Here is a 191382-nt window from a genome sequence, read left to right as displayed (position 1 = left end):
TGCGTAGCGGTCCGAAGTGAGGCGTGTGGAGCACTTGGGCCGACACACAGTTTGCCACCTGGGCGGCGGCGGAATATCCGGTGCGGCATGCTGCAGTGCGGGTGCGTGAAGCGGGTCAGGCGCACCGCAAGAACGTTGGCAACGAACGTGGGTCACGTGATTGCCGTGTGAAGCGTAAGAACCTGTGGGGGCCCTCAGGCAGGAAGAAGAGTTGGCGGTGTGAGCCGCTTTCTTTTGCCTACTTTTCTTTGCGGCGGCAAAGAAAAGTAGGTGCCGCCCCGCACAGGGGCGACGCGTGAAGCGAGCTAACGAAACGCGGATGCCAACATCAAAACAAGCAAACCACCCAGCGTCGCAGACAACCCAAAGCCGGTCCCGCCCCGCACAGGGGCGAGGCGTGAATGGCAAACACCGTAGCGCGGATGCCAGCGCAAGCACAAGCAAACCACCCAGCGTCGCAGACAACCCAAAGCCGGTCCCGCCCCACACACGGGCGACGCGCCAAGCGACCTAACGCATCGCGGATGTCAGCAAAAGCAAAAAACCTCACCCCGCAGATTGCCCCGCACCCGCACCCACGTCCGGCGTCGTGGCCTTATGTGCGCGCTGCTTGAGCACGCGCGCCTGCAGCACGATCACCAGCAGCAGGAACACGCCACGTATCACCGACTGCCAGTACGCCGACAGACTGATGAACCCAAGCCCGTTCTCGAAGTTCAGCAGATTGAACACGAGCCCGAGCAGCAGCACGCCCGCGATCGTCATGGCGATCGAGCCTTCGCCGCCCGTCAGCAGCGTGCCGCCGAGCACCACGGCCGAAATCGCGAACAACTCCCACCCGACACCCTCATTCGGCTGCCCCGCGCCGAACTGCGCGGCGAGGATCACGCCCGCCAGGCCCGCCAACAAGCCGCTCACGGCATACACGGCGACCAGCGTGCGGTTCACGTTCAGCCCCATCAAACGCGCCGCTTCCTCGCTGCCGCCAATTGCCAGCGAATGCCGGCCGAAGCGCGTGCTGCGCAGCGCGAGCCAGCCCGCGACGGCAGCGACGAGCGCGATGAGACCGGGAATCGGCAGGCCGAACAGGTCGCCCTGACCGAAGTTCGCGAAGTTCGTATCGGACGAAATCGACACGGCGTCGTTCTTGCCGAGCAGCAGCCCGAGGCCGTGCGCGCCGAGGCTCGTCGCGAGTGTCGTGATGAACGGCAGGATTTTCAGCCGCGTGATGATGAGACCGTTGAGCACGCCGACCAGCAGGCCCGCGCCCGCGCCCGCGAGCACCGCGACCCAGCCGCCATACGGGCTGGCAAGCGCCGCCACGACACTCGACATCGCCGCGACCGTCCCGACGGACAGATCGATGCCGCCCGTGATGATCACGAACGCCATGCCGACGGAGATCAGCGCGAACATCGAGTTGTAGCGCCAGAAGGACGTGATGTTGTACTCGGACGCGAAATGCTCGTAGCGCACGAGGCCGAGCACGATCAGCGCGCCGAGCGCAATCAGGATGGGCAGGTTCTTTTTCATCGGATCGTCTTTTGCCAAGCGTTTAGCGCGAACGCCGCTGCACGTACACAGCCGCGATGATGATGCCCGCCTTGACGACGAGCGCGGCCGCATCAGGAATGCCGTGCGCGAGCAGCGTGTAGCGCAGCAACTGGATGATCAGCGCGCCAATCAGCGTGCCGCCGATATACGCCTTGCCGCCCGTCAACGCAGTGCCGCCAACGGCCACGGCCGCAATCGCATCGAGTTCGATGCCGAGCCCAACCACATTCGCATCCGACGACGAATTCACCGAAATCGAAATCAGCCCTGCAAGGCCGGACAGCGCCGCACACAGCGTGTACGCGATCATCTTCACGCGCGCGGTCGGCACGCCGCTCAGATACGCGGACTTTTCGTTGCCCCCCGTGACGAGCAGATACTGGCCGAACAGCGTTTTCTTCACGACCCACGCGAAGAACGCGACGAGCGCGAACATCAGCAGCACCTGGAACGGCACGCCCGCCACCTTGCCGAGCGCGATCCACTGGAACGCGGGATTGTTGAACGCCTGCAGGCTGCCGTCGGTGACGACCTGCGCGATGCCGCGCCCGGCGATGAACAGCACCAACGTCGCGACAATCGGCTGCACGGCTAATCGCGTGACGAGAAAGCCGTTGAACACACCGCACACGGCGGTGGCGAGAACGGGCAGCACGAACGCGAGCGCGATGCCGAGCGGCCCGGCAATATGAAGGAACAGCATTGGCGCGAGCGCGCCCGCAATCGCCATCGACGCGCCCACGGACAGATCAATGCCCCCCGTCGCGACGACCAGCGTCATGCCGATGCCCACGATCACGATCGTCACGACCTGCGTCAGATTGACGTTGAAGGTTTGCAGCGACCAGAAGTGTTGTGTGAAGAGCAGGTTGAAGACGAGCATCGCGAGCAGTACGACGATCTCGCGCTGGATCGTGATGCGGCGTTTCTTCTTCACCGTCGATGGATCGGGCGGCGCTGAAGCCGCTGCGAGCGGCGCGCCGTCGTTGCGCAGCGACTCATGAGCCATGACGGTCGCCCTCCAGTGCATCGTCGATATGCGCGGACTGCGCTGCTTCCACCAGTTGCGAGGTGCCCGCGCTGCCGTAGGCAATCGCGTCCATGATCGCGGATTCGCTCATTTGCGCGCCATCCAGTTCGGCGACCGTGCGGCCGTCGCGAATCACTACGGCGCGATCGGCCACGGCCGTCAGTTCTTCGAGTTCGGAAGCGGACAACAGCACCGCCATGCCTTCGTCGCGCAGTTCGCGCACGATCTTCGCGACATCCGCCTTTGCGCCGACGTCGATGCCGCGTGTCGGCTCGTCGAGCAATAGCAGCGACGGCTGCGCGGCGAGCCAGCGCGCGAGCAGCACCTTCTGCTGATTGCCGCCCGACAGTTCGCGGATCGGCTGATCGGGCGAGCGCAGCTTGATGCCAAGCGACGCAATAAAGCGATCGACGATCGCCTGCTGCTGCTTCACATCGACGATGCCGTGCTTCGACAGCGTGCGCAGACAGACGAGGGTGAGGTTGTCGCGCACCGACAGGTCCGGCACGATGCCTTCGGCCTTGCGGTCTTCCGTGAGATACGCGAGGCCGCGCGCGATCGCGTCCTGCGGCGACTTCAGCGCGACGTCCTTGCCGTTGATCGACAGCGTGCCGCGCTCGGCGGGGTCGGCGCCGAACAGTAGGCGCATCGTTTCCGTGCGGCCCGAGCCGAGCAGGCCCGCGAGGCCGACGGCTTCGCCCGCGTGCACATCGAGCGACACGTCGCTCACCTTTGGATGCGCGGACAGATTGCGTGCCGAGATCGCCTTGTCGCCGCGTCGCGCGAGATTCGTTTCGCGCGCGGTGCTGTCGTCCTGCACGACGGCGGCGAGCGTGCGGCCGAGCATCGTCGTGACGAGCTGGCGCTTGTCGATATCCTTCATCGCGCTTTGCGCAACGGTCTGGCCGTCGCGCATCACCGTCACGCGGTCGCACAGCGCATACAGTTCGTCGAGCCGATGCGACACGAAGATCACCGCGCGCCCGTCGTCGCGCAGCTTGCGCACGACGGTGAACAGCAGTTCGACTTCGCGTTCGTCGAGTGACGAAGTTGATTCGTCCATGATGACCATCTTCGCGTCCGACGACACGGCGCGCGCGAGCGCAACCATCTGCTGAATCGCCGTCGAATAGCTGCCCGCGGGCTTCTTCACGTCGATCTGCAAACCGAACGATTCGAGCAGCGCGGACGCGCGCCGCTGCACTTCGCGCCAGTCGATCAGACCGAAGCGGCGCGGTTCGCGGCCAAGGAAAATGTTCTCAGCCACCGAGCGGAATGGCACCAGGTTGATCTCCTGGTAGATCGTGCTGATGCCTGCTTCGCGCGCTTCCTTCGGCGTGCGGAAATCGATCTCGCGACCTTCGAAGCGCACGCTGCCACCCGAGCGCCGATAGGCGCCCGTGAGGATCTTGATCATCGTCGATTTGCCCGCGCCGTTCTGGCCGATCAACGCATGCACCTCGCCTGCGGCGACGCTGAGATTCGCGCCGCGCAACGCGGGCACGCCGCCGAACGAAATGTCGATGCCCTGCATGTCGAGCAGGGTCGCGCGTGAGGACGGCGGCGGCGGATGAGCGCCGGGGGCCGCGTCGGAAGGCGCGTGGGATTGCGTCACGTGTGTCTCCTTTGTCGACCAGCGTTAGCGCTTTAGCGCTTACGCTGGTCCCATGCAGCGCGGTCGACCTGCGTTAGCGCTTTAGCGCTTACGCAGGTCCCATGCAACGCGGTCGACCTGCGTTAGCGCTTTAGCGCTTACGCATGGTCCCATGCAGCGCGGTCGACCAGATGTCGGCCCCGACTTGGCGCTTTAGCGCTTAGTCCGGCCCCATGCAAAGCGTTAGCGCTTTAGCGCCTTACGCATGGCACCATGCTGCATCGCTTGCGATGCAGCGCGGCCCGTGGCTATCGCGACGGCCGGCGCGCGAATTACATACTGTCGGTCAGTTCGCGAAGTCGATGGTACGCCCGACAAAGCGAAGCGACGTCCCATGGAACGCGAACGCGCGCGCCACAGACACGTCGCCTCGAATCCTTCCCGTCAGCCGGGCACGAATGCCCGGTGAAGCCCAGCGTGTCGGCCGTGCTGCGCGCGCCTCGCTGCGTGAAAACCGAAAACGCGCCGGCCGGGTTACACCAACGAACGCTCAATAACCGTACTGCATGCTTTCCTGCACGTTGCCCTTGTCGTAGAAGCGGTCCGACACCTTGACCCACGTCGGCACCTTCTCGCCCTTCGCGAATTTCTGCGCGACGTCGCATGCTAGCGGGCCAAAGAACGGGCTCGACTGCACGCTCGCGCCAAGCTCGCCCGCCGCGATCGCATCGAGGCCGCCCTTCGTGCCGTCGATCGTGACGATCTGGATATCCTTGCCCGGCTGCTTGCCTGCCGCCTTGATCGCGGCGATCGCGCCGAGCGCCATTTCGTCGTTGTGCGCGTAGACGGCCGTGACATCAGGATGCGCCTGCAACAGCGTTTCCATTACCTGACGGCCCTTGTCGCGCGCGAAGTCGCCGCTTTGCGACGCGATGATCGACATGCCCGGATTCTTCGCGATCACTTCGTCGAAGCCCTTCTTGCGGTCGTTTGCGGCGGAAGCGCCCGTTGTGCCTTCGAGTTCGATGATCTTCGCCTTGCCGCCCGTCGCCTTGATGAGCCAGTCGGCTGCGCGGTGGCCCTGGTCGATGAAGTCCGAGCCGATGAACGTGATGTAGTCGCGGCCCGCCTTCGCCACCGATTGATCGACGTTGCGGTCGACGAGAATCACGGGAATGCCCGCCTTCTTAGCCTGCAACACGACGGGCGCGAGCGGCTTCTCTTCACGCGGAGGGAACACGAGCAGATCGACGTGCTGCGCGATCATGCTTTGAATGTCGGAGACCTGCTTCGAGTTGGACCCGTTGGCATCCGTCATGACCATCTGCCAGCCGCACTTGGCGGCGATGTCCTTGAAGCTCTGGGTTTCGGCGAGGCGCCAGGGGTTGTTGCTCTCCGTCTGGGCGAAGCCCACTTTCAGCGGTTTCTTGGTGGGGATTTTCGGCAGATCGTCAGCCTGCGCCGATGCCATGCCGAATCCCAAAGTGATTGCCAGCAATGCTGCGGCGAGCGGCTGAAGCCGCTGCCCGCGCGAATCCCGATTGTGCGACGCCATGTCTTCCTCCAGTACCAGTTGGTGTGTTTTGCTTTTGTGCTTCAACTGCCGCCGGCACGTCGGTGGTGACCGGACGTGCCGATTATTCCATCGCGAATTATTATTGGTCAATCACTAATAATATTAATTGCGGCGCGTTTTGCCTCGGTAATTTCCCTGACTGACCCACGTTCGATCAACGGCCCGTCGAGTTTCACCATCCGGTGACGCACGGGCGCGCCCGCTGCCTGGTTGTGGACTTCCTGAAGCAGCGTATCGACGGCCCAGCGCCCCAATTCGTAGTTCGGCAGCACGACGGTCGACAGCGGCGGATGCGTGTGGCGCGCGATTTCCTGATCGTCGTAGCCGAGCACCGAGACGTCGTCGGGCACGCGGTAGCCGAGCTGCTTGAGCGCTTCGATCGCGCCGAGCGCCATCAGGTCGTTCGCGCAGAAGATCGCGGTCGGTGGATTAGGCTCGCGCATCAGCGACAGCGTGTGCTCGAAGCCCGTGCCCGAACTCCAGTCGCCGTCGCGGACCATCTCGGGCGCGAACGGCAGGTCGGCGGTCGCGAGCGCGGTGCGGTAGCCCTTCAGACGGTCTTTCGCCGCGTCCTGCCAGTGCTCGCCGTTGATGTAGCCGATCCGCCGGTGTCCCGCGCGCAGCAGGTATTCGGTTGCGACATGGCCGCCCGCGACTTCGGCGGGAACGATCGACGACTGGCCGCCCTCGCTCGTATAGCAGTTCAGCAGCACGGTCGGCACGCGCGCGAGTGCGGCGGGCAGCGTGACCTTGCGGGTGTAGACAGTCGCGTAGACCACGCCGAACACGGTCGGGCTCGCCAGAGCCGCATCGAGCACCTGCTGCTCGATGTCGGCGTTGCCGTGGGTCGAGTAGACGGCGAGCAGCTTGCCGTTCGCGTAGGCGGCATCGCGCGCGCCGTCGATGTTCACGACCGGGTGCGGGCTGGTCGAGATTTCGTCGGCGAGATAGATGATCAGATTGCGCTCGCCCGACGACGGCGGCAGCGGTTCACGCGGCGTGAGGCGATAGCCGAGATCCTGCGCGGTTTTCAGCACCTTGTTGCGGGTCGCTTCGGAAAATTTGGCGCCGGTCGCGTTGTTCAGGACGAGAGAAACAGTCGATTGCGACACGCCGGTGAGCTTGGCGATATCGGTCATCGTCGGGCGGCGCTGAGTCGATTTTTTCATTGATCTGGCCGCGCAACGGCGGCTCGTTGACGGTGAATGCCGCAGGCATCGTGTACTGACGGTACCACTAATAATATGCGCTGGACAACACACGCAAACCCCGCTTTTTTACTGGGCAGCGATAGCCTCTGGCGGCGGACTTTCGTCGACATTATTACTAATAATATTGACCGGAGAATTCAGCCGTGCGATTCTCGCACGCGCGGGCCGCTTCGGCGCATGGCATCGAACGCGCGCGCCCGACGACGTCGCAACCGCCCACGCCAATTCAAACCACTATGCGCGAAGCTTCCCTCCATCCGTCCGCAGCCGATTCCGCCACCGATCTGCGCATCGACGACCCGTCGCTCGTCGTGTTGTCCAGTGGCGATACGACGCTCGTGGTCGCGCCGGAGGTCGGCGGATCGATTGCCGCTTATTTCGACGTGGTGCGCGAGCACACGTCGCAACGCGTGCTGCACTGGCTGCGTCCGGCGACGAGCGCGGCGCTCGCCGCTTGCGATCCGCTGCGGATGGCGAGCTTCCCGCTCTTTCCGTATTGCAACCGCATCCGCGATGCGCGCTTCGAGTTCGACGGCCGCACGATCGATCTCGGCGGCGACGGAAACGGCTATGCGCATGCGCTGCATGGTCATGCGTGGCGCAGGCCGTGGCGCGTTGGCGCGCGCACGGCTTCGTCCGTCGAACTGCATTTCGAGCATGTGCCTGATAGCGAAAAGCGCAGCGATTGGCCGTTTCACTATCGCGCGAGCCAGCGCATCGAATTGCTGGGCGATGCTCTGCGCTTGACACTCACCGCGCAGAACCTCTCGGAAAGTCCGATGCCGTTCGGCATGGGCCATCACCCGTACTATCCGCGTACGTCGAACACGGTGATTACCGCGCATGTGGATGAAATGTGGCACGCCGACGCGCACGTGTTGCCGACGCATCTCGGCCCGCATGGCGCTGTCGATGCGCTCAGGCGCGGCATGAGCGCCGACGCGTTCGATCTCGACAACAACTTCAGCGGCTGGACGCGCAGCGCGACGATTGCATGGCCGGACGAAGCGCGCGGCGTGACGATGACCGCCGACGCGCCGTTCGATCATCTGGTGGTGTTCGCGCCCGCGAACGATGTGCAGTTGTGCGTCGAGCCTGTCACGAATACGACCGACTGCTTCAACGCTAACGCCAACGATGGCGCACGAGAGCGCTCAGGCTACCGAGTGCTCCAGCCCGGCGAAGCGATCAGCGGCGAACTCAACTGGAAACCGCAGCGCGGCTGACGCGTCAACGCGCGTTCAGTCGACGCGCAGTCGCGCCATATACGGCAGGTGATCCGACAGCCACGCCGTCTCTTGCGCTGGCTGTATCCATTCGACAGGTTTCATCCCGCGCACGAACATCTTGTCGAGCGCAAGCGCAGGCGAGAACGCCGGAAACGTGCGTCCCGGCTCACCGAGCAGCGTCGCGACTTCTTCCAGGCCGTGCTCGCGAAACAGCGGCACGGAATCGTTGCGCCAGTCGTTGAAGTCACCCGCAAGCACGAGTGGACCGTCGGGCGCTTCCTTCGAAATCCAGTGCGCGATCCAGTTCATCTGCCGCAGCCGCGCCTGGCGCGTGAGCGCGAGATGCGCGCACAGCAGCGTCACCGCGTGACCGCCGAATGTCGCACGTGCAACGAGCAGGCCGCGCCGCTCGAAGCGGTGCGCGGAAATGTCCCAGCGTCCGCCGAGATCGAGGGGATGCGGCGACAGGATCGCATTGCCATGCCGCCACGACGGTTTGAACACGTTCGGTCCCAGCGCGATCTGCAACTGCAGCGCGTCGGCGATTTCGGTCGCCTGGCAATGCCATACGTCGTCGTCGATGTCGCCCAGCCGCGCGCCAAACGAGCTGGCGAGCACGGGGCCCGGCATCCGCCGTGCCATCGCTTCTTGCAGGAAATACGCGTCGGCATGAACGGACTGTACCCAGCGCTGCATCGCCTGCCATGCCTGGAAGCCGAGTGGCGAGCGGCCCTTGTGCAGGTTCCAGCTCACGGCGATGAAATCTTTCCTGTCGAGGTTTTCGCGTATCAGTTCTTCGGGGTTTCGCATGCCGCGTTATCCACGTCTTTCGTTAAGTTCACGGGTTGTTTGCGACGCTTGCACGCAATCGATATACGAGATTCGGATCTTTGTCGACGATCGTCCATGACGTCCAGTCGCCGGGCGGCACTTTCAGCCCCGGATGGCTCGCGCTCACCTGTCGCGGCTGCGGCGGCAGCTTGCAGCCGGTGCTGGTGGTGCGCGTAGACGGGTCTTCGAGCGTTTCCTGCGCGTCGATGATGAACGTGACGCCGCTCGCATCCGCCTGGGTCGGCGAAATGGTCAGCGTGCGCGCGAGATCGATGCTGCCCGCCGGCACGTCCTTGCAACCGACGCTGTTTTGCACCACGTGATGATGCGTGTCCGTGCGCGCCTGGCCGACGGTCGTGTTGCCGTCGAACGAATCGATCTGCTGGCCGTCGCGCATCACCTGCAGTTCCCACTTGACGACGGACGGCGCGCTGCGCGGCTGCGTCTGGGCCATCGTGCCCTGCGCCATCAACGTGGTGCCGAACACGGCGGCAACGAGGCTGGTTTTCCACATGAACAATGAGTCTCCGGAATCGCTGCGTTTCGCTAAAGCGTGCGGCATCCGCGCGTTCTTTCTGCGACCGCCGACCATCTTACGCTTTATCGGGATAACGGTTTTCTGACACCCGATCTGGAACCAAGGTTCAGCGCGCGGCGGTTACATTGCATTGCAGATAGGGGCGCGAATGTGACGATTCAAGCAATTGTCTCGCCCGACATGTGCGGTTAGCAGCAGACCCGCATGACTGCTGGCTTGCATGCCATTTCGGCGTCGTTACACTGAAATTAAAGCGGCGTCGGGGACGCTGCGGATGCAAGACCAGCACGACGGGGTGAAGCAATGACAACGGCCATGGTGAAACAGGAAATCGCAGTTGCATCGTTCAGCAAGGTCTATGACCTGGATCAGGTCGAGACGGCACTCAACGAACTCAGCGAAGGCGCCAGCGACGCACTGCGTTCCACATACGAAAAGATGCTGAAGGTCGGCAATCTGCGCTTTTGCGTGAAGCCGAACCGAATGCCGTCCATCGACGATCTGATCGGCTCGCTGCCCAACTTCACCGAGCCGCTCGACGACATCCGCAAGCAGGTCGCGCTGTGCCTCGAAACGGACGACCGCCTCGAACTGATGCCGATCCTGCTGCTCGGCGATCCCGGCATCGGCAAGACGCACTTTGCGAAGCAGCTCTCGCGGCTGCTCGGCACCGCGTATCACTATGTCGCGATGAGTTCATTGACGGCGGGCTGGATTCTGTCGGGCGCGTCGTCGCAATGGAAGAATGCGAAGCCGGGCAAGGTGTTCGATGCGCTCGTGCATGGCAGCTATGCAAACCCCGTGATCGCCGTCGATGAAATCGACAAGGCGACGGGCGACTCGCAATACGATCCACTCGGCGCGCTGTACGCGCTGCTCGAGCACGACACCGCGCAGACTTTTATCGACGAGTTCGCGGAGATTCCGATCAACGCGGGCCATGTGATCTGGATCGCGACTGCGAACGACGAACGCGCGATTCCCGAGCCGATCCTGAACCGGATGAACGTCTACGAGATTCCGCCGCCGGACCGCGACGGCTCTCGGCGCATCGCGCAGTCGATCTACAACGAAATCCGCTCGGCGCACGGCTGGGGCCAGCGGTTTCCGGCGCAACTCGGCGGCGCGGCGCTCGACGCGCTCACACAGGCGTCGCCGCGTGAAATGCGGCGCGCGATCCTGAACGGTTTCGGCTCGGCGCGCATCGCGAGCCGTGACCATATCGGCGCCGACGACATTCGCCTTGACTACAATTCGCGCCGCAAACCGATCGGTTTCTAGCGTCGTTCGCGTTATTTATGCGAACAGGTCGCGCTCGCGCGACCTGTTCATTGTTCCAATGTTGCAGCTATTCCATAGCGAAAACAGGGCGATTCGCGCCTGATTTGAACACATTCGAACAACAGTCAATTCCGCTAATGAGGGTCGGCAATCCGATAGGCGAGGACTAGACTCCGTTCACTGAAATGCAAACAGCGTTTCGTTCGAACTGGACTTCACCTCAGGAACCGATCATGAAGAAGCTTTCGCTTGCCGCTTTGCTGATTTCCGCAGTCGTCGCCGCGCCCGCTTTCGCAAGCGGCTACAGCCCGGCTCCGACGCAATCGCCGTCCAGCGTCAACGGACCGAAGACGCGCGCCGAGGTGAAGGCCGATCTGGTGCAAGCCCGCGCGAACGGTGAACTGAGCCTGAATCCGAACGCACCTGCTTATCCTCAGCAATTTGCAACGGGCGGTTATACGGTGCCCATCGCACACGTCGACCTGCGCCATCTGTTCAAACGCACAACTGCGCAGGATTGATCAAGCCCGTTGTGGCTCAGGCGGAACGAGTCCGCCAAATTCACCTGGAATGAGCGTCGTGGGCGTACACTGACTCAAACGCTCGACGCGTTCCCACATATTGATGCCCGCAGCCGCACAAGGTTGCGGGCATTTGTGTCTGTAGCGCGTCGCGTCATTTCGCATTGTGCATGTGAAGCGTTCGACAGCACGCGGTCACGGTTTCGACGACACCGCACGCTATCGAAATCCTGGTGGATGACGAGGTAGAACGCGGCGCAGTGAGCCGCGTCCAACGGACATGGATCAGATCGAATGTGTGGTGATCGGCGCTGGTGTCGTCGGTCTTGCCGTCGCGCGCGCGCTGGCTGCGCGCGGACGTGAAGTGATCGTGCTGGAAGCGGCGGAAGCCATCGGCGTCGGCACGAGTTCCCGCAACAGCGAAGTGATACACGCGGGCATCTACTATCCGCGCGGATCGCTCAAGGCGGCGCTGTGCGTGCTCGGCCGCGAGATGCTGTACGACTACTGCGCCGAACGCGGCGTGCCGCACCAGCGCTGCGGCAAATTGCTCGTCGCGACTGCGCGCAACCAGATTCCCCAACTCGAAAGCATCATGGCGCGCGGCAAGGAAAACGGCGTGCTCGATCTGATGCGTATCAGCGGCGAGGAAGCGCAGGCGCTCGAACCGGCGCTGCAATGTGTCGAAGCCGTGTTCTCGCCGCAGACGGGCATTGTCGATAGCCATCAGCTGATGCTCGCGCTGCAGGGCGACGCGGAACGCGACGGCGCCGTCTGCGCGTTCCATGCGCCCGTCGAAGCGATCGAAGCGATCAACGGACGCTTCATCGTAAAGGTTGGCGGCAACTCGCCGACGACGATCGGCACCGCATGCGTCATCAACAGCGCTGGGCTGCATGCGAACACGATCGCGCGCAAGATCCGCGGGCTCGACGCGCGCCATGTGCCGCCGCTCTATCTCGCGCGCGGCAACTACTTCAGCATTTCAGGGCGCGCGCCGTTCAACCGCCTGATCTATCCGATGCCGAATGAAGCAGGACTCGGCGTGCATCTGACGATCGATCTCGGCGGCCAGGCGCGTTTCGGCCCGGACGTCGAATGGGTCGATTCGATCAACTACGACGTCGATCCGCAACGGGCCGAATCGTTCTATTCGGCGATCCGCGCCTATTGGCCGGCGCTGCCCGATCATGCGCTGCAACCGGCATACGCGGGCATTCGTCCGAAGCTGTCGGGTCCCGGCGAGCCGGCCGCCGACTTTCTGATTCAGGGTCCCGCCGCGCATGGCGTGCGTGGTCTGGTGAATCTGTTCGGTATCGAGTCGCCGGGTTTGACGGCGTCGCTGGCGATTGCGCAGCGCGTGTGCGAAGTCAGCGGACGCGCATGAATGCGCAGGCACACACGCACTACCGATTCGCTTATGACGGGGATTTGAAGCATCACGCGCGTCGGCTTCATTGATATGCTTGGGGACCGCTGTCGTTAGAACGGCGTTGACCCCCACAATACCAATGGAGTGAGTCCCCATGAACAATTCACGTCGTACGTTTCTGATCACGAGTATCGGTGTGGCATCGACGCTCGCGCTGTCGCGCCAGGCGTTCGCCGATGCACCGAAGGTCGCGGAATCCGATCCGACCGCGCAGGCGCTCGGCTACAAGGAAGACGCGTCCAAAGTCGACAAGGCCAAATACGCGAAGTACGCAGCTGGCCAGGACTGCGGCAATTGCAGTTTCTATCAGGGCAAGGCCACCGACGCCTACGCGGGCTGCCCGATGTTCGCGGGCAAGCAGGTCGCAAGCAAGGGTTGGTGCAGCGCATATAACAAGAAGGCCTGATACAACGAAATCCAGTCGGCATGGGCACGTGTCGGACGCTGCGCTGCAGCATCGCCGCGTGTGCCTCTCGCTATAACGGATAGAGCGCGCACCGTGCAACGCGGTGTCGCGCTCTTTGTCGTATGAAAGTTGCTTGAAATCCGATGTCGTGCTCTTTTACACTCGCATGGCTTGCGCGCTCGGCCTTCACGACGGCCCATTCGAATCGCTTCAAACCAACGCACCCCGACGCCTCGACGAAGGGCGGAGACATCGATGTCACAAGCAGCGAGGAGCCTCAATACCCGTGCGGTCACAGCGGCCGTCATCGGTAATGCACTCGAGTGGTATGACTTCACCGTCTTCGGTTTTCTCACCGTCGTCATCGCCGAACTCTTCTTTCCCTCCAGCAGCGACTACGCGTCGATTCTTCTCACCACGGCGACCTTCGGCGTCGCGTTCTTCATGCGGCCTATCGGCGGCATCGTGCTCGGCCTGTATGCGGATCGCGCGGGACGCAAGGCGGCGCTCTCGCTGGTCATCGCGTTGATGACGCTCGGCATTCTGCTGCTCGCCATCGCACCGCCGTATTCGGCAATCGGCATCGGCGCGCCGATCATCATCGTGGTCGGGCGTCTGCTACAGGGCTTTTCCGCGGGCGGTGAGTTCGGCAGCTCGACCGCGCTGCTGATCGAAGCGGCGCCGTTCTCGAAACGCGGTTTATACGGCAGCTGGCAGATGGCAAGCCAGGCGGCGGCACTGCTGCTCGGCGCGATCGTCGGCGCGCTGGTGACGCGCGGCCTGTCGCCGGAAGCGCTCAAGTCCTGGGGCTGGCGCGTGCCGTTCATCATCGGTCTCGTGATCGGACCGATCGGTTTCTACATTCGCCGCAATCTCGCGGATTCCGAAGCATTTTTGCACGCCAAGCAGACCGCGCGCCGCGCGACGCTCGGCGAGCTTTTCGCGCACCATACCCGCGACGTGCTCTGCGGTCTGGGCTCGGTGATCGCGCTGACGGTCACGATCTATGTGCTGATCAGCTATCTGCCGACATTCGCGGTCAAGCAACTGAAGCTGCCTTATTCAGATTCGTTCACGGCTGTGATCGTCGGCAATTTGCTGCTGATGGTGTTGTCGCCGCTGACGGGCGCGTGGTCCGATCGCATCGGGCGCAAGGGTTTGTCGCTGTGGTCGCTGGGTCTCACGCTGGTGCTGATCTATCCGCTCTTCGCGTGGCTCGAAGAAGCGCCGAGCGTGTCGAAACTGATTCTCGTGCAGGCCGTGCTGTCGATCACGCTATCCGGCTACTACGGACCGTTCGGCGCACTGATGGCCGAACTTTTTCCCGCGAACGTGCGCTCGATCGGCCTTTCGCTCGCGTACAACTTCGCGGTGATGCTATTCGGCGGCTTTGGCCAGTTCATCGTCACGTGGCTGATCAAGACGACGGGTTCGCCGCTCGCGCCGACGTACTACGTGATGTGCGGCATCGCGCTTTCTATCATCGCCGTTGCGTGCATGCCCGCGAAACGTCACGCTGATCTCGACGCGATGCGCAAGCCCGTCGATGCGCTGGAGCGGCGCTAGCTTCGCGCGGGCATCAGCGGCGGCCGCCGGTCGAACCACGGACGCGCCGTTTCCAGTTGCGCGGCGAGCCGCAGCAACATCGCTTCGCCGCCGTCACGCGTCGCGAACTGCACGCCGATCGGAAGTCCGCGCGCGTTCCAGTAAAGCGGCACCGACATCGCCGGTTGTCCCGTCAGATTGAACAACTCCGTGCAGCCCGCCCACGCGAACGCCTTGTTCGATACTTCCGTCAGCAGCTTGCGCATCAGCGGCTCGACGGGAACGGTGGTGACGGCGCGCATCTGCATTTTCTCGACGGCAGTGGGCTGCATTTCACCGATCTTGATCGGCGCGGAAGCGAGCGTCGCGCACAGGATCACGTCGTAGCGCGTCATCAGATCCGCGAGCTTCGCGCTCACCTGGCGCTGCGCTTCGAGCGCGGCAGGCAATTCGCGCTCGCCGAATTTTCGGCCGATATGTCCCATCGTCCACGTGGCGATTTCGAATTCCTCACGATTGGGCTTGCGCCCCGTGATCTGATCGGCCCTCAGCACGAGGCTTTCGGCGCTCACCGACCAGATCATCAAAAACGCTTCGCGCAGACTCGCGAAATCGATGCCGAGCGATACGGGTTCGATGTGATGGCCGAGCGACGCTGCGAGTTGCGCGGCGTCGTCGAGCGCGGCTCGGGCGTCGGCGGATAGCGTGGGCGCGAGCATCGGGTCCGTGACGAACGCGATGTGCAGCGGCTTGCACGGTTCGCTGGCGGCGGCGAGGAAGGTGCCGGGCGCGCCCATCGGACGGTCGGCGTTGCCCGAAGTGAGATCGAGCAGCAGCGCGCTGTCGCGCACGCTGCGCGAAACGGCGTGATCGATGCCGAGGTCGCCGGGCGCGGGCACCGCATTCGACGGCTGCCGTCCGCGCGACGGCTTGAGTCCGAACAGGCCGCAACACGACGCCGGAATGCGGATCGAGCCACCGCCGTCCGACGCATGCGCGAGCGGCACGATGCCCGCCGCGACGGCGGCAGCCGAGCCGCCGCTGGAGCCGCCCGGCGTGTGATCGAGACTCCACGGGTTGCGGCACGGCCCAAACAGTTCGGGCTCCGTATAAGGCATCTGGCCCATTTCCGACGTGCTCGTCTTGCCGAAGATGTTGAGTCCGGCGGCGCGCGTGGCCGTGACGAGCGGCGCGTCTGCGTCGGGAACGAAGTGGCGGTAGTGGCGGCTGCCCATCGACATGCGCAGCCCTTTCACGGGCAGCCCGAGATCCTTGACCAGATACGGGACGCCGGCGAGCGCTCCGTCGCCAATCACGTCATCCTCGCCGTTCGCATGCTCTCGCGATGCGCGCTGACGGGCGGCGTCATAGTCCTTCAGAACGATCGCGTTGATCGCGGGATTGGCAGCTTCGGCGCGCGCGATTGCTGTTTCCAGCAATTCGCGCGCGCTCACCTTGCGCTTGCGCACGAGATCGGCGAGGCCGATCGCGTCATGATCGAGATAATCGGATTGCACGACGACGACCCCCGCGGACAGGAATGGTGATGACGGCACGCGCGGGGCGTCGTGCCCTGAATCGAAGCACAGGGCACGACGCAGCCACGCCGTGCCTCTAGCGTAACTTACGCGTGGGTGCCGAGGAAAGTCAGCGTGCGGCCATGCGCGAGCGCCGCCGAGTGCTGGTGATAGCTCGCGCGCTCGGTGCAGTTGAAACCGTGATCGGCGTTCGGGTAGATATACAGCTCGACTTCGTCGCGGCCCGCGAAGCGCTCCTTCACTTCACCGACTGCCGACAGCGGAATGCCGTGGTCGAGTTCGCCGTAGTGGAACTGCATCGGCACCTTGATTTGCGCTGCCTTGTCGAGCTGGTTCTGGATGCCGCCGCCGTAGTACGACACGGCGATATCGAGCAATCCTTCAGCCGCGGCCAGATACGCGAGACGGCCGCCAAAGCAGTAGCCGACGCCCGCGATCTTGCCCGCCACTTCCGGCATCGCGCGCAGCGCGGCAGCCGTGGCGCCGATATCGGCGACGGCGAGATCGACATTCGTCTTCTGCAGGATTTCGATGCCCTTGTCGCGATCCGCGCCGGCGTAGGTGAGTTCGACGCGCGGCTGCGTGCGCCAGAAGATATCCGGTGCGATCGCGATATAGCCGTCCTGCGCATATTGATCGACGACGTCGCGAATGTGGCCGTTCACGCCGAAGATTTCCTGGATGATGATGACGGCCGGACCCTTGCCGCTCTTCGGCGTCGACATGTACGCGCCAAACGAATCATTGCCGGTTTGAATGTCGATCCATCGGGAAGTCACGCTCACGTTGTTTCTCCTTGCATAAACGGTGAAGCCGCTATCGGGCGGGCAATCGTTTGCGGGCGTCTCGCCCGCAGCGGGCGCTCAGTGTGCCATCAAAAGAAGGCAATTGCAGCGAGAGGCCCGCGCGGCGGCCTTCTCGTAAGCGGATTGAAACGACTTCTGGTCTCGGCGGGCTGCGCGGCCCGGTTGCAGCGGCCAAAAAAACGGCACTCGCACTCTATATAGAGCGCATCGCTTAAGCGTGTTTGAGCACGATCTCAACGGCGCGATATCACCATTGTGTTTACCCGTGATGACGCGTTCGACGCACATCCGGCGCATTAACGGACGATCGAGGAAAAGCTTTAGACCCGCACTATAGAAGCCTCCCTCGTTTCCCCGAAACCCGCGCCAGCCTTCGCTTTCCGGCCACGTCCCACCTGCCTTTCATGACTAAGTGGGATAAACGCTATTGGTAGTGATCCCACTTCCTCAAAAAACCCCCACAAATTAATTTGATAGCCTACACTTGCGCGCAAGCGCGGGGCGCCACCTGCCACAAACAGGCTGGAACGCGTGCTTGCCAAGTGCATGAACGATGCATCCGGCGGAGTCGTCCACGGGATTTGAGCGACACGTGAAGGAAGCGGGGCACAAGGGCGATACCGTTGTTTTTCGGGACCGAAATCGGAGACTTACATGAACATCAAAATCCAAAAGCTGTTGCCGATCAGCGCTGCGGCGATGCTGTTTGCAACGTTGGCGACGACGGCTATGGCCGACGAAACTGTCAAGATTGGCCACGTTGCGCCTTTGACGGGTGGCATCGCTCACCTGGGCAAGGACAACGAAAATGGCGCACGTCTCGCAGTTGAAGAGATCAATGCCAAGGGTCTGACGATCGGCGGCCAGAAGATCACGCTGCAACTGGATGCACAGGACGACGCAGCTGACCCGCGTACGGCTACGCAGGTTGCGCAGAAGCTGGTCGACGACAAGGTCGTCGCAGTGGTTGGCCACTTGAACTCGGGCACGTCGATCCCGGCTTCGAAGATCTATAGCGATGCAGGCATCGTTCAGATCTCGCCGTCGGCAACGAACCCGGCGTACACGCAACAGGGCTTCAAGACGACGTACCGCGTCGTCGCGACGGACGCGCAGCAAGGTCCGGCACTGGCGAACTACGCAGCGAAGGGCCTGAAGGTGAAGAGCGTCGCGATCGTCGACGACTCGACGGCATACGGCCAGGGTCTCGCCAACGAATTCGAGAAGACGGCAAAGTCGCTGGGCCTGAACGTGATGTCGCATGACGCGACGAACGACAAGGCTGTCGACTTCCGCGCAATTCTCACGAAGATCAAGGGCGAAAACCCGGACGCGATCATGTACGGCGGCATGGACGCCACGGGCGGCCCGTTCGCAAAGCAAGCCAAGCAGCTCGGCCTGCGCGCGAAGGTGCTGGCGGGCGACGGCGTGTGTACCGACAAGCTGTCTGACCTGGCTGGCGACGCAACCGACAACATCGTCTGCTCGGAAGCCGGTATGGCGCTCGAGAAGATGGAAGGCGGCGCAGCGTTCCAGGCGAAGTATCAGAAGCGTTTCGGCCAGCCGATCCAGATCTACGCTCCGTTCACGTATGACGCTGTGTACATCATCGTCGACGCAATGAAGCGCGCTGGCTCGACCGATCCGGCGAAGATCCTGGCAGTGATGCCGAACACCGACTACAAGGGTGTGATCGGTGAAACCACGTTCGACGCGAAGGGCGACCTGAAGCACGGCGTGATCTCGCTGTACAACTACAAGTCGGGCAAGAAGACGCTGCTCGACGTCGTGAAGATGTAAAAGCGCTTGGCGTAGTTGGCGGAAACGCGGTTCGCCGCGTTCCGCCCTGCGCAAGCCAGCCCGAAAGGGCTTAGGAGGCACGCGGGTTTCGACCCGCGTGCCTTTTGTTTTGCCTTCTGCTTTTGCGCATGCCTGTCTGCGCATTTCTTTTTGCGCACCGGAAGCGGTGCGGGCGATATTGTCGTATCGGCTACAACACGCGGGGGACGCGGTCGTGACACGGATGATCGATGACGAATGGCGGCGCTGGATTGCCGAGAACCTGTTGCTCGAAGCCTCGCCGGAGGCCGTGCATGCCGTGCTCGTCGAGCATGGGTTCGAACGCGAACACGCGTTATGCGAGATCGATAGCACGTTGCAAAGCCCTTATTTTCAAGCGGGTTCTCGCTTGCGCAATCGTTTGCGTAAGCGCGAATGGATGCTTTCCGTGTACGGTGAGCTGAATCGCATGCGTTCGGGTGCGGCATGTGTCGAGCGCCGCGTGCGCCTGTCGCGCGATGCGTTTTACGAGCAGTTCTATTTTCAGAACCGGCCCGTGATCATCACGGGCATGCTCGATTCGTGGCCGGCGCGCAAGCTGTGGAATTTCGGTTACTTTCGCGCGCGCTGCGGCCTTGCCGAAGTCGAAGTGCAGTCTGGGCGTGAGGCAGATGCGAACTACGAGATCAATCAACCGGTGTTGAGGCGCACGATGCGCTTTGGCGATTACGTCGATCTCGTCGAAAGCGCGGGCGTGACCAATGACTTCTATATGACGGCGAACAACGCGTCGCGCAACCGCACGGCGCTCGCGACGCTTTGGGCCGATGCGCCGGCGATCGGCGAGTATCTCGATCCCGCGCCAACCGACGCAGGCTATTTCTGGTTCGGTCCGGCCGGTACGAAGACGCCGTTTCATCACGACCTGACCAACAATCTGATGGCGCAGGTGATTGGCCGCAAGCGTGTTCTGCTCGTGCCGTTCACCGACACCGCCCACATGTACAACCATCAGCATTGTTATTCGCGGCTCGACGGCGGCGCGATCGATGTCGGGCGGTTTCCGTCGTTCGAACATGCACAGGTGATTGAATGCACGCTCGAACCCGGCGAACTGCTGTTTCTGCCGATCGGCTGGTGGCACTACGTCGAAGCGCTAGACGTTTCCGCCACGATGACCTACACGAACTTTATCGAGCGTAATGATTTCGGCCGTACGTACAGCACGTATCGCGAACTTTGAGCGGTGCTGCGATAAAAAACGGCGGACCGATGCAGTGTTAAAGGCAGGCCTTCAGATGCCGAGCCGGCGCAAAACCTTGGGCCCGATGAACGCGACGAGCGCCGCGCACAGCGCGACGACGGACAGCCCGATGGGAAGATTCGTCACCTGCGCCACGCCGCCGATGATCACCGGCCCGAGCAGCAGGCCGAAGTAGGCGAGCCCGGCCACGTGCGCGAGTCCCTCGGCCGCGTGTATGCCTTTCACGCGCGCCGCTGCCGCGAACAGCACGGGCATCATGTTGGCGAGACCGAGGCCCATCAGCGTGAAGCCCGTCAGCGCCGCGATGGGATGCGGCAGCAGCAGCGCGCCGATCATGCCCGCGCAAGCCAGTGACGCGCTCGCGGCAATCAGCTGCGGCGCGCCGAATCGCGCGCGCACGGCGTCGCCGGCAAAACGCGCGGCCGCCATGCCGCCCGAGAACGCGGCGTAGGCCGCGCTCGCTACGGCCGGCGTCGACGCGACGACGTCGCGCATATAAACAGTCGCCCAGTCGTACATCGCGCCTTCCGCGATCAAGGCGATCAGCGCAATCGCGCCGAGCGCCCACAGCGCGGGCGAGCGCCAGCGGTTGCCGCGCGGCGTGTGTGCGTCCGGATGCTCGGAATGTGGAACGTGCGGCAGGACGGATGGGCACGCGGCGAGTAACACAGCCGCGCTGATCAGCGAGGCGAGCAGCAGATGCACGGCAGGCGCCATGCCGTGCGCGAGCGCCGCGCCGCCGACCGCAGCACCCGCCATCCCGCCGACGCTGAACATACCGTGCAGCGCCGACATGATCGGCCGGCCGAGCGTTTCTTCGACGGTGCTGGCTTCCGCGTTCATCGCGACGTCGAGCGTTGCCATGCCCGCGCCGAAGAGCGCGAGCAATACGAGCAGCATCCAGTAATACGGCACGACGAGAATCAGCGCGCCAGCCCCCGACATCACGAGCCCGCCCGCAAGACAGGCGCGCCGTGTGCCGACGCGCGCGATCCACGGCGCATTCGTCACCATTGCACCGATCGAGCCGCCCGCCACCGCGAACAGCGCGAGCGACAGCATGGCCGGATTCAGCTGGAATCGATCGCGGACGGTCGGCACGTGGACGCCCCAGGACGCATACATCATCCCCGCGATGAAGAAGAGCGCCATCGTCGCGTAACGGGCGCGGTTGCGCGCGCTCGCTGACAGATTGCGATGCGCGGCGGGCAAGGATGCGGACTCGGACGGACGATCGGACACGGAAAACTCGGTGATTGAAGACGAAGATGAAGAGGAAGCGCAGCAAGAAAGCGCGATGAAAGCGCTTCCACATTCTAACGAAGCATGATGGCTCATGCGGGCAAGTCCCTGAACTAATATCTCCTTTCCAGGCACGTCGCGTTTAACGGCATCGCGCGGCGCATCAATCACCCGACGAGGACGCGCACTTGAACATTCCCGCTCACGCTCCGCTGCATCTGTTGCATCAGGCCGCCATCGGCACGCTCGCCACGCATGCACGCCAGCCGCAAGGGTTTCCGTATCCGACGGTGCTGCCGTTCGCGCCGGATTCGCATCATCGCCCGACGATACTCGTGAGCCGGCTCGCGGAGCACACGCGCAATCTGCACTCTGATCCGCGCGCGGGCTTCCTGATCGTCCACGCGCCAGACGGCGACGTGCTCAACGGGCAGCGCGTCACGCTGGTCGGCACGTTCGAGCATGTCGAGCCGACGCCACCCGTGACTCAGCGGTATTTGCGCTACCACCCGGAAGCCGAGCGCTATCTGGTGCTAGGGGATTTCTCGTTCTGGGTGATGTCCGTCGAGCGGATGCGTTATATAGGCGGGTTTGGCGCGATGGGATGGTTGACGCAGGCAGAACTCGATCCGCTCGACCCCGTTTCATTTGACGAGGAAAACGCGCTCGTCGAATTCTTCGAGCGTCACCCGCGACGGCCAGCGCAAGTGCAATTGATGGGCATAGACCGGTATGGCGCGGACCTGAATATTTCGGGCGCCCGCAGCCGCATGGCCTTCGACACACCTGCGCCCGATGCCGAATGCTTACACGCTGCGCTTGAAGATTGCATCGCGCGGCACGCCAATGCATGACGGGTAATGTGGAGCGATTTATACCGCAAAATCGGGCCGGCATTTTACATTTTGCCGGTTAAAACTCGCATGGCATGAAATGTTTGGGAATAAATTAACCATTGCTTTTCATGCCTTGCCAATTAAATATGAATTTATTCCTCAGATGAGCGTTATTCAGTGGGAGAATAATTCGGCTTCTGAGCCGGTTGATTGCCAGGCTCTTGAAAGTTTTAGAAATTGAGATTAATTAATTTTCGCCGGTCTCTTTTCCGAAGTTTCTATTTTGTGTTAATCTCGCCAGCAAATTCCGAGGCATGATCACTTTCCGGACTAATCGGCATAGACCGTCCGTCCATTTATCGAACCACAAGGAAACTATGTCCTCCTACAGGGAACTACTCGCGCAGCGCGAAAAGCTCGAGAAACAGATCGAAGAGGCGAAAGCGCGCGAGTATGCGGAAGTGTTAAACGAGATCAAGCAGAAAATGTCTGATTACGGTATTACGCTGGCTGAACTCGGCGCTGGCGGACGTGCGAAAGCCGTAAAGGCAGCGGGCCGTCCCCGCGCCGGCGTCGCGCCTAAATATCGTGACCCCGCAAGCGGGAGCACCTGGTCGGGCCGCGGTAAGCCGCCGCGCTGGATTGCAGGTCAAGATCGCGAAAAATTTCTCATCGAGAAATAATATGACTTAATGCTTGCACCGCAAGCAATGGATTTAAGAAAAACCGCGCTCCATTCGGAAGCGCGGTTTTTTATTGGGCTGAGTCTTTTCAATTCTTAGGAAGAACGATGGCCGGTGCCGTGCGTGCTTCGATGCGAATGAGTCGCGTTATGATAAGCGCATGATTTAAAAGGTATTTTTTGTTCGCTTAACAGCGGTTTCACAAAGCGGCGGGTAGAATAAATAGTAACCAAACCGTTTGCCTTCAAATGCCTTCCAACCCGACCGCCCAATCCGCGGAGAAACGACGCGTAGCCCGCAAAACCACTTTCGTCAGCATCGGACTCAATACGGTGTTGATGTCGGTGCAGATTGTCGTGGGCGTGATTGCGCATTCCCAGGCGCTCGTCGCGGACGGCGTGCATTCGCTCGCCGATCTCATTTCCGATTTTGTCGTGCTGGTCGCCAATCGCCATAGCGGAGCCGAACCGGACGCCGATCACAACTACGGACATAGCCGTTATGAAACGGTCGCGTCGCTATTCCTGGGCGGCTTGCTGATTGCGGTCGGCGGCGGCATGTTGTGGCGCGCCGGCGAGCGGCTCACCGATCTGGACAACATTCCTGCCGTTCATGTGAGCGCGCTCATGGTTGCGGTCGTCGTGCTGGTGTCGAAGGAAGCGCTGTTCCGCTACATGCTGCGCGAGGCGCAGCGCGTGCGATCGGCGATGCTGATTGCGAACGCGTGGCATGCGCGCTCGGACGCGGCGTCGTCGCTGGTGGTTGCGTTGGGTATCGTCGGGAGCATTGCTGGCGTGCGGCTGCTCGACCCGGTTGCGGCTGCCGTTGTCGGCTTCATGGTTGCGCGCATGGGCTGGACGTTCGGTTGGGACGCGCTTCAGGATCTGTCCGATCGCGCGCTCGACGAATCCGATACCGCCGATCTGCGCGCTCGGATTTTATCGACGCCAGGCGTGCGCGATGTCCACGAACTGCGCACGCGGAAGATGGGCGACTTCGCACTCGTCGACGCACATATTCTCGTGGACCCGATGATCTCCGTTTCAGAAGGTCACTACATCGCCGAGACGGCGCGTGCGCGTGTGCTGTCGGACAACCGCGTGCTCGATGCGCTGATTCACGTCGATCCGGAAAACGATGCGATTGCGCGGCCACCCGTCAACCTGCCGCCGCGCGCAAAGATCGCGGCTGAAGTGGAATCGGCGCTTGCCGCGCAAGGACTCAAGGCGGCCAGTGTGAATCTGCATTATCTGAGCACGGGGCTCGACGTCGAGGTGACGTTGCAGCCGTCGAGGCTCGACGCGCTGGAAAGCGAAGTGCATCAACTCGCGCGGGTCGATGTGGAAGCGCTCAAGCACAAGCTGGGTGCGCGCCGCTTGAACGTGACACATGCAGTGGATGTGTCGACGGCTGGCGCGGAGCTGGTGCGCGAGCCGCGCGGCGACGGCTGAGCGATTTCCGGCGTCTGAGCGAGCCGGTTAAAGCGGCAGCTGCGTATCGAACTTGATCTCGCGCAGCACGACGCTCGTGCGCACCTGCGCGACAGCGGGAATCTTGAAAATGCGGTCGTGGAGGAAGGCGTCGTACGCCTTGATGTCGGGCGCAACGATCTTGAGGATGTAGTCCGATTCGCCCGTCGTGCTGTAGCACTCGGTCACTTCGGGGCAGGTGGCGATTTCCCGTTCGAACTGCTCGACGCCGCCTTCCGTGTGTCGCGTCAGGTGAATATGGGCGAGTGCGCACACATGCAAGCCGAGCTTTTCGCGATCGAGCAACGCCGTGTAGCGCTGGATGATGCCCGATTGCTCCATGTCCTTGATGCGTCGCCAGCACGGTGTGCTGGACAGTCCGACCTGATCGGAGATTTCCTGCACCGAACGGCGCGCGTCCAGCTGCAAAAGACGCAGGATTTTTTGAGAGAACGTATCGAGTGTCAACTGCGCCTCCGTTGTCGCGTCGCCTTTTCGTCAATGGTAGAGGTCGCGGAAACGAAACGCAATGCAAACCGCCCGTACTGAGGGAGATTCCCTAATTTGGCGCTTACTCGGCGGGTTTTTGTCCTGAGTCGTCCCCGTCAGCGCCGGCTGCCACCGCGCTCTGGCTTGCCCGCAGCTCCGCGAGCATGTTGCAGAAGAGCGCGCCTTGCTCGATGGCGTCGTCGAGCGCGACGTGCGTGTGCGGATGATCGTCGAACCAGTGCTTGGGGAAACGTGGCTTGATGCACTTGCGATACGGCAGCCCCGTCATCGCGAACGCGAGCGTTTTGATATCGAGCGCCGACCACGAGAACGGGCAGCGGCCGGTAAAGCGCATCATGTACCAGAACATGAACGTGAAATCGAAGCCCGCCGGCATCGCGACAAATACGGGCTTGCCCGGCAACGCCTCGACCCATTCGACATACGCCACGAGCGCCGCCGCCGGCTGCTGCAAGTCCTTGCGGCACGCCGCCCACGCTTCGGGCTGTGTCTTCCACCACGCCTCCTGCACGGGATGCGGCGCCGCGCCTTCGAGCAGCTCCAGGTTCGCCGAGAACGTGCCGATCAGCTGCTTGTCGGCCGTATAAGCGGCGGACGCGAAACTCAGCATCGAATGCGGACCGGGAATCGGGCCGTCCGCTTCGACGTCGGTGCTCACATAGATTTCTGCGCTCATGCGCCGACTCTGTCCGCGACATACGGATTCGTGCGTCGTTCGTCGCCGAACGTCGAGGTGGGCCCGTGGCCGGGAACGAACGTCACGTCGTCGCCGAGCGGCCAGAGCTTGGCGCGGATCGAGCGGATCAGGTCGCCGTGGTTGCCACGCGGAAAATCCGTGCGACCGATCGAACCAGCGAACAGCACGTCACCGACCAGCGCGAGACGATGCTCACGGCTGAAGAAGATCACGTGACCGGGCGTGTGGCCGGGGCAGTGATAGACCTCTAGTGTTTCGTCGCCGAACGTCACCGTGTCGTTGTCGTCGAGCCAGCGGGTCGGTTCGAAGGCCTCAGCCGCAGGGAAGCCAAAGCGCACGCTCTGTTCGGGCAGCTTGTCGAGCCAGAAGCGTTCATCGACATGCGGACCTTCAATCGGCACGCCGTAGTGCTCCGCGAGCGTCTTCGCGCCCGCGCAATGATCGATATGTCCGTGCGTTAGCAGCACCTTTTCGACAGACACGTTCTGGCGCTCCACCTCGCCCTTGATGATGTCGAGATCACCGCCCGGATCGACGATGGCCGCGCGCCCGGTGTTCTCGCAAACGAGCAGGGAACTGTTCTGCTGGAACGGCGTGACGGGCATTAGTGTGACTTTCATGGCGGGGGCGCAAAGCTTGGAAAGCTCGATTGTACCGACCGCAGGGTCACGTGCCATCGGCCAGAAAGCCGACTAGCGCATGCGCATTTTTGCAGTAATAGTGAGAATTCATCGGGCGGATGGAGAGCCGGGCAACACAGAATTGTGTTTTTGCTATAATGCACGTAATGGGTGTGGGAAACCGCACTGTCTTTTGGGTGAAAAAGCATTTCGTCCTATGAAACGGGAACGGGCGCTGCTGCTTCACCATCAAGCAAGTGTCGTCGGGTGAATCCGATGACAAATCCAGCATCGATCGCTTTTATCGATGCGCACGTCCTGTCTAGCCAGGTGCCACGCACCTGCTACGGCCTCGCTGCCGTGACGCTGGATGGGGCCTACGCCGCCTTCCTAAGCGCTGTGAGTTTCCGGCGCTGAGCGTGTTTCACGTTCGATGGCGGCTTGTGGGGTCTGGCCAAAACTGCGGGGACAGTTCAGTCAGACGTGAAAACTAACCGTGCGGTAGCGGCTGAGTGTGCCGCGTCCGGGCTTCCGTCGTCCTGCGCCAACGTTGCGCGGTGCGCGCTCGCTCATTGCCGCCGGAGTCGCATGCATAGACGCTGTTTTTTCGCGTGATGCGGCTCGCATTGGTAACAAATTGTCTTATGAAAACTCGGCTACCCCGACGTGTTGGGAGCGTTTTTGCCTTTTTGGCACTCGCCGGTTGCGCGGTGCCTCCGGGCGCGAGCACCCAGGTCAGCGGTGTGTCCGCAACGACCAAGGATGCGCACACTGCGGTTGCACCGCAGTCGTACGGCTCCGGTCTGAACAATCTGCCTGACACGGCAGAGCAGAAGGGCAAGCTCGCTGACGCAGAGCCGTTGACCGACGGCCCGAATATCGGTGATTTCCATCAGATGGGACGCGCGTCGTGGTACGGACGCGGCTTCCACGGACGCAAGACGGCCAACGGCGAGCGTTTCGACATGCACGCGTTGACGGCTGCACACCGCACGTTGCCGCTCGGCTCGTACGTGCGCGTGACCAATCCGGCGACAAACGATACCGTTGTCGTGAAAATCAACGACCGTGGTCCGTACGCGCGTGGTCGGGTGATCGATCTTTCTTACGCGGCTGCGAAGATTTTGCATCTGGCCTATATCGGTACGGCACGCGTGAAGATCGAAGGTCTGACGCAGCGTGAGGCGAAGGCCGAGATGAAGGAAATCCTGGCGTCGAATCAGAGCGATTCGAACGAGAAGTAAGATCGTCTTTGTACGATGGCCGCGGACATGCGATGTCCTCGGAAGAAAGGGCTGCGTTATGCAGCCCTTTTTGTTTTTACTCGTCCTTTTTCAGCGCTAGCGCACGCGTGTACAGCGCGTTGCGCGAAGCGCCCGTGAGCGTCGCCGCGATTTTCACGGCGCCGCTTACCGACAACTCTTCCAGCAGCATGTGGAGCAGCGCGTCGTGATCGTGCTCGCCTTCGGCAGCGACAGGCGTGCCTTCGACGACCAGCACGAATTCGCCGCGTTGCCGGTTGGCGTCTTCGGCAAGCCACTTAGGCCCTTCGGCCAGGGTGCAGCGATGCAGCGCCTCATGTAATTTCGTCAACTCACGGGCAATCAACAGACGCCGCTCGCCGCCGAACGCGTCGGCGAGCGCCTGCACGGTTTCGACGATGCGATGCGGCGCTTCGTAGAACACCATCGCATACGGATGCTTCGTCAGCGGCGCGAGCGCGGCGGCGCGCTGCTTCGCTTTGGGCGGCAGGAACCCGACGAAAGAAAACGTCGATACCCAGTCGCCCGCGACGCTGAGCGCCGTGGCGAGCGCGCTTGCGCCCGGCATGGGTACGACGGGGAAACCGGCTTCGCGCACGGCATCGACGAGTTTTGCGCCCGGGTCCGAGATGCCTGGCGTGCCCGCGTCGGAAACGTACGCGATACGTTCGCCCGCCTGCAGATACTCGACGATGCGTTGCGCGGACTCGCGTTCGTTGTGCTGATGCACGGCGACGAGCGGCTTCGAGATGCCGTAGCGCGACAGCAGTTGTCCCGTGTTGCGTGTGTCTTCGGCGGCGATGCGATCCACGAGGCCGAGCACGTGAAGCGCGCGCAACGTGATGTCGGCGATGTTGCCGATCGGCGTGGCCACGACGTAAAGCGCGGAAGCGGGGTACTGCTGTCCCTGCGCGAGTTCGAAAAGAGGAGTCATGACACGGAAGACGCAGACAGACGAAACGAGGCCGACATTGTGCCACGCAGCCGCGCGCGCACGAGATCACGCACGCGATGCCGCGCCGCGCTCGCACAACTTTTCCGATGGCGCACGGTCCAAAAGCGTCGGGGCAGCGTTCGAAGCGCACGCGTTGACGTTTCTTCAGCGGCAGCGTTTGCGGTTCGTCGCGCGTAACTTCGTGTGTCGCGGCGGCGAGATCGATCTCGTGATGCGCGAGCCAGACGGCGCGCTCGTGTTCGTCGAAGTGCGCGCGCGAGCGCACGGCGGATATGGCGGAGCGGCGGCGAGTGTCGTGTGGCAGAAGCAGCAGCGCATAGTGCGCGCCGCGCAGCACTTTTTGTTGGCGCATCATGGCGCGATGCCCGCGTGCCGCTTCGACGTGATCGCGTTCGAGCGCGGACGTCTGGTGTGGCTTCGCGACGCTTTTCGCGCGGACGACTGTTGAGCAGGCGGTTTCGCCGCGTGAGTACGATAAACTTGCGGACGCGAAAAGGGCGGCGCGTGGTGTGTGTGAATACGCGCCGAACGCTTTGCACGCAGGCGCTGCAGAACGGAACCGCTAAACGGCCTCGCATGACGCGCCGATCGGAGCGCTGCGGACCATCGCGCGGGGAAGGGCAACACGTCCAATTGAACCTGCGCTGCCAGGCGGGCAGCGCAAGCAGTACACGATAGAGAGTCGATGTCAGTCGAACGCATTCAACAACACTTCCGCGATAGCGCGGCAGTCACACTCGCAGCACTGGACGCTTTGTCGATGCCGATCGCGGCGGCCGTCGACACGATGTTTGCCGCGCTTGCAAACGGTAACAAGATTCTGGCGTGCGGCAACGGCGGGTCCGCTGCCGACGCGCAATACTTCGCTGCCGAACTGATCGGCGGCTTCGAGCGCGAGCGTCCCGCGTTGGCGGCCATTGCGCTGACGACAGATTCGTCGATCATCACGGGCATCGCCAACGATGCATCGCTCGACCAGATTTTCGCGACGCAGATTCGCGCGCTCGGTCAGCCTGGCGACGTGCTGCTCGCTATCTCGACGTCGGGCAATCCAGCCAATATTCTCGCTGCCGTCGAAGACGCGCATGACCGCGAGATGATCGTGATCGCGCTGTCGGGCAAGGGCGGCGGCAAGATGAACGAAGTGCTGCACGATACCGACATCCATATTTGCGCACCGTCCGATCGCACGGCGCGCGTGCAGGAAGTGCATCTGTTGACGATCCATAGTCTGTGCGACGGCATCGATGCGATGTTGCTCGGCGAAGAATGATTCCGAAGGAGAGCGAGTTGATGAGCGCATATCGCGTGAAGAGTACGTTTGTGAGGACCACGCTGGTGGTTGGTCTCGTCGCCGGGCTGGCTGCGACGTTGCAGGGCTGCGTGCTGGCTGTCGGCGCGGCGGCGGGCGGCAGCGCGCTGGTCGCGACCGATCGGCGCACGCTCGGCGCGCAGACGGAAGACCGCGAGATTCAGGTGAAGGCGATGTCGTTGATCAGCCAGAATTTGCCGGACTCGGCTCACGTTAACGTGACGGTGTTTAATCGCCGGGTGTTGCTGACTGGGGAAGTGGCGGGTGAGGTTTCGAAGGCGCGGGCTGAATCGGTTTTGCGTAGCCTCAATAACGTGAATGCGATCATTAATGAGTTGACGGTTGCGCCCGCGAGTTCTTTTTCTTCGCGTAGTAACGATACGTATCTGGAAGGGCGCGTGAAGACGGCGCTGATCGCTGAGAAGGATATTTCGGCGAATAACTATAAGGTGGTTTGTGAGCGTGGTTCTATCTATCTGATGGGGCTCGTTACCGTTGATGAGGGGAATCGCGGGGCGGATGTGGCTAGCAGGGTGCCCGGGGTTACGCAGGTTGTGAAGGTGTTTCAGTATATTCAGCCGCAAGAGGCAGTTGCGGCGTCGGCGGCGGCTGCGTCCGCGGCTTCGGGGGCGCCGGCTGCGACGCAGCCTGATGCTGAGGTGACGTCGGGAGCGGTGCCGGATTCGTCGGTTACTTCGAAGCCGTTGGAGCAGCAGGCTCCGGCGCCGGTTAGTAACTCGATGCAGGTGCATCCGGGGACTCCGAAGGCGGGGCAATGAGGGTGGGTTTTTTTGTTGCTGGGCTTCGGGCGGTGATGGGTGGGTTGGTTTTGGTTGCTGGGTTTGGGGTTGTTAGCGCCGCTCATGCTGCCGATGCGCCGTCGCGTGGACTGGCGATCGCTCGGGCTAATGCTTGTATGGGCTGTCATGCGGTTGATCGGAAGCTTGTTGGGCCCTCGTTTCAGCAGGTGGCTGAGAAGTACAAGGGGAATGCTGGGGCTGGGGCTTTGCTTTCGAAGAAGGTGAAGGATGGTGGCTCCGGCGTTTGGGGAGCGATTCCCATGCCCGCGCATCCCGCAATGAACGATGCTGATATTCGCACCGTCGTCGATTGGGTGCTGGCTGGGGCGCCTTCGAAGTAATTCGGCTTTGTGCTCTGGCACAGTAATTTTTCGTCGTGCTAGAATCGGCAAGTCGTGGGGCGGTAGCTCAGCTGGGAGAGCGTCGCGTTCGCAATGCGAAGGTCGTGAGTTCGATCCTCATCCGCTCCACCAAGAATACGTCTGAAGTAATCCGGGAATGTCCAGAGAACCCCGTGAGATCAAGGCTCACGGGGTTTTTTGTCGCCTATAATGTCCGGGATGGTCCACTAAAATCCGGTCTGAGGTTGGGGTACTTCTCGGGGTATCCGCTGAATGGCCCAAGTGCGATACCCCCAATGGCGCTCACCGACATACTTATTCGGAATGCCAAGCCCGGCAAGAAACCCCAGAAGCTGTTCGACGGCGGAGGGCTCTTTCTGTATGTCACACCGAGCGGCGGCAAGCTGTGGCGGCTGAAGTACCGCTTCGGCGGCAAGGAGCGGCTGCTGTCCCTCGGCGCTTATCCTGCTATCAGTCTGAAGGATGCACGGGAGCGTCGCGATGAGGCCCGCAAGCTGCTGGCGCATGACGTTGATCCCGGCGAGCACCGTAAGGCGCAGAAGGCAGCGACTTTAGCTCGCGCGGCCGACTCATTCGAGGTCATCGCTCGCGAATGGTTCGCGAAGTTTGCACCCACGTGGGCCGAGGGCCACTCGAGCAAGATCATCCAGCGTCTGGAACGGGATGTCTTCCCTTGGCTGGGAGCTCGGCCAATTGCAGACATCACGGCTCCTGAATTGCTGACAGTCCTGCGCCGGATTGAGGGCCGGGGTGCACTCGACACGGCCCTGCGAGCAAAGCAGAACTGCGGACAGGTTTTCCGTTACGCCGTGGCGTCGGGGCGGGCGGAGCGTGATCCATCTGGCGATCTGCGGGGGGCGCTTGCGCCTGTAAAGCATGAAAACTTTGCCGCCATCGTCGATCCTGCACAGTTAGCGGAACTGCTGCGAGCTATCGACGGCTTCAAGGGAACATTCGTCGTCAAATGCGCCTTACGATTGGCGCCCATGCTCTTTGTGAGGCCCGGCGAGTTGCGTACGGCTGAGTGGACCGCATTTGATCTTGAGAAAGCCGAATGGCGGTACCTGGTCAGCAAGACTAAAACGGAGCACCTCGTCCCACTGTCAGCACAAGCGGTGGCGATTCTGCGCGAACTGCGCGCCTTGACTGGCCAATGGCGCCACGTTTTTCCTGGCCGCGAACCGCGCAAGCCGATGAGCAGCGCGGCCATCAATGCCGCGTTGCGGCGGTTGGGGTACGACACGAGGACAGAGATCACCGGACACGGCTTTCGGGCAACGGCGCGCACAATTCTGCACGAGGAATTGCACTTCAAGCCAGAAGTGATCGAACATCAACTTGCACACAAGGTGCCGGATGCCTTAGGCACCGCCTATAACCGCACCAAATTTTTGAATGAACGCAGGGCTATGATGCAACGGTGGGCTGACTACCTTGACGAGCTGAAGGTCGACGCGAAACTCGTACCGATGGTCAACGCGCGTTAGAGATAAGGGCCAACAATCAACGAGCGAGAGTTGGCGGGCGAGGATATCGCGCCCGCCGTCAAACCAAAGTCCTGCTCCTTTTAGAATCGAAACAAATCTAGCTGTGGGGGGATTATCTGCGATTGGCCGTTTGGCGTGAGTTCATCCACTCATCGACTGAGTGCGCCCACCAACCGACCGCACGCGCGCCAAGCTGCACGGGTGGTGGAAACTGGCCTGCCTGAATCCACGAGTACAGGGTCGATCTTTTCACACCAATCTTGTCCAGTACCTGTGGTAGGCGCAGGAATTTACCCTTTTCCATTTTTGGCTCCCGTAACAAACAGTGCTTCCGGCAAGTGTTCTTTATCCATGAGATTCCGCTCGCGCAGAATGGCGCTCGTGTCCACCGCAATGTTGAAGAGATGCTCGAGTTCTATCTTGAGTTGTCCAATTGACGTCGGATTCTCGTCGAGAAACAGGCGCTGGACCAAAACCTGTTGCACTTCGGGGTCGCTCAACTCGCGCAGGCGTACGGAGGCGCGCCCGTCGAGGCCTTTTGACTCGCGGGAGCTTTGCGTCGGTGTCTTCAATGAGTTCAGATATTCCCTGCGGCGGTGTTCTAGGGAAATCCGGCCCGGAGGACGCACCAGCGAGAGGATTGGTGAGCCGCGCAGTGAAAGCAGATCATCAATGGTGAGCTGATACACGGGCGCAACCAAATCCATCCTGCCGCAGGCGCGTAGCTGTGCCACCGCGGTCGAAGCAGCTTGCTTCAGCAGGACCTGCAGATACTGCATGTCGTCGGGCACACTCGGGGCGCGATGTGGCTCGATCGTCCTCGGAAGCCTCTTGTCCAACAGTTCCTCAAGCAGCCCGGTGAGCGGTGCCAAAGCAAAGCGGTAGACCACGTCGGCGGCTTCGAGCTTGAGCCGGACCTTGCTTAGATCAAGGGACTTCCAGGGACACGCGCGACCCACAATTTCGAGTTCCTGCGCGAAGATCCACACATGGCGGAATATCCGGACGACTGCGTCAGGTGATGTCGCATGCTTACGATGTATGTACCATGTCAGGAAGTCCGCTTCACTGGCGATCGTATCGAGCATCGGGTCGCCCGCGTCAGCGAAGTAGTCGCGCAATGTCGCCAGTTCGGCCTGCCTGCGCAGGAAGGCTGCCGAACTGGGCGAAGGCAGCGAGCAGCGCTGGAAGCCACTGAGCAGCGCAAGCGCTGTGTCCGGGCGCTCTTGCTGCACTTGCGACTGCTGTACTTCGACCCAGCGCTGGCAAGCGAGGCGGAAGTCCTGGCCAAGCATGAGTTTCGTGCCGTCGGGTTGGATGAGGTAGAACGTTCGGGTGTTGTCACGCCCACGGCGGGAACGCATCCCGGAAGGATAAGCAGTCCTCTTCATGCCTTTCTCCGGGGTGGCGTGTAATGCCACAGGACATCAAGACGTAGATGACCGAGCTCCTGGCTGACCATTTCGAAAATGTCGAGCGGGTCGAGACCCATCGCGATGAGCGTCTCTAGGCGGCGCTGGCCGTAGCCGTGCCGCAGTCCGTGAAATCCCAGAGAGAACCCGAGTACGACGACACTCGTCTCCGAAAACGACTGGGACAGGCTCTGGCCACCGCCGAGATCGAACACGGTTTCCCGATGCACTTTGCGGTCAATGACCGTGGCAGGCATCGCAAGGCGGCAGGTCTGCAGTTGAAGATGCAGTTCTGCTGGGATCCAGATGCTGCGCGCGAGCCCTCCTTTGCCCGTCGTCCGGTAGATGACACCGTCGGGCAGACCGGTGAACAGATCGGGACGCCAAGGGCGACCTGGTTCGGGGTCGAGCTCATGCGCCTCGCGCAGTTCGTACAGTTCACTGGCGCGCATTCCGCTGTGAAAGGCGACGCGCGTCGCAAGTGCATTGCGCGACGACTGGCGGCGAGCAATGGCCACCATCTCGTCTTCCGTGTACGCACGACCACGTGTGAACGTTGAGATTTGGGCGTCGATCCGCGTAAGCGCCACGCTGAAGACGAGGCTCAAAGCTTGGCGATGCTGATCGACAGTTTTTTGCCGCCAGCGCTGGCTCTCCTGCGTCAGATATTGTTCGAGTTCTGCGCGAGTTACGGGCGCGTCGATGCTTGTGCCGCCCGCGAAGCGCCAGCGGAGAAAATCGCATACACATTGCTCGAAATTTCGCGCCGTGCCTACGGATACGATCACGTGCCCCGCGATTGCGCCGAGGGCCGACTTCGACTGGCCGAGCGCTACGACAGCCGAGATCAGTTTCCGTGCCAATGCGTTTGCGGCGAGAGAGAGAGTCGCGCTGCTCATTTGGCCTTACCCCATGCAAAGTTGACCCCGAGGCGCTTCAGAAATCGGTGCACGGTGGACTTGTGCACCTTGAGGCCGAATCGTTTGGCGATCCCGTCTGCCACCTCCTGCAGCGAGTGACGACGCACGTCTGCTCCTTTGAGGCGTGACGTGGCGCACCGGCGGAGGAAGGCAACGATGTCGGGGCGATCTAGCTTCGAATGTTTGTTGCGTGCCTGCATGGTGAAACCCTCCTGATCAGGAGTCTCGCATCGCAGTGGGACGATGCAACCCGCGCGGCGACGTGCCGCGGTCGCCGGGATGCGGCGACCAGTCAACGACTTTGCGGGTTCATGCGGAGCGGCCCGGACCAAGAGCTGCAGCGGTGGCGTAAAAGCCTTTCGTGGGAGGACGCGGCCTTCCCTCCGACGGGATCGATTTCAGCTGGGTCACACTGCGGGAATCCCCGGCGCGGACAATTTGCATCGACCCTGTGGGCGCGCCCGCAGGACACCATGTGCATTGCGCGCGGGGACCGCGACGACCGATGCAGGCTTTAGCCTCACGGACGCCGTGCGTCAGTCAGATCAAGTTTTGGATCGAAATTGGCGCTTCCTTCCCAGAGAACAGGGAGGAAGGGTTCCTGAAAGGCGGGAGTGCACGCCTCGTTGACACGCCTATCCAGCAGGAAAGGCGGGTAATGCGTATTCATGTGAAATCGGTTTGTGCCCGGAGGCACGCTGCCGCATTAGCGGCTGGCGAAACTGTATCCTTCTTCTTCGAGCTGATCTTTAGGTGGTTGCCCTAATCGTTTTGCGTTAATCCCACGATGCCAGGTTGCTGTGAAGAGCACATTCGGGCGGTGGCGTCGCTATCCATCAAGGTTGCAGACGCCTTTATGCGTCGCCGTGCTCGTCGCCAGTCGCATCAGGCGGTGGAGACATGAAATTGGCGAGGAGGTTGGTGACAAATTCGTCCCCCAGCGCCGCACTGACTGGATTGGTCTCCGTATGGTCCATGTGAACGGCGCTGCTGCCAGGATGGGACACCGGAATCGTTTTGTTCATGCCGGTCAGTCCCATCTTCTGCAACATGCAGCCCAGCTCCGCAAAGGTAACAAGCAGGCGAGCGCGCCGTCGCGCGGACGCCTCGCCAGCAAGTGTTTCGCTGAGATGCGGGTGTTCGCTCGCATGTATTGTGTAGTGGCCCTTGAAGGTGTTCATTGCCGTCCTTTGCGCGCAGCTTCGCCAGCAAGCAGAAATCCAATCGAGTTCGCGAAGCGGGGATTGTCCACGACCTGGATCTCGCATCCGAGAATTTCACGAAGCGCCTCGAGATAGTAGTGAGCGGCTCCGCCCGCGGCGAAGACGATCAGGTCTTCCTGGGTTTTGATTGTTGTCAACACCGAACGGGCAACCGGGATGGTCACATGAAGCGCCCGGCGAAGGTAAGGCGAAAGGTCAATCTCCCGGCCCGCATGTATCAGTGGCTTTCCGGTGACGATGGCCCTGTCAATCCTGTCGAGGTTCGAAAAACGTCCTGAATGGTCGCGTTGCAGCAACTCGGCGATGTGACGAAGCACCAGCGCGGCGCCTCCCGCAATTCCGCGTGAGCGATGAGGATCAATTTTAAAACTCGGGGAGGCGACCAGCGTGTCCGTCGTGGCCCAGCCACAGTCGATCATGCAGCAAGAGGTATCGGGCATAAATGCATCCGGTTTCTTGACGCGCAAGAATGCGAACGCGCCCACGCCCTGTGGCAGCACCGACGCGTTTCTGACCGTGTACGTCCCGTGGCCGAACTCGTGGCGTCCGCGGAACTTCTTGATGAGCGCGGGCGCATACTGCTGGAAAGTGTGCATTGGCAGGCCCAGTACTAACTCACTGATGTTCTGGATTCCACTCTGAACGAGCGCTGCCTTGACGAGGGCGTCATGCTCATCTGTGATGGGATATTGGTCGTTCTCAGTACGGATTACGCTGGACGAAACGACCTCAACCTCAGAGGTATTTACCAAGTAAGACGCGTCGCCGATCTCGATCCTGAGATCGGCCTCGCGTGCTCCGATGCTTTCGAGACCAGAAAAGATCGCGACGCCCGATGCACGAAGTGCGAGGCTCGGAAAACTTCCAGTGACGATCTTACCGTCACGCCGCAGCGCATACTTTGTGGACAGGTAGCCGACGTCGAGGCCAACCTCTCCGGGCTGGTTGTGGAACGAGGGTTCGTTGAACATTTGATCTCCCTATGGAACTTGTTAAAAGGTCGGTGTTTGGTTGGGGCACCCGCCATTGATGCACTCGATCGCTCCGTCATGTGTTGCAGAGATCTTGCAACTGGATTCGGGACATGCAAGTTGAGCGGGCTGCGTCAAAACGATCCTCTTCTACTGCTGCACCTCCTGAGCTGGACGCTCAAGAAGACCCTACGCACTACAAATGGATAGATAAACGGCACGGAGCCGGCGCACTCCCGCGGGAGCACGACTTGCCGCCAATTTGGCATTTCGGGAAGGGACCATACGCGCGGCCTGCGTGCAATGCCTCAAGGAAGTGAAATTTCGTAGGGTGATGCGCTGCCCGTTGATAGCGCAGGTGGCGGAGCGGATTGCATGGCTGCATCAACTCGAATATTGCAGGGCGCGTGAACGCCTGTGGAAATGCCTTCCGAACGGACAGACGTGATCGACCCTCCGCGTGAGGGACGTCAGCACGAGTGTTAGGTTTTAATTTTCGGAAAGGGCAACTGGAGCGCACGGTTGATGCGAGCGAACCCGAAGCGGTGGGTCACGCGACCAAGTGCGATTTCTGCCTCCTCGCATACGCTAACGTAGCGAGGGTTGGATAGTCCGACCAGTACAAAGGCCTGGTCGCTTTCAGCTTCATGTGCGTACACAAACGTGCGCGCAACCAACGGGGTGGTCGATCAGTCGATCAACCTCATGCCGGGAACCGGCGAATCATGCCAGATAGAGATTAAGGAATCCGGAGCGGTTTTGTCAAGCAGCATCGCTCTCTTCCAATACTGCAGAAAATTTCCGGTGTGATCGACCCGGGCGCATTGGGCCCGGCGCCCGCGGGCGGCAATATCAAAACTCAACGCCTTGCGTTGCGTTTAAGGACGTAAGGAGAGCGGGAAAAGTAGTTGAAAAGCCTTATGCGGCGGACCGCTATAGCGATAGCCGATTCCCTGACACAGCCGCTTTTTCGATTTTTTGAAGTGGCTGCGGAAAGTCTGGATCCGCGCGATTTTTTCGAATCGCATCCTGTGAAGTTTCTTGCGTTCGTGCCTTTGGCGCGCGGAAGCGCCACACATCTGGCACTTGAGTGGTACCAAGTCATAGATATTGTCGCCATGGTCATTGTCGTTTCCGTTGTGGGACTCCAAGTGCCAGCAAAGTGGCACTTGGAGCGGGGATCGGGGGCGAGAGTCCTCTTGCGCCGATCCACGGGACTAGACCGGCTATTACCGGTTTGAGGAGGCAGCGAGCCATTCCTTGATCGGTGCTCTGGACGCTGGCCGCGTAGCACGTCTTGAAAACCAGAAAGCGTGATTCGTCTCGCTAAATCGGATCTGATGCAATGAGTATGGCGAACAGCTGGCGACAGCGGGACCCGATGTATGTCAATGCGATAGTCGCGGGGCGCCGACAATTATCTTGTCGGGTTGATTGACGCTTGTTTTGGCTGCTGGTCAGGAGTCGGAGGCGACGCAGTGGCCGGAGACGACGGACCACCGGGGCCGCCGGGATGACTGGGGCATGGGATGGCTGGTCGCCTTCAAGAAGAAGCAAACAGCGAGGCGTATTTGACAAGTTCAGAGGTCTAGAACACGAACCCTCCGTTGCATATAAGGGAGTCGGTGACGTGGCGTCGAACTGCCCTCTAGTCCGTGCTGACAAAGGCTCACACTACGTGTGCCTCACGGTTGAGCCACCCTGACACAGCCGCTTTTTCCATGCAGTGATAGAGGCAGATCGTTTCGAGTCGATGCCTAGGAACCGTATGCCAGTAACAACGACGCGGTTGGGTGCAGCTTTGGCCGGAACCAAATCTCTCGGCCGTCGTTAGAGTTAACGAGTTCTCAGTTTAGAGGCTTTGGGAACTGTGCTGCCAACGGCCGCTGGACAGGCACCCGGTGATCGTGTTCGGCCATGTTCGTCATTCCATAGATGCGCCCATAGGGGCATGGGAACGCGACTAGCACATGGTCGTGCAATGCGCGCATTTGATTGCAGGAACAACTTGTCGAAGAGGGCTCGGCTCCGACATGTCAATTCGAGCGCACTGCCGAGCACGGCGTGAAGAACACTTCCATGTGTCGTGCCGCGTATCGCTTACTTGCAATTGTCGCGAGCAGGGGACCGGTTATAGCAATGATCTCGCCGCTTGACCCGTGCCAGCTCCCATCGGCAAAAGTCACGCCTTCCCAAACGTCACGCTGCTCTTTGCCGCTCAACGTTACTTTCCATCGGTTCGTTTAAAGCGACGCAATCGATCTCCCGATCGGGAGCGTGGATTCTACGATTGACCTGTGTCGCGAAAGCCAGGTCAGCAGGCCTTCGCGCCAACCTGGATCATCCGAGTTTTGCTCGATAAGATGAATTTACCCGGCTTGATAATGCTGTAGCAACAGTTCTAGCATGCTCTGCCGATGCCGCTCTATCTTGGCTGCATTCCATTGTTCCTTGCCCATCAGATGGAAAATGTGCGCCAGCTTCAAAGCGTCATAGGTCAGCTTGCGCTCAAAGTCGACGCGCTTCTTTTCCGGATCCTGATTGCTGTAGGAGGAATTCTCACCTGGGCTCAGCAGGACCAGATTGCCGAAGCTGTTCAGTATGTCGGGTTCGAGCTGTTCCTCGCGATACTCATGTTGCTGGGGGTGGACATGCTCCACCGAGTTTTTCGAGGCGATGCGGAAATCGCGCCAACGTTTTTCGTCCAGAAAAGGCAGCTTGTCCCGGCGCTTCCACAATACGTATTCCAGCTTCTGAAACCAATAGTGTGCGAAGCCGGTGCCCAGTGGCTTTCGCAGATGATCTTCAATCTCAGCAGGAGGATCGCATTCCGATTTCTGCCCGCACAACAGCGCGAAGCTGGCTTCCTTTTGCGTATTTTGGGCCAGGGAAAGTACGTTATCTATCCTTTCCAGCTCGCGCAACGCGATGTCCATCGACTTAAGCTCATTCGACGCATCCCCGTTTGTGACCGGCGTGCGCTTCATCATCAGCGCGAGAAAGGGGCTGAGCCAGTACTGGGCGCTGCGCTCACCGGTGAAGTTCCGGACCGCCTGAAGCTGAACCAGGTCCGGCGTGAGTTCAGGATAGAAGCGGCTCAGCCGTTTCACGCCCTTGCTCTCGCTCAGCGTTACGCTGCCCAGATGCAGGTGCTCGACGTCGTCATCGCGTTGCAGCCATTTCGCTACCCAGCGGTCGAACTGATAGCGCACACGCCACAGGCATTCTATGAAGGCGATGGCATCCGCCTCATTCCCGTTTTGAACGAAATCGTCGAAACACTCGCCAAAGCGCGCCGCGTTGAGCCGGCAGCTGATGTCACCTTCTTTCCGTTCGGCGCGGAAGATGCGGTAAGTGTGCATCAGCAGCAGCGGAAAGCCAATGATGGAGCGACAGTACACCGTATTGTCATCCTCTTTGGCAGAAGGCGTTTCTGCCGGCCCGTGTTCCGGGCCTAGCTGGACATCCACCTCAGCAGCCAGCTCTGCCAATGTTTGGCCTATGGTTTCCGCCTGATCGTTCTCTTCCTGCCGAAAGCGTTCCGCATCGAATTGCGCGAGGGCATCGAAGCGCAGCTTTTGCCAATCGGAATGGGGGAAAAGCTGGCGCACATTGCGCTCAAAGTAATTGTTCAGATTCTCGCAGGCTTGCCAGATGGCGTCGTAGCGGCGCTTGTGGCGATGAATCTTGCGCAGCAGCTGTGCCTTGAGGATATCGCTCTGCTCTAGCTGCACGCCGCCTGTGTTGATGCGTGTGAACAGGCGGTTCAGGTTCATCCCTGCCGGCACGATATTGTTGACCCACACCACCTTCTCATACAGATAATCGGCCAGTGCGCCCAGGTCCTGCCCCGCGTCCGCCATCTGTTTGAGCCGCTGCCGCGCGGCCTTCAGCCCCTGATGCAAATGGCTAAGGTATGGGGAGGCCAGCGCTGCATTGTCCAATTGAGTATCGGGTTGCAAGTCAGCCTCTTTCGCCAGAAACGCCTGCGCTTGCTCGCGGATCATGAATGTTAGGCGGGGCTGCGCACCCAGCCGGGTCATGGCCGCTAGCGCGTGATTGGGCAGCCGTTCGCGGAACGCCAGCGCCAGCAGGGTCAGTGTGGTGCTGCGCTGCTGGCCGTCTATCAGTTCGTAGCTATATTCTGCTTCCGGATTGGCATGGGCGCGGCTGCGCGAGCTGATCAGGGTGCCGATGTAGTAGTGCGGCTGCTGGTCAAGGCTGGCCGCAGCGATGTCTGTCAGCAGTTTTTCCACATCCTCCGCCGGCCAGACATAGGGACGCTGGTAGCTAGGAATATTGAGGGCCACGCCCTCCTTGCACAGCCTTGCGATGGTTTCGGTTTGGGAGCGAACACGGTTCATGCGCAATGTTCCTTGGAATTACAGCGTTGTTCGATGGCGCGACGAAGCTCGTTGTCGAAATGCAAGACGATTTGCTCAGGCGTAGTTGCCAGATTGAATTTCAGCACTTGGGACACTGCCGCCACATGTCGACGCTTCTTGCCGCTAGGAGCGTCGAGGTTTTCCGGCCGGGTCTCATAGCTGAAGCCACGCAGCCGGGCGATCACCTGCGCGTGGGTGTAGCTGTGGGCAAGCCAGTCAAGTAGCGGATTGTCGCGGGCGAACTTCTGCACCGAGCTCTCCCGCACCATCTTCTCGTTACTCATCCGCAACGAGTAGATCGCACGGAACAACCACAGCCCAGCCTCTTCCAGCCGGGTGTCGCCAAAGCGGCTAACGTAGAGCGCAAGCGCCGCATCGTACAGCTTGCGCAGGAAGGGCGAGGCATCAGAGCACGCCACCAGTTGAACGTACAGCCGGGGCCACGATTCCGCGTGAGCTTCGTCGATCAACTGGTTGGGGCAGTAGCGGCTCAGCAGCGTTTGAAACTGCTCCAGGTAATTGATGCTGTTGGGGCCGGCCTGTAACGGCTGGCGCAAATCGTACCGCCAGAGCTTGGGCTGACCGCGCCTTTCCTGCTGGGTGAAATCGTCGACGGCGAGTTGATACGCGACATCCATGCCGCTTTCGCCGGTGGCGGTAGCCAATTCCTCCACCACCTGGTCGCGCCAATCGCGCACCTGTCGTTGCTTGCTTGCCAGTTCGCGCCAGTCGAGGTTCTGCCAGTGGCGGCCACGCATGACACAATCCACGACAGGCTCCAGGTCGCCCAGTTGCTCCCAGCGCCGCGCGTAGTCGTTTTGCCGGGCTTCGTCCACTGCGCGCAGGTGATGGGCCTTGGCGATATCAATGCCGGAGAGCCGCACGCCGCCGCTGTTCTGTGTTTCGAAGAAACGATAGGCGTCGTCCTCGCTGCGGGTCACCACAAGAGTGACGTTGACCTGATTTAGGTCCAGTAGCGGTTGCAGATTCTTCCTGCGCAGTTCGGCCAGATTGCTACGGATGCGTTGCCGGCTTTCCGGTGCACGATAGCTCAGATCCGGTAGCGGCGACACGCCCGCGAGTAGGCACAGGATGCCAATGCTGGTCAACCGCTGCTGGCCGTCGATTATATTGAGCGAGCCGTCCTCGCTCTGGTGCAGGATCAGACTGCCAAGATAATAGTCGTGGCCGGGGGCCAATTGCCGGTGGCGGGCCAGATCGTCGGCCAGTTGCGCGACCTGCTCGCTGCTCCAGCGATAGGGGCGCTGATATTCCGGCAGACAAAGCCGGCCTTTGAGCGGACGGCCAAGGGTGTCGCTTATTTCCCGGCCGGACAGCAGCTGATCTAGCGATACGCTGGCGACCGCCAGCGGTAGAGGGGAAAGGGTCGTCATGCGGTTTAACGCGAAAATGAATCGATGATTATTAATGGCTCACCCCCGCCGTGCAGGCTTCGCCGTGACAGAGTGAGCGAATTTTTCCCTGTGCCTCTTGAGAGGGTCCGCTCCTGAGATGGTCAACAGGCTTGACTATGTAGATCTAGTGAGGCTGCCCACTGCGCATATACAGTTTCATAGTGAATCGACCACGGGTTTATCGGCAGGCAAGCAACGAATCTTAAACAGGCTGTGCTGTACGCGTCGGCTTCGACTCCAACGTCCCAACGTCGGGTTGCGTTGCGGCGCCGGTCGCAGCATCGCGACGCATCTTCTTGATGTGAGAGCGGGCGAATTGTTATCGCCGTGACGATGTTCGCTGAAGCGACACGGACCGACGTCCGCTTCAATCGGGCCGACGTCGTTTGGGTGTATCTGTGGGGACTATACGCAAACGTCGGGACATTTCGTGTCTCGATGTGACTCCGCTGCGTTGTAGTCGCCCAGTAAACGTTGCGCAAAGACGAGATTTGATCGACGCAGCAACAGGCGATCTCGTCAGTCGATCGGCCGTTTCCTTCCCGACTTCGACCATGGCCCGAAGACGCTACTGATCCGTCAGTGCAAGCGGTCATCACCGGCTGGCCCTGTTCCGGGGGCGGCCGATGTGGACACCGCTGATGCGACTTCGGGTGCACCGAAGTCGATCAGCCCGTCATCGTTGTAGGTGCGAACGATGAAATCCAGCAAGGACGCAAACCGATTGACGACGAACATGAAATTCCCGGCAATTAAACCCTGCACATACGGCAGCACGTAGGCGACAGTCAGGTCTTCATCGCGGTCCAAGGCGAACACAGGCAAGAAGACCTCCTCGTTCAATCGTCGCGCGAGTTCTTGCTTCTGGTCAGTAGGGGCCAGCCTGTTCAGCGGAAGGTATGTGCTGAACCGTATGAACTTTCGGTCCGTGACCAAGGAAACGCTATAACCAATACCCTTCTCGGTACGCAGCGAGATATGATCGTGTTGCACCGTGTATGGCACCAGGCCGCTATCGCGGACATGGACATTCAGGATTTCGATGGTGACGTCGGATTCAGCGAAAATTTGCGTCAAATATTTCTCCTGGTGGTAGATACGTTGTACAGATGCAGCCGGGCAGATGCCGACCTGCCGGACTTCGGGTGTTTCTCCACTCCGCAGGCAGAGCTCTTAGGCGCGAACATCGGTGAACCGTGCTATCAACGGTTCTACAAGTTCAAATCCCCGAAGCTGCTCAAGCCAGCGTACCGGGATGCCGTCCAGGCCGAACTTGATTCCGGCCAGGCCGCACGCGACCGCTGCTGTCGTATCTGTGTCATGTCCAAAGCTGATAGCAGTCCGGGCCACTTCTTCGAACGACTCCTCTTCCAGCGCCTTGCGCGCGGACCAGAGCGTGTCAACCACGTAGCCGGTCCCACGGGCTTCGTTCGACCTGGGAAAGCGCTTCAGTTCATCGAGTTCTGCCAGAAACGCTATCTGTTCGTGAGGATCAGACCAGGCATGGTAAATTTCCTCGAGACGCTGATCAGCCCACGACCAGGGGTCCGATAGGTTCTTAAGATACCCGCGTGCGATGAGGCAGTAGAACGCACAGGCGACCAGCGACCGAGGGTGCCCATGAGTCGGCATCGATTGCAGATGAGCGCTCCTGACCAGCTCACGATCTGGACCGGTATGCCATAGTGCCAACGGCAGCACTCTCATCAGCGAGCCATTGCCGTTGTCCCACTCGGATGCGCCGCCTGATTCCAGCGGGGGTACGCCGTCGCGCAGGCGGTCCAATGCGCGGGCGGTCTGACTGCCAACATCAAAGACATCGCCGTCGACTGCGAAGTAGCCCTTATCCATCCACTGCACCAGTCTGTCCGCGAAGTCCGTCAGGCGGAACGAGCCTCGCTCGATCAGGCTGGCAAGCAGGCACAGCGCCTGCGCCCCGTCATCGGACCACGTTCCGGAAAGTACATGGGAATAGGTACGCCTGAACGTCGCAGGCATAGTCATTTCTATCACGGCGCGCGGAGGAATCTGGTTCGGATGCTTGAACTCGAATCCTACGCCGAGCGCGTCACCGACTAGCAGGCCGACAAGTCCACCGATAGCCGCATTGGATTTGTGGTTCTGTAACAGTGCTGCGAACCCGCCATTCTTGTTCGTCATATTGATCTCCTGCGATTGATTATTAGCGTATGAATGCCGCGGATATCTGGTCATGGCTTCACCGCACCGGTGAACAATGTCTCGCCAGGTAGCGGAGTCACCGAAGTCGAAGATACGAGACGGCGTGTGACAACGGCTCCCCTCGTGCTTCCAGATCTCCGGTGACGGTTAGCTGAATCGGTTCGCTATCGAACGTCGGGCGATAGAGATAGCCAACAATCCGTCCCGTGAAGTACGTTCTACCCTGGTGTTTTGCAAAGTTCTCTCGCACAAGCCGTTTCAGGCAGGCAAGTTGGTCATCCCGCGGCCATGCCGATATGTCGTCGGGCACTCTGGAGCCAAATCGCCTATTACCACCGGAGAGACAGAACAACGTTATCTGGGTCGGGCGGGAGAACTCCGGGATGACCTCAAGGTAGGGCTGGAAGGCTTGTCTTGCCTCGTCTTCCTCACGCTTTGCTACAGCCGCGCGCTCTCGCTGTAACAGGACATCGTTTTCAGCCATCACCTGCTTCAACAGATTGTCATCAATGGCGAACCGGCTGGATTGAAGTCTTTCCAGCAGCAGGGTGTTGCCTTCCCCGTGCCTGAGCCAGCCATCCAGTCGTTCTATCGACTTCGAAAAGTTCGTGAATCCCAGTTCAGCGAAGAACGCTTTTGGGTCAAGCCCTGACTGTTCGATTACGTTCAGAAGCAGTTTGCCGATGGGGTAGTTGGAATGGCGCGCTCTCATTGTCCTTTCCTCCCTTGGCATTCAAACCGCTCGTGCTCGGCGTACGGAACAAGCGCAGCGAAGAAGCTGGCGATGTGAGGTGGGTCATAGGCGTACACGGGGAGCAAACCCTGCTTCATCCATTGTGCCGAACGGATTGCACGAAAGCCGCCAATGACGCCATTTGTGCAGCGTGCCGCGACGGCCTCGCGCACGTCTGGTCGCGGCCTTGCGAAGAGGAATGACCCGGGGCGGACGGTACCCGGAAGTCCGATCAAGAGGACGTGATACTCAGGCGTTTCGATCTGAAACTGGAAGCGATCGAAGAGGCTGTCCAGCGAAGGCAGAATGCCCAGTAGAGGTTGTGTCATTTTTCTCTCCATCCCCGATGGTTCGGCGTTCACCGGCCTTCGGGGTACAGAGGCGTGGCGACGCTTTAGCAGAATTTATGAGTCGCGCTGCAAGTTGTGCTTTAAATCCGCGACATGAAACAAAAGAAACCACCCGGCTTGCGCTAAAGCGGGTTGCTTCCCGCTTTAGCTGCATTTGAAATGCTCCGAACTGAAATTTGTCAGATCAGGTGAACGGCGATTCAACGCAATAGCACGAGCTGAGGCGTCGCGTCGTCTGCGGACCAGACAATTGCGTTCTGACGGTATTGCGCTCCAAGCGCCTTTGCTGCTTCAAGCGAGAGCCCAGGCACGAGATAGCTCGCCTCGCCAGGCCACCTGTCTGACGGGTGCTTGCCGATACCCTCGATCGCGATCAAGCCAAGCCGCTTCAGTTCACACGCTAACGCTTCCTGACTGGCGGCGTTGAACTCAGGACTGCAATTCTGGCTAAAGGGATTGCAGGCAGTAACGAATGCGCTGCAATTGACGTTGTGAGTTTTGTGCAGGGTGACCAACTCCGGGTTGGTTTGGCCAATCCTTAACGTCGTAGGCGCGTCGCCAAAAGTGATGTATTCAGTTTCCAGGTAAGCCTGGATCGTTTCAGTAGGAATCGCTGAGTCTGAAAACAAAAAACCCTCCGTTAAGGGAGGGTCGACGCGCTACCCGCTTGGTTGCTCTCATGAGAGCCACATTCGCTTTCGCGTTCCACCTTGCCCGGGAAGGCAGGTTGGCATGGGCGTCGACCCAATTCAGAATGCGAGGCGGATTAGATCACGTGCTTGACTCTTGTGTCAAGAAAAAAGTGCGGGATCATGTTTCTGCGGAAGGGCCCAGCGGTGCGCCGATTGAAGAAGACGCTCGGGTGACGGATGAGGTCTCGCCAAGCACTATGGTCCGCGCCGCGGAAGTTGCAAACTTTGACCTGACCCAGGGCCACGATGCCAGGCTCGCGCGGTCGACAAATTCAGAGTCAAAACGGGGCAGCAGATCATCAAGTTGCATGATGCTACGAAAACTGTCAGCGGTTGGCCAGCCGCTCAATGGCAAGAACGCCAGCCCGCATTTTGTCGACCGCCGAAGAATTTGCGGAGTGGACGATGATTATTGGTGGCTTGAACCCACGCAGTGCGACGGCCTCTTCAATCCACAGGATGACGTCGTACCCGGTTCCCCGGGCGTCATCCCCCAAATCATGATCCAGGCTGATTTCCTCGACGGCCCCAGTCTGGAGCAATTGGATGGCCTCATCGGGCCAAAAAACGCGATGCCACCCATCAGGTGTGGGCCTCTCATCGTCGAGAAACACTTTCATGTTTGCTTTACCCTGAAGAGGGCGCATCAGCACAGGAGATAAATATTTTGCTGAAGTCCTTTAATTGAGCCTAGTCGAAGATGATTGCGTTGCCAAGATCGAAGCTGAAGAGCCTGCCCTGCGGCTTGCGGTACCAATCGACACCGACAACACACAGGCTGCAGTCATCGAGGGCGCTCTCGGGGAAGTGGCAAGATTCGGGGAGGCAACTATGCAGCGCGTCTATGGTGACTTCACGTCGACATGCATCGCTTCTCGGAAGAAGCTTCTATAGAAGTACATCCGTCAATACATTGTGTGCACTCGTGTACTACTCCAGCTAGAGTAGGTGGAAAAAGCGAAAACGAAGGCTTATCCGGTATTGTCGTTCACTTAAGAGTGGACGGCAGACTGGTAACGGGGCGCATGGCTTCCCGCCGGTTGGCCGTCGCACCATTGAGAACCGCATACACGAAGTTCAACGAACAGGAACTGGGGTTGTTATGAAGAGCCGGGTTGAAGCATACTGGCGTTGCGTCGAACGACGCTTGCCCAAAGATGAGCTTGTTGAAGTGGAGGAACGCCGGCCGCGGCCCATACAAGGCGACGAAGCCGGCAACGCGGACAATGAAAGCGAATGGCGAGGTGGACCGAAGTCGGTTACACAGACCATCTGCCCGGAATACTACTTCTATCGCTCGCTTCGACACCGGGACGCTAAGGGAAGGTGGGGTGTATTCGTTTTATCCGGCGGCGTTTCGACGCTCACTGAATGTCTCAGTGGGGCGATTGCAGACCGCGAACAAGCTGAGCGCCTTGCGATTGATTTTTTGCACACTTGCGGCGATGCGCACTATCGTTTCGACATTTATGCAATGTCCTGTGAGGGGCTCTTGGGGAGGCGACGATACGCTCAATTCCATCATGAGGCAGCGTTGCCCGGTCACATTAACTTCGAGCACACATATGTCTATCATTGTGCCAAGGTGTGGGCCGCAGACAATGGTCTGGATGCCGAAGTCGAACGCATCTTCAGAAGCTGGACTGACGACGACCGAGGTTGGCATTGGAGCAGGCGACGTGTCGGCGCCTATCTTTCGACTGCATTGCTAGATGGCTATAACGCGCTGACTCAAGGTCTGCGCTTCGACCAGGCAGAATGGGTCGATTGCCTGCCTGAAGAGTTTGCAAACGAGTGTCCGAAAGTTCGCTTGTCGAGCGCGTCATTGCCTGTCTTGAAGGCGGTGCTGACTGCACGCACACGCGAGCAGTGGTTTCAGCGATGGGGTATTTCAAAGAACAAAGGCGCCGTCATCGATGGGCCAATCCGTATTATTGGCGAGAATTTCGATGACGGTCTGTTTCCGCTGGCCATATCGCAAGTAAACGGTGATTTCGAGCTGATTGATACGAATGTCCGCGACTTCTGGCAGGCCATGCCAAGTTCTGTTATAGGCAACGCCAATATATCGAGTGAAAAGCCATTCGATACGTTCTCTCAGAAAGAGGGAATCATTGTCTGTCCGGATGGCAGAAGGAAGAACGCGTTAATCCACGTCGCCGGCACATTACGCGTAACGGTTCTGGAAGCAGGACCGGAACGCCTGCCTGGCAAGAAATCAGGTGCGGTACTCGCGCTTAACCGGGTGCGTGTCGAGGAGCTTATCGCGACCAGCCCCCTCGAGGAGCACGCGGACACTCGTATTAACTGGGTCGATATCCTCCGTCAATTCCGAAGGCAAAACATCCCGGATTGTATGGATGCGCTTTTTGAGGCGGACTGTAAATCGGCGGCGCGTTTGTGCGATGCGGATGATGAGTCGGGCCGTAAACCATGAGGCGTGACCGAGGCTTGCTTTTCCGGTCGCATTTCCCCGACCAAATGACCGCACCGTGCTCGAAGCCAGGGGCAGGTGGCTCTCTTCGACGCCTTTTTTCGCTCGTGTATCACGCTCCGCCGTGGCGGCACAGCTTTTCACTTTTCTTCGCGTAATATGAATGATGCCCGACACTACAATCAATTGAGATGGTGTCAGTTGAAAGGCCATTGCTTCGTTAGGCCGTAGCAGGCTGCAGGGGGTTAGATGGCCTAGCTCGCGAAAGTATCTGCGCAAACGCTTTGGAAGGCTCGTAACCCTTCTCGATTAGCTTAAGTATCTTTTCTTTTCGTGTATTGTCTATGCTCGAAGGGTACCAAGGCACGCCGCTTTGCTTGTCAGCTTGCCCGTGCGCAAGAAAAGTCTTCCGGCGTCTTGTCGACTTGTCTTGATTCTTGCATTCACCCGCGTGACCGCTTCAGCGGATAGTGAACACGTTACAACTGACGTAACCGACCAGCAGAAGAGTGGCGGCATACCCGCCAACCCGACCGTCTAGAACACGGAATTGCTCCACCCCCAAACTCCTTATGTGGAGATGCGGGACGCCGTTGCAAAGTCAGCACCCGCGCAGTAGTAGCGGGCCCAAACCCGCTCAGTCAAACAGAGCCGACAGGCCCAGACCAATGAATTCAAGGACCGCTACGCCTACGACGAGTGGCACCGCAACGGGCGCGGCGATCACACCGGTCGTGAGAGCCGCGGCGGCAACGCCACCACTCGTGAGCGCTGTGGCGATCCCTGCGGATCCGAGCGTATTCGTCAGGCTGGTGGTCAGGGCAGTAGCGGCAGCGGGCGCAGCGGATGTGGTCAACGCACTGGAGACGAATGGAGTGATCGCTCCTACAGCCCGGACAGTCTCCGCGGTTCGATTCGAGACCATCACATCACCCGTCGTCCGGGCAACCCAAGTGGCGTACGAGCGGCCCGCCCATGCGCTCGCCGCGGCGTGGCCGACTGTGCGGAACGTGCTGTTCACCTGCTCGCTCGTGTGTTCATCGTAGATGCACCAGCACACGAAATGCTCGCAGTTGTTGAAGAGCAGGTTGTATTCGGTCTCCCCGATTCGCTGACGAGCGCGCTTGACGGTCTGGACTCGCCCATGCAGGCGGTCCGGGTGATCCTTCACGTGCACCGTGGCCCCGTCGGTGAACTCGGCGAGGGATGTCTCCGCGATCATCCCATCTTCGTAGACTCCTTTCTTGCCTAGATAGTGGACGACGCTGTCTGTCCCGGTGGCGATGCCGTGATGGGTGTAGCCCGTGCACCGGACCCAGACGTGATCCCCGCCCTGCATGGTCCTCTCACTCATTCTTGCCCCGTTGGTCTTTGTCATTGCTTCTTCAATGTCGGACAATGGTGCCCAAAACTTGAGGGCGATGCCAGCAAAAAGTGCTCCGCGCGAACGTGGTGCAGCATGCGCGTGATGGACGAGGACCGGGGTCTCTAGTTTCCCTTGGGCGCGGCGTGCGAGTCGAAGTCGTCAGCCCGCGTTAAGTCGAAACCTCGCCTTTCTGCAACTCGCGCTCACGCATATACTCCTCTCGGATCTGGACGGTCAAAGGCATCGGCCGCGACATCGAACGGGGAGTGTGAGGTGCGCGGTAGCATGCTCGTCAGCTGCTGGTGCGTAAATACTCGCTACCGCGTAGCCCATTGAAAACTAACTTTAACAACTGAAAAGAATGAAAAGACCTGTGGTGATCGAACGCACCTCTCAACCGGCATGGGCCGTCGATAACCCGTACCTGGAGATACTCAAGGGTCGCTTTTTCAGTCAATCCAATCAGGTTGACTGGAATGAACTGCCGCGGAGAGTCCAACGTCTTTTCCTAAGCGTCGAACGTCGTCATGCACCTGAGGGTGAGGCGCAACGAACCTCTGCGCAAATACTGGAGCTCTTGCAGGACGGAGCCTTCCTGCCGAATAGCCCGGTCATGATGAACAGCGAACGGGAAGACGAGGTGAACCTGTTTGCTTGCCATGTTCTCGCTCCGCCAGTCGGGATCGATGAACTGGAAGTGGCGAAAATCATCCACGACGGATGCGGCGGCATCGGCTACGACCTGACCGCTTTGCCAGATCCGATCACCTTGACGCAAATGATCGAACAGCAAACAGCTGTGCTCAACCCGACTCGCAAACGCAAGGCCCATAGTGCTGTCACCTTGAGTGTCGACCATCCACAGTTCCGATCTTTCATCGAACTGGGTGACAGGTTATCCATCACTCACACCAATGTGGAACTGGACGAGTCATTTTTTCTCAAACTAGAAGCCGGGGACCCGCATACTGCCGAACGCTGGGACTTGATCTGCAACTCCATCACTGAGACTGGTAAGCCAGCGATTGCGTTCGGCGAACACAAGGCCACCCGCTCGCCTAACGGAGAGCGGCTCATTCTGAACGTCTGCGGGGAATCCCTGCTCCGGGAGAACGAGTCTTCCCTGATCGGGTCTCTCAATCTCTCTAGATTCGTCAGCGCCAAGACCTTCGACACCGACCGATTCGTCAATGCGGTGCATCTTGGGGTCCGTTGTCTGGACAACTTTCACGATCTGCAACGCCATGCATCCGACGTCGTAGCCCAGCGCTGCGCCCAAAGCCGGAAAATCGGGTTGGGTGTCATGGGCTACGCCGATGCTTTGCTGCTCCTGGGCTTGCGTTATGGTTCGCCAGAAGCCTTGGCATTCGCTCGGACTATTATGACGCTACTTAGCGAAAACGCGCGTACGGCGAGTGAACGGCTAGCGTCCGAGCGAGGCGCCTGTGATCCACAACTGCAACTTCAGGATGGCAGCCTACCCCGCCGGAATGCCGCGCTAATGGCCGTGGCCGCGAATGGCACTCTTAGCCTGCTTGCCAATGCGACCGGAGGAATAGAACCGGTATTCAGTTACCTCATTCGCCAAGAGGTGGAGGGGGTGGTCGTGCATCAACTGCAACCTACATTGAGGCATCTGCTGCAGGAGCAAGGCTTTGACGAGTCGGCCTTGGCCGAGGTGGTAGAAAAGCTTTTGCGTGGCACGCAGGCATACAACTTGGACCTCATTCCTCTCCAAATTCGAAACACCCTGGTCCGTGCTCACGATTTGACCACGGCGGAGCATATTGAGACACAGGCCACCTTTCAGGGCTTTATCGACGGTGGGATTTCCAAAACCATCAATCTGCCCTTCTGCAGTACGCGCAGCGATATCGCAAACGCCATACTACGCGCTCGTGCTAGCGGCTGTGTTGGTGTTTCTCTTTACCGCGACGGAAGTGTCGCCGGGCAGCCTTCCCAGGGCCCTCGGATGCAGCCTGGCACGGCGGCGATAGCATGATCAAGCGGGAATTTCGTACCGAACAGTCGCTATTCATCAGTTTCGACGGCCCAAAAGGGACCGGAAAAACTACGATCCTTGACGGCGTGCATAACAAATTAAAGGCGTTGGGTCGCGATGTTGTGGCGCTCTGCGAGAAAGAACTCGATCCCTACCGTGCAGACACCATCGAGTTGCTTGAACAACTTTCGCTAGCACCAAACTTGGCTCTTGAAACGCACATCTGCGAACAATTGGCTGCGGGGAGAGCATGGATTACGACGCATATTTTGGACGGCCTGCATTCAGGCGAAATCGTACTCATCGACCGCTGGTATCCCTCAGATGCAGCATTTCGACGCTTGATCCCGTTCGAACAGGTGTTAGACATCAACCGGAGTAGACTGGTACGGAACCCGGACATCGCTGTGGCAGTTACCTGCGCCGCGTCGATGTCCTGGGATCGAGCGCACAGTCGCTCTCGGGGACTAAACAGCCATGTGATTCAGTCGTTCGAGCAGCATAGGCAATGCACGGAAGTGTTCAATCTTGCCGCCGAGAAGTACGGCTGGTGTGCGTGTATTAATGATCGAACAGTCTCGGCGGCGGCAACGGAGTTGGTGTCGCACATAGAGAGAGTGACGAAGGAAATCCCGAGTGGGCTGTCGCCTGTCCAGATTCGAAGGCCGTTATTAACACATAACACCTGATGTCTCTCGAACACAATCGCCTCGGGAGCCGCGTCCGTGGGACGTCAGTTTCGTCGAATGCGTACCGCCTGATCCTTCGTAAGCTTGAGCGAGAGCGAAGTCAAATCGGCTGCCTTCGGAGACGCCGGCCGTGGGGTCGTCTAGGGGCGTTGGAGGGACGCCGGTCGGCTGCGATGGCAGCTATCGGTATGGTCTGGGGCGTTGCTGTGTCGCTCGGGCTAGGTGCCCATTTTCGTGTCAATATGGGCGGCTATCGTTGTCCCGCCATATCATAACGACATAAGACAGTGAACGAACAAGACGAGCTTCTGCAAACTGTCGCCGATACGATCAAGTCGTATAGGGAGGGCGAAATCAATACTCCTGACGCTGATCATGTTGGTCGCTGGGTCAGCCAGTTCACCCCAGAGCATCAACCTCCGTTTCTTCAGGAATTCGCGTATCTCATGAAGCGAACTTTCCTCACGCGCGAGAACATCAAAGCTGGAGTTTCGTCCATCGCTCGTGAGATTGGCGAGGGAGACTTGAGACAAGCGAACTTCCTCCGGATCCAGCGTGGTGGGCAGAGCCAGGTCGAAATGCTGCGTCTTTTCGACGAGTGCCTTCGCGAAAACCTAAGCATGACACTCGACGACTGTGGTAGAAGCAGTGATTTATTCGTGTATGTCGATGACATGATATGCACCGGGCAGCGCGTTGTATCGGATCTCGACAAGTGGATTGCGGAGGAGGCGCCGAATGGCGCAAAGGTGCTCGTCATCAGCCTGATCTGCTACTCGCATGCAAAAGAAGAGGTGTTGAAGCGGTTGCGCAAGGCGGCTTTGCGATACGGAAAGGATATCGACTATGCGCTCATGTGGGTAAGCCAACCGCAGAACTCACCGAGCTATGCGGGCAGTAAAAGATCAGAGATATTTTCGCCGGCCTTCATTCCAGACAACCCCATAGTGCAGCGGGCTTTGGAATTTTCCGCTCCGGAGCGTCAGCTGGGTCACACGCCTGACATGTTCTCGTCCGAGGAGGGCAGACACATTCTCGAGCAAGAGTTACTGCTTGCTGGGGCTCGTATTCGCTCCTTGGTTGTCGATCCCAAGCCATCCCTACGAGCGCTCGGATACGGTGAATTTTCGCTCGGCTTCGGCGCTACCATCGTTACCTACCGAAACTGTCCGAACAATTGTCCGCTGGCATTTTGGTGGGGCGATCCCTTATCGAACCGCCTGTCGTTAAACTCTTGGTATCCGCTTTTTCCACGTAAGACCTATTCGGGCTCTCCGAATGGCTGATGAGACTTCCCACGCTCAGCACGACGCCAACCGCGAGCTTCGCGTCTACGACCGCTCACAAAGTATCGTTTTTGCGAAGACGAACGAGCCATTTGGCGGCCTATCGAACATGGCAGGTGGATATCCGTTGGTGGTCGACAAGTTTCGCGCTCTAACGGCGGAGGCATTGTACCAGGCTTGCCGATTTCCTCACTCACCGGAAATCCAGAGGCAAATTCTGGAGCAGCGCAGCCCGATAATGGCCAAGGCGATAAGTCGGCGTTTCGACGAACAGACACGACCTGACTGGGACAACGTCAGAGTGAAGATCATGAGGTGGTGCCTACGGGTCAAGCTTGTCCAGAATAGGGATACGTTCGGCTCGCTTCTGCTCTCGACGACTGACCTGCCTCTGGTCGAATATACAAAGAAAGACGTTTTTTGGGGCGCGAGGCCCGCCGCCGAGGGAAGGCTGGTCGGTCGCAACGTGCTCGGTCGATTACTGATGGAACTAAGGGACGCGTTGAATAACCGCCCGGCAGAGCTCGCCGCCGTTTCCCCTGTACCAATTCCGAACTTCACGCTGCTATCTCAGCCCATCACTTCAGTCACGGTCATCGGTAAGAAGGAGCCCACGATCGGAGATATATTCGGTTGACCACTTCTATTCAGGTAGCGGTAAAACAGAATCCCCTTTTCGAGAAGAGTCGAGGTGGAAGCGACATCTTCTCCGATCTGTGATCAGAGCGGCGAACTTCCACGGGCGGCCGTTTGGAGGCGGTCGCTGGGCTATTCTTTGAATTTCCGAACGCCCGCATCACTACGCCTAAGAAACATTCCATGAGAGAGTCTCCCCGGTCGCGTCATCGATCTTGACCGCTTCGCCGTCCGACAATTCGGGCCATTTTCTTTCAACTCATGGGACTAAAAATGTCCCCAACTGCATTGATAATCAACCTGCAGATCCGCCACGTCTGGGTGAAATGATGCAAGAACCGTTCGAAGATAGCTAGATCGATAGTGGATCGTCCTTCGAAATGTTGTTGCATCATCTATGCAACCAATAGCTGATGGGTGGTCAGCGCATCAATAGCAGAACGACCGCCGCGACACCGCTCGCGACTGCCGCCACGCCGATCCATCGAACGTAAGACAGCTTGCCCGATAGGTCCGTTATCGCGCGCGTCATGTCACCGAGTTTCACTTCGTGATGTGCTTGCAGCCGTTGTTCCAATTCGGAGATCCCGCGGCGAAACGTCTCGTCCTGAGCTTCTAGGCCCGAACGAAGCGTTGCAAACTCTGCACTGACGCGTGCATCAAAGTCGTTGCGCAAGCTGTCCAGTTCGCGCTTGATGCCTTGCTGCTCGTCCGTGAATGCGCGGATTGCTCGCTCGACATTTTCTTTTTGCTCGTCCGTGAATGCGCGAACGAAGTGCTCGATATTTTTCTTCTGATCGTCCACCAATACATCAACGACGCGCTCCAAGTCTTTTTTCTGTTGGTCGAAAAGCTTGGCGACACTCGTTTTCAGATTCTCCGACTGCACAAAGGCACTTTGCGCGAGATCCCCTCCAAAGGAGTCCGTGTTTGACTTTACGTCGCGCAACGCCTCCTCAACGCGATCGATGCCGATCACGATGTCGCGCTGGCCTTCCTCCTGAACGGTCCTGACCGCGTTGTCTAGATCCGTCACGCGCTTTTCGAGCTTGGAAAACGACTCGCTCAATGGTTCAAGGGGGGGGGCCATCACGCGGCTCAACAGTTTTGAGAGCTCCTCTTCCTCCTTCCGAATGGCTTCTTCGTATCCTGCGAGATTGATCGAGCTATTTTTCATGTCTGGTCCAATTGGAAAATCTTGCTTCGTTCAAAGCGCAGTTGCGCGGCCGACAGCAAAAGCAGCAATGCGTCGGGAGATGCGCCCTGCGCTCGCGCGGACTGTCTGCGATCGCGCACAGCGTGAAGATAGGCGTCGTTCAGATAGGCCTTGAAGCGCTCGCCCATCTCACGATCACGATCCATCTGGTCACTGAATGCCTGCCTTCGCGTCTGCTCGTGTTGCATGCTGCTCGCGAGCCTGCTGGCACGACGTCCAACCTCCTCCAAATCCCGTCGAGCCATTTCGACCTTCTCCATGGCGAGACGCTGTGCATTCCGTAGCGTGGCAATACGCTTGTCGGCGACCTTTTTCCAGTGCTGTCCGATGTGCTGACTAATGGCGAGAACCGCGCGGTTCATCGAGTCCCGGAGCAGCGTCTTGTCCTCGTCAAAGTTGCTCCCCGGCATCCAAGGCAGATATCGGTCGAGACTGTAGCCGTCCAGCCTCGATTTGAGCGAGGAAAACTCGGCATGAATCGCTTCGCGATACCTAGACGAATCAATTTCCTCGTCGGGCCGAAGTGCTTGCCAGAAACGTCCGGATGCCTGCCCTTCCGATGCCGGTTCGAATTGCTTTGCCCTGTCCTGCAGGCGCCTGGAGAAATGGGAGATGCAAAGCGCGATAGCGTCGCGCCTAGGTTCGACCGTCCCCGGCGATTCCAGAGCATCCGTGCGAAACGCTGTCACTCGCGCTTCGAGCTCCGCGAAGATTGCTTGATCTTCGACATCTTCGATCTTCTGCTGAGCGATCTCGCAATCATTGAGGCGCTTTTCCCCGTGGGCGCGCTCCGCATCAATCTGAGCTATCTTGCCGCAAATGTGCGCGATTTCATCGTCCCATTCCTTCAGTCGGATCGACTTGATCTCATCGGCCGTAATATGTACCTGTATCGCTGAGCGCAGACGCGCATAGGCCGTCGCGGCTTCTTCGATGTCAGCGTGCAGCTGTTGCTTGAGCTTTCTGACGACCGGATCGACGCGTTCGAACAGGTTGCTTGCGGCGTGTGCCTGATTCGACCAGGACTTGCCGAACTCAAGCGGGTACAGGAGGCGCGACGGCACGAGCTCCTCCGGCAGCTTGCTGCCGAAGGTTTCGATCTCCGATCGCAAGCGCCGCCTGAAGAATTCGGCATCGAGCTCGCCCGTTTCCGTCTTTACCGCATGCTGCAGGCTGTGTGGCGTGAAAGAGAATGTTGTGACGATGCGGAACCGCTCGGGAATGACACGCCAGTCCTGAATGCGCGGCAGCGTCAGCGCATCAGGATTCAAAAAGGAAAGATCGTCCGCCCGTCCGACGAGCAGAATCAGGTCTGCATTTGGAACGTACTTCTCCGCCATGGCGGTTACGTGCTGCTGTTCCGTCTTGTCCTTCGGATTGTCGCCGGGCAGGTCCAACATCCTCACGCGTGGCCCGGACCGGCCCTCCTCGCTAAAGCTGTTCGCCGGAATCCACACGACGATAGGACGGTCCACTTTCAACTTGCCGGCCGACATGCGCAGGCGCAACGCACTGAGGGCGCTGGCCATGTCGGCGTCTTTATCGAACGCGAGCTCGCCATCCCATGAGATATGCCAGCGGTCGTCCGCCGAACGCCGATACTCCATGGCTGTAGCCGTCGCGGACTCGCCGCTCGCACGGCCTCCGCGCAGCACGTCTGACACACGCCCGGCTTCTTGCGGTGATACCCCCATCAGGTCAAGGAGAAGCGTTGTCTTGCCGACTTGCGTGCGGCCGAACACGACGACGTACGCCTCTCCGTTGTCACCACCGGTCGCGAAACGATTGCGCGTTTCCTCGGAAAGTGCCTTCATGAAGAGATCGTAGGCTTCGAAGGCCCAGTCGAGCCGGCGCGCGCTCAGTTGCGCCCATCGCGCCGCCGGCCCGAGCTTCGAATCATCGACACGGTCGTTCATGCGGCCTGCACGCCGTGATAAATTTCGAGCGTCTTGCCGGAACGGGCTATTGCGTCGAGTAAGTCGAGCCGATGCGTCCGCACCTCCGCGATGGACTTAGCAAGCCGGTCCTGATGCATCAGCGTCCGATCGACGTGATAGCGGCGGCGCAGGCCTTCTTCGAGCCGCTCGCGCACGCGTGCCATCAATTGATCGAAGCTCTTCATGAAGTGGAGATGATGCTGCTCCCTGATGCCCTGCAATGCCTCATAGCCGTATGCGCGAACCTGATGGTCGTACTGACGGACTTCGCGAATGCCGGCATGGACCAGAAAGCCGACGGTTGCGGCCGTCGCCACGGCGGCGCCAATGGCTGATACAGTGGTTAGGGCCGTCACCGAACCGGCGGCTGCGTTGCTCGCTCCGCCGAGTCCCAAGATATTCAGCAGCGGTGCTACGGCATTGAGCTCGCCGTCAGCGAGAAAGTCGATCGACATCACGAAAGCCAGACCCTTGAGCATGTTGCTGGTCTGATCGCCGAACGCTTTCATCTGGTTGTGTACGTTCGTCATCGACCTCAAAACGTCGCCTTCGGGCATCCCTGCGTTGTCGTGTCCCGTCATGCCGAACAGCACCGGCGCCAAACTGGCCGCGCGCATGTACTCGAGCGCAAGCGCCGGAAGCAGCTGTACGCTTTGCTCCAATGACACGGTCGTTTGTAAATTGCTTGCATCGCTCCCGGGCGGGCCGTCGTTGCTGTTGCTGACATGCGCGCTGCCAAACAGGGCCGTGAGATTTGCGAGCGTCTGTTCGGAAGGCTCACGCCAGGCGACCGGGCTTTGTTTCTCGTCGACGTAACCCAGACGCACCGGCAGACTCGCCTTGACCGAATCCTGCATCGCCCGAGCGAGTGCCGGCACCGATATTGCCCCGAGTTTGCGTCCGACCACGTCGCCGATCAATTTTGCAACGCCTTCCAGTATCGGTGTGTTCGGCGCGTTCCAGGCACCGGAGATATCATCGCGAATCTTCTGCTGCGTTTCGGTTGCTGTGTCCAGGATACGTGAGACCTTGTTCCTGATGCCTTCATGGTTCTGCTTCAGCCGGCCCTCGAGCGAATTCCACGCCTCTTCACTCCGTCGAGACAGCAAATCCGATACGCCTTCGCGATATTGCCCGCGCAGGTTACTGCATGCCTTATCGAATTCTTCGAGACAGCGCGCGATGGGCGTCAACGTGCTGTCGCCTTCCTGATGAAGGAAAGTGCGGGCGCGTCCTTGAAGCGTGGCCAGCAGATAGCCGAGGTCACGGCCGATCGTCCGCTCGAGATGAGCCAGTTGTGCATTTCTGTTTCTTGCGACGCTTGAGCCGAGATAACGCATCGCCTCGGTAACGCGAGCTAGCCATTGAGCGCGGTACTCGGCGTTGCTCATACCGGCGCAGATGACGCGGTCGTTTGCGCGTGCGGGGTCGATGCCCATCGTCTGCGCGGCGGTGTGGCGCACCTTAGACTGCTCGATCTCGTTGTCGGCCAGATCTTCGGTCTTCGTCACCACGACGACCGTGTCGAGCGTTTTCAGATCCGGATGCGAAGCGTCGTTGAGGATCTCCTGTTGCTGTCCGTTTGCAAGACGCGTACGGTCGGTCACGATCAGACAGCCGGATGAGCCGATCATCGCCTGTTGCATCAGATTCTGCCAGAGCGCATTTTCGCGCGTTGCGCGTTCGTAGCCCGGCAGCAGCATCATGGCGTGACGTGAGCCGGAGAAATACTTCTGCGGCACGCGCAGGACCGGCAGGAGGGTATCGGCGGACTCGCCGCGGCAAGCGCTTCGGAACGCCGCTTCATCGACCGTTGCTTCCTCGAGAAACCATCGGCCGGCGGTCTTGTCCGACGCCAGGCGGCGCACTTTCCCGACGGCGCAAGTTACATCCTTGTCTTCGAGAATAAGAACAGGCAATTGTTCGCCGCGGCCTTCGTTCGCATTGAGCCAAGCGTCTGTATTGCATGAGAGGCCGTACATGGCCGCAAGGAGCGTCGTCTTGCCCGCTCCCTGCGATCCGCCGATGACGATGATGTCTTGCTCGCCTAGCACCTGCGCGAGAAGCAGGCGCTGGATCACGGGGCGGAATTCTTCGGCGATGGTCGAATCTTCCAACACCGTTGCCGCGCCGAGAAGCGTGCGCAGCGACTGATTGAGGTTCTCAAGTAAAAGCTCAGGAGCGTGCATGTCGCTGTCGTGTTTATTTGTTGAGTTATCCGCCCAAGGCGCCGCACAACGCCGCGTCGGCGACGACTTGTGTTTTCCACACCGATGAGTCAACTGATTCCGGGCAATGAATATCGACCGCACGAGGATAATCATCGCTCTGGTCAAAACCTATCCTTAGTTGCGCGTTCTTTGCATCGATGTCGCGTGAGTTAACGGCTTCTCGCTGAATTTTCTTTAGTACCTTGCGAGCGAAGTCGTAGCGGGCGAGAAAGGTTCACGTCACTGGCTCTTAGACTGATTTTCGATGATCGCCCTTCGACGACAGTTGCGGCCAGAAGTGGCCGCAATCGTTATGAGGGGACGCTTTCAAAAGCCGTCACGTGACATTCGAAAGGCGATTCCGCGCCGGAAACGGCCTTTGCCGGCACACCGCGTCGACTGACTGAAGGGGGCGACTTCAGTCCTCCGAGATGCGTGCGGTCGGAACCGCGCACTGCGCCCAGTCGCCAAGCCTGCTATCATTTTCGCTCTGCGCGACGCACAAGGATCTACTGACGCAACGCCTGTCTATCGGGCACCACGAGGCTCACGCGCGGGAGCAGCACAAGATGAAGATTGATCTTTCACGACAAGCCATCCGCAATCTGATTGCTCAAAAGTTTCCCAGACTTAAACGGGACTCCAACGACCTTCGGGACGCCTACTTTCTGGATTTCGTGCGCCGGGGAAAAAACTCAACGCGAATCGTCCGCGTTCTTCCGACGGGAAATGCCGACGTCTGCCAAGTGAAGTTATCGGTTTCAAGTCTGGCCGGAGTTGTGCGACCCGGCGAGATATTAGACGCTGAGCAGCTCGCTGAAGCCGTGGCCGAAGAAATCCTGCGTTTTGAGGAAGGGGTGCCGGGAGACGACGGCGACGAGGTGTTTGGTTCTTCTGTGATTGAATCGACAAAGGACGCAAAGTCGCCCGCCGGCACCGCGCAGCGGCGCGCGTTGTCGAAGCTGCAGGTTCCGGCGTTTGAGTACCGGACCGATGACGTGGATTGTTTGAGGGGATTGATCTACTTCTTTGAGATTTTGAGCGCGGACGGCGTTCAGGTGAGCAGCTATGTTGGCCAATCCTTGAACAGCAACCGACCGTTACAACACTATGCGAAGCGAACGGCTCAGGTATTAGCTGGCGTCAAAGGTCGACCGGTTCATGAAGCTCTGGGCGATGCTATTCGCGCTGGTGGGCGAGTTGTGTGCACCCTGCTGTGCAATGCTGCCCCTCACGAAATCGATGAGGTCGAAACCGCTCTCATCCGAGAGTTAGACTGCCACGGGCCAGGTATGCACCAACTAAACAGGCAACCCGGCCCAGGCCCGCATGGCCGCCCGACGCCGGAGCGCTTATTGCCGATTATCGCCAGGGTTCTGGAGAGACGACGTTGCCAAAAGGGTTGACGTCGACGAAAAGCACGATGTTCTGTGATGGGCAAGGCGCCGCCTTTCGCGGCCCGAGATCCCTCGTGCCGCTGCTTCGCATCAGACAGCGGACCATCCCGCCAGCACAGCTCCGGCCAACGGACGGTGCATTGCCACGAACGGATGACGCCACGACTGAACGTCCAGCCTATTCACCACCTGGCGGGCAAAGGTCAAGTCTGTGAACGAGTGCAAGCCCCGAATAGTCCTTGAGACGTCCTTCAAACGTTTGAGACAGCGAGGGTCGAGAGTGCCGCGCGCACGTCGGCCGTCGTGATGGTGGTGGACCCGTCGTCAATATGTCGCGCTACCGCTTCATCGATGACGCGCTGAAGAGCCGTGTCCGTATCGGCGATCGAGCAGCCCGCGAGGCCTGCAATCAGACATTCGACCGTGTGCCGCGAGATTGCAAAGGTCTCACCCGCTTTGCGCTTCAAATGAATGCGGATATACGCGGCGAGCACTTCTCGTGAAGGAACCTCGAAGCGGATCTTTTGCTCCAGACGCCCACCGCGAAGCACGGCCTGATCCAGTGCTTCGGGGTGGTTGGTCACAGCAATGACCAGCACGTCCGGCACCCGGCCATCCGCCCCGTCGATCGAGGCAAGGATCCGGTTGGTAAGCGGCGCAACACTGGAGAGGCGCCGATCACCCAGTACGTCATCCGCTTCGTCGATAAGCAAAATGCATGGGCGCAGGTTCTTTGCCTCCCGATAGAGCTTGTTCCAAGCCGCATGACTGCCTAGCAGTTCAGCGCCCGTGGTCTTGAGGAATGCCCAGTCGCTTGTCTTCGCGAGGGCCATTGCCGCTTGGGTCTTACCGGTGCCCGGCGGACCGTAGAACAGAACTCCGCGCGGCAGTGCGCCACCTAACTGCTCCATTCGGTGAACGTTCTTGAGCCGTCGCGTGAGACGCTTCAGGTCATCACGTGATCCGTCGGGCATGATGATCTCGTCGATTGCCTTGACTCCCTCCGGCAGCTGTCCCTTCGAGCCCTGGATACGACGCATGGCCTGCATGGCAATATCGAACGACACAGGGCCTTTCCCGAAAAGTCCCTCCGTCCGCATATCGGCAAGCTGCGGTCCAACAGCCATCAGGCGTGCCGCACTGAATCCAGCCCAGCGCCCCGCGAGGCTACGGAGGGCGGACTGGTCAAGCGCATTAGGACCAAGCGCCTTGCCGACCGAACGCTTCAGGATCGCTTCACGGGCTGGCAGATCCGGTGGCGGCACTTCGACATTGAAGTCAAAGCGTCCCTCCCGGATGGCGGCCACATCGAGCCAGGCGATGTCGTTGGTGGCAGCAACCAGCACGATGCTTGTGCCACGCAGGCGCACCATCTCCGTGAGCATTGTGTTTGTGAGGTCGCGATCCATCGAATGGGTCTGGTCGCTGCGTGACTTAATGAAACCATCCATTTCATCGATCAGAAAAACTGCCTGTCGCAAGCGCGCTGCCTGAGCAAAGGCAGCCTTCACGCGTTCGGGCGTTTCATTGATCCATTTCGACGCAATGTCCTGGTAGGAGATCGAAAAGAAGGGAATTCCCAATTCGCCGGCGAGTGCTTCTGCAAACATAGTCTTGCCGTTACCCGGCTCCCCCGACAGCAGGATCCCGTTTCTGGCCTGCTCTGGGTGCGTGAGGATTTCGCGTGCCACGTTGAGTAGTCTTGCCTTGACGTCAGCCATGCCTGTGATAGCGTCAAAGCCGAATCTCGCACGAAGTACGCGGTCATCCAACGAATATGCGTGCTGAGCCGACACCTGCCCTGCATCACGTTGAGTTGCTGAACTCTGTGCTGACGAGGGTGATCTCCCTGGAGGCGCGGACGCGCGCTCTCGGCGATACCGGCGATATCCGGCACGCACAGTCATCCAGAGCGCGGCGCCGGCCCCTAGGATGGCAGTGGTGTGCAACGAGCCGTGACCGAGGGCGACAACCAGCATCACGACAGTTGCCATCGCCATCAGTCGGCGAGCGAGAGGGATGCGGTAATGAAGCACGAGTGCCACGCCAACACAGGCAATTACGGCGACAATCAGCCGAATATTTTGCAAATGGAGCGCGGACCCGAGGCCGAAGCCTACGCCACATCCAATCAGGAGCGGCGGGCAGTCACGGGCGGTGGAAAGAATGGCGTCCTTCATGGACAATTCTCCGTGGAAGCGATCTCAGCGAAGGCGGACTGACAACGCGGGGCGTGGTCAATGGCTCACCTGGCGAAACATGGGCTATTTGATGTCCTCAAGCGTCTGGTATATGTCGTTGCGGATGAGTTGGGCCAGTTCATGACGCTCGAAAAAGGCCACAGTGACAAATAGCCCTGTGAAAGCAATAGCACCGGCCCTCCACAGCTCGATGACGCCGAGAGGAAAACCGTGTGTCAGCGCGGGCGACGCGGCCTGCAGTTGATTGAGGCCCAGGACGACACCAAGGCACGACGTGAAGGCCATCGTATAGGGCGAGATGAACAACAGGACGGCTGCGCTGTTCCAGAACGTTCGCACGGGGAGGGGCAGGCTTGCGTGATCCGGATGGATAAAGTTGAAGAACGACTGCTGCTGATCGTTATGCATGACAAGCTCCGGGAGCATTGGAAGGATTTGCCCAGCCCGGTGAAGTGGAAGCGTCGGAACGGGGCAGAACCAGGTTCGCATTGATTCGCGCGGACGCAAGTGCGCACGCGATTTAGCGGAGAGCAAGCAGGAGACGGCCGCGGCGGTGTAGTCGCATGTGCACCATCAGTCCTCGCTGGCGTGTCCGTCGACGTACCGGCTCGAACACCCGGCGCCGGCTCGCACGGAGGAGACGTCGCTGCCGGGAGATCGGGTGCGCGAGAGCTGCGCTGATGCGGCGGTGCCAAGCCTCGATCACTTCAATGGGGATGCTGCTGTCGATGTAGCCGGTCCTTCCCGAGTCGGTGACAATCTTGAGGACCTCGCGCCCGTTCTGCGCCGTAAAGCGTGTGGTTTCCATTTGAGACCTCCGTACTATTGACGTGTTTATTTCCGCGTGTGACGCCGTATCCATCGTGCGACGACGATCAGTGGCATGAAGATGTCTGCGAGGCACTGGCGGCATTCCTCGACAAATACCTGCCATAGCCGGTTTCTTGAGTTGCTCATTGGGATGTCCTTGCGGGTGGTTGTGGTAAGGCGTCTACACGTCCTTTTGGTCATGGATGTCCGTCGGCCAGAGGGCTGACGGAGCTGACAATGGGAGTGACGGCAAGCGGCAGACCGGACCGGCCGAAATGCGGAAAAACGCACCCCGCCTGCCTGTCCCTGCGAACTTCACTGCAGGGACAGGCTCAGGATCGCACGGGTTTTCGCGAACGCAAGTCGTCCCTAGCCGATGGCCGGAGGGCGCACAAGCTTCAGGAATGTTTCAATCCGATGCAGCCCTGTTACCGAAACACACCGCTCTACGAATATCGACACCTTTTCGTGGCGATCGATGTGGCGCTAGCACCCACTTCTCGGGTAAATGGAGAGGAAGGACGAGCAGTCGCGAAACGCCATAGCGCCGACACGTCGCAGATGCGGTGCGGCCCCTGGCGTCCGGTGTTGATTTTGGCGCGGTGCGCGAAGTCGCTTTGCAGCGGCTCTTTGCGGTCGCTACGGGTGCCACGCTGAAATTGATCATTGCGATCCGCACGGCCCGGGATCCGTCGAGCACGACGGCGCATTGGCCGAAGACGTATGACCCAGCCGGCGGACTCGTGTCGTGGCTGGCACCACGGGCAGGTCGGAGCAATGCTGCCGGGGCTTAGCGGTATAGGGAACGCGTCTTGATGGCGGTCACTACTCACAAGTCTGATGCTAGAGCAAAAGCTGACGAGACCGGGAAGATGGCTTTCGCGTTACCCCGCGTAAATGTCGCTGATGCGAGATCCTTCTCCGTACAGGAGCAGCATCAAAAGAACGCGGTGGTTACGCGCTTCAGAGGCGGACGCGAGCGCGTCGCCAGACCACCGCTACGAAAAGATTTGCTATCTATTCTGCGCGTGTGATACCTTTGCTCGTGCCGTTCTGCGTGCGGCAAGCAGTTAACCGATAAGTTTGGATCCAGATCCGTGCAGATTCCGGTCCCAGTTGTGGCCGGCCGATCGGAGATCCAAACGTGATTCATCACAAAGTCCTTCCCGGCCTCCTCGCGTTAGCGAGTTGCTCCGCGGCGCCCCTTTTTTTCAATCTCGAAACTTGATCCTTTCTCACAGTATTGTGCGTCTGCACAGGACTGGTCCGAAAGGGCGCAATTTCGTATCAATCTGCCGTCCTTAATCCAAAGCGGACCCCGGTCTAGGGGGCCGAGCCATGACACGAGTCTTGTGTCGCGCTCCATCAATTCAACTGCGGGGGTACATAGCCCACTCCCGGCGGCGCGTGTTTTGCGAGCCGCGAATTCCGCATGCGGTGCTTTAAGCCGTGCGGGAAGGGCTGGACTATGGACCGGATGCCTAACTCGAATTTGGGGGCGTTCGGGAAGACCAACTTGGTCGCTATTGGAGCGGCCGGCCCGCATGCCAAGCGTAGCGGGAAAGCAGCAAGGAGAAGTGAACATGATCGATGATTCGCGCGATTCCGCGGAGGTAGGCCAGGGCAGTTCTGAGCAGGGATTGACGCCTGCGCCAAAGCAGAACGCCTCCCCGTGGGACCAAATGAGGAGTCGTCTGGACGCGGTCAAGCCCGAAGATGTTCAAGAGTGCGTCGAGCTGCATGACAAACTCGAACGGGTGCGCCAGCGCCTGGGGCTTAAAACCTGGAGGGCGTTGGAAGGCTATTTTGGGCCGATTCCGCCCTGCGTGAAGAAAGCTCGCTAGCGGTGAAGCGCGGAGTCCACAGTCATGTGGACTCCGCTTGCGATGCAAGCGAGCGGCCTCGAGTGTCTTGCCATTACATCCACGTTCGAGGAGTCGGTCCTGCATACCCGACCGCTGCGACGATGTGGACACGACTGCCGCGACTTTGAGCAGCTCGCAGGTGCTTAAAATGGCATGCTGGCAATCTCTAAACGGCGGCTGGCCATATCGGCCATGCGGAAAGAGATCCCCGGATTGGCGGACGACCTCGCTGGGGTTTGTCTAGCAAACGGTGGATGACTCAACTCAACCGACGTCCCGCGGCACTTCGGCACTTGGGCGAGTCAGATGCTCCGTCGAATTCAAAGAAAGCCAATCGGCATGGCCCCACGTTGTCGAGCGCGGCATTCTTCTGCCAGCGCGTTCGCAAAGTCGATTGCAGAGCGCACCGGCGACAGCCTGTGTCGGCGGATCACGGTTGCGAAGTCCCCCGGCGCCAGCGTCTCCACGTTCGAAAGCACGTGTTCGAAGGCCGTTGCAGAGTCATCAAGTTCCATTGCCTTGCAGCGTTCGAGGAAGAACATTTGGACTTGCTGCCGTGTCAGGTAACGGAAACATAGTTTCGCATCGAACCGTCGCAGCGCGGCTTCGTCGAGCAATTCAAACAGATTTGTCGACATCACCAGCACACCCTCGAAATACTCCATTTGAGTGAGCATTTCGTTAACCGATGTTACTTCCCAGCTATGGCGGCTTCCGGCACGATCCCGAAGAAAGCTATCGGCTTCGTCGATCAGCAGCAGCGCCCGCTCCCGCGTCGCTTCGCGAAAAATCCGGGCGATATTTTGTTCGGTTTCGCCAACATAGGGCGATATCAGGTCCGATGCCCGTCTCAGCATCAGCGGGCATTCGAGCTCCTCGGCCAGCCAGGTTCCAAATGCAGTCTTGCCCGTACCCGGCGGACCGTAGAGGCACAGCCGCGCCGATCGCGTTTGTGCGATACCCTGCGCGAGCGATGCGAGGTCAATGTTAGCGTTGACGAAGCGCGGGTCGAATCTGGGCCCGGCGGCCGTTCCTCGCGGCGCGAGCGGGGCGTGTCCTTGTGCCTCGAGGGTGCCACTGACGAGCCACTCCAGTGCGTCGCCGAAACGCTGCGGTGTCCAGTCGTCAGAACTGTGCTGCAGAACGGCGGCGGCGCGCGCGACCACGCCGGGCGTCAGGGTCGCATTGGCCGCGAGTCGTTCGGCAGTTGCCTCCGGCATGAGGCGCGCGCAGGCGTTGAGAATGATGCGCGAGCGTGCACGAGCCGGGGGCACGGGCATATGCAGAACCATGTCGAAGCGCCGGACGAACGCTGCATCTACTCCGGCCACGGAATTCGACAGCCAGAATGTCGGTACCGGATTTTCCTCCAGGGCGCGGTTAAGCCACGCCTTGCGGGCTTGCGCCACGCTACGTTCTCCCGGTCCGCCATCCGAAAACACGTCCTCGGCTTCGTCGAAAACAATACACGCCTGCCTCTCGGAAAAAAACGCCTGAGCTGCCCGAAACGCGCGCAGACGTTGCTCGCCCGGGACAGCGTCTCCATCAGTATTCTCACCCGTTACTTCATAGAGTTTCAGCTGGAGCGCATCTGCGAGCACGCGCGTCAGTTCGGTTTTACCCGTACCAGGTGCACCATGCACAAGGATGTTCACGCCCCGGCGGCGGGTCGTTGATACGCGTTCCAGATATGTGCGGACCAGACCCACCTGTTCCTCGATATGCGCAAAATCTGGGAGCGTCAATGTGGGTGGTGCCGCAAGCGTAACCATGCCACGCAGGAAGTCGAGCGTCTCTACACTGTCCGACACGATGCAATCGGCAAACCCGTCGGACAGCAGGTCGAGCTTCGACGCCAGCGTCCACCGCTCCTTGCGGTCGACCGTGAGCAAGCCAGAGCGAGCCAGTGTTCCCTGCAGCGAGAGCGCGCTGCGGACCGCTTTCTCCTCGATGTCGAGAACAGCGCTCAATGCGTGGTAGAGCCTCGCCGAGGTGAGGTCGCCGACCCAGTCGCTCATCTTGTCAAGCACGAGATCAGTGTGCACCATTGCTGCGAACATGAGGATACGGGCTTCAACATCCGAGAGCCCGACGAGCAAACGCAGCTGCTCGATATTGGCTGCCACGATGTGCGGCGGTCGCACCTGCGCAGCGTCAGCTTCAGCGCTGACCAGTCGCTCATGCAACAGGTCCAATGCCGCGTGCGCATCGAAGGTGCCTTCGGCTTCATCCGGCGGGCTATCGTTGTCTTCCTCGTCCCTGAGAAGCCGGCTTTGTTTCGCGCCGGGCAATCGCAAGTCGGGCAAGGAAAGGGCATGTGCGACGAGGTCACTGGCCCATCCACCAGGCTTGACCAGACACCTGTGCAATTCGAGCTTGACGAGGAAGCGCAGCGTCCAGAGCTGAACGATAGGCTCGGTTTGCCGGGTGCGTGACAAGGCGGGGTCGGACCGGAGGAAGCGAGGGATCATAAGAGCGTTAAGCGATCTGGTAATGACGCAAATCGAGTATGAGGGGGCTTTGAGACATTTCATGTCTCCAATCGGGAAGGTGCGTCAAATCCGCTGCACGCGCGCCGGGGAGTGTGAAGGGCCCATCGAGGCTCGCGCATTTGGCGAGTCGGTCAGAGTGCCTTCGAACAGACCTTGAACACACTGTTTGTGTGGGGCCGGTGCATGGCCCCGGTACTCGCCCCTTTGGGGCTTGCTGGATCGCGATGGGTGCTGGTCGAAGGAGGCGATGCGGATTCCAGTCGGTCGAGCAGTCTCTGCAGCCGTCGCAGCTGCGTGTGCATGATGCCAGGCGTCGCCAGCGCCTGCTGAATGCGCATAAACCAATAGCTCTGCCCAAAGAGCGACTGGGCGCATTCGTCGCCGACGATACGTTCTAGATGCGCGACTGCTGCATCGAGGTTTTTGATCGTGTAAGGACTCGTCACCTTGTTCGACCTCACGTATTCCCCTTTGTATTTGCGATATGGGGATCGTGGAGCACGATTGGGACAGAATGTGTCTTGATGAGCCGTTGCTTTTGCAACGTTGTGTTCTTGTCGTTCTGGACACCGTTTGTCTCGATGTCATCTCATAGTGATGCTTAAAGGGCGGCCATTTTGGTATTCCAACTACAACCGTGGCCGAAATAGCAACGCTTTTACGAGGACGGCATATGGCAATCGAATATCTGCGTGACGATCAATATCACATCATCGGCACTATCGAGACCGAATCGAGCGGCAAGCAGATTGCCCGAGATGCGCACTATCACAGGGTCGGCGAATATGATCCGAGGTCGGACCTGACCAGGGACAGCCACTACCGGATTATCGGAACGGGAAACCAGTTGTCGTCGTTGATCTGGCGCGGCATTGGATAGCGGCGATAGGCGCACTGTAACTCGCAGGTAAATATTTGTGAGCGGATGCTTAAAGAAATTCAGCCGCATGCCGTAATCGTACTGGTTCAGCCAGGCAAGGGTGCGTGCAGTCGGGACGCGTTTTGTCCGAAGTTCAATGCAAACTACTCACACGTGTCAGCTAAACGCTGCTTGCGCCCTGCTGCGAGTTGGAGCGGGCGGGCGTTGGCGACATCAACCTGCCGTACTGACATGGAAGAGATCCATATGTTGAACAACAATTCCCCGCTTGAAAGCCTCGCTGCGTTCGCGATCGTCTTCGCCACCGGCATCCTGTCGACGGTTGTGCTTGGCAAGTACATTGAAAAGGTGCGTCGCGACGCGCAGAACGTCGTGTCCGGCGCAGCCTGACAGCGAGTCAGACATCGCATCTTGATTCCAGCACGCGATCGCTTTATGCCAATTCCTGCCCGTCCGATGAAACTGACCTGCCGCTCATGCGGCTGGCACCACGTCTATCCGCAGCGCAGCGATGTATTGTCGCTGCCCGGCGCGTGCGCGGCATGCGGCAGCCTCGATCTGGAGCGAAGCGTCGCAGGCCCACTCGATGCTCCTGTCGCGCTGGTAGAACTGATGTTGCACCGCCTCAGAGGTCGTGCACGCATGAAGCCTTAGCGGGCATCGCGACGCTTACATAACAATAAACTACACCGCAGCCAATACGCGGACGGGAACGAGAGGGCCGAACACAATGGACGAAGAACAACGGGTAATAGAGCAAGCCGCCAGCTGGCTGCGCGATGCAGACAGCCTGCTCGTGACAGCAGGCGCGGGGATGGGTGTGGACTCGGGGTTGCCAGATTTTCGCGGCAACGAAGGTTTGTGGCGCGCCTACCCTCCTTTGGGCGCTGCGCAGATCACCTTCGAATCGATTGCCAATCCGGCTTCGTTCCATGAAGATCCAGCACTCGCGTGGGGGTTCTACGGTCACCGCCTGAGCCTCTATCGCGAGATCGAACCTCACGCCGGGTTCGCAATCCTCAGACGCTGGGCGGACCGTGTGCCGCACGGCGCGTTTGTCCGCACCAGCAACGTCGATGGCCAGTTTCAGCGCGCGGGATTCGCAGAAGATCGTGTAGCCGAGTGCCACGGTTCGATTCACTACATGCAATGCATGTTGCCGTGCTGCTCGCGCATCTGGCCGGCGTCCGGGTTCAAACCGCAGGTTGACGAGCAGGCGTGCCGTCTGATTTGCGCGTTGCCGCGTTGCCCGGAATGCGGCGGAGTTGCCCGTCCCAATGTCCTGATGTTCAACGAAGCCGCGTGGCTTTCCAGACGCTCGGACCAACAGGAAGCGAGCCTGCAGCGCTGGAGCGCATCGGTTGGGCGGCCAGTGGTCGTCGAGATCGGCGCCGGCACAGCGTTGCCGACCATTCGCCGTTTCAGCGAGCGATACGGGCCGCGTGTAATCCGCATCAACGCGCGCGAGCCGCAAATCGATCTGGCAAAGGGCATCGGTATTCGGGGTAGCGCGCTCGCGACGCTCATAGCGCTCGATCACGCGCTCGATCAGATTTCCGGCACGCAGGCGTGACGAACTCGTCGAGAGCGGACGCTTTCGCCGACGCACGGGTCGTTGACGGCATGTTTCCAACCTGAGCGTTGCCCGCTATCGAGTCGCCGCCGACGTGCATACCACCATTCAACTCACGACCACGCGCATTGCGCTAACGGAACCTGGCCCGGCGTTGCCCGCATGGGCCTGTTCTGTTTGCGAGCGTTCATGGAGCTTTTCTTGACCTCGAATTCCATCTCTCCGGGCCTGATGCTGATTCACGGCAATCGGTCCGAGCGGCTTCGCGATCTGCTTGTCGAATGGATGAAGCGTTATCCGCTCGCACCGCTCGAGAACGAGACGATCCTCGTGCAGAGCAACGGCATCGCGCAGTGGCTCAAGCTGGCGCTCGCTGCCGATCGGGATCCCGTGACGGGCTCCGGCGGCTGTGGCATTGCCGCCGCACTGGAAGTCTCGTTGCCTTCACGATTCATCTGGCAGGCGTATCGCTCGGTGCTCGGGGCTTCGTCGGTGGCCGAGGTGTCGCCATTCGACGAATCCCGGCTCGTCTGGCGGCTGATGCGCGTCTTGCCTGCTCTCATCGACCTCCCGGCGTTCGAGCCATTGCGCCGTTTCATTAGCCACGACGACGACCGCCGCAAGCGCTTTCAGCTTGCTGAGCGGATCGCCGATCTGTTCGATCAGTACCAGATGTATCGCTCGGACTGGCTGGCTAGCTGGGCGCAGGGCGATGACGTCGTGCTGGATGCGAAGGGCGAGGCCCATCCATTACCGGATGAGCAGCGCTGGCAGGCGGCGCTATGGCGCGAGCTGGTCGCCGACGTCGCGCGATCGATGAACAGCGGCTCGGCGCACGATGCGATGTCGAACGGCGGGCGCGCTGCCGTGCACGAGGCGTTCCTGAAGCGCGTCGACGCGTGGGACAGCGACGCGCGCCCGGCCGGTCTGCCGCGGCGGATTGTCGTGTTCGGCATTTCGAGCCTGCCGCGCCAGTCGCTGGAGGCATTAGCCGCGCTCGCGCGTTGGAGCCAGGTGCTGATGTGTGTGCCGAACCCGTGCGCGCACTATTGGGCCGACATCGTCCCCGACAAGGAACTGCTGCGCGCGCAGCACTCGCGTCAGCAGCGCCGCGACGGCTCACCCGCCGAACTGCCCGCAGACGAGCTGCATTTGCATGCGCATCCGCTGCTTGCGTCATGGGGCAAGCAGGGGCGCGATTTCATCGGCTTGCTCGACGAGTTCGACAGCGCCGAGGCGCGCGAGCGCTATCGCCCGCAGTTCGCGGGCATCGGTCAGCGCATCGACCTGTTCGAGGAACGCGATGCAGCGACGCTGTTGCAGCAGCTGCAGGACGACATCCGTGACCTGCGTCCGCTGCGCGAGACGCAAACCGAATGGCCCGACGTCGATCCGGTGACGGACGACTCAATCCGTTTCCATGTCGCCCACAGCGCGCAGCGCGAAGTCGAGATCCTGCACGACCAGCTGCTCGCGGCATTCAACGCAGATCCGAGCCTGAAGCCGCGAGACATCATCGTGATGGTGCCGGATATCGAGGCCTACGCTCCGCATATCCAGGCCGTGTTCGGACTGCTCGACCGCGAAGATCCTCGCTACATTCCGTTCAGCGTCGCCGATCGTGGACAACGCAAGGCCGACCCGCTGGTGGGCGCACTCGAGACGCTGCTCGGCTTGCAGCATTCGCGTGTGAACGTGAGCGACTTGCTCGATCTACTCGATGTACCCGCGCTGCGCGCGCGCTTCGGCATCGACGAACGCGATCTGCCGAAGCTGCGCGCATGGATGCGGGGCGCGAACGTGCGCTGGGGGCTTCATACCGGGCACCGCGAGAGCCTGGGCCTGCCACGCGACGACAGCGCGGCGGCGCCGCATACCTGGATGTTCGGCCTGCGCCGGATGCTGCTGGGCTATGCCGTCGGCGGCGATGCTCAAGCGTGGCGCGAGATCGAGCCGTTCGGCGAAGTCGGCGGGCTGGACGCAGTGCTGCTCGGACCGCTCGTGAGGCTGATCGACGAGCTGGACCACGCATGGCGCGCGCTCAGCGAGCCCGCGACGCCCGCCGGGTGGTGTGAGCGTCTGCGTGCGCTCAAGCATGCATTCTTCAACGCCGAGGACGGTAACGACGCCTATACGCTCGCGCACCTCGATAACGTCCTGCAGGCGTGGCTTGATGCGTGTGAAGAGGCTGGTCTCACCGACACGCTGCCGCTTTCCGTGGTCGGCGATTACTGGCTGGGTCAGCTCGACGAAGGCGGCCTTTCGCAACGCTTCTTCGGGGGCGCGGTGACGTTCGCGACACTGATGCCGATGCGCGCCATTCCGTTTCGCCGAGTGTGCCTGCTCGGCATGAACGACGGCGACTATCCGCGCACGCGCGTTCCGATCGACTTCGACCTGATGCGCGGTCACTACCGGCCCGGTGACCGGTCGCGCCGCGAGGACGATCGCTATCTGCTGCTCGAAGCGGTGTTGTCGGCACGCGATCACCTGCATGTGTCCTGGGTCGGGCGCAGCATCAACGACAACAGCGACCGCCCGCCGTCGGTGCTGATCGGCCAGCTTCGCGATCACCTGGCAGAAGGGTGGCGTAACGAGAACGCAAGCTGCGACACGAGCGCTACGCTCGTCGATACATTGACGGTCGAACACCGCCTGCAGCCATTCAGCGCCGAGTATTTTTCCCTGGATGCGGACGCCGCCGCGGCTTCGCCGCTCTTTACCTATGCGGCCGAGTGGCGTACCGCGCCGAGCCAGACCGAAGCAGGCGGGCCCGCGCGGGATGCCGCGCTTGCCCCTGTCGTGCGTGACGAGCCTTTGTCGCTGCGTGAACTCGCGGACTTCCTGAAGAGCCCAGTCAAGGCGTTCTTCAATCAGCGCCTGCGCGTCGCGCTCGACACGCAGGTAAGCGCGAGCGACGATCAGGAGCCGTTCAAGCTGGATGCGCTCGAAACCTGGAAGCTTCAGGACGAACTGATCCACGCTCTGGCCTCCGAAGTGCACGACGGGAACCACGACGATGCGGCTCTCGCTGCGGCGCGCGAGGCGCGGCTCGCCGTCATCCGCCGCCGAGGCGACGTGGCCGCGGGCGGGTTCGGCGAACTGGCGAACGACAAGCTAATCGAGCCGATGGACAAGCTCTTTGCGGAGTACCGCAAACAGCTCGAACGCTGGCCAACGGTCATCGCGCGCGAGCAGGAAATCGGTTTTGAAATTGCCAGCGAATACGGGCGACTTGCTGTCGCGGACTGGCTCGGCCAATGGCGCGTCGGTGTCGACGGCAAGCTCGCGCGCGTGTTGCTCGAAACGAGCGAACTCGCGGAGGCGAGGAAGAACCGCTATCGCTATCCGAGGCTGATCGCGCCGTGGGTTCAGCATCTTGCGGCGAACCTCGACGGACGTAAGGTGACGACGGTGATCGTCAGCAAGAAGGGAACGGTAGAGTTCGAGCCGCTGAAGGACGGCGCGGCGGAAGCGTATCTGGGCACGCTGCTGCGCACATGGGAAGAAGGCATGCGCAGGCCGCTGCCGCTTGCCGTCGAGACGGGCGTCGAATGGCTGTTCGCAACTAACGCCTTTGGCGATAGCGGGAAGCCGCAGCAGGACCCGGCGGCGGCTGTGAAGGCCGCGCGCGACAAATACGACGGCGGCTACTCGCCGGGCGAGGCGGCGAAAAGCGCGAGCCTGGGCCGCGCTTATCCCGACTTCGACGCGTTGTCTGCGAGCGGTGAATTCTCGACGCTCGCCGGCATGCTGCTCGGGCCGCTGATTCTCGCGGTGAAAAAGAAAGACAAAGACAAAGACAAAGACAAAGCCGTGGCCAACGCGGCAGGAGCCAACGAATGAACGGGCCTATCCCTTCAATGAACGCGATGAGTGTGCCGCGCCCGCTCGACCCCCTGCGCTTCTCGCTGTCCGGCCGCAGTCTGATCGAAGCGAGCGCAGGCACGGGCAAGACCTTTACGATCGCGATGCTCTATGTGCGGCTGGTGCTGGGACACGATCCGTCGAACGAGCGAGCGCGTCCGCTGACGCCGCCCGAGATTCTCGTGGTGACCTTTACCGATGCCGCAACCAAGGAGTTGCGCGACCGTATCCGCGCGAGATTGACGGCGGCGGCCGCGTATTTTCAGACCGACCCTGACGAAGTGACAACGCTCGCGCCGGGCGAGACTGATCTGCTGCACACGCTGCGCGAAGCCTATCCGGCACAGCAATGGCCCGCTTGCGCGCGGCGGCTCCAACTCGCCGCCGAGTGGATGGATGAAGCGGCCGTGTCGACCATTCACGGCTGGTGCAACCGCATGCTGCGCGAGCACGCATTCGATAGCGACAGCCTGTTCACCCAGTCGCTTGAAACCGATCAGGCCGAACTGCTCGCAGAAGTGGTGCGCGACTATTGGCGCACGTTCCTCGCGCCGCTCGGCGCGGAAGACGCAGCAAGTGTGGCCGCATGGGCCGCCGGGCCGCAGGAATTGCAGAAGAAGCTGCGCAATCTGATCGACGTTGCGCCGTTGCTGGAGGACGCGTCCAAACCGGCCGATGCGTTGCAGGCCGCCCGAGAAGCGTTGGCGCACCGTCTCGCCGAATTGAAGGCGCCGTGGAAGACGTGGCCCGCGGAAATGAAAGTTGTACTCGACACAGCGCGGGCCGCCGGGCAATACGTCGGCAGAGAATTGGGACCGGCAAACTGCAAAAATTGGCTCGATGCGCTTAGCGAATGGGCATGCGATCCGCTAAAGAATATGCCGGCGCTGAGTGAGAACGGCTGGGAGCGCCTGACCCCCGATGGACTCACCAAGTATTGCCAGAAGGGCACGCCTCCGTCGCACCCAGGCTTTGACGCGCTCTTGACATTGCGCGCCGAACTCGACGCGCTGCCCGATGCGCGTGACGATTTCCTCTCGCATGCGGCCCGATGGGTGGCGGAGCGCTTCGCGGCAGAACAGGCGCGGCGCGCACAAATGGGCTTCGACGATCTCCTCACGCGCCTCGACGCCGCGCTGCATGGCCCGAATGGCGACCGGCTTGCCGGGATTGTGCGCAAGCAGTTTCCGGTCGCGTTGATCGACGAGTTCCAGGATACGGACCCGGTCCAGTACCGCATCTTCGATGCCGTCTATCGCCAGGCGAACGATGGTGCGAACGATGGCACCAACGACATTGCAACGAACGCGCTCATCCTGATCGGCGATCCGAAGCAGGCCATCTACGCGTTTCGCGGCGCGGACATTTATACATACCTTGCGGCGCGCCGCTCTTGCGGCACGCAGCTCTACACGCTCGCGACGAACTTCCGCTCGACGCACGCGATGGTTAACGCGACGAACCATTGCTTCAACGTCGCGGAGCAGCGCAACGATGGCGATGGCGCATTCCTGTTCCGCACGAGTGATGGCAATCCCGTGCCGTTCGTCACGGTCGGCGCGAAAGGCCGTGACGACGCGTTCGTCGTCGACGGCGAGGTGCCGCGCGCATTGACGGCATGGTGGCTGCCCGCGTCCGACGACGGCAAGCCGCTCGACAAGACCACCTATATCGACCGCATGGCGCAGAGCTGCGCAACCGAGATGGTGCGGCTGCTCGACCTTGGACAACGCGGCAGCGCCGGGTTCGTGGGCGAAGACGGTCGAAAGGCGCTGCGCCCCGCCGACATGGCCGTGCTCGTCAGCAACCGGACGGAAGCCGACGCGATCCGCTCGGCGCTCGCGAGACGCAATGTGCGCACCGTCTATCTGTCCGACAAGGACTCGGTACTCCAGAGTCCTCAAGCTGCCGAACTGCAGCACTGGCTCGCGGCCTGCGCGGACCCCGACGACGGACGGCTCGTGCGCACTGCGCTCGCGACCGCGACGCTCGGGCTTGGCTGGACCCAGCTCGACGCACTCTACGGCAATGAAATGAAGTGGGAAGCGTGCGTGCTGCAGTTTCGCGGCTATCGCGAATGCTGGCGCCGCCAGGGCGTGCTGCCGATGCTGCGGAGGTTGCTCAACGATTTCGGCGTGCCTGCGCGCCTGCTCGGCTTGGACGCGCACAAGGGGCAGAGCGTGGAAGGCGGCGAGCGGATCATGACTGACCTGCTGCATCTGGCCGAACTGCTGCAGCAGGCCAGCACGCTGATCGAAGGCGAGCACGGCCTGATCCGCTATCTCGTCGAAGAGCGACAGGCCTCGTCTGAAGGCAATGGCGGCGGCGACGCGCGGCAAATCCGTCTGGAAAGTGACGGCGATCTCGTGAAGGTGGTGACCATTCACAAGTCGAAAGGGCTCGAATATCCGCTCGTGTTCCTGCCGTTCGTTTGCGCACATCGTCCGGCAAATGCAGACGACATGCCGCTCAAATGGCACGACGCACAAGGTGACTTGCAGGTCGCGCTGGCAGACAAGGGCGGTGTCCTGCAAAAGGTCGACCGCGAGCGGCTTGGCGAAGATCTGCGCAAGCTCTACGTGGCGTTAACGCGCGCCCGCTACGCGACGTGGATCGGCATGGCGGAGATCAAGGAATTTGAGCGCAGCGCGATCGGCCATCTGCTCAACGGCGGAAAGGTACTCGCGGCAGCCAGCCTCGCCAAGAGCCTCGAAGAGGCGTTCGGCGCATCGACGCACATTGCGATTGCTCCCGCGCCCGAACCGGACGTCGAACGGCTCGCCGGCAAGGATGAAGCCGCGCGGCAGGGTAAGGCACGCAAGTCGGCGCGCGTGATGCGCGAACAGTGGTCCGTAGCGAGCTATTCGAGCCTCAAGAAGATGAGCCAGGGCGCGTGGGTCGCGCCGGATACGTCGAGTGAAGAAGGCTTCATCGAGGCACGCGATGCCGAGCGGGAGCTCGACGCTGACGATGCGCCGTCGCCGCAGCCGCTGCGTCGCGCGGCAGCTCAGCCGGCGGCGCGCGCGTTACACGATTTCCCGCGCGGTTCCGACGAAGGTAGCTTCCTGCACGATCTCCTCGAATGGGCCGCTCACCGCGGATTCGCCGAGGTCGCAGCAGACAGCGGGCCGCTGCGCGAAGTTGTCGCGCGCCGTTGCAGCGTGCGTGGCTGGGAGCGCTGGATTGATCCGCTGACGGAATGGATCAGGCAGATCATCACGACGCCGCTCGCGTTAAGTGGGAAGCAGGGCATCAAGGCAACATCGGTCGCGTTGTCCGGGTTGCGCGAGTCGATCGCCGAAATGGAGTTCTGGCTTGCCGCGCATCACGTCGACACGGCTGCCATCGACAGACTCGTGAGCGAATACACGGTCGAACGAGCCGAACGCCCCGCGATCGAACCTGCCCAGCTGAACGGCATGCTCAAGGGCTTCATGGATCTCGTGTTCGAGCACGAAGGCCGCTACTACGTGGCCGACTACAAGTCGAACTGGCTCGGTGCCGACGACGCCGCCTACACGGCGGAGAAGATTCGCGCGCAGATCCTGCGCTCGCGCTACGACTTGCAATACGTGCTGTATCTGCTCGCCCTGCACAGGCTGCTGAAGGCGCGGCAGCCCGGCTACGACTACGACACGCACATTGGCGGCGCGGTCTATCTGTTCCTGCGCGGCCTGAACGCAACGACACAGGGCGTCTATGCCGAGCGGCCGCCGCGCGAGCTGATCGAACGGCTCGACGCACTGTTCACGGGCGACGCTACTGTCGCCGGTCTGGAGGCAGCATGAGTACGACCTTTCCCGAAACGACTGACGCTGTGCCCCAAGGCGTGGGAAGCCGCGAGCAGGTCGAGCGGCTGATGACAGGCTGGGTCGAGCGGGGCTGGCTGCGGGACATCGACGCCGCATTCGCCCGTTTTCTCGCGCGCGAAGTGCCCGATGCGCACGCGCTACTGATACTCGCGGCGGCGCTTACGAGCCATCAGCTCGGGCGCGGCCACGCTTGCCTCGATCTTGCCGCGACGCTCGACAACCCCGCGTCCGTGTTGTCGCTTCCGCCCGAGGGCCTGTTCGCGCGTGACGACGAAGCTCGAGATGTCGTGCTGCCGTCGACGGTGCTCGCGGACATCACGCTGGAGCGCTGGCGGGCAGCGCTCGCGCATGCCGATCTGGTATGCGGCGGCGCCGGCAGCACGCCGCTGGTGCTGATCGGGACGCGGCTCTATTTGCGGCGCTACTGGCAGTACGAACAGAACGTATGCCGCGCGATCGGCCAGCGCTTCGAAGCGACGGGACGACTCGAAAGCGGGCTGGACGCCGAGGGGCTGCGCCATGCGCTAGCGACGCTGTTTCCATCGCAGTCGAAACAGGACGACAACGAGGAAACCGACTGGCAGAAGCTCGCCTGCGCGCTCGCCGCGCGCAGCGCGTTCAGCATCATCACGGGCGGACCCGGCACGGGCAAGACGACGACCGTCGTGAAGCTGCTCGCGTTGCTGCAATCGCAGGCGCTCGCGGACGGCTCTGCACGGCCGTTGCGCATCCGCCTCGCGGCGCCGACGGGCAAGGCGGCCGCGCGCCTGAACGAGTCGATCGCAGGCGCGGTCGCGCGTCTGCCGCTCGGTGCTTTCGCACGTGGCGAGGCGATCCGGGAGGCGATTCCCGTCGCCGTTACGACGCTGCACCGGCTGCTCGGCACGCGTCCCGACTCGCGGTGTTTCAGGCATCACGCGGGCAATCCGCTCGCGCTCGATGTGCTGGTAATCGACGAGGCGTCGATGGTCGATCTGGAGATGATGAATGCCGTGCTTGACGCGCTGCCCGGAGAGGCGCGCCTGATCCTGCTTGGCGACAAGGACCAGTTGGCTTCTGTGGAGGCAGGCGCTGTGCTCGGCGAACTTTGCCAGCGCGCCCGTGCCGCCCACTTCACGCGTGCGACGCAAACCTGGCTGGAAGCGGCGACAGGCGAGCGCATCGATGCACGTCTGGTGGACGACGCGGGCAGCGCGCTCGATCAGTCGATTGCGATGCTGCGCGTGAGCCACCGCTTTTCGAAGGACAGCGGCATCGGGCAGCTAGCCGAGGCTGTCAACAGCGGCGAGCCTGCAAAGGTCGCAAAGGTGTGGGCGCACGGTTACTCGGACCTCGCGTGGATCGAATCGATGGAAAAGGGCGATGCGGCATTCAAGGCGCTCGTCGTCGACGGCGTGGCGGGTGGCATTGGTCGTGAGGTGACGACCAACGGGCGGCGCGGCTATCGCCACTATCTGCAAACATTGCGCGCTAAGCAGCCCTCGCACGATGCCGATCAGGCGACTTTGGACGTCTGGGCGAACGCCGTGCTCGACGCGCATGGGGAATTCCAGCTGTTGTGCGCGTTGCGGCGCGGGGCGTGGGGCGTCGAGGGACTGAACCGGCGCGTCGCGTATCTGCTCCAGGAGGAGCGACTCATTGCCGCGACGGGCGAATGGTATGTCGGGCGTCCCGTGCTGGTGACGCGCAACGACTACGAACTGGGACTGATGAACGGCGACATTGGTATCACGCTTGAGCTGCCCACGCCCGAGGGCGGCTGGACCCTACGCGTCGCATTTGCTGCGGGTGATGGCTCGCATCGCATCAAGTGGGTGCTGCCGAGCCGCCTGCAGGCCGTTGAGACCGTGTTCGCGCTGACGGTCCATAAATCGCAAGGCTCGGAGTTCACGCACGCCGCGCTCGTGCTGCCCGACACGCTCAGCCCCGTGTTGACGCGCGAACTCGTCTACACGGGGATCACCCGGGCTCGAAGTTTTTTGACGATCGCAAGTGCTGGCGGCAAGTCGATCGTCGAGCGGGCTGTGGAGGCGTGCGTCCTGCGTGCGAGCGGTCTGTCGGCTGGATTCGATTTTCAGTGACGCTTTGAAAACTTCTTTTGAAGGAACGTGTACCGATGAACCGTAAAGAGTTTCTCGCACAACCTAGTGTACAGGGCTTCGTGACCTGGCTTGCCCGGCGGCTGCCGGAATTGTCTGTGCGGCTGCGTGTTGCGCACAGCAGGTATGTTCCGGGGGGAATCGATGAGCAGGTGTCCGGTCTCGAAGCGGTTCTCGCGCACTACCACTGGCGTGCGAGCTGGTACGAGCCGCGCACCTGCAAGCCGGTTGAATCCGGTGACTGGGCGTCGACGCGCGCGTCGCTCGAACGTCTTGGCGCGTGGCTGCGCGAGAGCGTCGCGAATGGCGACGAACTCGAGGCGGGCGCTGCTGCACGCGAAATATTGCGGTGGGGTGGTGTGAGTAGTGCGATTCCATTTATCGAGTCGAAGGTCCGGAAAAACGAGTGGTGCGCGTATCTGAAAGAACTGGCACCGCTTTTTGCGCTAGACGGAGACCAGGCGCTCGAGGCCTTGCACGCCGGTAATGTGGAGCGATTCGACTCGGGCATGACCAAGATTCACGCGCTGTTCGATACGACGGGCTCGCCGATTTATGACAGCCGTGTTGGTGCTGCCCTGGCGATGTTGTATGAAATGTTCAGGGGCGAGCTCGGACGCGAAGGTGTTCAGTATGATGCGCTGGGCTTTCCATCGGGGCCCGCGCGCGGACCGCAGATTCGCAATCCTGTTGGCTTGGGTTTGACGGCATCGCCGCAGTTCTATACGCCTCAGGTTCGCCCTGAGGAATGGGCGCGATGGCAACTGAAGACAGGGTGGATCATTCGCGCTGTTCTTGAACAGACCGCGCTATTTGCGAGCGAGCTTGCAGGCAAAGCCGCGAACAATATCGCCGCTCGTTGCCATGCGTTCGAGGCCGCGCTGTTCATGATCGGATATGACATCCGGAGTCTCGGCGGTGATGACGGGATTCACACTGCGCCGGATGCCGGTGGCTCTCCGCCTACCCCTGATAGAAGTGGAAACTGGGTGCCGGTCGGACATCCGTTTGGCAGCGTGTTAAGTGTGTATCGCGCGTATCGCGAGACAAGTCCGGCCGACCCTGGGATAGATGCATTCGGTCTTTGGCTGCAAGCCAATCCGCGATCGGATATGCACGTCTCCATCGCGAACAACTTCGCGAACTATCAATATCCGCTTGGCGAACGCGAGTTCAATCTTCCCGAACGCACGCTGGAGCATGTGCAGTCGATTGGGGATGGGAAGGAAGGCGGGCTTCTCGTAGCGAATAACGGTGAGCCGGAGTTTATCGCGGGCGATGAGCGCGAACAGGTGTGCCTCGTTTGCGCCGGGCTGACGGGATACTGCTATGCGGCTGACCCGACGCCTGAAGCTCGCACCGAACGTCTGATCAGGACGGGCTTTGCAGGCACCAGAAATTCGGCAAATACGCTGCTATCGGTCGGCCGGGGAGTCGGCACGCACTTTGGTTTGCTTGACAGAGACTTCCAGCCGACCGACCTGTTTCGTCGTTTCTTTCGCGATGGATTCGACGACTTTCGCAATCGGCTCGGTGTCGATCGATAAGGAACGGACTCACGGCGGGACGTGGCGGGGAATCGGGACAACAAATGTCCCGACCACCTGTCACGCTACAGGTCCCTCTTCCGACACGGACCCACGCCATGCCGCAAATGATCGACCACATCGACGCGATCGCACGCAAAAAGCAGCGCGATGCGCTTTTCGTGACCTTCACCGACGATCCATCCGGCGAACCTTCGCCGTATGACTGGGAGTCGCACCCCGGGCGCGCCGTCATCATCGAATGGCTCGATACGCACGGCTACGCGTGGCAGCCCTGCGGCGAAGTCGCCGATGAACGGATGATGGTCAGCTATCGCGGCTCGATCTATATCGATGTACCGTACGACCTCGCCGATCCTCGCTATCGCGCGCTCGAAGCGTTTCTTGAGCACCCGGACGGCTCGCTGCGAATGCCGCACATGCGCTTTCTCGTGATTGGCCTCGACTATGCCAACAGGAATGCGCACCACGACGAACCGGGCTTCTGGGACCGCTGGGCCGAACGTTTCTGACTATAACGAGAACATGACGATGATCGATTACAACGACATTCAACGCGCCGCCGAGTGGATTCGCAACGCCGACGGCATTGTGATCGCGGCAGGTGCGGGCATGAGCGTGGATTCTGGCCTGCCCGACTTTCGGGGCACACAAGGCTTGTGGACGTCGCTGCTGCCCGCAGGCATGACGGAGCGTGACGTCGGCTCGCTGACGAAGGGGGACTGCTTTGTAGACAAACCCGTCGATGCGTGGCAATTCTACGGGCGCGCGCTTCAGGTGTGCCGTCAACTGAAGCCGCATGCAGGCTATGCGATGCTCGATCGCTGGGCACGTCGCGTTGCGCATGGCGCCTTCGTTTTCACGAGCAACGTCGACGGCCACTTTCAGGCGGCGGGTTATGAAGAGGCACGCATCCTCGAGTGTCACGGCACGATCAATTTCATACAGTGCGGCATGCCCTGCGGCGATGCAATCTGGGCGTCGGGCAATATGATGGATGGCGTCGATATCGACGCGCTTGCGCCTTCCGCTTTGCCGCGATGCCCGCATTGCGGCCATCTCGCGCGGCCTAATTTCCTGTTGTTCGACGACCAATGCTGGGTCGAAACGCGCACTACGGCGCAATGGGAGAGGCTGCGTATCTGGCTGCGCGCCGTGCAACGACCCGTGGTGATCGAACTCGGTGCAGGCACGGCGGTACTGAGCGTGCGCATGTTCGCGGAGTCGGTGCGCGGCCCGCTCATCCGCATCAATCCCGACGAAAGCGAAGTGGTGGGCGAGGGTGTCGGCTTGCGCGGCACTGCTCTCGATGTACTCAAAGCACTCGACGCCGTGCTCGCCGGAAACTGACTTCAGGAATATGGTGCGCGTCGCGTCGCGGAAGGATCGCAGGTTTATCGGCTGCATTGGCTTGCAACGATGCACGAACTCAAGAAACCATAAAAAGGTGCCGATAAACCCGAGACCTTCCATCCAAACGAGCGATTCGTTCAATGTCCGATATTGACCGTGAAATCATGCGCGTCCTTCCCGACGCCGCCACGCAAAGCCCCTATCTCAGCACGCCGGACATCCATCGTCGTCTGATGAGTACGGTGCAGAACATGCCTTCGTCGAAGACGATTCACCGGCACCTGTCGAAACTCGAGGAAGAGGGCCTTGTCGAGGTGGACCAGCGCGGCACGGCATCCGTATGGCGCAAGAAGGCCGGCGCGAGCGGCATGGCGGCCAAGGCCGGCGCGATGATGAGCTTCGACGAGGCACTGGCGCTGCAAACGCTCAGACGCTTCTCGTCGCGACAGATTCCGGGGCTGGTGGCCGATTCGCTGTCGGCGATGTTCGAAATCGCCGATACGCGGCTGCAGAGAACCAACAACGAAACCGAGCGCAAGTACTCGCGGTGGGCGAGCAAGGTTGCCGTGGAAAGCGGCGGGTTCGCGCTGAATTATCCGGTGATTGATCGCGAGACTTTCGCGACAGTGTCGAGAGCGCTGTTCGAGGAGCGCAAGCTGGAGATCCTCTACCGTCCGCGTCACAAGGTCGACAACGATCGCGCGAAAGTCGTGCTGCCGTTCGGTCTGGTCGAAGTGGGTGGACTGGTCTATCTGGTAGCGGGCACGGAAGGCAAGGACAATCCGACGATGTACCGGATGGACCGTGTCGCGCGTGCCGATGCGATGCTCGAGTCGTTCGTCTATCCCATATCGTTTTCGCTCGATTCGTACGTCAGACAGCAACGCAGTTTTGACTTCATGGTCGAGAAAGAAGTGCTGCTCAAGCTGAAGTTCGTCTGCGGCGCGGGCGACCATCTGCTCGAAGCGCCCATGTCAAAGGATCAAAAGAGCACGCGCAAGGACGACGCTCTGCATGTGCAGGGCACCGTGATGCTGAGCCAGAGGCTGCGCTGGTGGCTGCGCTCGTTCGGGCCGTACGTCGAGGTGATGGGGCCCGCCGGCCTGCGCAGCGAGCTTGCTGCGGAAGCGGCCGAGCTTGCGCAGATCTACGGCCAATAGCGGTTGGGAAGGATCGATATATGGCCCAGGTATTTCCCGGCGGCTGGAACGACCGGCTGGTGAGCGGCGCGGCGAAGCGCGAAATCGAAACGCTCGGCGTCCTGCAACGCGGCTTGCCTGACAGCTATTCCGTCTATCACGGTGTTCACTGGACGCAGCTGAACAAGGGGTTTTCGATTTTCGGCGAGGCCGATTTCGTGATAGTGAGCCCTGCAGGCCGCGTGCTCGTGATCGAACAGAAGTCGGGCGCGCTGGAAGAAACGCCAGACGGTCTCACCAAACTGTACGCCGGCAAGAGCAAGAGTGTGTCCTCGCAGATCGCACGCACCATCGGCGGTATGCACGGACGCTTCAAGGACGCGTTCGGCGCGCAGAAGTACAAGCTCGAAGAGATGCTGTACTGCCCGGACTACCGCGTGAAGTTTCCGGCGATATCCGGCGTGAATCCTGAACGGATCGTCGATGCTGCGCGCAAAGATAAACTTGTGTCCATCGTCGAGGCGATTCTGCCGACCGACGAACCGCCGCTTCCTTGCCGTGGCCGCATTCACGCCTTTCTTGCGGACGAGCTGTCGCTGACGCCGGATGTCCGCGCGATGATCGGCGAAGTGACGAGATTCGTGACGCGTGTTTCGGGCGGACTCGCGACTTGGGCACGTTCGATCGAGTTCGAGCCGTTCAGGCTCCGTGTGATTGGCACGGCGGGTTCGGGCAAGACGCAGCTTGCGATCCGCGTGCTCGACGATGTCGTGAATGGCGGGCGGCGCGCGCTGTATCTGTGTTTCAACCGCCCGCTTGCCGATCATCTGCGGAGTATTGTGCCCGCGGGCGCGACCGTTCTCACCTATCACCAGCTTTGCCAGCACGCGGCGGCGCGATTGGGTCACGCAATCGACTTTGCTGACGATCACGTGTTCGCCTCGCTCGAGCGTGCTTTGCGGGACTGGCAACCCGACGATGCTGAGCGCTTTGATACTGTGATCGTCGACGAGGGCCAGGATTTTCGCCAGGAATGGGTGGTACCCATCGAGCGGCTGTTGCGCAAGAACGGGCGCTTCTGGTGGCTGGAAGATCCGATGCAGAACCTGTACCTGCGTAAGAGCGTCGAATTGCCGCGTTGGGTCGAAGTGCGCGCGATGGCGAATCACCGCAGTCCGCATGATGTGGTGCGCTTTATCGGCATGCTTTCGGGTGCGCCGATGGCGATTGAGGCAGCGGGGCCGTTTACAGAATCGGATGTCAGCCTTACCACGTACACGGACGGCGGTGCGATGCAGGCAACCCGCGATGCACTTGATCAGGCGGCCGCCGCGGGTTTCTCTGCTTCGGACATCGCGCTGCTCACGTTCCATGGCCGCGACAAGTCGCTTTTGCCCGTGCTTGACCGCCTCGGACGCTACGCATTGCGAGGCTTCACGGGCGCATATGACGAGCACGGCGCGCCCGTCTATCGAGACGGCGACATCACGGTTGAAACCGTCTATCGCTTTAAGGGGCAAAGCGCGCCCTGCGTGGTCCTGACGGAAGTCGACTTCGAGCAGTTCGACGATGCGACCTTCCGCCGTCTGTTTGTCGGCGCGACGCGCGCAACGATGAAACTGTTTATCGTGATGTCGGAGCGCGCGGCTGCATCGTTGCTCGAGAGGATGCGGTAGAGCGGGGCAGCCGCACCCGGCTCATCGTCAGGCGGCATCGAGTTGCTGCGCGATGATGCCCAGAAGATTGCGCCGCACGGCTACCTGCATTCGAGGCTTGTACGTTGAAGATGCGGCAATCAGGCAGCCCAGTCGGCCGAGTGCGGCGTGCGGCGGCAATGTGCCCGCCGCCGCCCAATGACCTGCGCGATGGCGTGGCAAGTGCTCTGCCTTGCCTTCGAACAGGATCATCTCAGTACCGCACTCAGCCATCGAGCGGTATACGGCGCGGTTGGCACCAACGCAATTCCAGCAGAACCCGACACCCGTGAGGCGAGAAGGCCTGACCATATGCACGACGACGTCGGCACCGCGTGCAAGTCTATCGCGTGCAATCGTCCACGTTATCGCACCGTTCAGTCCGAGCAGTTCGCTGATCCACGACTGAACCTCCGATTCTTCATAACCCCAGAGCCGCAGCGCAATGCGTAGCGGCCGACGGCCATTGCGCGCATCGCGATCGGTTGATGACATGCCTGCCTGAATCGGGTTGGTCGGTTTGATCATGTGTACGGGGTGCTCCCAGTCGTTGTCAGAGTTCGCATGTTGCACGGGCATCGGGTCAAACTGTGTCCAAACGACGGCGGCAATGCGCGACCGTATTCAGACATGGTTTGTCCGCATCGATTTCTATAGTTCCGTCGGGCCATTTGACGAACACCGTGTTCGCCACACAACTACGACAAGAATGAGAATTGGATACGCGAGAGTTTCCACCGATGATCAACATCTCGATCTGCAACTTGCAGCGCTAAAGCAAGCGGGCTGCGACGACATCTTCACCGATCAGGGAATCTCGGGTGCGAGGTTCTCCCGCCCGGGGCTCGAACAGGCAATGACGAAATTATCAAAAGGCGACACGCTGATCGTATGGCGTCTGGACCGCCTGGGGCGCTCGCTGACGAAGCTCGTCGAGCTCGTCGATGAGCTTGGTGCAAGAGGGATTCAGTTCGTGTCGCTTACTGAGTGCATCGACACGACTTCACCAGGTGGTACGCTGCTCTTTCACATTATGGCCGCGCTCGCGCAATTCGAGCGCTCGCTGATCGGCGAGAGGACTCGGGCGGGGATGCTGGCCGCCAAGGCGCGCGGAAAGCATGTGGGCAGACGCCGTGCGATGACACAGAGCGAATGCGTCGAGGCTCAGCGGCAGCTGTCGCTTCACACGTCGGATGTCGTCGCGCAACAGTTCGAAGTTCACCCGCGCACGTTGCTGCGCAGCTTGCGCAGGTATGGCCTCGAAGCACAGCGCTAGTCATCCTGGCTTGCGTGCTGCGACGGCGTGCGCGCGTTGCGCAGCACGCGTTGGATCGTTCGCGGATGCACCTTGAACTTTTCCGCAAGTTCGGCAACGGGCAACGTATCTGAGAGCAGCAGCGCTTGCGCACATTGCACCGGTGTCATCGCGGCTTGCCGTCCCACCTTGCGGCCTCTATCACGAGCCACCTTCATGCCGCAGCGCGTCCGTTCGCTGATCAAGGTCCGCTCGAACTGTGCCAGAGCGGCCATCATATGAAAGATGAACATGCCGCTGCCCGATGTGGTGTCGATTGCTTCCGTAAGCGACTGAAAGCGGACGCCCCGTTTGTCGAGTGATTCGATCAGCTCGACGAGCTTCATCAATGACCTTCCCAATCTGTCGAGCCGCCATACGACGAGCGTGTCGTCACGACAGAGCTGTGTGAGCGTGTCGTCCAGACCCGGCCGGCGGAATGTCGCGCCTGACACGCCATGATCGTGAAAGAGGCGTTCGCAACCTGCCGCCGTCAGTGCCGATACTTGCAGATCGAGGTTCTGTTCTTCCGTCGAAACGCGAGCGTAACCAATCTTCATCATCGTGCCCTCCTTGAGCACATCGTTCTGACGCATGCGTATGCGCATGCCGCGCAGAAAAATGTCCGTCGTGCGTTGACACAAAGGTTCCCTTTTGTCGGCGCAGCAATCCATGTCGGCGGGCACAGCAGATTCATGTTTTATCTATGGTTTTTTTGAAGCCCTGAACTATGATGGATCGTGACACAAAGGAACCCTTTTGTACCTGACGGCGCGGGCCGGTAAGCGCGACGGCAGGATGGGTTCGGCGCAATGAGTCATCACAGATCACGAGGGGCCAGCCGAGAACTCGATTCGTTGCTCAAACGCTTCGGGGGCGGACAAGACACGCGAGGCGAATCGCCAGCGGCTTTGTGCATCGTCGCGACAGTCGTCAATCTTCCACAGGTCGAGCGTGTGTTCGGAGCGATGTTCGCGACGAACATGCGCCACGTGCTGCGCGAGCGCGCTCGTGAATTGTGCCGGCACCGTCCGGGCGCGGCGGCCATCAGCGGCGAACATATGCTGTTCGTCTTCGACATTCCGCAAGAGATCCAGGACGAGTCACTACTGGATCTCGTTATGTCCAGCCTCGCAGATCGACCCGTGCGGCTTGGTTCTGCTGTCGCGTTTCCTGTTGTCGAAGCGAACGTTGCCCGCTTCGAAGACGCGCCATTTGATATCAATTCGGTCAACCCCACCCACGCGCGCGACGTGCAGCCTGATGACAATTGGCAGGAACAGTTCGTCGCGGATACGCGTGTCGCCGAATATGTATTCAAAGCAATGGACGATGGTCAGCTTGACTTCGATCTGGAGCCCGTATGCGATGCAAACGAACCCGCAGTGGCGCTCTATCACGAAGCGTTGCTTTGCAAGACGGGCGAGATCGCCTGCGAGCGACTCCGCGTCGGTTCGGAAGTGCGCGCACTGGAACGTCTGGGCGTCGTACGGCGCCTTGACAGGTGGGTTGTTGAATCTGTGATCCGCAGACTCACGATGTCCCCTCGCGCGAGGATCGGTTGCAATATTTCGGCGCAAAGTGCAGCCATCGACGTGCACTGGGCGTCGCTCATCGCCACGCTAGCAGAGGTCCCTGACGTCGCATCGCGGCTCACTATCGAGATCACGGAAACTTTTCCCCTTGCCAATCTCGACGCCGCGCGCGAGTTCGTCTCGGCGCTCAGATCGCTAGGCTGCAGTGTTGCGCTCGATGACGTCGGTCATGACTTTGGCAGCCTGCGCAATCTCATCAGCCTCGGTGTCGACATCGTGAAGCTCGATCGTGCGCTGGTCGCGGCGTGCTGTTTCGATCTGGCAGCGGCGGCGCGTCTGTCGCAACTCATTGACCTTGCGAAAGTGTGCGCGACTTCCGTCGTGGTCGAAGGAATTGAAACGGAAGACGATGCCAGCATTGCCCGCGCGTGTGGTGCGACAGGTCTGCAAGGCTACCTGTATTCCTCCTTGATCAACGGAGCCGCGAACCGGTAAAGCCAGTGTTGCGTTATCGGGTGGCGGCAAACGCGGTGCGCCACTTTTCTGACTTTATCGCGCATCGTTCCTTCGGTTGCGGTTGAGACACAGTTTGTCTTGAGCGCAACGCAGAATGCAAACCCACAGCAATCAAATACATCCACGCCGATGCCGTATGTCGGCGTGCACCTCTCGCGCGCCGTACCCGATGCAGCGTTGTTCCTGTCGACAAACATCGTGAGACTCTTATTTGAGACGCGAAGTGTCCCGACGAGTGACTAGAGTGTGTCCCGTGATATCGACACGAATTAAGAATCCAGCAGGCGAAAAAAGAGCACATCGATCAATGAACTTCAAGCGCTTCCAGAATAGTATTGTTTCCACATACCGCATCACCATGGCCGGCATTCTTCTCGTCATCGTCATTGGCGTGTTGTCGTATCTGTTTCTGATGGTTTTTTACGCGGTCAATCGCAATTGGTCCGCGCCGATCGTGCTGTCGCCGACGCAGGAAAAAGTACTCGCCTATCAGCCGCAGGTGTCTGCGCTCGAAGCAGCGTTGCTGAAGAATCGTGTCGACCTCGCTACGGCAAGCGAGAAGTACCGTGTGATCAATGAGCAGATTGCCGATACCCGCGCGCTCATCGAGCGGTTCAGGGCCGCCGCACATAGTGAGTCGCATGCGCTCGCGTTGACGGAGGCGGACATGCGCTCGGCGCTGGGCCGAAAGCATGTCGACTCGCTGCAAACGGAAAGCGCCGTGTCCGATGCGAAGCCGATGCTCGCATCCGTCGATTCCGATCTGGCTGCCGGCCTGATCACGAAAGACGAGGCCATGTCGCGCCGGCTCAATATCCGGTCCGCCCTGAATGCGATCACGGACTCGCACATCAGCGAGATCACGCTTCGCGAACAGGCGCGCGCCGCGGCCGCTGCAAGCAGGACGCTGGGGGGCGGGCAGGCGGTGTCGCTGACGGCGCTGCAATCGCTGACCAACGAGGCGCAATTGCGCATGACGCTCGCGCAGGCGATGGTCGACGCCGAAACGGCGCGGCAATCCGTCGACCAGCTGCGCGCGACGGTCGCCAATGCGGAGCGCGTTCTGAGCGTCGCAAAGCGTTCGCCGTACTACCTCGCGTTGACCCGCACTGTTCCCGTCGTGTTCGTCCAGTACGACAACCTCGCGAATGCGACCCCCGGCGCGCCAGTCTTCGATTGTTATCTGCAGGTGATCGCGTGCCGGAAGGTAGGCACCGTCGAACATGTGTACGACGCAGAGGAATATGCGCGACAGCCGCTGTTCAAGACGGACATCAAGGGCCGGTTTGCACGCGTGGCGTTTTCAGTGAAGTCCGCCGAACAGTCGTCCGTCGTTTTTATCGACCACAAGCCGCTCCTGTTCTAGGTGCCTGGCGAGGGGCCGTCCGGATGGCGAGCACCCTCTGAGGGATCCTTCTCGTAACAACTGAACTGAATTGATGCACTTGCAAATCCATAGAGTTTTTGTCTGCACGCTACTCGTTACGCTGAGCACCGCCGCCATTGCGCAAGCTTCGGCCGATGCCGAAAAACAGGCCTATTGCCAGTATGTGCAAGATCAGGCAGATGCTGAACGCACGCTAGATACGGGTGTCGAGGGCTTCGGCCGTCTCGGGCAATCCGACTCGAACCCGTCGCTCAAGCAGGTGGTGGTCGGTTTGTCGAAAAGCCTTTCCAAGCATCTGCAAGGCATGTCCGCAACGCGAGCCGCGCAGCTGGAGTGCGAGTTATTTGGGCGCACGCTCAGCGTGGATCGCGCTGTGAAATACGGCATGCCCGCCATCGATAAACAGCTTGCTGTTGCGCAGGCGGCGGACCTCAAGGATGTAGTCGATATCCTCAACGAAGAGATTGAGTCCGCCGACAAGCGTCTGCGCAGCGGCAACGGCGTGCTGTCGGATGTGCTGATGCTCAGACAACAGCGCGACCAGGTGCTGACGCAATACACCGCGGCAAAGACCGAGGTCGTTTCCCAGCAGATTCCGGACGTTCCGCAGATCGACCTGAAACAGGCGTTGGCAGCGATCGACGAGACGACGCTGGATCTTCAGGACGAACTGAATCACAAGCAGAAACTGCAGGCGTGGGATGTGTCGCTCGTTGGCGGCATGCAAAAGCCGATTTCGGGCGTACCGGTGAACACGTCGACGGGGTATCAGCCGTTCGTATCCGTTACGTTCACGTACAACTTCAATGCAGTCTCGTATGGACGAAAGCTCGAGAACGCGACACGTTCGCTGATGACGATGCGGCGACAGCTCAACGACGAGCTTGCGCAAAAAGTCGACGGAATGCAACGGAGCATGGCTGATCGCCTGAGCGTGCAGAAAGAGAGTCTGCCGTCGTTGCTTGATGAGCAAAGCCGACTTGCGGGCGAGTACGAACGGTTGCGCAAGCTCGATTCGCCTGAAGCGCTCAGGATGAAGTCGCAGATCCGCGTCAGTCTCGCAATGGCCGCCATGAAGGTACATCTGGCACGTTTGCAAATCACGCTACTTACTCAGAACTATGCGCAAGATCAATGAGATCCTGGTTGTCGGGTTGGGTTATGTCGGGTGCCCGCTCGCGTTGGAACTCGCCAGACACTTTGATGTGACGGGCTACGATATCGATGGTAGCCGGATCGACGAATTGCTCGCGGGACACGACAGGACGGGTGAACTCGCCGGGCAGGCGCTTCAGTCCACGCGCTGGCGGCTTACGAGCGACGCATGCGAGGCAATCCACGCTGCCGACCTCATCATCGTTACCGTGCCCACGCCCGTTACGGACGCAAATGTGCCCGACCTTGGGCCCGTTATCGGCGCGACGCGGACGATCGCCCGGCATATGCGGGCAGGAACGACGGTGATCTACGAGAGCACGGTGTATCCTGGGGTGACGGAGGACATCTGCGTGCCGCTGCTTGAGCAGCGCGACGAGCGAACGGGAGAGAGTCGCTTGCAGCACGGCACGGACTTCTGGGTCGCTTATTCGCCGGAGCGTATCAATCCCGGCGACAGGGTGCATACGCTCACGTCCACGACCAAGATCGTATCGGGCGATACGCCTGAAACGCTCGAACTGGTGGATAGCATGTATTCGAAGATCACGACGACATATCGCGCGGCCACTATCAAGGTCGCGGAAGCAGCCAAGGTGATCGAGAACACCCAGCGTGACGTGAACATCGCGCTGATGAACGAGTTGTCGCAGATCTTTTCGCGGCTCGATATCGACACGCACGACGCGATCGACGCGGCGGCGTCGAAGTGGAACTTTCACCGGTACGTGCCGGGCTTCGTCGGCGGACACTGCATTTCCGTCGACCCGTACTATCTGACACACCGCTCCGCACAGGTCGGCTACATTCCGTCGTTGATCCTCGCTGCGCGGGAAGTGAACGACAAGATGCCCGGCCTGCTCGCGGAGAAGACGCTGAAGGCGATGCGTCATCGGGGACTGCCGCTCGATTCTCGAATCACCGTGCTGGGCATCACGTTCAAGGAGAACGTGCCCGACATCCGTAATTCGAAAGCGGTTGGGCTCGTGCGGGAATTCATGAGCTGGGGTGTCGACGTGCAGGTGATTGATCCGCTGGCAGACCCGAAGGAAGTCGAGCGCGAGTACGGCATCAGGCTCACGAGTTTCGAGCGTCGTGAGCCGGCGCGCGCGGTGGTGCTCGCCGTTGCGCACAGCGACTTCGTCGAAGGCGGATGGGACATGATTCTCAGGCATATTCATCCGCGACAGGGCGCCGTCGTCACAGATGTGAAGGGCGTGCTGGCGCGCGGCAGCGAGCCGCGCAACGTCACGCTGGTGCGAGCCTGAACTGCGAGGTAGAACGGGTGAAAAGGCTGCTATGCGCGCTCTTTGCGCTGCTGTGGATGTCGGTGGCAGCGGCCGCGCAACTCGAGTGGGCGGGAACCGGATGGCGCATCCGGACGGGTACGGGCAAGCCGTGCGCGTCGGATCGGTGGAATGCCAATGGTGCGTGGGTGGATGCAGACGGCTGGCTGCATCTCAAACTGGCGCGGATGCCGGACGGCGAATACGCATGTGTCGAGATCGAGTCGATCCAACGGTTCGGTTTCGGGCACTACGCGTTCGAGGTTCGCGGACCGATCGGGAGCATCGATCCCGATGTCGTGTTCGGGGTATTCATGTATCCACCTGCGGATGTCGGTCTGGACGGAACCAATGAGATTGACATCGAAATCGCGCGATGGGGCGAACAGCGCGCGCCGCAGATCAATTACACCGTCTGGAACCGCGGCGGTATCGGCAAGCGTCATGCGGCGCTAGGCGTGCCGGAAGACATTGCGGAGTCGACGTTCGCCTTGACCTGGCAGCATGACTACGTGAGCTGGAAGTCGCCCTTGCAGCAAGGCCAAACCGTGAGTTTTCGTGGCGACATTGCGGACCGGCCGCAGACGTTGATCGTCAATCTATGGCTGTTCAGGCGGCCTTCCCCGAGAAACCGGAAAGAAGTTGAATTCATGATCAAGTCCTTGAGGCCCCTGTGATCGATACGTTTGTTCAGTTGATTTTTGCGCTGCCGCTGGTGGTGATGGTAATGAACTTCGGCGTGACGCTGATGCTGCGGTTTGGCGCGAAGTCCACGTTTCTGGAGAAGAACTATGCGCTGCAGCCGCACGTAAGCGTGCTCCTGCCGTGCTTCAACGAGGGCGAGCATGTGTTTCAGACGATCGAAAGCATCCTCGCCAGCGACTATCCGATTGAGAAGGTCGAGGTCATCGCCGTTGATGACTGTTCTGCCGACGACACGTTCGAATGGATCGAGCGCGCGGCGCGACGGTGGCCGAACGTGCACGCGTTCCGCAATCCCGTCAATTCCGGCAAACATCAGACGTTGTCGCATGCGCTGTCGCATTCGTCCGGCGAGATCCTGATCTGCATCGACTCCGATTGCATCTTCGACAATCGCGCGATCGCCGAACTGACGGCATGCTTCGTGGACGAGACAATCGGCGCGGTGGGTGGGCGCGTGGGCATCAGCAACGCCCGTGAGAACGTGTTGACTCAATGTCAGACGGTCGTCTACTACTACAGCTTCCAGATCATGAAAATGTTGCAGAACTGGACGCGCAACGTGATCTGCATTTCGGGGTGTCTCTTCGCGGTTCGCCGCGAGCATTTCGAGGCCATCGAAGAGCAGGTGAAGCATAGGAACTGGTTCGGTGTCGGCGTGCGCGACGGCGAGGACCGATACATGACGCACCTGCTGTTGCTCAAAGGCTTGAAGACCTATATCAACATCGGCGCGCAATGCTGGACCGCGGCGCCGAACAACTTCAGGCAACTGTTCATGCAGCAGCTTCGCTGGCGGCGCAGTGGCCTGCGCGACCTGTTCTGGACGCTGCGCAAGTTCGGCGCCAATCTGGAAGCGCTGCATCCGTTGACGGTGGTGAATCTTCTGATTCCGGGCGCGCTGCAAGTGCTGTGGCCCGCGATGTGCCTTTACGGCCTCGCGTCGGGTTGGCTGGCCGAACATCTCCTGCAGGACATGCAGCTCTATTTCGGACTGTGGGTTGTCGTCGGTCTGCTCTACAACCTGTATGTGCGCTGGCACAACCCGGAGCAGAAAGTGAATCCGCTGATCGTCGGTGCCCTCGGGATGTGGTTCATCGCCGACTCCTTTCTGATTACGCTCGTGGCGCTGTGTACATTTGATGTTGGCGAGTGGGGGACTCGAGGGACTTCGCAAAGGAAAGCATGAATACTGATGCCTTGAGCCGAACGCTCGCAACTCGGTGTGACGAGGAGCGCGCTTTTCGGGCAGATTCGCGCGATGTCACGGTAACTGGCGTAAGCGGATGCCAATACCGATGGCGGAAGAGGGGACATCGTTCGGCTGAGCTGCATCTGCAAAGGAAACTTGGGAGGCACGGAGTGGTATCGGGAAAGCGAAAACCTTGTGGATTCGAGGTGGACAAAAACTGACCAACTCGATGACTCAGGAAATCACCCAAAAGTTATCCTTCGACGACGTCGGACATGCACATAAAACGCATGCGGTTATACGAGTGGCAAGACACTGATTCACTTGGCTAAATTGGCGTTATCCACAGAAATGCCATGACATTGTTAACTTCTACTATAGATATACCTGTAAACCTGTAGGACCTTAATCTGACGCTGGCATCTCTCTGTGTCGGTGACATACGATGCCAATCTGACCCGTATGCCGAAGGCGTTCAACCCCAACGCGATCAGTCTCAACATAGGTGACCCTATCGTAGTGACCGCTTGCGACTTTTTTTGTGTCCCCTGCGTATCGACGATCGCACCTAGCGCCTCGCCCCTTCGAGATCGGACAAACACGGGACACGATTTGTCGCAACGGTGCCTGACAATGTCTTACGACACTCGCGTCGCGCGAGCTAAAGATTTCGCCGGTCAGGCCGATAACAATTGCAGCCGCTACGCGTTAAGTGCGTCAACCTCGCTGCCACGCCGGCAGCGTTGACCGATGACGGCAGGCCGGAATCGATCTGGAAGCGAACTCAAGAAAGAAACGGATGTTCACATCACTTTCCACAATCGCTCAGCCTAGCAACGATCCGTCATGTACGTTGGATCACACGCCGATAGATCAGCCTGTAGCGACGCAGACGTCATGCTTGGGAAAATACGAAAAGAACAAAGTCTGGGAGTGCGGAAGGAATGCGATTCACCGAGTACGTGGTACTTGAAAGCGCTGACAAAGCAATTGATCCATTAGGATTCCGCCGGCCAGCAGGCGCTTTGCAGGACATGTTGTTCCCGCAGTTCACGGTTCTGACGATTCGACCCGTCTACCTGAGTTCGCTGTGCGGTATTCTCGACAAGCTCGCCGGCGAGACGTTCAAAGAGCAGCAATTGTCACAGCGATTCCGCGCACTCGAAATCTATTGGGGTATCGCCAACGCGTCGGTCAATTCGTCGATTATCAATGTAACGAAATATCAACGGTTGCTACACGAGCAAGTTCACCTGGGTGGTATCCCGAAGCGTCATCCGATTTACCAACGTCTTTCTTACGGTACGCTCGGTCATTACAGCAGTGCAGCGCTACGTTGGGGACTTGTCGAACGGGATGGACGCACGCCGAGTCGGCTGGGCCGCGATCTCGCGGATGCGTTCTCCTCGCGCAATGAGGCGCTGCGGTTTCGGGATGCATTGGCGACGTGGCAGGACAACCAAATTGTCTCGCAAGGTGATTTTGAACGGGCCGGCGAGCACTACGGCCTTGACGCGTCGGTCTCGCGGGGGGAAAGCGAGATATGGCGTGAGCTCATCGACATCTGGTGCAAGAAAAATCCGCGCGTCGAACCGTTGTGGCGCACGCCGCCCAAATGGCAAACGTTGCAGTCGGGTTTTGCGAACGCATCGGCTTATCAGACTTTCTGGACCGATGCACGCCAGCAGTACGACGGCCTCGCCGTCGAACTAACCGCTATCTCACGCTTCGAGCGGCTCGCAGCCGCTACACAGTTCGTGCTTGATCTTCGCATCGCGTCGCTCGAATATGGTGGCAGGTTCAGGGACGTACTGCCGCAGGGCGCGGAACCTTTTGCAGCTGCCGTGACGACGTTGGCCGCGCAATACGTCGCCGCGCCCGCCTTTCACGACTCGCGTCACCTGTTCGCTAGCGTGGCGCAATCGACGGGCGATTTCGCGGCGTTGACGCGCTGCGTTGTCGATCACCACATCGAGCACCAGACCGCGAAGGGCACCTCGCCGGTCGTGAACCACGACGAACTGCTGGTGACCGGTCGCGTGAATCGCAGCACGCTTGAAGAAGCCTTGACGATCTTCGATAAGGCATCGGACGGCACAGCGGCGCAACTGGACGGACTTCAATATCTTTATCGCCGTCAATGGCACTTTGAGAAGTGCCGCAGTTGGTACGACTGGGCGTTTCCCCAAACGGAGACCGTGCAATGACGGAGCAGGTTGAATCGCTACGCGAATATTTCACAAGCATCTTCGAGTCGTGCAACGAACGCGATAATGCCCTGCAACATGTGGTGGTGCTCAGCTATGAGTTCGACGACCAGCAGGTGCTGAACCTCGCCTTGCGGCGTTCGCTGAGCGCGGCGCCGGAAGCGCGTACGTCGGACATCGCAGATTTGCTCCGCATCGTGCCGGTGATGATCTACGACGCGCGTAAGACGCGCGAGCACAATCAGTTGCCGCATTTCATGGAATTGCTGCCGGTGCGCACACAGCCGTGGAGCTGTCATCACGCGAAAGCCTATCTGGTGGTCACGCAGCGTCAGGTGCATCTCGCGCTGGGCTCGATGAACCTGACGCGAACGGGGCTTTTTGCCAATCGCGAGGTCTTCGAAACCTTCACGTGGAGCGATGCCGGTAGGGGCGAAAGGGCCGACCTCGCCGTACTGCGCGAATTCGTCGAGGTGCTGGCGCGCGGCTACTCGTCGTTTGATTCGAGGCCACTAGCTACGGCGGTAGAGTCGGTTCGGCTGCGGCTAGAGCGCTGGGTAGCATCGGAAGGCGAGGAGAGTGCCGTCCTGATCCACCAAGGCTACGACGACGGTGTCACCGGCCTGGCGGCGCTTGCTCGCGCGTGGCGGAATGCATTCGGCGACGCGCTGCCTGAGCGCGCAATAGCCGTGTCGCCGTTCTTCGATGGCAACGCGCAGGCCGCGGTGTTCGCACAGGATCTGAAGAGGACTTTCCCTTCTCTCAGCACGCTCGACGTCGTAACGGATGCGCCGGTTGCCCAGTATCTTTGCCGCGATCATTTTCGCGCGTTACCGGGCACGCGGCTGTTCCTGATTCCCGAAACCCTCACCGAAGGTGAGCGTGAGCGGATCGCGCAGGCTAATCAACCTGCCGATCTCGCCGCGCTCGCGATCACGCGCAAGCTCCATGCGAAGGTGCTGGTGCTGGCGCGCGGCAACGAAGCGCTCGTCTATCTGGGCAGCGCCAATTTCACCCGCAAGGCATGGTGTGGCGCTAATCACGAAATGGGCGTGGCGCGCGTGCACCGCGGCTCGGTCGACAAGTTGTTTAGCGCGATTTGCAACGGGCTGAGCGCAGAGCAGATCGACCGTTATTGTGATCTGCCGTCCAACACGCCGGACGAAATGCCCGAGTCCGAGGATGATTACCAGGATCAACCCGATTACCCCGAGTTCGTCCAGGGCATCGAGTTGGTCGAAATGCCGAACTCGGATCTGATGGTATTCGACGTACGTGCCGAGCCGATCAATCTTGCGCAACTGGCGGACTATGACGTGAGTTGGGGCGGCTTACCCCTTCATTTCACCAATGGGTGCTCGAATCCTCTTGATCAATCGCAGCTGATTGGCCGAATCATCGGCGCGCGCAATCTGAAGTTCGTGCGCCGCGGCGCGCCCGAACGCATCTACTACCTGCCGTTCCGGCATGCGGCCGCGCTGTTCCAGCAGCGTGAGCGCTATGTGCTGTCCACTGCGGAAGACTGGATGCTGCATTACCTTAAGGAGCGGTTGCCGCTTGACCGCGATCCGGATGAATTCGTGCCGGGCGATCCGAACATCGTCGACGATGATCCCGCCGCCGCGATTCATGCCATGCGCGAACGCAACATCGTGATCGGAATGCAGCAGCATCTGAATCTGTTCGGGCGCGTGCAGGAGGCCTTTCGCAAACGCGCGGCACAATGCCTGGAAGCGCCATTGCCCGAGCAGTTCCGCCGTTGGGGGGACGAAGTCGAGGAACCGCTTGCGACCTTCGCCGACGTTCTCTTGCGCGACGCAAAAGGCCGGCCGCAATCCGGCGCAGATTCGTTGTTCAGGCTGGGCGAACTGGTGCTTTTCGCTCGCGAACTCGCTGCCGGATCGAACGTGGGCCGCGCATTGTGGATGCGCCTCAAGTCCAAATTGCCCGTGCAACACGGTGACGCGGCGGTCATGGAATATCTCAGCTTCTGCCACGAGGGCCTCTGATCTTGAGTTCGCAACGATTCGACACGATTATTCGCGCGGAAGCTGAACGCCCGAACTTCCAGAAGGATTGGGACCGCCAGCGCAACACGGCGCGCGAGGTCCTCACGCGCTTCGAGCAGGAATTCGACACGCAGTTGCTCGCCGATGAAGTTGGCATGGGCAAGACGTACGTCGCGATGGGCGTGATCGCCGCGCGGCTGCTGGGCGCGAGCCGCGCCGATGCGCGCGCATTGCTGATCACGCCGTCGAGCGCGGTGCTGCGCGCGAAGTGGGAGCAGGAATTACGCAGCTTTTCGGCGTTCTATGTGAACGGGCAGGACCGCGCGCGCAAGCGTACGTTGCGTCCGCTCGTCGTGCATAGCTACTGGGAACTGATCGCGTGTCTACACGCTTATAAGAACACCACCATCAGACGCATCTCGGCGGATACAACGTGCTGCATTTTGCGATCTGTCCTCGAATGGGCGTGCCGGAATAAGTACCTGTCGCGGCGTAGCTCATTCAAGCGCTTGGAGGGATTCGATGAAAGCTCGAGGAAGGCGCTGGAATTCGCCTCTGAGTACTCGCAGACCGGCTGGTTCAGGTACCTCGATGAACTAAAGGCCACGCAGGATCAAACCATGCGCGCGCATCTCGACGCGCTGCGCACGGACGACAGTGACGATGCCTGCAACTGGTTCAAGGACGAATTCAAGGAGTTCGCGGCCAAGCAGGAAAGGTATTTGCCCAACGTGCTGATTCTCGGCATGTCGTCGCTCGACCGGCCGCGAACCGATCAGGCTGATACACGGCGCTTTAGCACCTTCGTGCTTGGCGTGCTGGTGACGGGCCTGCACGCGCCCACTCGTGATGCGCTGCTGCGTGTGCTGGGCAGCGCCAACATTCTGCTGCCTAACGCCACCAAGGACTCGCTCAAGGAGCTGGCGTCGAGCGATCTGTATCGCACCTACGATTGCGTCATCAAGGCGCGCGACGACGATCCGGACCTGAAGGCACGCTGGACGTCATTGCGTGACGGGGCGGAGGACAATTCGATCAGGGAGCTCTTCAAGGAGCTGATGAACGCAGTGGTTCAGCAGAAGCTGCGTGAGTCCGGAATCGAACTGGCCGTGGTGGACGAAGTACACAACTGGAAGGGCGGTAAGCATGGGGCGAAGGCGTTCAGCAGGACGTTCTCGCCTTCGATCCCTAACAAGCTGCTGCTTTCGGCTACACCGTTCCAACTGGAAGAGCGCGAAATGCGTACCGTGTTCGACTTCGCGGCCGACAGGAACGGCGCAACATATCGCGTACTGGATGAAATTTATCGCGCGAACGGCGTGGTCGCCACCTGCCTGAGCGCCAACAAGATCTTTCAGAAAGCGTGGGACGCACTCGCCGAGGACGACGAAAGTGTGGCGCGTCTGAGCGCATTGTGCGAGGGGGCGAGCACTGCCGTTGTCAAACAGATGCTTGCCGATCTGATCTCCGATCCGGGCACCCGTCCGGTGTTGCGGGCGTTCAGTCATGCATCGCTGGCCTATCGCAAGGCAGTGGATCAACTTGCCGCCTTGCAGCGCCAGATTGTGATTCGCCATCTGAAGCCGCGCGGACATCGCTCGTTTCATGCCGGGCAAGATTTCGGCCCCGGTCCGGCGACACAACGCACAATGCTTTACGACGTGGAAGGCATGTCGCGCGACAGCGATGCCTTCATTCATTTTCTGGCGATGCGGCTCGATCAGCACACACGCGCGGAAGATGGAAAACGCGACGGGGCCAATGCGCGTCTGATGAGCGGGCTGACGTCGAGTGTGAAGGCGTTCGAAAGCAGCGCGGCCGTGACGGCCCAGCAAAAGCGTGACTTCAGCGCTGAAACAGCGAAGTACATGGCGATGTTCCGGCGTGCGCTCGGTATGAGCGAACATCCGAAGGTTCGCACGACCGTCGAGCGGGCCCTGAACAACTACAAAAATGGCAGCAAGACGTTGATTTTCTGCGAACGTGTGGAAACGCTCAACGAAATCGGTGCGATGCTGCAGTCGCGTATTAACCCCACCGAAGCAACGGAACTCGACGTGGGTGCGAAGCGCAAGACGCTACTCGAGCAGGCTGCGTTCGTCGACTTGCCGCTGGCGCGCATCTTTGCGCGAGCCTCGGAACTCGAGGTAGACCAGACGGAGAGTCTTTTGACCGAATGGCGGCCCAAGGCGGTCGCATTTGCGCTCAACTGCATCTCGCGCTGCCGTGTGAGCGCTACCGAGCGGCGCGTGTTTCGTTTGCTCGACCTATGGCTGCTGGTTGAGTTCGGCCGCACTCAGCGTCCGCGGAAGCCGGCCATGCAATTGTTCAAACTGCTGCGCGAAATGGCGATGTCGGATGGTAAGGACCAACATTGGCTCCGTGCGTCGTTTCTTGCGGGGGAGGGTACAAGCGCGGAATCGGCGGAGGCCGTCGAGGAACTGGTCAACCGTCACGCCGCGACTTTTTTCGAACATTCGTTGAATCTCTGGGACGACGACGACACCTGTTCTTTCGCAACGAATCTGTGGGCGCTGATCGAGTCGGAAGCCGGCATGCTAATGGACGCTGCCGACACTGGCGCTGACGCGCGTCTGGTCGCGCCGGGCTTTTTCGATACGGTGCTGGATCTTCAGACAGGCTTGCGCAAGGTATTGCTGCGTCCAGACCTGTTCCGCACGTATTTGGGACCGTTGCTGGCAAATCAGCCGGACGATCCGCGCATGGCGGAGATTATTCGTGCTGTCCACGACGGCGTGCGTGCGCCGCGTGGCATGGGTGAATCGATGTGGCGGCGCATGGTGCGCTTCCTGTTGAACCTGTGCGAAGCGAACGGCTCCATGAATCCCGACGACCATACCAATACGCGCCGCCGCAGCTTGTGGCGCGGGGTCAACCTGCAGCGAAGCCGCGCCGGCGCCAAGGCCGAAGGCGGAATAAGCAGCGACGCCAACGCGGACGACGATTACGCGGTGCGCACGCTCGACGGCTCGATGAAACACGACGGCCGCATCGTGCTATGCGCGGCCTTCAATTCGCCGTTGGCGCCGGACATTTTGATTTGCACGTCGATTGGCTCTGAAGGCATCGACTTGCATCGCGAATGCGCCGAGATCATCCATCACGATCTGCCGTGGAATCCCGCGCGGCTGGAGCAGCGTATCGGCCGTATTGATCGGGTGGGCAGTCTGGCGGAAACAAGCCGGACCGATCGACCCGGCACCGGGCTTGTGCAGGTCGGCATACCGTTCCAGCAGCAGAGCTATGAGCGGTTCCAATACAGTGTGCTACTGGCACGCGCCCAGCGTTTCGAGGTGCTGCTTGGCAAGCCGGACTTCGCTGTGGATGCCCTGGACGAGGAAGAGCTTAGCGAGAAGGAGGCGGGCGGTGTGCTTGAGGCTGTCACCGATCAGGATCTGACGCTCGAGACGCCGCCTCCCTGTTTGCCGGAAGAACTGGCGCGCTGGTTCAGGGTCGATTTATCGCTGTAGACACGCTCAGCTCAGTGTGCACCGCTTCAAAGGTTTGCACGCCGACGTCGAACACAGCGCCGCCGACGGCCATTTAGCCCTCGCGCATCCATAGCACGAGTCGATCGGCGAAGTCGGTCAGAGAAAACTCGCCGCGCTCGACTAGCCTGCCGCGCAGACACAACGCATGCGCGCCATCGTCTGACTAGGCACCGGACAAAGACCGGATTCCAAGACCTGACTGTTGGTCGCTACGGCCCGCGTGTCGACGCCGGAAGCTGGCTTGGGACTAGGGGGCGACATCGACCCTAATAGCTGATAATCGGCTTTAATCGGTGAGGATCGTTTGACATCGGCCGACGATTCGTATATTTTCAGGCGGCTCAATTGGGGGGGCTGCGCCTGTTTTCCCTTACTTACTTCGCCACTGGCGAGCGATGGCTCAACCCCAATCGCCCACGAGGAACCTGAGAAATGGCCGAGATGGAAGACCGCTGGTTATCTATAAGTGAAATTTGCAAATACCTCGGGGTCAGCAATGACACTGTGTACAAGTGGATTGATAAACATGAAATGCCAGCACATCGCATGGGTCGCCTCTGGAAGTTCAAGAAGGATGAGGTAGACGAATGGGTGAAGGCGGGTGGTGCTGCCGAACATTACAAAAAGGAATCCTGATCAAGAATGAGCAATGATAGATACAGCATGTCATTTACGACGGGCAGTCTCTTTCACCACGAATCGGTGAAGCTGGCCGCGCTGTATCTTGATCTTGGTGACTGGAGGTCTGTTCGAGACAAAGTCATCGCAGAAAATTTGCTGCAGACCAGAACACTGAATACGCTCAAGCGAGTCTGCCGCGAGGTCATTTCTCGGATTAGGACGCTGAGCCTAGGTGAACTTGAATTCCTGATTGATGGAAGCCACCAAGAGCAAGCCTACCTGCTGTGGCTCGCCGTTTGCCGTCGGTACAGATTTATTGCTGATTTTGCCGTCGAAGTGCTTCGAGAGCGCTACATTACACTGAAGAGTGATCTCACCCATGAGGAATTCGATTCCTTCTTCAACCGGCAATCTGAGTGGCATTTGGAACTCGATGCGGTCACCCCGACAACACGAGACAAATTGCGGCAGGTTCTGTTCAAGATGCTTCGCGAGGCCGATCTTTTGACGGCCAACAACATGATCCACGCTGCCATGCTCAGCCCAAGACTGTTGGACCTGATCCTTCAAGGCAGCCGCAGGGATGTTTTGTACTTCCCTGCATTTGAATCCGATTTGACGGGGATAAAGCCGTGACAGCAGATATAGCCAGAATGCCGATGCAAGACAGATTTCAGCATCTCTTCGCAGTGATCTCGGGTCAGCGTTTTCTCCACAAGCAAGGTCTCGGTAATGAAGTCCCGTTCTTCATCTGTCCTTTCAAGCCGGAAGAGTCCGTCGAAATGGAGCGGCTCCAGCGTCAGCTGGTCAATCGACTTGAGCAGGCTGGGGTTCGGATTTTGGAAGTCAATCTGTATGACCTTTCGATAGAAATCCTCAAGGAGCGCGACATCTGGGACCAGATTGTCGAGATGGAGGATTCTGTCTCCAAAGAGCAGCTTAAGGAGCTCCTGCAAGGTGTGCTCGACCCTGAAGCGCATCTTGTTCCTGCCATTGCGGCCAAGTTGGCAAGCACCGATTTCGAGGTTCTTTTTCTGTCAGGCGTTGGTGAGATTTTCCCCTACATCCGCTCGCACAACGTTTTAAACAATTTGCAGAGCACGGCGAAAGAAAAGCCGACCATCATGTTTTTCCCGGGAGCCTACACCCACTCCCTGGAGTCCGGGGCGTCGCTCGATCTCTTCGGAAAGCTTCATGACGACAAGTACTACCGGGCATTTAATATATTCCACTGCGAAGCATAAGAAAGAGAAGCGTGATGACTCTTAAGACCATTTTTAGCAAGCCAGTTAACCGCCCGATTGAAGGAGTCATCAAAGCTGACGATGAAGCCAGCCTTCGCCTCGAGATTGAAGAATACGTACTGACAAACGAAGTCGAGAAGCGGCTTGAGTCCTTTCTGGATGCCTACAACAACTATGAAGGTGCCAATGGGGTTTGGGTTTCCGGTTTCTTCGGGTCCGGTAAATCCCATCTGTTGAAGATGCTGGCGCTCTTGCTCGAAAATCGGCAGATCGACGGCGCCTCGGCTCTTGACCTGTTCCTTCCGAAGTGCGGCGACAATGAAATCCTGCGCGGCGATCTCAAGCGCGCGGTCTCGATCGCTTCGAAAAGCATTCTGTTCAACATCGACCAGAAAGCGGATGTCATCAGCAAGACCCAGATCGATGCGCTTCTCGCTGTCTTCGTTAAAGTTTTCGACGAGATGTGCGGTTACTACGGCAAACAGGGGCACATAGCTCAGTTCGAGCGCGACCTCGACAGCCGGGACCTCTATGAGCAGTTCAAGTCGGTCTATGAGTCCACAGCGGGCAGAACATGGCAAAAGGGGCGCGAGCAGGCCCTGCTCGAAGCGAAAAACATCGCCAAAGCCTATTCCCAGGCAACCGGTAGTGATGAGACATCCGCCTTGGGGATACTCGACAAATACCGCAGTCAATACCGTGTCTCCATCGAAGATTTTGCGGAGCAAGTGCATGCGTATATTGAGCGGCAGACTTCAGATTTCCGTCTGAACTTCTTTGTCGATGAGGTTGGTCAGTACATCGCCGAAAACGTCAAGCTGATGACCAACCTCCAGACCATCGCCGAGAGCCTAGCCACCAAATGCCGGGGCCGCGCATGGGTCATTGTGACCGCACAGGAGGACATGGCGACCGTTGTCGGCGAAATGGGCAAGCAGCAAGGCAACGACTTTTCAAAAATCCAGGCGCGGTTCGCTAATCGCATGAAATTGACCAGCGCCGACGTGGCGGAGGTTATCCAGAAGCGTCTGCTCACGAAAACCGAAGAAGGCGTTCGTCTTCTGTCGGACATTTATCACGCGCAGTCCAACAATTTTAAGACCCTGTTCGACTTTGCCGACGGCTCGCAAACCTACCGGAATTTTCAGGATCGGGATCACTTCATTCACTGTTATCCGTTCATTCCCTACCAGTTCGCGTTGTTCCAGTCGGCCATTCAGAATCTGTCGCAGCATAACGCCTTTGAAGGCAAGCATAGCTCGGTGGGCGAACGCTCCATGCTGGGTGTGTTCCAACAAGTGGCGATCGAGATTGGGGATCACGGAATCGGCCAGCTGGCGACTTTCGATTTAATGTTCGAAGGCATTCGGACCGCGCTGAAATCCAATATTCAGCGAGCCGTCATTCAGGCAGAACGCCATCTTGATGGTCGCTTCGCGATCCGGCTGTTGAAAACGCTCTTCCTGGTCAAGTACGTCAAGGAGTTCAAGCCGACCGTTCGCAACCTGTGCGTCCTGATGCTCGACGGCTTCAATCAGGATCTGCCCGCACTTAAAAAGTGTGTTGAAGAAGCCCTCAGCCTCCTGGAACAGCAGACCTATTTGCAGCGCAATGGCGAGCTCTACGAATACCTGACCGACGAGGAAAAAGACGTCGAGCAGGAAATCAAAAACACCGAGGTGGAGTCCTCGGATGTTGCGGTCGAGCTTGAGAAGATCGTTTTCGACCACGTCATCAAGCATCGGAAGATTCGTTACGACGAAAGCGGCCAGGACTATCCCTTCTCCAGAAAGCTCGATGATCGGCTGCACGGGCGGGAGTACGAGCTGGCGATCCATGTTATTAGCCCGTTTCATGAAAATGCCGAAAGCGAGTCCATCCTTCGGATGCAGAGCATGGGCAGGGACGAACTGCTGGTCCTGATGCCTGCGGATGAACGCCTCGTTCGCGACATTCTCATGTACAAGCGGACGGAGAAATACATCCGTCAGAACATCTCGATTACGCAACAGGAGGCGGTGAAACGCATCCTGACCGACAAGGGTTTCCAGAACCGGGAGCGATATGCCGAGCTGCAACTGCGCGTTCAAAGCCTGATGGGCAAGGCCAAGTTGTTTGTTGCAGGTTCCGACATCGAAATCGGTTCCGAAGATGCACAAACCCGGGTGCTGCGCGGATTCCACGAGCTCGTTTCCCGTGCCTATCCGAATCTTCGCATGCTGCGAGGAGTCGCCTACACAGAGGAAATGATCAAGACAATACTTAAAGATAAGAATGGAACTCTCTTTGGCACGGATACAACCGTACTTGCGGAATCCGAGCAGGAGCTGTTGGCGCTTATCCAGAGCAACAACCGGGGTGGCGTGCGTACCACGCTGAAAAGCCTGTTGGAGAGGTTCGAACGCAAACCCTACGGCTGGTACTACGCCGCCGTGCTTTGCGTCTTGGCCAACCTGTGCACTCGCGGCAAAGTCGAGGTTCGCACCGACGGCAACCTGCTTGAAGAGGACGAGCTGGAACGGGCGCTGCGCAACACCCATGGACACGGCAATGTGGTGCTGGAGCCCCAGGTCGAATTTACCGCATCGCAGGTCCGCGCCCTCAAGGAGTTCTTTGAGGACTTCTTCGACGCACCGCCCCGATCCAGTGAAGCAAAGGCACTCGGCAAAGAAACCGGCAACGCGCTCCAGGAGCTCATGCATCAGCTCACCCCGCTGGCGGCACAGGCATCCCAATATCCGTTCCTGAGTGCGCTGACTCCGGTGCTTGAGAGGCTCAAAGATCTGACCGGCAAGCCCTATACCTGGTATCTGACCGAACTTACCCGCCTGGAGGACGCGCTGCTCGATATGAAGGAAAGCGTCATCGATCCTGTGCGGAAATTCATGAGCGGCCCACAGAAAGGCATCTTCGATAACGCCCGTAAGTTCGTTCAAACCCAAGAGCCCAACTTCGCCTACATCGAAGGCAGCGAAACCGCACAGGTGGTCGCCAGCTTGACCGATCCGGAATGTTTCAAGGGCAACCGCATGCAGCAGGTTAAGACGCAAGTCGAAACCCTGCAGGAGAAGGTCACCGCGCAGATCGAGGCCGAGATCGCCAAGGCACAGGAGACGGTCGTTGCTCTTAAAGCCCGTCTCTGTGGCATGGCTGAATTCGGCGTACTGAACGGCGATCAGCAGGAGCAGATCACCGGTCCGTTCGACAAAGTAAAAGCCGACATCGAGCGTCAGAAGCTGATTGCCGTCATTCGTGACACCCTGCGCCGGTTTGAGGAAAGCGACTACCAGCGGCAGCTTTCGCAGATGACATCCTGGGCGCAACCTGCACCTGCACCCGAGCCTGTGCCGGAACCTGGAGAAGCCGTTACGCCTGATGAGGGTACGAAGCCCTCGCCATCTGCTAAGCCGGAACCGCGCATCGAGTATGTGCCCAGCCGCGCAGTGAAGGTCTCTTTCGATAAAGCCTGGCTGGCCGACGAGACCGACGTGGAACGCTACCTGGAATCCATGCGCGAGGCGCTGCTGAATGAAATCCGCAAAGGGAAAAGGATTCAGATCTAATGGAAACCGCAAAACTAAAAAAATTCGCCCAGTTCGCCCGGCGCAGCCTGCTGGAGCAGGTCTCCGCCAAGCTGAAACTGGTGCTCGCAGAAAACAGCGCCGCCCGGCGTGAACGAGCCGAGGCCGTCAAGAAAGTGGAAGAGGCGATCAAGAACCACGGCAAGGAACAGGTCATTGAGCGGGTGGCCTACATCTGGTTCAACCGTTTCTGTGCCCTGCGCTTTATGGACGTGAATCGTTACACGCGAATCGGCGTGGTGTCGCCCGCCGAGGGGCAGTTCCAGCCCGAGATTCTGGCCGAAGCCAAGATGGGCCATATCGATGAAGCGATGGTGCACGACCAGGTCCGGCAACAGATCTTCGCCCTGCTCGATGGCAAAGCGCCCAGCCGCGACCCGCAAGGTGAGGCTTACCGCCTGCTGGTGGTGGCCGCCTGCAACTTCTGGAACAAGGCGATGCCTTTCTTGTTCCAGCGCATCGACGACTACACCGAACTGCTGATGCCCGACGACCTGCTATCGGGCAACGCCATCCTCGCCTATACCCGCGAGGCGTTGACCCCGGATGCCTGCGAGGATGTCGAGGTAATCGGCTGGCTATACCAGTTCTACATCTCCGAAAAGAAAGACGCGGTATTCGAGGGGCTGAAGAAGAACCTGAAGATCACCCCGGAAAATATCCCGGCCGCCACCCAGCTCTTCACCCCTCACTGGATCGTCCGCTACCTGGTGGATAACTCCCTGGGCCGCCTGTGGCTCCTCAACCGGCCCGGCTCACGGCTGGCAGAGCAGATGGAGTATTACATCCCGCCAGAAAGGCCGGAAACGGATTTCCTCCGGATCAAAGGCCCGGAAGACATCAAGGTGTGCGACCCCGCCTGCGGTTCCGGCCACATGCTCACCTATGCCTTCGACCTCCTCTACGCCATCTACGAGGAGGAAGGCTATGAGCCCGCAGAGATCCCCGAGAAGATCCTCACCCACAATCTCTATGGCATCGAAATCGACGAACGCGCCGGGGAACTGGCAGCCTTTGCGCTGACCATGAAGGCTCGCGCAAAGCAGCGTCGGTTGTTCAATAAGGGGGTCAAGCCGAACGTTTGTGTGCTGGAGAACATCACGATCGCACCCGGAACACTGGACAAGTACGCAGAGGCTTTTGGCCGTGAGGTGTTCACGCCCGCGGTGCGCGAGACACTACAACAATTCACCGAGGTCGATAATTTTGGCTCGCTGATCATCCCGAAACTGCAAAACCCTACCCCGGTGCTCGCCCAGTTGCGCACTTTGCATGAACGTGCGGGGGCGGCGATTGGCAGCCCAGATGCGCTTACTGGAGACGAACAAGCCCTGGTCAGCACACCCAACTTCCGCAACGCCATTCGCGCGTTGGAGCAGGCCGAATACCTCAGCCCGCGCTACGCGGTGGTCGTGGCCAACCCGCCGTACATGGGCGGCAAGGGCATGAACGGGCGGCTGAATGCGTGGGCAAAGGAGAACTACCCCGATAGCAAGTCCGACCTGTTTTCGATGTTCATCGAGCGCAATCTGGATCTGGGGGCACAGGGTGGCGTAGTCGCCATGATCACCATGCAAAGCTGGATGTTCCTGTCCTCATTCGAGGCCTTGCGGAGCCGCATTCTCAATCAGCACACCATTCTGTCCATGGCACACCTGGGAGCGCGAGCCTTCGACAGCATCGGTGGAGAAGTCGTCTCGACCACGGCCTTCGTGCTCGAAAACGCCCACAAGCCAGACTACAGGGGTGCCTACATGCGACTGGTGGATGGCAACTCGGAGGCGGAAAAGATGGAAATGCTTGCCAAGGCCACCGCACAAGGCAGAGCGGCATGATCAGCAGCTTCCATCTCAAGAACTTCATCGCGTTCACCGACTTGGCCATCGACTTCTCGCCGGGCGTCAACATCATCATCGGTGAAAACGGCACGGGCAAAACCCAGCTGCTCAAGGCCATTCTCGCCTTGTGCGGGCGGGAGGCTCGTGCGGATCGTGCCGGAGAACAACTCGCCCACAAGCTCTGCCGGCTCTACCACCCGCTCGGCGGGCAAGTCGGCGAGCTGCGCCGTGCCGGCACACGCGGGGATGCAGTATTCAGCGCCACCTTTGCGCTGGGGCAACAGATCACGGCCCGATTCAGCGGCACTGCCACCGAAGCTAAGGTCAGTGCTGGCAATGGAGGTGACGTTGCTGCAGCCATCTTCATTCCGACCAAGGAAGTGTTGTCGTTGGTGCGCGGTCTCACCGCCGAGCAGCCGGATCAGCCCACCATCGAGCGCATCTTCGACGATGGCTATCTGGACCTGGCTCGCCAGCTCATCAAGGAAGGGGCCGATGATTTGGATGCTAAGGTCCAGCTTGATCCGCGCTTTGGCAGCATCGTGCCCCGGCTCGCAAACCTGATCGGCGGGCGCTACGAACTGCACGAGGGGCGATTCTGCTTCCAGGCCGGCAAGTACGTCGAAAAACTAGGTAAAAGCAGCTCGGCAGATAAAGCCGCGCAAAGCTTTCAGGACTCCACGCTGCAGTTTGTGCCGACCAAGGCACGGCTGGTTTCCAGCACGATGACCGCCGAGGGCTTCCGCAAGATCGGTGTACTGCAACGCCTGCTGAGCAACGGCAGCCTCAACCCCGGTACGGCTGGCCCGCTGTTGTGGGACGAGCCCGAATCCAACCTCAACCCCAAGCTGATGAGGGATCTCGTGTTGGCCTTGCTGGAACTCGCCCGCAACGGCCAGCAGGTTATCCTCGCCACCCACGACTACGTGCTGCTCAAGTGGTTCGATCTGCTGATGGACAAGGGCAAAGGTGATCAGGTGCGTTTCCACGTGCTGTCGCGTGAAGAGGAAACCGGGCAGGTACGCCGAGACAGCATGGACGACTACCGGGCCATTGAGCCGAATGCCATCGCCGACACCTATAACGAACTGACCAGGGAGCAAGTCGCCCGCAAGATGGGAGGCTTGGGCAAATGAAGCTGCGCGAGCGTGATCTGGAGATCGACTTCACCGATGCGATCGACGCCATCGTCTTCGATCAGATGAAGTCAAACAAGCCGAACTACCACGGCGTCGCAGAAATGCACCGCGTCGATTTCGTGGTCGAACTGGAAAAGGCGATTCTCTTCGTCGAAGTCAAGGACCCAGGCAACCCCAGGGCGCAAGCCGAAGGGCTGGAAAAATTCTACGGAGAACTGCGGAATGGCACGCTGGGTGACACCTTTGCTGCCAAGTTCATCGACACCTTCCTGTACCGCTGGGCGGAGGATCTCCTGCACAAGCCAGTGCACTACATCAGCCTGGTCACCTTGGAAGACAGCGAGCTGCTGCCCAATTTCTCGGACGAGATCGCCAGAAAGCTGCCCCCGAAGGGGAAGGTCATGCCGCGTTGGAAACGTCAATTGGCAGAAAACTGCCAGGTTTTCAACATCGACCTGTGGAATCAAAGTTTCCCGAAATGGCCAGCGATGCGCATCGCGCCAGCGGAAATCGCCTAGCGCCAGGGGAGAGGACGCCATGACCATCAATACGCTCAAAACTCGGGACGACCACCGTGCTGTCCCAGTGCAATAGCTACCTGCGCACCGCATCAGCGACGACCGCGATCAGGAACTGGTGCACAAGTTGGTGCCCGACAACCTGCGCGGCCTGCTGCGCGACTTACCCTCGCTGCCCACTCGCCATGCTATTTTGCTCGTTTGGGCGTCAGAACTGCCGGTGCTCGCGCATATGAATGCGCTGCCTGAGCGGCATCGTCCGAAGTCGGACGACCCGGATTTCTGGGGAGTGTGGTCAGGGCAGGACAGCAAGGCGAGGCAGTCGTGCGCGCGGTGGATTGGCAGGCGATCGCAGATGACTGGCAGCAGATCAATGCGCCAGTCGAGGAAGAAGATTTGGAGAACAACGATGAGTAATAGCCAAGCCAGCAAGGCCGAGCAAGGCACAGAGGAATATTTCTTCCGGGCTTCACCGGCAGATTTTGCAAAAATTCCGGGAAGTCCGATCGCCTATTGGTTGCCCCAACCAGGAATAAACGCCTTCTCTTCAGGTCGACTGGAGGAGGTTGGAAAAACACGTCGCGGCTTGCAAACAGGCGCCAAAGATCGATTTATCCGCTACTGGCATGAATGCAGCAGAGACTCCTCTGAAATGCGCTATTTGCCAAGAGACGAGGCTATTGAAAGCAATGCCAAATGGTTTATGTTTAATAATGGCGGAGACTTCAAGAAGTGGTATGGCAATCTGGATCTGGTAGTTAACTGGGCGGGCAATGGAAGTGAGATAAAGGCATTTGACGGGTCAATTATCCCGAGCGAAGATTTATACTTTCAAAGCGCTGTCAGTTGGCCTCGCCTGACATCTGGCGAAATCGCTTTTAAGCTACACCCAGAAGGAGTTATCCCTGGAGATCTTTCGCCGTGCTACTACTCCGAACGAACTCTGACAGAGCTCGGGTATCTTAATAGCAAGTGCCTTAACTACTTTTTGAAAGCGATCAACCCAACTGTTACCTCTCCGGTTGGTGATGTTGCCAAGGTCCCAACTCCAAGGTTGGAAGAAGACCTTGAAGCAACCATAAGAGCAAGAGTTGATAGGTTGATTGAGGTACATAAAGCCGACTGGAACTCCTATGAGGCTTCGTGGGATTTCATCGGCCTCCCGCTGTTGCGTCCCGATTACCGCCAGCCCACGCTCAAGGCCAGCTATCAGAATCTGCGTGCCCACTGGCGCGAGATGACGCTGGAAATGCAGCGCCTGGAGGAGGAGAACAATCGCATCTTCATCGATGCCTACGGCCTTCAGAACGAGCTTAAGTCCAAGGTGCCGCTCAACGAAATCACCCTGACCTGCAACCCGCACTACCGCTACGGCAATGACAAGAGCGAAGGCGAGCTGGAGGCGCTGCTGCTGGCCGATACCATGCGCGAGCTGGTTAGCTACGCCGTGGGCTGCATGTTCGGCCGCTACAGCCTGGATAAGCCGGGGCTGATTCTGGCCAACCAGGGCGAGACGGTGGCGGATTACCTTGCGTTGGTGCCGGAGCCCCGCGTGTCACCCGATGAAGACAACGTGATCCCGCTGCTCGACGGCGACTGGTTCACCGATGACATCACCCAGTGTTTTCGCCACTTCCTGCGCGTGGCATTTGGCGAGGGGCACTACGAGGAAAACCTCCTGTTCGTCGAGCAGGCGCTGAACCTCAAGGGCAAGCGTAACTACAGCATCCGCGACTACTTCCTGAGCGAGTTCTATGCCGACCATGTGAAGCGCTACAAGAAGCGCCCCATCTACTGGCTGTTCAGCAGCCCCAAGGGCAGCTTCAACGCACTGATCTATATGCATCGCTATCGTCCGGATACGGTCAGCGTGGTGCTCAACGACTATCTGCGCGAGTTCCGCGCAAAGCTCACTTCGCACAAGAACCATCTGGAGGCGGTGAGTATCAGCGCCAGTGCCTCCCAGACCGAAAAGACCAAGGCCCTGAAGGAGATCGAAAAGATCACCAAGGTGATCGCGGAGATGGAGGGGTACGAGCGCGAGGTGCTTTACCCGCTGGCCACCGAGCAGGTGGAGATCGACCTCGACGACGGCGTGAAGGTCAACTATCCCAAACTCGGCGCGGCCTTGAAAAAGATCGTCGGCCTGGATGCTGCAGAGGATTAAGGAGCGCCATTGATGGAAAACCGCATAGCCGAGGCCCTGACCAAACTCTTCGACCGGCACAGGATCGTGTTCTGGTACGACGCCAAACAGGAGTTGCGCAACGACTTCGAGGCGCTTCAGCTTCTCGGCGTCGAGAAGCTGGAGCTGATCAACAACGAGTACGGCATCAAGTACAGGCTGCTTCGCGAGCAACCGGAACAGAAATTCCTGCTCTACCGTGAAGGGCCTCAGCCCGCCGATCTGGAAAACTGGTTGCTGGATGTGCAACTAGCTCACGGGGAATTCCGCACCGACCAGGTGGCCATCTGGCTATCCGAACTGGAGTTCGGCTTGGAGTTCGCCGATTTGGTCCAGGCCCATGTGGAGTTTTTCCAGGCGAACAAGCGCAAGGACGCCCTCAAGAAGCTGCTGAAAGCCGATGACACCGCCGGGCAGATTCGCCTGAAAATGCTTGCCGTATGCAGCGGCAGCGAGCCGCGCATGGACGCGGTGGTGGAAAGTCTGCTGCAGGAGCTGGCCGATGGCCGGGACGAGAAGATCAAGCTGGTCGACCGGTGCAGCCTGGACGGTTTCCTCTGGGAACAGATGTCCCGCTGCTACGGATACAAGTCCGACGAGCCGGGCATTCGCGACTTCGCCATCGAGCTGTTTAAGTCCTGCTACGCCATGGGCACCGACGGCCAGGTGAAACTGACCGGCGATGCCCTGGTGTTTCTCAAGCGCTGGAAGGACAGCCGCCAGTTCGAAGGCGGCTTCGAGACACTCTCGGGAGAATGCGCCGAGGTCCTTGGGATTGAGCATGATCTGGGCAAGCGTGATTTCCGCGAGTTGATCGAACTGGATTATTTCCGCCTGATTGACCAGAAGATCATCAGCGACCTAGTGCGGGCGGTGGCATCCCGCACCGCCTCCAGCGGTGACGTAGCAATCTGGGTTCGACAGCGGCGACAAGGCCACTGGTATCGCGAATATCGCCACTTGTATGAGGCGGTCGATTATGCCGCCCAGTTTACCCAAGCCCTAGGCGAGGCCAATCTCGCCATGGAGAGCCTGGCTGAAGGAGTGCAGCGCTACAGCCGGTTCTGGTATCAGCTCGATCAGCTTTACCGTAAGTTCACCTACCACGTGCGCATGTCGGGACAGGCGTCGCTGATGGGCACCCTGACCGACCAGGTTGAAAACCTCTATTCCACCAACTTCCTGCTAAAGCTTGGCGATCGCTTTCAGACCTTTGTGGATGCGGCATCGAAGTGGGAAGCTTTCCCCGTGTGCGGGCAGAGGGAGTTTTTCGAGAACTGGGTCCAGCCGTTTCTGCGCAAGGAAAACAAGGTCTGTGTGATCATCTCCGATGCCATGCGTTACGAGATCGGCGATGAGCTGCTGAGCCTGATTCGCCAGGAGGACCGTTACAGCGCCGAACTGGAACCGGCGCTTTCGATGCTGCCCAGCTACACCCAGCTCGGCATGGCGGCACTGTTGCCCAACAAAGAGCTGGTGGTTGCCGACAACGAAACCGGCACCGTGCTGGTGGATGGGCAAAGTTCCCAGGGTACGGTTAATCGCACCAAGGTCCTGCAAGCTGCCCTGAATGGCCGTGGTGAAGCCATTACCGCCGAAGATTTCATGCAGCTGGATCGGGATGGTAGCCGCGAGCTACTGAAACGCAACGACGTGCTCTACATCTACCACAATCGCATTGACCATACTGGCGACAAGATGCATTCGGAGGGGCAAGCCTTTGAAGCCGCCGAGCAAACGCTGGGCGATATTGTCAGACTGGTGAAGAAACTGACCGCGGCGAATGCCAACAATATTCTAGTCACCGCCGATCACGGTTTCATCTACCAACATCGACACCTAGACGAGAGCGACTTCGCCAGTGTCGAGGCCAAGGGCGAGGTGATTCTGTACCGAGACAGGCGTTTCGTGCTCGGCAAGGGGCTTGCCGAGACATCCAGCCTGCGCAAGTTCACCCCCGAGCAGCTTGGTCTTGCCGGTGCGGTGGAGGTGCAGATTCCCAAGTCGATCAACCGCCTGCGCCTAAAGGGTTCCGGCAGCCGCTTTGTGCATGGCGGCGCGTCCTTGCAGGAGGTGGTGATCCCGGTGCTTAAAATCAACAAGAAGCGCCAAAGCGATGTCACCGCCGTAGAGGTGGACATCCTGCGCGGAGCCAGCTCGGTGATTACCTCCGGTCAACTGGCGGTTACCATGTACCAGGCCGGGCCGGTGACGGACAAGATCCAGCCGCGTGTGCTGCGAGCTGGCATCTACACCGAGACGGGCGACCTGATCTCTGACAGCCATGATCTGACCTTCGACCTGAGCTCGGACAACCCCCGGGAGCGGGAGTTGCAGGTGCGCTTTGTGCTGACCCGTAAGGCTGATGAGGCCAACGGCCAAGAGGTCATTCTACGGCTGGAGGAAAAACACGCCGGGACTTCGCATTACAAGGAATACAAGTCGCTCCGGTATTTGATGCGGCGCTCATTTACCAGCGATTTCGACTTTTAGAGTAGGGGAGACCGATGAACGAGCTCGACCAGAAAATCAACGCACACTTCCCGGGACTCGTTGTCCGTAAGGATCTCGTCAAGACAGTCAAGGGCAACGCGATCGTTCCCTCCTACGTGCTGGAATACCTGCTGGGACAATACTGCGCCACCAGCGATGAGCCGACCATCCAGACAGGTATCAAAACGGTCCAAGAGATCCTCGCGAAGCATTACGTGCACCGGAATGAAGCCGGGTTAGTCCGCTCGAACATCAAAGAAAAGGGGCGCTACAAAGTCATCGACAAAATCAGTGTCGATTTGAACGACGATAAGGATGTCTATGAGGCGCGGTTCTCTAATCTGGGTATCAAAGAGGTTCTTGTTGATTCGGGAACAGTGAAAAAGCACCCCAAGCTCTTGGTCGGCGGCGTGTGGTGCATTGCTGATCTGGAGTATGAGTTTACCGAAGACAAAAGCGCCAGACCTTGGATCTTGTCGACCCTCAAGCCGATCCAGCTCTCTCATTTCGATTTCGACGGATATGTTGAGGCCCGCAAGCAATTCACCACTGAGGAGTGGATCGACCTGCTTGTGCAAAGCATCGGCTTCAATCCAGAGATGTTCGGCAAACGCAGCAAGTTGACCCAACTGGTCCGCCTGATCCCGTTTTGCGAGCGCAACTACAACCTGATCGAACTTGGCCCCAAGGGGACTGGAAAATCTCACATCTACTCGGAATTCTCGCCTCATGGCATTTTGATCTCCGGCGGCGAGGTTACGGTTCCCAAGTTGTTCGTGAACAATACATCCGGAAAGATTGGCTTGGTCGGTTACTGGGATTGCGTCGCCTTCGACGAGTTTGCTGGAAAGCAAAAGCGCGTGGATAAGGCCTTGGTCGACATCATGAAGAACTATATGGCCAACAAGTCCTTTTCACGAGGCGTCGAGACGCTGGGCGCGGAAGCGTCCATGGTGTTCGTGGGCAATACCCAGCACACTGTGCCTTACATGCTCAAGCACTCGGACCTGTTTTGCGAGCTGCCGGAAAAATTCTACGACTCCGCGTTTTTGGACCGCATCCATTTCTATATCCCAGGCTGGGAGGTCGACATCATTCGGGGCGAGATGTTCTCCGACGGCTACGGATTCGTGGTGGACTACTTGGCCGAGATCCTTCGTTCGTTGCGCAATCACGATTACTCAGACCGCTACAAGGAGCACTTCTCCCTCTCTTCCGATATCTCGACGCGAGATCGTGATGGCATCAACAAAACATTCTCCGGCTTGATGAAGATCCTTTTCCCGCACGGGGGGGCGACCGAGGCAGAGATCGAGGAGCTGCTACGGCTTGCGATTGAGGGCCGCAAACGCGTCAAAGACCAACTGATGCGTATCGACTCCACCTACGGTAACGTCCGCTTTACTTATCTGGGCACTGATGGCCAGGCCGAGCCTGTCACCACGCTCGAAGAGGAGGAATACCCCAGCTACTACCACAAGACCATCGCCGGGGATGAGGACAGGAAAAGCCTAGAAGCTGCGCTACCGGGCTCACCCAAAATGTCATCCGAACCACTGACACCAGCCGAGCCCGTCCTGAAGGAAAAGCACCTCACATTCCAGGAGAACCAGAAGGGCCTGTCCTTCGACACATTGCTCGGTCCTTATCTCAGAGGGGCGACCGCACTCACGATCACTGACCCGTACATTAGACTCTTTTATCAGATGCGCAACTTCATGGAATTTTTGGAGACCGTAGTCAAGTACAAGGCTCCGGACGTGGAAGTATCCGTGCATCTGGTCACGACAGAAGACGACTTCAAAGGTGAACAGCAGAAGGAAAACTTCAAGAAGATGAAGGAGTCCGCCAGCGCGGTGGGCATGAACTTCACCTGGGAATTCGACGGCACTGGCACTATCCACGCCCGCCACATCGTAACGGACCAAGGCTGGAAAATCTCCTTGGATCGCGGCCTCGACATCTTCCAGCATTATGAGATGAACGATGCCTTCACCTTCGCCAATCGGCTGCAGCAATACCGCTCATGCAAGGCATTCGAGGTGACGTTCATCAAACACAAGCCGAATGGAAATGAGCTGGGGTAACGTGAGCAGTACATCGGCGTCACTGACCCCATGGTATTTAGAGCACCCCAATTGGCTCCAGATTGCAGCTACTCGGTTACGTCAGCAGTGTGAGCTTACTGATAAAGACGTCTCTGAACTCGCAGGCCTGTGCCAGCGCTACGGCGCTGCCCGCCATACTATCCATCCCCGTCGCCCGGCTAACGACGACATTGCGCCCGAGTAGGGACATAGCATATCTGCTGCGTTGCAGCAATGCAGTATGACGCGTGCGAGGCCGCCAGACCGGTCGGTAAGAGCGAACAGTTGGGGGTAACTCTGGGGGTACGTTTGCAATGTGGATCAATAAATTGCTTAATTATCAATTGGTTAGTTTGGTGGTTTAATAGTCATCCGCGCACCTGGAAGGGCCCCGAGGTCTTCCATGCAATCTTCGAAGCTTGCATCCCCACCCCTAACCCACTTCATTTCCACAACATTCCCTTACAACCTGCGTAAGCATGGAACGTTCTCGTTTGCAACGGTTCCTACGTCACGTATACCCCGACCCGACACCTTGCGACCCGCAGCGCCGCCAAAACCGCGCTACCCGCTCAGCACTTTGCCAAAAGAGCCTTTCGAATGGATCCGCACCGCCCGCGTTCTATCGAAGTGGATTTTTTCCGCGGGATCGTGCTGATCGTGATCGTGCTCGACCACATACCGGGTGGGGTGTTGCAGCACTTGATGTTGCACGCATACGCCCTATGTGACTCAGCAGAAGTCTTCGTATGCCTCGGCGGCTACGCTTCAGCCGCAGCCTACGGCGCGGTCCTAAGCAAGAAAGGCGAAAAGGCAGCCCACAACCGCTTCTACAGACGTTGCTGGGAGATTTACCGCGCCTACCTGCTAACAGCGGTCCTCACCTTACTCTCAGGCGCGATCCTGCAGCTACTGCAACTGAACCGTCCAATGGTCGACCTGACAGGCTGGCCACTATTCGCGGCAGCCCCAATCAGAGAAGCGTTCGACATAGCAATCCTCAGACGCCAGCCCTACCTATCAAGCGTCTTACCGATGTATGTGATCTTCGCAATCACCGTCCCCTTCGTCGTCCCACTAGCCCGCAAAGCCCCGCTTACCGCATTAGCAGCGAGCATCACGACTTGGGCGTTAGCAGTACCCCTAGCCAAACTCTTCGCCATAGACGACGTCAGCGACTGGGCTTTCAACCCTTTCGCCTGGCAACTGATGTTCGTGATCGGTATCCTGTGCCGTGAGCGCCCGGTTTCAGATCAATTCCTGGAATCAAAACCCGGCCGCTGGCTAACAAAAACAGCAATCACAGCCGTGCTAGCCTTCGCAGTGGTGAAGCTTTTCATCCTGACCCATCCGCTCCCTGGCCACCTGAAACAGAACTTGTCGATTGAACGCGTGATCAACTTCCTTGCCATCGCCTGGCTTGCCGTCGTCCTTGTCCGCGCCGGCACCATCGCGAAACTCGCGCAAAAAGCGCCAGCCGTCATCAAGGTCGGGCAGACGGGGTTAGTGTGCTTCGTCGGCGGCACGCTGATCTCTCTGATCGTCGACACAGCGACGCCGCACAGCATCCACGGCCTGACCCACGGTCTCGCAGCGCTCGCCGGCGACCTCCTGGCGATCACCGCCGTGCTGCTCCTCGCGCGTTTCTGGAGGGAATGGAAGGGCCCGACGCAGCCACGCGCCGCCGTCAGCGGAGCCGACTGCCGATGAAGCGCGGTATCGCATGGCCGCGTGCGGCGCTCTGGCTAGCACGCACGGCGCTCCTATGCTGCGCTGCGAGCGCAGCAACGGCGGCAACACCCGAAACCCAAACACCAACCGCCCCAAAACAACCCCCGTTCGCCACCCGCTGCACGGACCTAAACGACCTCTGGCTAGACGCCGAAACCATCGCACTCCCGACCCACGGCGCCCACGTCGAATCCGCAACCGTAATAACAGCCCAAACCCCCGGCAACGGCGCAGGCGAGTTCTGCCGCATCACCGGCGTCATCCGGGCAATAAAAGGCACGACACCCGACATCCGCTTCGACCTGAACCTTCCACGTCGCTGGAACGGCCGCGCGTTGCAGGTCGGCGGCGGCGGCTACAACGGCACGGTCGTAACGGGCATCGGCGTGATGCCGTTCTCGCCGATCCGCGCACCGCTTGCCCAAGGCTACGTAACCTTCGGCGACGACTCCGGCCACGTCGGCAACTCATCGCTCGCGGTATTCGGACTTGTCGATGAAGCCGTCGTGAACTTCGGCTACGCGCATCTGAAGAAAACCCACGACGCGGCCCTCGCGCTGATCGTGCGCATGTACGGCCATCCACCCGACCGCATGTACTTCGCGGGCGGATCGACGGGTGGCCGCGAGGGCTACACGGTAATGCAGCGTTTCCCCGACGACTACGACGGCGTAATCGCCGATTCCCCCGCGCTCAATTTCTCAGGCGTGCGCCTGATCGGCATACGCCTCGGCCAGGCCGAATACGCAACCCCCGGCGGCTTCGTCCCACCCGCGCTACTCGAACGCGTCTACCAAAAGTCCCTCGAAGTCTGCGACAAGCTCGACGGCGCGACGGACGGCATCGTGAGCGACGTCTCCGAATGCCGCCAGCGCGAACCCGAGATCATCGATGCGCTGCGCTGCCATCGCGGCACGTCTTACGCCCACGAAGGCGGCTGTCTAACGGACGCACAACTATCGACACTTAACATCCTGCGCGACGGCCTCAAACTGCCGTACAAGCTCGCCTACGACGTCAGCGGCTACCACGGCTACAACGTCTTCCAGGCCACACGCCTGAACGGCATGCTCGGACTCGGCCGCGACCCGGCGCGTCAAACATCGCCGACCTTCACAGGCAACGGTTATCTGTTCGCACAAGCTGACGGCTACATCCGCTACTTCGTCACACAAGACGCCACCTTCGACTCAATCAAGTTCGACGTACAGCACCCCGGCAAATACCAGAAGCAACTGCTCACGCTATCGCAGGTCATCGGCGCAATGAATCCCGACCTTGGCCGCTTCATCGCAAGAGGCGGCAAGCTGATCACGATGCAAGGTCTCGCCGACGAAGTCATCAGCCCCAACCAGACGATCGCCTACTACGACCGCCTCGTCGACCTATACGGCGACGAGCGCGTGAACGCCTTCATGCGTCTCTACATGGTGCCGGGCTTCCAGCATGGCGGCGGCGTGTTCATTCCATCCGTCGATCTGCTCGGCGCACTCGACAGCTGGGTCACGCGCGGTGTCTCTCCTGAAACGCTGCTCGCCACCGACATCTCCCCGCCAACCAACGGCCGCTCGCGTCCACTGTGCCGCTATCCGATGTACCCGCGCTACCTCGGCAAGGGCAATCTCAACGAAGCAAACAACTTCGCCTGCAGCGAACCTTGAGCGTCCGCTGGTCAGATGAAAGCGCCCGTCACGAAGCCATAAAAACGCTGTCGCGCACCGCACATTTCGGCCCTCATTTCACCCGCAATCACGCAGCGCCCCTGTAGTATTGGGCGATCATCCCGCAAGGCGCTGCTATCTGCTGTCATCACACGCCTTCCGGTAATGTTTGCGCGCATCGACTGTGCGTGAACAGTTTGCACACAAACTATTGAGCAAAATTTACCTGCACTCCCCCGGAGACCTTATGACCGCTTCTAAAAGCGCGGCCCTCGTCGAGGTGCTGACGCGTCATCGCGACACGCTGCTCACAGAATGGTTGAACCAGCATCTATCGATCTCGCTGCGGCGCGGGCTCGCCACAGAAGCGGAGATGAGCGACCAGTTCCGCAACTTCCTGAATATCTTCTCCGACACACTCGCCAAAGCCGATACGCTGGACGCGTCCCGCCCAGAATGGGAGCCCGTGCGGGCGTTTCTCGCCGACATGTCCGCGCATCGCGCGCGTCAGGGCTTTACGCCCGTCGAAACGGCGACCTTCGTGTTCTCACTGAAGCAGCCGCTCTATATGCGCCTGCGCGAGGAGTACAGTAGCCAGCCGCAAGAACTCGCAGACATGAGCTGGACGGTGAACCTGATACTCGATTCGCTCGGCCTTTACACGACGGAAGTGTTTCAGCGCAGCCGCGAAGCGATCATCGCGCGTCAACAGGAAGAACTGCTCGAACTGTCGACGCCCGTCGTGCAGCTATGGGACGGCATCCTCGCGCTACCGCTGATCGGCACGCTCGATTCAGCGCGCACGCAAGTCGTGATGGAAAGCCTGCTGGAAAAGATCGTCGAAACAGGTGCCGCGATTTCGATCATCGACATCACAGGCGTTCCAACCGTCGACACCCTCGTCGCGCAACACTTGCTGAAGACCGTCGCAGCCGCGCGTCTGATGGGCGCGGATTGCATCATCAGCGGCATTCGTCCGCAGATTGCGCAGACCATCGTGCATCTCGGCGTCGACCTGACCAACGTGATCACGAAGTCCACGCTGGCGGATGCTTTCATCATTGCGCTGCAAAAGAGCGGGTCGAGCATTCCGACGCGCGCCGCCGGTTAAGGTGACGCCATGGATCGCATTCCAATCCTGCGGTTGGGCGATTGCCTGATCGTCGCGATTCAGGTGGACATGCACGACCGCCTCGCCATCACGCTTCAAGACGACCTGACCGCGCGCATCGTGAAAGACAAGGCGAAAGGTGTGCTGATCGACATTTCTGCGCTCGATATCGTCGACTCGTTCATTGGCCGCATGATCAGCAACACGGCCGCGATGGCGACGGTGCTCGATGCGCAGACGGTCGTGGTCGGCATGCAGCCGTCCGTCGCGATCACGCTGGTCGAACTGGGACTCACGTTGACGGGTGTGCGCACGGCGCTCAACGTCGAACGAGGCATGGCGCTGCTCAAGCAGCGACAGCGCTGATTATTCGGGGCGCTCACACATGAACTCATTCGGCGTAGTGGTGACATCGACTGTCGAAGTCGGTCTGCGCTCGGATCAGGAGATCGTCAAGCTTCGCCAGGTCGTGCGCGACGAAGCCATTGCACAAGGTTTCTCGCTAGTCGATCAGACGAAGTTCGTCACGGCCGCGAGCGAACTGGCACGCAACACGCTTTTGTACGGTGGAGGCGGCGACGCGACGTTGAGCGTGCTCCTCAACGGCACGCGCAAGGGCCTGAAGCTGACGTTCGTCGACCAGGGCGCGGGCATTCCGGATATCGAACGCGCGTTGCAGGACGGCTTCACGAGCGGCTCAGGTCTCGGCCTCGGGCTCGGCGGCGCGCGGCGTCTGTGCGACGAATTCGAAATCCAGTCGGAACCAGGGAAAGGCACGACAGTGTCGATCACGAAATGGAAACTTCGCTGAGCGGTCTGCGTGCCATGCACGCATCGTTCGAAATCACCGACGCGAGCAGTGTCGCGTTCGCGCGGCGCGGCGCCAATGACGCGGCGCAAAAGGGCGCGCTGAACGAAACGGACTTGGGCCGCGTCGCGCTGATCGTGACGGAGGCGGCGACCAACATTCTCAAGCACGCGCAGCACGGCGAACTGCTCGTGCGCGTCCTGCCTTCGGATACGGCGGGCACGTTCGCCAATGGCGTCGAGATCATCGCGATCGACAAAGGCTCGGGCATGCAGGACGTGCAGCTCGCGTTCCGCGACGGCAGTTCGACGGCGGGCTCGCCGGGCACGGGGCTCGGCGCGATCCGGCGCTTGTCGGAAGAGTTGTCGGTGTATTCGCAGCCGAATCTCGGCACGGTGCTGCATGCCGTGGTGCGCAGCCGCGGCGCGCACGAGAGACCGGCACGCGCAGCGGCGGGCACCGACATCGGCGGCATCTGCGTGCCGTATCCGGGCGAATCCGTATGCGGCGACGCGTGGGGCATCGAAGCGGACCAGGACGGCTTGACCGTCACGCTCGCCGATGGTCTCGGCCATGGTCCCGACGCGCATGTCGCGGCAGCGGGCGCCGTCGATGTCGCGCGGCGGCGCGCGGGCCGTTCGCCCGCCGCGTTGATGGAACTCGCTCACGGCGCGCTGCGCCCAACACGCGGCGCGGCCGTCGCCATAGCGCGGCTCGACCTCGCGCGCTCGCAACTCGTCTTCACGGGCACAGGCAACATCGCGGCGTCGATCTTCAATACCGGCAAGCCGGCGCTCGTCGGCGGCGGTGCGAGCCACAACGCGGTCACGGCAGCCGACAGCGCGCGCAACAGCTGGCAGCTCACGTCGCGCAACGGCATCGTCGGTCATACGATGCGCGACTCGCAGGAGTTCGAAGTGACGTGGGCGCGCGACGCGCTGCTCATCCTGCATTCGGACGGCATCGGCACGCGCTGGGATCTAGCCGCCTATCCGGGCTTGCATCTGCAGCCGGCCGTGATGATCGCCGCCGTCCTGTACCGCGATTTCTCGCGCCGCCGCGACGATGCCACTGTGGTGGTTGTCAAGGCAGACCAGGGAGTACATTTCAGGCATGACGACCCCCATATTGCGCATCCGGCTTGAGGCTGAGGAAGACGTCGTCGCCGCGCGCCGCAAGGCTCGCGCGATCGCCGCGGGCTTCGGCTTCTCCACGCTTGACCAGACGCGCATCGCGAGCGCGGTCTCCGAGATCGCGCGCAATGCATTCGAATACGCGTATGGCGGCGAGGTGACGTTCGCGTTCGACGGCGCGTCGAGGCCGCAAGCGCTTCTCATCGACGTGCGCGACCAGGGGCCCGGCATCCGCGAACTCGAATCGGTGCTCGACGGCACCTACCAGTCGTCGACGGGCATGGGCCGCGGCATTGCCGGCAGCCGCCGGCTGATGGACCGGTGCGACATCGAATCGTCGCTGGAGCGTGGCACGACTGTGGCGATGGCGCGCTTCCTGCCGCCTGACCGCCCCGAAATGGCCGCGACGGGCATCGACGCGATCATGCGCAGCCTCGTCCAGCAAAACGCGCTGGGCAGACGCCCGGGCGGAGCAACGAGCGCCGAAGACGCGGCACGCCGCTCGTTCGACGAAGTGCTCGAACAGAACCGCGAACTCCTCTCCACGCTGACGGAACTGCGCGACCGTCAGGACGAGTTGACGCGCCTCACGCTGGAACTCGAAGCCACCAATCGCGGGGTGGTCGCGCTGTACGCGGAGCTGGACGAACGCGCGGACGAACTGCGCCGCGCCGACACGATGAAGTCGCGCTTCCTGTCGAACATGAGCCACGAACTGCGTACGCCGCTCAGCTCGATCCGGGCGCTGTCGAATCTGCTGGTGAACCGGCTCGACGGCGATCTTTCCGCCGAGCAGGAACGCCAAGTGCTACTTATCCGCAAATCGGCCGAGGATCTAACCGAAATCGTCAACGATCTGCTCGATCTCGCCAAGATCGAAGCAGGCCGTACCGAGGTGACGCCTGTGTGGTTCAAGGCCACCGAGCTCTTTGCGGCGTTGCGCCCGATGCTGACGCCGCTGCAGACTGATCCGTCGGTGAAGCTGATTTTCGAGGACGCGTACGGTTTGCCACCCATCTTCACCGACGAAGCCAAGCTCACGCAGATACTGCGTAATTTCGTCTCCAACGCGCTCAAATTTACCGAGCGCGGGGAGATACGCGTCGGCGCGCGAATGGAGCCGGATGGCGACCACGTCACGTTCTTCGTGGCCGATACGGGAATTGGCATCGCCGAGGAGCACCAGCAAGTGATTTTCGAGGAGTTTGGCCAGGTGCAGAACCATCTGCAGCAGCGGGTCAAGGGAACGGGCCTCGGCTTGCCGCTGTGCCGCAAGCTCGCCGCGCTGCTCGGCGGTTATGCGGGCGTCGACAGCAAGCCCGGCGTCGGCTCGACCTTCTTCGCGACGCTGCCGCTCACGATCGAAGCGGTCGCCGGACCGGGTGCGGACGACGCAGCCGGCGGCGGCCCGGCCATCGCGCACGGAGGCGCCTCATGACGGTTGCCGCTCCGCTGATCCTCAACGTCGACGACAACGACGGCGCGCGTTACGCAAAAACGCGCGTGCTCGTGCATGCCGGTTTCGAGGTGATCGAGGCGGCGACGGGCCAGGGCGCGCTCGATCAGGTGCGCGCGCACAGTCCGGCGCTCGTGCTGCTCGACGTGAAGCTGCCCGACATCAGCGGCATCGAGGTCTGCTCGATTCTCAAGCGCGATCCGCGCACGCGCTCGACGCTGATCCTGCAGACGTCGGCGGCCGCCGTGCAATCGTTCGACAAGGTCCGCGCGCTCGACGTCGGCGCGGACAGCTATCTGACCGAGCCGATCGAGCCGGCCGAACTCGCCGCCAATGTGCGCGCGCTGTTGCGGCTGCATCGCGCGGAAGAGGCGCTGCGCGACGCCGACCGTCGCAAGGACCAGTTCCTCGCGACGCTCGCGCACGAACTGCGCAATCCGCTCGCGCCGATCCGCAATGCCGTCGAGCTGATGGACCCGCGCCATCACGCGAACGACGACACCGTGCGCGACGCGCGCATGATCGCGCGCCGTCAGGTGGAGCATCTGAGCCGGCTCGTCGACGATCTGCTCGACGTGTCGCGCATCACGCACGGCAAGATCGCGCTGCAGATCGAATGCGTCGATATCGCCGCCGCCGTCGCGACGGCCGTCGAAGCGAACCAGCCGTCGATTCAGAAGAAGCAGCACACGTTGCACGTCAACGTGCCCGACCAGTCATGCATGATCTACGGCGACCCGATCCGCGTCGCGCAAGTGATCAGCAATCTTCTGTCGAACGCGGCGAAGTACACGCCCGAAGGCGGCGTGATCGAGCTCGACGCGAGCGCGGCCGAAGACATCATGACGATCCGCGTGCGCGACAACGGCATCGGCATTCCGCCGAACGAACTGGCTGACGTGTTCAATCTTTTCATGCAATCGGAAGATTCGCTTGCGCGCTCGGAGGGTGGTCTTGGCATCGGGCTGTCGCTCGCGAAGACGCTCACCGAACTGCATGGCGGCACTATCGAGGCATTTTCTGCGGGGCTTGGAATGGGCTCGGAATTCGTTGTGACATTGCCGATAGCGGCGTCACAAAACGTAGCGTCACCTTGTCCGGTAGAGTCCGCGGCGGTGACGTCCGGCGACGCCGCCGCGACTAACCCGGCGCCCGTCGCTGCCAATCCCGTCGGCGACACCCAAAGCGCGCCGGACGCGAAGCGCCGTGTGATGGTGGTCGACGACAGCGTCGACGGCGCTGAATCGATGTCGATCCTGCTCGAAATGCTCGGCCACGACGTGCGCGTGATGTACGACGGCGCGGCAGCGATCTCGACAGCAGGCGAATTCAAGCCGGAAGTCGTGCTGCTCGATATCGGCTTGCCGGGCATCGACGGCTATCAGGTCGCGCGCGCGTTGCGCGCCGAGCCGGCCACGGCGGGCGCGTTGCTGATCGCGCTCACGGGCTATGGTCAGGAAAGCGACCGGCAACGCACGCGCGATGCGGGCTTCGATCATCACCTGGTGAAGCCTGCTTCGCTCGATGACATCGAGCGCGTGATCGCGGCGGACGGCGCGAGCGGCATGCCACGCAATCCGGGCACACCTGTGCAGTCGGACGCGACAGGGTGAAGGCGCATCGAACGGAAGGCAGCGAAGCAAGGTAGCTCGCGAGAGCGGTAAACATAGGCACCGGCGCACCGTGCGTGACTGCAGCGGCGGCATGCACAAGGGCGATACGGCGGGACATTTGAGGTTGCGTCGATGAAACCGGACAACACGATGGCGGGCGCGTCCACTGAGGCGGACGCGGCGCTCGCAGGCAGCGCGTCTCCCAGCTTCCTCGCGGGCGGCGGCGAGATGGGCGGTCTGATACGCGCCTACGACTGGCGCGCGACGCCGCTCGGCGTGCCCGACGGCTGGCCGCAAAGCCTGAAGACGGCGATCCGTATCATGCTCACGTCGCGCCAGCCGATCTGGATCGGCTGGGGGCCGGACCTGATTTTCTTCTACAACGATCCATACAAGTCGATCATCGGTGGCAAGCATCCCGTTGCGCTCGGACAGCCGACGTCGGTGGTGTGGCGCGAAATCTGGAGCGAGATTCAGCCGCTGCTGGAGACGGCGCTTACGGGCATCGAAGGCACGTTCACGGAACAGAAGCTCCTGATCATGGAGCGCAACGGCTACCCGGAAGAGACGTACTACACGTTTTCCTACAGCCCGATTCCCGACGATCACGGCGGCACGGGCGGCATCATCTGCGCGAACAGCGACGATACCGTGCGCGTCCTCGGTGAACGCCAGTTGCGCCTGTTGCGCGAAATCGGCGCGGCGACACGCGACGCGCTGTCGTGGCGCGACGTCTGCGAGCGCAGCGTGCGCGCGCTCGAAAGCGATCCTTACGACGTCACCTTCGCACTGTTCTATCAGACCGAGCCGGGCGGCGCTTCGGCGTCGCTGGCGGGCGCATGCGGCATCGACGCAGGACATCCCGCCGCGCCGCAATCGATCGATGCCGCGCCCAGCCCCGTGTGGCCGTTCGCGGAGGTGCTGCGCAGCCAGCGTCTCGCCATCGTGTCGGATCTCACGGAGCGCTTCGACGCGCCGTTGCCTACGGGCGCATGGCAGCGGCCGAGCGCGCAGGCGGCCGTATTGCCCGTACAGCCATCGGGCGAAGCGGGGCGCGGCGGCGTGCTGGTCGTCGGGCTGAATCCGTACCGGCTCGTCGACGACAACTACCGCTCGTTTCTCACGCTGGTCGCGCGGCAGATGGGCGCGGCGCTCGGTTACGCGGACGCCTACGAAGAAGAGCGGCGGCGCGCGGAAGCGCTCGCGGAAATCGATCGCGCGAAAACGACTTTCTTCTCGAACATCAGTCATGAGTTCCGCACGCCGCTCACGCTGATGCTGGGTCCGCTCGAAGAGCTGCTCGCGAAACCCGAAGCGGCCAACACGGCTGACCGGCCGCTGCTCGAAGTTACGCATCGCAATGGCTTGCGGCTGCTGAAGCTCGTGAATGCGCTGCTCGATTTCTCGCGCATCGAGGCTGGGCGCATCGAGATTCATCCGCAGCCGACCGATCTCGCGATGTTCACCGCAGATCTCGCGTCGCTGTTCCGCTCGGCGGTCGAGTCGGCGGGCATGACGCTCGAAGTCGATTGCGAACCGTTGCCGCATCCCGTGTCTATTGATCGCGAGATGTGGGAAAAGGTCGTGCTCAATCTGCTGTCGAACGCGTTCAAGTTCACGCTCACGGGCAACATCGCGGTGAGCCTGAAAATGACGCAGGGCGGCAGTATCGAAATGAGCGTCGCCGATTCGGGCATCGGCATTCCCGCGCATGAGATTCCGCGTCTGTTTGAACGTTTTCATCGAGTCGAGGGCGCAGTGGGTCGGTCGGTCGAAGGCAGCGGCATCGGGCTTGCGCTCGTCAGCGAGCTGGTACGGCTGCATGACGGTGCGATTCATGTCGAGAGCGAGCTTGGCGTCGGCACGCGTTTTACGGTCGTGCTGCCGGCTACGGTATCGATGGACCCTGCGTCGAGCGACAGCGCGCGCGCAACGACGAGCGCAAACGCGCATAGCTACGCCGACGCTGCGCTGCGCTGGCTGCCCGATGCGTACACGGCCGCGAGTGCCGACGATCTGAGCACGCTGCGCGGCGCCGGCGATACGCCATCCGTCGAGATGACGGGCGAAGCGACGGGCAAACTGCTCGTCGTCGACGACAACGCCGATCTGCGCGACTACATGCGGCGCATTCTGTCGGCGGCGGGTCATGAAGTGCATGTCGCAGGCGACGGCGAGGAAGCGCTCGCCGCTGCACGCAACCTGCAGCCCGACCTGATCGTGTCCGACGTGATGATGCCGAAGCTCGACGGCTTTGGCCTGTTGCGCGCGTTACGCGACGACGCCGAACTGCGCGAGACGCCCGTGCTGCTGCTGTCGGCGCGCGCGGGCGAAGAGGCGAAAGTGGGCGGCCTCGAATCGGGCGCGGACGACTATCTGACCAAGCCGTTCGCGGCGCGCGAACTGCTTGCGCGCGTCGCAGGCAATCTGCAACTCGCGCGCTTGCGGCGCGAAACGGGCAACCGTCTGCGCGAGGAATCGCGCACGCTCGAAATCCTCAACCGTGTCGGCACGGCGGTCGCGGCGGAACTCGACCTGAACCGCGCGGTGCAGGTCGTCGTCGATGCCGCGACGGAACTGACGGCCGCCGCGTTCGGCTCGTTCTTCTACAACGTGCAGGACGACAAGGGCGGCAGCTACATGCTGTATACGCTGTCGGGCGTGCCGAAAGACACCTTCGCGAAGTTTCCGATGCCGCGCAACACGGCCGTGTTCGCGCCGACGTTCATGGGTCACGGCATCGTGCGTTCCGACGACATTACGAAAGACCCGCGCTACGGCCGCAACCCGCCGCATCGCGGCATGCCCGAAGGCCATCTGCAGGTGCGCAGCTATCTCGCCGCGCCCGTCGTGTCGCGCACGGGCGAAGTGCTCGGCGGACTCTTCTTCGGACATCCGACGCCGGGTGTGTTCACCGCGCGCGCGGAGCGCCTTGTCGAAGGCATCGCCGCGCAGGCCGCGACGGCCATCGACAACGCGCGGCTCTACCAGGCCGCGCAGCGCGAAATCACCGAACGCACCAAGGCCGAAGAGGCGCTGCGCGAGTTGAACGAAACGCTCGAGGCGCGCGTGATCGAAGCCGTCGCGGATCGCGACCGTCTGTGGGACTTCAGTGAAGATCTGCTGGTGGTCGCGGGTTTCAATGGCGAGTTGCAGCGCATCAGTCCTTCGTGGACACGCGTGCTCGGTCACGACGCGCACTGGCTCGCGTTGCAGTCGTATTTCTCGTTGATACATACCGACGACCATTCGATGGTCAAGGCGCACCTCGACGAACTGCGCCGCACCGGCGCGCCGATGCGCTTCGAAAACCGGCTGAGGCATATCGACGGTACGTGGCGCTGGATCGCGTGGACGCTTTCGCTCGATCCCGATACGAAGCGCATTCACGGCGTCGGTCGCGACGTGACGAGCGACCGCGAAACGCAGGAAGCGCTGCGCCACGCGGAAGAAGCGTTGCGCGTCGCGCAGAAGATGGAAGCCATCGGCAAGCTGACGGGCGGCGTCGCGCATGACTTCAACAATCTGCTGCAAGTGATTGGCGGCAATCTGCAACTGCTCGCCGACGACGTCGTTGGCCAGGAACGGTCCACACAACGCGTCCGCAATGCGCTCGGGGGCGTCGCGCGCGGCGCGAAGCTCGCGTCGCAACTGCTCGCGTTCGGCCGCCGTCAGCCGCTCGCGCCGAAGGTGGTGAACCTCGGGCGCTTCGTGCGCGGTCTCGACGACATGCTGCGGCGCGCGCTCGGCGACGGCATCGAGATCGAGACGATCGTGTCGGGCGGATTGTGGAATACGCTCGTCGATCCGTTCCAGGTGGAGAACGCGTTGCTCAATCTCGCGATCAATGCGCGCGATGCGATGGACGGCCACGGCAAGCTGACCATCGAAGCAGGCAACGCATCGCTCGACGATGCGTACGCAAAGCGCCACGCCGACGTCACGCCCGGCCAGTACGTGATGGTCGCCGTCACCGATACGGGCTCGGGCATGTCGGCCGATGTGCAGGAGCATGTGTTCGAGCCGTTCTTCACGACCAAGCCCGAAGGGCAAGGCACGGGCCTCGGCCTGAGCATGGTGTATGGCTTCGTCAAGCAGTCGGGCGGCCACGTGAAGATCTATAGCGAGATGGGGCACGGCACGACGATCCGCCTGTATCTGCCCCGCGTGCGCGGCGAAGAGGATCTCGAAACGGATATCGACGCAGGCCCGGCCAAAGGCGGCGCGGAAACGATTCTCGTCGTCGAGGACGATGAGGACGTGCGCACGACGGTCGTCGAGATGCTGGCGTCGCTCGGCTATCGCGTGCTGAAGGCGAAGGATGCGCAAAGCGCGCTGGCGATCGTCGAAAGCGGCGTGCCGATCCATCTGCTGTTCACCGACGTTGTGATGCCTGGGCCGCTGCGCAGCACGGAGCTTGCGCGCAAGGCGCGCGAGCGGCAGCCGGGCATCGCGGTGCTATTCACGTCGGGCTACACGGATAACGCGATCGTTCACGCGGGGCGGCTGGATGAGGGCGTCGAGCTGTTGAGCAAGCCTTATTCGCAGGAAGCGCTCGCGCGCAAGATCCAGCATGCGCTGCGCCTGCAGTACGCGCGGCCGGAGGGCACCGTCACGCTGCAGGCGGAGGACTCGCAAACCGTCAGGTATGTTGATCGGCACCACAACGAGACGTTCGACGCGATCCGTGATCTACGCATCCTGTTCGTCGAAGATGACGAATTGGTTCGCGTCAGCACGGCAGAGCTGTTGCGCACCTTCGGGCTCGAAGTTGCCGAAGCGGAGAGCGCGGCGCAAGCGTCGCAGATGCTGGGCGAGAGCGACTTCGACGTGCTGTTGACGGACATCGGACTGGCGGGTGCCTCCGGCGTCGATCTGGCCATCGATGCCGCAGCGCGCCAGCCTGGTATGCGCGTGATTTTCGTCACGGGCTCGGACGCGGCGCTGTCGCCGCAGCAGCAGACGCAATTGCAGAACGTCGCGCAATTGCGCAAGCCGTACGATCCGCTCGATCTCGTCAATGCATTGCGCGCGTGCGTCGAATGATGCTTCGCCGCGTCCGGTTCAGTAGGTGATCGTCGCGATCGGGCAGCGGTGTCAGCAGCTACTCGCGAGAAGAACGAGCCATAGCGCGCGCTTCATGGTCAAGGAGTCTTGCAGGGGAACGGGCCGGGCGTCAGCAGAATGACGGCAATGCGATGTGGGCATGTCGGGTGGCAACGGGTGTTGTATTTTATCCGGGTGATATTGCATTTTGTATTTATACCCGGATAAAATGTGCGCATCGATTCCACGTGACGCGAGGCACGACATGACAACTCACGCAATAACCTGCACGGCTTTCGAAGGCGTTCGACGTCTTGCGTCAGGCGCGTTAAAGGACGTCGCGCTGGCGGTGAAGGCGGCGACGGAGCGCGACGGCGGCGCTTCCGTGCTGATCTTCGACGACCAGACCAGCCGTCCCATCGAACTGGATCTGCGAGGCTCCGCGAGCGACGTGCTTGCAAGGCTCGCCGATCAGCAAGACGGTGAAGCGCGCCAAACCGAACCGGCGAGCGACGAACCTTCAGCCGCGCGTGGTCGCGGCCGGCCGAAGCTGGGTGTCGTCGCGCGTGAGGTCACGCTGCTGCCGAGGCATTGGGAATGGCTGAACGGGCAGCCGGGCGGCGCATCGGTTGCGCTGCGCAAGCTGGTCGACGCGGCGCGGGGCGCGAGCGAAGGAAAGGACCGCATGCGTCAGGCGCAGGAAGCGGCATATCGGTTCATGACTGCGATGGCGGGCGATCTCGCCGGTTACGAAGAAGCGACGCGCGCGCTGTATGCGAACGACGCCGCCCGCTTCGATGCCATGACAGCCGCATGGCCCGTCGACGTGCGCGATCACACGCGCAAGCTGGCGAAGCGCGCGCTCGATGTGGATGCGTCGGGGAATGTTTGAAGCCTGATCGCGCAAAGCCGAAAAGCAGCAGGCGAAAAAAACCGCTCATGCCGGGGAGCATGAGCGGAAAGTCGGAGAGTTACAACATCGCTTGCGCTACTCAATCGGGGTCACGCAGCCTGTGCAGTGTAGGGAAGTGGACATGCGTTCCGATATCAGATAACTCCCAAAGCGTGATTCTCGAAGGCGCCGCGCTTCGGCTCGCAGCAGGCAAACCACTCCGCGCAAACCCTCATGCCGGCTTTCTTATGCCGTGCATCCGTTCATCAAGTCCGCATAACGGGCGCCGTAAAAGCATTGCAGCCCGCCGGCCCGCGTGCTTGCGACTCAACCCGTCAAAGCACGGCTGATGAACTGTCGAGGATCTCACGATGAAGTGGTTTGACCGCATGACTGTCTGGAAGAAGCTGTTGATCGCGTTTGCGACCGTGATCGGTTTTGGTGTGGCGGTTGGCGTGGCGGGATTGTCGGCGCTGGCGTCGATGCACGGCATCACGGAAGAAATATCGAGCCGCCACATGGACGGCCTCTACTGGATGGAAGAGGCGAACCGCTACAAGATCGACACCGATCTCGACGCGGCCAACCTCGGCTACGCGCCCGACGACGCCGCGCGTCAGAAGTTGAAGGACGACATCGTCGCGTCGCTGAAGCACATGCACGACGCGTACGCGCGATATCGCGAGACGATTGCGGGCGACGGCGGGCAATCGCTGTACGACGACGTGCTGCGCAAAACCGGGACGTGGGAAGCGATCGTGCATCAGCAGATCGGGCTGCAGCCGATACCTGCCGGCATCGATAACGCCGAACTGGTACGGCGCGCGATCGCCGCGAGCGAGGCGTTGCGCGACAAGATCGTCGCGCTAATTGACTACCGCCGGCAGCAGGCGAACGTCGCGCAGCACGAGGCAAGCGCGGAATACGCCAGCATGCGCGTGGTGCTGTCGCTGCTGGTGCTGGCGTCGATGGTGGTGGGCGCGGGGTTCGCGTGGCTGATCGCGCGACGTCTGACGCGCCAGCTCGGCGGCGAGCCGGATTACGCAGCGCAGATCGCGAGCCGGATTGCAGCGGGCGATCTGGGCGTGCGCGTCGACACGAAACCTGGCGACACCGCGAGCCTGCTCCACGCGCTCGCCAACATGCGCGGACAGCTGGCTGCGATCGTCGGAAAAATCAGCGAGTCGAGCGAATCGATCCTGCTTGCTTCGAGTGAAATCGCGCAGGGCAATATCGATCTGTCGCAACGCACCGAGGAGCAGGCCGCGTCATTGGAAGAAACGGCGTCGAGCATGGAGCAACTGACAGCGACGGTCCGCCAGAACGCCGACAACGCCCAGCAGGCGGGCGGCGTCGCGGCGGGCGCGTCCGAAGTGGCGGTGCGCGGCAGCGGTCTGGTCGGCGACGTGGTCGAGACGATGCGCGAACTCGCGGCCGGCTCGAAGCGGATGACGGACATCATCGGCGTGATCGAGAGCATCGCGTTCCAGACGAATATCCTCGCGCTGAACGCCGCCGTCGAAGCGGCGCGCGCAGGCGAACAGGGGCGCGGCTTCGCGGTCGTCGCGGGCGAAGTGCGCGCGCTTGCGCAACGCAGCGCGGTGTCGGCGAAAGAGATCAAGGAACTGATCGAAAGCTCGACGTCGCGTGTAGACAGCGGCGCGGTGCTCGCCGAGCGCGCGGGCCGGACGATGACGGAAGTCACGCAGGCCGTGCAGCGGATGACGGACATCATGGGCGAGATTTCGGCGGCATCGAGCGAGCAGAGCACGGGCATCGAACAGGTGAACCGCGCCGTCGCGCAGATGGACGAAGTCACCCAGCAGAACGCGGCGCTCGTCGAGCAGGCGGCGGCTGCGGCGGGCGCGATGGCCGACCAGGCACGGCATCTGAAGACAACCGTCGCGGTGTTTTCGCTTTGATACAGCGCGGATGCAACGCCGCCGCGCATCCGCATTTCACGCGGCTTGTCAGCGCCAGGCGCTCTCCGTACACTCGCGCGTAGTTCAAGAATCCCATCCTGGACCGCGCTGCGGCATCACGCAAAAAGGCGGCGCTTCCATACAAGATCTACGCCAATAGAGGAGAACCCCCGCGATGGCCGATTCCTATTTTCCACGCTGGCGTGTCCAGTCCAAGAGCGTCGAGGGGCGCGTCGTCAATACCGACGAGCGTCTCCCCGGGCCGCAAATGCTGGCAATGGGCATCCAGCACGTCGTCGCGATGTTCGGCTCGACGGTGCTTGCGCCGCTCCTGATGGGCTTCGATCCCAATCTTTGCATCTTCATGTCGGGGATCGGCACGTTGCTGTTCTTCGTGCTGGTCGGTGGCCGCGTGCCGAGCTATCTCGGTTCGAGCTTCGCGTTCATCGGTCTGGTGATCGCGATCACCGGCTACACCGGGCACGGCCCGAACATGAACATACCCGTCGCGCTTGGCGGGATCATCGCGTGCGGGGTGGTGTACGTCATCATCGGATTGATCGTGTCGGCCGTCGGCACGGCATGGATCGAGACCCTGATGCCGCCCGTCGTGACGGGCTCGATCGTTGCCGTGATCGGCCTGAATCTCGCGCCGATCGCCGTCAAGGGCGTGAGCGGCAGCGCGTTCGATTCATACATGGCGCTCGTCACCGTGCTGTGCGTCGGCGCCGTGGCTGTGTTCACGCGCGGCATGTTGCAGCGTCTGCTGATCCTCGTCGGCTTGCTGATCGCTTACGTGATCTACGCGATCGTCACGAACGGGATGGGCATGGGCAAGCCGATCGACTTCTCGGTCGTCGCGAATGCGGCGTGGTTCGGCATGCCGCATTTCACGGCGCCCGTCTTCAGCGGTCAGGCGATGGCGCTGCTCGCGCCCGTCGCGGTGATCCTCGTTGCCGAGAACCTCGGCCACATCAAGGCGGTTAGCGCAATGACGGGACAGAACCTCGACGGCTACATTGGCCGCGCGTTCATCGGCGATGGTCTCGCGACGGTCGTGTCCGGCTTCGCGGGCGGCACGGGCGTCACGACGTACGCGGAAAACATCGGCGTGATGGCCGTCACGAAGATCTACTCGACGCTCGTGTTCGTGATCGCCGCGGTGATCGCGCTGGTGCTCGGTTTCTCGCCGAAGTTCGGCGCGGTGATCCAGACGATTCCCGGTCCAGTGCTGGGCGGCGTGTCGATCGTCGTGTTCGGTTTGATCGCGGTGACGGGCGCGCGCATTTGGGTCGTCAACAAGGTCGACTTCTCCGACAACCGCAATCTGATCGTCGCCGCCGTGACGCTCGTGCTCGGCGCGGGCGACTTCTCGCTGAAGTTCGGCGGCTTTGCGCTCGGCGGCATCGGCACTGCGACGTTCGGCGCGATCATTCTGTACGCGCTGCTTCGTCGTAAAGGTCCGCAAGAACCGGCTGTCTGATGCAGACATCTGCTTGAACACAACGGGCGCCCGCAGTTCAGCGAGACGCCCGTTTTCTTTACTTCTTCCCTTTTCCGCGCGTCAGCAACGCGGTCTCCGACAGATCCACTTCGCGCATCAGCTTGTTCATCGTGTCGTCGTTGATCAACTGACTGCCGCGCAAGTCGAGCAGCGTCACGCGTTCGGCGCGCATCGCGGCGAGCTTCATCTGAAACTCGAATGCCTCTGAGCGACGTGCGCTTTCGGCGGGTTCCAGGTCGTCGTCGAGCGTTGCGAGACGGCGGCGGTAGATGTCCATCACGCGCGCCGTCACATCGGCGGCATGCGCGGATGATGCTTCGTCGAGATCGGCGGTCGCGTTTTCCTGATAGCGGTCGATTGCGCGGATTGCCGCCTGCGCCGCCTGAATGCGCGCCATGCGTTCTTCGGCGGCATGCGGATCGGGCCGGCGGCGCGCGCCGTTCATCAATAGCGGCAAGCCGATCACAGCGACGAACAGCGACACGAGAATCACGCCCGACGCGATGAAGATCGCGAGATCGCGTCCAGGCAGCGGCTGTCCATTCGACAACGCGACGGGCAGCGACAGCACGCCCGCGAGCGTCACGGCGCCACGCACGCCCGCGATGGTCGTCATCGATACGGTGCGCAGGCCGGGCACTGCATTCGCGACGCCTTGCTTCGCCGCGCCCCGGCTCGCGAACCAGCGCAGCAGCCAGACCCACACGAAGCGCAACGCGTACAGCGCCACCGCGACGGCGGCGACATAGAAGATCAGCCGCAACTCGGAGCCGCTCGCTTCTTCATGCGCGTCGAGCAGCGCGCGGCCGATGATGTGCGGAAACTGCAGGCCGAGCAGGATAAAGACCATGCCATTGAAGACGAACTCGATCATCGTCCACGTGACGCTCGCCCGCACGCGCGCGGACGCGGGGCTCGCCGTCGTGAACGTCGAGTAGTTCATCGTCATGCCGGCGGCGACGGCAGCGAGAATGCCGGAAAACTCGAAGTGCTCGGCGAACAGATACGCGGCGAACGGAATCAGCATCGTCATCACGACGCCGGGCGCGGGGTCGCCTTCTTCGGTGAGATTGAGAAAGCGCGTGGACGCGAAGCTGAAGAGCCACGCGACGGCCGCGCCCGTCGCCAGCCCGCCGAGCGCGATGATCACAAAACTCACCGATGCATCGCGCAGCGAGAACACGCCCGTCAATGCGGCGGCGATTGCGAACTTCAACGCGACGAGGCCGGACGCGTCGTTCATCAGCGCTTCGCCTTCGAGGATATGCATCAGATGCTCGGGCAAGCGGTTGCGTCCGGCGATCCCCGACAGCGCAACGGCGTCCGTCGGCGACAGCACGGCGGCGAGCGCGAACGCGATGGGCAGCGAGATCGACGGCACCATCGCGTGAATGAAGTAGCCGACCGCGACCACCGTCATGAACACGAGGCCGAGCGCGAGCATCAGGATCGCGCGACGCTGCATGAAGAACTCGCGCTTCGGAATGCGCCAGCCGTCCGCGAACAGCAGTGGCGGAATGAACAGCATCATGAAGAGTTCGGGATCGAACGTCACATGCAGGCCAAGGCGCGGCCATGCGAGCAGCGCACCGAACACGATCTGCACGAGCGGCAGCGGCAGCTTGAGCGGCACCAGGCGCACCACGACGCCCGAAGCGGCGACGGCGAGCAGCAGGATCAAAACGGTGAAGACGATATCCATCGGAAACGGGAGTGAGGAAACAGGCAGTGGCGCGCGACGGGAAGAGCAACACTTGAGACGACCCATCGCGACATGAAACGCCGCGTCTGGAAAGACGATGCGGCGCGTCGGTCAGCCCGAAGTGTAGCCCGACGCGATGACATCGCGCTTCGAAGGCTGCAAGTCGTCCGAAAGCAAGATGCACCACCGCGGTGCATTGCACGCCCTCGCACGACGCATGTGCGCTTCGCGCGGTGCAGCCCTCTATGCAAACTTCGTTTGTAGGTGCGCCACCGTGCGCATGGAGCTTGCTTAATAGGAACTGATAACGCACATTTCGAGGACGGCGGCGGCACTTCGCCTTTGCGACGCGCCCGCTGTGCTTTTGCGTGAGAGGACTGCATGACGATTGCGCAACAGGAAAGAACAACGGTGCCGCACGGCTTCGAGCTCAGCATGACCTCGGGCCTGCAGCGCTATTCGGTACAACACGGCGACCTGACGCTGACGAGCGTCTTTCAGCCGATATTCAGCCTGTCGCACATGCGTGCCGTGGGCTATGAAGGCTTGCTGCGCGCGCACGATCCATTCGACCGCGCGGTGTCGCCCGTCGATGTGTTCGGCCAGGCGGCGCGCGTCGGCGACGTGCTGCATGTCGACCGGCTCGCGCAGTCGCTGCATCTGGAGAACTTCAAGGTGCTCGGCGCGGAGCGCGAGTGGCTGTTTCTCAATGTCCATCCGGGCGTGTTGATCGACTCGTATCATTCGGCGGCGCTGCTGGCGAATCTGCGGCGGCTGAACCTGTCGCCGCGGCGCATCGTGCTCGAAGTGCTCGAACAGAGCGCGGAAGACATCGAGCGTCTCGCCGATGCCGTGCGCCAGTTCCGCGAGCGCGGCTTCCTGATCGCGCTCGACGACTTTGGCGCGGGGCATTCGAACATCGAACGCATCTGGCAGCTGAATCCCGATATCGTGAAGCTCGATCGCATCATGCTGTCGCATGCGGCACATCGCGCGGACGTTGCATCGATACTGCCGGGTCTTGTCGCGCTGCTGCACGAAGCGGGCAAGCTGGTGCTGATCGAAGGTGTCGAGACGGAGCACGAGGCGCATATGGCGATGGAGTGCAACGTCGATTTCGTGCAAGGCTTTTTCTTTGGACGCCCGCATCCGGGTCTTGCCGACGCGACGCATGCGGCAGCGTGCATCGGCGAGCTGACCGATCGTTATCAGACGCAGACCGAGGAGCGCGAGCGGCGCAACGCGTCGCGGCTCGCGCCATACATTCGCGCGTTCGAGCGCGCGGCCGAGCGGCTTGCCGCTGGCGAACTGCTCGACGAAGTGTGCTGGAATTTTCTTGCGCTCGATCACGCGGCGCGTTGCTATCTGCTCGACGACAAAGGCCGGCAGGCCGGACGTAATGTCGTGTTGCGTGCCGACCGTGCTTCGCACGAGACGCGTTTCTTGCCGCTATCCGATGCGCAAGGCGCGAACTGGCTGCGGCGCCCGTATTTTCGTGCGGCGATGGAGGCGCCTGAGCGCGTGCATGTGACGCGGCCCTATCTGTCGATCAACGAGGCGGTGCCGTGTGTGACGTTATCGGTGGCGACGCAGATTGGCGCGCGCACTTGCGTGCTGTGCGGCGATATCGACTGGTTCGAGGAGCCGCACTTCTGAGATCATGTGGGTTTCGTTTTCACGACGTGACTCTCTGATATGCAAAGCGAACGGGTATTGCTCGAAGTCATCGCGACGACGGTTGCCGATGCCATGGCCGCTGCGCGCGGCGGTGCGGATCGGCTTGAACTGATTACGGCGATGGGCGAGGGTGGGTTGACGCCGAGCATCGGGATGATCGAGGCCGTGGTCGCGGCGGTGTCGATTCCCGTTAATGTGATTGTGCGGCCGCATAGCCGGTCGTTTGTCTACGATGCGGACGACTTTGCAGTGATGTTGCGCGATGTGCGCGCGGCCAGGTTGGCTGGGGCCAATGCTGTTGTGATCGGGATGTTGACTGCGTCGCGTGAGGTTGATCGGGAAGGGTTGTTGCGGGTCGTTGACGTTGCCGATGGCATGCCCATCACGTTTCATCGTGCGTTTGATGATGCGCGTGATTTGCATGAGGCGCTTGATGTGCTGCTTGAGGTTGACGCCGTTACGAATGTGTTGACTTCAGGTGGCAAGGCTTCAGTGCTGGATGCAGTTGATGAGGTTCGGGCGCTTGCAGCGCGGGCTGTGCGATCGCATTGCACTGTGCTTGCGGGCGCTGGATTTACCGTTGATCGTGTTGCTGGTTTTGTTCGCGCTACGCGTGTCGAGGCTGTGCATTTTGGGTCAGGGGTTAGGGATGTTGCTGTCGGGTCTGTTTGTGAGGAGAAGGTGAGGGAGGTTCGGGGTTTGTTGGGCGAGTGATGCTCTGGTTTGTGGTTTGCTTGTTGTTGCGCTGGCATTCGCGATGGGTTCGGTTGCGTTTGCGCTGGCGTCCGCGATTTGCCTTCGTGCTTCGGGCGTTGCACCTGTGCGTTTGCCTTTGCGCTGGCATCCGCGTTTTGCCTTCGCGCTTCAAGCGTCGCCCCTGTGCGGGGCGGCACCTACTTTTCTTTGCCGCCGCAAAGAAAAGTAGGCAAAAGAAAGCGGCTGACACCGCCAGTTCTAGTTATTGCCTGAGGGCCCCCAACTGGTCTTATGCTTCGCACGGCAACGTCCTTGTTCGCGTGCGTTGCCAACGCTATGAATGAGCGCCTCACCCGCTTCGAATACCCGTGCACGGGGTAGCGGCAGCGAATTGTATGTGCCGCCCAGGTGGCAAACTGTGTGTAGGCCGTAGCGCCGTACGCGCCTCACTTCGGACCGATAGCGCACGCCTTCCACCTGTAAGAGCGCCGGCCTATACGACGCGACAACCTACACACAGTTTGCCACCTGGGCGGCGGTGGAATATCTGGAACGGCATGATGTAGCGCGGGTGCGTGAAGCGGGTGAGGCGCACCGCAAGAGCGTTGGCAACGAGCGTGGATCACGTGATTGCCGTGTGAAGCGTAAGACCCTTTGGGGGCCCTCAGGCAAACACAAGAACTGGCGGTGTGAGCCGCTTTCTTTTGCCTACTTTTCTTTGCGGCGGCAAAGAAAAGTAGGTGCCGCCCCGCACAGGGGCGACGCCTGAAGCACGAAGGCAACGCGCGGATGCCAGCGCAAACGCAAAAAACCACAGCCCAATCGCATCGCGGAAGCCACCAAAAAAACCAGGCAAACCACAACAACCAGCGTCGCAGACAAAAAACCCCTACTTCGCTACAACAACAGGAATGCCCCGCAACACCCCAAAACCTTTAGCTTCCCGAAGCGCCTCCTCCACAGCCGCCCCAGTCGCGGCCTCGACATGCAACTGCGCAGCCAACGCGCGCTCACTGCGCTTAACAGCAGCCAGATTAGCCAGCTTCACATGTCCATACCCGCGCACACGCGCATGCAACCCAGCGAGCTTGACGACATCACCCGCCGTGACGTCATCAAAAATCACAAACGCCCGCTGCATCGTAGCCTCATAGTCCATGGACAACTCACGCTCCATCCGCCGCTCGACAGTGCGGCCAAACGGATCGAGCATCGTGCCCCGCAACCCGCGCCACTTCGCCATCACACCGAACACCGGCCACATCCATTGACCAAACGTCTTCTTCTGCGGCGTCGCGCCGTGCTTCGCGCGTGAAATAGTCGGCGGCGCAAGGTTGAACTTCACGCCGAAGTCCTTCCCCGCGACGCCTTCGAATTGCGCTTCAAGCGCAGCACGGAAAGCCGGATCGCTATGCAGACGCGCGACTTCGTATTCATCCTTCACCGCGAGCAGCCGATAGAACGTCGTAGCAACAGCGCGGCTCAAGCGCTCTTCAACCTCAACCGCGCCTTCCAGCTTGCGCTCAGCCTGACGCGCCGCATCGACCAGCGCACGATAGCGCTTCACATAGGCCGCGCCACCATACGCCAGCAAACGCGCTTCGCGATCCGCGACCAACGCATCGAGCGTCTCCAGCGCGACAGCAGGCTGCGCCGCATGACGCTGCGTCCACAGCGTCTCCAGTCCGGCAGGATCAGCGGCAGCCATACGGCCAATCGAAAACGCCAACTGGTTCATCTGCACCGCGACATTGTTCAGTTCGATTGCGCGCATCATCGCGGCGAACGACACAGGCACAAGCCCCAGTTGCCACGCAAAGCCAAGCATCAGAATGTTCGCGCCAATCGTGTCGCCCAGGAAACGCGTCGCGAGCGCCTGTGCATCGCATGACGACATGCGCTCTTCGCCCGCCGCGTGACGCATCTTGTCGATCAGCGCATCCGCGTGCAGATTCGCGTCCGGATTCTGTACGAACGACGCGTTCGGAATCGCGTGCGTGTTCACGACGATGCGCGTGCGGCCATGACGCACCGTCTGCAATGCATCCGCGCCCGCGCCGACCACCATGTCGCAGGCGAGCAGCACGTCGGCCTGTTGCGTGTCGATGCGCACCTGATTCAGCCATTCGTCGCGCGCGGCGAAGCGCACGAACGACAGCACCGAACCGCCCTTCTGCGCGAAGCCCATGAAATCGAGCACCGATGCGCTCTTGCCCTCCAGATGCGCAGCCATGCTGATCAGCGCGCCGACCGTCACGACACCCGTGCCGCCGACACCCGTCACGAGAATGTCGTAGGGCGCGGCGTCGAGGTGCGTCGCGGGCGTGGGCAATGCGTCGACGCGCGCGGCGAGCGCGGCTGCATCGAATGCGACGCCTGCGGCCTTCTTCAGCTTGCCGCCTTCGATCGTTACGAAGCTCGGGCAGAAGCCGTTCACGCACGAATAGTCCTTGTTGCACGACGACTGATCGATGCGGCGCTTGCGTCCGAGCGGCGTTTCAACGGGTTCGACGGACAGGCAGTTCGACTGCACGCCGCAATCGCCGCAGCCTTCGCAAACTTCCTCGTTGATGAAGAGGCGCTTGTCCGGGTCGGGAAATTCGCCTTTTTTGCGGCGGCGGCGCTTTTCGGCGGCACACGTCTGGTCGTAGATCAGCACCGTCACGCCGTCGATGTCGCGCAGCTCGCGCTGCACCTTGTCGAGTTCGCTGCGGTGATGGAACGTCGTGCCCTTCGGGAACTGGCCGTGATGGCCGTCGTACTTCTCCGGCTCGTCGCTGACCACGACGAAGTGCGACACGCCTTCCGCTTCGACCTGACGCGCAATCTGCGGCACCGAGATGCTGCCGTCGACCGGTTGGCCGCCCGTCATCGCGACGGCGTCGTTGTAGAGAATCTTGTAGGTGATCGTTGCCTTCGCCGCGACCGCCTGGCGGATCGCGAGAATGCCCGAGTGGAAGTACGTGCCGTCGCCGAGATTCTGGAATACGTGGCGCGTCTTCGTGAACATCGAATGCGAGGCCCAGTCGACGCCTTCGCCGCCCATCTGGATCAAACCCGTCGTGTCGCGCTCCATCCACGACGCCATGAAGTGACAGCCGATACCCGCCTGCGCGATTGAACCTTCAGGCACTTTCGTCGATGTGTTGTGCGGGCAGCCCGAACAGAAGTAGGGCGTGCGCTTCACGGCATCGGCGGCATTCGACAGAATCTGCGGCGCGACGAGATCGACCACGCGCTCGCGGCGGTCGAGCGCGGGCTTGTGCTTAGCGAGCCAGTTTGCGAATACGGGCAGAATGCGCGACGGCCGCAATTCACCGAGCGACGACAGCAGCATCGAGCCATCTTCCGCATGCTTGCCGACGATTACGGGGCGCGCGCCTTCCGTGCGGTTGTACAGATAGTCCTTGATCTGCTGCTCGATCACGGGTCCCTTCTCTTCGATCACGAGCACTTCCGATAGACCGGAAACGAACGCATCGATGCGCGTCATTTCGAGCGGGAACGACAGGCCCACTTTGTAAATGCGCACGCCCGCCTGCTCCAGATCGGCGACGGTGAGATCGAGCCGTCGCAGCGCTTCCATCAGATCGAGATGCGCCTTGCCGCACGTGATGATGCCGACGTTCGCGTGCGGGCTCGGCGCAATCCACTTGTCGATGCTGTTGAAGCGCGCGAAGTGGCGCACGGCGTCGAGCTTCGCGTGCAGACGCTGTTCGATCGTGAGACTCGGCAAGTCGGGCCAGCGATTGTGCAAGCCGCCCGCAGGCGTTTCAAAGCCTTCGGGCGTGGGCCATTCCATCTGCAACGCGTCGAGATCGACGGTCGAGCCCGATTCGACCGTTTCCGAAATCGCCTTGTAGCCGACCCACGCGCCCGAGTAGCGCGACAGCGCCCAGCCGTAGATGCCGAACTCCAGCATGTCCGCGATGTTCGAGGGGTTCACCACAGGCATGTGCCACGCGATCATCGCAAAGTCGCTCTGATGCGGCATCGACGACGATACGCAGCCGTGGTCGTCACCCGCGACGACCAGTACGCCGCCATGCTGCGATGAGCCGTAGGCGTTGCCGTGCTTGAGCGCGTCGCCTGCGCGATCGACGCCCGGGCCTTTGCCGTACCACATCGCGTAGACGCCATCGACGGTGCGTTCCGGGTCTGACTCGACGCGCTGTGTGCCGAGCACGGCCGTGCCGCCGAGTTCCTCGTTGATCGCGGGCAGGAAGCGGACGTCGTTCGCTTCAAGCAGTTTCTTCGCTTTCCACAACTGCTGGTCGACCATGCCGAGCGGCGAGCCGCGATAGCCGCTGATGAAGCCAGCCGTGTTCAGGCCGCGCGCCTTGTCGAGCTGGCGTTGCATCAGCGCGAGACGCACGAGCGCTTGCGTTCCCGTCAGGAAGATGCGGCCACGCGTGGCGGTCAGGTTGTCCGACAGGCGGTAGTCGGCGAGTGCGGGGGTGCCGTCGATGGGTAGACGTGCGGTCATTGTGGAGTCTCCTGTGTCGACGGGAGTTAGCGCTTCAGCGCTTAATCCCGTCTCATGCACAGCAGACCAGAGTTGGCGCTTCAGCGCCTTACTCTGGTCCCATGCAACTGGTTGCGAGTTTTGCTTTTCGCTAGCGGCATCGTGTTGTGCTTGCCGTCGCAGCGAAAGAGACTCCATTCTTTCGCGTCAATTGGAGAAGTTTTTTGCTACTTTTTGTCGCTGATTCATTTACTGCGACATGATTCCAGCCATTCGGGCTCGTATTGAGATAGATCCACCGCCTTCGGATGACGGGCTGTCGGAAGGGCGATTGAGAGCGTTACCAGGAATGGTTATGGAGACTTGCCTATGACATCCGGACGAGGTTCGTGAAGCCCGCCCTTGGGTTACGCTATGCCAACAGCTTCGCAACCCACAGGAGACGGACAATGAAACTGTACTACTGGCCGAAAACGCGGGCTTTCCGCGCGCTGTGGATGCTCGAAGAAATCGGCGAGCCCTATGAACTCGCGCGCGTGAACCTGCGCGCAGGCGAGCAGGACACCACCGATTTCCACCACGTCAATCCGATGTGCAAGCTCCCCGCGCTCGACGACGGCGGCGTGCAGGTCGCCGAATCGGGCGCGGTGCTGCTGTATCTGGCCGACCGTTTTCCCGAAGCGAATCTCGGCGCGCCAGTCGGCGATCCGTTGCGCGGGCGTTTCCTGCAGTGGCTTTTCTTCACGCCAGGCTGTCTCGAACCCGCGATGGCCGAAAAGATGACGGGCGCGTCGGGCAATTCGTTCAGCTTTGGCTGGGGCAACCTGGAGCGCGTGAAGGCGGCCATCGATATGGCGCTAGATGAAGGCGACTGGCTGCTCGGCGAGCGCTTTTCCGCAGCCGACCTGCTGCTGGCGAGTACGCTGCAGATCGCATTCATCGCGAAGCTGCTCGAGCCGTCGGGGCGCATCGGTGAATACGTCGAGCGGGCGATCACGCGCGAAGGGCACGTGCGGGCAATGGCAATCGAGCAACGTGAAATAGACGCGTTGAAGGCGCAGCACTAGCCGCCGCGTGGAAGGTGCGTCGCGTGCTCAGCCCGTCGGCGCCTGCTGCAGTTCGTGCGGCTGGAGCGGCTCGACGTCGTCGAAATGCGTGTAGTCGATATGGCTTACCCCGTTCACTTCGCGGATCAGATCAACGAAGCGGTGCTGCCAGCGTATGTCGTCGCTGAGCCACGAATAGCGCGCCTGCATCGTCTGCGCGGTGTTTTCGTCCGAACCTTCTATCGTGATCAGCAGCGACGCGTCCTGCTCGGCGAGGCTCTCCGGCGTCTGGCCGAAAAGCGGGCTGGCTTCGTCGATCACGTGCATCAGGTTCCAGCCGAGGTAGAACATTGGCTGCTGATCGCGCACCAGCCGCAGGTCGTAAATCTTGCGCAGCACATAGCCTTCCGACGACCGCTCGACGCGCATCAGCCGCAGCCGCGCGCGAGCCTCGACGATCACGTTTTGCCGTGCGTTCGCGGTGCGCACCATCAGCGTGGTGCGTCCGTCGATGGGGCGTACAACCGCGTATTGCGAGAACATGATCTTCGCGCGTGGCCGCGAAAAACGCGCGAAGATCAGCCCCGTGGCCAGCGCAATGCCCGACATGCCGACGAATATTTCGAGTGTCGCGACGAGATGCCCGTAAAGCGTGCGCGGATGCATGTCGCCGTAGCCGACTGTCGCGAGCGTCTCGACGCTGAAGAAGAACGCGCCCGCAAAGCCCTTCGGATTCTGATTGGCGATGTCGTCACCGCCGAGTTCGTACAGCGACGCGAAGACCGAGTTCAGCACAAGGAACAGGAACGCGAGCGAGACGAAGAACACGGGCCAACTGATCGTCAGCGCCCGGTGATAGAGGTCCTGCCAGACGCGCAGCGGCAAGCCATGCGCGATCACAGGGTGCGAGCGCACGCGAATTTTCCGGTCGAGGATCCGGCCTTTGCGCGCGCGGTGGTAGTTCGATTCGGGCGGGGTCGCGCTCATTCTTTTTCTGTTTTGCTGACGGGTGTGTCGCGCAGCGTCGCGGCGCGGCCGTGATGCCGTCGCCCGCTGCGGCGTGTAGTGTAGCCCGTCCGCCCGGTTACTGACGGCAATGCGTGACTTCAGGCGACGCGACCGGCGTCCGATCAGGGAAACGCTCGCGGCTTCGGCACGCCCGCGCCGTGCTCGATATCGGCAACAGCCTGCTGATGCGCCGTTTCGACAGCTTCGGCTTCCGTCGCGAAGCCCGTGTCGCCGCCTACCGTGGTCCAGCGTTGCACGGGATGATCGCGATGCCGGATTTCGTACTCCGCGTCCCAGCGCGCGCCCTGAAGTTCGAGTGGCCGCACGTGTATCGCGTACACGCCGTAAAGAAAGAGCGGTTCTGCCATGATCGCCTCCGCCTGGTCAACGAAGAAAACGTCGTAGGCGCGGCGCGCGGCTGACGCGCCACGTATCGTTCAATGCGAAAGCCCAGTGCCTATAGTTCGAGTTCGCCGAGGATTCTGTGGGCCAGCGCCTTAGCGTCTTCGAGTGCTTCGTCGGCTGTCGGCGACGTGGCTTCGACTTCGTAGAGCGTGTCTTCTGTCTCGTCGCCTTCGTCGCGCGACAGCGCAACGACGCCCTGGTATTGCCCGCCATCTACCGGGCGAACGCTCGCCGTCGCCGTATAGAGACCTTTGGTGTAGGTGACGTCCTCCATGATGCATCTCCTGCAAGGGGGAGATTCCATCCTAGCACGCGATTTCGACGCTCACATGTCGGCGCCAAAGGCGCGCTCACCAGTTCTTCCGGCGCGTTTGCATGCCGCCGCGCAGCGGACGGAGTTGCCGGTCAGGCGCTTGCACCGGCAGCTTCTTCCGACAGCATCGGCGGATCAATCCTGCAGCAGCGATACCACTTCATCGAGCGTCGGCGAATGCGCGCCCGAATGCCGGCAAGCCGCCGCGCCCGCCGCGAGCGAGAACGCCAGATGCTCTTCCCACTTGCGTTGCGGTGCCGTCATCAGACTGAATAGCAGTCCGCCGATGGACGCGTCACCCGCGCCGACCGTATCGGCGACAGCCACGCGCGGCGGCTTCGCTTCGACGATCCGGTCGCCGTCGATCAGCGTCGCCGTCTCCGAGCCACGCGTGACGAGCACGATCGCCTTCGGGTTCATCGCGCGCAATTGCGCGAGGGCGGCAGCTTCGTCGTCGGTCTTGAACAGCAGCCGCAGGTCTTCGTCCGATACCTTGATCAGATCGGCGAGCGACGCCATCTGGCGCAGCGTCGGCTCGTAGCCGTGCTCCATCAGGTTGCGGTAGTTCGGATCGAAGCTGATCTTCACGCCGCGCTCGCGCAGGTCGGCGGCGAGCTTCGCGAGCGTCGCGCCGAGCGGCTGGCGCACGAGGCTGATGCAGCCGAAATGCGCCCACTTCACCTGCGGCATCCAGCCTTCGGGCAGCTTCGACGGATCGAAAGCGAGGTCCGCGCTGTTGTCGCCCATGAAGAAATACGCGGGCGGATGCGTCTGATGCACGACGGCGAGCAGCGGCGCGCGCTCGACGCGCTGCATGAAGCGCATGTCGAGGCCCGCGGCGACGCTCGCGTTCCACAGGTCGTCGGAGAAATTGTCGACGCCGAGCGATCCGGCGCAGGCGGTCGGCAGACCCAGCCGCGCGACCGCGCGCGCGACGTTCCAGCCCGCGCCGCCGGGAACCGACAGCCAGCTTGCAGGACCCGTGCGGACGAGATCGGTGAGGATGTCGCCGGCGGAAACGAATTCGGGAAACTCAGCGTGAAATTCAGGGCTCGCGCTCATGTTGCTCACCGTACGAGGTTATTTGGACGCGCTGGAAGGCTGCACTGCGGGTTGCAGTGCGTGTAGCAGCACTTCGTAACATGCGCCCATCGTGTGATAGTCGGTCTTGCCGGCCGGGCTCTTCTCGTCGCTGTACTTGCGGTTGTCGCACGTGAGAATGCGGTACCACGCGCCATAACGATGATCGACGAAATGCGCCCAGCTGTAGCGCCAGATCTCGTCGTACCAGTCCCAGAAGCGCTCGTTGCCCGTGCGCTGTCCGAGCAGTGCGGCCGTCGCGAAGGTTTCGGCCTGCACCCAGAAGTATTTGTCGTGATCGCAGACCGTGTAGTCCGGGCCGAAGCCGTAGTAGAGGCCGCCGTGATCGTTGTCCCACGCGTGCGTCATCGCCGCGTCGAACAGTTCGACCGCGCGCGGCAGCAGCCACGGCAGCGGACGATGGCGCTCCAGTATCAGCAGCAGCTTCGCCCACTCCGTCTGGTGGCCCGGCTGGAAACCCCACGGACGGAAGATGTTCGAGCTGTCTTCCTCGTTGTAATGCCAGTCCACCGACCAGTCCGCGTGAAAGTGCTCCCACACCAGACCTTGCGACAGCTTCGCCTGACGCAGCGTGATGTTCGTCGCGACGCGCTCGGCGCGGTCGAGGTACACGAGATGGCCCGTCGCCTCGTACGCGGCGAGCAGCGCCTCTGTGGTGTGCATGTTCGCGTTCTGGCCGCGATACGAACTCACGCTCCAGTCGGGCGTGGCTTCGTCGGCGTACAGGCCGGCTGCCGGGTCCCAGAAGCGGTGCTCCATCAGCTCGAAGGTCGCGGCGATCATCGGCTTCGCTTCTTCGATGCCCGCCATCGCCGCGTGCGCGTACGCGAGCAGCACGAACGCGAGGCCGTAGCAGTGGCGCGTCGCGTCGAGCGTGCGCTTGTGGCCGTCGCGCCAGTCGATCTCCCAGTCGTAGCCCTGATGATGCGGGTCCCAGTGAGCGTCGCGCAGAAACTTCAGGCCGTGCTGCGCGTACTCCAGATGCTGTGGATCGCCGAACTGCCGGTACGCCATCGCGTAGTTGAACACGTAGCGGCAACTGCTGACGAGGTGACGCGTCGCGCGGTTGTAGATCGTGCCGTCGTCGCGAAAGAAGTGGAAGAAGCCGCCGCTCGGATCGAGCACGTTCGGCGCGTAGAAGCGCAGCGTGTCCTCGATGTGCGACAGCAGGAAAGCGCCATCGCGGAAGTTCGCGACAGGCGGCGCCTTGTCATTGGCGGTGTTGTTCGAAAGAGTCGTGTCGGGTTGTTTCATGGCATGTTCACCGAGGTACTGGCACGGACAACGAGTTGGACCGGAATGCGAATGTCGAGTGCGGCCGGCGTGTCTTCGAGCAGCAGTTCGACGCCGCGCCGGCCGAGTGCTTCCTTGTCGACGGCAATCGTCGTGAGCGGCGGGCGCGCGTGCGCGGCGGCGGGAATGTCGTCGAAACCGACGATCGCGATGTCTTCGGGCACGCGCAGGCCACGCGCGAGACACACGCGCAGCGCCGCAAGCGCGGCGAGGTCGTTGTAGGCGAAGACGGCGTCGGGGCGCGGGCCTGGGCGGTCGAGCAGTTGCTCCATCGCGAGCGCGGCGCCGGCGTCGGGGTCGAGGCCGGCGTCGATCGTCACTTCCAGCGACGGATCGAACAGCAGGCCGGCTTCGAAAAATGCGCGCCGGTAGCCGAGCGCGCGCTGCGCGATGCTGTAGTGCGCAAGCGACCCGCCAATGAACGCGACGCGCGTGCGCTTCTGTGCAAACAGATGCTGCATCGCGAGCGCGGCGCCCGCCTGGTTGTCGAGATTCACTGAGCGCAGATTCGGCGCCCACAGGTCGATCAGCACGAGCGGGCGCTTCATCGCGACGAGCGTCGTGAGCGTTTCCGGCTCGACGAAACCGGCGACGGCGATCGCGTCGGGCGCATGCAGGCGCATCTGCTGGACGACGTCCTCGGTCGGGCCCGCTGTCAGCACGGACGGCACGATGCCGCGCTCGCGGCACGCGTCCTCGACACCGTGCAGCACGTGCGAGAAAAACGGGCTGACGGCGAAGTTGTTGTGGTGACGATGCAGCAGGAACGTGAGCCGGCGAATGCGTGGGCGCAGCTGCGCGGAATCGTAGCCGAGCCGGCGGGCCGTTTCGACGACGCGCTCGCGCGTCGTTTCCGACAAACCGGGCTGATTCTTCAGAGCGCGTGAGACGGTGCCGATCGACACGCTGGCCGCGCGAGCGACGTCGCGGATCGTTGTAGCCATCGAAAAAAGCGGCCGCGCGAGAGACGCGCAGCGGCGGAGTTCAAGTTCGGGTGATTGTATAGTAAAACGATCGCGCGAAACCCGCGCTCAGAGGCTTTCGATACGCGTAGATACCCGTATACAGGCGCAGTGAAGGTGAATTGTTTGTTTAGTAAAATGCACTAAACGACGTGTTGGATTCATCAATTGATACGGACGGCGGCGAAGTTGCGGCCGCAGGCGAGCGGGAATGAGAAACAGGAATGGTGAGCGCGCAGTCCCAACCTTGCTGCCAAGGTGACTGCCCGTCATGACAGAGGAATGTCGTCGCGGCGTGCTTTGCCGCTGGAGATGATGCTGGTGGCCGAGCCGGGCGAAGAAGCTCAGTCGACGGTGGCCGCCGTGCGCCCTTGCAGCAACATCTGGCTTTCTTCGAACCCGATCATCACGAGACCGGACGCTTCGCTTTTCGCGCGGCGCTTCGCGAGCGCCGCCACCGATGCAATGTCTTCGCTGCTGTACACCGCTTCGCCCGATTGCGGCTGAACCAGCACGCAGCCGATCGCCATCGTCACAAAACTGAAGAACGTCGGATTGCCGCGCCGGTCTTCGCCGTGGATGCCGCCCGCCAGGCGGTCGCCCGGCGCGTAGTAGCGCTGCGCGCCTTCGTTGAAAACGTGAATGGCGCGCTCCGCACGCTCGCGCCAGTCTTCGCTCTGGAACAGGATCAGAAAATCATCGCCGCCAACGTGGCCGAGAAAATCGCGTGTCGGATCGCAGACATCGGCGAGCACGTGCGCGGCGAATTTCAGCACTTCGTCGCCTTGCCAGTAGCCGTACTGGTCGTTGAACGGCTTGAAGTGATTCAGGTCGACGTAGCACGCATAAAAGCCCGCTTCATGGCTGAGCAGCCGGGTGATGTGCGAGCTGATCGGAATGTTGCCCGGCAGGAAAGTCAGCGGATTCGCGTAACGGGCCGCCTCGATGCGCACTTCGGTCACCGCGCGCACGAGGCTTTCGCCCGTGCCGAGGCCGACGTACTTGCCGCTCTCGGTGATGACGAAGCCGTCCGCGAGATAGCGCTGGTCGTCGCTGGCGAGCAGCTTGGCCATGTCTTCGACCGTCATCGATTTTTCGATGACCACGGGCGATGCATTCGCAAACAACAGGCATGGCCGCTTGCCGAACAGCTCGCGGTGGTAAGGCAGCGCGTAGCGGTCCATGAACGCGCGCCGGTTGATCAGCGCGACTGGCTCGTTTTGCTCGACGACGGCGACGGCATGCAGGTTCGGCAGACGGTTGAAGAGTTCGAGCACGTCGTTGTTGGTCGCGTTGCGCGGCAGCGCGGGCGCATGCACGACCATCTTCGCCGACGCCATCCCGCCCGACGGCGACGCGCTCACCGCGCGCGTCGCCTCGGGGAACACGGCGATATGACCGGCGCGCAGTGCCTCGCGGGCGTCGTCTGAGACCTTGCGCGGCGGGTGCGCATTCGGCTTGCCGAAGAAATAGCCCTGGCCGCAGGCGATCCCCATATCGCGCACGACGATCAGATCCGCCTCGTTTTCGATACCTTCGGCCACCAGACGCGCGCCGCTCGCGGCCGCGAAATGCTGCATCGCCTTGACGGCTTCGAACTTGAGCGGGTCGCTGGCAATGTCGTGAATGAAAAACCGGTCGATCTTCACGACGTCCGGTTGCAGGCGCACCCACAGATTCATGCTGGCGTTCGCAGTGCCGTAGTCGTCGAGCGCGAACTGGGCGCCGGCCATGCGCAGCATGGTAATAGCGGGCAGGAAACTGGCGACATCGGGAATCGCGCTCTGCTCGGTCAGTTCGATCACGATGCGCTCGGCATCGACGCCCATGTTGCGCAGCATCACGAAAGTGTCTTCGCGATTGTCCGCGAGCTGACGGATCGCACCGGCGCTGAAATTCAGGAACAGCTTGCCCTCGTACTTGAGCTTTGCGAATGCCTCAATGCAGGTGTGCGCGGCGGCGCGCTCCAGCGCGATCACGCTGCCTTCGGCGGCCGCCTGCGCGAACAGCGCGTACGGCGCTTCAAGCGCGGAACCGGCCGGTCCGCGGATCAGCCCTTCGTAGCCGAGTATCGCGCCGTCGTCGAAATCGACGATCGGCTGGAAGACGGCGGACAGCTCACGCTGCGCAATCAGATCGACGATGCGTGGCGCTGCGATGGTGGAGAACGAGCGTTGAGGCATGACACACGGCCGGAGCATTGGACCGTCGGCTTATCGGCAGCAAGTCGCTGAAATTAAATGAATTTTTAATGACGCTTCGCACCGTTCTGGTGCTTGTCGGAAGCGTTTCCATTATTTGGGAGGGAGGGGCGTGCGTTTGTCCTATGCCTTCGTGCCGAGGCGACAGCGGCGGCCGGGCTGGGTGAAATAACGAAAAAGCCGCCCGCAGGCGGCTTTCACGACATGCACTCAGGGAGAGCGCTTATGAATCTCGACTCATTCGAAACCGGCCTAGCGGCGCGCAACAGCGGCCGTCGTGCTCTTTTGCGCGGCGCGCTTCTCGGCGCTGACGTCGCGCGCGCCCCAGCGTTGCGCGAGCGCGGCACAGACCATCAACTGAATCTGATGGAACAGCATCAGCGGCAGCACGACGGCGCCTACCGCATGCGTGGCGAAAATCACTTTCGCCATCGGCACACCGGCGGCGAGGCTCTTCTTCGAACCGCAGAAGATGATCGTGATCTGGTCGGCGCGGCTGAAGCCGAGGCGCTTACTGACGAATATCGTCACGAGCAGCGCGAGCGCCAGCAGCACCGCGCACACCACGAGCAGCCCGCCCAGCGCCGCGAGCGGAATCTGATGCCACAGGCCTTCGTTGACCGCCTCGCTGAACGCGGCGTACACCACCAGCAGGATCGAGCCCTGGTCGACGAACTTCAACACGCCGCGGTTGCGGTCGATCCATGCGCCAATCATCGGCCGCAGCAACTGCCCGGCGACGAACGGCACCAGCAGTTGCAGCACGATGTTCCACACCGTATGCCACGGCGACGTGCCGCTCGCGGCCTGGCTCGTGACGATCACGCTGACGAGCGCGGGCGTGATGAAAATGCCGAGCAGGCTGGATGCGGACGCGCTGCACACGGCGGCGGGCACATTGCCTTTCGCAATCGACGTGAACGCGATCGAAGATTGAACCGTCGACGGCAGCGTACAGAGGAAGAGGATGCCGGCGTAGAGCGCAGGCGTCACGAGGGGCGAAAGAAGCGGTTTGAGTACGAGCCCGAGTATCGGAAAGAGCGCGAACGTGCTTAACAGCACGACGAGGTGCAGCCGCCAGTGCGTGGCGCCAGCAATGATCGCTTCGCGCGATAGCTTGGCGCCGTGCAGGAAGAAGAGCAGCCCGACCGCGAAATCCGTTACCCAGTTAAACGCCGTCGCCGCGTGGCCGTGTACGGGCAGCAGGCTCGCGAAAATCACCGTGCCGATCAGGCAGAGCGTGAAATTGTCGGGCAAGAGTTTCGGACGGGCCATCTTTCAAATCTCAATGCAGGTGTAGCGATCGCCTTGATGTCGCCGGCGGCGACCGCCAAATGGCTATTGTCCGCGCAAAGTGATTGAAAAAGCAAATTCATTTGCCGAATTGATTAATTACCTGAACGCATGAAACACCCGTTAGCGGGCATGGTTGCGTTCGCATCGATGCTGCTGGTCAGAACGACCGTTTCGGGCGACAAAAATCGGTCGAAACGACACGTCGAAACATGCGTTTTGGAGAGCCTCTGTTCATACGAATTCAGGTGTTCGAACGACCCCGTTTCAGCGCTTTTTCCCCTTGCGCCGCAAGAGGTTTGTGGCGAAAAAACGTCGCAGTAACAATGCGTTACAAGAGTGCCGCAGACCTAACATATTTTGGCTCGACTCACTGGGAGGACGCCAATAAATTACTGTTCGAAGGCCGATGGGGCATTGCGCGAGACAGCGTTGTCATGCAAGTCGCGCAAGCCCCGGAACCAGCCAAGCCGTAGCTCGAACGGCGGGCTCTCAGGCGGGTCGTCGGGCAGGTGAAACATGGTGCTTGTAGGGCTGTCGAGGATCAAATGGTGGATGACGGGCGCGCTGATCGTCGCGCTGACCTCGCTCGCCTATGCGAAGCCGTCATTTGTCAGCCATGACGGACACGGGTTGTTCGGCGGCGGATCGAGTTTTCACGGTTCGTCGTTCGGCGGCCCCGTCCATGGAAACGCCGCGCCGCGCGCCAACATTTCGCGTGACATGCCGCGCGGTGTAGCGATGCCTGGCTACACCGGCCGGTATGCGCGAAATGAAGCGCCTCGCACGCGCGGCAACGCGTCGGGCCGGACCAGTGTGAACGACACATTCGCCGGGCGTCCGTACGGTAGCAATGCGGCGAACTACACCGCACAACGCATGAAGCTTCCCGCCGACGTCTATCACAACCGCCCCGCCGCGCAATATGTCGGCACGCAGTATGCCGGTGCGATCACGCCGATCAGCACCGATTCGCGTAACGCGCCGCGACCGCCTGCGACCGCGCAGTCGGCACACGTCGGTTCGATCCGCGACGACGTCACACGCTACAACGAAGAGCGCGGTGCGTCGCGCCCGATCCCGCGCCCGCCTGGGGACTCGTCGCGCATTCCGTCGCCGTCGCCTTACCGTAACTGACCTATCCTCTGCCCTCTGCCGGACGTTTTGCAGTTCGGTCCATTCTCCTGTCCATCCACTCGCTCAGAGATCGGATCGGCGTTTTCTCAAGTTCAGCTACCCAATCTATTCGGTCTCCGCACGTCCGACAAAATACCCCGTCTGATCTGACGTAAGGACGCCACACATTTTTGAAAACGCTCGTCAGTCTCCGGCGTTTGTCATCAAATCCCCTCTTCGTTGCGGCGGCGCGTCAATCCATCGTTGATGCGCTTCGCATCACCCGCTGTGCGGTAGAATCCGCGCCCTTCGAAGGGCATGCGGATGATTGCGGCACTGCGGAAACAAGGTGCATCGGCAACCAGTATCAGGCCGAAAGTTCACCAAACTATTCAGTCCCATATACCCGCAATAACCGCAGATATTTTTGTCCATAAAAATGGTCCGCAAAGATTTGTCCCAGCCCAGATTGGCTCGACGATCAAACGGATAACAAGCACGGATCCGGCGAGCGCCCCGCCGAACAGCCACACCTTTTGACAAAGACAGGAGAACCCATGAATACCACCGTCAGCCGTGCGCTGAGAACAACCCTGAAGGCGAGCGTCATCGGTGCCTTGCTGGCCGTCGCATCGACGTCGTCGTTCGCGCAGTCGAGCGTGCAGCTTTATGGTCAGGTCGACGAATGGGTCGGCGTCACGAAGTTCCCGGGCAGCCAGAGCGCATGGAACGTGTCGGGCGGCGGTATGTCGACGTCGTACTGGGGCATCAAGGGCGCCGAAGATCTGGGCAACGGCTACAAGGCGATCTTCACACTGGAAGACTTCTTCCGTGCGCAGAACGGCAAGTTCGGCCGCTTCGACGGCGACACGTTCTTCGGGCGTAACGCGTACGTCGGTATCGAGTCGCCGTACGGCACGGTGACGGCGGGCCGTCTGACCACGCAACTGTTCGTGTCGACGATTCTGTTCAATCCGTTCATCGACTCGTACGTGTTCTCGCCGGCGGTCTATCACGTGTTCCTCGGGCTGGGCACGTTCCCGACCTACACGACGGACATGGGCGTGGTCGGCGATTCCGGCTGGAACAACGCAATCCAGTATTCATCGCCGGATTTCAGCGGGCTGTCGGGTAGCGCGATGTATGCACTGGGCAATTCGGCGGATCACAACGGCTCGAAGAAATACAGTGCGCAGTTCCTGTATTTCCACGGTCCGTTCGCGGCGACGGGCGTGTTCCAGTACGTGAACTTCAACAACTCGCCGACCGACCTGGGATCGCTGGTCTCGGGCCTCAAGAGCCAGTCGGTTGGGCAGCTGGGTGTGTCCTACGACCTGAAATTCGTGAAGTTCTACGGGCAGTACATGTACACGAAGAACGACCAGGACGTCGGCAGCTGGCACGTGAACACGGCGCAGGGTGGCGTATCGGTGCCGCTCGGCACGGGCACCGTGATGGCGTCATACGCGTACTCGCGCGACGCGGGCGGTCTGGATCAGATGCATCAGTCGGCGGCGATTGGCTACGACTACCCGCTGTCCAAGCGCACCGACGTCTACGCGGCCTATCTCTACGACAAGTACACCGGCCAGTCGTCGGGCTATACGGCCGGCGCAGGCATTCGCGCGAAGTTCTGATCACGACGGACACACCGCGACGGCGTGTCCCGCGCGCTGCTGCGGCGTGCCCTGCAAAGCCCTGCCTTCTTCACGGAACGCAGGGCTTTTTCTTTCCAATGCTCGACAGCGCCGCGCATTGTCGACGGCTCCTTGATAAAGTCCCGGGAATCAGCCTGATTCATTCCTATCCCGAGCGACTGCCATGGATACCCTCGTCAGCATGAAAGTGTTTCGCCACGTGGTCGAAGTCGGCAGCTTCGTCGGCGCGGCGGAAAAGATGGACATGTCGGCGGCGATGGCGAGCAAGCACGTGATGCATCTCGAGCAGCAACTCGGCGCGCGCCTGCTGAACCGGACCACGCGCCGCGTCGCGCCAACGGAAGCGGGCCGCGAGTATTACGAGCGCCTGAGTCAGGTGCTGAGCGAACTCGACGAGGCCGAGCAGGCGGTCGGCGCGGCGAGCATCGTGCCGCAAGGGCGCTTGCGCGTGTCGACGTTGTCCGCGTTCGGTCTGCGGCACGTGATGAGCGCCGTCGCCGATTACGCGACGCAACATCCGCAAGTCACCGTCGATATCACGCTGTCGGACCGCGTCGTCGAACTGATCGACGAGGGCTACGATGTTGCGATCCGCGCATCGCCGTCGGGGCTGAAGTCGTCGTCGCTGATCGCGCGACAGGTTGCGACGGCGCATCTCGTGTTGTGCGCGTCGCCGGACTATATCGAGCGGCACGGCGCGCCCAGAAACACCGCCGATCTCGCGCGCCACAACTTCATCCAGTACGCGGGCGTGTCGGCGCTCGAACTGGTCGCGGGCGCGAATGCGGAAAGCGCGCGCGTCAAGCTGTCGGGTAATCTGGTCGTCAACCATCTGGAGGCGCAGCGCGTCGTCGTGCTGCAGGGCGCGGCGCTTGCGCTGCTCGGCACGGAGGTGATCGGCGACGATCTCGCTGCCGGCCGCCTCGTGCCGCTGCTCGTCGATGAACTGCCGCCGCGCGAGTTGCCCATCCACGTCGTCTACGCGAGCCGTCGGCATCTGTCGGCGAAGGTGCGCTCGTTCGTCGATTTCATCGCGGAGCGCTTTTCGAGCGAGACGTTGTGGCCGACGCTCGAGCAGATCAGGGCGCTCGCTGTGCGGTGAGATTCGCGGCGCGGTGCCCGTCAATTCGCGCCCACTGAACGCCGCACGGACGATTGGGTCGTATCGTTATACTGGTTGCAGCACCCGCGAAGTAGAACGAACCTGACGATTCGATCCGGGGGAGACATGACTGATCTTTCCACGCCGCAGCGCGTCGGCGACGACGCGCCCGCTTCCCGATCTTCCGCGCCGCCCTCGCCGCACGAGACGTCCTCGCGACGTCTGCGTTTCGTCACGGCCGCCGCGCTGTTCGACGGCCACGACGCCTCGATCAACATCATGCGGCGCATCCTGCAGGCGAGCGGCGTCGAAGTGATCCATCTCGGCCACAACCGCTCCGTCGAAGAAATCGCCACGGCGGCGCTGCACGAGGACGCGGACGGCATCGCGGTGTCGAGCTATCAGGGCGGGCACGTCGAATACTTCCGCTATCTGGTCGATCTGTTGCGCGAGCGCGGCGGGGAGCGGATCAAGGTGTTCGGCGGCGGTGGCGGCGTGATCGTCCCCGATGAGATCGCGGAGTTGCAGCGCTATGGTGTCGAGCGTATTTACTCGCCGCACGACGGCCAGCGGCTCGGGCTGCAAGGGATGATCGACGACATGATCGCGCGTTGCCGCGACGCGGCGCGATCGGACGCGCAGCCTGCGCAACTGGCTCTCGATCTGAAGGACGTCTTACGCGACGATACGGATCGCGTCGGGCATGTCGTCGCGTTCCGCAAGCTCGCGCAACTGATTACCTCGCTTGAAACGGGCGACGTCGATCCCGCCACGCGCACAGCACTTGCCGCGCAAGCCAAACAGACACGGGTGCCCGTGCTCGGCATCACAGGAACGGGCGGCGCGGGGAAGTCGTCGCTGACCGACGAGCTGATCCGGCGTTTCCGTCTCGACTACGGCGACGCGTTGACCATCGCCGTGATCGCTATCGATCCATCTCGCCGCAAGTCAGGCGGCGCATTGCTTGGCGACCGCATCCGCATGAATGCGATCGGTGACTGGGGCAGCGGCGCGCGCGTCTTCATGCGTTCGCTGGCGACGCGCGAGGCATCGAGCGAAATCTCCGACGCGCTGCCCGACGCAATCGACGCCTGCAAGATGACGGGTTTCGATCTGATCGTGGTCGAAACGTCGGGCATCGGACAGGGCGATGCCGCGATCGTGCCGCACGCCGACAAGTCGCTGTACGTGATGACGCCGGAGTTCGGCGCAGCCAGCCAGCTCGAAAAGATCGACATGCTCGATTTCGCGGATTTCGTCGCGATCAACAAGTTCGATCGCAAGGGTGCCGCCGACGCGCTACGCGACGTCGCAAAGCAGGTTCAGCGTAACCAACATAAGTTTGGATCGAAGATCGAGGAGATGCCGGTATTCGGTACGATTGCGTCGCGCTTCAATGACGACGGCGTGACGGCTGTGTACCAACATGTCGCGAAGGCTTTACGTGATCACGGACTGCACGAGAGCGACGGGCGATTGCCGAAACTGCAAGGCGTGAGGCATTCGACAGGCCGCAACGCCATCGTGCCGCCCGCGCGCGTGCGCTATCTGTCGGATGTCGCGCTGACGGTGCGCGGTTATCGCGAGCGCGTCGAAGCGCAATCGCAACTCGCGCGCGAGCGTTGGCAACTCGACGAAGCGCGCCGGATGCTGAGCGAGGCGAACGGCCGCGCGCTGGATGCCGCTGCGTTCGATTCGCTCATCGACGCCCGCACGTCGCAAATGGGCGAGCGCGAAAAGGCGCTGCTCGATGCGTGGCCGGCCACGGTCGCCGCCTATTCCGGCGACGAACATGTCGTGAAGATTCGCGACAAGGAAATTCGCACGGCGCTCACCGTCGAAACGCTGTCAGGCTCGAAGATCCGCAAGGTCGCGTTGCCGGCGTTCAAGGACCCCGGCGAAATCCTGCGCTGGCTGATGCTCGACAATCTGCCCGGCTATTTCCCGTTCACGGCGGGCGTGTTTCCGTTCCGCCGCGAGAACGAAGACCCGACACGCATGTTCGCGGGCGAGGGCGACCCGTTTCGCACCAACCGGCGTTTCAAGCTGCTCTCCGAAGGGATGCCGGCGAAGCGCCTGTCCACAGCGTTCGATTCCGTCACGCTCTACGGCGAGGAGCCGCACGAAAGGCCCGATATCTACGGCAAGGTCGGCAACTCGGGCGTATCCGTGGCGACGCTCGACGACATGAAAGCGCTCTACGACGGCTTCGATTTGTGCGCGCCCGAAACGTCGGTATCGATGACGATCAACGGACCCGCGCCGACCCTTCTCGCGATGTTCTTCAATGTCGCGATTGATCAGCAGATCGGGCTCGCGCATGCGAAAGCGCAACAGGAAAACCGCGAACCTTCGCAGGACGAACTCGACGCCGCGCGCCGCTTCGCGTTGGAAAACGTGCGCGGCACGGTGCAGGCCGACATCCTGAAGGAAGATCAAGGGCAGAACACCTGTATCTTCTCGACGGAATTCAGCCTGAAGGTGATGGGCGACATTCAGGCGTACTTCGTCGAGCACGGCGTGCGCAATTTCTATTCGGTGTCGATCTCCGGCTATCACATCGCCGAGGCGGGCGCGAACCCGATCTCGCAACTCGCGTACACGCTCGCCAACGGCTTCACCTACGTCGAGGCATATCTCGCGCGTGGCATGGATATCGACGATTTCGCGCCGAACCTGTCGTTCTTCTTCTCGAACGGGATGGACCCGGAATATACGGTGCTCGGCCGTGTCGCGCGGCGCATCTGGGCGATCGCGATGCGCGATCGCTATGGCGCGAACGAACGCAGCCAGAAGCTGAAGTATCACGTGCAGACGTCGGGCCGCAGCCTGCACGCGCAGGAAATCGACTTCAACGATATCCGCACCACGTTGCAGGCGCTGATCGCGATCTACGACAACTGCAACTCGCTGCACACGAACGCGTTCGACGAAGCGATCACCACGCCGACGGAAGATTCTGTGCGCCGAGCGGTCGCGATCCAGTTGATCATCAATCGCGAATGGGGACTCGCGAAGAACCAGAATCCGAACCAGGGCAGCTTCATCATCGACGAACTGACGGATCTCGTCGAAGCGGCCGTGCTCGCGGAGTTCGACCGGCTCACCGAGCGCGGCGGCGTGCTGGGCGCAATGGAGACGGGGTATCAGCGTGGCCGCATTCAGGACGAATCGATGCTGTACGAGCATCGCAAGCATGACGGCTCGTATCCGATCGTTGGTGTGAATACGTTCCTCGGCGCGCATGCGCATGATGCGCCGCCGCCGATCGCGCTCGCGCGCTCGACGGAAGATGAAAAGCAGGGGCAACTGAAGCGCCTGCGCGCGTTCCAGTCATCGCGTGAAAGCGAAGCGCCGGCGATGCTGGAACGTTTGAAGCAGGCCGTCATCGACGATGAAAACGTCTTTGCCGTGCTGATGGAGGCGGTGCGCGTGTGTTCGCTGGGACAGATCACGCATGCGCTGTTCGAAGTGGGCGGTCAGTACCGGCGCAACATGTGACGCCATCCTGAAACGAAAAGGCCGCGTCTGCGGCCTTTTAATGTCTTCACTGCCTACGATTCAGCGACCAATCCCGAGCCGCGTCTTCGCCGCCTGATATTCGTCCTTCAGACGCGCAACAAGCTCACCGACGCTCGGCACATCGTGCATCAGACCCACGCCCTGGCCTGCGCCCCAGATGTCTTTCCACGCCTTCGCCTTGTCGCCGCCGAAGTTCATCGCGGTCTTGTCCGACTCGGGCAGCGCATCGGGATCGAGTCCCGCGCTCTGGATGCTCTCGCGGATGTAGTTGCCATGCACGCCCGTGAAGAGGTTCGTGTAGACGATGTCGGCGGCATTCGCGTTGATGATCGCCTGCTTGTAGCCTTCGACTGCATGCGCTTCCTTCGTCGCGATGAAGCGCGTGCCCATGTACGCGAGATCGGCGCCCATTGCCTGCGCGGCGAGAATCGAGCCGCCGTTCGCAATCGAGCCCGACAGCACGATCGGACCGTCGAACATGCGCCGCACTTCACCGACCAGCGCGAACGGTGAGGTCGTGCCCGCGTGGCCACCCGCGCCCGCCGCGACCAGAATCAGACCATCGACGCCCGCATCCAGCGCCTTCTGCGCGTGACGCAGATTGATCACGTCGTGCAGCACGATGCCGCCGTAGCTGTGCACGGCATCGACGATTTCCTTCGCGGGCGCGCGCAGGCTCGTGATGAAAATCGGCACCTTGTGCTCGACGCACACGCGGATGTCGTGCTCGAGCCGCGCATTCGACTGATGCACAATCTGGTTCACGGCAATCGGCCCGATGACAGCGTCCGGATTCGCCGCCTTGTGCTCGGCAAGGGAAGCCTGAATCTGCGTCAGCCATTCATCGAGCAGTTCGGCCGGGCGCGCGTTGAGCGCGGGAAACGAACCGACGATCCCCGCCTTGCATTGCGCAAGCACGAGCTCAGGGTAGCTGACGATGAACATCGGCGAGGCGACGACGGGCAGAGCAAGGTTCTGCAGGACGGCGGGCAAGGCCATGGTGCGAGTCTCCAGATCGACTGCCGGCGCATCGGGTGCCCGGCGATATGAGTGTAGCGGCTGCCGTCCGCGTTTCGGTTCAAACAGCCGTCGAGCTTCAAATTTAAGAACGATCGTTCGATTATAGGCGAATCTGGGCCGCGTTGCTCGTTCGGTGTCGTTTGAAGGAGAGTTCAGGTTCTACGAAAGCGTGGGCTATCCCACTCGTCGCGACACACTCGCCTTCTACAATGCCCAGACTTACAACGACAACGAGATCCGACATGCCCTTCGCGGACTTCATACCTTTTCGGGTCACGGCCGGCGACGTCGATATTCATGGAGTCAAGGGCGGAGCAGGGCCGCCCTTGCTGCTGCTGCACGGTCATCCGCAGAGCCATCTGATCTGGCATCGCTGCGCGGCGCAACTCGCCGAGCATTTCACGTTGATCGCGACCGACCTGCGCGGCTACGGTGCGTCGGCGAAACCGCCGAGCGACGAGACGCACGCGCCGTATTCGAAACGCGCGATGGCTGCCGACCAGGTCGCCGTGATGCGCCACTTCGGCTACGAGCGTTTTCTCGTGTGCGCGCATGATCGCGGCGCGCGGGTCGCGCACCGGATGGCGCTCGACTTCCCCGATGCCGTCGAGCGCCTGATGCTGCTCGACATCGCGCCGACGCTCGCGATGTACGAAGCCACCGACCGCACGTTCGCGACGCTCTATTTCCACTGGTTCTTCCTGATCCAGCCGGAGCCGCTGCCGGAGACGCTGATCGAAGGCAATCCGGATGTCTACGTCGACCGCGTGATGGGCAGCCGTCACGCGGGCCTCGCGCCGTTCGCGCCCGAGGTGCTCGCCGAGTACCGCAAGGCCTTGCGGCAGCCGGGCGCCGTGCATGCGATGTGCGAGGACTACCGCGCCTCCGCGACGATCGACCTCGAGCACGATCGCGCCGATACCGAACGCGGACACAAGATTGCCTGTCCGCTGCGCGTGCTGTGGGGCGCGGAAGGCGTGATCGAAAAATGCTTCGAGCCGATAGCCGAATGGCGCAAGGTTGCGCGTGACGTCAGCGGCCGTTCGCTGCCGTGTGGCCACTACATTCCCGAGGAAGCGCCCGCCGAACTCGTCGCGGAGATGCTGTCCTTCTTCGAGGCCGTCGAGCTTTGATTCCTCAAGGCTTTTGAGCCGCTCGCTCCTTCAAGCGAGCGGCGGCAAGCGCCGCGGTACCGGCGTCGACTTGACGATGGCGGTACTCGTTTCCGCACGCTCGGTCACTTTCGACAGAATCTCGTCAAGCTGATCGATCGAGCGCAGATACAGGCGGCAGATGAAGCAATCATCGCCCGTCACCTTGTCGCATTCGACGAACTCCGGAATGCGGCGAATCACGTCCTCCACCAGATGCAACTGACCGGGCAGCGGCTTCACGCGCACGATCGCCTGCAGCGTGTAGCCGAGCGCGCGCGGATCGATCTGCACGGTGAAACGCTCGATCACGCCTTGCGCGTCGAGGCGCCGCAAGCGGTCCGCCGTCGCGGGCGCCGAGAGTCCGACGTTGCGCGCGAGTTCGCTGACCGGCTGGCGCGCGTCGTCGGCGAGGCTCGCGAGCAGCATGCGGTCGGTGTCGTCGAGCGTCGCGGGCGTGGGAGCTTGCTTGGTATCGGGATTAAGGCGCTTCGTCATTCTGGCCTTCGCATTTAAGGTTGATTCGCTCGATTGCCTCATTCTAGATATGTATTGGCCGCTTCGGATTAATTACACTGATCGCAAGATGTGATTCTTCTGGAGAGTTTCAGATGACAGCAAACAACGAAGTGCGGCGCGGCGCGCTCGAGATGACCCTCGCGATGCTGATGTCGGGGACGATTGGCTGGCTCGTCGTTTCGTCGCAGCAATCGGCGCTGAACGTCGCGTTCTTCCGGTGCCTGTTCGGCGGCGCGACGCTGCTGCTGATCTGCGCGGTGCTCGGACTGCTCAGACGCAAACTCTTTTCGTGGAAGATGATTGCGCTCGCCACGCTCAGCAGCGCGGCCATCGTCATGAACTGGGTGCTGCTGTTCGCCGCATACTCGCGCGCGTCGATCTCGATGGCGACGACCGTCTACAGCACGCAGCCTTTCATGCTCGTCGCACTTGGCGCGCTGGTGTTCCGCGAGCGCGTGACGGCATCGACGGTCGCGTGGCTGCTGATCGCGTTCGTCGGACTTGTGTTCGTCGTGAAAGTGGAGCCGGCTGTGCTCGCGGTACCGGGACAATATCTGCAAGGCGTCGCGTTTGCTGTCGGCGCGGCCTTCCTGTACGCCGTTTCGTCGATCATCACAAAGCACTTGAAGAACACGCCGCCGCACCTTATCGCGCTGATCACGGTGACGACAGGCGTCGTCATGCTCGCACCGTTCGTGCAGTACGACGCGTTGCCCACAACGGGCATGCACTGGTTGCAGCTCGTCACGCTCGGCATCGTGAACACGGGGATCATGTATGTGCTGCTGTACGGCGCCATACAGAAGCTGCCGACGGCGATGACGGGCGCACTGTCGTTCATCTACCCAGTCGTGGCGATCGTCGTCGACCGGATCGCGTTCGGACAGAAGCTCGCGTGGATTCAGGTGCTTGGCGCGGTGTTGATCCTGCTCGCGGCGGCCGGCGTGAATCTCGGCTGGCGCATCGTGCCGACTCGGCGCTACTCCATATAACGGTACTTCATACCGATAGTACGGAATCCGAATAAGGTGTCAGGCCGGCGTTAACAATTCTGTAGGGAAATCACCGATGCGTTCGAAAGCTACGCGCGGGTATTATTTCCTCGACGCTGATCACGTCAACAGTAATTACGCCGCTCGAACCGAAAGCCGAGCGGCTTTCTTTTTATACGGCCATGCAAGCGGCTTCGGCTCACGAATCAACCGCCGCGCGCAGTGATCTGCTCGCCGTCGAATCGCAGCGGCCCATTCTCCGCCCCCAATCCTTCTATCAGTTCACGCAGCAGTGCGGGCCATGCGCTGCGCGGCTTCAGCATCGACGCCGCGGCCCGCATCACGCTCGCGTCGTCGAGCATGCGCAGCAAGGCTTCGAAAGATAGCGAGCGCGCGTCGAGCAGCTTGAACACGATCAACACCTTCAGCGCGTTTTTCGCGTTACGCGCCGGATCGGCGCGCAGCCACGCGACGCGCGACAACGCGCGATCGAGTGCCGCATGCACGTCGGAAAACGGTGTGCCGTGGCCCGGGATCACGATCTTCACATCGAGCGTGCCGATTAGTTCGAGCACGGCCTGTTGCTCCGCGAAACCGCTTTCGCCTTCAAGTTCCGGAAAGATCACACCGAAGCCGTTTTCCCACAGCGCGTCGGCGCTGATCAGCAGCTTTTGCTCGGCGCAATACAGCATCAGCGAATGCGGGTCGTGGCCGGGCGCGCCGAGCACATCCCAGTCGAGCGCGCCAAGCGTCAGGTGCGTGCCCGGTTCGATCGTGTCCGAGAATGCGAAACGTTCGCAGAATTGACCTGTTGCGCGAAAGGTCAGACGCGACTCGTCCCATTCGCGCACAGCGTCCGCTTCCGTCGATGGAATCAGCGTCCGGCACGGCCACGTTGCCTGCAATTGCGCATTGCCGCCACAGTGATCCGAATGCAGATGCGTGTTGACGATCAGGTCGAGCGGCCGCGTGCCGAGCGCGTGTCTGACAAGCGCCGCTGTTTGCGCCGCGTGCGACGCGTAGCCGGTATCGACGAGGGCCGCGCTTGCATCGTCGACGAGCAGCACATTGTTCGACGACAGCCAGCCGCGTTCGAACACGCGTATCGACGGCGGCAGCGCGCTCATGCGTCGCCTTCCTGTGCGGCGGGCTTCGGCATCACGAGTATCGTCGACTTGCCGATCACAACCGTTTCGCTGCGCTGATTTACGACGCTGCCTTCGAGCTGCGTCAGATCGCCGTTGAGACTCGCTTTCCAGAATGCGCCGACGACGCGCCAGGTCATCGTCAGCGTGTCGCCGCAATGCGCGGCTTTCTTCAGCTTGATATCGAACTCGAGCCCAAGCGGCTGCGCGTAGGTCGAGAAGTGCGTGGCGAGCAGCGCCATGAAGTGCGCGGTCGGTTGCGTGCCGGAGGCGATCAGGCCGCCGAAGCGGCTTTGCGCCGCGTACGCGTCATCGTGATGGAGCGGATTGAGGTCGTTCACGAGTGTGGCGAACGATTTGATCGATTCCGCAACCAACCTCAGCGTCGCGCTGAATGTCTCGCCAACCGTGACGACGCGCGGAGGCGTGTTCATGTCTTCGCCTCGCGTTTCGGTGACTGCTTCTCCATGAAGTCGACGTGGCGCCTGTCGATTTCATCCCACACCGCGCGCTTGGCCGCGTCATCGAACGAAGACCAGCTGGCGATTTCGTCGATCGTGCGCAGGCAACCTTCGCACAGTCCCGTGGCCCGATTCATCCGGCACACGTTGATGCATGGCGAAGGAACGGGCGCGATGGTTTGCGCCGTGTCCTGAGCGCGAGCGGTGTCGGCTGTCATGCAGTCTCGCGCAACGCCACGTCGACCACGGGCGCGCCCGTCAGCGTGGCCAGTTCCTGCGGCGTCAGATTGAACACGGCATGCGGATGACCGGCGGCCGCCCACAGGCTGTCGAGCGTGAAGAGATCGGCGTCGATCAGCGTGACGGGCGTTGTTGCGTGACCGATCGGACACACGCCGCCAATCGCATAACCCGTTTTCTCGCGCACAAACTTTGCGTCCGCGCGCGCAATCTCACCGACCTGCGCCGTCACCTTCTTTTCATCGACGCGATTCGCGCCGCTCGCGATGATCAGCACGGGCGCATCGTCTTCGCGGCGGCGAAACAGGATCGACTTGGCGATCTGCGCGATCGAGCAGCCGAGACCCGCCGCCGCTTCCGCCGACGTCTTGCCCGTTTCCGGCAGCATCACGACCTGTCCGGCGTGGCCGCGCTCGCGCAGCAAAAGCGCGACGCGGCGCGCCGACTCGGGCAGCGAATCCAGATCGGGCGTGTGAGGTGTTTGTACCGTTGCGTTATCCGACATGTGTTGTGTTCCTGTGATGGGTCATACGCAGGTGGACTTTTCGCTGCGCGCCTTCGCCAGCAGCGCTTTGCCCGCGCGCGACACGTTCGGCTTGCCGATCGACGTCGAAATGAAATCGCCGATCTCGACGACCTTCGCGAGGTCGATGCCCGTCTCGATGCCGAGTCCGTTCATCAGATACAGCACGTCTTCCGTGGCGACGTTGCCCGTTGCGCCTTTCGCGTACGGACAGCCGCCGAGCCCTGCGACCGACGCATGAAAAATCTCGACGCCTTCCTGCAGCGCGGCGTAGATGTTCGCGAGCGCCTGGCCGTAAGTATCGTGGAAATGCCCCGACAGGCGCTCGCGCGGAAACACCTGCGTGACGGCGGCGAATACTTCACGCGTACGCTTCGGTGTGCCGACGCCGATCGTGTCGGCGATATCGATTTCGTCGCAACCGAGCGCCGCGAAACGCTCAACGACATCGACGACCGACGCGACGGGCACATCGCCCTGATACGGACAACCCAGCGAGCACGACACGCTGCCGCGTATGCGGAGGCCTTTGTCTTTTGCAGCCTGCGCGACAGGCACGAAGCGCTCGATGCTTTCCGCAATGCTGCAATTGATGTTCTTTTGCGAGAACGCTTCGCTGGCCGCGCCGAAGATCACGATCTCGTCCGCGCGCGCGGCGACGGCGCCTTCCAGACCGCGCAGGTTCGGCGTCAGCACTGAGTAGATCGTGCCCGCACGACGCTCGATGCCCGCCATCACGTCGGCGCCATCGGCCATCTGCGGCACCCACTTGGGCGACACGAACGAAGCCGCTTCCACATTCCTGAACCCGGCCGCCGACAGGCGATTGATCAACTCGATCTTGACCTCGGTGGGTACGAATTCCTTCTCGTTCTGCAGCCCGTCACGCGGACCGACTTCGACGATTTTTACTGCTTGTGGCATGGCCATGTTTGTCTCCTGTGTCGACAGCAGCCGGCGCTTTGACGCTTGCTCCCGTCCCTGCGAGTAACCCGCTGCCGCGAGCTTATTGTGTTGCCGACGCGCTCAATAACCGCGCCCGATATCGACGATTCCGCCGATCGGCTCGCCACGCATCAACGCGCCGATCTTCTGCGCGATCTGCGCGAGGCTTTCATCGCGCAGCGTCAACGCCGAGATATGCGGCGTGATCGAAATGCGCGGGTGCTTCCAGAACGGATGCTGCGATGGCAACGGTTCCTCCACGAATACATCGAGCGTGGCTGCGGCAATCTGGCCTTGCTCCAATGCAACGAGCAAATCCTGTTCGACGAGATGCGCGCCGCGCGCGATGTTGACGAGGTATGCGCCGCGCGCGAGTTTCGACAGATTGCGCTGGTTCAGCACGCCGTGCGTGTCGGGCGTGTGGGGCAGCAGATTGACCAGCACCTTGACGCCATCGAGGAACGCATCGAACTGCGCTTCGCCCGCAAAGGTCGCAACGCCTTCGATCGCGCGCGCGCTGCGGCTAAAACCGCGCACCGGGAAGCCTGCCGCGGCGAGCGTCGTCGCTACATGTGAGCCGAGCACGCCCAGACCGAGCACGCCGACCGTGAACGTTTCGCGCGCGTGCGGTTCGAGCACATGCCAGCGCTGTTCTGCCTGCAGCCGGTCGTATTCGTCGAAGCGGCGCATGTAGCGGAGTACCGCGTGCATCACGTATTCGGCCATCTGTTGCGCCATTCCCGTGTCTTCGAGCCGCACGAGCTGCGCGTTGCGCGGCAGCGTGCCGGGATGCTCGCGCTCCAGCTTCAGGATCGCGTCGACGCCGGCGCCCAGGTTGAAGATCGCGCGCAAGTCGTCGCGGCCGGCGAGCATCTCGCGCGGCGGCTTCCAGACGACGGCGACGTCGGCGGGGGCGTTGTCGCCCGGTTGCCATTCGCGCAGGTCGACACCCGGCAGTGCGCGCGACAGGTCGCGCAGCCAGACTTCGGCCTCGGATTGCGGTGTATAGAAAAGGACTTTCATGCGTGGCCGGTTGAGCGTTGCTGTCGCCAGCAGCGGGGTGCTTTTATGGATAGGCTTCATTCTACTTTTTCGCCGACCTTCGCGCCTATTCCCGGGGACGCGAGGCGCACGATGCAGGCGCAAGCCAGCACGCGCAGCGGCACGGCGATATGCAAAGCACGAAAAATTGGTTCAAGCCATGCGCCGCGCACGCGACAATGATTTCCAGATTCCCGCTACGAGGAAAGAATCATGTTTTCGTGCAGCCGATCGATCTGGCCGCCACGGCTCGTGACCGTGCCGGGCTTGCACGGCAGCGAAGGCGCACACTGGCAAACCTGGCTGGAGCGCCAATTTCCGCGCGCCTTGCGAGTCGAGCAGGCCGATTGGGACGCGCCTGATCTCGCCCGATGGGCGCAAGCCGTACGCGACGTGCTGGCGAAAGAGCGCGGGCCGTTCGTGCTCGCTGCGCACAGCTTCGGATGCCTGGCCGCCGCGCATGCGTTGCAACAGGGCGTGCCAGTTGCTGATATAGCAGGCGTACTATTCGTCGCGCCAGCCAGCCCGAAGAAGTTCAAGTTTGCGGGCGCTTTCGACGCACGCCGTCTGGGTGTGCCGTCCATTCTGATCGGCAGCGAGACCGACCCATGGATGGCGCTCGCCGACGCGCGCGAGATGGCAAGGCATCTGGGCAGCGCATTCGTCAATCTGGGCGACGCAGGTCACATCAATACTGCCGCGGGCTTTGGACCCTGGCCGCGCGCGAAATACTTCGTAGACACGCTCGCGCATTGCGCCGCGCCACTACGATTTCACGATGAGGACGAGGCGCTCGCCACGCAGGCATTCAGCTAGACGCTGCGGCTACGCAACGCCATATGCGTCAGATCCAGTGGAAGCCTTTCGCCAGCAAGCCGGCGAGCGCGAAGTTCGCCGCCCACAGCAGGCGGAATTCGGTGCGCATGGCACTTTCCAGCGCGCTGAAGCGCTGGTCGACATAGATCCTCAACTCACGCACTTCACGTTTGAGGTCTTCGAGCTCCTGGAGAATATGTTCGATTGTGGTTTCAGCTCGGGTCATGCGTGCCTCCATATTGAGACCACCGTGAATCAGTCGAAGCGTATGAAAGCGCCGCTTCACAAGGGGTTTTTCTAGCGTTTCCATTCGTACAATCCTAAACAAAATCTTTCTTAAGCAGGGTTCTGGATGATCAGAAACCCAACGGACGAACAACGTTAAATTGCGCTGCAACGCGACGATCCGCGATTCGCGAGTACCGTTACGAACCAATCGTACGCGTGACTACCATGTCGAGAAACCTGGCCGGACGACGTAGGAATTAATCCATGCGTTCTCAGGAGCCGTACGAATCGATCCGCTAGAATCGCTGCTCCAGCCGCAGCGTCGCGGCGACGTGCTTCATCATTGACAAGCGGGGAATAAATGGCAGGCAGAGGAGATCAAACGCGCAGGCTCGCGGCTGGCTGCATGACGTTGGCGCTGTCGCTCGGCGCAGTGCAGGGCGCGCATGCGGATGCATCGCTGCTCAACGTGTCGTATGACGTGACGCGCGAGCTATACAAGGACATCAATCCGGGCTTCATCGCGGCGTACAAGCAGAAGAGTGGCGAGACGGTATCGGTCAAACAGTCGCACGGCGCGTCGAGCGCGCAGGCGCTGTCGGTACTGCAAGGGTTGCAGGCCGACGTCGTGACGATGAACCAGCCGAACGACATCGACCTGCTCGCCGAGCGTGGCCAGCTCGTGCCCGCGAACTGGCGCGCGCGCCTGCCGAACAACAGTGCGCCGTACACGACGACGATGGTGTTCCTCGTGCGCAAGGGCAATCCGAAGCACATCAAGGACTGGGACGATCTGGCGAAGCCCGGCGTGCAGGTCGTGATCCCGAATCCGAAGACGGCGGGCAATGGCCGCTACACGTATCTGGCCGCGTGGGGTTACAAGAAGCAGAATGGCGCGACCGATGCGCAGGCGCTCGACTTCGAAAAGGCGATCTTCCGCAACGTTCCCGTGCTGGATACGGGCGGGCGCGGCGCGACGACGACGTTCACGCAGCGCGACATCGGCGACGTGCTGGTGACGTTCGAAAACGAAGTGTCGCTGATCGACACGGGCGTGGGTGCTGGCAGCTTCGAGGCCGTGTATCCGTCGATGAGCATTCTCGCCGAACCGCCCGTGACGATCGTCGACAAGGTCGTCGACAAACGCGGCACGCGCAAGGAAGCGCAGGCGTATCTCGACTATTTGTACACGGCGCCCGCGCAGGAGATCATCGCGCAGCATCACTTGCGTCCGCGCGATCCCGCCGTGCTCGCGAAGCACGCGAGCGAGTTCAAGCCGCTGAAGACGTTCACCGTCGAGCAGGTGTTCGGTAGCTGGCAGAAGGCGCAGCAAACTCACTTCGCCGACGGCGGCACGTTCGATCAGATCATCGTAGACAGGAAGTAGGCGCTGCGCGGCTGGTTTGGTTTGCTTGTGGTTGCGCTGGCATCCGCGCTTTGCCTTCGTGCTTCGGGTGTTGCGCCTGTGCGTTTGCCTTTGCGCTGGCATCCGCGCTTTGCCTTCGTGCTTCGTGCGTTGCGCCTGTGCGTTTGCCTTTGCGCTGGCATCCGCGTGATGCCTTCGTGCTTCAAGCGTCGCCCCTGTGCGGGGCGGCACCTACTTTTCTTTGCCGCCGCAAAGAAAAGTAGGCAAAAGAAAGCGGCTGACACCGCCAGTTCTAGTTATTGCCTGAGGGCCCCCAACTGGTCTTATGCTTCGCACGGCAACGTCCTTGTTCGCGTGCATTGCCAACGCTATGAATGAGCGCCTCACCCACTTCGAATACCCGTGCGCGGGCTAGCGGCAGCGAATGGTATGTGCCGCCCAGGTGGCAAACTGTGTGTAGGCCGTAGCGCCGTACGTGCCTCACTTCGGACCGATAGCGCGCGCCTTCCACCTGTAAGAGCGCCGGCCTATACGACGCGACAACCTACACACAGTTTGCCACCTGGGCGGCCGTGGAATATCTGGCATGGCGTGCTCCGACGCGGGTGCGTGAAGCGGGTGAGGCGCACCGCAAGAGCGTTGGCAACGAGCATGAGTCACGTGATTGTCGTGTGAAGCGTAAGACCCTTTGGGGGCCCTCAGGCAGGAAGAAATGTTGGCGGTGTTAGCCGCTTTCTTTTGCCTACTTTTCTTTGCGGCGGCAAAGAAAAGTAGGTGCCGCCCCGCACAGGGGCGACGCGTGAAGCACGCTAACAAATCGCGGATGCCAGCAAAAGCAAAAGCAAAACGTCAACAGCGTCCGCGCAGGACAAAACTCCGCCGTTCCGGCGATGAACCAAACGAAAGGCCGCTTCGAAAGAAATCAAAAGCGGCCTTTTTTACATCACATACTCAAATCGCGTCGATCAACCGGACGCCTCCCGGCAAAAAACATCAATGCCCGTCACACCCATGCTCGCATCCGCTGCGCTCAAGCGGCATCTGCTGCGCCGCCTCCGCGCGAATGCCTAGCCGTTCGAGCAGCTTGCGATCGGCTTCCGCCTGCGGATTGCTCGTGGTCAGCAACTGGTCGCCGTAGAAGATCGAGTTCGCGCCAGCGAGAAAGCACATTGCCTGCAGCGCTTCGTTCATCTGTTCGCGACCAGCCGACAGCCGCACCATCGCGCGCGGCATCGTGATACGCGCGACGGCGATCGAACGCACGAACTCGAACGGGTCGAGCGCTTCCGTGCCCGTCAGCGGCGTGCCTTCCACCTGCACGAGATTGTTGATAGGCACCGATTCCGGATACGGCTCCATGTTCGCGAGCTGCGCGATCAGGCCCGCGCGTTCGCGGCGCGATTCGCCCATGCCGACGATCCCGCCGCAGCACACGTTGATGCCCGCGTCGCGCACGCGTTCAAGCGTTTCGAGCCGGTCCTGATACGTGCGCGTCGAAATGATCTGGCCGTAGAACTCCGGCGACGTGTCGAGGTTATGGTTGTAATAGTCGAGACCCGCGTCGCGCAGACTTTGCGCCTGATGCGTTTCGAGCATGCCGAGCGTCACGCAGGTTTCGAGGCCCATCGCCTTCACGCCGCGAATCATGTCCTTGATCGGTTCGAGATGGCGGTCCTTCGGATTGCGCCACGCGGCGCCCATGCAGAAACGCGTCGCGCCGTTCTGTTTTGCCACTTGCGCGGCGGCCAGCACGTCTTCGACTTCCATCAGCTTTTCGGCCTTCAGCCCCGTGTCGTGATGCACCGATTGCGGACAGTACGCGCAGTCTTCCTCGCAGCCGCCTGTCTTGATCGACAGCAGCGTGGACAGTTGCACGGTGTTCGCATCGAAATGCTCGCGATGCACCTGTTGCGCGCGGAACAGCAGGTCGTTGAACGGCAGATCGTACAGCGCGACGACGTCGGCGACGCGCCAGCGCGTGGCGGCGGCATCGGCAGCGGCGGCAGCCTGCGAAGGCGTGACAGGCAGTGCAGCAGTGGTGATATGGCTCATGGGATCGATCCTTGATGATTTGATTTTTTGAAGGCTTTCGGCGGCTAGCGCTGCGCGGCACGCAGCGTCTGCAGCAAACGGTTGGTGTCGAGATGCGTCGCGGCGATATCCGCCGACGCGGGGCTCAGATGCGGCACGATGCCGAGCAACGGCGCGCCATATTGCCGGTCGAGGCGGTCGCGTAGCGCCGCGATGTTTTCGTCGGGGAACAGCATCTCCGGGTCGACGCGGTTCGCGACCCAACCGGCGATCGGCAGGCCGCGCGCGGCGATCGCTTCCGCCGTCAGCAGCGCGTGGCTGATGCAGCCCAGTCGCATGCCAACGACGAGCACCACAGGCAGATTCAAGGCGAACGCGAGATCGGCGGTGTCGTGCGCGTCGGTGAGCGGCACGCGAAAGCCACCGACGCCTTCCACCACGACGACATCGGCCATTTGCAACGCCGCGTCATGTGCGTCGACGATGCGCGTCATGTCGAGCATCACGTTTTCGAGCGCGGCGGCGATATGCGGTGCTGCCGGTTCCCTAAGCATGAACGGCGTGCGAATCTCAGGCGGCAACAGCACATTGGCGGCCGCGTCGAGCTGATCGGCGTCTTCGTTGTGAAGCACGCCGTCCACCAGCGACGCGCCCGCCGCGATCGGCTTCATCGCGGCCGCGCGCAGTCCTTCGCGCGCGAAGCCGCGCAGCAGCGCTGCCGAAACCAGAGTCTTGCCGATTTCCGTATCGGTGCCCGTGACGAAGAGGGACAGTGCGTTGCTCATGCCGCTGCCTCCGCCGTCTTCATCAGCGCGCTTTCGAGCAGGTCGAGATCGTTGTGCGAATGCGCGGCCGACAGCGAGATGCGCAGACGCGACGTGCCTTCGGGCACGGTCGGCGGACGGATCGCGGGCACCCACAGATTCGCGCGATCGAGCTTGGCGGCGATGTCGAGCGTCGCGTCGTTCGCGCCGATGATGAGCGGCTGCACGGCAGTGTGCGAATCGACAGGCAGCCACGGCGTGCGCTTCATCATGTCGCGCGTGCGCCCGATCAGCGCGCGCAGATGCGTACGCCGGTGCTCACCCTCGTCGCCGCCGATGATGCGCAGGCTCGCGGACACAGCATGCGCCGCCGACGGCACCGACGCCGTCGTGAAGATATACGGACGCGCGCGCTGGACGAGCCATTCGATCACCGTCTCATGCGCGACGACGAACGCGCCCGACACGCCCGCCGCCTTGCCGAGCGTGCCGATGGAAATCAGATGCGGCGAGCGCAGCGCGGCCTCTGCAATCGCGCCGCGACCTTGCGGGCCGAGAACGCCGAAGCCGTGCGCATCGTCGACGACGAGCCATGCGCCGTGTTGTTCCGCGAGTTCGACGAGACGCGCGAGCGGCGCGATATCGCCGTCCATGCTGAAGACGGTATCGGTGACGATCAGCTTCACCGCAGCGTCCGACGCTTCGAGCATCGCGCTCAACGCTTCGGCATCCGCGTGCGGATAGATCTGGATGTCGGCACGCGAGAGCCGCGCGCCGTCGATCAGCGACGCGTGATTCAGCGAATCGGAGAACAGCGTCGTGCCACGGCCCGCGAGCGCCGTGAGCGTCGCGAGATTGGCCATATAGCCGGTGCTGAAATACAGCGCGCGCGGATTGTCGACGAAGCCGCCCGCGAATTCAGCGAGGTCGTCTTCGAGTTGCGCGTGCGCGCGCGAATGGCCGCCGAGCAGATGCGAGCCGCCGCTGCCCGCGCCATAGCGGCGCGCGCCTTCCGCGATCGCCGCGACGAGCAGCGGGTGTGCGGCGAGGCCAAGATAGTCGTTGCTCGCAAAGCCGATGATGTTGCGGCCGTCGACGGTCATATGCGCGGAGCACGGCGAGTCGACGGTGCGGCGACGGCGGCGCAGGCCGCGTGCGTCGATGTCCTGCAAGCCTTGTTCGAGCGTTTCAAGCAACTGCATCAGCGTGCCTCCGTCAATGTCGCATCGAATGCGGCACGCGTGCGCCCGGCGAGCAGCGCGATTTCTTCGTCGTCGAGAATGTACGGTGGCATCAGGTAGACAGTCGTGCCGATCGGGCGCAGCAGCAGTTCGCGCTGCAATGCGTTTTCGAAGAAGCGGCGCGAGAAAGTCTTCGCGGCATGGGCATCGTCGATGACGGCATCGAACGCGAAGATCGTGCCGCGCTGGCGCAGATTGCGCACCTGCGCATGTTGCGCGAGCGGCTCGAGCGCGGCGCGCAGTGCCGCCGATTTCTTTTCGTTTGCAGCGAGCACGTTGTCGCTCGCGAACAGGTCGAGCGTCGCGAGCGCGGCGCGGCAGGCGAGCGGATTGCCCGTGTACGAATGCGAATGCAGGAAGCCGCGCGTGGTGTCGTCGTCGTAGAAGGCGGCGAAGATTTCGTCGCGCGACAGCACGATGGACAAAGGCAGATAGCCGCCGCTGATGCCCTTCGACAGGCACAGGAAGTCCGGCCACACGCCCGCTTGTTCGCACGCGAAGAACGTGCCGGTACGTCCGCAGCCGACGGCGATCTCGTCGGCAATCAGATGGACACCATAGCGGTCGCACAGCGCGCGCAAGCCTGCGATATACGACGCGTCGTGCATCGCCATGCCCGCCGCGCATTGCACGAGCGGCTCGACGATCAGCGCGGCGATGTTGTCGGCGCGCGATTCGAACAGCGAGCGCACATCGGCGAGCGCGCGCTGCGCGACGTCGGCGGCCGTTTCGCCTTCACGCGCAAAACGCGCGTCGGGCGACGCGACGACATGCGCGTTGCGGATCAGCGGATCGTAGGCGTCCTTGAAAAGCGCGACATCGGTGACGCCGAGCGCGCCGATCGTCTCGCCGTGGTAGCTGTTCGCGACGCAGACGAACTCGCGCTTGTAGTCGTAGCCGCGATTGCGCCACGAATGGAAGCTCATCTTCAGCGCGATTTCGACGGCGGACGCGCCGTCCGACGCGAAGAACGCGTGACCGAGCGTGTTCTGCGTGAGCGCGCTCAGACGCTCGGCGAGTTCGATCGCGGGCTCGTGTGTGCAGCCGGCGAGCATCGCGTGCTCCAGCGTGTCGAGCTGATCTTTCAGCGCCGCGTTGATGCGCGGGTTCGCGTGGCCGAACAGGTTCACCCACCACGAACTGATCGCGTCGAGATAACGGTGTCCGGCGCGATCGTAAAGCCACGCGCCGGCGCCGCGCGATACGGGCACGAGCGGAAAGCGCTCGTGATGCTTCATCTGCGTACAGGGATGCCACACAGCGCGCAGGCTGCGGGCGATCCAGTCTTCGTTTGCCTGTGTATTCAAAACTGCTCCGGGCATGAACCGGGCAGAGCGCGGCGTTGGGGGCGCGGCGCGTCGTGCGGGTCGGTCATGCAAATGCTGCTGGCGAATCGGGACGGTTGACGTCCACCTGGAATCCGGCGACGGGAAGCGTGATTGGCAGCGCGTCGGGGACGGCGGCTGCGGGCGTTTTCCGTGGCGTCGGATTGGCTGTCGCGACGATGTGCTGCAAAGGCTCGCAGTGCCTCCGCAGCACGCATTTTTGCGACAGCGGAGGTGAGATTAGCGCGAACTCCGCTGCGATGCACTACCTGAAAATCCCGTGTTTTCAAGGGCCTGCGTGCGATTTTCGGTGGTTCGCGACAGCTCGCGCCCGTTCGTTTTCAAAGACGGCAGATGGCCGTAGATGACGACGGCAAAGTCATGGGCCCCCTGTGAAAAAATTCTGGTCGTGTGTTGGCGTTTTCAGGGCTGTATCGGGGAACGCGTGGGGCGGCTGCGTTAGCCGTTCTGTCGAGTGCGTACTGGGACGTGTGAATGGAAGTGCAGGGGACGCGCGTCTACGGCGCAATGGACGCCGGGGCTCGATAAGCTCGCATGCTATCTGGCGATCCGTGCAGGGCGGGCTGACAAAGATCGCGCGCGCCAGTGTGACGATCGGTCGAAAAGCTTGATCACGCGCTCGTTTCGACGGCCGGGCATGAAGCGAAGCGGCAATGAACTGCGTCAAGCAGTTCCTGCACAAACGGGTTCAGGTGCGGTGGGATGTGCGAGCGCGCCGGACGCAGTGGCGGCGCGTGCTCGAAAAGCGGTGCAAATCAGGAAGTTTTGCCCGTCGCGCTATACGCAACGGGCGGCGAGAGACTCAGCGGCTAGCCAGCGCGGGCTTGCTGTCGCTCTTCGACGGGGAGTCGGCGTCGGCCGTTTGAGTGGCGCTGTCTTTCCATACGACGGCGTCGTTGACCGCGTAGAGGTGGCACGGGTCCGCGCTCTGCTTCTGGCAGTTGGCGACGGCCACCGACATCGGATCGTCGCCGCCCTCTGCCCACGACCATGCACCCGAATCGGACACCGCGAACGCACGGCTTGGATATTGATGCAAGAAGTTGCGGTAGCCGGCGCGGCCAGCTTCGTCGACGAAAGGCACGGAGTCGACGGCGTCGATCGACGCGAAATGCGTCGCCTTCGGTTGAGTCGGCTCGGCGACACGATATTGCACACCCGTCGGCATGCCGACGCGCGCAAGGAACGCTTCGACGGATGGCCACCAGACCTGCACGCCGTCGCGATCGCCGACCAGGCGGTGCGCGTCATTCTTGTACGAGCCGAAATCGACCATTTTCGCGGTCGCGCCCTTGCCCTGCGCGTTATCGGTGTACGCGGTGTACATCTGCGAAACGAGTGTGGACGGCCAGATCGAATCGTTGTCGCCGTACAGCCACAGCGACGGCACATGCGTCTTTTCGCCGTACGTGCCGAAGGCGTGCGTCAGATTGCCTTGCCAGTCGGTGCAGGCGTCCTGGCGCAGGCCGCCGGAGAAATTGATCAGCCCGCGCACGCCGGACGCGGCGTTCGTGCCGTAGGCAATCGTCGCGAGGCCGCCGTGCGAGGTGCCCGCCACGACGATGTGCTTCGCGTCCACGTAGCTTTGCTTGGACATGTAGTCGACGGTCGTCGCGACGTCGGCGGCCTGGCTCATGCCGTTGCGCGTCACGTCGCAGCCATCCTGCACATACGTGCCGCCCGAATCGGCGAAGCCCTGGCGGTTCGGCGCGACCACGACGTAGCCGCGGCGCACGAATTCGCGCGCCAGCGACACGGGATCGCTGCGCGTCTGCATGCGCGGATCGCCGTGAATCTTGCCGTGGTTGAACACGACCATCGGGAACGGGCCCGGACCTTCGGGCTTGTAGATGGTCGTTTCGAGGGTGACATCGCCGTCGGCGGCGACGGGAATGCGGACGATCTGTTCGCTCAGCTTGACGACGGGCAGGTAGCCATCTTCATCGAGCGCGAGGCGCTGCACTTGCGCGCGGCCGAGCGGGCCGGCCTCGACGTCCGTGAGCGGGTCCGCGTGCGCGGTCGTCACGGCGCTGGCCACGAAGGCCGCCGAGATCGCACATACCGTCAGAACTTTGCTGAACACCATCCGCAACACCTGCTCTCAAAATCGCCTGAACCTTCCCTACGGTTGCCCGCAGAACTGATTTCGGTACGGTGACACACCAAAACAAGGTCAAAAAAATCACGTACGGTGCGTTGTTCACGCACTCAGACAGATCAAGACCGCATTGGGATGAACCGAAGCCGGTCGACGCGACCCCACGCGTCGAAATGAGCGCCTCGCGATGCCCCTGATCGCTTGCCCGCTGAAGAGTCAGCAGGCGGTGCGTCTGGACATCCTGCGGGAGCGGTGGACCGCCACCTCGCTACGGAGCGCTGCAACATCTGTGAGGCTCATCCTGGCACGACAATTTATATTTGTGCAATTCAGTACAAACCCCTTGCGGCACGAATTTCCTTTTGTCTGATATGCACGGAGCCGTTTGGGGCGGGTTTCGGCGGCGATTCGGAAAGAATGGGTAATTGAGGGACGTGGCGCCCGCCCAACACGTTGATTTTCTTACAGAAATGGCCCTTATTTGAGATATGTAAGGGATGCTTGATACGTTGTTGCAGCGCAACCGGAACACGAGCGTCAGCGATCGCTTACATCGCCATCGACGTAACGCCAATGCCCATCGTCGCCTCTGATAAAGCGGCTGGATTCATGCAGCCGATGCGCCCGTCCGCCCACCTTGTAGCGCGCGACGAATTCCACTTCGGCGTGCGTAGCGTCGAGCGGAGTGAAGCGTTTGATCCGCAGACCTAGCCAGCGGGGCGCGTCGGTGGCGCTCGGGTCGGCGTCCAGATCGGCGGGGCAGGTTTGTGGCGCCCACGTTTCGCACAAATATTGGGATTCGCCGAGCACGTAGGCGCTATAGCGGGAGCGCATCAGTTCGAGCGCGGTCGGCGCGGCCGCGCCGCCGTCGATGAACCGGCCGCAGCAATCCGCGAAACGCGGCGGCTTGTCCGAATCGCGCCGGTTCGGCGCGGCGCCGCCGCAAGGGCAATCGGTGGGACGTTGTTTTGCTGATGCAGTCATGAAAGATTGAGATGGAGTTCAGCTCAGTCCGCGTGCGATGAGAATCTTTTGGATATCGCTGGTGCCTTCGTAGATCTGGCAGACGCGAACATCGCGATAAATGCGTTCGACGGGAAAGTCGCTCAGATAGCCGTAGCCGCCGTGAATCTGCAGTGCAGCCGAACAGATGCGCTCCGCAGCCTCGGAGGCGAACAGTTTGGCCATCGCCGCTTCCGTTAGACACGGCTGGCCCGCATCCTTCAGCGACGCCGCGTGCCAGATCAACTGGCGCGCCGCCTCGAGTTGCGTCGCCATGTCGGCGAGACGGAATTGCACGGCCTGGTGCGCGAAGAGCGGCTGTCCGAAGCTTTCGCGCTCCTTTGCGTAGGCGAGGGCCGCTTCGAACGCCGCGCGCGCCATGCCGACGCTCTGCGCGGCAATGCCAATGCGCCCGCCTTCCAGCCCCGACAGCGCGATCCGGTAGCCTTCGCCTTCCGCACCGATCAGGTTGGCGGCGGGAACGCGGCAATTGTCGAAGACGATCTGCGCGGTATCGGACGAATGTTGGCCGAGCTTTTCCTCTAACCGCGCGACGACGTATCCGGGCGTGTCCGTCGGCACGATGAACGCGCTGATGCCGCGCTTGCCAGCGCTTTTGTCGGTGACGGCCATCACAATGGCGACCTGGCCGTTCTTACCGCTCGTGATGAACTGCTTGACGCCGTTGAGCACGTAAAAGTCGCCGTCGCGCGTGGCCGTAGTGCGCAACGCCGATGCATCCGAGCCCGCTTGTGGTTCGGTGAGGCAGAACGCGCCGAGCATCTCGCCGCGCGCGAGCGGCGTGAGCCAGTCGCGTTTCTGCTGCTGGTTGCCATACGTCAGAAGAATACTGCAGACGGGGCAGTTGTTGACCGAGATCGCCGTCGACGTGCCGCCGTCGCCCGCCGCGATCTCTTCGAGGATCAGCGCGAGCGCGAGCGCATCGAGCCCGGCGCCGCCGTATTCCTCCGGCACCAGTACGCCGTACGCGCCGAGTTCGGCGAGCTGGCGATGCACGTCGGCGGGAAACTTACGCTCGCGGTCCCATTGCGCCGCATTCGGCGTCACGGCGTCGCGCACGAAAGTGCGCACCGCGTCGCGGATCATCAGGTGGTCCTGATCGAGCAACATGCGGGTGTCTCCTGATTATTTGTGTGATGTTTGCCGTTACCAGTCGATCGCCGTGCCGTCGTACTGGAAGAACCGGCCGTGAAAGAGATGCGGCGTGCTTGCCGCCTGCGCCAGCACTTCGCGCATGCCGCGCACGCTATGCGCGGGATCGACGGCAGCCGATGCGCCACCCATGTCGGTGCGCACCCAGCCCGGATGCAGCGATACGCAGGTCGCGTGGCGCGTCTGCAGCGACGTCACTTTCAGCACGTCGTTGAGCGCCGCCTTACTCGCGCGATACAGCCAGCCCGTCGTGCCCGTTGCCTCGCTGATGCTGCCCATGCGGCTAGACAGCACGGCCAGCACGCCGCGCGCGTCTTCGACGAGCGGCAGCAGAACCGGGATCAGCTGCATCGGCCCGCGCACGTTGGTCGTCATCACGAAGTCGAAGTCGTCGGCGGTGACGGTTTCTACGCCTTCCGTCTGCGGCCCGTACACGCCCGACACGATCACGGCCGCATCGAGCCGCTCGCCGTCCAGCTTCCAGCCGAGCGCGGCAATGTCCTCGGGCGCGGCGACATCGAGCGAAAACGCTTCGGCGCCGAGCGCGACGAGTTCGCCGAGCGACGCCTCGTCGCGCGCGGTGGCGAGCACACGCCAGCCATCGTGCCGATACTGCTTCACGAACTCGCGTCCGATGCCGCGCGACGCGCCTACGATCAACACTGTCTTCATGAGATGTCCTGTCGTGTCTCGTGGCGCGCGGGCCGCCGCGCGCCGCCATTCGAACGATGCGTCAGACCAGTTCGACGCCCATCGCCGTCGCTTCGCCGCCGCCGATGCACAGGCTCGCGACGCCGCGTTTCAGGCCGCGCTTTTTCAGCGCGCCGATCAGCGTGACGAGAATGCGCGCGCCCGATGCGCCGATCGGATGGCCAAGCGCGCACGCGCCGCCGTTCACGTTGACCTTGTCGTGCGGCAGGTCGTGCTCTTTCATCGCGGCCATCGTGACCACGGCGAATGCCTCATTGATCTCGTACAGATCGACGTCTTGCGCTTTCCAGCCGTTCTTGTCGAACAGCTTGCGGATCGCGCCGACCGGCGCTGTCGTGAACTTCGCGGGTTCCTGCGCAAAAGTGGCATGGCCAACGACGCGCGCGAGCGGCGTCACGCCGAGTTTCTTCGCCGTCGATTCGCGCATCATCACGAGCGCGGCCGCGCCGTCGCTGATCGATGACGAGTTCGCGGCCGTCACCGTGCCCGTTTTGCTGAACGCGGGCTTGAGCGTCGGAATCTTGTCGAGGTTCGCCTTGAACGGCTGTTCGTCGCGCTCGACCGTAACGTTGCCTTTCTTGCCTTCGAGCGTAACGGGCGCGATTTCCCATGCGAACGAGCCGTCTTCATTGGCGCGCTTCGCGCGCGTCAGCGACTCGATGGCGAACTTGTCCTGCGACTCACGTGTGAAATCGTACGAACCTGCGCACTCTTCGGCGAAGGTGCCCATCAGACGGCCTTTCTCGTAGGCGTCTTCGAGGCCGTCGAGGAACATGTGGTCCATCACCTGGCTGTGGCCCATACGCATGCCGCCACGCGCCTTTGGCAGCAGGTACGGCGCGTTCGTCATGCTCTCCATGCCGCCCGCAACGATCACGTCGACGGAGCCGGCCGTGAGCATGTCGTGCGCGAACATCGCCGCGCGCATGCCGGAGCCGCACATCTTGTTGACGGTCGTCGAACCTGTCGACAACGGCAGCCCCGCGCCGAGCGCCGCCTGGCGCGCGGGCGCCTGGCCCTGGCCGGCGGGCAGCACGCAGCCCATTACGGCTTCCTCGACCTGTTCCGGCTTCAGGCCCGCACGTTCGACGGCTGCCTTGATTGCGATTGCGCCGAGCTGCGGCGCCGTCAGCGACGCGAACTCACCCTGAAACGCGGCCATCGGCGTGCGCGCGACGGAAACGATGACGATCGGGTCCTTGCTTGTCTCACTCATGTTTTAGCTCCTTGATAACACCGTGAACGACAGCGGCCACACCGCCGAGCTTTTCGGCGTCGGCGGCGACCACGTCGTTTTCAGTCGTGTGCGCGCGGCTCGCGGAAACGGCTGCGACGCAACTGGTGTAGGTCTCCTCCAGCTTCGACGGATCTTTGATCGTCATGCCGAGATCGCGCACGCGGCCGTCATGCACGCCATACACCCAACCGTGAATGGTGAGGTCCTGGCCACGCGCCCATGCGTCGTTGACGATCGTCGTGCGGCACACGTTGACGACCTGTTCGATCGTGTTCAGTTCGACGAGGCGGCGATGCCGCGCTTCGCCCATCGGCCATTCTTCGAGCAGCGCAGCATGCTTCGAGCGCACGTCCTGCACGTGATGCAGCCAGTTGTCGGCGAGACCGACACGCCGGCCGTGCAGCGCCGCGCCGACGCCGGAGCAGCCGTAGTGGCCGACCACCATGATGTGCTTGATCTTCAGAAGATCGACGGCGAACTGGACCACGGACAGACAGTTGAGGTCCGAGTGAACGACGACGTTCGCGATATTGCGGTGAACGAACACTTCGCCCGGCGGCAGGCCGATGATCTCGTTGGCGGGCACGCGCGAATCCGCGCAGCCGATCCACAGATACTCAGGCGCCTGCTGATGCGCGAGCCGCGAGAAAAACTCAGGGTCCTGTTCGAGCTTGTGCGAGACCCATGCATCGTTGTTCGCAAACAGATGCGCGAGGGGATGTTCAGTAGCAGAAGCGTTCGTAGTCATGATTCGTTCCGACGTAATCTGGTTGTTTGATGTTGTTCAATCGTGGACGGCGTGCGCTTTCACGCTGCGCGCACCGTCGGCTTGATGGATGCATTGACGGCGTGATCCTGATCCCGATCTGCTGGGAACCGTTCCGGATAGCGCACGGAAAATCGCAGGTTGCCGTCGTACGGATAGAAGTCGGGCAACTCGCCGCGGAGAATGTGATCCTTGTGCTTTTGCCACAGCGCAGGATCGAAGAAATCCGCATGATGCTTGAGGAAATATTCGCGCACGCGCGTGTCGCCGAGCAAAAACGTGTTGTACGTCTCCGGAAAAATGTCGTGCGGACCGACCGTGTACCACGGCTCGCCCGACATTTCGTCTTCCTCGTTGCGCGGCGGCGGCACGGCGCGCACGTTGCAATCGGTAAGGTATTCGATCTCGTCGTAGTCGTAGAACACGACGCGTCCGTGCCGCGTGACGCCGAAGTTCTTGTACAGCATGTCGCCGGGAAAGATGTTGGCCTGCATCAGTTCTTTCACCGCGTTGCCGTACTCGCGGATGCCGTGCTCGACGTCGGCGTCCGTGCCGTTCTGCAGGAAAATGTTGAGCGGCACCATGCGCCGCTCGATATACAGATGCCTGATGACAAGATTATCGCCTTCGTATTCGAGCATCGACGGCGCTTCCTTTTCGAGCTCGCGGATGAGCGCGTGATCGAGGCGCGACAGAGGCAACGCGACGCTCGAATATTCGAGCGTGTCGGCCATGCGTCCCAGACGGTCATGTCGTTTGACGAGCTGATACTTGCCCACCACCTGTGCGCGCGTCGTTTCTTTCGGCGGCGGGAATGAGTCTTTGATCAGCTTGAACACGTACGGAAACGACGGCAGCGTGAACACTAGCATCACCATGCCCTTGATGCCGGGCGCGATGATGAACCGGTCGCTCGAATGCCTCAGATGCTGCAGCAGATCGCGATAGAAAAGGTTCTTGCCCTGCTTCTGCAAGCCCACCGACGTATAGATCTCCGCCTTCGGCTTGCCCAACAGAAGGCTGCCGAGAAATTCGACGTACGCGGACGGCACTTCCATATCGACGAGGAAGTACGAATGCGCGAAGCTGAAAATGATCAGCAACTGGTCGCGCTTGCAAAGCAGCGCATCGACTGCGAGCAGACCCGGCTTCACATGATGAATCGGCAATGCGAACGGCACCATCATGTCGCCGTTGATGATGCGCCCGATGATGTACGCCGCCTTGTTGCGAAAGAACAGTGACGACAGCACGTGAATCTGAAAATTGGGCGCTTCGTTGAAGGTGCCAAAGTTGTCGTGCAGCGCCTGAATCACGCATTCGACGTCGCGCGGCAGGTTTTCGAACGGCGGGTTCAACTGGAAGTTCGTGACGATGCGCTCCAGCGTGACGGCGAGGCCGTCCCTGCCGGGGTAATACGCGCGATACGTCGGCTTCGCCGCCGGCTCGTCGTTCTCGATGTACTCGGTCGAAATCGCGGGCCGCACGAAGATGAAATCATTGTTGAAGTACGAGCGATGCAATATCTGGCAGCACACCGAATTGAAGAACGTCTCCGCGCATTCGGGCTGGCGGTGCGACGTCAAAAGACCGATGTAATGCAGCTTGATCTGCTGCCAGACTTCGTCGTCGATGCTCTCGGCGTCGTATTCGTCTTCGAGCTTTTCGATGCACTCGCGCACGCGCTCGTCATACGACGTGATCCTCTCGCGCGCGAGCTTCTGCAGGCCGTGCCAGTCGGCGGCTTCGAACAGATCTTTCGCGTGGACCGCCGCTTCGCGGAAGATCCGGTAATGCCGGTCGAACCCCGCGAGCAGCGTCTCCGCGACGTCGAAGCCGATCTGTGACGACAGCAGTTTGGGAAAGTGATTCATGTCGACCGTGCATTCGTTCAATGTCGCGAAGACCCCTGCGATTGTATCGCCCGGGTGAGCTTGCGAGACGCCTTCAGGCCTTTTGAGCGCGGCGTCGACGCATTGCTGTTTGAAGCGTGTTGCATGGCGTTCGGCGCATCTTCACGCAACGCCGCGCCAACTGTCGTGTTTGGCGCCCGATCTTCCGATCAGGATTTTTCTCTCAATCTGTCTTGGTGCCTTCGTGCGCGAGTTTGTCTGCCTCGCTGTAGCCGTCGCCGCGCGTGCCGCTTTCGAGCAGCGCGCGCGCCTGCGCTTCGTATTGCGCGAGGTCTTCGAGCGTCGCGTTGAGGTCCTCGCGCTGACGCTCCAGCACTTCGCGATGCCGAACCACCGTCGCGAGGAACGCCTGCAACTGCGGTTGGGTATCCGTCGGTGAATCGTACAGGTCGAGCAGATCGCGAATCTCGGACAACGTGAACCCCAGGCGCTTGCCACGCAGCGTCAGCCGCAGCCGCGTGCGGTCGCGGCCCGAGTACACGCGGCGCAAACCGCTCGAGCCTTCGCGGCTCGGTGAGAGTAAACCCTGGTCCTCGTAGAAGCGGATCGCGCGTGGCGTCACGTCGAATTCGCGGGCCAGTTCGGTAATCGTGTATTGGGTGTTCATCGTTGGGTCTGGGTCGGCCTGTCCGGTCTGTCCTGATGATGGCCGGGCACAAAAACGGATTGAACGCTAGAATCGACGTTTACGTTATCGTCAACCTGAATAAAGCGCAACCACGCGCACGGCCGCCTCAAGTAACGATCATGCAACCGACCGTGCCGCCGACGAAGGAAACCCCACGATGAATGCTCTCGAACACCAACTCGACTATCCATTCGCCGACCAGATGCCCGCCGCCGGCACGACGCAGGAAGTCGCGCCGGGCGTGTACTGGCTGCGCATGCCGTTGCCGTTCGCGCTCGATCACATCAACCTCTGGCTGCTGCGCGACGAGATCGACGGGCAGAAGGGCTGGACGATCGTCGATTGCGGGATCGCTTCGGACGAGATCAAGGCGAACTGGGAAACGCTGTTCGACACGGCGCTCGAAGGCTTGCCGGTGCTGCGCGTGATCGTCACGCATTGCCATCCGGATCACCTCGGTCTCGCGAACTGGCTGTGCGAGGGCGGCGAGAAGAAGCGCTGGAACGTGCGTCTGTGGATCACCCTCGGCGAGTACATGCTGGGCCGCGTGATGGCGGCGGGCGACGGCTCGAACGCGGGCGGCGAGGGCGCGGCGCGGCACTTTGCGCGGCATGGACTAAGCGACGAGGCGTCGCTCGACAAGCTGCGCAACCGCAAGAGCTACTACGCGAACCTCGTCCCTTCGGTGCCGGGCCAATACCGGCGCATGCGCGAGGGCGATGCGCTGTCGATCGGCGGGCGCACGTGGCGAGTCGTGACGGGCTTCGGTCATTCGCCGGAGCATTGCGCGCTGCACGCGGAAGCCGATGGCGTGCTGATTTCCGGCGATATGGTGTTGCCGCGCATTTCGACGAACGTATCGGTGTTCGACATCGAGCCGGAAGGCAATCCGCTGGCGCTGTATCTCGGTTCGCTGGGCCGTTATGAAACGATGGCGCCGGATACGCTCGTGCTGCCATCGCATGGCAAGCCGTTTCGGGGGCTGCATACGCGTATTGGACAGCTGCGCGATCACCACGCGGCGCGGCTGGCGGAAGTGCGTGAGGCTTGCGCCCAGAAGCCGTGTAGCGCGGCGGATATCGTTCCCATCATGTTCAAACGGGAACTCGATATTCACCAGATGACGTTCGCGATGGGCGAAGCGCTCGCGCATTTGCATCTGCTGTGGCTTCAGGGGGAGTTGAAGCGGGTGGTGGGGGAGGACGGGGTGATTCGGTTCGAGGGTGAGGGCAGATAAGCCGTTGCGTTACGCGGCGAGCGTCAGGCACGGACATGAATGCTTGCTTTGCCGACACACCTCAGAAGCACCCGAAAACCGCCCGGATCGTCATAAAGTCAAAGTAAAGCGGGTTAAATTTGATCTTATGGTGAAAAAGTTCGGCGCACGCAATGCGCCCGAGCCACTTCGCCGCCTCAAACAAAAAGCCCGACCGCATCTCGCAGGCCGGGCTTTTTCCATTGCGCGAAGCGCAGCGCAGCTTACTGCACCACCACCGCCCCAAAATTCTGCCGCCCAAACGGACTGACGTGATAGCCACTCACGTTCGTCCGCGTGATAGCGGCTGCCGTCGGATACCCAAGCGGAATCCACAGCGCAGCATCGTGAATGATCTGCTGCGCGGCTTCATACGCTTTCGTGCGCTTGCCCTGATCCGCCGTCTCTTTGCCCTGCGCGATCAGCTTGTCGAGTTCCGGGTCGCAGTAACGCGCGAAGTTGATCCCCGACTTCACCGCATTGCAGCTAAAGAGCGGCGACAGATAGTTGTCCGGGTCGCCGTTGTCGCCGGCCCAGCCCATGAACAGCGTGTCGTGCTGTCCCTGCTTGGCCTGCTTGATCAGCTCGCCCCATTCGATCACCTTCACCTCGGCCTTCACGCCGATCTTCGCAAAGTCCGCTTGCAGCATTTCCGCGCCCGCCTTCGGATTCGGA

Annotated in this window: 150 protein-coding genes, 1 tRNA gene and 1 riboswitch (1 of these 152 running past the window's edge); of the genes, 80 read left to right on the top strand and 71 right to left on the bottom strand. The window is 61.2% G+C overall.

Features of this window, described 5'->3' with window-relative positions:
* Positions 1-546: 546 nt before the first annotated feature.
* The 5 genes from BLT65_RS12695 to BLT65_RS12675 form a co-directional block, all read right to left on the bottom strand.
* Complete coding sequence (locus tag BLT65_RS12695; protein ID WP_042313023.1) at positions 547-1533, bottom strand: ABC transporter permease; 987 nt, start codon at positions 1531-1533, stop codon at positions 547-549.
* A gap of 22 nt (positions 1534-1555) precedes the next feature.
* On the bottom strand, positions 1556-2563 hold the full coding sequence (locus BLT65_RS12690) for an ABC transporter permease (protein ID WP_091778132.1): 1008 nt from the start codon (positions 2561-2563) through the stop codon (positions 1556-1558).
* A complete protein-coding gene (locus tag BLT65_RS12685) occupies positions 2553-4118 on the bottom strand; it encodes a sugar ABC transporter ATP-binding protein (protein ID WP_208545766.1) in 1566 nt (521 codons plus the stop codon). Before BLT65_RS12685 ends, BLT65_RS12690 begins: the two co-directional genes overlap by 11 nt.
* Positions 4119-4728: 610 nt before the next feature.
* Positions 4729-5733, bottom strand: coding sequence for an ABC transporter substrate-binding protein (locus BLT65_RS12680; RefSeq protein WP_042313025.1), 1005 nt, complete (start codon positions 5731-5733; stop codon positions 4729-4731).
* 107 nt (positions 5734-5840) lie between these two features.
* Complete coding sequence (locus BLT65_RS12675; RefSeq protein WP_091778128.1) at positions 5841-6893, bottom strand: LacI family DNA-binding transcriptional regulator; 1053 nt, start codon at positions 6891-6893, stop codon at positions 5841-5843.
* Between the two features lie 308 nt (positions 6894-7201).
* On the opposite strand from BLT65_RS12675, the gene BLT65_RS12670 reads away from it, so the two are divergent.
* Positions 7202-8191 carry an aldose 1-epimerase gene (locus tag BLT65_RS12670; protein ID WP_091778171.1) on the top strand — a complete coding sequence of 330 codons (990 nt, stop codon included), beginning with the start codon at positions 7202-7204 and terminating at the stop codon, positions 8189-8191.
* Positions 8192-8206: 15 nt separating this feature from the next.
* On the opposite strand, the gene BLT65_RS12665 is transcribed toward BLT65_RS12670, so the two are convergent.
* Positions 8207-9004 (bottom strand): endonuclease/exonuclease/phosphatase family protein, encoded by a 798-nt coding sequence (locus BLT65_RS12665; RefSeq protein ID WP_042312975.1) that lies wholly within the window; start codon positions 9002-9004, stop codon positions 8207-8209.
* A 28-nt stretch (positions 9005-9032) separates the two neighbouring features.
* A complete protein-coding gene (locus BLT65_RS12660) occupies positions 9033-9539 on the bottom strand; it encodes a hypothetical protein (protein ID WP_091778126.1) in 507 nt (168 codons plus the stop codon).
* Between the two features lie 327 nt (positions 9540-9866).
* Between BLT65_RS12660 and BLT65_RS12655 the strand changes: the two genes are divergently transcribed.
* The 5 genes from BLT65_RS12655 to BLT65_RS12635 all read left to right on the top strand — a co-directional run bounded on the left by BLT65_RS12655 (position 9867) and on the right by BLT65_RS12635 (position 14769).
* Positions 9867-10844: an AAA family ATPase gene (locus BLT65_RS12655; RefSeq protein ID WP_091778124.1), complete on the top strand. Its 978-nt coding sequence runs from the start codon at positions 9867-9869 to the stop codon at positions 10842-10844.
* A 233-nt stretch (positions 10845-11077) separates the two neighbouring features.
* The gene (locus BLT65_RS12650) at positions 11078-11365 is read left to right on the top strand and encodes a DUF4148 domain-containing protein (protein WP_042312981.1); all 288 of its coding nucleotides are present in this window, start codon (positions 11078-11080) and stop codon (positions 11363-11365) included.
* Positions 11366-11645: 280 nt separating this feature from the next.
* Positions 11646-12752 (top strand): NAD(P)/FAD-dependent oxidoreductase, encoded by a 1107-nt coding sequence (locus tag BLT65_RS12645; protein ID WP_091778122.1) that lies wholly within the window; start codon positions 11646-11648, stop codon positions 12750-12752.
* Positions 12753-12891: 139 nt separating this feature from the next.
* Positions 12892-13203 (top strand): high-potential iron-sulfur protein, encoded by a 312-nt coding sequence (locus tag BLT65_RS12640; protein ID WP_091778120.1) that lies wholly within the window; start codon positions 12892-12894, stop codon positions 13201-13203.
* A gap of 255 nt (positions 13204-13458) precedes the next feature.
* Positions 13459-14769, top strand: a complete 1311-nt coding sequence (locus BLT65_RS12635) for an MFS transporter (protein WP_091778118.1) — start codon at positions 13459-13461, stop codon at positions 14767-14769.
* Here the strand turns inward: BLT65_RS12635 and BLT65_RS12630 are convergent.
* Together BLT65_RS12630 and BLT65_RS12625 are read right to left on the bottom strand one after the other, a co-directional pair.
* Positions 14766-16265 (bottom strand): amidase, encoded by a 1500-nt coding sequence (locus BLT65_RS12630; protein ID WP_091778169.1) that lies wholly within the window; start codon positions 16263-16265, stop codon positions 14766-14768. The two genes, BLT65_RS12635 and BLT65_RS12630, sit on opposite strands and share 4 nt — an antisense overlap.
* A 107-nt stretch (positions 16266-16372) precedes the next feature.
* Positions 16373-17071, bottom strand: coding sequence for a dienelactone hydrolase family protein (locus BLT65_RS12625; RefSeq protein WP_042312991.1), 699 nt, complete (start codon positions 17069-17071; stop codon positions 16373-16375).
* A 675-nt stretch (positions 17072-17746) separates the two neighbouring features.
* Between BLT65_RS12625 and BLT65_RS12620 the strand changes: the two genes are divergently transcribed.
* Both BLT65_RS12620 and BLT65_RS12615 read left to right on the top strand, forming a co-directional pair.
* A complete protein-coding gene (locus BLT65_RS12620; RefSeq protein WP_042312993.1) occupies positions 17747-18892 on the top strand; it encodes a branched-chain amino acid ABC transporter substrate-binding protein in 1146 nt (381 codons plus the stop codon).
* A 223-nt stretch (positions 18893-19115) separates the two neighbouring features.
* A complete protein-coding gene (locus tag BLT65_RS12615) occupies positions 19116-20114 on the top strand; it encodes a cupin-like domain-containing protein (RefSeq protein ID WP_091778116.1) in 999 nt (332 codons plus the stop codon).
* Positions 20115-20165: 51 nt separating this feature from the next.
* Here the strand turns inward: BLT65_RS12615 and BLT65_RS12610 are convergent, their stop codons facing one another.
* On the bottom strand, positions 20166-21377 hold the full coding sequence (locus BLT65_RS12610; RefSeq protein WP_091778114.1) for an MFS transporter: 1212 nt from the start codon (positions 21375-21377) through the stop codon (positions 20166-20168).
* 188 nt (positions 21378-21565) lie between these two features.
* On the opposite strand from BLT65_RS12610, the gene BLT65_RS12605 reads away from it, so the two are divergent.
* From BLT65_RS12605 to BLT65_RS12595, 3 genes are all read left to right on the top strand, one after another.
* Positions 21566-22231 carry a HugZ family pyridoxamine 5'-phosphate oxidase gene (locus BLT65_RS12605; protein ID WP_091778111.1) on the top strand — a complete coding sequence of 222 codons (666 nt, stop codon included), beginning with the start codon at positions 21566-21568 and terminating at the stop codon, positions 22229-22231.
* 359 nt (positions 22232-22590) lie between these two features.
* Complete coding sequence (locus tag BLT65_RS12600; RefSeq protein WP_007582165.1) at positions 22591-22896, top strand: H-NS histone family protein; 306 nt, start codon at positions 22591-22593, stop codon at positions 22894-22896.
* A gap of 248 nt (positions 22897-23144) precedes the next feature.
* The gene (locus tag BLT65_RS12595) at positions 23145-24347 is read left to right on the top strand and encodes a cation diffusion facilitator family transporter (RefSeq protein WP_091778109.1); all 1203 of its coding nucleotides are present in this window, start codon (positions 23145-23147) and stop codon (positions 24345-24347) included.
* Between the two features lie 27 nt (positions 24348-24374).
* Here BLT65_RS12595 and BLT65_RS12590 read toward each other — a convergent pair whose 3' ends face one another.
* From BLT65_RS12590 to BLT65_RS12580, 3 genes are all read right to left on the bottom strand, one after another.
* The gene (locus tag BLT65_RS12590) at positions 24375-24833 is read right to left on the bottom strand and encodes an Lrp/AsnC family transcriptional regulator (protein WP_007582169.1); all 459 of its coding nucleotides are present in this window, start codon (positions 24831-24833) and stop codon (positions 24375-24377) included.
* 103 nt (positions 24834-24936) lie between these two features.
* Positions 24937-25551 (bottom strand): 3'-5' exonuclease family protein, encoded by a 615-nt coding sequence (locus tag BLT65_RS12585; RefSeq protein WP_042313001.1) that lies wholly within the window; start codon positions 25549-25551, stop codon positions 24937-24939.
* The gene (locus tag BLT65_RS12580) at positions 25548-26192 is read right to left on the bottom strand and encodes an MBL fold metallo-hydrolase (protein ID WP_091778107.1); all 645 of its coding nucleotides are present in this window, start codon (positions 26190-26192) and stop codon (positions 25548-25550) included. Before BLT65_RS12580 ends, BLT65_RS12585 begins: the two co-directional genes overlap by 4 nt.
* Before the next feature lie 644 nt (positions 26193-26836).
* Here BLT65_RS12580 and BLT65_RS12575 point away from each other — a divergent pair.
* A complete protein-coding gene (locus BLT65_RS12575; protein WP_416365440.1) occupies positions 26837-27436 on the top strand; it encodes a septal ring lytic transglycosylase RlpA family protein in 600 nt (199 codons plus the stop codon).
* A 76-nt stretch (positions 27437-27512) separates the two neighbouring features.
* Here BLT65_RS12575 and rsmI read toward each other — a convergent pair whose 3' ends face one another.
* Entirely contained in the window at positions 27513-28388 is an 876-nt protein-coding gene (rsmI, locus tag BLT65_RS12570) for a 16S rRNA (cytidine(1402)-2'-O)-methyltransferase (protein WP_091778104.1), read from the bottom strand.
* Here rsmI and BLT65_RS12565 point away from each other — a divergent pair.
* The 6 genes from BLT65_RS12565 (at position 28387) to BLT65_RS12540 (ending at position 32370) form a co-directional block, all read left to right on the top strand.
* Positions 28387-28857, top strand: coding sequence for a YraN family protein (locus BLT65_RS12565; protein ID WP_091778102.1), 471 nt, complete (start codon positions 28387-28389; stop codon positions 28855-28857). The genes rsmI and BLT65_RS12565 overlap by 2 nt on opposite strands.
* 237 nt (positions 28858-29094) lie before the next feature.
* Entirely contained in the window at positions 29095-29682 is a 588-nt protein-coding gene (locus BLT65_RS12560; RefSeq protein WP_007582184.1) for a phosphoheptose isomerase, read from the top strand.
* 20 nt (positions 29683-29702) lie between these two features.
* Complete coding sequence (locus BLT65_RS12555) at positions 29703-30500, top strand: BON domain-containing protein (protein ID WP_091778168.1); 798 nt, start codon at positions 29703-29705, stop codon at positions 30498-30500.
* Complete coding sequence (locus BLT65_RS12550; RefSeq protein WP_091778101.1) at positions 30497-30862, top strand: c-type cytochrome; 366 nt, start codon at positions 30497-30499, stop codon at positions 30860-30862. The genes BLT65_RS12555 and BLT65_RS12550 overlap by 4 nt, the downstream gene beginning before the upstream one ends.
* 56 nt (positions 30863-30918) lie before the next feature.
* Positions 30919-30994: transfer RNA gene (locus BLT65_RS12545), tRNA-Ala, on the top strand.
* A 164-nt stretch (positions 30995-31158) separates the two neighbouring features.
* The gene (locus tag BLT65_RS12540; RefSeq protein ID WP_086909141.1) at positions 31159-32370 is read left to right on the top strand and encodes a tyrosine-type recombinase/integrase; all 1212 of its coding nucleotides are present in this window, start codon (positions 31159-31161) and stop codon (positions 32368-32370) included.
* Between the two features lie 112 nt (positions 32371-32482).
* On the opposite strand, the gene BLT65_RS12535 is transcribed toward BLT65_RS12540, so the two are convergent.
* From BLT65_RS12535 to BLT65_RS12460, 14 genes are all read right to left on the bottom strand, one after another.
* The gene (locus BLT65_RS12535) at positions 32483-32674 is read right to left on the bottom strand and encodes a helix-turn-helix transcriptional regulator (protein WP_086909142.1); all 192 of its coding nucleotides are present in this window, start codon (positions 32672-32674) and stop codon (positions 32483-32485) included.
* Entirely contained in the window at positions 32661-33761 is a 1101-nt protein-coding gene (locus tag BLT65_RS12530) for a hypothetical protein (RefSeq protein WP_091778099.1), read from the bottom strand. Before BLT65_RS12530 ends, BLT65_RS12535 begins: the two co-directional genes overlap by 14 nt.
* Positions 33758-34570, bottom strand: a complete 813-nt coding sequence (locus BLT65_RS12525; RefSeq protein WP_143036512.1) for a site-specific integrase — start codon at positions 34568-34570, stop codon at positions 33758-33760. Before BLT65_RS12525 ends, BLT65_RS12530 begins: the two co-directional genes overlap by 4 nt.
* 107 nt (positions 34571-34677) lie before the next feature.
* Complete coding sequence (locus BLT65_RS12520; RefSeq protein ID WP_086909145.1) at positions 34678-34902, bottom strand: winged helix-turn-helix domain-containing protein; 225 nt, start codon at positions 34900-34902, stop codon at positions 34678-34680.
* Between the two features lie 654 nt (positions 34903-35556).
* A complete protein-coding gene (locus tag BLT65_RS12510) occupies positions 35557-35883 on the bottom strand; it encodes a hypothetical protein (protein ID WP_091778095.1) in 327 nt (108 codons plus the stop codon).
* Positions 35880-36896, bottom strand: a complete 1017-nt coding sequence (locus BLT65_RS12505) for a ParM/StbA family protein (protein ID WP_091778094.1) — start codon at positions 36894-36896, stop codon at positions 35880-35882. The genes BLT65_RS12510 and BLT65_RS12505 overlap by 4 nt, the downstream gene beginning before the upstream one ends.
* A 2369-nt stretch (positions 36897-39265) precedes the next feature.
* The gene (locus BLT65_RS12495) at positions 39266-41260 is read right to left on the bottom strand and encodes a DUF262 domain-containing protein (RefSeq protein ID WP_091778091.1); all 1995 of its coding nucleotides are present in this window, start codon (positions 41258-41260) and stop codon (positions 39266-39268) included.
* A complete protein-coding gene (locus BLT65_RS12490) occupies positions 41257-42675 on the bottom strand; it encodes a DUF262 domain-containing protein (protein ID WP_091778089.1) in 1419 nt (472 codons plus the stop codon). Before BLT65_RS12490 ends, BLT65_RS12495 begins: the two co-directional genes overlap by 4 nt.
* 600 nt (positions 42676-43275) lie before the next feature.
* Positions 43276-43773, bottom strand: a complete 498-nt coding sequence (locus tag BLT65_RS12485; RefSeq protein WP_091778088.1) for a YbjN domain-containing protein — start codon at positions 43771-43773, stop codon at positions 43276-43278.
* A gap of 96 nt (positions 43774-43869) precedes the next feature.
* On the bottom strand, positions 43870-44856 hold the full coding sequence (locus BLT65_RS12480) for an ADP-ribosylglycohydrolase family protein (protein WP_091778087.1): 987 nt from the start codon (positions 44854-44856) through the stop codon (positions 43870-43872).
* A gap of 97 nt (positions 44857-44953) precedes the next feature.
* Positions 44954-45589 (bottom strand): hypothetical protein, encoded by a 636-nt coding sequence (locus tag BLT65_RS12475; RefSeq protein WP_091778085.1) that lies wholly within the window; start codon positions 45587-45589, stop codon positions 44954-44956.
* On the bottom strand, positions 45586-45939 hold the full coding sequence (locus BLT65_RS12470; protein ID WP_091778084.1) for a hypothetical protein: 354 nt from the start codon (positions 45937-45939) through the stop codon (positions 45586-45588). The genes BLT65_RS12475 and BLT65_RS12470 overlap by 4 nt, the downstream gene beginning before the upstream one ends.
* Positions 45940-46160: 221 nt before the next feature.
* Complete coding sequence (locus BLT65_RS12465; protein ID WP_091778082.1) at positions 46161-46589, bottom strand: DUF3293 domain-containing protein; 429 nt, start codon at positions 46587-46589, stop codon at positions 46161-46163.
* Between the two features lie 28 nt (positions 46590-46617).
* Positions 46618-46723, bottom strand: a riboswitch (SAM-I-IV-variant riboswitch).
* Between the two features lie 255 nt (positions 46724-46978).
* Positions 46979-47272: a cyclic-phosphate processing receiver domain-containing protein gene (locus BLT65_RS12460; RefSeq protein WP_091778166.1), complete on the bottom strand. Its 294-nt coding sequence runs from the start codon at positions 47270-47272 to the stop codon at positions 46979-46981.
* 482 nt (positions 47273-47754) lie between these two features.
* Here BLT65_RS12460 and BLT65_RS12450 point away from each other — a divergent pair, with 482 nt between their 5' ends.
* Complete coding sequence (locus BLT65_RS12450; protein WP_091778081.1) at positions 47755-49089, top strand: hypothetical protein; 1335 nt, start codon at positions 47755-47757, stop codon at positions 49087-49089.
* A 634-nt stretch (positions 49090-49723) separates the two neighbouring features.
* Here the strand turns inward: BLT65_RS12450 and BLT65_RS12445 are convergent.
* Positions 49724-50464 carry a lecithin retinol acyltransferase family protein gene (locus BLT65_RS12445; protein ID WP_244186487.1) on the bottom strand — a complete coding sequence of 247 codons (741 nt, stop codon included), beginning with the start codon at positions 50462-50464 and terminating at the stop codon, positions 49724-49726.
* A 349-nt stretch (positions 50465-50813) separates the two neighbouring features.
* On the opposite strand from BLT65_RS12445, the gene BLT65_RS12440 reads away from it, so the two are divergent.
* The 4 genes from BLT65_RS12440 (at position 50814) to BLT65_RS12425 (ending at position 55066) form a co-directional block, all read left to right on the top strand.
* Positions 50814-52454, top strand: a complete 1641-nt coding sequence (locus BLT65_RS12440) for a vitamin B12-dependent ribonucleotide reductase (protein ID WP_091778079.1) — start codon at positions 50814-50816, stop codon at positions 52452-52454.
* Positions 52451-53143, top strand: a complete 693-nt coding sequence (locus tag BLT65_RS12435; RefSeq protein WP_091778078.1) for a nucleoside/nucleotide kinase family protein — start codon at positions 52451-52453, stop codon at positions 53141-53143. The genes BLT65_RS12440 and BLT65_RS12435 overlap by 4 nt, the downstream gene beginning before the upstream one ends.
* A 287-nt stretch (positions 53144-53430) precedes the next feature.
* Complete coding sequence (locus tag BLT65_RS12430; RefSeq protein ID WP_091778077.1) at positions 53431-54429, top strand: phosphoribosyltransferase-like protein; 999 nt, start codon at positions 53431-53433, stop codon at positions 54427-54429.
* Entirely contained in the window at positions 54422-55066 is a 645-nt protein-coding gene (locus BLT65_RS12425; RefSeq protein ID WP_091778075.1) for an NADAR family protein, read from the top strand. Before BLT65_RS12430 ends, BLT65_RS12425 begins: the two co-directional genes overlap by 8 nt.
* 420 nt (positions 55067-55486) lie before the next feature.
* On the opposite strand, the gene BLT65_RS12420 is transcribed toward BLT65_RS12425, so the two are convergent.
* Genes BLT65_RS12420 through BLT65_RS12410 form a run of 3 tightly spaced genes read right to left on the bottom strand, consistent with a single transcriptional unit; the run spans position 55487 to position 60542 of the window.
* The gene (locus BLT65_RS12420) at positions 55487-56242 is read right to left on the bottom strand and encodes a hypothetical protein (protein WP_091778074.1); all 756 of its coding nucleotides are present in this window, start codon (positions 56240-56242) and stop codon (positions 55487-55489) included.
* A complete protein-coding gene (locus BLT65_RS12415) occupies positions 56239-58197 on the bottom strand; it encodes a P-loop NTPase family protein (protein ID WP_091778073.1) in 1959 nt (652 codons plus the stop codon). The genes BLT65_RS12420 and BLT65_RS12415 overlap by 4 nt, the downstream gene beginning before the upstream one ends.
* Positions 58194-60542: a hypothetical protein gene (locus BLT65_RS12410; protein WP_143036511.1), complete on the bottom strand. Its 2349-nt coding sequence runs from the start codon at positions 60540-60542 to the stop codon at positions 58194-58196. The genes BLT65_RS12415 and BLT65_RS12410 overlap by 4 nt, the downstream gene beginning before the upstream one ends.
* 455 nt (positions 60543-60997) lie before the next feature.
* Here BLT65_RS12410 and BLT65_RS12405 point away from each other — a divergent pair, with 455 nt between their 5' ends.
* A complete protein-coding gene (locus BLT65_RS12405) occupies positions 60998-61834 on the top strand; it encodes a hypothetical protein (protein WP_143036510.1) in 837 nt (278 codons plus the stop codon).
* A gap of 242 nt (positions 61835-62076) precedes the next feature.
* On the opposite strand, the gene BLT65_RS12400 is transcribed toward BLT65_RS12405, so the two are convergent.
* The 3 genes from BLT65_RS12400 to BLT65_RS12390 all read right to left on the bottom strand — a co-directional run bounded on the left by BLT65_RS12400 (position 62077) and on the right by BLT65_RS12390 (position 64834).
* Positions 62077-64005, bottom strand: coding sequence for an AAA family ATPase (locus tag BLT65_RS12400; RefSeq protein WP_091778069.1), 1929 nt, complete (start codon positions 64003-64005; stop codon positions 62077-62079).
* Between the two features lie 84 nt (positions 64006-64089).
* Complete coding sequence (locus BLT65_RS12395) at positions 64090-64434, bottom strand: hypothetical protein (protein ID WP_091778162.1); 345 nt, start codon at positions 64432-64434, stop codon at positions 64090-64092.
* A 112-nt stretch (positions 64435-64546) separates the two neighbouring features.
* Complete coding sequence (locus tag BLT65_RS12390) at positions 64547-64834, bottom strand: hypothetical protein (protein ID WP_091778067.1); 288 nt, start codon at positions 64832-64834, stop codon at positions 64547-64549.
* A 1585-nt stretch (positions 64835-66419) separates the two neighbouring features.
* On the opposite strand from BLT65_RS12390, the gene BLT65_RS12385 reads away from it, so the two are divergent.
* Positions 66420-66680 (top strand): hypothetical protein, encoded by a 261-nt coding sequence (locus BLT65_RS12385; RefSeq protein ID WP_091778066.1) that lies wholly within the window; start codon positions 66420-66422, stop codon positions 66678-66680.
* Between the two features lie 341 nt (positions 66681-67021).
* Here BLT65_RS12385 and BLT65_RS12380 read toward each other — a convergent pair whose 3' ends face one another.
* Positions 67022-69139: an AAA family ATPase gene (locus BLT65_RS12380; RefSeq protein ID WP_167306481.1), complete on the bottom strand. Its 2118-nt coding sequence runs from the start codon at positions 69137-69139 to the stop codon at positions 67022-67024.
* Positions 69140-69324: 185 nt separating this feature from the next.
* The gene (locus BLT65_RS47620; protein ID WP_208545763.1) at positions 69325-69654 is read right to left on the bottom strand and encodes a hypothetical protein; all 330 of its coding nucleotides are present in this window, start codon (positions 69652-69654) and stop codon (positions 69325-69327) included.
* A 212-nt stretch (positions 69655-69866) separates the two neighbouring features.
* On the opposite strand from BLT65_RS47620, the gene BLT65_RS12370 reads away from it, so the two are divergent.
* From BLT65_RS12370 to BLT65_RS12320, 11 genes are all read left to right on the top strand, one after another.
* Positions 69867-70073, top strand: a complete 207-nt coding sequence (locus BLT65_RS12370) for a hypothetical protein (RefSeq protein WP_091778063.1) — start codon at positions 69867-69869, stop codon at positions 70071-70073.
* Between the two features lie 246 nt (positions 70074-70319).
* Entirely contained in the window at positions 70320-70463 is a 144-nt protein-coding gene (locus BLT65_RS47185; protein ID WP_167306480.1) for a hypothetical protein, read from the top strand.
* A 340-nt stretch (positions 70464-70803) separates the two neighbouring features.
* Positions 70804-71646 carry an SIR2 family NAD-dependent protein deacylase gene (locus tag BLT65_RS12360; protein ID WP_091778059.1) on the top strand — a complete coding sequence of 281 codons (843 nt, stop codon included), beginning with the start codon at positions 70804-70806 and terminating at the stop codon, positions 71644-71646.
* A gap of 201 nt (positions 71647-71847) precedes the next feature.
* Complete coding sequence (recC, locus tag BLT65_RS12355) at positions 71848-75492, top strand: exodeoxyribonuclease V subunit gamma (protein WP_244186486.1); 3645 nt, start codon at positions 71848-71850, stop codon at positions 75490-75492.
* Positions 75489-79301, top strand: coding sequence for an exodeoxyribonuclease V subunit beta (recB, locus tag BLT65_RS12350; protein WP_091778055.1), 3813 nt, complete (start codon positions 75489-75491; stop codon positions 79299-79301). Before recC ends, recB begins: the two co-directional genes overlap by 4 nt.
* Positions 79298-81406, top strand: coding sequence for an exodeoxyribonuclease V subunit alpha (recD, locus tag BLT65_RS12345; RefSeq protein ID WP_091778053.1), 2109 nt, complete (start codon positions 79298-79300; stop codon positions 81404-81406). Before recB ends, recD begins: the two co-directional genes overlap by 4 nt.
* A 35-nt stretch (positions 81407-81441) precedes the next feature.
* Positions 81442-82971 (top strand): hypothetical protein, encoded by a 1530-nt coding sequence (locus tag BLT65_RS12340; protein ID WP_091778051.1) that lies wholly within the window; start codon positions 81442-81444, stop codon positions 82969-82971.
* A gap of 98 nt (positions 82972-83069) precedes the next feature.
* A complete protein-coding gene (locus tag BLT65_RS12335; RefSeq protein ID WP_091778049.1) occupies positions 83070-83483 on the top strand; it encodes a hypothetical protein in 414 nt (137 codons plus the stop codon).
* Positions 83484-83496: 13 nt separating this feature from the next.
* Positions 83497-84321: an SIR2 family NAD-dependent protein deacylase gene (locus BLT65_RS12330; protein WP_244186485.1), complete on the top strand. Its 825-nt coding sequence runs from the start codon at positions 83497-83499 to the stop codon at positions 84319-84321.
* Positions 84322-84464: 143 nt separating this feature from the next.
* Positions 84465-85484 carry a helix-turn-helix transcriptional regulator gene (locus BLT65_RS12325; RefSeq protein ID WP_091778048.1) on the top strand — a complete coding sequence of 340 codons (1020 nt, stop codon included), beginning with the start codon at positions 84465-84467 and terminating at the stop codon, positions 85482-85484.
* A gap of 20 nt (positions 85485-85504) precedes the next feature.
* Positions 85505-87139, top strand: coding sequence for an ATP-binding domain-containing protein (locus tag BLT65_RS12320; protein ID WP_091778046.1), 1635 nt, complete (start codon positions 85505-85507; stop codon positions 87137-87139).
* A 27-nt stretch (positions 87140-87166) separates the two neighbouring features.
* Here BLT65_RS12320 and BLT65_RS12315 read toward each other — a convergent pair whose 3' ends face one another.
* The gene (locus tag BLT65_RS12315) at positions 87167-87685 is read right to left on the bottom strand and encodes a hypothetical protein (RefSeq protein ID WP_091778044.1); all 519 of its coding nucleotides are present in this window, start codon (positions 87683-87685) and stop codon (positions 87167-87169) included.
* A gap of 181 nt (positions 87686-87866) precedes the next feature.
* On the opposite strand from BLT65_RS12315, the gene BLT65_RS12310 reads away from it, so the two are divergent.
* Complete coding sequence (locus BLT65_RS12310) at positions 87867-88433, top strand: recombinase family protein (protein WP_091778041.1); 567 nt, start codon at positions 87867-87869, stop codon at positions 88431-88433.
* Here the strand turns inward: BLT65_RS12310 and BLT65_RS12305 are convergent.
* Positions 88430-89011 (bottom strand): recombinase family protein, encoded by a 582-nt coding sequence (locus BLT65_RS12305; protein WP_091778157.1) that lies wholly within the window; start codon positions 89009-89011, stop codon positions 88430-88432. The genes BLT65_RS12310 and BLT65_RS12305 overlap by 4 nt on opposite strands.
* A gap of 252 nt (positions 89012-89263) precedes the next feature.
* Between BLT65_RS12305 and BLT65_RS12300 the strand changes: the two genes are divergently transcribed.
* From BLT65_RS12300 to BLT65_RS12145, 31 genes are all read left to right on the top strand, one after another.
* Positions 89264-90481 (top strand): EAL domain-containing protein, encoded by a 1218-nt coding sequence (locus BLT65_RS12300; protein WP_091778039.1) that lies wholly within the window; start codon positions 89264-89266, stop codon positions 90479-90481.
* A 379-nt stretch (positions 90482-90860) separates the two neighbouring features.
* On the top strand, positions 90861-91868 hold the full coding sequence (locus tag BLT65_RS12295; protein WP_167306479.1) for a hypothetical protein: 1008 nt from the start codon (positions 90861-90863) through the stop codon (positions 91866-91868).
* Between the two features lie 73 nt (positions 91869-91941).
* A complete protein-coding gene (locus tag BLT65_RS12290) occupies positions 91942-93027 on the top strand; it encodes a hypothetical protein (protein ID WP_091778035.1) in 1086 nt (361 codons plus the stop codon).
* Positions 93011-94312 (top strand): nucleotide sugar dehydrogenase, encoded by a 1302-nt coding sequence (locus BLT65_RS12285; RefSeq protein WP_091778033.1) that lies wholly within the window; start codon positions 93011-93013, stop codon positions 94310-94312. The genes BLT65_RS12290 and BLT65_RS12285 overlap by 17 nt, the downstream gene beginning before the upstream one ends.
* A 17-nt stretch (positions 94313-94329) precedes the next feature.
* Positions 94330-95007: a glycoside hydrolase family 16 protein gene (locus BLT65_RS12280; protein WP_091778031.1), complete on the top strand. Its 678-nt coding sequence runs from the start codon at positions 94330-94332 to the stop codon at positions 95005-95007.
* Entirely contained in the window at positions 95004-96221 is a 1218-nt protein-coding gene (locus BLT65_RS12275) for a glycosyltransferase family 2 protein (protein WP_091778029.1), read from the top strand. Before BLT65_RS12280 ends, BLT65_RS12275 begins: the two co-directional genes overlap by 4 nt.
* 947 nt (positions 96222-97168) lie before the next feature.
* Positions 97169-98431: a hypothetical protein gene (locus tag BLT65_RS12270; RefSeq protein ID WP_143036508.1), complete on the top strand. Its 1263-nt coding sequence runs from the start codon at positions 97169-97171 to the stop codon at positions 98429-98431.
* Complete coding sequence (locus tag BLT65_RS12265) at positions 98428-100440, top strand: phospholipase D-like domain-containing protein (RefSeq protein ID WP_091778025.1); 2013 nt, start codon at positions 98428-98430, stop codon at positions 100438-100440. The genes BLT65_RS12270 and BLT65_RS12265 overlap by 4 nt, the downstream gene beginning before the upstream one ends.
* 2 nt (positions 100441-100442) lie before the next feature.
* Positions 100443-103931, top strand: coding sequence for a helicase-related protein (locus tag BLT65_RS47615; protein WP_208545762.1), 3489 nt, complete (start codon positions 100443-100445; stop codon positions 103929-103931).
* 462 nt (positions 103932-104393) lie between these two features.
* The gene (locus tag BLT65_RS12255) at positions 104394-104588 is read left to right on the top strand and encodes a helix-turn-helix domain-containing protein (RefSeq protein WP_425273115.1); all 195 of its coding nucleotides are present in this window, start codon (positions 104394-104396) and stop codon (positions 104586-104588) included.
* A gap of 27 nt (positions 104589-104615) precedes the next feature.
* The gene (locus BLT65_RS12250) at positions 104616-105209 is read left to right on the top strand and encodes a DUF1819 family protein (RefSeq protein WP_244186483.1); all 594 of its coding nucleotides are present in this window, start codon (positions 104616-104618) and stop codon (positions 105207-105209) included.
* On the top strand, positions 105206-105817 hold the full coding sequence (locus BLT65_RS12245; RefSeq protein WP_208545761.1) for a DUF1788 domain-containing protein: 612 nt from the start codon (positions 105206-105208) through the stop codon (positions 105815-105817). Before BLT65_RS12250 ends, BLT65_RS12245 begins: the two co-directional genes overlap by 4 nt.
* A 14-nt stretch (positions 105818-105831) precedes the next feature.
* Positions 105832-109380 carry a BREX system P-loop protein BrxC gene (brxC, locus tag BLT65_RS12240; RefSeq protein ID WP_167306478.1) on the top strand — a complete coding sequence of 1183 codons (3549 nt, stop codon included), beginning with the start codon at positions 105832-105834 and terminating at the stop codon, positions 109378-109380.
* Positions 109380-111233: a BREX-1 system adenine-specific DNA-methyltransferase PglX gene (gene pglX / locus BLT65_RS12235; protein ID WP_091778017.1), complete on the top strand. Its 1854-nt coding sequence runs from the start codon at positions 109380-109382 to the stop codon at positions 111231-111233. The genes brxC and pglX (BLT65_RS12235) overlap by 1 nt, the downstream gene beginning before the upstream one ends.
* Positions 111230-112372 (top strand): AAA family ATPase, encoded by a 1143-nt coding sequence (locus tag BLT65_RS12230; RefSeq protein WP_091778015.1) that lies wholly within the window; start codon positions 111230-111232, stop codon positions 112370-112372. Before pglX (BLT65_RS12235) ends, BLT65_RS12230 begins: the two co-directional genes overlap by 4 nt.
* Entirely contained in the window at positions 112369-112893 is a 525-nt protein-coding gene (locus BLT65_RS12225) for a hypothetical protein (RefSeq protein WP_091778013.1), read from the top strand. Before BLT65_RS12230 ends, BLT65_RS12225 begins: the two co-directional genes overlap by 4 nt.
* A gap of 130 nt (positions 112894-113023) precedes the next feature.
* Positions 113024-115060, top strand: a complete 2037-nt coding sequence (gene pglX / locus BLT65_RS12220; protein ID WP_208545760.1) for a BREX-1 system adenine-specific DNA-methyltransferase PglX — start codon at positions 113024-113026, stop codon at positions 115058-115060.
* A 12-nt stretch (positions 115061-115072) separates the two neighbouring features.
* The gene (gene pglZ / locus BLT65_RS12215) at positions 115073-117571 is read left to right on the top strand and encodes a BREX-1 system phosphatase PglZ type A (RefSeq protein ID WP_091778009.1); all 2499 of its coding nucleotides are present in this window, start codon (positions 115073-115075) and stop codon (positions 117569-117571) included.
* 14 nt (positions 117572-117585) lie between these two features.
* Positions 117586-119658 (top strand): BREX system Lon protease-like protein BrxL, encoded by a 2073-nt coding sequence (brxL, locus tag BLT65_RS12210; protein ID WP_091778007.1) that lies wholly within the window; start codon positions 117586-117588, stop codon positions 119656-119658.
* A gap of 600 nt (positions 119659-120258) precedes the next feature.
* The gene (locus tag BLT65_RS12200) at positions 120259-121368 is read left to right on the top strand and encodes an OpgC domain-containing protein (RefSeq protein ID WP_091778002.1); all 1110 of its coding nucleotides are present in this window, start codon (positions 120259-120261) and stop codon (positions 121366-121368) included.
* Positions 121365-123050: a tannase/feruloyl esterase family alpha/beta hydrolase gene (locus BLT65_RS12195; protein WP_091778151.1), complete on the top strand. Its 1686-nt coding sequence runs from the start codon at positions 121365-121367 to the stop codon at positions 123048-123050. Before BLT65_RS12200 ends, BLT65_RS12195 begins: the two co-directional genes overlap by 4 nt.
* A 247-nt stretch (positions 123051-123297) precedes the next feature.
* On the top strand, positions 123298-124161 hold the full coding sequence (locus BLT65_RS12190) for an STAS domain-containing protein (RefSeq protein ID WP_091778000.1): 864 nt from the start codon (positions 123298-123300) through the stop codon (positions 124159-124161).
* A gap of 9 nt (positions 124162-124170) precedes the next feature.
* On the top strand, positions 124171-124527 hold the full coding sequence (locus tag BLT65_RS12185; RefSeq protein ID WP_042314434.1) for an STAS domain-containing protein: 357 nt from the start codon (positions 124171-124173) through the stop codon (positions 124525-124527).
* 19 nt (positions 124528-124546) lie between these two features.
* Positions 124547-124972, top strand: coding sequence for an anti-sigma regulatory factor (locus BLT65_RS12180; RefSeq protein ID WP_091777998.1), 426 nt, complete (start codon positions 124547-124549; stop codon positions 124970-124972).
* Positions 124957-126114 carry an ATP-binding protein gene (locus tag BLT65_RS12175; RefSeq protein WP_091777996.1) on the top strand — a complete coding sequence of 386 codons (1158 nt, stop codon included), beginning with the start codon at positions 124957-124959 and terminating at the stop codon, positions 126112-126114. The genes BLT65_RS12180 and BLT65_RS12175 overlap by 16 nt, the downstream gene beginning before the upstream one ends.
* Positions 126083-127540, top strand: a complete 1458-nt coding sequence (locus BLT65_RS12170; protein ID WP_091777994.1) for a sensor histidine kinase — start codon at positions 126083-126085, stop codon at positions 127538-127540. The genes BLT65_RS12175 and BLT65_RS12170 overlap by 32 nt, the downstream gene beginning before the upstream one ends.
* Positions 127537-129171 carry a response regulator gene (locus tag BLT65_RS12165; protein ID WP_091777992.1) on the top strand — a complete coding sequence of 545 codons (1635 nt, stop codon included), beginning with the start codon at positions 127537-127539 and terminating at the stop codon, positions 129169-129171. Before BLT65_RS12170 ends, BLT65_RS12165 begins: the two co-directional genes overlap by 4 nt.
* A 132-nt stretch (positions 129172-129303) precedes the next feature.
* Positions 129304-134217, top strand: coding sequence for a response regulator (locus BLT65_RS12160; RefSeq protein WP_091777990.1), 4914 nt, complete (start codon positions 129304-129306; stop codon positions 134215-134217).
* Between the two features lie 265 nt (positions 134218-134482).
* Positions 134483-135109, top strand: a complete 627-nt coding sequence (locus tag BLT65_RS12155) for a DUF2239 family protein (protein ID WP_091777988.1) — start codon at positions 134483-134485, stop codon at positions 135107-135109.
* Between the two features lie 371 nt (positions 135110-135480).
* On the top strand, positions 135481-137031 hold the full coding sequence (locus BLT65_RS12150; protein WP_091777985.1) for a methyl-accepting chemotaxis protein: 1551 nt from the start codon (positions 135481-135483) through the stop codon (positions 137029-137031).
* A 175-nt stretch (positions 137032-137206) separates the two neighbouring features.
* Positions 137207-138514 (top strand): solute carrier family 23 protein, encoded by a 1308-nt coding sequence (locus BLT65_RS12145; protein ID WP_042314426.1) that lies wholly within the window; start codon positions 137207-137209, stop codon positions 138512-138514.
* A 58-nt stretch (positions 138515-138572) separates the two neighbouring features.
* Here BLT65_RS12145 and BLT65_RS12140 read toward each other — a convergent pair whose 3' ends face one another.
* Positions 138573-140237, bottom strand: coding sequence for a Na+/H+ antiporter (locus BLT65_RS12140; protein WP_042314425.1), 1665 nt, complete (start codon positions 140235-140237; stop codon positions 138573-138575).
* Positions 140238-140618: 381 nt separating this feature from the next.
* On the opposite strand from BLT65_RS12140, the gene BLT65_RS12135 reads away from it, so the two are divergent.
* Both BLT65_RS12135 and BLT65_RS12130 read left to right on the top strand, forming a co-directional pair.
* Positions 140619-141893 carry a sensor domain-containing phosphodiesterase gene (locus tag BLT65_RS12135; protein ID WP_042314424.1) on the top strand — a complete coding sequence of 425 codons (1275 nt, stop codon included), beginning with the start codon at positions 140619-140621 and terminating at the stop codon, positions 141891-141893.
* A gap of 39 nt (positions 141894-141932) precedes the next feature.
* Positions 141933-142628 carry a copper homeostasis protein CutC gene (locus BLT65_RS12130; protein WP_091777983.1) on the top strand — a complete coding sequence of 232 codons (696 nt, stop codon included), beginning with the start codon at positions 141933-141935 and terminating at the stop codon, positions 142626-142628.
* Positions 142629-143499: 871 nt separating this feature from the next.
* Here BLT65_RS12130 and BLT65_RS12125 read toward each other — a convergent pair.
* Positions 143500-147096 (bottom strand): indolepyruvate ferredoxin oxidoreductase family protein, encoded by a 3597-nt coding sequence (locus BLT65_RS12125; RefSeq protein WP_091777981.1) that lies wholly within the window; start codon positions 147094-147096, stop codon positions 143500-143502.
* A 428-nt stretch (positions 147097-147524) separates the two neighbouring features.
* On the opposite strand from BLT65_RS12125, the gene BLT65_RS12120 reads away from it, so the two are divergent.
* Positions 147525-148142 (top strand): glutathione S-transferase family protein, encoded by a 618-nt coding sequence (locus tag BLT65_RS12120; protein WP_091777979.1) that lies wholly within the window; start codon positions 147525-147527, stop codon positions 148140-148142.
* Positions 148143-148169: 27 nt separating this feature from the next.
* Here the strand turns inward: BLT65_RS12120 and BLT65_RS12115 are convergent, their stop codons facing one another.
* The 8 genes from BLT65_RS12115 to BLT65_RS12080 form a co-directional block, all read right to left on the bottom strand.
* Positions 148170-149108 carry an ion channel gene (locus BLT65_RS12115; protein ID WP_091777978.1) on the bottom strand — a complete coding sequence of 313 codons (939 nt, stop codon included), beginning with the start codon at positions 149106-149108 and terminating at the stop codon, positions 148170-148172.
* Between the two features lie 143 nt (positions 149109-149251).
* Complete coding sequence (locus BLT65_RS12110; RefSeq protein ID WP_007577858.1) at positions 149252-149497, bottom strand: hypothetical protein; 246 nt, start codon at positions 149495-149497, stop codon at positions 149252-149254.
* A gap of 89 nt (positions 149498-149586) precedes the next feature.
* Complete coding sequence (locus BLT65_RS12105; RefSeq protein ID WP_042314419.1) at positions 149587-149808, bottom strand: hypothetical protein; 222 nt, start codon at positions 149806-149808, stop codon at positions 149587-149589.
* 174 nt (positions 149809-149982) lie between these two features.
* On the bottom strand, positions 149983-150909 hold the full coding sequence (locus BLT65_RS12100) for a carbohydrate kinase family protein (protein ID WP_091777976.1): 927 nt from the start codon (positions 150907-150909) through the stop codon (positions 149983-149985).
* Between the two features lie 18 nt (positions 150910-150927).
* On the bottom strand, positions 150928-152202 hold the full coding sequence (locus tag BLT65_RS12095; protein ID WP_091777974.1) for an AGE family epimerase/isomerase: 1275 nt from the start codon (positions 152200-152202) through the stop codon (positions 150928-150930).
* Positions 152199-153185 (bottom strand): LacI family DNA-binding transcriptional regulator, encoded by a 987-nt coding sequence (locus tag BLT65_RS12090; protein WP_091777972.1) that lies wholly within the window; start codon positions 153183-153185, stop codon positions 152199-152201. The genes BLT65_RS12095 and BLT65_RS12090 overlap by 4 nt, the downstream gene beginning before the upstream one ends.
* A gap of 362 nt (positions 153186-153547) precedes the next feature.
* On the bottom strand, positions 153548-155386 hold the full coding sequence (locus BLT65_RS12085; RefSeq protein WP_042314438.1) for an EAL domain-containing protein: 1839 nt from the start codon (positions 155384-155386) through the stop codon (positions 153548-153550).
* 270 nt (positions 155387-155656) lie between these two features.
* Entirely contained in the window at positions 155657-156679 is a 1023-nt protein-coding gene (locus BLT65_RS12080; protein WP_042314415.1) for a bile acid:sodium symporter family protein, read from the bottom strand.
* Positions 156680-157216: 537 nt separating this feature from the next.
* Here BLT65_RS12080 and BLT65_RS12075 point away from each other — a divergent pair.
* From BLT65_RS12075 to icmF, 4 genes are all read left to right on the top strand, one after another.
* The gene (locus BLT65_RS12075; protein WP_091777970.1) at positions 157217-157834 is read left to right on the top strand and encodes a hypothetical protein; all 618 of its coding nucleotides are present in this window, start codon (positions 157217-157219) and stop codon (positions 157832-157834) included.
* 536 nt (positions 157835-158370) lie between these two features.
* On the top strand, positions 158371-159450 hold the full coding sequence (locus BLT65_RS12070) for a porin (RefSeq protein ID WP_042314413.1): 1080 nt from the start codon (positions 158371-158373) through the stop codon (positions 159448-159450).
* A 184-nt stretch (positions 159451-159634) separates the two neighbouring features.
* The gene (locus BLT65_RS12065; RefSeq protein ID WP_091777968.1) at positions 159635-160573 is read left to right on the top strand and encodes a LysR family transcriptional regulator; all 939 of its coding nucleotides are present in this window, start codon (positions 159635-159637) and stop codon (positions 160571-160573) included.
* A gap of 126 nt (positions 160574-160699) precedes the next feature.
* On the top strand, positions 160700-164074 hold the full coding sequence (gene icmF, locus BLT65_RS12060; RefSeq protein ID WP_091777966.1) for a fused isobutyryl-CoA mutase/GTPase IcmF: 3375 nt from the start codon (positions 160700-160702) through the stop codon (positions 164072-164074).
* Between the two features lie 60 nt (positions 164075-164134).
* On the opposite strand, the gene BLT65_RS12055 is transcribed toward icmF, so the two are convergent.
* Entirely contained in the window at positions 164135-165094 is a 960-nt protein-coding gene (locus tag BLT65_RS12055) for an NAD(P)H-dependent flavin oxidoreductase (RefSeq protein WP_007577836.1), read from the bottom strand.
* Positions 165095-165357: 263 nt separating this feature from the next.
* Between BLT65_RS12055 and BLT65_RS12050 the strand changes: the two genes are divergently transcribed.
* Complete coding sequence (locus tag BLT65_RS12050; RefSeq protein ID WP_091777965.1) at positions 165358-166248, top strand: alpha/beta fold hydrolase; 891 nt, start codon at positions 165358-165360, stop codon at positions 166246-166248.
* 30 nt (positions 166249-166278) lie between these two features.
* Here the strand turns inward: BLT65_RS12050 and BLT65_RS12045 are convergent, their stop codons facing one another.
* On the bottom strand, positions 166279-166764 hold the full coding sequence (locus BLT65_RS12045) for an Lrp/AsnC family transcriptional regulator (protein ID WP_091777963.1): 486 nt from the start codon (positions 166762-166764) through the stop codon (positions 166279-166281).
* Between the two features lie 113 nt (positions 166765-166877).
* Here BLT65_RS12045 and BLT65_RS12040 point away from each other — a divergent pair, with 113 nt between their 5' ends.
* On the top strand, positions 166878-167777 hold the full coding sequence (locus BLT65_RS12040) for a DMT family transporter (RefSeq protein WP_091777960.1): 900 nt from the start codon (positions 166878-166880) through the stop codon (positions 167775-167777).
* 206 nt (positions 167778-167983) lie between these two features.
* Here BLT65_RS12040 and BLT65_RS12035 read toward each other — a convergent pair whose 3' ends face one another.
* The 6 genes from BLT65_RS12035 to BLT65_RS12010 form a co-directional block, all read right to left on the bottom strand.
* Positions 167984-168904 carry an MBL fold metallo-hydrolase gene (locus BLT65_RS12035; RefSeq protein ID WP_091777958.1) on the bottom strand — a complete coding sequence of 307 codons (921 nt, stop codon included), beginning with the start codon at positions 168902-168904 and terminating at the stop codon, positions 167984-167986.
* Positions 168901-169356, bottom strand: coding sequence for a MaoC family dehydratase (locus tag BLT65_RS12030; RefSeq protein WP_091777956.1), 456 nt, complete (start codon positions 169354-169356; stop codon positions 168901-168903). The genes BLT65_RS12035 and BLT65_RS12030 overlap by 4 nt, the downstream gene beginning before the upstream one ends.
* A complete protein-coding gene (locus BLT65_RS12025) occupies positions 169353-169601 on the bottom strand; it encodes a DUF1289 domain-containing protein (protein ID WP_091777954.1) in 249 nt (82 codons plus the stop codon). Before BLT65_RS12025 ends, BLT65_RS12030 begins: the two co-directional genes overlap by 4 nt.
* Entirely contained in the window at positions 169598-170128 is a 531-nt protein-coding gene (locus BLT65_RS12020) for a YbaK/EbsC family protein (protein WP_091777952.1), read from the bottom strand. Before BLT65_RS12020 ends, BLT65_RS12025 begins: the two co-directional genes overlap by 4 nt.
* A 21-nt stretch (positions 170129-170149) precedes the next feature.
* Positions 170150-171076 carry a hydroxymethylglutaryl-CoA lyase gene (locus BLT65_RS12015; RefSeq protein WP_091777950.1) on the bottom strand — a complete coding sequence of 309 codons (927 nt, stop codon included), beginning with the start codon at positions 171074-171076 and terminating at the stop codon, positions 170150-170152.
* Between the two features lie 96 nt (positions 171077-171172).
* Complete coding sequence (locus BLT65_RS12010; RefSeq protein WP_091777948.1) at positions 171173-172114, bottom strand: 2-hydroxyacid dehydrogenase; 942 nt, start codon at positions 172112-172114, stop codon at positions 171173-171175.
* A gap of 231 nt (positions 172115-172345) precedes the next feature.
* Between BLT65_RS12010 and BLT65_RS12005 the strand changes: the two genes are divergently transcribed.
* A complete protein-coding gene (locus BLT65_RS12005) occupies positions 172346-172948 on the top strand; it encodes an RBBP9/YdeN family alpha/beta hydrolase (protein ID WP_091777946.1) in 603 nt (200 codons plus the stop codon).
* 28 nt (positions 172949-172976) lie between these two features.
* Here BLT65_RS12005 and BLT65_RS12000 read toward each other — a convergent pair whose 3' ends face one another.
* Entirely contained in the window at positions 172977-173258 is a 282-nt protein-coding gene (locus BLT65_RS12000; protein ID WP_091777944.1) for a hypothetical protein, read from the bottom strand.
* Between the two features lie 279 nt (positions 173259-173537).
* Between BLT65_RS12000 and BLT65_RS11995 the strand changes: the two genes are divergently transcribed.
* Positions 173538-174563: a sulfate ABC transporter substrate-binding protein gene (locus tag BLT65_RS11995; RefSeq protein ID WP_091777942.1), complete on the top strand. Its 1026-nt coding sequence runs from the start codon at positions 173538-173540 to the stop codon at positions 174561-174563.
* Between the two features lie 972 nt (positions 174564-175535).
* Here BLT65_RS11995 and bioB read toward each other — a convergent pair.
* From bioB to BLT65_RS11930, 12 genes are all read right to left on the bottom strand, one after another.
* A complete protein-coding gene (gene bioB / locus BLT65_RS11990) occupies positions 175536-176594 on the bottom strand; it encodes a biotin synthase BioB (protein ID WP_079484081.1) in 1059 nt (352 codons plus the stop codon).
* A 44-nt stretch (positions 176595-176638) separates the two neighbouring features.
* Complete coding sequence (gene bioD / locus BLT65_RS11985; protein WP_091777940.1) at positions 176639-177358, bottom strand: dethiobiotin synthase; 720 nt, start codon at positions 177356-177358, stop codon at positions 176639-176641.
* On the bottom strand, positions 177355-178539 hold the full coding sequence (gene bioF, locus BLT65_RS11980) for an 8-amino-7-oxononanoate synthase (protein WP_091777937.1): 1185 nt from the start codon (positions 178537-178539) through the stop codon (positions 177355-177357). The genes bioD and bioF overlap by 4 nt, the downstream gene beginning before the upstream one ends.
* The gene (gene bioA, locus BLT65_RS11975) at positions 178539-179900 is read right to left on the bottom strand and encodes an adenosylmethionine--8-amino-7-oxononanoate transaminase (protein ID WP_208545759.1); all 1362 of its coding nucleotides are present in this window, start codon (positions 179898-179900) and stop codon (positions 178539-178541) included. Before bioA ends, bioF begins: the two co-directional genes overlap by 1 nt.
* An 826-nt stretch (positions 179901-180726) precedes the next feature.
* Positions 180727-182010, bottom strand: coding sequence for a dienelactone hydrolase family protein (locus BLT65_RS11970; protein WP_091777933.1), 1284 nt, complete (start codon positions 182008-182010; stop codon positions 180727-180729).
* 549 nt (positions 182011-182559) lie between these two features.
* The gene (locus BLT65_RS11960; protein WP_091777929.1) at positions 182560-183006 is read right to left on the bottom strand and encodes a YchJ family protein; all 447 of its coding nucleotides are present in this window, start codon (positions 183004-183006) and stop codon (positions 182560-182562) included.
* Between the two features lie 18 nt (positions 183007-183024).
* Positions 183025-184155, bottom strand: a complete 1131-nt coding sequence (locus BLT65_RS11955; protein WP_091777927.1) for an acyl-CoA dehydrogenase family protein — start codon at positions 184153-184155, stop codon at positions 183025-183027.
* Positions 184156-184191: 36 nt separating this feature from the next.
* The gene (locus BLT65_RS11950; RefSeq protein ID WP_091777925.1) at positions 184192-184869 is read right to left on the bottom strand and encodes an SDR family oxidoreductase; all 678 of its coding nucleotides are present in this window, start codon (positions 184867-184869) and stop codon (positions 184192-184194) included.
* A gap of 61 nt (positions 184870-184930) precedes the next feature.
* Complete coding sequence (locus BLT65_RS11945; RefSeq protein ID WP_091777923.1) at positions 184931-186124, bottom strand: acetyl-CoA C-acetyltransferase; 1194 nt, start codon at positions 186122-186124, stop codon at positions 184931-184933.
* On the bottom strand, positions 186117-186893 hold the full coding sequence (gene can / locus BLT65_RS11940; protein WP_091777921.1) for a carbonate dehydratase: 777 nt from the start codon (positions 186891-186893) through the stop codon (positions 186117-186119). The genes BLT65_RS11945 and can overlap by 8 nt, the downstream gene beginning before the upstream one ends.
* A 59-nt stretch (positions 186894-186952) precedes the next feature.
* Positions 186953-188785: a bifunctional isocitrate dehydrogenase kinase/phosphatase gene (gene aceK, locus BLT65_RS11935; RefSeq protein WP_091778149.1), complete on the bottom strand. Its 1833-nt coding sequence runs from the start codon at positions 188783-188785 to the stop codon at positions 186953-186955.
* Positions 188786-188987: 202 nt separating this feature from the next.
* Positions 188988-189431, bottom strand: coding sequence for a MerR family transcriptional regulator (locus BLT65_RS11930; RefSeq protein ID WP_042306412.1), 444 nt, complete (start codon positions 189429-189431; stop codon positions 188988-188990).
* Between the two features lie 178 nt (positions 189432-189609).
* On the opposite strand from BLT65_RS11930, the gene BLT65_RS11925 reads away from it, so the two are divergent.
* Positions 189610-190689, top strand: a complete 1080-nt coding sequence (locus BLT65_RS11925; RefSeq protein WP_091777919.1) for an MBL fold metallo-hydrolase — start codon at positions 189610-189612, stop codon at positions 190687-190689.
* 242 nt (positions 190690-190931) lie between these two features.
* Here the strand turns inward: BLT65_RS11925 and BLT65_RS11920 are convergent, their stop codons facing one another.
* A protein-coding gene (locus tag BLT65_RS11920; RefSeq protein ID WP_042306410.1) for an ABC transporter substrate-binding protein crosses the window boundary here: on the bottom strand, positions 190932-191382 show its end. The gene runs 1148 nt beyond the window's last position; the window shows 451 of its 1599 coding nt (coding positions 1149-1599); its start codon lies beyond the right edge, outside the window; it ends in the stop codon at positions 190932-190934.

Origin of the sequence: Paraburkholderia steynii (genome assembly GCF_900100565.1) — a bacterium.
GTDB lineage: Bacteria > Pseudomonadota > Gammaproteobacteria > Burkholderiales > Burkholderiaceae > Paraburkholderia > Paraburkholderia terrae.
This window is presented reverse-complemented; position numbering and strand designations above follow the sequence as displayed.

Bases quoted from the DNA above. Each gene is read 5' to 3' on its own strand.
- BLT65_RS12695 (WP_042313023.1), bottom strand. From the start codon at position 1,533: ATGAAAAAGAACCTGCCCATCCTGATTGCGCTCGGCGCGCTGATCGTG.
- BLT65_RS12690 (WP_091778132.1), bottom strand. From the start codon at position 2,563: ATGGCTCATGAGTCGCTGCGCAACGACGGCGCGCCGCTCGCAGCGGCT.
- BLT65_RS12685 (WP_208545766.1), bottom strand. From the start codon at position 4,118: ATGCAGGGCATCGACATTTCGTTCGGCGGCGTGCCCGCGTTGCGCGGC.
- BLT65_RS12680 (WP_042313025.1), bottom strand. From the start codon at position 5,733: ATGGCGTCGCACAATCGGGATTCGCGCGGGCAGCGGCTTCAGCCGCTC.
- BLT65_RS12675 (WP_091778128.1), bottom strand. From the start codon at position 6,893: ATGACCGATATCGCCAAGCTCACCGGCGTGTCGCAATCGACTGTTTCT.
- BLT65_RS12670 (WP_091778171.1), top strand. From the start codon at position 7,202: ATGCGCGAAGCTTCCCTCCATCCGTCCGCAGCCGATTCCGCCACCGAT.
- BLT65_RS12665 (WP_042312975.1), bottom strand. From the start codon at position 9,004: ATGCGAAACCCCGAAGAACTGATACGCGAAAACCTCGACAGGAAAGAT.
- BLT65_RS12660 (WP_091778126.1), bottom strand. From the start codon at position 9,539: ATGTGGAAAACCAGCCTCGTTGCCGCCGTGTTCGGCACCACGTTGATG.
- BLT65_RS12655 (WP_091778124.1), top strand. From the start codon at position 9,867: ATGACAACGGCCATGGTGAAACAGGAAATCGCAGTTGCATCGTTCAGC.
- BLT65_RS12650 (WP_042312981.1), top strand. From the start codon at position 11,078: ATGAAGAAGCTTTCGCTTGCCGCTTTGCTGATTTCCGCAGTCGTCGCC.
- BLT65_RS12645 (WP_091778122.1), top strand. From the start codon at position 11,646: ATGGATCAGATCGAATGTGTGGTGATCGGCGCTGGTGTCGTCGGTCTT.
- BLT65_RS12640 (WP_091778120.1), top strand. From the start codon at position 12,892: ATGAACAATTCACGTCGTACGTTTCTGATCACGAGTATCGGTGTGGCA.
- BLT65_RS12635 (WP_091778118.1), top strand. From the start codon at position 13,459: ATGTCACAAGCAGCGAGGAGCCTCAATACCCGTGCGGTCACAGCGGCC.
- BLT65_RS12620 (WP_042312993.1), top strand. From the start codon at position 17,747: ATGAACATCAAAATCCAAAAGCTGTTGCCGATCAGCGCTGCGGCGATG.
- BLT65_RS12615 (WP_091778116.1), top strand. From the start codon at position 19,116: ATGATCGATGACGAATGGCGGCGCTGGATTGCCGAGAACCTGTTGCTC.
- BLT65_RS12600 (WP_007582165.1), top strand. From the start codon at position 22,591: ATGTCCTCCTACAGGGAACTACTCGCGCAGCGCGAAAAGCTCGAGAAA.
- BLT65_RS12595 (WP_091778109.1), top strand. From the start codon at position 23,145: ATGCCTTCCAACCCGACCGCCCAATCCGCGGAGAAACGACGCGTAGCC.
- BLT65_RS12585 (WP_042313001.1), bottom strand. From the start codon at position 25,551: ATGAGCGCAGAAATCTATGTGAGCACCGACGTCGAAGCGGACGGCCCG.
- BLT65_RS12580 (WP_091778107.1), bottom strand. From the start codon at position 26,192: ATGAAAGTCACACTAATGCCCGTCACGCCGTTCCAGCAGAACAGTTCC.
- BLT65_RS12575 (WP_416365440.1), top strand. From the start codon at position 26,837: ATGAAAACTCGGCTACCCCGACGTGTTGGGAGCGTTTTTGCCTTTTTG.
- BLT65_RS12565 (WP_091778102.1), top strand. From the start codon at position 28,387: ATGACACGGAAGACGCAGACAGACGAAACGAGGCCGACATTGTGCCAC.
- rsmI (WP_091778104.1), bottom strand. From the start codon at position 28,388: ATGACTCCTCTTTTCGAACTCGCGCAGGGACAGCAGTACCCCGCTTCC.
- BLT65_RS12560 (WP_007582184.1), top strand. From the start codon at position 29,095: ATGTCAGTCGAACGCATTCAACAACACTTCCGCGATAGCGCGGCAGTC.
- BLT65_RS12555 (WP_091778168.1), top strand. From the start codon at position 29,703: ATGAGCGCATATCGCGTGAAGAGTACGTTTGTGAGGACCACGCTGGTG.
- BLT65_RS12550 (WP_091778101.1), top strand. From the start codon at position 30,497: ATGAGGGTGGGTTTTTTTGTTGCTGGGCTTCGGGCGGTGATGGGTGGG.
- BLT65_RS12540 (WP_086909141.1), top strand. From the start codon at position 31,159: ATGGCGCTCACCGACATACTTATTCGGAATGCCAAGCCCGGCAAGAAA.
- BLT65_RS12535 (WP_086909142.1), bottom strand. From the start codon at position 32,674: ATGGAAAAGGGTAAATTCCTGCGCCTACCACAGGTACTGGACAAGATT.
- BLT65_RS12530 (WP_091778099.1), bottom strand. From the start codon at position 33,761: ATGAAGAGGACTGCTTATCCTTCCGGGATGCGTTCCCGCCGTGGGCGT.
- BLT65_RS12520 (WP_086909145.1), bottom strand. From the start codon at position 34,902: ATGCAGGCACGCAACAAACATTCGAAGCTAGATCGCCCCGACATCGTT.
- BLT65_RS12510 (WP_091778095.1), bottom strand. From the start codon at position 35,883: ATGAACACCTTCAAGGGCCACTACACAATACATGCGAGCGAACACCCG.
- BLT65_RS12505 (WP_091778094.1), bottom strand. From the start codon at position 36,896: ATGTTCAACGAACCCTCGTTCCACAACCAGCCCGGAGAGGTTGGCCTC.
- BLT65_RS12495 (WP_091778091.1), bottom strand. From the start codon at position 41,260: ATGAACCGTGTTCGCTCCCAAACCGAAACCATCGCAAGGCTGTGCAAG.
- BLT65_RS12490 (WP_091778089.1), bottom strand. From the start codon at position 42,675: ATGACGACCCTTTCCCCTCTACCGCTGGCGGTCGCCAGCGTATCGCTA.
- BLT65_RS12480 (WP_091778087.1), bottom strand. From the start codon at position 44,856: ATGACGAACAAGAATGGCGGGTTCGCAGCACTGTTACAGAACCACAAA.
- BLT65_RS12475 (WP_091778085.1), bottom strand. From the start codon at position 45,589: ATGAGAGCGCGCCATTCCAACTACCCCATCGGCAAACTGCTTCTGAAC.
- BLT65_RS12470 (WP_091778084.1), bottom strand. From the start codon at position 45,939: ATGACACAACCTCTACTGGGCATTCTGCCTTCGCTGGACAGCCTCTTC.
- BLT65_RS12460 (WP_091778166.1), bottom strand. From the start codon at position 47,272: ATGAAAGTGTTTCTCGACGATGAGAGGCCCACACCTGATGGGTGGCAT.
- BLT65_RS12450 (WP_091778081.1), top strand. From the start codon at position 47,755: ATGAAGAGCCGGGTTGAAGCATACTGGCGTTGCGTCGAACGACGCTTG.
- BLT65_RS12445 (WP_244186487.1), bottom strand. From the start codon at position 50,464: ATGACAAAGACCAACGGGGCAAGAATGAGTGAGAGGACCATGCAGGGC.
- BLT65_RS12440 (WP_091778079.1), top strand. From the start codon at position 50,814: ATGAAAAGACCTGTGGTGATCGAACGCACCTCTCAACCGGCATGGGCC.
- BLT65_RS12435 (WP_091778078.1), top strand. From the start codon at position 52,451: ATGATCAAGCGGGAATTTCGTACCGAACAGTCGCTATTCATCAGTTTC.
- BLT65_RS12425 (WP_091778075.1), top strand. From the start codon at position 54,422: ATGGCTGATGAGACTTCCCACGCTCAGCACGACGCCAACCGCGAGCTT.
- BLT65_RS12420 (WP_091778074.1), bottom strand. From the start codon at position 56,242: ATGAAAAATAGCTCGATCAATCTCGCAGGATACGAAGAAGCCATTCGG.
- BLT65_RS12415 (WP_091778073.1), bottom strand. From the start codon at position 58,197: ATGAACGACCGTGTCGATGATTCGAAGCTCGGGCCGGCGGCGCGATGG.
- BLT65_RS12410 (WP_143036511.1), bottom strand. From the start codon at position 60,542: ATGATTATCCTCGTGCGGTCGATATTCATTGCCCGGAATCAGTTGACT.
- BLT65_RS12405 (WP_143036510.1), top strand. From the start codon at position 60,998: ATGAAGATTGATCTTTCACGACAAGCCATCCGCAATCTGATTGCTCAA.
- BLT65_RS12400 (WP_091778069.1), bottom strand. From the start codon at position 64,005: ATGAAGGACGCCATTCTTTCCACCGCCCGTGACTGCCCGCCGCTCCTG.
- BLT65_RS12395 (WP_091778162.1), bottom strand. From the start codon at position 64,434: ATGCATAACGATCAGCAGCAGTCGTTCTTCAACTTTATCCATCCGGAT.
- BLT65_RS12390 (WP_091778067.1), bottom strand. From the start codon at position 64,834: ATGGAAACCACACGCTTTACGGCGCAGAACGGGCGCGAGGTCCTCAAG.
- BLT65_RS12385 (WP_091778066.1), top strand. From the start codon at position 66,420: ATGATCGATGATTCGCGCGATTCCGCGGAGGTAGGCCAGGGCAGTTCT.
- BLT65_RS12370 (WP_091778063.1), top strand. From the start codon at position 69,867: ATGGCAATCGAATATCTGCGTGACGATCAATATCACATCATCGGCACT.
- BLT65_RS47185 (WP_167306480.1), top strand. From the start codon at position 70,320: ATGTTGAACAACAATTCCCCGCTTGAAAGCCTCGCTGCGTTCGCGATC.
- BLT65_RS12360 (WP_091778059.1), top strand. From the start codon at position 70,804: ATGGACGAAGAACAACGGGTAATAGAGCAAGCCGCCAGCTGGCTGCGC.
- recB (WP_091778055.1), top strand. From the start codon at position 75,489: ATGAACGGGCCTATCCCTTCAATGAACGCGATGAGTGTGCCGCGCCCG.
- recD (WP_091778053.1), top strand. From the start codon at position 79,298: ATGAGTACGACCTTTCCCGAAACGACTGACGCTGTGCCCCAAGGCGTG.
- BLT65_RS12340 (WP_091778051.1), top strand. From the start codon at position 81,442: ATGAACCGTAAAGAGTTTCTCGCACAACCTAGTGTACAGGGCTTCGTG.
- BLT65_RS12335 (WP_091778049.1), top strand. From the start codon at position 83,070: ATGCCGCAAATGATCGACCACATCGACGCGATCGCACGCAAAAAGCAG.
- BLT65_RS12330 (WP_244186485.1), top strand. From the start codon at position 83,497: ATGACGATGATCGATTACAACGACATTCAACGCGCCGCCGAGTGGATT.
- BLT65_RS12325 (WP_091778048.1), top strand. From the start codon at position 84,465: ATGTCCGATATTGACCGTGAAATCATGCGCGTCCTTCCCGACGCCGCC.
- BLT65_RS12320 (WP_091778046.1), top strand. From the start codon at position 85,505: ATGGCCCAGGTATTTCCCGGCGGCTGGAACGACCGGCTGGTGAGCGGC.
- BLT65_RS12315 (WP_091778044.1), bottom strand. From the start codon at position 87,685: ATGATCAAACCGACCAACCCGATTCAGGCAGGCATGTCATCAACCGAT.
- BLT65_RS12310 (WP_091778041.1), top strand. From the start codon at position 87,867: ATGAGAATTGGATACGCGAGAGTTTCCACCGATGATCAACATCTCGAT.
- BLT65_RS12305 (WP_091778157.1), bottom strand. From the start codon at position 89,011: ATGAAGATTGGTTACGCTCGCGTTTCGACGGAAGAACAGAACCTCGAT.
- BLT65_RS12300 (WP_091778039.1), top strand. From the start codon at position 89,264: ATGAGTCATCACAGATCACGAGGGGCCAGCCGAGAACTCGATTCGTTG.
- BLT65_RS12295 (WP_167306479.1), top strand. From the start codon at position 90,861: ATGGCCGGCATTCTTCTCGTCATCGTCATTGGCGTGTTGTCGTATCTG.
- BLT65_RS12290 (WP_091778035.1), top strand. From the start codon at position 91,942: ATGCACTTGCAAATCCATAGAGTTTTTGTCTGCACGCTACTCGTTACG.
- BLT65_RS12285 (WP_091778033.1), top strand. From the start codon at position 93,011: ATGCGCAAGATCAATGAGATCCTGGTTGTCGGGTTGGGTTATGTCGGG.
- BLT65_RS12270 (WP_143036508.1), top strand. From the start codon at position 97,169: ATGCGATTCACCGAGTACGTGGTACTTGAAAGCGCTGACAAAGCAATT.
- BLT65_RS12265 (WP_091778025.1), top strand. From the start codon at position 98,428: ATGACGGAGCAGGTTGAATCGCTACGCGAATATTTCACAAGCATCTTC.
- BLT65_RS12255 (WP_425273115.1), top strand. From the start codon at position 104,394: ATGGAAGACCGCTGGTTATCTATAAGTGAAATTTGCAAATACCTCGGG.
- BLT65_RS12250 (WP_244186483.1), top strand. From the start codon at position 104,616: ATGTCATTTACGACGGGCAGTCTCTTTCACCACGAATCGGTGAAGCTG.
- brxC (WP_167306478.1), top strand. From the start codon at position 105,832: ATGACTCTTAAGACCATTTTTAGCAAGCCAGTTAACCGCCCGATTGAA.
- pglX (WP_091778017.1), top strand. From the start codon at position 109,380: ATGGAAACCGCAAAACTAAAAAAATTCGCCCAGTTCGCCCGGCGCAGC.
- BLT65_RS12230 (WP_091778015.1), top strand. From the start codon at position 111,230: ATGATCAGCAGCTTCCATCTCAAGAACTTCATCGCGTTCACCGACTTG.
- BLT65_RS12225 (WP_091778013.1), top strand. From the start codon at position 112,369: ATGAAGCTGCGCGAGCGTGATCTGGAGATCGACTTCACCGATGCGATC.
- pglZ (WP_091778009.1), top strand. From the start codon at position 115,073: ATGGAAAACCGCATAGCCGAGGCCCTGACCAAACTCTTCGACCGGCAC.
- brxL (WP_091778007.1), top strand. From the start codon at position 117,586: ATGAACGAGCTCGACCAGAAAATCAACGCACACTTCCCGGGACTCGTT.
- BLT65_RS12200 (WP_091778002.1), top strand. From the start codon at position 120,259: ATGGATCCGCACCGCCCGCGTTCTATCGAAGTGGATTTTTTCCGCGGG.
- BLT65_RS12195 (WP_091778151.1), top strand. From the start codon at position 121,365: ATGAAGCGCGGTATCGCATGGCCGCGTGCGGCGCTCTGGCTAGCACGC.
- BLT65_RS12190 (WP_091778000.1), top strand. From the start codon at position 123,298: ATGACCGCTTCTAAAAGCGCGGCCCTCGTCGAGGTGCTGACGCGTCAT.
- BLT65_RS12185 (WP_042314434.1), top strand. From the start codon at position 124,171: ATGGATCGCATTCCAATCCTGCGGTTGGGCGATTGCCTGATCGTCGCG.
- BLT65_RS12180 (WP_091777998.1), top strand. From the start codon at position 124,547: ATGAACTCATTCGGCGTAGTGGTGACATCGACTGTCGAAGTCGGTCTG.
- BLT65_RS12175 (WP_091777996.1), top strand. From the start codon at position 124,957: ATGGAAACTTCGCTGAGCGGTCTGCGTGCCATGCACGCATCGTTCGAA.
- BLT65_RS12170 (WP_091777994.1), top strand. From the start codon at position 126,083: ATGACGACCCCCATATTGCGCATCCGGCTTGAGGCTGAGGAAGACGTC.
- BLT65_RS12165 (WP_091777992.1), top strand. From the start codon at position 127,537: ATGACGGTTGCCGCTCCGCTGATCCTCAACGTCGACGACAACGACGGC.
- BLT65_RS12160 (WP_091777990.1), top strand. From the start codon at position 129,304: ATGAAACCGGACAACACGATGGCGGGCGCGTCCACTGAGGCGGACGCG.
- BLT65_RS12155 (WP_091777988.1), top strand. From the start codon at position 134,483: ATGACAACTCACGCAATAACCTGCACGGCTTTCGAAGGCGTTCGACGT.
- BLT65_RS12150 (WP_091777985.1), top strand. From the start codon at position 135,481: ATGAAGTGGTTTGACCGCATGACTGTCTGGAAGAAGCTGTTGATCGCG.
- BLT65_RS12145 (WP_042314426.1), top strand. From the start codon at position 137,207: ATGGCCGATTCCTATTTTCCACGCTGGCGTGTCCAGTCCAAGAGCGTC.
- BLT65_RS12140 (WP_042314425.1), bottom strand. From the start codon at position 140,237: ATGGATATCGTCTTCACCGTTTTGATCCTGCTGCTCGCCGTCGCCGCT.
- BLT65_RS12135 (WP_042314424.1), top strand. From the start codon at position 140,619: ATGACGATTGCGCAACAGGAAAGAACAACGGTGCCGCACGGCTTCGAG.
- BLT65_RS12130 (WP_091777983.1), top strand. From the start codon at position 141,933: ATGCAAAGCGAACGGGTATTGCTCGAAGTCATCGCGACGACGGTTGCC.
- BLT65_RS12125 (WP_091777981.1), bottom strand. From the start codon at position 147,096: ATGACCGCACGTCTACCCATCGACGGCACCCCCGCACTCGCCGACTAC.
- BLT65_RS12120 (WP_091777979.1), top strand. From the start codon at position 147,525: ATGAAACTGTACTACTGGCCGAAAACGCGGGCTTTCCGCGCGCTGTGG.
- BLT65_RS12115 (WP_091777978.1), bottom strand. From the start codon at position 149,108: ATGAGCGCGACCCCGCCCGAATCGAACTACCACCGCGCGCGCAAAGGC.
- BLT65_RS12110 (WP_007577858.1), bottom strand. From the start codon at position 149,497: ATGGCAGAACCGCTCTTTCTTTACGGCGTGTACGCGATACACGTGCGG.
- BLT65_RS12105 (WP_042314419.1), bottom strand. From the start codon at position 149,808: ATGGAGGACGTCACCTACACCAAAGGTCTCTATACGGCGACGGCGAGC.
- BLT65_RS12100 (WP_091777976.1), bottom strand. From the start codon at position 150,909: ATGAGCGCGAGCCCTGAATTTCACGCTGAGTTTCCCGAATTCGTTTCC.
- BLT65_RS12095 (WP_091777974.1), bottom strand. From the start codon at position 152,202: ATGAAACAACCCGACACGACTCTTTCGAACAACACCGCCAATGACAAG.
- BLT65_RS12090 (WP_091777972.1), bottom strand. From the start codon at position 153,185: ATGGCTACAACGATCCGCGACGTCGCTCGCGCGGCCAGCGTGTCGATC.
- BLT65_RS12085 (WP_042314438.1), bottom strand. From the start codon at position 155,386: ATGCCTCAACGCTCGTTCTCCACCATCGCAGCGCCACGCATCGTCGAT.
- BLT65_RS12080 (WP_042314415.1), bottom strand. From the start codon at position 156,679: ATGGCCCGTCCGAAACTCTTGCCCGACAATTTCACGCTCTGCCTGATC.
- BLT65_RS12075 (WP_091777970.1), top strand. From the start codon at position 157,217: ATGGTGCTTGTAGGGCTGTCGAGGATCAAATGGTGGATGACGGGCGCG.
- BLT65_RS12070 (WP_042314413.1), top strand. From the start codon at position 158,371: ATGAATACCACCGTCAGCCGTGCGCTGAGAACAACCCTGAAGGCGAGC.
- BLT65_RS12065 (WP_091777968.1), top strand. From the start codon at position 159,635: ATGGATACCCTCGTCAGCATGAAAGTGTTTCGCCACGTGGTCGAAGTC.
- icmF (WP_091777966.1), top strand. From the start codon at position 160,700: ATGACTGATCTTTCCACGCCGCAGCGCGTCGGCGACGACGCGCCCGCT.
- BLT65_RS12055 (WP_007577836.1), bottom strand. From the start codon at position 165,094: ATGGCCTTGCCCGCCGTCCTGCAGAACCTTGCTCTGCCCGTCGTCGCC.
- BLT65_RS12050 (WP_091777965.1), top strand. From the start codon at position 165,358: ATGCCCTTCGCGGACTTCATACCTTTTCGGGTCACGGCCGGCGACGTC.
- BLT65_RS12045 (WP_091777963.1), bottom strand. From the start codon at position 166,764: ATGACGAAGCGCCTTAATCCCGATACCAAGCAAGCTCCCACGCCCGCG.
- BLT65_RS12040 (WP_091777960.1), top strand. From the start codon at position 166,878: ATGACAGCAAACAACGAAGTGCGGCGCGGCGCGCTCGAGATGACCCTC.
- BLT65_RS12035 (WP_091777958.1), bottom strand. From the start codon at position 168,904: ATGAGCGCGCTGCCGCCGTCGATACGCGTGTTCGAACGCGGCTGGCTG.
- BLT65_RS12030 (WP_091777956.1), bottom strand. From the start codon at position 169,356: ATGAACACGCCTCCGCGCGTCGTCACGGTTGGCGAGACATTCAGCGCG.
- BLT65_RS12025 (WP_091777954.1), bottom strand. From the start codon at position 169,601: ATGACAGCCGACACCGCTCGCGCTCAGGACACGGCGCAAACCATCGCG.
- BLT65_RS12020 (WP_091777952.1), bottom strand. From the start codon at position 170,128: ATGTCGGATAACGCAACGGTACAAACACCTCACACGCCCGATCTGGAT.
- BLT65_RS12015 (WP_091777950.1), bottom strand. From the start codon at position 171,076: ATGGCCATGCCACAAGCAGTAAAAATCGTCGAAGTCGGTCCGCGTGAC.
- BLT65_RS12010 (WP_091777948.1), bottom strand. From the start codon at position 172,114: ATGAAAGTCCTTTTCTATACACCGCAATCCGAGGCCGAAGTCTGGCTG.
- BLT65_RS12005 (WP_091777946.1), top strand. From the start codon at position 172,346: ATGTTTTCGTGCAGCCGATCGATCTGGCCGCCACGGCTCGTGACCGTG.
- BLT65_RS12000 (WP_091777944.1), bottom strand. From the start codon at position 173,258: ATGGAAACGCTAGAAAAACCCCTTGTGAAGCGGCGCTTTCATACGCTT.
- BLT65_RS11995 (WP_091777942.1), top strand. From the start codon at position 173,538: ATGGCAGGCAGAGGAGATCAAACGCGCAGGCTCGCGGCTGGCTGCATG.
- bioB (WP_079484081.1), bottom strand. From the start codon at position 176,594: ATGAGCCATATCACCACTGCTGCACTGCCTGTCACGCCTTCGCAGGCT.
- bioD (WP_091777940.1), bottom strand. From the start codon at position 177,358: ATGAGCAACGCACTGTCCCTCTTCGTCACGGGCACCGATACGGAAATC.
- bioF (WP_091777937.1), bottom strand. From the start codon at position 178,539: ATGCAGTTGCTTGAAACGCTCGAACAAGGCTTGCAGGACATCGACGCA.
- bioA (WP_208545759.1), bottom strand. From the start codon at position 179,900: ATGCCCGGAGCAGTTTTGAATACACAGGCAAACGAAGACTGGATCGCC.
- BLT65_RS11970 (WP_091777933.1), bottom strand. From the start codon at position 182,010: ATGGTGTTCAGCAAAGTTCTGACGGTATGTGCGATCTCGGCGGCCTTC.
- BLT65_RS11960 (WP_091777929.1), bottom strand. From the start codon at position 183,006: ATGACTGCATCAGCAAAACAACGTCCCACCGATTGCCCTTGCGGCGGC.
- BLT65_RS11955 (WP_091777927.1), bottom strand. From the start codon at position 184,155: ATGTTGCTCGATCAGGACCACCTGATGATCCGCGACGCGGTGCGCACT.
- BLT65_RS11950 (WP_091777925.1), bottom strand. From the start codon at position 184,869: ATGAAGACAGTGTTGATCGTAGGCGCGTCGCGCGGCATCGGACGCGAG.
- BLT65_RS11945 (WP_091777923.1), bottom strand. From the start codon at position 186,124: ATGAGTGAGACAAGCAAGGACCCGATCGTCATCGTTTCCGTCGCGCGC.
- can (WP_091777921.1), bottom strand. From the start codon at position 186,893: ATGACTACGAACGCTTCTGCTACTGAACATCCCCTCGCGCATCTGTTT.
- aceK (WP_091778149.1), bottom strand. From the start codon at position 188,785: ATGAATCACTTTCCCAAACTGCTGTCGTCACAGATCGGCTTCGACGTC.
- BLT65_RS11930 (WP_042306412.1), bottom strand. From the start codon at position 189,431: ATGAACACCCAATACACGATTACCGAACTGGCCCGCGAATTCGACGTG.
- BLT65_RS11925 (WP_091777919.1), top strand. From the start codon at position 189,610: ATGAATGCTCTCGAACACCAACTCGACTATCCATTCGCCGACCAGATG.